The 230,686-nt window shown below is 72.3% G+C and carries 196 protein-coding genes and 2 pseudogenes (1 of these 198 cut by a window edge); 82 read left to right on the plus strand and 116 right to left on the minus strand.

Translation table 11 applies throughout. The annotated features are described in order from the left end of the window. Nucleotides 1–207: 207 nt before the first annotated feature. Entirely contained in the window at nt 208–657 is a 450-nt protein-coding gene (locus tag CD790_RS17140) for a nuclear transport factor 2 family protein (protein ID WP_144384127.1), read from the plus strand. A gap of 29 nt (nt 658–686) precedes the next feature. On the opposite strand, the gene CD790_RS17145 is transcribed toward CD790_RS17140, so the two are convergent. Continuing rightward, complete coding sequence (locus CD790_RS17145) at nt 687–1,184, minus strand: GNAT family N-acetyltransferase (RefSeq protein ID WP_144384128.1); 498 nt, start codon at nt 1,182–1,184, stop codon at nt 687–689. 168 nt (nt 1,185–1,352) lie between these two features. Next, nucleotides 1,353–1,682, minus strand: a complete 330-nt coding sequence (locus CD790_RS17150) for a trypco2 family protein (protein ID WP_144384129.1) — start codon at nt 1,680–1,682, stop codon at nt 1,353–1,355. 36 nt (nt 1,683–1,718) lie between these two features. On the opposite strand from CD790_RS17150, the gene CD790_RS17155 reads away from it, so the two are divergent. From CD790_RS17155 to aac(3), 5 genes are all read left to right on the plus strand, one after another. Beyond that, nucleotides 1,719–5,939: a tetratricopeptide repeat protein gene (locus tag CD790_RS17155; RefSeq protein WP_144384130.1), complete on the plus strand. Its 4,221-nt coding sequence runs from the start codon at nt 1,719–1,721 to the stop codon at nt 5,937–5,939. Beyond that, complete coding sequence (locus CD790_RS17160; protein ID WP_144384131.1) at nt 5,936–7,138, plus strand: hypothetical protein; 1,203 nt, start codon at nt 5,936–5,938, stop codon at nt 7,136–7,138. The genes CD790_RS17155 and CD790_RS17160 overlap by 4 nt, the downstream gene beginning before the upstream one ends. Continuing rightward, on the plus strand, nt 7,135–8,442 hold the full coding sequence (locus CD790_RS17165) for an extracellular solute-binding protein (protein WP_144384132.1): 1,308 nt from the start codon (nt 7,135–7,137) through the stop codon (nt 8,440–8,442). The genes CD790_RS17160 and CD790_RS17165 overlap by 4 nt, the downstream gene beginning before the upstream one ends. A 212-nt stretch (nt 8,443–8,654) precedes the next feature. Next, a complete protein-coding gene (locus CD790_RS17170; protein ID WP_144384133.1) occupies nt 8,655–9,581 on the plus strand; it encodes an NADP-dependent oxidoreductase in 927 nt (308 codons plus the stop codon). Between the two features lie 131 nt (nt 9,582–9,712). Beyond that, nucleotides 9,713–10,621 carry an aminoglycoside 3-N-acetyltransferase gene (gene aac(3) / locus CD790_RS17175; RefSeq protein WP_144384134.1) on the plus strand — a complete coding sequence of 303 codons (909 nt, stop codon included), beginning with the start codon at nt 9,713–9,715 and terminating at the stop codon, nt 10,619–10,621. Here the strand turns inward: aac(3) and CD790_RS17180 are convergent. From CD790_RS17180 to CD790_RS17190, 3 genes are all read right to left on the minus strand, one after another. After that, nucleotides 10,581–11,081 (minus strand): FBP domain-containing protein, encoded by a 501-nt coding sequence (locus CD790_RS17180; protein ID WP_144384135.1) that lies wholly within the window; start codon nt 11,079–11,081, stop codon nt 10,581–10,583. The two genes, aac(3) and CD790_RS17180, sit on opposite strands and share 41 nt — an antisense overlap. A gap of 144 nt (nt 11,082–11,225) precedes the next feature. Continuing rightward, the gene (locus CD790_RS17185) at nt 11,226–12,161 is read right to left on the minus strand and encodes an ADP-ribosylglycohydrolase family protein (protein ID WP_144384136.1); all 936 of its coding nucleotides are present in this window, start codon (nt 12,159–12,161) and stop codon (nt 11,226–11,228) included. 41 nt (nt 12,162–12,202) lie between these two features. Then, complete coding sequence (locus CD790_RS17190; RefSeq protein WP_144384137.1) at nt 12,203–14,641, minus strand: SpoIIE family protein phosphatase; 2,439 nt, start codon at nt 14,639–14,641, stop codon at nt 12,203–12,205. A 238-nt stretch (nt 14,642–14,879) separates the two neighbouring features. Between CD790_RS17190 and CD790_RS17195 the strand changes: the two genes are divergently transcribed. From CD790_RS17195 to CD790_RS17205, 3 genes are all read left to right on the plus strand, one after another. Further along, nucleotides 14,880–15,248 carry a hypothetical protein gene (locus CD790_RS17195; RefSeq protein WP_144384138.1) on the plus strand — a complete coding sequence of 123 codons (369 nt, stop codon included), beginning with the start codon at nt 14,880–14,882 and terminating at the stop codon, nt 15,246–15,248. A 600-nt stretch (nt 15,249–15,848) separates the two neighbouring features. Next, nucleotides 15,849–16,337, plus strand: a complete 489-nt coding sequence (locus CD790_RS17200; RefSeq protein WP_144384139.1) for an RDD family protein — start codon at nt 15,849–15,851, stop codon at nt 16,335–16,337. Nucleotides 16,338–16,516: 179 nt separating this feature from the next. Next, nucleotides 16,517–17,794: a DUF1266 domain-containing protein gene (locus CD790_RS17205; RefSeq protein ID WP_144384140.1), complete on the plus strand. Its 1,278-nt coding sequence runs from the start codon at nt 16,517–16,519 to the stop codon at nt 17,792–17,794. Nucleotides 17,795–17,915: 121 nt separating this feature from the next. On the opposite strand, the gene CD790_RS35835 is transcribed toward CD790_RS17205, so the two are convergent. Then, nucleotides 17,916–18,737: an ankyrin repeat domain-containing protein gene (locus CD790_RS35835; RefSeq protein ID WP_260867652.1), complete on the minus strand. Its 822-nt coding sequence runs from the start codon at nt 18,735–18,737 to the stop codon at nt 17,916–17,918. 1,141 nt (nt 18,738–19,878) lie between these two features. Here CD790_RS35835 and CD790_RS17215 point away from each other — a divergent pair. The 5 genes from CD790_RS17215 (at nt 19,879) to CD790_RS17235 (ending at nt 24,707) form a co-directional block, all read left to right on the plus strand. Beyond that, nucleotides 19,879–21,363: an amino acid permease gene (locus tag CD790_RS17215; protein ID WP_144384141.1), complete on the plus strand. Its 1,485-nt coding sequence runs from the start codon at nt 19,879–19,881 to the stop codon at nt 21,361–21,363. 349 nt (nt 21,364–21,712) lie between these two features. Further along, nucleotides 21,713–21,871: a lasso RiPP family leader peptide-containing protein gene (locus CD790_RS17220; RefSeq protein WP_144384142.1), complete on the plus strand. Its 159-nt coding sequence runs from the start codon at nt 21,713–21,715 to the stop codon at nt 21,869–21,871. 148 nt (nt 21,872–22,019) lie between these two features. Continuing rightward, entirely contained in the window at nt 22,020–23,885 is a 1,866-nt protein-coding gene (locus CD790_RS17225; protein ID WP_144384143.1) for an asparagine synthase-related protein, read from the plus strand. Beyond that, nucleotides 23,866–24,120 carry a lasso peptide biosynthesis PqqD family chaperone gene (locus CD790_RS17230; RefSeq protein WP_260867653.1) on the plus strand — a complete coding sequence of 85 codons (255 nt, stop codon included), beginning with the start codon at nt 23,866–23,868 and terminating at the stop codon, nt 24,118–24,120. Before CD790_RS17225 ends, CD790_RS17230 begins: the two co-directional genes overlap by 20 nt. Nucleotides 24,121–24,335: 215 nt before the next feature. Then, nucleotides 24,336–24,707, plus strand: a complete 372-nt coding sequence (locus tag CD790_RS17235; protein WP_144384470.1) for a lasso peptide biosynthesis B2 protein — start codon at nt 24,336–24,338, stop codon at nt 24,705–24,707. A gap of 94 nt (nt 24,708–24,801) precedes the next feature. Here CD790_RS17235 and CD790_RS17240 read toward each other — a convergent pair whose 3' ends face one another. The 7 genes from CD790_RS17240 to CD790_RS17270 all read right to left on the minus strand — a co-directional run bounded on the left by CD790_RS17240 (nt 24,802) and on the right by CD790_RS17270 (nt 46,100). Further along, nucleotides 24,802–25,233, minus strand: coding sequence for a cupin domain-containing protein (locus tag CD790_RS17240; RefSeq protein ID WP_144384144.1), 432 nt, complete (start codon nt 25,231–25,233; stop codon nt 24,802–24,804). A 400-nt stretch (nt 25,234–25,633) separates the two neighbouring features. After that, nucleotides 25,634–26,629, minus strand: coding sequence for a hypothetical protein (locus CD790_RS17245; RefSeq protein WP_144384145.1), 996 nt, complete (start codon nt 26,627–26,629; stop codon nt 25,634–25,636). 414 nt (nt 26,630–27,043) lie between these two features. Then, nucleotides 27,044–29,353, minus strand: a complete 2,310-nt coding sequence (locus CD790_RS17250) for a UvrD-helicase domain-containing protein (RefSeq protein ID WP_144384146.1) — start codon at nt 29,351–29,353, stop codon at nt 27,044–27,046. After that, nucleotides 29,350–36,057 (minus strand): DEAD/DEAH box helicase, encoded by a 6,708-nt coding sequence (locus tag CD790_RS17255; protein WP_144384147.1) that lies wholly within the window; start codon nt 36,055–36,057, stop codon nt 29,350–29,352. The genes CD790_RS17250 and CD790_RS17255 overlap by 4 nt, the downstream gene beginning before the upstream one ends. Continuing rightward, a complete protein-coding gene (locus CD790_RS17260; protein ID WP_144384148.1) occupies nt 36,054–41,561 on the minus strand; it encodes a hypothetical protein in 5,508 nt (1,835 codons plus the stop codon). Before CD790_RS17260 ends, CD790_RS17255 begins: the two co-directional genes overlap by 4 nt. Further along, a complete protein-coding gene (locus tag CD790_RS17265; protein ID WP_144384149.1) occupies nt 41,558–44,731 on the minus strand; it encodes a DEAD/DEAH box helicase in 3,174 nt (1,057 codons plus the stop codon). The genes CD790_RS17260 and CD790_RS17265 overlap by 4 nt, the downstream gene beginning before the upstream one ends. A 166-nt stretch (nt 44,732–44,897) precedes the next feature. Beyond that, on the minus strand, nt 44,898–46,100 hold the full coding sequence (locus tag CD790_RS17270; RefSeq protein WP_144384150.1) for a serine/threonine-protein kinase: 1,203 nt from the start codon (nt 46,098–46,100) through the stop codon (nt 44,898–44,900). 509 nt (nt 46,101–46,609) lie between these two features. Between CD790_RS17270 and CD790_RS17275 the strand changes: the two genes are divergently transcribed. Beyond that, a complete protein-coding gene (locus CD790_RS17275; RefSeq protein ID WP_144384151.1) occupies nt 46,610–47,722 on the plus strand; it encodes a DUF6183 family protein in 1,113 nt (370 codons plus the stop codon). 59 nt (nt 47,723–47,781) lie between these two features. Here the strand turns inward: CD790_RS17275 and CD790_RS17280 are convergent, their stop codons facing one another. Next, complete coding sequence (locus CD790_RS17280; RefSeq protein WP_144384152.1) at nt 47,782–48,246, minus strand: DUF6083 domain-containing protein; 465 nt, start codon at nt 48,244–48,246, stop codon at nt 47,782–47,784. 328 nt (nt 48,247–48,574) lie between these two features. Here CD790_RS17280 and CD790_RS17285 point away from each other — a divergent pair, with 328 nt between their 5' ends. Next, a complete protein-coding gene (locus tag CD790_RS17285; RefSeq protein WP_260867654.1) occupies nt 48,575–49,099 on the plus strand; it encodes a GNAT family N-acetyltransferase in 525 nt (174 codons plus the stop codon). An 84-nt stretch (nt 49,100–49,183) separates the two neighbouring features. Here CD790_RS17285 and CD790_RS17290 read toward each other — a convergent pair whose 3' ends face one another. Continuing rightward, nucleotides 49,184–49,582: an NADPH-dependent F420 reductase gene (locus CD790_RS17290; protein WP_260867655.1), complete on the minus strand. Its 399-nt coding sequence runs from the start codon at nt 49,580–49,582 to the stop codon at nt 49,184–49,186. Between CD790_RS17290 and CD790_RS17295 the strand changes: the two genes are divergently transcribed. The 4 genes from CD790_RS17295 to CD790_RS17310 all read left to right on the plus strand — a co-directional run bounded on the left by CD790_RS17295 (nt 49,550) and on the right by CD790_RS17310 (nt 51,788). Further along, nucleotides 49,550–50,212 (plus strand): TetR/AcrR family transcriptional regulator, encoded by a 663-nt coding sequence (locus tag CD790_RS17295; protein WP_144384153.1) that lies wholly within the window; start codon nt 49,550–49,552, stop codon nt 50,210–50,212. The genes CD790_RS17290 and CD790_RS17295 overlap by 33 nt on opposite strands. 66 nt (nt 50,213–50,278) lie before the next feature. Beyond that, a complete protein-coding gene (locus tag CD790_RS17300; RefSeq protein ID WP_144384154.1) occupies nt 50,279–50,800 on the plus strand; it encodes a MepB family protein in 522 nt (173 codons plus the stop codon). Nucleotides 50,801–50,931: 131 nt separating this feature from the next. Continuing rightward, nucleotides 50,932–51,276 carry a DUF6191 domain-containing protein gene (locus CD790_RS17305; protein ID WP_260867700.1) on the plus strand — a complete coding sequence of 115 codons (345 nt, stop codon included), beginning with the start codon at nt 50,932–50,934 and terminating at the stop codon, nt 51,274–51,276. Next, nucleotides 51,273–51,788: a DUF3995 domain-containing protein gene (locus CD790_RS17310; RefSeq protein ID WP_144384156.1), complete on the plus strand. Its 516-nt coding sequence runs from the start codon at nt 51,273–51,275 to the stop codon at nt 51,786–51,788. Before CD790_RS17305 ends, CD790_RS17310 begins: the two co-directional genes overlap by 4 nt. A gap of 77 nt (nt 51,789–51,865) precedes the next feature. Here the strand turns inward: CD790_RS17310 and CD790_RS17315 are convergent, their stop codons facing one another. Next, nucleotides 51,866–53,119, minus strand: a complete 1,254-nt coding sequence (locus CD790_RS17315; protein WP_144384157.1) for an MFS transporter — start codon at nt 53,117–53,119, stop codon at nt 51,866–51,868. A gap of 38 nt (nt 53,120–53,157) precedes the next feature. Here CD790_RS17315 and CD790_RS17320 point away from each other — a divergent pair, with 38 nt between their 5' ends. The 8 genes from CD790_RS17320 to CD790_RS17355 all read left to right on the plus strand — a co-directional run bounded on the left by CD790_RS17320 (nt 53,158) and on the right by CD790_RS17355 (nt 64,739). Further along, complete coding sequence (locus CD790_RS17320) at nt 53,158–53,766, plus strand: CGNR zinc finger domain-containing protein (protein ID WP_144384158.1); 609 nt, start codon at nt 53,158–53,160, stop codon at nt 53,764–53,766. A gap of 325 nt (nt 53,767–54,091) precedes the next feature. Further along, nucleotides 54,092–54,787 carry a class I SAM-dependent methyltransferase gene (locus CD790_RS17325; protein ID WP_144384159.1) on the plus strand — a complete coding sequence of 232 codons (696 nt, stop codon included), beginning with the start codon at nt 54,092–54,094 and terminating at the stop codon, nt 54,785–54,787. Nucleotides 54,788–55,259: 472 nt separating this feature from the next. Continuing rightward, on the plus strand, nt 55,260–57,152 hold the full coding sequence (locus CD790_RS17330; protein ID WP_144384160.1) for an ATP-binding cassette domain-containing protein: 1,893 nt from the start codon (nt 55,260–55,262) through the stop codon (nt 57,150–57,152). A 238-nt stretch (nt 57,153–57,390) separates the two neighbouring features. Further along, nucleotides 57,391–57,861, plus strand: a complete 471-nt coding sequence (locus tag CD790_RS17335; RefSeq protein ID WP_144384161.1) for a hypothetical protein — start codon at nt 57,391–57,393, stop codon at nt 57,859–57,861. Next, nucleotides 57,861–59,249: a hypothetical protein gene (locus CD790_RS17340; RefSeq protein WP_144384162.1), complete on the plus strand. Its 1,389-nt coding sequence runs from the start codon at nt 57,861–57,863 to the stop codon at nt 59,247–59,249. Before CD790_RS17335 ends, CD790_RS17340 begins: the two co-directional genes overlap by 1 nt. Nucleotides 59,250–59,281: 32 nt before the next feature. Beyond that, nucleotides 59,282–60,775, plus strand: coding sequence for a VWA domain-containing protein (locus CD790_RS17345; protein ID WP_260867701.1), 1,494 nt, complete (start codon nt 59,282–59,284; stop codon nt 60,773–60,775). A gap of 38 nt (nt 60,776–60,813) precedes the next feature. Then, nucleotides 60,814–61,926 carry an AAA family ATPase gene (locus CD790_RS17350; RefSeq protein WP_144384163.1) on the plus strand — a complete coding sequence of 371 codons (1,113 nt, stop codon included), beginning with the start codon at nt 60,814–60,816 and terminating at the stop codon, nt 61,924–61,926. Beyond that, on the plus strand, nt 61,923–64,739 hold the full coding sequence (locus CD790_RS17355) for a DUF5682 family protein (RefSeq protein ID WP_144384164.1): 2,817 nt from the start codon (nt 61,923–61,925) through the stop codon (nt 64,737–64,739). Before CD790_RS17350 ends, CD790_RS17355 begins: the two co-directional genes overlap by 4 nt. A gap of 124 nt (nt 64,740–64,863) precedes the next feature. On the opposite strand, the gene CD790_RS17360 is transcribed toward CD790_RS17355, so the two are convergent. After that, on the minus strand, nt 64,864–65,793 hold the full coding sequence (locus tag CD790_RS17360) for an AraC family transcriptional regulator (RefSeq protein ID WP_144384165.1): 930 nt from the start codon (nt 65,791–65,793) through the stop codon (nt 64,864–64,866). Between the two features lie 104 nt (nt 65,794–65,897). On the opposite strand from CD790_RS17360, the gene CD790_RS17365 reads away from it, so the two are divergent. Both CD790_RS17365 and CD790_RS17370 read left to right on the plus strand, forming a co-directional pair. Beyond that, nucleotides 65,898–66,812 carry an MBL fold metallo-hydrolase gene (locus tag CD790_RS17365; RefSeq protein WP_144384166.1) on the plus strand — a complete coding sequence of 305 codons (915 nt, stop codon included), beginning with the start codon at nt 65,898–65,900 and terminating at the stop codon, nt 66,810–66,812. Nucleotides 66,813–67,227: 415 nt separating this feature from the next. Next, nucleotides 67,228–67,692: a GNAT family N-acetyltransferase gene (locus CD790_RS17370; RefSeq protein ID WP_260867656.1), complete on the plus strand. Its 465-nt coding sequence runs from the start codon at nt 67,228–67,230 to the stop codon at nt 67,690–67,692. Nucleotides 67,693–67,815: 123 nt separating this feature from the next. On the opposite strand, the gene CD790_RS17375 is transcribed toward CD790_RS17370, so the two are convergent. The 3 genes from CD790_RS17375 to CD790_RS17385 form a co-directional block, all read right to left on the minus strand. After that, nucleotides 67,816–68,859 (minus strand): alcohol dehydrogenase catalytic domain-containing protein, encoded by a 1,044-nt coding sequence (locus tag CD790_RS17375; protein ID WP_144384167.1) that lies wholly within the window; start codon nt 68,857–68,859, stop codon nt 67,816–67,818. 427 nt (nt 68,860–69,286) lie between these two features. After that, entirely contained in the window at nt 69,287–69,535 is a 249-nt protein-coding gene (locus CD790_RS17380; RefSeq protein ID WP_399217708.1) for a hypothetical protein, read from the minus strand. Continuing rightward, entirely contained in the window at nt 69,526–71,382 is a 1,857-nt protein-coding gene (locus tag CD790_RS17385; protein WP_144384168.1) for a DNA/RNA non-specific endonuclease, read from the minus strand. The genes CD790_RS17380 and CD790_RS17385 overlap by 10 nt, the downstream gene beginning before the upstream one ends. 254 nt (nt 71,383–71,636) lie before the next feature. Between CD790_RS17385 and CD790_RS17390 the strand changes: the two genes are divergently transcribed. Next, nucleotides 71,637–72,185 carry a hypothetical protein gene (locus CD790_RS17390; RefSeq protein WP_260867657.1) on the plus strand — a complete coding sequence of 183 codons (549 nt, stop codon included), beginning with the start codon at nt 71,637–71,639 and terminating at the stop codon, nt 72,183–72,185. A 67-nt stretch (nt 72,186–72,252) separates the two neighbouring features. Here the strand turns inward: CD790_RS17390 and CD790_RS17395 are convergent, their stop codons facing one another. The 3 genes from CD790_RS17395 to CD790_RS17405 all read right to left on the minus strand — a co-directional run bounded on the left by CD790_RS17395 (nt 72,253) and on the right by CD790_RS17405 (nt 74,647). Beyond that, entirely contained in the window at nt 72,253–72,684 is a 432-nt protein-coding gene (locus CD790_RS17395; RefSeq protein WP_144384169.1) for a PPOX class F420-dependent oxidoreductase, read from the minus strand. 143 nt (nt 72,685–72,827) lie between these two features. Next, nucleotides 72,828–73,649, minus strand: coding sequence for an SDR family NAD(P)-dependent oxidoreductase (locus CD790_RS17400; RefSeq protein WP_144384170.1), 822 nt, complete (start codon nt 73,647–73,649; stop codon nt 72,828–72,830). A gap of 413 nt (nt 73,650–74,062) precedes the next feature. Further along, entirely contained in the window at nt 74,063–74,647 is a 585-nt protein-coding gene (locus CD790_RS17405; protein WP_144384171.1) for a TetR/AcrR family transcriptional regulator, read from the minus strand. Between the two features lie 105 nt (nt 74,648–74,752). On the opposite strand from CD790_RS17405, the gene CD790_RS17410 reads away from it, so the two are divergent. Then, nucleotides 74,753–75,610 carry a class I SAM-dependent methyltransferase gene (locus CD790_RS17410; protein ID WP_144384172.1) on the plus strand — a complete coding sequence of 286 codons (858 nt, stop codon included), beginning with the start codon at nt 74,753–74,755 and terminating at the stop codon, nt 75,608–75,610. Nucleotides 75,611–75,667: 57 nt separating this feature from the next. Here the strand turns inward: CD790_RS17410 and CD790_RS36855 are convergent, their stop codons facing one another. Together CD790_RS36855 and CD790_RS36860 are read right to left on the minus strand one after the other, a co-directional pair. Continuing rightward, the gene (locus CD790_RS36855) at nt 75,668–76,243 is read right to left on the minus strand and encodes a hypothetical protein (RefSeq protein ID WP_399217811.1); all 576 of its coding nucleotides are present in this window, start codon (nt 76,241–76,243) and stop codon (nt 75,668–75,670) included. Nucleotides 76,244–76,363: 120 nt separating this feature from the next. Further along, nucleotides 76,364–77,368, minus strand: a pseudogene (locus CD790_RS36860) (FAD-dependent monooxygenase); the annotation flags it as partial. A gap of 100 nt (nt 77,369–77,468) precedes the next feature. On the opposite strand from CD790_RS36860, the gene CD790_RS17420 reads away from it, so the two are divergent. From CD790_RS17420 to CD790_RS17440, 5 genes are all read left to right on the plus strand, one after another. Beyond that, nucleotides 77,469–78,197: a TetR/AcrR family transcriptional regulator C-terminal domain-containing protein gene (locus CD790_RS17420; RefSeq protein WP_144384173.1), complete on the plus strand. Its 729-nt coding sequence runs from the start codon at nt 77,469–77,471 to the stop codon at nt 78,195–78,197. A gap of 63 nt (nt 78,198–78,260) precedes the next feature. Continuing rightward, the gene (locus CD790_RS17425; RefSeq protein WP_186319076.1) at nt 78,261–78,758 is read left to right on the plus strand and encodes a cupin domain-containing protein; all 498 of its coding nucleotides are present in this window, start codon (nt 78,261–78,263) and stop codon (nt 78,756–78,758) included. A gap of 39 nt (nt 78,759–78,797) precedes the next feature. Then, nucleotides 78,798–79,106, plus strand: coding sequence for an antibiotic biosynthesis monooxygenase (locus CD790_RS17430; RefSeq protein ID WP_144384174.1), 309 nt, complete (start codon nt 78,798–78,800; stop codon nt 79,104–79,106). Between the two features lie 137 nt (nt 79,107–79,243). Further along, entirely contained in the window at nt 79,244–79,801 is a 558-nt protein-coding gene (locus CD790_RS17435) for a PadR family transcriptional regulator (RefSeq protein ID WP_144384175.1), read from the plus strand. A gap of 153 nt (nt 79,802–79,954) precedes the next feature. Further along, entirely contained in the window at nt 79,955–81,676 is a 1,722-nt protein-coding gene (locus tag CD790_RS17440) for an acyl-CoA dehydrogenase family protein (protein WP_144384176.1), read from the plus strand. An 86-nt stretch (nt 81,677–81,762) separates the two neighbouring features. Here the strand turns inward: CD790_RS17440 and CD790_RS17445 are convergent, their stop codons facing one another. Beyond that, a complete protein-coding gene (locus tag CD790_RS17445; RefSeq protein WP_144384177.1) occupies nt 81,763–83,391 on the minus strand; it encodes an MFS transporter in 1,629 nt (542 codons plus the stop codon). Nucleotides 83,392–83,453: 62 nt separating this feature from the next. Between CD790_RS17445 and CD790_RS17450 the strand changes: the two genes are divergently transcribed. Further along, complete coding sequence (locus tag CD790_RS17450; RefSeq protein WP_144384178.1) at nt 83,454–84,422, plus strand: YafY family protein; 969 nt, start codon at nt 83,454–83,456, stop codon at nt 84,420–84,422. Between the two features lie 260 nt (nt 84,423–84,682). Here the strand turns inward: CD790_RS17450 and CD790_RS17455 are convergent, their stop codons facing one another. Together CD790_RS17455 and CD790_RS17460 are read right to left on the minus strand one after the other, a co-directional pair. Further along, entirely contained in the window at nt 84,683–85,198 is a 516-nt protein-coding gene (locus CD790_RS17455; protein WP_144384179.1) for a metallophosphoesterase, read from the minus strand. A gap of 48 nt (nt 85,199–85,246) precedes the next feature. Further along, nucleotides 85,247–86,167: a LysR family transcriptional regulator gene (locus tag CD790_RS17460; RefSeq protein ID WP_144384180.1), complete on the minus strand. Its 921-nt coding sequence runs from the start codon at nt 86,165–86,167 to the stop codon at nt 85,247–85,249. Between the two features lie 194 nt (nt 86,168–86,361). Between CD790_RS17460 and CD790_RS17465 the strand changes: the two genes are divergently transcribed. Continuing rightward, nucleotides 86,362–87,504, plus strand: coding sequence for an MFS transporter (locus CD790_RS17465; RefSeq protein WP_260867658.1), 1,143 nt, complete (start codon nt 86,362–86,364; stop codon nt 87,502–87,504). A 140-nt stretch (nt 87,505–87,644) separates the two neighbouring features. On the opposite strand, the gene CD790_RS17470 is transcribed toward CD790_RS17465, so the two are convergent. Next, on the minus strand, nt 87,645–89,261 hold the full coding sequence (locus tag CD790_RS17470; RefSeq protein ID WP_144384182.1) for an ADP-ribosyltransferase domain-containing protein: 1,617 nt from the start codon (nt 89,259–89,261) through the stop codon (nt 87,645–87,647). A gap of 289 nt (nt 89,262–89,550) precedes the next feature. On the opposite strand from CD790_RS17470, the gene CD790_RS17475 reads away from it, so the two are divergent. After that, nucleotides 89,551–90,261 (plus strand): macro domain-containing protein, encoded by a 711-nt coding sequence (locus CD790_RS17475; protein ID WP_260867660.1) that lies wholly within the window; start codon nt 89,551–89,553, stop codon nt 90,259–90,261. 179 nt (nt 90,262–90,440) lie between these two features. Next, nucleotides 90,441–92,069 carry an alpha/beta hydrolase gene (locus tag CD790_RS17480; protein ID WP_144384183.1) on the plus strand — a complete coding sequence of 543 codons (1,629 nt, stop codon included), beginning with the start codon at nt 90,441–90,443 and terminating at the stop codon, nt 92,067–92,069. On the opposite strand, the gene CD790_RS17485 is transcribed toward CD790_RS17480, so the two are convergent. The 9 genes from CD790_RS17485 to CD790_RS17525 form a co-directional block, all read right to left on the minus strand. After that, nucleotides 92,024–92,467, minus strand: coding sequence for a nuclear transport factor 2 family protein (locus CD790_RS17485; protein WP_144384476.1), 444 nt, complete (start codon nt 92,465–92,467; stop codon nt 92,024–92,026). The two genes, CD790_RS17480 and CD790_RS17485, sit on opposite strands and share 46 nt — an antisense overlap. Before the next feature lie 239 nt (nt 92,468–92,706). Continuing rightward, nucleotides 92,707–93,006, minus strand: a complete 300-nt coding sequence (locus CD790_RS17490) for a gas vesicle protein K (protein WP_144384184.1) — start codon at nt 93,004–93,006, stop codon at nt 92,707–92,709. Then, nucleotides 93,003–93,194, minus strand: a complete 192-nt coding sequence (locus CD790_RS17495) for a gas vesicle protein (RefSeq protein ID WP_144384185.1) — start codon at nt 93,192–93,194, stop codon at nt 93,003–93,005. The genes CD790_RS17490 and CD790_RS17495 overlap by 4 nt, the downstream gene beginning before the upstream one ends. Beyond that, on the minus strand, nt 93,191–94,144 hold the full coding sequence (locus CD790_RS17500) for a GvpL/GvpF family gas vesicle protein (RefSeq protein WP_144384478.1): 954 nt from the start codon (nt 94,142–94,144) through the stop codon (nt 93,191–93,193). The genes CD790_RS17495 and CD790_RS17500 overlap by 4 nt, the downstream gene beginning before the upstream one ends. Before the next feature lie 5 nt (nt 94,145–94,149). Then, the gene (locus CD790_RS17505; protein ID WP_144384477.1) at nt 94,150–94,470 is read right to left on the minus strand and encodes a gas vesicle protein; all 321 of its coding nucleotides are present in this window, start codon (nt 94,468–94,470) and stop codon (nt 94,150–94,152) included. Nucleotides 94,471–94,508: 38 nt separating this feature from the next. Then, entirely contained in the window at nt 94,509–94,721 is a 213-nt protein-coding gene (locus CD790_RS17510) for a gas vesicle protein GvpG (RefSeq protein WP_399217717.1), read from the minus strand. Beyond that, nucleotides 94,718–95,437, minus strand: coding sequence for a GvpL/GvpF family gas vesicle protein (locus tag CD790_RS17515; protein WP_144384186.1), 720 nt, complete (start codon nt 95,435–95,437; stop codon nt 94,718–94,720). The genes CD790_RS17510 and CD790_RS17515 overlap by 4 nt, the downstream gene beginning before the upstream one ends. Then, the gene (locus CD790_RS17520; RefSeq protein WP_144384187.1) at nt 95,434–95,895 is read right to left on the minus strand and encodes a gas vesicle structural protein GvpA; all 462 of its coding nucleotides are present in this window, start codon (nt 95,893–95,895) and stop codon (nt 95,434–95,436) included. The genes CD790_RS17515 and CD790_RS17520 overlap by 4 nt, the downstream gene beginning before the upstream one ends. A 33-nt stretch (nt 95,896–95,928) precedes the next feature. Continuing rightward, nucleotides 95,929–96,231: a gas vesicle protein gene (locus CD790_RS17525; RefSeq protein WP_144384188.1), complete on the minus strand. Its 303-nt coding sequence runs from the start codon at nt 96,229–96,231 to the stop codon at nt 95,929–95,931. A gap of 235 nt (nt 96,232–96,466) precedes the next feature. On the opposite strand from CD790_RS17525, the gene CD790_RS17530 reads away from it, so the two are divergent. Continuing rightward, entirely contained in the window at nt 96,467–97,072 is a 606-nt protein-coding gene (locus CD790_RS17530; RefSeq protein ID WP_144384189.1) for an N-acetyltransferase, read from the plus strand. 114 nt (nt 97,073–97,186) lie between these two features. Here the strand turns inward: CD790_RS17530 and CD790_RS17535 are convergent, their stop codons facing one another. The 15 genes from CD790_RS17535 to CD790_RS17610 all read right to left on the minus strand — a co-directional run bounded on the left by CD790_RS17535 (nt 97,187) and on the right by CD790_RS17610 (nt 119,840). Further along, entirely contained in the window at nt 97,187–99,328 is a 2,142-nt protein-coding gene (locus CD790_RS17535; protein WP_144384190.1) for a protein kinase domain-containing protein, read from the minus strand. A gap of 51 nt (nt 99,329–99,379) precedes the next feature. Beyond that, entirely contained in the window at nt 99,380–101,668 is a 2,289-nt protein-coding gene (locus CD790_RS17540) for a PQQ-binding-like beta-propeller repeat protein (protein ID WP_260867702.1), read from the minus strand. Nucleotides 101,669–101,713: 45 nt separating this feature from the next. After that, nucleotides 101,714–103,771: a protein kinase domain-containing protein gene (locus CD790_RS17545; protein ID WP_144384192.1), complete on the minus strand. Its 2,058-nt coding sequence runs from the start codon at nt 103,769–103,771 to the stop codon at nt 101,714–101,716. Between the two features lie 201 nt (nt 103,772–103,972). Then, complete coding sequence (locus CD790_RS17550; RefSeq protein ID WP_144384193.1) at nt 103,973–104,542, minus strand: SMI1/KNR4 family protein; 570 nt, start codon at nt 104,540–104,542, stop codon at nt 103,973–103,975. 143 nt (nt 104,543–104,685) lie between these two features. Next, nucleotides 104,686–105,870: a lysophospholipid acyltransferase family protein gene (locus CD790_RS17555; RefSeq protein WP_260867661.1), complete on the minus strand. Its 1,185-nt coding sequence runs from the start codon at nt 105,868–105,870 to the stop codon at nt 104,686–104,688. 524 nt (nt 105,871–106,394) lie between these two features. After that, entirely contained in the window at nt 106,395–107,246 is an 852-nt protein-coding gene (locus CD790_RS17560) for a phosphatidate cytidylyltransferase (protein ID WP_399217815.1), read from the minus strand. Nucleotides 107,247–107,254: 8 nt separating this feature from the next. Next, nucleotides 107,255–107,827, minus strand: a complete 573-nt coding sequence (locus tag CD790_RS17565) for a CDP-alcohol phosphatidyltransferase family protein (protein WP_144384195.1) — start codon at nt 107,825–107,827, stop codon at nt 107,255–107,257. A gap of 144 nt (nt 107,828–107,971) precedes the next feature. Beyond that, entirely contained in the window at nt 107,972–109,690 is a 1,719-nt protein-coding gene (locus CD790_RS17570) for a thiopeptide-type bacteriocin biosynthesis protein (protein ID WP_260867662.1), read from the minus strand. A 64-nt stretch (nt 109,691–109,754) separates the two neighbouring features. Next, the gene (locus tag CD790_RS17575; protein WP_260867663.1) at nt 109,755–111,857 is read right to left on the minus strand and encodes a TOMM precursor leader peptide-binding protein; all 2,103 of its coding nucleotides are present in this window, start codon (nt 111,855–111,857) and stop codon (nt 109,755–109,757) included. Then, a complete protein-coding gene (locus CD790_RS17585) occupies nt 111,854–113,740 on the minus strand; it encodes a hypothetical protein (RefSeq protein ID WP_144384197.1) in 1,887 nt (628 codons plus the stop codon). Before CD790_RS17585 ends, CD790_RS17575 begins: the two co-directional genes overlap by 4 nt. Beyond that, nucleotides 113,737–114,885, minus strand: coding sequence for a lantibiotic dehydratase C-terminal domain-containing protein (locus CD790_RS35845; protein ID WP_186319077.1), 1,149 nt, complete (start codon nt 114,883–114,885; stop codon nt 113,737–113,739). Before CD790_RS35845 ends, CD790_RS17585 begins: the two co-directional genes overlap by 4 nt. 32 nt (nt 114,886–114,917) lie before the next feature. Then, nucleotides 114,918–117,797, minus strand: coding sequence for a lantibiotic dehydratase (locus CD790_RS17595; RefSeq protein ID WP_186319078.1), 2,880 nt, complete (start codon nt 117,795–117,797; stop codon nt 114,918–114,920). Nucleotides 117,798–118,013: 216 nt separating this feature from the next. Next, nucleotides 118,014–118,199 (minus strand): thiazolylpeptide-type bacteriocin, encoded by a 186-nt coding sequence (locus tag CD790_RS17600; RefSeq protein ID WP_144384200.1) that lies wholly within the window; start codon nt 118,197–118,199, stop codon nt 118,014–118,016. 41 nt (nt 118,200–118,240) lie between these two features. After that, the gene (locus tag CD790_RS17605) at nt 118,241–118,435 is read right to left on the minus strand and encodes a thiazolylpeptide-type bacteriocin (RefSeq protein WP_144384201.1); all 195 of its coding nucleotides are present in this window, start codon (nt 118,433–118,435) and stop codon (nt 118,241–118,243) included. A gap of 370 nt (nt 118,436–118,805) precedes the next feature. Continuing rightward, nucleotides 118,806–119,840, minus strand: a complete 1,035-nt coding sequence (locus CD790_RS17610) for a helix-turn-helix domain-containing protein (RefSeq protein ID WP_144384202.1) — start codon at nt 119,838–119,840, stop codon at nt 118,806–118,808. Nucleotides 119,841–119,947: 107 nt separating this feature from the next. On the opposite strand from CD790_RS17610, the gene CD790_RS17615 reads away from it, so the two are divergent. The 3 genes from CD790_RS17615 (at nt 119,948) to CD790_RS17625 (ending at nt 122,863) form a co-directional block, all read left to right on the plus strand. Then, on the plus strand, nt 119,948–120,844 hold the full coding sequence (locus tag CD790_RS17615) for an alpha/beta hydrolase (RefSeq protein ID WP_144384203.1): 897 nt from the start codon (nt 119,948–119,950) through the stop codon (nt 120,842–120,844). A 123-nt stretch (nt 120,845–120,967) separates the two neighbouring features. Then, nucleotides 120,968–121,954 carry an aldo/keto reductase gene (locus CD790_RS17620; RefSeq protein ID WP_144384204.1) on the plus strand — a complete coding sequence of 329 codons (987 nt, stop codon included), beginning with the start codon at nt 120,968–120,970 and terminating at the stop codon, nt 121,952–121,954. A gap of 318 nt (nt 121,955–122,272) precedes the next feature. Next, entirely contained in the window at nt 122,273–122,863 is a 591-nt protein-coding gene (locus CD790_RS17625) for a sensor domain-containing protein (RefSeq protein ID WP_186319079.1), read from the plus strand. 96 nt (nt 122,864–122,959) lie between these two features. Here the strand turns inward: CD790_RS17625 and CD790_RS17630 are convergent, their stop codons facing one another. The 3 genes from CD790_RS17630 to CD790_RS17640 form a co-directional block, all read right to left on the minus strand. After that, a complete protein-coding gene (locus CD790_RS17630) occupies nt 122,960–125,152 on the minus strand; it encodes an AarF/ABC1/UbiB kinase family protein (RefSeq protein WP_144384206.1) in 2,193 nt (730 codons plus the stop codon). Between the two features lie 189 nt (nt 125,153–125,341). Next, complete coding sequence (locus CD790_RS17635) at nt 125,342–125,785, minus strand: cupin domain-containing protein (RefSeq protein WP_144384207.1); 444 nt, start codon at nt 125,783–125,785, stop codon at nt 125,342–125,344. Then, nucleotides 125,782–127,320: an MFS transporter gene (locus tag CD790_RS17640; protein ID WP_144384208.1), complete on the minus strand. Its 1,539-nt coding sequence runs from the start codon at nt 127,318–127,320 to the stop codon at nt 125,782–125,784. Before CD790_RS17640 ends, CD790_RS17635 begins: the two co-directional genes overlap by 4 nt. 401 nt (nt 127,321–127,721) lie before the next feature. Here CD790_RS17640 and CD790_RS17645 point away from each other — a divergent pair, with 401 nt between their 5' ends. From CD790_RS17645 to CD790_RS17660, 4 genes are all read left to right on the plus strand, one after another. Beyond that, a complete protein-coding gene (locus CD790_RS17645) occupies nt 127,722–128,153 on the plus strand; it encodes an RICIN domain-containing protein (protein ID WP_186319080.1) in 432 nt (143 codons plus the stop codon). Between the two features lie 209 nt (nt 128,154–128,362). Continuing rightward, entirely contained in the window at nt 128,363–130,570 is a 2,208-nt protein-coding gene (locus tag CD790_RS17650; protein ID WP_186319081.1) for a protein kinase domain-containing protein, read from the plus strand. Nucleotides 130,571–130,594: 24 nt separating this feature from the next. Beyond that, the gene (locus tag CD790_RS17655; RefSeq protein WP_144384211.1) at nt 130,595–131,299 is read left to right on the plus strand and encodes a hypothetical protein; all 705 of its coding nucleotides are present in this window, start codon (nt 130,595–130,597) and stop codon (nt 131,297–131,299) included. Nucleotides 131,300–131,423: 124 nt separating this feature from the next. Further along, nucleotides 131,424–131,708: an antibiotic biosynthesis monooxygenase gene (locus CD790_RS17660; protein WP_144384212.1), complete on the plus strand. Its 285-nt coding sequence runs from the start codon at nt 131,424–131,426 to the stop codon at nt 131,706–131,708. Nucleotides 131,709–131,810: 102 nt separating this feature from the next. Here the strand turns inward: CD790_RS17660 and CD790_RS17665 are convergent, their stop codons facing one another. The 3 genes from CD790_RS17665 to CD790_RS17675 all read right to left on the minus strand — a co-directional run bounded on the left by CD790_RS17665 (nt 131,811) and on the right by CD790_RS17675 (nt 134,431). Then, nucleotides 131,811–132,425, minus strand: coding sequence for a hypothetical protein (locus CD790_RS17665; protein WP_144384213.1), 615 nt, complete (start codon nt 132,423–132,425; stop codon nt 131,811–131,813). 236 nt (nt 132,426–132,661) lie between these two features. Further along, a complete protein-coding gene (locus CD790_RS17670; protein WP_144384214.1) occupies nt 132,662–133,543 on the minus strand; it encodes a hypothetical protein in 882 nt (293 codons plus the stop codon). A 15-nt stretch (nt 133,544–133,558) separates the two neighbouring features. After that, nucleotides 133,559–134,431: a class I SAM-dependent methyltransferase gene (locus CD790_RS17675; RefSeq protein ID WP_144384215.1), complete on the minus strand. Its 873-nt coding sequence runs from the start codon at nt 134,429–134,431 to the stop codon at nt 133,559–133,561. A 317-nt stretch (nt 134,432–134,748) separates the two neighbouring features. Here CD790_RS17675 and CD790_RS17680 point away from each other — a divergent pair, with 317 nt between their 5' ends. The 3 genes from CD790_RS17680 to CD790_RS17690 all read left to right on the plus strand — a co-directional run bounded on the left by CD790_RS17680 (nt 134,749) and on the right by CD790_RS17690 (nt 137,698). After that, entirely contained in the window at nt 134,749–135,852 is a 1,104-nt protein-coding gene (locus tag CD790_RS17680; protein WP_144384216.1) for an alpha/beta hydrolase, read from the plus strand. 259 nt (nt 135,853–136,111) lie between these two features. Next, nucleotides 136,112–136,711: a dihydrofolate reductase family protein gene (locus CD790_RS17685; RefSeq protein ID WP_144384217.1), complete on the plus strand. Its 600-nt coding sequence runs from the start codon at nt 136,112–136,114 to the stop codon at nt 136,709–136,711. Between the two features lie 210 nt (nt 136,712–136,921). Continuing rightward, a complete protein-coding gene (locus CD790_RS17690) occupies nt 136,922–137,698 on the plus strand; it encodes an alpha/beta fold hydrolase (protein WP_144384218.1) in 777 nt (258 codons plus the stop codon). 84 nt (nt 137,699–137,782) lie between these two features. Here CD790_RS17690 and CD790_RS17695 read toward each other — a convergent pair whose 3' ends face one another. From CD790_RS17695 to CD790_RS17705, 3 genes are all read right to left on the minus strand, one after another. After that, nucleotides 137,783–138,937 (minus strand): epoxide hydrolase family protein, encoded by a 1,155-nt coding sequence (locus CD790_RS17695; protein ID WP_144384219.1) that lies wholly within the window; start codon nt 138,935–138,937, stop codon nt 137,783–137,785. A 342-nt stretch (nt 138,938–139,279) separates the two neighbouring features. Then, nucleotides 139,280–140,755 (minus strand): translation initiation factor 2, encoded by a 1,476-nt coding sequence (locus CD790_RS17700; protein WP_144384220.1) that lies wholly within the window; start codon nt 140,753–140,755, stop codon nt 139,280–139,282. A 125-nt stretch (nt 140,756–140,880) separates the two neighbouring features. Continuing rightward, nucleotides 140,881–141,651 (minus strand): hypothetical protein, encoded by a 771-nt coding sequence (locus CD790_RS17705; protein WP_144384221.1) that lies wholly within the window; start codon nt 141,649–141,651, stop codon nt 140,881–140,883. Between the two features lie 152 nt (nt 141,652–141,803). On the opposite strand from CD790_RS17705, the gene CD790_RS17710 reads away from it, so the two are divergent. Beyond that, nucleotides 141,804–142,643, plus strand: coding sequence for a hypothetical protein (locus CD790_RS17710; RefSeq protein WP_260867664.1), 840 nt, complete (start codon nt 141,804–141,806; stop codon nt 142,641–142,643). A gap of 79 nt (nt 142,644–142,722) precedes the next feature. On the opposite strand, the gene CD790_RS17715 is transcribed toward CD790_RS17710, so the two are convergent. Together CD790_RS17715 and CD790_RS17720 are read right to left on the minus strand one after the other, a co-directional pair. Then, nucleotides 142,723–143,625: a serine hydrolase gene (locus CD790_RS17715; RefSeq protein WP_144384222.1), complete on the minus strand. Its 903-nt coding sequence runs from the start codon at nt 143,623–143,625 to the stop codon at nt 142,723–142,725. Continuing rightward, nucleotides 143,622–144,524 (minus strand): LysR family transcriptional regulator, encoded by a 903-nt coding sequence (locus CD790_RS17720; protein WP_186319082.1) that lies wholly within the window; start codon nt 144,522–144,524, stop codon nt 143,622–143,624. The genes CD790_RS17715 and CD790_RS17720 overlap by 4 nt, the downstream gene beginning before the upstream one ends. A gap of 114 nt (nt 144,525–144,638) precedes the next feature. Here CD790_RS17720 and bla point away from each other — a divergent pair, with 114 nt between their 5' ends. Both bla and htpG read left to right on the plus strand, forming a co-directional pair. Further along, complete coding sequence (gene bla / locus CD790_RS17725; protein WP_144384223.1) at nt 144,639–145,580, plus strand: class A beta-lactamase; 942 nt, start codon at nt 144,639–144,641, stop codon at nt 145,578–145,580. Between the two features lie 329 nt (nt 145,581–145,909). Then, a complete protein-coding gene (htpG, locus tag CD790_RS17730; protein ID WP_144384224.1) occupies nt 145,910–147,820 on the plus strand; it encodes a molecular chaperone HtpG in 1,911 nt (636 codons plus the stop codon). A 201-nt stretch (nt 147,821–148,021) separates the two neighbouring features. On the opposite strand, the gene CD790_RS17735 is transcribed toward htpG, so the two are convergent. From CD790_RS17735 to CD790_RS17745, 3 genes are all read right to left on the minus strand, one after another. Continuing rightward, on the minus strand, nt 148,022–148,879 hold the full coding sequence (locus CD790_RS17735) for an alpha/beta fold hydrolase (protein ID WP_144384225.1): 858 nt from the start codon (nt 148,877–148,879) through the stop codon (nt 148,022–148,024). Continuing rightward, on the minus strand, nt 148,876–149,469 hold the full coding sequence (locus CD790_RS17740; protein WP_144384226.1) for a TetR/AcrR family transcriptional regulator: 594 nt from the start codon (nt 149,467–149,469) through the stop codon (nt 148,876–148,878). Before CD790_RS17740 ends, CD790_RS17735 begins: the two co-directional genes overlap by 4 nt. A gap of 150 nt (nt 149,470–149,619) precedes the next feature. Next, nucleotides 149,620–150,027, minus strand: coding sequence for a VOC family protein (locus CD790_RS17745; RefSeq protein WP_144384227.1), 408 nt, complete (start codon nt 150,025–150,027; stop codon nt 149,620–149,622). 93 nt (nt 150,028–150,120) lie between these two features. On the opposite strand from CD790_RS17745, the gene CD790_RS17750 reads away from it, so the two are divergent. Both CD790_RS17750 and CD790_RS17755 read left to right on the plus strand, forming a co-directional pair. After that, nucleotides 150,121–151,077, plus strand: a complete 957-nt coding sequence (locus CD790_RS17750) for a YafY family protein (protein WP_144384228.1) — start codon at nt 150,121–150,123, stop codon at nt 151,075–151,077. Between the two features lie 131 nt (nt 151,078–151,208). Further along, a complete protein-coding gene (locus tag CD790_RS17755; protein WP_144384229.1) occupies nt 151,209–151,913 on the plus strand; it encodes a DUF2470 domain-containing protein in 705 nt (234 codons plus the stop codon). 58 nt (nt 151,914–151,971) lie between these two features. Here the strand turns inward: CD790_RS17755 and CD790_RS17760 are convergent, their stop codons facing one another. The 3 genes from CD790_RS17760 to CD790_RS17770 are packed head-to-tail and all read right to left on the minus strand — an operon-like array spanning nt 151,972 to nt 154,530. Next, nucleotides 151,972–152,922 carry an NAD-dependent epimerase/dehydratase family protein gene (locus CD790_RS17760; RefSeq protein ID WP_144384230.1) on the minus strand — a complete coding sequence of 317 codons (951 nt, stop codon included), beginning with the start codon at nt 152,920–152,922 and terminating at the stop codon, nt 151,972–151,974. Between the two features lie 43 nt (nt 152,923–152,965). Next, the gene (locus tag CD790_RS17765; RefSeq protein ID WP_260867665.1) at nt 152,966–153,922 is read right to left on the minus strand and encodes an aldo/keto reductase family oxidoreductase; all 957 of its coding nucleotides are present in this window, start codon (nt 153,920–153,922) and stop codon (nt 152,966–152,968) included. A 59-nt stretch (nt 153,923–153,981) separates the two neighbouring features. After that, on the minus strand, nt 153,982–154,530 hold the full coding sequence (locus CD790_RS17770) for a hypothetical protein (protein WP_144384231.1): 549 nt from the start codon (nt 154,528–154,530) through the stop codon (nt 153,982–153,984). Between the two features lie 249 nt (nt 154,531–154,779). Between CD790_RS17770 and CD790_RS17775 the strand changes: the two genes are divergently transcribed. Beyond that, nucleotides 154,780–155,646, plus strand: coding sequence for an AraC family transcriptional regulator (locus tag CD790_RS17775; RefSeq protein WP_144384232.1), 867 nt, complete (start codon nt 154,780–154,782; stop codon nt 155,644–155,646). Nucleotides 155,647–155,728: 82 nt separating this feature from the next. Here CD790_RS17775 and CD790_RS17780 read toward each other — a convergent pair whose 3' ends face one another. Then, nucleotides 155,729–156,142 (minus strand): VOC family protein, encoded by a 414-nt coding sequence (locus CD790_RS17780; protein ID WP_144384484.1) that lies wholly within the window; start codon nt 156,140–156,142, stop codon nt 155,729–155,731. A 58-nt stretch (nt 156,143–156,200) separates the two neighbouring features. On the opposite strand from CD790_RS17780, the gene CD790_RS17785 reads away from it, so the two are divergent. Continuing rightward, entirely contained in the window at nt 156,201–156,818 is a 618-nt protein-coding gene (locus tag CD790_RS17785; RefSeq protein WP_144384233.1) for a TetR/AcrR family transcriptional regulator, read from the plus strand. 213 nt (nt 156,819–157,031) lie between these two features. Next, nucleotides 157,032–158,504: an FG-GAP-like repeat-containing protein gene (locus CD790_RS17790; protein WP_186319083.1), complete on the plus strand. Its 1,473-nt coding sequence runs from the start codon at nt 157,032–157,034 to the stop codon at nt 158,502–158,504. A 571-nt stretch (nt 158,505–159,075) separates the two neighbouring features. Here the strand turns inward: CD790_RS17790 and CD790_RS17795 are convergent. Further along, entirely contained in the window at nt 159,076–160,266 is a 1,191-nt protein-coding gene (locus CD790_RS17795; RefSeq protein WP_144384235.1) for an erythromycin esterase family protein, read from the minus strand. 78 nt (nt 160,267–160,344) lie between these two features. Between CD790_RS17795 and CD790_RS17800 the strand changes: the two genes are divergently transcribed. After that, nucleotides 160,345–161,049, plus strand: coding sequence for a TioE family transcriptional regulator (locus CD790_RS17800; protein ID WP_144384236.1), 705 nt, complete (start codon nt 160,345–160,347; stop codon nt 161,047–161,049). 256 nt (nt 161,050–161,305) lie between these two features. Here the strand turns inward: CD790_RS17800 and CD790_RS17805 are convergent, their stop codons facing one another. Further along, nucleotides 161,306–162,736 (minus strand): M1 family metallopeptidase, encoded by a 1,431-nt coding sequence (locus CD790_RS17805; RefSeq protein ID WP_260867666.1) that lies wholly within the window; start codon nt 162,734–162,736, stop codon nt 161,306–161,308. 177 nt (nt 162,737–162,913) lie between these two features. Beyond that, a complete protein-coding gene (locus CD790_RS35260; protein ID WP_260867667.1) occupies nt 162,914–165,106 on the minus strand; it encodes a TerD family protein in 2,193 nt (730 codons plus the stop codon). A gap of 246 nt (nt 165,107–165,352) precedes the next feature. Between CD790_RS35260 and CD790_RS17815 the strand changes: the two genes are divergently transcribed. From CD790_RS17815 to CD790_RS17835, 5 genes are all read left to right on the plus strand, one after another. After that, nucleotides 165,353–166,552: an NAD(P)/FAD-dependent oxidoreductase gene (locus tag CD790_RS17815; protein WP_144384238.1), complete on the plus strand. Its 1,200-nt coding sequence runs from the start codon at nt 165,353–165,355 to the stop codon at nt 166,550–166,552. A gap of 368 nt (nt 166,553–166,920) precedes the next feature. After that, nucleotides 166,921–167,466, plus strand: a complete 546-nt coding sequence (locus CD790_RS17820; RefSeq protein ID WP_186319084.1) for a GNAT family N-acetyltransferase — start codon at nt 166,921–166,923, stop codon at nt 167,464–167,466. Between the two features lie 321 nt (nt 167,467–167,787). Further along, nucleotides 167,788–169,254, plus strand: a complete 1,467-nt coding sequence (locus tag CD790_RS17825) for an aminotransferase class I/II-fold pyridoxal phosphate-dependent enzyme (protein WP_144384240.1) — start codon at nt 167,788–167,790, stop codon at nt 169,252–169,254. A gap of 254 nt (nt 169,255–169,508) precedes the next feature. Further along, the gene (locus CD790_RS17830; RefSeq protein WP_144384241.1) at nt 169,509–171,773 is read left to right on the plus strand and encodes a catalase; all 2,265 of its coding nucleotides are present in this window, start codon (nt 169,509–169,511) and stop codon (nt 171,771–171,773) included. A gap of 167 nt (nt 171,774–171,940) precedes the next feature. Next, nucleotides 171,941–172,360 carry a hypothetical protein gene (locus tag CD790_RS17835; protein WP_260867668.1) on the plus strand — a complete coding sequence of 140 codons (420 nt, stop codon included), beginning with the start codon at nt 171,941–171,943 and terminating at the stop codon, nt 172,358–172,360. A 51-nt stretch (nt 172,361–172,411) separates the two neighbouring features. Here the strand turns inward: CD790_RS17835 and CD790_RS17840 are convergent, their stop codons facing one another. The 5 genes from CD790_RS17840 to CD790_RS17860 form a co-directional block, all read right to left on the minus strand. Next, nucleotides 172,412–173,293, minus strand: a complete 882-nt coding sequence (locus tag CD790_RS17840) for an SDR family oxidoreductase (protein WP_144384242.1) — start codon at nt 173,291–173,293, stop codon at nt 172,412–172,414. After that, entirely contained in the window at nt 173,290–174,945 is a 1,656-nt protein-coding gene (locus CD790_RS17845) for an NAD(P)/FAD-dependent oxidoreductase (RefSeq protein WP_144384243.1), read from the minus strand. The genes CD790_RS17840 and CD790_RS17845 overlap by 4 nt, the downstream gene beginning before the upstream one ends. 22 nt (nt 174,946–174,967) lie before the next feature. Then, a complete protein-coding gene (locus CD790_RS17850; protein WP_260867669.1) occupies nt 174,968–175,465 on the minus strand; it encodes an SRPBCC family protein in 498 nt (165 codons plus the stop codon). A gap of 178 nt (nt 175,466–175,643) precedes the next feature. Further along, nucleotides 175,644–176,120 (minus strand): hypothetical protein, encoded by a 477-nt coding sequence (locus CD790_RS17855; protein WP_144384244.1) that lies wholly within the window; start codon nt 176,118–176,120, stop codon nt 175,644–175,646. A gap of 59 nt (nt 176,121–176,179) precedes the next feature. Beyond that, complete coding sequence (locus tag CD790_RS17860) at nt 176,180–176,737, minus strand: hypothetical protein (protein ID WP_144384245.1); 558 nt, start codon at nt 176,735–176,737, stop codon at nt 176,180–176,182. Between the two features lie 774 nt (nt 176,738–177,511). Here CD790_RS17860 and CD790_RS17865 point away from each other — a divergent pair. Then, a complete protein-coding gene (locus CD790_RS17865; protein ID WP_144384246.1) occupies nt 177,512–177,682 on the plus strand; it encodes a DUF5670 family protein in 171 nt (56 codons plus the stop codon). 115 nt (nt 177,683–177,797) lie between these two features. Beyond that, on the plus strand, nt 177,798–178,781 hold the full coding sequence (locus tag CD790_RS17870) for an iron-containing redox enzyme family protein (RefSeq protein WP_144384247.1): 984 nt from the start codon (nt 177,798–177,800) through the stop codon (nt 178,779–178,781). Here CD790_RS17870 and CD790_RS17875 read toward each other — a convergent pair. Continuing rightward, complete coding sequence (locus tag CD790_RS17875) at nt 178,761–179,141, minus strand: CDGSH iron-sulfur domain-containing protein (RefSeq protein ID WP_399217739.1); 381 nt, start codon at nt 179,139–179,141, stop codon at nt 178,761–178,763. The genes CD790_RS17870 and CD790_RS17875 overlap by 21 nt on opposite strands. A 183-nt stretch (nt 179,142–179,324) precedes the next feature. After that, on the minus strand, nt 179,325–180,194 hold the full coding sequence (locus CD790_RS17880; RefSeq protein WP_144384248.1) for a Rieske (2Fe-2S) protein: 870 nt from the start codon (nt 180,192–180,194) through the stop codon (nt 179,325–179,327). A 235-nt stretch (nt 180,195–180,429) separates the two neighbouring features. On the opposite strand from CD790_RS17880, the gene CD790_RS17885 reads away from it, so the two are divergent. Next, nucleotides 180,430–181,710, plus strand: coding sequence for a peptide ligase PGM1-related protein (locus CD790_RS17885; RefSeq protein WP_144384249.1), 1,281 nt, complete (start codon nt 180,430–180,432; stop codon nt 181,708–181,710). A gap of 9 nt (nt 181,711–181,719) precedes the next feature. Here the strand turns inward: CD790_RS17885 and CD790_RS17890 are convergent, their stop codons facing one another. Beyond that, nucleotides 181,720–182,382: a HemK2/MTQ2 family protein methyltransferase gene (locus CD790_RS17890; RefSeq protein WP_144384250.1), complete on the minus strand. Its 663-nt coding sequence runs from the start codon at nt 182,380–182,382 to the stop codon at nt 181,720–181,722. A 128-nt stretch (nt 182,383–182,510) separates the two neighbouring features. Here CD790_RS17890 and CD790_RS17895 point away from each other — a divergent pair, with 128 nt between their 5' ends. Continuing rightward, entirely contained in the window at nt 182,511–183,377 is an 867-nt protein-coding gene (locus CD790_RS17895; protein WP_260867670.1) for a saccharopine dehydrogenase, read from the plus strand. 70 nt (nt 183,378–183,447) lie between these two features. Here CD790_RS17895 and CD790_RS17900 read toward each other — a convergent pair whose 3' ends face one another. Beyond that, entirely contained in the window at nt 183,448–183,984 is a 537-nt protein-coding gene (locus CD790_RS17900; RefSeq protein WP_144384251.1) for a hypothetical protein, read from the minus strand. A 225-nt stretch (nt 183,985–184,209) separates the two neighbouring features. After that, nucleotides 184,210–184,644, minus strand: coding sequence for a hypothetical protein (locus tag CD790_RS17905; RefSeq protein WP_260867671.1), 435 nt, complete (start codon nt 184,642–184,644; stop codon nt 184,210–184,212). A 401-nt stretch (nt 184,645–185,045) separates the two neighbouring features. Here CD790_RS17905 and CD790_RS17910 point away from each other — a divergent pair, with 401 nt between their 5' ends. Next, complete coding sequence (locus tag CD790_RS17910) at nt 185,046–186,680, plus strand: ABC-F family ATP-binding cassette domain-containing protein (protein WP_144384253.1); 1,635 nt, start codon at nt 185,046–185,048, stop codon at nt 186,678–186,680. A gap of 28 nt (nt 186,681–186,708) precedes the next feature. Here the strand turns inward: CD790_RS17910 and CD790_RS17915 are convergent, their stop codons facing one another. The 23 genes from CD790_RS17915 to CD790_RS18025 form a co-directional block, all read right to left on the minus strand. Beyond that, nucleotides 186,709–188,007: an NAD(P)/FAD-dependent oxidoreductase gene (locus CD790_RS17915; protein ID WP_144384254.1), complete on the minus strand. Its 1,299-nt coding sequence runs from the start codon at nt 188,005–188,007 to the stop codon at nt 186,709–186,711. Next, a complete protein-coding gene (locus CD790_RS17920) occupies nt 188,004–189,722 on the minus strand; it encodes a prenyltransferase/squalene oxidase repeat-containing protein (protein WP_144384255.1) in 1,719 nt (572 codons plus the stop codon). Before CD790_RS17920 ends, CD790_RS17915 begins: the two co-directional genes overlap by 4 nt. Before the next feature lie 88 nt (nt 189,723–189,810). Beyond that, nucleotides 189,811–191,004 (minus strand): 3-hydroxybenzoate 6-monooxygenase, encoded by a 1,194-nt coding sequence (locus CD790_RS17925; RefSeq protein ID WP_144384256.1) that lies wholly within the window; start codon nt 191,002–191,004, stop codon nt 189,811–189,813. Next, a complete protein-coding gene (locus tag CD790_RS17930) occupies nt 191,001–192,977 on the minus strand; it encodes an anthranilate synthase family protein (RefSeq protein WP_144384257.1) in 1,977 nt (658 codons plus the stop codon). Before CD790_RS17930 ends, CD790_RS17925 begins: the two co-directional genes overlap by 4 nt. Further along, nucleotides 192,974–193,636, minus strand: coding sequence for an isochorismatase family protein (locus tag CD790_RS17935; protein ID WP_144384258.1), 663 nt, complete (start codon nt 193,634–193,636; stop codon nt 192,974–192,976). Before CD790_RS17935 ends, CD790_RS17930 begins: the two co-directional genes overlap by 4 nt. Before the next feature lie 58 nt (nt 193,637–193,694). After that, complete coding sequence (locus CD790_RS17940) at nt 193,695–194,471, minus strand: 2,3-dihydro-2,3-dihydroxybenzoate dehydrogenase (RefSeq protein ID WP_144384259.1); 777 nt, start codon at nt 194,469–194,471, stop codon at nt 193,695–193,697. Then, nucleotides 194,468–194,869 carry a DUF2834 domain-containing protein gene (locus CD790_RS17945; protein WP_144384260.1) on the minus strand — a complete coding sequence of 134 codons (402 nt, stop codon included), beginning with the start codon at nt 194,867–194,869 and terminating at the stop codon, nt 194,468–194,470. Before CD790_RS17945 ends, CD790_RS17940 begins: the two co-directional genes overlap by 4 nt. A gap of 33 nt (nt 194,870–194,902) precedes the next feature. After that, nucleotides 194,903–196,435 (minus strand): NAD(P)/FAD-dependent oxidoreductase, encoded by a 1,533-nt coding sequence (locus CD790_RS17950; protein ID WP_144384261.1) that lies wholly within the window; start codon nt 196,433–196,435, stop codon nt 194,903–194,905. Continuing rightward, nucleotides 196,432–197,325, minus strand: a complete 894-nt coding sequence (locus CD790_RS17955) for a 1,4-dihydroxy-2-naphthoate polyprenyltransferase (protein WP_144384262.1) — start codon at nt 197,323–197,325, stop codon at nt 196,432–196,434. The genes CD790_RS17950 and CD790_RS17955 overlap by 4 nt, the downstream gene beginning before the upstream one ends. Beyond that, entirely contained in the window at nt 197,319–198,029 is a 711-nt protein-coding gene (locus CD790_RS17960; protein WP_144384263.1) for a methyltransferase domain-containing protein, read from the minus strand. Before CD790_RS17960 ends, CD790_RS17955 begins: the two co-directional genes overlap by 7 nt. Before the next feature lie 42 nt (nt 198,030–198,071). Next, nucleotides 198,072–199,181, minus strand: coding sequence for a polyprenyl synthetase family protein (locus CD790_RS17965; RefSeq protein WP_144384264.1), 1,110 nt, complete (start codon nt 199,179–199,181; stop codon nt 198,072–198,074). Nucleotides 199,182–199,473: 292 nt separating this feature from the next. After that, nucleotides 199,474–201,663 (minus strand): catalase/peroxidase HPI, encoded by a 2,190-nt coding sequence (gene katG, locus CD790_RS17970; protein ID WP_144384265.1) that lies wholly within the window; start codon nt 201,661–201,663, stop codon nt 199,474–199,476. Between the two features lie 484 nt (nt 201,664–202,147). Further along, a complete protein-coding gene (locus tag CD790_RS17975) occupies nt 202,148–203,710 on the minus strand; it encodes a DUF4139 domain-containing protein (protein ID WP_144384266.1) in 1,563 nt (520 codons plus the stop codon). Nucleotides 203,711–203,718: 8 nt separating this feature from the next. After that, complete coding sequence (locus tag CD790_RS17980) at nt 203,719–205,938, minus strand: DUF4139 domain-containing protein (protein ID WP_144384267.1); 2,220 nt, start codon at nt 205,936–205,938, stop codon at nt 203,719–203,721. A 155-nt stretch (nt 205,939–206,093) separates the two neighbouring features. Then, entirely contained in the window at nt 206,094–206,645 is a 552-nt protein-coding gene (locus tag CD790_RS17985) for a nucleoside-triphosphatase (protein WP_260867672.1), read from the minus strand. 52 nt (nt 206,646–206,697) lie between these two features. Then, nucleotides 206,698–207,366, minus strand: coding sequence for a CBS domain-containing protein (locus tag CD790_RS17990; protein WP_399217747.1), 669 nt, complete (start codon nt 207,364–207,366; stop codon nt 206,698–206,700). Nucleotides 207,367–207,522: 156 nt separating this feature from the next. Further along, entirely contained in the window at nt 207,523–208,869 is a 1,347-nt protein-coding gene (locus tag CD790_RS17995) for a Ni/Fe hydrogenase subunit alpha (protein WP_144384269.1), read from the minus strand. Continuing rightward, nucleotides 208,866–209,654: an oxidoreductase gene (locus CD790_RS18000; protein WP_144384270.1), complete on the minus strand. Its 789-nt coding sequence runs from the start codon at nt 209,652–209,654 to the stop codon at nt 208,866–208,868. Before CD790_RS18000 ends, CD790_RS17995 begins: the two co-directional genes overlap by 4 nt. Before the next feature lies 1 nt (nt 209,655). Next, the gene (locus CD790_RS18005) at nt 209,656–210,456 is read right to left on the minus strand and encodes an FAD/NAD(P)-binding protein (protein ID WP_144384271.1); all 801 of its coding nucleotides are present in this window, start codon (nt 210,454–210,456) and stop codon (nt 209,656–209,658) included. Beyond that, nucleotides 210,453–210,908 (minus strand): cyclic nucleotide-binding domain-containing protein, encoded by a 456-nt coding sequence (locus CD790_RS18010; protein ID WP_260867673.1) that lies wholly within the window; start codon nt 210,906–210,908, stop codon nt 210,453–210,455. The genes CD790_RS18005 and CD790_RS18010 overlap by 4 nt, the downstream gene beginning before the upstream one ends. After that, the gene (locus CD790_RS18015) at nt 210,905–212,083 is read right to left on the minus strand and encodes a 4Fe-4S dicluster domain-containing protein (protein WP_144384272.1); all 1,179 of its coding nucleotides are present in this window, start codon (nt 212,081–212,083) and stop codon (nt 210,905–210,907) included. The genes CD790_RS18010 and CD790_RS18015 overlap by 4 nt, the downstream gene beginning before the upstream one ends. A 170-nt stretch (nt 212,084–212,253) precedes the next feature. Next, the gene (locus tag CD790_RS18020) at nt 212,254–212,787 is read right to left on the minus strand and encodes a hydrogenase maturation protease (RefSeq protein WP_144384273.1); all 534 of its coding nucleotides are present in this window, start codon (nt 212,785–212,787) and stop codon (nt 212,254–212,256) included. A gap of 83 nt (nt 212,788–212,870) precedes the next feature. Next, the gene (locus tag CD790_RS18025) at nt 212,871–214,340 is read right to left on the minus strand and encodes an MFS transporter (protein WP_144384274.1); all 1,470 of its coding nucleotides are present in this window, start codon (nt 214,338–214,340) and stop codon (nt 212,871–212,873) included. A gap of 178 nt (nt 214,341–214,518) precedes the next feature. Between CD790_RS18025 and CD790_RS34655 the strand changes: the two genes are divergently transcribed. Continuing rightward, on the plus strand, nt 214,519–214,692 hold the full coding sequence (locus CD790_RS34655) for a hypothetical protein (protein WP_186319086.1): 174 nt from the start codon (nt 214,519–214,521) through the stop codon (nt 214,690–214,692). A 12-nt stretch (nt 214,693–214,704) separates the two neighbouring features. On the opposite strand, the gene CD790_RS18030 is transcribed toward CD790_RS34655, so the two are convergent. Then, a complete protein-coding gene (locus CD790_RS18030) occupies nt 214,705–216,444 on the minus strand; it encodes an ABC transporter ATP-binding protein (RefSeq protein ID WP_144384275.1) in 1,740 nt (579 codons plus the stop codon). After that, the gene (locus CD790_RS18035; RefSeq protein WP_144384276.1) at nt 216,441–218,258 is read right to left on the minus strand and encodes an ABC transporter ATP-binding protein; all 1,818 of its coding nucleotides are present in this window, start codon (nt 218,256–218,258) and stop codon (nt 216,441–216,443) included. The genes CD790_RS18030 and CD790_RS18035 overlap by 4 nt, the downstream gene beginning before the upstream one ends. Before the next feature lie 211 nt (nt 218,259–218,469). Here CD790_RS18035 and CD790_RS18040 point away from each other — a divergent pair, with 211 nt between their 5' ends. Then, complete coding sequence (locus CD790_RS18040) at nt 218,470–219,195, plus strand: TetR/AcrR family transcriptional regulator (protein WP_186319087.1); 726 nt, start codon at nt 218,470–218,472, stop codon at nt 219,193–219,195. Between the two features lie 86 nt (nt 219,196–219,281). Next, nucleotides 219,282–219,725, plus strand: a complete 444-nt coding sequence (locus tag CD790_RS18045; protein ID WP_144384277.1) for a hypothetical protein — start codon at nt 219,282–219,284, stop codon at nt 219,723–219,725. A 288-nt stretch (nt 219,726–220,013) separates the two neighbouring features. On the opposite strand, the gene CD790_RS18050 is transcribed toward CD790_RS18045, so the two are convergent. Continuing rightward, nucleotides 220,014–220,487 (minus strand): MarR family winged helix-turn-helix transcriptional regulator, encoded by a 474-nt coding sequence (locus tag CD790_RS18050; protein ID WP_222108268.1) that lies wholly within the window; start codon nt 220,485–220,487, stop codon nt 220,014–220,016. 73 nt (nt 220,488–220,560) lie between these two features. On the opposite strand from CD790_RS18050, the gene CD790_RS18055 reads away from it, so the two are divergent. Then, nucleotides 220,561–220,935: a cupin domain-containing protein gene (locus CD790_RS18055; RefSeq protein ID WP_144384278.1), complete on the plus strand. Its 375-nt coding sequence runs from the start codon at nt 220,561–220,563 to the stop codon at nt 220,933–220,935. Nucleotides 220,936–221,010: 75 nt separating this feature from the next. On the opposite strand, the gene CD790_RS18060 is transcribed toward CD790_RS18055, so the two are convergent. From CD790_RS18060 to CD790_RS18070, 3 genes are read right to left on the minus strand one after another with little or no spacing between them, the layout of a single operon-like run. Next, nucleotides 221,011–221,433, minus strand: a complete 423-nt coding sequence (locus CD790_RS18060; protein WP_144384279.1) for an arsenate reductase ArsC — start codon at nt 221,431–221,433, stop codon at nt 221,011–221,013. Nucleotides 221,434–221,455: 22 nt separating this feature from the next. Then, the gene (locus CD790_RS18065) at nt 221,456–222,196 is read right to left on the minus strand and encodes an MIP/aquaporin family protein (protein WP_144384280.1); all 741 of its coding nucleotides are present in this window, start codon (nt 222,194–222,196) and stop codon (nt 221,456–221,458) included. Next, nucleotides 222,193–222,567 (minus strand): helix-turn-helix transcriptional regulator, encoded by a 375-nt coding sequence (locus CD790_RS18070; protein ID WP_144384281.1) that lies wholly within the window; start codon nt 222,565–222,567, stop codon nt 222,193–222,195. The genes CD790_RS18065 and CD790_RS18070 overlap by 4 nt, the downstream gene beginning before the upstream one ends. Before the next feature lie 78 nt (nt 222,568–222,645). Between CD790_RS18070 and CD790_RS18075 the strand changes: the two genes are divergently transcribed. Beyond that, the gene (locus CD790_RS18075; RefSeq protein ID WP_144384282.1) at nt 222,646–223,092 is read left to right on the plus strand and encodes an ArsI/CadI family heavy metal resistance metalloenzyme; all 447 of its coding nucleotides are present in this window, start codon (nt 222,646–222,648) and stop codon (nt 223,090–223,092) included. A gap of 93 nt (nt 223,093–223,185) precedes the next feature. Here CD790_RS18075 and CD790_RS18080 read toward each other — a convergent pair whose 3' ends face one another. The 3 genes and pseudogenes from CD790_RS18080 to CD790_RS18090 all read right to left on the minus strand — a co-directional run bounded on the left by CD790_RS18080 (nt 223,186) and on the right by CD790_RS18090 (nt 225,239). Then, the gene (locus tag CD790_RS18080) at nt 223,186–223,728 is read right to left on the minus strand and encodes an RNA 2'-phosphotransferase (RefSeq protein ID WP_144384283.1); all 543 of its coding nucleotides are present in this window, start codon (nt 223,726–223,728) and stop codon (nt 223,186–223,188) included. Between the two features lie 266 nt (nt 223,729–223,994). After that, nucleotides 223,995–224,192 (minus strand): annotated as a pseudogene (locus CD790_RS35850) (winged helix-turn-helix transcriptional regulator); the annotation flags it as partial. A 159-nt stretch (nt 224,193–224,351) separates the two neighbouring features. Further along, nucleotides 224,352–225,239, minus strand: coding sequence for a LysR family transcriptional regulator (locus tag CD790_RS18090; RefSeq protein WP_186319088.1), 888 nt, complete (start codon nt 225,237–225,239; stop codon nt 224,352–224,354). Between the two features lie 113 nt (nt 225,240–225,352). On the opposite strand from CD790_RS18090, the gene CD790_RS18095 reads away from it, so the two are divergent. The 6 genes from CD790_RS18095 to CD790_RS18125 all read left to right on the plus strand — a co-directional run. Continuing rightward, nucleotides 225,353–225,814, plus strand: coding sequence for a nuclear transport factor 2 family protein (locus tag CD790_RS18095; protein ID WP_186319089.1), 462 nt, complete (start codon nt 225,353–225,355; stop codon nt 225,812–225,814). A 441-nt stretch (nt 225,815–226,255) separates the two neighbouring features. After that, a complete protein-coding gene (locus tag CD790_RS18100) occupies nt 226,256–226,834 on the plus strand; it encodes a DUF1349 domain-containing protein (RefSeq protein ID WP_260867674.1) in 579 nt (192 codons plus the stop codon). Nucleotides 226,835–227,344: 510 nt separating this feature from the next. Continuing rightward, nucleotides 227,345–227,851 carry a DUF2867 domain-containing protein gene (locus tag CD790_RS18110; RefSeq protein WP_144384287.1) on the plus strand — a complete coding sequence of 169 codons (507 nt, stop codon included), beginning with the start codon at nt 227,345–227,347 and terminating at the stop codon, nt 227,849–227,851. Between the two features lie 12 nt (nt 227,852–227,863). Further along, nucleotides 227,864–228,490: a TetR/AcrR family transcriptional regulator gene (locus tag CD790_RS18115; RefSeq protein ID WP_144384288.1), complete on the plus strand. Its 627-nt coding sequence runs from the start codon at nt 227,864–227,866 to the stop codon at nt 228,488–228,490. 323 nt (nt 228,491–228,813) lie between these two features. Continuing rightward, nucleotides 228,814–229,017 (plus strand): cold-shock protein, encoded by a 204-nt coding sequence (locus tag CD790_RS18120; protein WP_144384289.1) that lies wholly within the window; start codon nt 228,814–228,816, stop codon nt 229,015–229,017. Between the two features lie 85 nt (nt 229,018–229,102). Continuing rightward, a protein-coding gene (locus CD790_RS18125) for a DEAD/DEAH box helicase (RefSeq protein ID WP_144384290.1) crosses the window boundary here: on the plus strand, nt 229,103–230,686 show its 5' portion. Its footprint extends 78 nt past the window's final position; only the first 1,584 of its 1,662 coding nucleotides appear in the window; it begins with the start codon at nt 229,103–229,105; its stop codon lies beyond the right edge, outside the window.

Here is a 230,686-nt window from a genome sequence, read left to right on the forward strand (position 1 = left end):
GGCTGCACACCTACAATCACCACCGCGGCCACACCGCACTGAAAGGCCAACCACCCGCCAGCCGCGTCCCCAACCTCACAGGGCAATACAACTAGGTCGGTCGGGAAGGTCCGGCGGTGCCGGCGGTCCCGGCGGTCCCGGCGGTGCCGCACCTCGACGTCCGAATGCCGCCAGCGTGGACGGCCCTCCTCCGATCACACTGGCGGCATGAGACCTTCATCCCCCACGGACTCGGTGACCGTCCTCACCGGCATGTACGCGGCCGAGGCGGAGTACCTGGCCGCCGGAGGCCCCGGCAAGGCGTCGTTCGACCTGCTGGCCCCCTTCTTCGCGCCGGACGTGGTGCTCCACCAGGCCGACGCCCTCCCCTACGGCGGCACCTGGCGCGGGCACCAGGGCATGGCGCGGTTCTTCCTCGCGATGGGCGAGGCGTGGGAGTCGTTCGACATGGTGGAGCAGGAGTTCCTCGCCACCGGCGAGACCGCCGTGGTGCTCACCCAGGTCCGCGCCCGTGCTCGGGCGACCGGTCGCGAACTCTCCTTCCCGATCCTGCAGACCATCACCGTCAAGGACGGGCGGATCACCGAGGTCCGGCCGTTCTACTGGGACACGCGCGCTGTCGCCGACGCCTGCGCGGAGCCGACCCCGACCGCCTGAGACAGCCCGCGTTCGCCCCACCGGTCGGGTCAGCCGGCCTCGTCGACGCGCACCGACCGCGTCATGGCGAACTCCAGGGCGTCCGCACCGGCGCGCACGGGCTGTACCGTCCCCGTCCGCTGGAAGTCGTGACGGGTGTAGAGACGCTCGGCGGGCTCGTTGCCCTCGGCCACCCACAAACGCACCGTGGGGACGTCGTGGTCGCGTGCCCAGCGCAGCACCTCGCGCACCAGCAGGTCGCCGACCCCCCGCCCCCTCGCGGCGGGCCGCACCCACAGGGACACCAGTTCGGCGACGCCGGGGTCGGCCGGGACGACGCCGATCAGCCCGCAGACCTCGCCGCCGTCCTCGGCGACGAACTGGTTGCGCCCCGCGAGGCGCTCCCGCCACCGGTCCTCGGGGAACGCCAGCTCACGGGCGAGCGTGGAGGCGAAGGCGGTCGGGGCGTCCGCCAGGGCCGCGAGCCGGACGGCGCGGTAGAGCGCCCAGTCCGGGACGTCCAGCACCCGCACGGAGATCGTCTGCATACGTCCGACCCTGCCACCGACCCGAAGACCCCCGCAAGCGATGCCACCCGGCCGTAGCCGCCGGCCGCCCGTCGCCCCGCTGCTCGACGCGGGGGTGGAGGACGGCCGTCGGTGGAGGACGGCCGTCGCCTTCCACGCCCCACTCGGCTCCCCGGCGCCGCTCGGCGCCTACATCCCGCCCACGCTGACGTGCGGACTGCCGTCGGGGCCCTGGGGGGTCAGGTCGATCTGGATCGTGTGCGTGGCCTCCCGCGCGACGGACCCGCCGCCACCCGCCGTGACCACACCGATCCGCAGTCCGGCCCTGCCCCCCGCCTCGCGCCGCACCTGGACCGCGAACTCCAGGTGCACCCGCTCCACCCCGAACTTGAGCGTGCGCCCGGCGCCCAACGCCTGGGCCGCCTCCAGTTCGTCGCGGACCTGTCCGATCACGTCCGCGAGCCCGGCGACCGCGTCCTCGACCCGGGCCTCGCCACGGGTTCCGTCACGTTCAGCCATCGCGTACTCCCCCCTGGGTAGTTATCGTGGGGCAGTATGAGCGAGACGGTGCGCGTTGCCAACTTCGCGTCATACGAGGAGAGCTGGCGCGTCTGTCTGCTTCGTGCGCAGGACCGCGCGGAGCGTCCGCTGGGCGCCGGCGTGCTGCTCCCCGGTGGCCTGGTGCTGACCTGCGCCCATTCGGTGCTCTCCCGGCCCGCCCCGGACGGTTCGCGCGACCCCCTGGACACGGTCTACGTCGACGTGCCGCGGGCCCCGCTCTCCCGACGGGTCGCGCCCGCGCCGCTGCCCGCCCGGGTGCTGCGCGAGTACCTCGTCCCGCCCACACCGCACTTCAGCGGCGACCTCGCGCTGCTCAAACTGAGTCGCGAACCGGACGTGCCGCACGCGGTGCTGCACCGTCAGATCCCGGCACACGGCGAACCGGTGCACTTCACCGGTTACCCGGAGGACCTCCCCGGCGGCGAGCACCTGGACGCCCGACTCATGGGCCACGGCGGACCCGCCCCGAACCCGGAGTGGGTCCAGCTGGACACGCACGGAGCGCCCTACGCCGTACGGCACGGGTACAGCGGAAGCGGGGTCGTGCACAGTCGCTCGCGCCGCCTCATCGGCATCGTGGCACACCAGTTCGGCACTCCGTACGCGCCGGTCCGCCGGGAGCACGCGTACATGATCCCCACGGAGACCGTGCTGAAGTACCTGCCCCTGGAACGGCTGGGGCTACGGGTGACCGGCGCCCGCGCCGTCTCCCGCGACATCGCCGTCGCCGCCGACCGCACCGCGTCGGGCCGGGTGCCCGGGCTGCACCGCAGGCTGACGCGATGGCTGGACGACGCACCCGACACCGAGCGGGTGGAGCTCGTCTTCGCCGGTGAGGGCCAGCACGCGCTGCTGCACACCGTGCGGTCCACCCTGACGCTCGCCGACCGCGAACAGAGCCCCCAGTCGGCCTCCGGCGGGCTGACCGGCGAACCACGCGCGGGCAGCATCGACTTCGCCGCCGACGCGACGAACCGGACCGTGGCGGAGCTCGCGGCCCAGGCAGCGGACCGCATCGGGCTGGAGTCCGCACCCCCGAGGGAACTCCTCTCCCGGATCGCCGAGAAGAGCCCGCCGCTGATCGCCGCGCTGCTCGCCGTCGACCGCTCCGCCTCCGCCGACGCCGAGGTCGTCGCCCTGCTGCGGGCCCTGCTCGCGCACCGCCACAGCCGGCTGCTCCTCGTCTTCAGCGACCCGGAGTCGCCGCTCCTGGCCCGCGTCTGCGACGAACTGCTGGAGCCCGACTGGCCCGACCGCCGGGCCGAGCGGCTCGCCGCGCGGCTGAGCGGCCTGACGGGCACCGAGCACCGGGGCGCTCAGCCGCCGACCGGACCCCCGGGCGCCCACCCCGAGCCCCAGCGGACCATCGCGGAGCGGGCGGCGCGCCTGCACGGCACGCTCCAGCGACTGGGGCGCGACGGACCCCTGTACGGGCGCCCCGCCCTGCCGCACGCCCTGTACCGGCTCGCCGTCGACATCGAGGCCGCCCTGCTGGAGGCCGAATGCTCCCAGCAGGTGCGATCCGGCCCGGGGGGATGGGACGAGTTCGTGGTGGAACCGCCCGGCGACGGCCTGACCGACCTGCCCGCGGTGACGGTCCGCGCCCCGGAGGCCATGGTCACCGCGTCCCCCGACCGGCAACTGGCCGCCGGAGACCTGCTCCACCAGCAGTACACGGTGGTGGGACCGATCGGGCGCGGCAGCCACGGGCAGGTGTACCTGGCCCGGGACCTGCTGCTGGAGAACCGGCCCGTCGCCCTGAAGGGCATACTCGACCCCCAGGACCCGGCCGCGGTGCTGCGCGCGCACCAGGAGCGGTTACGGCTGGTCAGCCTCAACCACCCCGCCGTCATCCGGGTCATCAACTACGCCCGCCACCAGCCGCGCGCGGCCGAGTTCATCGTGATGGAGTTCGCGGACGGCGCGCCCCTGGAGTGGGTGGCCGACCGGATCGCCCGGGAGGAGCCCCCCTTCGCCGGCCCCCGGGTGCGGGAGTTCATCGTCGCCTACGGCCTGCGCGTGCTGGACGCGCTCGGCTACCTCCACGAGCAGGAGGGACTGGTCTACGGCGACCTCTCCCTCACCAACGTGCTGCACTGCGGCACGGGCATCAAACTCATCGACGTCGCGGGGGTACGGGAGCCGGGCGTGGCGGGTCCCGTCACCCACCGCCCACCGGAGAGCGGACCGGCGGGCGACATGACGACCGCGGGCGACCTCTTCGGCGTCGGCGCCGTGCTGACGGAGCTCCTGGACCGCATTCCGGAGCCGCCGGACGACCTCGGCACCCGCTCGCTGCGCCACGCGCTGCGTCGCGCCACGGACGACGACCCCCGACGGCGCTACGCCTCCGCGCGGGAGATGGCCGTCCAACTGGGCGGGGTGCTGCGCGAGCTGCGCTCGCTGAGGCTCGGGGAGGAGGCGTTCGAGCCCTCGCCGCTGTTCGCCCCCGCCGCCACTACCCTGGACGGCCAGCTCGGCAAGGCCCCGTCCCTGGACCGCTGGCGCCGGGGGAGCGACGCGGGCAGCGGCCTGGGCGCCCCGGTGCCGGGCCCGGCGGAGGCGGCGGTCGCGCTCCCGGTGCCCAAGCCCGACCGCGAGGACCCCAACTGGAAGGAGCTCCAGCGCACCTCGTACGACGACCCGGCCGGGCTGCTCCAGCTCAGCGAGGAGTGGCTGCCCTCTCCCGAGCTGCACCTGCTGCGCTGCCGCCTCCAGTTGGAGCTCGCCCGGCACGACGGCCGCGCCGCCGCCCGGCTGGTCAACGCATCGCTGGAGCACCAGCGCGCCCACCGGCTGCTCGCCGCCGAAGGCCGCGCCGCATACGACTGGCGGCTCGACTGGCACCAGGGCCTGACGCACCTCGCGCACGGCAGGGTGGAGCAGGCGCTGGCGGCCTTCGACGAGGTGTACAAGGCGATCCCCGGCGAGTACGCGCCCAAGCTGGCGCTCGGCTACTGCCACGAGTACCTGGCGGCCGACGCCCGCGGCTCCACCACGCCCGGCGGGCCGCCCCCGTCGGCGAGCCCCCAGACCCCCGGGTCCCCGGCCGGCCGGGGCCGCGGCGGTGGCCGACGGGCCGAGCCCGCCGCGGGGCGGGACGGGGCCTCCAAGGGGCGGGCGCGGACCGCCGCGGCACGGGAGGGGTCCTCCGAGGGGCGGGTGGGGTCCTCCGACGCGGGACGGGCCGAGCGCCCCACCGGACGGGCGGGGAGCTCCCCGGAAGCGGCCGAGCCCGCCGCCCCGCCGGAGACCGTCGCCGGACGGGCGGAGACGCCTGCCGGGCGGTCGGGGACCCCCGCGCGAGGGGCGGCGGAGCCCTCCACCGGGCGGACCGACGTCCCCGACCGGCGGCCACCGGCCGGCAGCCCGTCGTCGCCCGCGGCGGAGGCGGGGGAGTCCCACCCCGCCGAGGAGCGCGGCGCGCGGTCGGGCGCCGGACGACCCGGCCGCGGAGCGGAGGCGGCGGAGCCGCCGGACCCGGCCGTCGAGGCGCACGAACAGCGGGCCATGCGGTACTACGACGCCGTGTGGCGGCGCAACCACGCCCAGGGCAGCGCCGCGTTCGGGCTGGCCCGGATCCACCTCGCCCGCGGCGACCCCGACGCCGCCCTGGCCTCGCTCGACGGCGTACCCGCCGACTCCCGGCACCGTACGGCGGCCCGCACCGCGATGGTCCGCATCCATGCCGGCCCGCGCGCCGACGGCGGCCCGCCCACGGTGCGATCCATCGCCCGCGCCTACGCCGGACTGCACCGGCTGGCCAGCCACGAGGGGTTGACCGACCGACAGGCCCGCGAGCGGCTCACCGCCGAGTTGCACGAACGGCTGCTCGACCTGGTGGTGGCCGCCGGCGAGGGGCGGGGGCCGCTGGCCGAGCTGCGCGACCCGTTGCCCGCCGCCACCTCCGTGCCGGCCACCGAGCGGGAGCTGCGCGAGCAGCTGTCCGCCGTCTACCGCCTGCTCGCCAAGCAGGTGCCCCGTACCGGAGACCCGCGGCACGCGGCCCTCGCCGAGGCGCTCCTCGACAACGCCTACCGCACCCGCCCCCTGGGCCTCCGCCACTACCGCGATCGCCGCCGGGTGCCGTGGCTCGCCGCCCTCCGGCCCGCGCGCCGGACCCCGGACCCCGGAGAGGAACCGGAGTCGGGAGGGCGACGACGGACATCGGAACCCGACCGAGCTCCCGAGCCGGCGGCGGGTGACGACGGATGAGCCGGCCCTTCAGACGCGGCGCCCGTCCCGCGCGCCCGGGCCGATCAGCCCGGCCGATCCGCTCGGCCGCGGCGGCCCCGCCGACCGGGCTGTCGGGCCGGCTGCCGGGCGCGCTCTGGCGGCGCGCGGCCGGGCGCGGACCCACCGCCGAAGGACCGTCCACCGCCGGCTTCCTCCGGCGCCGCACGTTCGTGCTGCCCACCCTCGCCCTCGTCGTCCTCGTCCTGAGCACCGTCGCCTTCCACGACGTCCACGGGCGTACCGAGCGGCTGAGCAACCGCCTCACCCCCGCCCTGGTACAACTCGCCCAGGCCCGCACCGCACTGGAGCTCGCCCAGGCAGAGGCCGAACGACGCCTCCGCGAGGAGGACGGCCTCGTCGAGCTCGGCGAGACCTACCGGCTCCAGCTGACCCAGGCCGCCCAGAGCCTCAACCAGGTCGCGCAGTCCGGCGCCCTGAACCGGGCACAGGAGCAGGAGCTGCGCGTGGTCTCCGGGTTGGTCGTCGGCTACGGCGAGAAGATCGCCTGGGCGGAGCGCCACCGGACGAGCCCGCTGCTGCGCAACGCCGGGCTGGACTACGCCGCCGGAATGCTGCGCGACCCGCCACGCGGAACCCGCCCCGGCACGGCCGGCGCGGCCGAAGCGGGCGGGAGCGCCGCGACGGACGGCGACCCCAGCACCATTCTGGGTCGCATCGGGCGCCTGGAGGCCCAACTGCGCGACGAGGTCGACGACGTGGTGGCCTGGAGCCCGCTCACCCTCGCCTTCGCCGCTTCGACGCTGTGCGCCGCCGTCGTCTTCGCCGTGACCGCGCTCGGCACGCTGGTCTTCCTCTGCCACCGGCTGCGGCTGCTCAGCCTCCAACTGGCCGTCGCGGCGGTGCCGGTGCTCCTGCTGCCGCTGCTCCTCGCCGTCGGCGGCACACAGGAGCAGTCCGCCCAGCGGCGGGCGCGCGCCACGGTCGCCGGCCTCCAGGAGGTGCGCGCGGACCGCGACGCCCCCCGCCGGATCGAGAAGACCGGTGGTGCGGCCGCCCGACAGATCGACGCGGCCCACCCCGAGGGCTGGTCGCTGACCATGGGCATCGTCGTGGCTTGTGCCGCCGCGGGCGCCCTGACCTGCGGCGTGACCCTGTTCCTGTACGCGCGCCCCTACCCCACCCCCGCCCGCTCCCGACGGAAGTACTCGCGAACATGACGATGCGCCTGTGGGTGAGGACCGTGCTCGCCGCGTGTCTGATCGCCGGAACCACCCTGACCGCCGGCGGCTGCTCCCGCACGACGGAGGAGCTGGTCGTCCTGGGACCCTGGACCGACGGCGAGGAGAAGCCCTTCGAGAACGCCCTGACCGAGCTCGGCGAGCGCGCCGGCCGCGCTTACGTCTACAAGGGCACGCGCTCGTTGCGCGAGACGCTGCTCGCCCAGCTCCAGGCGGGCGCCCCACCGGACGTGGTGATCTTCAGCAGCCCGGGCGACATCGCCGAGTACGCCCGCGCCGGCAAGGTGCGACAGCTCGACGAGGACCTGGCGTCGCGGGCGCGGCAGCCGTGGGCTCCGGACGTGGCGGGCCGCGACCAGAACGGCGACTCCCGCGACGGAACGTACTGGGTGCCGGTGCGGGTGGATCTGAAGTCGCTGGTCTGGAGCCGAACGAAGCCCTCCGGGAAGGCCGGTACGCCCGCGGACTGGTGCCTGGGCATGAGCTCGGGCGCGACCTCCGGGTGGCCCGGCACCGACTGGGTGGAGGACCTGGTGCTCCAACGCCAGGGCTGGACCGCGTACGAGCGGTGGGCCACCGGTGAGACGTCGTGGCAGGCGACCCGTCCGGCCTGGGAGGAGTGGGCGGACCTGCTCACCGCTCAGGGCGGCGACCTCGGCCGGGAGGGGCTCGCCACCTCTTTCGAACAGCTCGGCCACGGCAGGTCCGGCCTGCTGAACCGCGGCGACTGCCGCCAGGAGCACCAGGGCTCCTTCATCCGCCGCCACTACGACGACGACGTGCGCCCGTACCGCACCCGCCACTACCTCCGCGCCCCGGAGAACCGCGAGGAGCGCGAGGCCGCGGCGGACGACGTCTTCGAGGTCTCCGGCGACATGGCCGCGGTCTTCACCTCGGACCCCGCGGCCAGGGAACTGCTCAAGGGGCTCACCTCACAGCGCTTCCGGGAGGCATGGGCCCGTGACGCCGAGCCGGGGGAGCGCCCGCTCTTCCCCGAGGGCGAGTCCGCCCCGGCCGCCGCGCGGCCCTCCGCGGCCACCGGGGCCGTCCAGGAGCTGTTCGACGGCGCGCGGCGGGTCTGTCTGGACGCGTCGGACGCCATGCCCCCCACCCTGCGGGAGGCCTTCCACCGGGCGGTCCTGGAGTTCCTCGGCGCCCCGAAGGACGCGAAGCTGCTGACCCGGCTGCTCGACCGGCTGGAGGCGGAACGGACCCTGCAGGAGCGGGAGAAGGCGTTCGTGCTGGAGGACCTGTGCGCGAGGAACGGACGGCACGGGGCATGACGACCGGCCCCGCCGCCCGAGGCGGGCCCCGCCCGCTCGACATGGGTGCCACCCGGCACGGCGGGCGGCGTCCCACCGGGCGACGCGGAGGCGAAGACGATGGGACATCTTCCGGAGACTGAGAGATATTCAGCAGCTCATTCGATCTTCCTAAGGTTGGACACATCGAACGAGGCCCGGGAAACACCCGGGCTCCGACAAGGAGATGTGTGATGCGTGCTGTGAAGCAGAAGTCCTTCGGCGGCCCCGAGGTCCTGGAGGTCGTGGAGACGGAGCGCCCCACCCCGCTCGGCGGCGAGGTCCTGGTGCGGGTGCGGGCCAGCGCCGTGAACCCGGTCGACGTGGCCGTCCGGTCCGGCGCCTACCCGCTGCTCGGCGAGCCGCCGTTCGGTGTCGGCTGGGACATCTCCGGTGTCGTCGAGGAGGTCGGCCCCGGCGCCCGGTTCAAGCCGGGTGACGAGGTGTTCGGGATGCCGTTCTTCCCGCGCGCCGCCACCGGATACGCCGAGTACGTGGCCGTCCCCGGACGTCAGGTGGCCCGCAAGCCCGCCACCCTCGACCATGTGCACGCCGCCGCGCTGCCCCTCGCCGCGCTCACCGCCTGGCAGGGCCTGGTCGACGCGGCCGGCGTGGGGGAGGGCGACCGGGTGCTGGTGCACCGCGCCGCCGGCGGCGTCGGCCACTTCGCCATCCAGATCGCCAAGGCCCGCGGCGCCCATGTGATCGCCCTGGCCAGCGCCGCCCGGCACGACTTCGTGCGCGAGCTCGGGGCCGACGAGGTCATCGACTACCGCACCACCGACTTCACCGAGGCGGTCAAGGACGTCGACATCGTCTTCGACTCCAACTCCGAGGGCGACCGCTCGCTGTCGGTCCTGCGCCCGGGCGGCACGCTCGTCAGCATCATGCAGCACATGGACCAGGAACTCGCCGCCCGCGTCGAGGCCGCGGGCCGGCGGTTCGCGGGCGTCTCCGTCGAGCCCGACTACGCCGCGCTGGAGGCGATCGCCGCGCTCGTCGACGAGGGCCGCGTCCGCCCGCACGTCTTCGAGACCTTCCCGCTGGCCGAGGCCGCCGCGGCGCACGAGCTGGTCGCGTCCGGCCGGGTCCAGGGCAAGGTCGTGCTGACCGTCGACTGAGACGGCGATGTGGTGCCGGGGGCCCGCCCGTAGGACCGCGTGTGCGGTCCACGGGGGCGGCCCCGGCGGCCGATCGCGCGGCGGAGTTAACCGCTTGCCGTCGGGCCGGGTGCCATGGATAGTTCACCGGCATGGACGAGATGGCCCTGCTCCGCCTGGCCGACGGCCCGGTGACCCGCCGTCGGCTCGCCGACGACCTGTCCGCGCTGGGACTCGCCGCGGGCGACATCGTGATGTTCCACACCCGGATGTCCGCGCTCGGGTATGTGGCCGGCGGTCCCACCACGGTCATCGACGCGCTGCGCGACGTCGTCACCGAGCGGGGGACCCTGATGGTGACGTGCGGATGGAACGACGCACCGCCCTACGACCACACGGACTGGCCGCGTCCCTGGCGGGACGCGCTGCGCGAGCAGCTCCCGGCCTTCGACCCCGTGCTCAGCGAGGCCGACCACAACAACGGTCGGCTGCCGGAGGCGCTGCGCCGCTGGCCGGGCGCCGTGCGCAGCCGACACCCGGACGTCAGCTTCGCGGCCCTGGGACCGGCCGCGCACCCGCTGATGGACGAGCACCCCTGGGACGATCCCCACGGTCCCGACAGTCCGCTGGCGCGGCTGGTCGCCATGGGCGGCCGCGTCCTCCTCCTCGGCGCTCCCCTGGACGCGCTGACCCTCCTGCACCACGCCGAGGCGCTCGCCGAGGCCCCCGGGAAGCGGTACGTGGAGTACGAGCAGCCGATCACCGTGGACGGCGAGCGGGTCTGGCGCCGCTTCCGGGACATCGACTCCGAGGACGGGGCCTTCGACTACTCGGGGGTGGTCCCGGAGGGACAGTGGCCGTTCGAGGCCATCGCCCAGGACATGCTCGCCGCCGGCATCGGCCGCGGGGGCACGGTCGGCGCGGCCCAGAGCCACCTCTTCGAAGCGGCCGACGTGGTGGAGCACGGGGTGGCGTGGATGGAGGAGAAGCTCGGCGGACGCCCCCTCGACCGCCCGGACGTCAGTCGACGCCGACCTTCGTCAGGAACTGGTGGAGATTGACGAAGAGGCGCTCGACCTTCTGCTCCAGCGTGAGCGTCTCCTCGTAGCTCAGCTCGCCCCCGGTCTGCCTCCTCCCCCTCAGATAGAGGGAGCACTGCAGATCGGCGCACAGATAGGCGCCGGAGGTGTTGCCCTGCCGTCCGGCGGCGCCCACCTTGGGCGCCGCCAGCAGGGCCACGCCCGTCCCCGGGTGCGGGGTCAGACACAGCGAGCAGACCGTCGTCTTGGCGAGGCTGCGCTGGACGCCCTGCGAGGCGCGCAGGGTGATGCCGATGAGGCGGCTGTTCCGTTCGGCGACGAGGTAGCCCCGGTCGGGGGCGCCCGGATCGCGCCAGCCGAGGAAGTCCAGGTCGGCCCAGGGTCGCTCGGCCAGATCCCGCGGAACGCTGAGCCTCCGGGCTTCTCCCTTCGAGCAGTTGACGAAGGAGGCGCGGACAGCCGTCTCGGTGAGTGGTTCCATGAGCGGCGACACTAGGGATCGCTTGATGTGGTGTCACGTGAATTTGTCGGCCCTCGGCGCGGGAGGGCACACACCGAGCCCGTGCGCCCGGACCGCGAGGGGAACGCACCGAGCTTGACCGCTTCCGGTGCGCCGGTGCTCCTCCTACCGGGGCCGGGCCAGGCGTTCGGCGAGGTCGATCAGGTCCGGAAGCCGCAACACCCGGTCACCGGCCCCCGGCAGCGGCACATGCAGCGGATCCGTCCAGCGTGCGGGAATCGCCTCGGGTCCGTAGACCGCTCCGGCGAGACCTCCGGTGACGGCCGCGACGGTGTCGGTGTCCCCGCCGAGGTCGACGGCCGCGCGCACCGCCCCCTCGTAGGAGGAGGTGGTGCGCAGGGCCCAGACCGCGGAGGCGAGACAGGGCCAGACAGCCCCGTTGAACTCGGTGGCCTGGTCCGGCGTCCAGCGCGGTGCCAGCACGGTGGCGTACCGCTCCCGGTGCTCGGGATGGACGTGTTCCAGCGCGCCGGGGAGGGCGGTGAGCGGGTCGGCACCGCCCAGCGCGGCGCGGAGCAACTCGTGGTAGACGGCGGTGCCCTCCCATGCCGCGCGGTCGCCGTGGGTCAGGGCGGCGATCCGGCGGGCCGCGTCCATGGTCGCCTGTCGCCCGCGTCCGGCGAAGTAGACCGCGGAGGTGGTGGCGCGCATCAGCGCGCCGTTGCCGGCGGCACGAGGGTTCACCGCGAAGTGCGCCGCCGCGGCGCGGTGCCAGGGCTCGCCGTTGGTGAGGACGTCCTCGGTCTGCAGACCGATGTCCTTGGGGCCGGCGGCCGCCCACCGCCGGAAGCGCGCGAAGACGTCCGCCGGGTCCAGGCCGCCGCACTCCAGGAGCGATGCGCCCAGGTGGACGGCCATCTGCGTGTCGTCGGTCGCCTCGCCGGCGTCCCAGCCGCCCCCGCCGCACATCTCCCCGCCGTGACCGGTGTCGGGGAATCGTCCGGAGAAGACCCCGGGGAGACCGAACTCGAACGGCGCGCCCAGCGCATCGCCCACCGCCGATCCGACGACCGCCCCGACGGCACGTTCCACATGGTTCATCCGGGGAGCGTAACGCCGAGCGCGCTCGGCGGCGGCACCGCTCAGGGTGACTGCTCGGTCCAGATGGTCTTGCCCTCATGCGTGTAGCGGGTGCCCCAGCGATCGGTCAGCTGGGCGACCAGGAACAGACCCCGACCTCCCTCGTCCGTGCTGCGGGCCCGGCGCAGGTGCGGAGCGGTGGCGCTGTGGTCCGACACCTCGCAGATGAGGGCGGTGTCCCGGATCAGGCGCAGCCGCACCGGGCCGGCCCCGTACCGGTAGGCGTTGGTGACCAGTTCGCTGACGATGAGTTCGGTGGTGAAGGCCAGGTCGCGCAGCTCCCATTCGGCCAACTGGGCGACGGTCAGCCGGCGTGCCCGGTGCGCGGCGGTGGGCTCGGCGTCCAGGGTCCAGGTGACGACGTTCTCCCGGCCCAGGACGCGGGTCCGGGCGAGGAGCAGGGCCACGTCGTCCGAGGGTCGGTCGGGCAGGACGGTCCGGGTGATCGTGTCGCAGATGTCCTCGAGGTCACGCGTGGGAGGGACGAGCGCGGCGCGCAGCAGGTCCAGCCCCTCGTCGACATCGCGGTGGCCCGCCTCGAGGAGCCCGTCGGTGTAGAGGGCGAGCAGGCTGCCCTCGCCGAGTTCGATCTCGGTGCTCTCGAACGGCAGTCCGCCCAGGCCGAGGGGTGGTCCGGCGGGCAGCTCGGCGAGGGCGACCCGCCCGTCGGGGGAGACGACGAGGGGCGGGGGATGCCCGGCGCGGGCGAGCACGCAGCGGCGGGAGGCCGGGTCGTAGACGGCGTACAGACAGGTCGCGCCGATGATCTGCTCACCGGTGGCCGGGTCCGGGGCCTCACGCTCGGCGGCGAGCCGGCTGACGAGGTCGTCGAGTTGGGAGAGCACCTCGTCGGGCTCCAGGTCGAGCCCGGCCAGCGCGTGCACGGCGGTGCGCAGCCGACCCATCGTGGCGGTGGCCGGAACGCCGTGGCCGACCACGTCCCCGACGATCAGGGCGACCCGCGCCCCGGACAGCGGGATCACGTCGAACCAGTCGCCGGCGGCGTCCGCGGCCCCGGCCGGGAGGTAGCGGTGGGCGATCTCGACCGCCGGGTGCGCCGGCACCTCGGCCGGCAGCAGGCTCCGCTGCAGGGCCAGCGCGGCAGTGCGCTGCTGGGTGTAGCGGCGGGCGTTGTCGATGCAGACGGCGGCGCGCGCGGCGAACTCCTCGGCCAGCTTCAGATCGTCCTGCTCGAACGGCTGGACCTGGTGGGTGCGCCACAGACTGACGACCCCGAGCGTCACCCCGCGGGCCCGCAGCGGCACCGCCATCAGCGAGTGCGAGTGCGCGCCATGCTCGCCCGGCCCGGCCGCGCCGTCCAGGTCATGGGCGTCGTCGAGGCCCAACCAGTCGGGCGGCGGCTCGGCCGAGGGCTCCAGCACGGGGTGGGCCTCGCCGAGGCAGCGGGCCTGCGGCGTGCCGGGCGCGAAGACCACCCGATCCTCCTCCCGGTGCAGGGCGGGTCGGGGGCGGTGGCGCACCCCGTGCACGGCGACCCGGCGCAGGACTCCGGAGCCGTGGGGCCCCGGTTCCTCGCCGTGCAGGACCGGCTCAAGCAGATCCACGGTCACACAGTCGGCGAGGCCCGACACCGCCACATCGGCCAGTTCCTCGGCGGTGCGCACCACGTCCAGGGTGGTGCCGATCCGGGCGCTGGCCTCGTTCAGCAGGGCCAGCCGAAGCCGCGCCCGCCTCCGGTCGGTGACGTCCTCCACCATCTGGGCGACGCCGAGGACCCGCCCCTCCGGATCCTCCATGCGGAAGGCGGAGACGGAGACGACGCGATCGTGTCCCGGCGGGTCGGTGAGCAGCCGGCACGGCTGCTCGGTGAAGATGAGCGGACGCCCGACGTCCAGAACGCGCCGTAGATCGCGCTCCGCGGGCCGCGCGTCCCGGGCGACCAGGAAGTCGCCCATGCGCATCCCCCGGATCGCCTCCGCGGGAACACCGCCGAAGCCCGCGATGGTCCGGTTGACCCGCAGGATGGTCAGATCCGGGGCGTACACGGCGATGCCGATGGGACAGCGCCTGAAGAGTCCGTCCAGCAGCGAGCGGTCGATCTCCCAGCGGATCGCCTCGTCCGACGGGGCGCCCACGAGGAACCACTCCTCGCGCCCGCCGGGCCGGACGACACGACGCGCCCGGAGCCCCACCCCGACGTGGTCCCCGTCGCGCCGTCGGAGGGGCAGGACGCCGAACCAACCACCGGACTCCAGGCACTCCGCGACGGCATGGCCGGTGACCGCACGGTCGTCCTCGGCGACGAGGACGTCGAGCGCCGAGCGGCCGAGCACCTCCGCGGGCGAGTAGCCGAGCAGTCGCGTGGCCAGTGGGCTCCAGCCGACGATCATTCCCCGGTGGTCGAGGACGGCGACAGCGGACCGACGCACCGCGAAAGGGTCTTCCGGGCTCTCACTGATCGTCATCAACGGCGTGTCCATCGCCCACACCCTCGCATCGGGACCCCCGGACCGCGCCCCGCGACACGTGCCTTTTCACCGTGTTGCCGGCGCGGGACGGGCCTCGCCGGGCGGGGGCTCGTACGGCGCATCTCTTCACCATGGCCACAGAGATGGCAGACAACCGCACGCCCTGACAGCACTCCCTTGCGCCCTGTCAGGGACATGCGCCCCTCCTTACCGTTCGGAAGAGGAGTTTCCGCATCCATGGAGGTCCCAGATGAAGCGCAGCCGAATCCTCACCGTTCTGGTCACCGTCGCGCTGACCGCGGGCGCGGCCACCGCCGTCGCCCAGGGCAACGACGAGAAGCCCGTACCCGAACCGAAACCGCGCGCCGTCGAGGCGGCGGCGGCCGCGCACACCCAGCACATCGGAGACCCGGTGACCGTCGGCGCGGGTCAGTTCCGCTTCGCCCAGGTGACGTGCCCGGCCGGTACGGTGCCCACCGGAGGTGGCGGCTCGACCTCCGGCACCACCCTCTTCTTCACCGACTCGTACGCCAGCGGCAACCTGTGGCTGGTCGGCGGCAAGAACACGGGCACCTCCGATGTCGTCCTGAGAGCGCGCGCGGTCTGCACCGTCCCCTAGGCCCCGCTCAGTCCCCCCGGCCCCACCCGTGGCGGGAGCCCCTTCCTCGAGGAAGCGGGCTCCCGCTCCGCGTGCGGGCGTCGACGGGCGCGTACCGGCGGATTCCGGGGAGCGGACCGCATGCCGTATGGCGGTGCCGTAAGGCGGTGGTCCTCAGTAGTTCAGCAGACGCAGTGCCTCGAAACTCCGGGCGAGAGCCGCGGAGGAGAGATCGAGACACGGAACGCCCGACGTGAGAACCGCCCTCGACACCACGGGCGAGGTGACCTGGCGGGGGATCGCGGGTCGCGGACGCGTGGCATCCCGATCGCCCTTGTCGCGATCGTTCGGCATCGCGGGAGGTGTCGTCACGCCGCCGGACCCTACCGCGACTTCGGGGCGACGGCCCGGTAGATCCCTCCACCGAGTGAACGCCCTGAGTGAGCGCGTCCACGATGACGACGCCATGGTTCGAAAGAAGCCGACGGCGGGGCGGAAGTCCGCCGGACCGCGCACCCGCCGGCGGCCCTGGCCGGCCCCACCCGGGACACGGAGGGGAGCGGCGATGGGGCGTCAGACCCGGGTTGTGGTGCGACGGCACCCTGTTGTTGGATCGTCTGAGTGGACAGATATTCGGCGCCGCACGTCTCTTACGGCTACCCCGGTTGGCAGACCATCTCCTACCTGGCCCCGGCGCGCTCCGGGCCGCCCGAGCTGCGGGTGGCCGGCCCGCTCGGGCGGTCGGCGGCTCGCGCCGTCGACCTGTCGGTCGTGGTCCTCGCGCTGTTCACGGCACGCGGCGCGGGGATGACGTCCGGCCTGCTCGTCACCCCGATCCTGCTGGTCGGGCTGGCCTACGAGCCCCTCATGACGTGGCGGTTCGGCACGACGATCGGCAAGCGGTGCTTCGGTCTGCGCGTGGTCCGGCTGGACGACGGCGACGGGCTCTCCCTCGGGCGGGCCCTGTGGCGTTGGGTGTGCGTCGTCGTCTCCTGCGTCGTTCCCGTCCTGGGACTCGTCAGCGGTCTGCGGTATCTGACCGACGAGCCCTACCACCAGTGCCTGCACGACAAGGCCGCGGGAAGCGTCGTCGTCCGCGGCAAGTCCTGAGTCTCCGCCGGTCGGTTCGGCGATGCTCTGCCGGGTCGTCCCGCGTTTCGCGCACCCTGCCGGGTCGTCCGCCGCCGGGGCGTTCCGCGTTTCGGGTGTTCCGTGTCGAGGGCGGCGGGGCGCCGCCGGACCCGGACCGCGCCGATCCATGGCAGCACGGCCTCGATAGGGTGTGCGACATGGGGCTGTGGAGGAGAGGCAAGCCGGCGGTCGTACCCGAGACGGCCGGCGGTGCCCTGCCGGCCGGACCGTGGCAGGCGCCCAGCGCGGTCGAGGCGAAGCTGTTCGAGGCGAAGACCCGGTCCGACTGGGCCGGATACCTTGCTGTCCTGGCCCGCACCTCGCTGTTTCTCGCCGACACGCGTGACCACGCCGACAGCCACCCCGACACCGTCACGTTCATCCCCCACCGGCACCCCCAGACCGGGGCCCGGTATCTGGCGGTCTTCACCGAGGGCATGCTGCCTCCGCCCACCCCGGAACTCGTCTTCCACGGAGGCTCGCTGGACTGGTACGCCCGTGCCTGGAAGGAGAGCGACCCACCCTGGCTGGCCGTCAACCCGGGAACGCCCTGCGAGGCGTTCCTCCCCACGTCCCCCGAACGACGGGCGGACTGGCGGCGCCACGCCTCCCAGACCCACCACCACCCCCACGGCGAGCTCCGCACCCTCCATGTGGGAGGCCCGCTCCAGGGCCCCGTGGCCCACGGGCTGGCCTGCGCCGCGCTGCTGTTCGTGAAGAACGGCGAGCTGTGGAACGCCATGGCCTACCACGGCGGCGGCTACCACAGCGAGCGGGACCGGCTGAAGGAGTGGTGGGGGATCACCAGCCGCGAGGAGTGGCAGCAGACCCAGCGTGACCTGCTCGACGCCGACCAGGTCAGCCCCGTGTGGGAGTACGCCCTCGGGATCCGCCGCACCCTCGCCCGGGACTTCGCCGGCCAGGTCGACGTCGACCTGTGGCGACAGGCAGCGGAACAGACGCTGCGCCACCGCGCCGCGCAGGCCGCCGAGCCCCGGATCACCCCCGACGGGGTCACCGCCGCCGAACCCGGCCACGCCACCCGGACGGAGGCCAGGATCACCGGGGTGCAGCGGCTCATCGGTCGCATCGCCCGGTACGAGGCGCGCTTCCGCGCGGACGGAATCCTGTCGGAGAACGCGTTCGTACCCAGCGTGGAGGCATGGGACTACGGACGGGCGTCGGGGATGGCGCGCTGGGCCCTGGGCGCCCGCTACGCCACCCTCCAGGAGGCCGAGCAGGCCGTCACCCGCGCCGGGTACGCCAGCCAGACCAACTACCGCTCGTGGGAGGAATTCTCCGCCTCCTACATCCTCGGGCGCTGCCTCCACTTCGACGAAGAGGAGTTCGGCACCTGGTACGAGGACATGCTCGCCGCGCACCGCGTCCTGACCACCGATCCCGAGAGTCCCTGGCTCACCATCCCCTGGAAGTAGCCCGCAGTCCGCGGGGCCGTCCCGCGCCGGCCCGAGCCCGGCTCCCGCGGCGGAGCTCGGGCGCCCGCCGCCGAGGCCGCCGGCGACCACCGTCGCGCCGCCGGCGGCCCAGGGCGGTCCGTCAGCGCTCCATCGGCACCCAGCGGCGCGGCTGGCCGGTGACGGGGGGTGGGGTCGGTGAGGGTGATGCCGGCGGCGGCACAGGCGTAGGCCAGGGGGCCGGACCAGTGGGGGGCGCCCTTGCCGGACTGCCAGAGTGGATCAACGAGCGCCAGGGGTCGGCTCCGGAGGCCAACAGCGCGGCCGCGACGTCCGCCCGGCCCCTGCACACGGCGTGCCACAGCGGGGTGCAGCCGTCGCCGTCCCGCGCGTCCACGTCCGCCGCGCGCCGGGCCAGCGCGGCGACCACCGGCCCCGAACCGTGAGCCGCGGCCTGGTGCAGCGGAGTCCCCACCCCACGGTCGGCCCCCTCGCGGTCCTCGTCGGTGTCGTTGTCCTCGTCCAGGCGGTCGGGGTCGGTGCCCAGGCGGTCGGGGTCGGTGCCCAGGCCGTCGGGGTCGGCGCCCGCGTCCAGCCGGGCCTTGACGAGAGTGAGATCGGCCCAGTCGTCGCAGACCATCCCCTCCCAGTCCGACCGGGCCTTCGCCGCGGACGCGCCTTCGCCGTCCGCGTCCCCCTCCGCGACCGCGAGGGCGGCATAGGTCGCGTACGGCATGGGCTGGGACATGCCGGGCACCATGCGCGCCATCGGCCCCACGAACGCCGACCTCTCTTCCGCTTCGCCGCCCGTCCCCGGGCCGAGCTCCTGCCCGGGCCACACGTCGACGGCCCGCGCGGCCGCCTCGTGTACGGAGTCCACATCGAGAGGGGTGCGGGTCTCGGACACTCCGGCTTGCGGCGGGGTGTCCTCCGGTCGGTCCGCGCTGACCCACCCGTAGCTCACCTGCTCCAAGCTTGCTCGGCCGGGCGCCACCCGGGCCGCCGGGACTAAGTCGTATGGCTCGTCCGGCGCCGTCGGTCCCTCGAAGAAACCCATGTCCTCATCCCTCCGGGTCCGCGCCTGGTGCGGTTACAGGTCGCGATCGCATGGTCACTCCGATCGTCTCAGCGGGGTCTGACAGCGGGGTCTGACATCGACGTCTGTGCCGGGGGGCCGGGGGCCGGTGGCGGAGGGGGCGGGGTGAGGGGTAGAGGGGGCCGGAGGCTCCCCCTCTTGGGGTGGGATGTGGCTTTGAAGGGGAGTGGCGGCGGTTGCGGGAGGTGGGATGAGTTCTGGTGTTTCGAGGGGTTTCAGTGGCGTCTCTCAGGGGTCAGCTGCATAGGCCATGTGTTGCCTCGGGTAACCGGTTATGCGGCCCAAGTAAGATCGAAAAGGTGTGGCCTTGGTCACGCGTGTCAGTGGCGTGGGGGTTGTTGATCATGACGGCGCACGCGGGCGGATCGGCCGGTCGCCTTTTCACGTAAGGGAATCGCTAATTCCGGCCGTCTGGGAGGTGTCGTCGGGTGTCCGCCGGATGCGGCGTGGGTGGGCTTGTCAAGTCTTGACGGGGTCCCGGCGTCGCTTTCACGATGCACGGCATGGAATCCACTGAGTGCCGGCCGTGTTCCGGGGCGCCTGTGCGCCGTGGCGCGGCTGTGTGCTGCGGGGCGCTCGCGTCTCGCGGTGCGCGAGGCGGACGGGTGGACTCCGGCAGGGGGCGGCGGTCCTTAGCGGACTGACGCTGTTCCGTGCTGTTCCCTCGCGGTCCATCTGAGACGGTGACGTCCCGACGCGGCGGCGAGGGTTGTCCCGTGTTCCGTTCCTGATGTGGTTCCCCGTGGTCGGTCTGCACTGTCGATGCAGATCGTTGCGGAAGGGTCCGTTATGGTCCGGGGTGCCGGTCCGGTTTCCGTTCGGGTTTCCGTTCGGATGCGCCGGTTCCGGTGATCACGCCCCGGTGCTGTTTTCGGCCCCGCTTTTCCGGGCGCTGGCCGTCACCAGCCGTGCCCGGGTACCGAGCCGTTCTCTCCCCTCCTTGTCGCCCATCGGCGGTGGAGGGTGGCGTGGCCCGGTCCTGCCCCTCTGATCGAAGGCAATGTTTTTCATGAGTGACCGCACCCTCACTGCGGCCGATCCGGTGGCTGTTCCCCCCTCCTCGTCCTCGCATGTGGACGCCGGTGACGCGGGTTACAGCAAGGATCTGAAGTCCCGGCACGTCAACATGATCGCAATCGGTGGTGCGATCGGTACCGGTCTCTTCCTCGGAGCGGGCGGCCGTCTGGCCAATGCCGGTCCGTCGCTGTTCATCGCGTACGCGGTGTGCGGCATCTTCGCGTTCTTCGTGGTGCGTGCGCTCGGTGAGCTCGTGCTCTACCGCCCGTCCTCGGGCGCCTTCGTCTCCTATGCGCGAGAGTTCATGGGGGAGAAGGGCGCGTTCACCGCGGGATGGCTGTACTTCCTGAACTGGGCGACCACGGGTATCGCGGACATCACCGCGGTGGCGACCTACACCCACTACTGGTCGATGTTCAGTGACATCCCGCAGTGGGTGCTCGCCCTCATCGCGCTGGCGATCGTGCTGGCAGTGAACCTGATCTCGGTGAAGTACTTCGGCGAGATGGAGTTCTGGTTCGCGATCATCAAGGTCGGCGCGCTGGTGGTCTTCATGGCGATCGGCATCTTCCTGCTGGTCAGCCAGAACGACGTCGGCGGTCACACGCCGGGCCTGTCGAACATCATGGACAACGGCGGCATCTTCCCCGCCGGTCTGATGCCGATGCTGCTGGTCATCCAGGGTGTCGTCTTCGCCTACGCCTCGGTCGAGCTGTGCGGTGTCGCCGCGGGCGAGACCAAGAACCCCGAGAAGATCATGCCGAAGGCAGTCAACTCGATCATGTGGCGTGTGGGTCTGTTCTACGTCGGCTCCGTCATCCTGCTGGCGCTGCTGCTGCCCTACACCGCCTTCACCGGCGACGAGAGCCCCTTCGTGACGGTGCTCGGCAAGATCGGCGTCCCGTACGCCGCGGGCGTCATGAACCTGGTGGTCCTCACCGCGGCGCTGTCCAGCCTGAACTCCGGTCTCTACTCCACCGGCCGCATCCTGCGCTCGATGGCGATGTCCGGCTCCGCGCCGGCGTTCACCGGCCGTATGAACAAGGGCCAGGTGCCCTATGGCGGCATCCTGCTGACCGCGTTCTTCTGCGTGCTGGGTGTGGGCCTGAACTTCGTGGTCCCGGCCGACGCCTTCGAGATCGTGCTGAACTTCGCCGCGATCGGCATCATCGGCACCTGGGGCATGATCATGGTCTGCTCGCTGCTGTTCTGGCGCCGCTCGGAGGCCGGGCTGGTGTCCCGCCCCGGCTACCGTCTCCCGTTCGCTCCGTACACCCAGATCGTCACGCTGGTCTTCCTGGCGGGCGTGCTCGGCCTGATGGCCGCGGACGAGGGCCCGGGCCGCACCACGGTGCTGTGCCTGCCGCTGATCGTCGCGGCGCTGGTGGGCGGCTGGTTCGTGGTCCGCGGCAAGGTGGCGCGCCTCCAGCGCGAGACCGAGGCGGCCCGTGCCGACGTCGAGAAGAGCGAGGCCTGACGGTCTCCTCGCCGGCCGCGGTCGCCTGACTGAGGCCGGAGACAACCGAAGAAGCAGAGGAGGGCGCCCGCCCGGCCGACACGGCCGCGGCGGGCGCCCTTCCGCATGCCCTTCCGCATGCCCTTCCGCATGCCCTTCCGCATGCCCTTCCGCATGCCCTTCCGCATGCGCGGATCGTTCGGTGAACGCACCCCGAATCGTTGAATGGAGCCAATGCGCCTGGCGAGTGCTTCGCCATCACCCTTTCGAGTGGTTTAAAAGGATGCATCGCTCAAATGTGTCATTCCGTATGACTCAATTGGCCCACGCTTAGGCGGAATTTCCGCCTGAATCTTTCGGAGGTGACCATATGCGCACACCGAGTGAGACGTTAGGCATCGAGGTCGACGACCTGTACGAACCCCCGCTCCTGGTCGAGGCGGGTGACTTCGCCGCGGTGACCCAGGGCTGGAGCGGCCGCGACCGCGAGCTCTACAGCCTCTTCTGGAACCGCTGGTCGTCCAGCTGACCCGGCGGCGCCGGCCCGTGTCCTCATCTGGTCGATCCGGGCGGGGGTCGGCGCTCCGCCGTCGCGCGGAGAACGGGCCCCGTACACCCATCCATCGTCGGCGGCGGCGGGGCCGGACGCAGCACAGGCGCCGAGGGGAGACGGCTTCATGGACGACACGGTGAGACCCTGGTTCGTGGTGCTCCCCGACCGGGACGCGCCGGCCGACCTGCTGACCAGGCTGCGCCGGCACGCCTGCCGCACGCTGCTCCACCCCTCCGGGCGGCCCTGGCTGTCGGGCTGCTGGCCCGACGAGCGGATGGTCCTCGGCTCCGCCGGCCGAACCCGGGTGGCCCTCGCCGGCACCACCGCGCTGACCGCCCCGGAGCTCGACGCGCGGGTGAAGGCGGCCCGCACGGCCGCGGACGTCGAATCCGCCGTCGGGGACGTTCCCGGCAGCTTCCACGTGATCGCCTCGCTCGACGGCGCCGCATACCTCAGAGGCACCGCCACCGGGACCCGACGGATCTTCTGGGCCACCGTCGACGGCGTGCCGCTCGCCGCCGACCGCGCGCGCACCCTCGCCTGGCTCATCGGAGCCGAGGTGGACACCGCCCAGCTCGCCGCCCGGCTGGCCGTCCCCTGTCTGCCGCACCCGCTGTCCGGCGGTGCGATGTGGCGCGGGGTGCGCGCCCTCGCACCCGGCGACGCGCTGCACCTGGAGCGCGACGGCGGCCGCACGGCCACCTGGTGGCGGCCGCCGGCGGCCGAGCTCCCCCTGAGCCACAGCGCCGTGGCGCTGCGCGCGGCCCTGAGGGACGCCGTCCGGGCGCGGGTCCGCCCCGGCCAGCTGATCGGCGCCGACCTCTCCGGCGGACTCGACTCCTCCGCGCTGTGCTTCCTGGCAGCGGAGGCCGGCGCCCGACTCGTCACCGTCACCCTCGGCTGGTCCGGACCCGGGAACCAGGACGTGGACTACGCCCGTTACGCCGCCGAGCGGTTGCCCGGAGTCGAGAGCCTGGTCTTCCCCTCCGCCGACCTGCCCCCGTACTTCAGCGGTCTGCGGGAACGCCGGGACGCGGCGGACGAACCCTGGGCCGGCCTCTGCGAGCGGGCGCAGCAGCACCGCCTCACCGAGGCGTTACGGGACCATGGGGCGCGGCACCTGCGCCTCAGCGGGCACGGAGGCGACCACGTCCTGGAGCCCCCCACCCCGTACGTCCACGCCCTGCTGCGCCGCCGGCCGTGGCTGGCGCTGCGCCATGTGGCCGGCTACCGGGCCGGGAACCGCTGGCCGCTGGGCGCCACCGCCCGGATGCTGATCGACGGACGCCCGTACGACCGCTGGCTGGCGGCGGCCGGCGGCCGGCTGCGCCAGTCCGCGGAGCACTGGTCCCTGCCGGAGGAGTGGGGCATCCTGCCGCGGCTGCCGGCCTGGGCCAGCGAGCAGGCCGTGGACTCCGTGGCCGGGCTGCTGAGGTCCGCGTCCGCGCGGGCCCGCCCGCTGGCCGGCGACCGCGGCCGGCACGCCTGGGCCTACCAGGCGCAGGAGGCGGGGCGGATCGCCCGGCTGCTCCAGGACGGCACCGCAGCCGTCGGGCTCCCGGTGGAGAGCCCGTTCTGTGACGACGCCGTGGTGGCCGCCTGCCTCTCCGTCCAGCCGCACCAGGCCCGCGACCCCTGGTCGTACAAGCGGCTGCTGGGCGTGGCGCTGGACGGTCTGGTGCCGGAGCGGCTGCTGCGCCGTACCACCAAGGACCACTGCAACGAGGAATGGCACCACGGCCTGCGGGTGCACCGGCGTGACCTCGCCCGCTGGGCGGACGACTCCCGGCTGGTCGCGGCGGGTGTCGTGGACCCGGACCGGCTGCGCCGCCTCCTGCACAGCCCCGGACTCCTCGAAGGCAACGGCGCCGACGTGGACAGCACCCTGTGCGCCGAGGCGTGGCTGCGCGACCTGGCCGCACACCCCACCCCCGCCTACCTCGACCCATCACACCGCGAGGAGCATCCCGTTGAGCCGACTACGCGCTGACGTGTCCCACACCCAGACCGAGGACGGCGCGGTGCTCCTGGACCAACGCTCGGGGAAGTACTGGAGGTTGAACGCCACCGGTGCGGCCGTCGTCCAGGCGCTCATCGACGGCGCCACCGTCGAGCAGATCGTCGACCGGCTCGTCGAGGCCCGCCCGGTCGGCCGGGAACGCGCCGCCGCCGATGTCGCGGCCCTGGTGGACCAGTTGACCAAGGCCCGGTTGGTGACGCCGTGAGCCGCGACCGAGCCGGGGACGCCGCCCCCGCCGCCGACGGGGGTCGAACGGGCGACACCGACCGATCCCACGACACCGGCCTGCCGCCGGAGCGTGAAGCCGGTCCGCCGCCGGGGCGTGACGCCGGCCTCCCTCCGAGTCGTGACACCGGCCTCCCGCCGAGTCATGACAGTGGCCTCTCCACGGCACGCGACACCCGGACCGCGCGCCTTCCCCTGTCGCGCCGGCTCGTCGCCCACATCGCCGTGACGGTGGCACGGCTGCTGGCGCGGCTCCCGCCCCGGCGGATCGTCGCCGTGCTCCGGGTGGTGCGCCGTGGGGCCGTCCCCGCCGACCACGCGCGGACGCTCCGGGCGCGGCAGGACGTCACCACCGCCAGCACCCTGTGCTCCGGCCGGTTCTGCCTGCAACGCTCCCTGGCCACCGCCCTGCTGTGCCGCATGCGCGGCTCTTGGCCCACCTGGTGCACCGGCGTGCGCACCGCCCCGTTCGGCGCCCACGCCTGGGTGGAAGCCGAGGGGCGCCCGGTCGGCGAGCCCGAGGACACCGGCGGCTACCACGTCATGCTCAGCGTGCCGCCGGCCTGACCCGCGGTCCGCCCGGTCGTGGGTGGCCCTCGACCGGGCGCCGGCAGCCCCCGACCGGGCAGCGGTAGTCCTCAGCGGGCGGCCGTCGACGGACTCAGCCGGCGCCGACGAGCAGCGGACCGAGCCGGGCCTCCAACCAGGCCGGCAGCTCCAGCAGTCGGACCCCTTCCTGCTCGTTCGGGTCCGTGCGGGCCACCAGGCACACCATCTCCTCGGTGCCGTTGTTGACCGGCATGTGCGGGGTGTCCGCGGGGATGTGGAGGTAGTCGCCCGCGCGCAGCACCATGTGCTCGGTCAGGCCCTCCCCGTGCCACACCTCGACCTCCCCGGCCTGGATGAAGATGGCCGACTCGTGACCCTCGTGCAGATGCGGGCGGCCCCGAGTGCCGGCGGGCATCACCAGCCGGTGGAGGCACAACCGCTCCGCCCCGGCCGACTGGGCGCTGACGCCCACTCCGAACACGCCGCCCTGGATGCCCTCGTACCGCCCGGTGCGGACCACCGTGCACTGCTTCTCCGCTGTCATGGGCGAAGTACAACAGGCCCTGGGGGAACGTTCGATCAGTTCACGCCAGGCGCGTCGGGGGGTGTCGCTGCTGGTCAGGCGTCGGCGGAGGGCGTGGGAACGGCGCTGTCGCCGGTCGTGAGCCGGTCGCCGAGAGCGCTGCGCCGGTACAGCACCTGCCGTCCGTCGCGGGCCCGCCGACCGTGCTGGTCAACAACGCCGGCATCGGCCCTCGCGCCCCCCACACGTCCGCCAACCTCCGTTAGGGCAACCCCAGGTTCCGGTTGCGCCACACCAGGCCGGTGCTGGGGCCATCCCGTTTCGGGATGGCCCCAGCGGACGGAGCGTCAGGGGGCGGCTAGAGGGACGGCAGTTGCTGGCCTGTCGCGCTGGCATCACGACATTCCTGCCGGCCGCCCGCTCAGGAGTCGTAACGCTTGGTCACCACCATCGCCGTCCCTGCGAGCACCGTCCCCACTGGTGTCTCGGCCCACTCAGCAAGCAGCAGCGGCTTCTCGTTTACGGACTTCAACAAATAGGCGATCTCGTCGGCACTCGGTGCAGCCGGAAGAGCACAGGCGATCACCGGGTTGCCTGTTGCACTGGTGTGATCTCCGTACTCTTCGTCAGGATCGTCCGGCTCCCAACGCCCGATCTCGATCTCCCACGAAGCGTCGTCATGGCCGGGTTCCGGCGCTTGGACCGTCAGGTAGAAGCCGTCAGAGTCGTACGGCTCCGCAAAGAGCTGACAGCTGGGGTCGTCCAGTGCAGCCCACATGTCGCCACCCTGGGCGTGCGCTGTGACCAGCACCCGGAGGTCGGCGACAGCTTTCTTCCGCTCGTCCGCGGTGAACCCTGCCTCGCGACGATCGAGCTGCTCGCGCGTCTCGTCGCTCAGCGTTTCCATTCCGTCGTCATACTTCACGAAGGGATGGCCGAACTCCCAGTGGCGTTCGATCTCCGGATCATCCTCCGAGGAAGCCCCTGAGAAGTCGTCGAGTGCCGCGCGCAACTCGTGCTCCTCCACCGCCAGTTCGGAACGGATCGCCCTGCTGACCGTGTCGGGCAGAGCGACCAAGGCACTTTCCAGATCGGCGAGCGCCTGGTGAAGCCGCAGGCAGACGTACTCGTACCACAGGCTATGGGCGCCGCTGAGGAGTTCGGTTCGAACAGCGGCGTCGGTCAGCGCCGAAAGGTGCTTGCGGGGGTAGTAATCCACACGCCGTGCCCGGCGGTCGTGGACGCTGACAGGGACGGTAGCGAAGGCGGAGATCCGATTGAGAGCGTCGACGATCGGCACCGCAAGGCGAGACTCGCCAAGACTGGTCACCGTCTTGGAAACGACACCGCCCGGACCCTGAAAGGTCGCCAGGATCTGAGCCTTCCCGCGGCTGGCGTGCTGAGAGTAGATGGTCAAAGGAACGCCTTTCGCCTGTCCGGCAGACGACCGCCACACAGGACAGGTGTGTAGGGAGTGTGGAAGGAGGTGGTGGCGAGGGCGCTTTCCGACGCTCCGTACCTCAGGATGACCGGGGGTTGCCCAGGTACCGTCCCAGGCTCCATTCCTGACCGCAGGCTAGACGCATGCCCTGCGCGCCGCAAGCAGATCCTCGCCCCGGCTCGGGCGGAAGGACGGATGGATAGCGAAAGGCTTCGCAAAACCGGATTCGATGACGCCCTGGGCCCTGCCCAGCCCGCCCGGGTCGCACGCCGACTTTCGTCGGCTGATCCAGGCGCTTTCTTCCCATCGATCCTTGACCGCGAATGATCTGACGGCCAGCCTTCTGCCCCGCGGCAGGTGACCACCGCGGGGCAGAACCGCCTCGGTCAGCTACAAGGGGAGGAACGGGCTGGGCTTGCCGTGCCAGGAGATGCGCAACGCGTCGCGGGCTCGGGTGGTGGCGACGAAGAGCTGGTTGCGGCTCTTCTTGAGCTCGCGTTCGTACCGCGTGGGGTCGGTCCTCTCGTACTGCTCGACGACAGCGGTGCGGGGAAGAACGCCGTCGCTCGCACCGATGATGGCGAGCGCCTGGTACTCGAGCCCCTTGAACCGGTGCATCGTGCCGATGTGGACTTCTCCCGCACCCTGCGGGCCGTCCTTGGTGAGGGTGGCTGTGGTGATGCCGTGCTTCATCTCCAGGTCGGTGGCGACCCGGCCCGCCATCTCACCGTCGGCGACGCAGACGGCCAGGGTGCCGCTGGGGTCACGTACGGTGCCGTCCGCGGCAGGCTGGGTGATGTCCGCGCGCCACCGCCTGAGAGCCTCGGCGAGCTGGGCGATCTCGTCGGCCCAGTCGGCGCAGGCGACGTACTCGGGGGCAGGGCCGTGCAGCAGGGAGTGGTAGCCGTCGAGGGTGTCGGTGCCGTCGTCGAGGTCGTCGTAGGTGGCCCCGCGGACGACCTTGGCGGCCTGGTCGAGGATCTCCTGGGTGGTGCGGTAGCTGAGCGTCAGCTTCGAGGAGCGACCGCGGATGTGGACGCCGACGGTGGAGAGGGTGACCTGCCGGTCGTAGATCCGCTGATGAGTGTCGCTGGCGATGAACAGGTCGCCCGAGCCGGGCGCGACCATGGCGCGCAGCATCTTCCAGTGGGCGGGGCTGAGGTCCTGGGCCTCGTCGACGACGATGTGCTGGTAGCGATGACGCAGGTAGCGCACTGCGGAGCTGTTGTCATCGAGGTGGACCAAGTCGCCGCCGCCGATGTCTGCCTTGTACTCGGCACGGATCTGGATCTTGCGGGCTCGTTCCATTTCGTAGCGGGCCGCCCGTTCGGCGGCCTGGGCCCAGGTCTCTCGGCCCAGGCCGTTGAGGCGCAGGGTGAACTGGTCGAGCAGCTTCCAGATGGCGGCTCGTTCGGGGCGGGTGAGGGCACGCCCCATGCCGGCGCGGCGGGCCTTGAAGTAGTCCTGGCGGGTGGCGAGGGACTGACCGAGGATGATCTGTTCCCATTCGTCGAAGAGGAACTCGGCGTCCCAGCGCTGCTCGTCGTGCTCGAAGAGCACTTCTCGCAGGACGTCCAAGGCCCGGTCGTCGGTGATCAGACTCCGCTGCGAGCCGGGCGCTGTGTTCTCGTTGAGGACGCTCTGCGCGAGCTGGTCGATGTGCTTGATGTCGATACGCCCGAGCAGTGCCGGATCCATGAGCGATGTGAGCCGGGAGCGTAGATCGGCGGTGAGGTTCTTGGTGTACGTGGTCAGCAGGATCGGCTTGTTGTGGCCGGGCGGCAGGGCGGCGGCGAGACGGGCGACGCGGTGCAGGGCGACGATGGTCTTGCCGGTGCCGGGGCCGCCGCTGACACGCGCGGGGCCGCCGTAGTTCCGTTCGACGATCTTGCGCTGAGTGGGGTGGAGGTAGACCTTCCATGCGCGGAAGTCGCCCTCGGCGAGGACGTTGCGGATGTCGTCGTCGACCGTGGTGACCGCGGTACGGGTGAGGGCCGCCGCCATGTCGTCCTCGAAGCCCGGCTCGAGTTCGGTGGCGGCGGGCTGGGTGATCTCACGCTCGACCTCGTCCACGGACATGCCGGAGCCGAGGCCGGTGAGGACCTCGGCGGTCAGACGCGGGGCGCCGGCGATGAGCTGGTCGAGTTCCTCGTCGGTCGTGACGGTGAGGGCGAGATCGATGAGCGCGTCGGCGACACCGAGCCGGCGCAGGTCCTCAGGGGCGCAGCCGGCGAGGAGTGGTTCCGCGGTGATGACCGGTTCCGGCGTCACGACGGGTGCGGGCGTGGGCTCGACCGGCACGGCCTGCTCGTCCGGAGCCGGAGTGAGCTGGAGCCCCGCACGCTGGAGGACGCTCTGACCGACGACGCCGAGATCGACGAACTCGATCTCACCGGTGATCCGGTTGATGGCGACGGTGAGTTCCTCGTAGACATCCTTGCGGTGGCGGACGGCGACGATCAGCCACTGCGGGATGCCATCGGCGCCGACGCCGGCCCGGGCGAGAAGCGCTCGGTACGAACGGTCGATCTTGGCGCGGAAGATCCGGCCGTCGCCCTTGAGGGGCTTGAGGTCGAGGCTGGGGTGATCGGGGTCAAGGCGGAATTGGTGACAGAAGTCGTAGAACTTCGTCTTGACCGACGACTCCATTTTGTAGAGCTCGTTTTCGGCCTTCTGGTAAAGGCTGAGGCGTGCGGTCATCGTGCGGCACCCTGTTCTTCGGAGTCGGGGCGGGGGGCGGCGTCGGGAAGCGCGGTAAGCAGGGCGTCGAGATCGGCGAGCCAGTCGTCGGCCGAGCGGATGGTGAACCCGGCGTCGCGGTAGGCGCGCCAGGTCTTGTCGCTCTCTTCGTCCTCATGGTCGTGCGGCTCGGCCATGACGGCGATCCGCTGGTCGCCGTGGTCCCAGGCGAAGTCGGCGAGCCAGCCGCGTTCGCCGAGTTCGAAGCCGTAGGCAGGAGCCTTCTTGCCGCCGTCAGCCAGGGCGTGGGCGAGACGGGTGAGGGGGGCGTCGGGTTCGTCCTCGTCGAGGTACCCGAGGATCTCCCGGTCCCACAGCAGGTCCCGCAACTTCGCTTCGAGTGGAGTGGCGTCGGATGCCTCTACTGCAGGGCGCCGCTGCACGGGTGTGCCGGTGCCGAACCGCACGACCAGGGATTCGAGTTCGCCGAGGCCGCCGAAGGCCTTGAGGACCGAGGTGTCGCACTTGGCCGCGGTGGCCGTGGTCAGCTGTACCCCGTCGCCTCCGTCGTGGGCGAGGAACTGCAGGATGTTGGACCACTGAAGCCAGGAGCGCCAGCGTGCCTTGTGCTCGGGCGTGCCGAGCTGGTCGGGTGCTGTGTCGTCGAGGCAGACCAGGGCGGACCAGTGGCCGGTGGCTCCGTCGACAAGAAAGGCGACGGGGAGACCGGACTGGTCGCAGGTACCGAACAGGTTGAGTGTGCCGGTGCCCTGGACGGGGTCTGGGGCGATGCCATCGGTGCCGCCCCAGGCGTCGAGGAGCCGGGCGAGCGTCTGACGGGTCTGGTCGGGGGTGCCGTTGCCGACGAGGATCTCCCGGCCGGTTCCGAGGAGTCCGCCGACCATGGCCGACGCCCGCCTGCCCCAGGCCGCGTCGTCCGGACTGCGCAGGTAGGCGAGGAGCATGGTCATCGGATCGGCGAACGCGGTGGTGACGAGGTCGTCGCCACCGCGTTCGGCATGGAGCTGCTTGGCGATGTCCTGGGCGCTGTGCGGATAGGGCGGCCACACCGGCTCGGCCGTCACCCGCCCTGAGGAAGTCTGTGCCGTGCCGGTCTGCCGCTCGAAGGCTTCGAGGTCGTCCCAGGTGAGCTGGAAGACGACGCGCCCCTCGGCCCGCAGCCGGTTGCGTTTGTCGGCGTCTCCGGCGAGCCGGTTGTGCCGGCGAGTGGCGTGATAGCGGTGTCCGTCGAGGTAGACGGTGATCCTCTGCTTGCGGCCCTCGGTGCGCTCGAAGGTGAAGTCGGTACGGGTGAACGCCTCGTTGCGCTGGGCGGTCAGACGCCAGCCGTGGACGGTGCCGACCTCGTCGAGCCGCAGGTAGGCGCTGTTGTCGCCGCTCTCCTCCAAGACGGCGTCGCCGCGCGGGCTGGCCCACCCACGCAGGGCGTTGAGGAAGCGCGCCTCAAGGTCGGACTCGACCTGTCCGTCGAGGCCGATCTGGTCGGTGTTGCCGACCGGTTTGGTGTTCCAGGCGTCGGTATCGGTACCGAGAAGTTCGTCGAGGATCTCCAGGGCCGCCTGGCGGGAGACGCGGTCGATGTGCTGTTCGTCGGCGTAGCGGTACAGGCAGCGGTGGCAGGCCGGCATGGCCTCCCCGTTGCAGGCGCACTCCTCGAGAAGCCGGCGCGCGCCCTCGAGTACCTGCCGGAAGGCTGCCGGGTCGGTGAGCCGGTCGAGGTAGCCGGTGCCGTGGGGGAGGCGGTCGTACAGGACCAGGAAGTGCCGCTTCTCCGCGGTGCCGCGGTCCGGCATGGTGGCGAGGGTGGTGTCCAGGTGCTGGGGGTCGCCGCCGAAGGCTTCGTCCACGCCCAGGCGCAGGGCCGCCTGGAAGGAGTGGACCCGCTCCTCGACGAGGACGGTCGCGGCGGGCAGCAGGATGCGCAGGGCTTCGGTCTCCAGCTCGTGGGCGAGCAGGACGGGTTCCTGGGACACGTGCTGTGTGCCGCGCCGCAGCGGGCACCAGGGGGTGTGGTGCTTGACTTCGCGCTGGCGGTTGGCGGAGTTGTCGACCGCGTCGCGGTCGTCGTCGAAGACCGGCCGTCCATCGGCGGTCGCGGCTCCGCAGGCGGTGCACACGTGGAAAGGGGCGATGCGCACGGGCCGCCCGGCGAGCTGGTCGTTCTCCTGGGCTCCGATGCTGAGCGGTCCGGCGTTGACGCGGCGGATGACGGCGTGGCGGGTGTAGTCGACGCCGAAGATCTCCTTGGTGTGCCGCCAGGACTTGCCTGGGGCGAAGTCCTTGGGGGCGATGTCGACCATGTCCACGACGGTGTAGAAGCGGCGGTCACGGTCGTCGCTCTCATCGCCGATCCTGGCGTCCTCGCGCTTGTCGCGGGCGGTGACGACGCTGGGCTGGACGATCTGCCACAGGCTGCCGGAGTCGGCGATGCCCGCCTCCCCACAGCGTAGGCAGGGGGTGATGTCGTGCTCGGCGTTCTCGGTGCGGACATAGCCGCACGAGGGGCAGAAGCGCCAGTGGCGCCAGTCCTGGTCCCGGCCGGTGACGATGTCGATGCCAGTGATCCGGTGCTTGTAGCCCTCGGCGTAGAAGGTGTTGCCCGGGGCGAGTTCGGACAGGGCGAAGCTGCGCGGCCGCCCGTAGGAGAACGGCTTCGACTTGTAGCTGTCCCGCCCCTCGGATGTGGTGCCCTCGGGCCAGTAGACGGTGGCCTCCAGGGTGGTCGTGGCGTCGATGAGGGCGTAGTTGGGCAGCAGACCGAGGTCGCACAGCACGGTCTGGGCGGGCTGACGCTGACGCGTGGCTCCCTGCTTCGAGAGGGCGCCCAGCTCGGCCTCCAGTTCCGCCTTGGTACGTGCCTGCTCGTCGTCGCCTTCCTTGAGTTCGTCGATGGCCGAGCGGATCGTACGGATACGGGTGCGTAGTTTCTGGTTCTCGCGCTCCCACTGCCGCTCGGCCTTTTCGATCGCGCTGCGGATGCCCCGGACGGCGTACTTCTTCAGTTCCTCCTGAGCGGTCTCGCTCACGCCGGTCGGGAACAGCGCGAGGAAGCCCGCGACGAGCTCCTCGCCGTGGGCGAGGGCGGCCTCGGTGAAGTCCGCGAGGTAGCCGGAGGGGCCGAAGAGCTCGTCCACACGGCGCGACAGGGCGGCCAGCGGCTTGCCGTCCTCGCGCAGCAGGCGGCCGCGTGCCGCGAGATCGAGGAGATGGGCGGTGTACTGGCGGCGCAGGATCTCGATGGCCGACAGGTACGAGCCCGGCGGCACGATCCGCCCGTCGATCATGTCCCGCGGCCGGTCGAGGAAGTACAGGTCGCGGCGGGAGCGGTCGGGGATGGTGAGGAGGAAGGCGTTGCCGGTGCGGCGCCCGGCCCGGCCCGCCTGCTGGGCGTAGTTCGCCGGACGGCGCGGCAGGGCGCCGAGAACGACGGCGGACAGGTCGCCGATGTCGATGCCCATCTCCAGGGTGGGCGTGCAGGACAGCACGTTGGGGTCGTTGAACCCCTCTCCCTTGCGGAAGGCCTCCTCGACGCGCTCGCGCTTGCCCCGGGAGAGCAGACCGGTGTGTTCAGCGGTGATGACCTGATAGGTGCCGGCTCGCCGGTACAGGCTGCGGTAGTAGTCCTCGCGGTAGTCGCGGTCCCGGTCGTGCCGGTCCACCGTCTCCAGCCACCGGTCGCCCGCGACCAGGCGTCCGGACGAACAGCGGTACGACTGACAGGGCTGCCCGTGGTACTGCGCCAGCAAGGAGGGGTGGACAGTCTGCTCCCAGAAGCACTTCGGGCAGCGCACATACGACTCGTTGACCTGCACGTCGGACAACAGCTGCAGGCGGACGGCACCTGGCTGAAGGCCGTAGACGCGGACGGCCGTGTCGCGCGGCGTGCGCGCCGCGAGCAGCCCGGCATCGGTGAGCCGGGGCAGTAGCCGCACCCAGAACTCGTCGGCCTGCTCGCGGGTCATGTCGAAGCAGCGCTGGGCCCAGGACTGATACCAGGACAGGCGCCCGGCGGCGAAGTCGAACTCGCTCTTCTGCTTGGGCCGGGCGAGCACGAAGCTCGGCGCGGAGACCCCCCGGGGAAAGGCCTTCATGCCACGCGGGCGACCACCCCAGATGAAGTAGCGGCTCGTGCCCGCCTCGTCGAGGAACTTGTCCAGCCACCGATGTCCGACCGCTCCCCGCGTACGCAGCCGCTCCAACAGGCCGCGCAGGAACGCCAGGTACCGCGCGTCGTCGTGCGCCGTGAGGGCCAGCCCACGGTGGGTGGACTCCTCGTGGACGGCCCGTACGATCGCGACGGCGGCCCGCTCGTCGGGGACACCCACCCAGGCGGCGGCGGTACGGGTCAGTTCGAGGGTACGGCCGTTGCGGGAACGGTGGCCGAACTCCATCACGGCCTCGAACGCGAACCGCTCCCCGATCAGGTCCCAGGTTCTCTTGTCCCCGCCGCGTCCCTTGCCCGACAGCAGCCGTGCGACTCCCGCGTCGTCGTGCAGGTCCGGCGGTACGACGGCGGCGAGCGTCTCACGGTCGGTGGTGGACATGACGACATCGGCGACGAGGTCGTTCAGCGCGGTGGACCGCTGCTCGCTCAGGTGCTTGGTGAACAGGGCCCGCAGGGAGAAGGTGTACGAGCGGGAGGCGACGAAACCGGCCCGGTGCGCGGCGTCCTGCACCGAGTCGTTGAACATCAGCGTCTTCGTCTCACGCTGCTGCTTGTCCATCTCCCCGCCGGTGAAGAGCTGGGTGATGGACGCGGCGGCGAGCGCGGCGGCGCCCGTACCGAGGAAGCGGATGGCGTTGTGCGTGCCGCACGCCGGGCACCAGTCGTCCTTGGCGGCCCGCTCTGCGGTGTCCCCGAGCTGGACGAGGACGAAGACCGAGTCCGGACCTGCGGGCTGCGGGTCGCCCTCGTCGTCGTAATCATCCTGGGGGTCGGGCAGGCGCAGGCGGCGGGAGTGACCGTCGAGAACCATCAGAACGCCCGCGCCACCGGTGGTCAGCGACCTCTGCTGCGCCCGGTCCACGGCGGTACGGCCGTTGCCCTCGCGAGCCTCGTTGTCCGTGGCCGCCACGAGGGTGCGCACCTTGGACTTGTTGGCCGTGACGGTGGCCCGGCGAATCTTGTGGGCCTCGAAGCTCAGCTCTTCCAGGTCCGACTCGGGGGCGAGTACCGACCAGCCGGAGCGCCCGCACTCGCGGCAGTACACCGCGGGCAGGTAGACCTTGGTGTCACGCGAGGTGGTCGTGTTGGGCGTCGTACGTAGCCGGCTCTCCGCCCCGACCGTGTCCCAGGCGAACTCGGCCTTCGGCCAGGGCAGCACGCCCCTCAGCACGCGGGTGACGGACCGCGCCCACTGGTGCACCTCTACCTGGACGAAGGGGCGGTTGATCGTGGCCGGCGCCTCCGGGTCCCGTGCCACGGACAGAAGGGCGACGAAGCGGGCGAGTGCCGCCGCCGCGACCTGTGGCCGCGTCGTTATCGCCTCGTCCCAGCTCTTCGCCCCACTGCGGCGCATCACGTCGAGCACCTCGTCATAGGTGCACGCCGTGCCGTCGAAGGCCTTCAGCACCGCATATGTCAGTCGGTTGCGCCTGAGCGCGGCGCCGAGGACGACCGGATCGGTGGTACGGCGTCCGGTGACGGCCTCGGCAAGGTCCGCGAGCGCCTCCGGGCCGGAGGCCGGGTCCGGCAGGGCGGTCAGTGCCTCGGGGGGTGCGGCCTGACCGGGCAGGAACTTCGCGTCCCTGATCGACTCGTCGAGCATGAACTCGTCGACCGTCAGCCGGTCCTCACCGACGATCGCGTCCTCGGTGAACTCGGCACCGAAGACGTTGCCGGCCACGGAGAGGAGCTGCCGCACCCCGTCGGCGTCGGTGCCGGAAGCGAGCGTCGCGGAGGTCGCGACGGGAGTGATCGTTCCGAGCGGCCTACCGGGCCGGTTCGCGCCGACGGCGATGGCAAGGCGACGCAGCAGCATCGCGACGTCGGTGCCCTGGGCACCGTCGTACGTGTGGAACTCGTCGACGACCACGTAGCGGATGTCGCTGTCGTCCCACAGCGGTGCGTCGGCGGCCCGCTGCAGGAGCAGGTCGAGCATCTTGTAATTGGTGATCAGGATGTCCGGCGGGGACAGCCGCATGTCCTGCCGGCGCGTGTAGACGCGGTCGTAGTGCGTCGCCGCCTTGTCCCCGATGTACAGGCCGGCGCGTACGCCGCTTAACTCGTCGTAGTCGGTGAGCAGTCCGTTGATGCGGGCCGCCTGGTCGGTGGCCAGGGCGTTCATCGGATAGAGGAAGATCGCCTTGACCCCGCTGTTCCCGGCCGCGCGCTCGCGGACACAGTGATCGAGAACGGGGTAGAGGAACGACTCGGTCTTGCCGGAGCCCGTACCCGTCGTGACCAGCGTGGGCCGAGGTACGTGCCCGTCCTTCGAGGTGAGCCGGGCGAAGGCACGGGCCTGGTGCGCGTACGGCGTCCAGCCGTCCGTGCGTACCCAGTCCAGGTACCGCTGCCAGCCGTCGCCGGCCGGGGTGAAGGGGGTGCGGAGGCGAAGATACGGGCCGCGTAACATACCCGTCGTCTCGTCCCCGAGAAAGGCGTGCAGCGCCTTGCGGACGCCCTCGTCGGCGAGGCCGTACGTCGTGGACAGGTACTGGAGCAGGCTCTCCTTGAGTCCCTGTGCTTCGAGGGTCGGCCTCACGGGGTCGGGACCTCCATCTTCTCCGGGTCCCACAGACCCTTGCTCACGGCTTCGTCGAGACGCTGCTTGAAGTAGGCGTGGGCGGCGCGCATCTCGCGCTCACGGTTGGCCTTGTAGAAGGGGGCGGTGTAGCCGTCGGGAACGGGGACGGTGGTCTCGGGGTCCTTCTCGTAGGCCTCCTGGTAGGCCTCGAACTGGGTCCAGTGGTCCTTGGTCTGATCGAACCCGTACGTGTACCGGTCCCCGGCGATCTTCCGCTCGGTGGCGTCGAACCACGTCACCCGATCGAAGTCCTGCATGATCGGGAAACGGGCCCGGTACATGGCGATGAGCGTGTCCGCGTCGATGCAGAGCCAGACGGCGACGAGTGCGTCGATCTCGACAAGGGCGGCACGGCGGGCGTACTCGGTGCGGAGGGGGGTGTCGCGCTGCCAGGTGGGGGTGACGTCGTGCAGCTCGGTCGTGAGATGGGGCCAGTCGATGGCCCAGGGCTCGTAGCCGGGCCATTTGGGGTCGTAGAGCTGCGCCCAGAGGTCGGCGTAGGCGGTGGTGAGGGCGTTGAGGCGGAGGGTGCGGAGGAGGAGGGCGGGGGCTAGGGGGTGGTCATGATGAGGAGCTGGCAGAGTCCTTGCCGTGCCCACACGCATGTCTCCCTTGCCGCTGGTACGCAGGTAGTAGTCGAGAGGGAGTCCGGCCCAGAACCCGGCGGCTAGGGCAGTACCACGCAATGTGCCTAGCCGCATCGAATTCACCTGATCAACGTGAGCCACGCCCGGTGGGACGATCGCCGCAAACAGTGCTCGCTCAGTATCAGGAGCGATCTGACGCCGCCATGCAACCCGGTAGTCCTCGCTGTACGGATAGCTCGCTTTGGCAAGTAGGAACTTCTCAACCTGTTCGTCCTCGACCTCCTCCGGCTGGATCTTGCGCGTCTCCGCAATCTGAATCCGAGCCTGCGCTCGCTCCTCAACCGACGTACGGAGCCTCTCGTACCGCTCCCAGTCGGGCCACCGGTCCTGCTCCCCCAGAAACGCATCACGCGAAGCCACACACCGATACTCCGATTCCGGCACCGCGTCATCCGCAAGCGCCCTCGGGTCTAGGCCGCGTACCTCGCCGCCGCCCTGGCTGGGCTGCTTGAACATCGGGTTGGCCACGCCGATCTGCGGCCCCTTGAGGATGACGTCGTTCCACGCTTCCGCGTGATAGTCCTCCTGGCCGTCTGCGCCTCTGTTGTAGTCGATAAGCCGCTGATTCTTGTCCGGGCCAAACTGCGCCTTCTTGGCGCCGCTTTCGTGGTACCCGGGGGTGATATCCGGGTACAACGCACCAAGACGCAAGGGATACATGCCCAGCGCATCGATCGCTGGGTCCTCCGCCGTACTCACCGGCGTGAGCAGACGCGTGTGCTCCAGGGGGGCTTCATCACCTGCCAGTCGACGCCATCGCTTGAGGGTGCCGGTAGTCACGCGGACAACGCGCTTCGGGTGAGGGCGCTGGTCCCAGTCGCCGTCGTACTTGACGCCGGGATCCGCGCCCGCGTCCTCGGCGGCGGCGGACAACCGAAGCGAGTCGACAGTGAAGAGCCACGACAGCGAGTCGAAGGAGATCTCCCCTTCGGTCCCGTAGATGTGCACGCCGAAGTGGCTGGACCGACCCACGGGCGGTGGGAAGAAGCGATTGCCCGCATTGACGAAGTCGCCATGCACGCGCAGGCGCCGATAGGCCGCGGCCCGCAGCGCGGCCTCTTTGTCTCCCGCGAAGTGGGTGTCAGGATGCACCATCCCGGCCGCTCCGACGCGTCCGGCATGGTCCCACACCTCGCACATGAACGCCCGGTACAGATCAGGCTGGCTTCCCGAGATCAGTGGATAGACGGGCGGAGCCGAGAGATAGCTCGCCGTCGTCACCGTATTCGTCACCTCGCCGAGCAGGTACTCCCGCACCTCCTCACGGGCGAGTTCGTCCCTCCTCCGCCTGCTCTTCTCCTCCGCCTTCGGCTTCTCCGTGAGCATGAACCACGGCTCGTACTCCGCGAGGACCGGGTCTTCCTTCCATTCCGGCCGCACCCACGGCGGATTACCCACCTGAAGATCGAATCCCCCCGCCTCGCTAGCAAACACGCCTGCGAAGTCCAGCTCCCAGTGCAGAAAACCCTGCTCCTTGGCGATGTCACGGACGACCCGCATCCACGGATACCGCGTCTCGACCGCCTTCAGCGCATCGTCCATGCCCATTTCGACCTGGACCAGATCTTCGAGCAGCGCCAGCTCCTCCAGGGAGTCGACGGATGCGGCAAAGCCATCTTCCCGAATGGGCTCCGTGCCCACCATGGACTCCAGGAAGGCGATCCAGTCGTCCAAGTTCGCAAGCGGGACGACCTCGCGCCGGCGTACCGGCCCAAGGCGCTTCCTCGATACGGAGGAGGTACGCGCCTTCTTGAGCTTTTCCTTCTTCACTAGCTCGTCGTCGACCCCGTCCTCGCCGGCCAGGGACATCTGGTCACCCTCCATGGCGAACAGCATCCGGCTCTCGAAGAATCGCGGCACGGTCGTGGGCTCGGGCGCCGCCAACGGCGTCTCGCTCTCGACGGCTTCCCCAGCCATCGACGACAGCAGAGTGTCCAGGTCCGCCCCCGCCTCCACTGTCACCACCGGAGCCGTGGCGTACTCCGCGTCCGTCCCGTCCAGCAGCCCGACCTTGTCCAGAGGCCAGAACCACAGCGCGCACCATGCGTCCATGACCTGCTTGAGACGCCAGTACGGGGAGCCCTCCGCCTTGAAGAGGTCCTTGAAGACCTGCTCCTTGGTCAGCGGCAGGCTCTGGTCCGCGTTCTGCTTGTCGTGGCGGAGGAAGGCGTCCTCCTCCGCGTCCTCCTCGCGGTCGGTCCCCCAGACATCGATGGTGCGGGCGATCTCCTGCTCGCTGAGTTCCATGCGCTTGGCGACGAGCTTCCACAGGAACTCGACACGAAGGGCCGCCGCCTGGAGCCGGGCGAGCTGGCTCGCCTTGCCGCCCGTCGTCTTGGGCTTAGTCTGGACGGCCTTCTTCCACGCCTTCAGCTGGTCCACCTGCGATCCGGCAAGCTGCTCGACCAGCTTCTTCGCGTCGCCGCTCGCCCCCGCGACCGCACCCCAACCAGGCGTGGGCAGGAGGAACTGGTGCACGGCCCCGTCCGGCAGCGGCTGCTCAGCACCGTCCTCGGTCGCCCGGAACGGCAGCTTGGTCGGCGTCTGTGCGCCGATGGTCCGCTCCTTCTTGATGCGCTCGGCCTCGTACACCCAACGTCGCGCCCCGATCAGGGAGTTACCGCGCCGCAGATGCAGACCGAACCACGGCGCACGCATCCCTGGGTGCATGGTGTTGAGCCATAACGACACCTCGGCGAGCTCCACGCCCGTCTCGTTGAGGTCGATGCCGTACGCGTTGTGGAGGGCGATGTACGCCTTCACCTTCTGCTTCGCCTCTAGCGCCTTCGACGTGTCCAGGTTGGCGCCGAGCTCCTCCTGGCGGCGCTTGAGGTATTCCTCCGCGACCAGGTCGATCGCCTTGTTCAGGAACGCGCCGGAGCCTAGGGCCGGTTCGCAGATGGTGTAGCGCAGGAGTTCGCTCGCGCGGGTCCGTACCGTGTTGCCGTCGGCGTCCTTCTCCTGGTCGAGGCGGTGCTTGAGCGCCAGCTCGACGGTGACCTCGGTGAGGGACTCGGGGGTGTAGTACGAGGCGGAGGTCTCACGGTCGCGGCCGGCCAGCCGGTAGACGAACCGGCCCCGGGGGTACTTCTTGGGGCCGCGCAGGCCGTGCTGTTCGGTGTCCTGGGCGGAGTACACGACGTGCGTGTTCTCCGGGTAGTCGTTCAGCCGGTCGGCGGGGACGAGCCAGGAGCCCTTCTCGGGGTCGCCGTACTGCTTGCCGGCCTTCTTGGCGCCGGGCTTGGCGACCTCGGCCAGCTCCTCCTCGGCGATGATGCCGGTGTACGACATCAGACCTTCGTAGACGGCGCCAAGCTGGTTGATGCCGAGGTTGCGGTAGGAGATGAAGCCGCCCTGCCGGCCCTTCTGGCCGGCCTCCTTCAGGGTGAGTAGACGCAGCACCTGGTGCAGGGCTTCGTTGCGCAGCCGCAGGTCCAGCCACCGCGGCTGCTCGTCCCCGTCCTCGTCCCACCGGGGGTCCAGGACGCCGCTCCCGATGAGGGTGATCGCCTTGGGGTCGAACAGCTCACTGCGCAGCGGCTCGAAGCGCAGGCCGCGCAGCTCGCTGCGTTCCTCGGCCGGCTTTTCGTCGTCCGCTTCGGTGCCGTGCGGGCGGTGGCCGTAGTTGACCTTGTTGAAGAGAACGTCGAGGGATGCGTGGAGGTGGAAGCCCCCTCGGCTGTCCTCGTCCACCAGCTTTCGCTCGCGCGTGACCAGCTCGCGCAACCGGGCGACCGAGTAGCCGGCCTCGTAGGTGGAGTCGTCGGCGGGCAGGATGCCCAGTTCGGGGCGGGCCTCGGCGTACAGGAGGAAGAGGATGCGGTAGAGGTAGCGCAGGGATTCACGGGTGAGCTGCTTGGCGAACGGGCCCTTCCTGAGGTCCTCGATCTCCCGTGGCTTGACCTTCGCCTCGCACAGGCGGGCGAGCACTTCGTTCGCGATGATCTCGACTGACTGCTGAAGCCCCTTGCGCAGCTCGGAGTTGACGCCGACGGCGTTGTCCCGGGACGCCTTCAGCAGGTCGTCGATGCGTCGGCCCTTGCCGTCGGGGCGGGTCGCGAGCATGTCGTGGGAGAAGAGGGCGGCGAGGAGGGAGAGTTCGCCGGCCTTGGTCGTGTCGTTGCGGGCGAGGGCCGCGTCCAGGCTGGTGGCGAGGTAGCGGCCTTCGGCCCAGGCGTTGCGGTCGGCGAGGGCGAGTACGCCACCGCACAGCAGCAGGATGAAGCGGGGCGCGTCGCCGCCGGGCTCGTGGAGTTCGCTCTGGAAGAGCCAGCCCGCCAGCTTCTCGCCGACCTCGAGGAGACCGTCCGTGGTCTTGAGGGGGTGGAGGAGCAGTCCTGCGTTGTCGGGGTCGAGGGCGTCGTCGAGGGAGGCGGTCCAGCCGCAGTCGAGGGCGACGATGCCGTCTCCGTGCCAGGCGATTTGGAGTTCGTACTCCTTGCCGGCGTTGTGCACGATGATCGGGTCGGGCCGCTCGCCGTAGCCGAGGGCTTTCAGGACAGTGGTGTGCCAGGCGGTGATGTGCTCGGCCCACTCGCCTGTGGGGTCGTCGTAGGTGCTGCCGGGTTCTTCCTGCTGGGCACGGGAGCTCAGGAAGGGGCGCACGGTGGCCAGGTAGTCGCTGCGGAGCCGGGGCAGGAGTTCGCGCGGGGTGGGCTGGGGATCGTGGGGGTCGGTCTCGCGGCCGGTCCACAGGGTGAACAGGCCCTCGTCGCCCGCCTTGCCCTTCTTGAGAGTGTTCTCCAGCTCCTCGCTGAAGTAGTGGGCGGAGAGGTATTCGCCGCGGTTGGCGAAGGAGTCGTAGGTGTAGCTCATCGTGCGGACTCCTCAGCGTGCGCGGTGGACGCGGTGGTGGGGTGAAGGGGTTCGAGGACGCAGAGGACCCGCAGCATCGGGTCGCCGTCGGTTCGCAGGCGGCGTACGAGGTCGCGGCGTAGGGCGGCCGTGTCGTACACCTGCTGGATGCGGCGCTGCTGGTTGCCGACGGCGATCAGGGCGCCCTGCTCCCAGATCTGGACCCGGTCCTCGTACGGGGCGAGGTAGGAGTCCACCTGCTTGTCGTAGTCGGCGCGGCGCTCGCGCAGGTGGGTCTCGGCCGCGTCGACGGCAGTGGGGACGAGTCTCTGGAGAAGGTCGGGGGCGACGGGCTGGGCGCGGCCGGGCATGTCGGGGCCGACACCGCAGGCGGCGAGAAACGCCGAGTCCATGCGCCATACGCGAGGGCTGCCCGCGGTGAGCCCGGTGACGGCCATCCACTCCACGACGGTCGGCTTGCCCGCCGTGTTTGAGTAGACGCCTTGGAGGAGGTAGACCGGGCCGGTGAGGGCTTCGGGCAAGGCGGCGTCGATCCGCTTGGCCTTGACGGTGTCGGGCCGGTAGGCGAGGACGAACGCCTCGTCGTACTGGAGCTTGGCGAGGACTTTGTCCGTCACCCAGTCGAGCACGGGGTGGATGTCGGAGGCGTAGGAGACATTGGGCCACTGGGATGTGGGCTGGTCCGTCTTGCCCTGCTTGGCGTTGCGGGCGGCCTCCAGGCGGTCGGCGGCGTACTGCTTGTCGAAGGTGATGCTCAGCGTGCCGTCGTACTTGGACGTCGTGAGGATCTTCTCCTGCTCGAGGTACGACTTCGGCAGCGCCCGGAAGCGGTACTGCAGGTCGTCGGGCGGAGTGAACTCGATTCGGCCCTGGGCCGTCTCGGGCTTCCAGCCGAGGGCCGCGCGCTCGGCCTCCGGGTAGATGAGGTCCATCGCGGCGTGGAAGTACGCCTTGGTGTCGGTGAAGACGTGGGGTACGTCGGCCTCGGGCACCGGGGCCGTGCCGAGAGTGGTGGGAGGGGCCGTGGGGTCGGCGAGCCGGGCGTTGGCGCCGGCGAGGAGGTTGGCGAGGACCCCGCCTGACTCCTGCTGGGACTGCTTGATGGAGCGCTCGACGGTGCCGCCCTTGATGAGGTCGCGGGTGAGGCGGTCCTCTTCTTTCTTGTCGTTGTAGAGGCCGGTGACGGCCTCGGCGCTGCCCTCACCGGTCTCGATCTCGTGTGCCTGGGCCTCGCGCCGCAGCAGGCGGGCGCCGACGAGCCGGTCGTCGAGCGTGAGCATCTCGCCGCTCTCCTCGTCGCGCCGCCAGGGCACGTCGGCGGTGAGAGTGAGGGCACGGAACTCGGGGCTGACCGCCTGCCCGTAGCGGTCGATGCGTCCGTTGCGCTGCTCGATGCGTATGAGGGACCAGGGCAGGTCGTAATGGATGAGGTCGTGGCATTGGTGGTGCAGGTTGACGCCCTCGGAGGCGATGTCGCCGGTGAACAGCAGCCGTACCGGCTCTTCGAGCCGGCCGAAGCGGTCGACGATCTCCTGCTGTTGCTGGTCGTTGGTGGTGTCGCCGTGCATGACCTCGACGGCTCCGCCGTACGCCTTCCAGGGACGCGTCGCGTCGGCCTTCGCCTCGTTCTTCTTGAAGCCGAGCCGGGCCGGGACCTCCTGGGCCAGCCAGTCCAGGGTGTGAACCCGCTCGGAGAAGATCACGACGCGGCGCTCGGAGCGCGGGCCGACGCCAAGGCTGTCCTTCAGCGTGCGCACGAGCGCGTCGAGCTTGGCGGAGTCCTGGTCGGTGAAGTCCGCGACCAGTGCCTCCAGCTCCGCGAGCGCCTTGCTCTCGGCGGCGAGAGCAGCGCGACGCTCGGGAGTGTCCGTCGCGGTCCTTGCCTTGCCCTTCGCCGTACCGGTCCTCGGGTTGTCCAGGTAGGCACGGCGGTTGGCGAGGGATTTCCGCAGGGCGACGTGGGAGGAGAGGAACGCCTTGAGGAAGTTGTAGCCGACCAGCGGATCGGCGCAGACCGACGAACGGCTGGGGTCCCCCGGGGTCCACTCGCTCGCGAGCTTCTCCAGGACGGCGACCTCCTTCGGTGTCGCCGGAGCCGGCACCGGCAGGGAGTCGCCGCGTTCGGCCCAGGGCTTGCCCTTGAGGCTGTCGCGTACCTCGCGGTCGCTCTTGGTGCGCCTGATGTAGAGGTGGTCGAGGTCGGCGACCTTGTAGTTCTTGGGGTCGGCGATGGCCGCCGGGTCGAGCATCCGGATCAGCTCGGCGAAGGATTCGGCGTCGCCGTTGTGCGGCGTGGCGGAGGCCAGGATCAGCGCATCGGTTTGCTCGGCGAGACGGCGGGCGAGGCGGTTGTTGCGGGTGCCCTTGTTCACGAGGTTGTGCGACTCGTCGATGACCACCGCGTCCCAGGTGATGTTCTCCAGGTGGTGGGCGTATGTCGCCGACTTGAGGGTGTCGACTGAGACGATGACGCGCTTGAAGTGGGCGAACGGGTTCCGGCCTGCCGGTAACTCCTGCTGGATGCGCTGGATGCCGGTGGAGTCCAGGCGCACCAGCGGCAGGGAGAAGCGGGTCCACAGCTCACGCTGGAACTGCTCCAGCACATGGGCGGGCGTGACCACGAGGATGCGCTCACCACGCCCGCGCCGGATCAGCTCTGAGAGCGTAATGCCGATCTCCAGCGTCTTGCCCAGACCGACGACGTCGGCTATCAGCAGCCGGGGCTGCGGATTTCGCATGGACAGCGCCAGCTCGGCGGGGCGTAACTGGTGCTCCTGCCGGTCCATGAGGAAGGAGTCGGCAAGGGCGATGCCGTGCTCGGTCTGCGGCAGCGCGGTCTTGCGGATGACCGCCTCCAGATAGAGGCGGGCCTTGGCGTGCTTGGAGGTCTCGTCGGGCACGAGACGGGTCTTGCGCGGATCGAGCACCTCGATACGGTCCAGTCCAGAGTAGAAGACCGCGTCCGTGCCACGGACGAACGAGGAGACCCCGCTGACCTTCACCATGAGTCCGTCACGGGACTCCGCGACGGACTTCACGAGCCACTGCTCGTCGCGGATGCGCACCTGGGCGCCAGGGGCGAAGACCGGCCTGGCACCGGCCGGGTATGCCGACTGCGCCGGATCGACATCGCGCCCTTCAGGAACCTCAGGCTGCATCGACGTGGTCACGTGGTGCTCCTCTGTGGACTGTGTGCTCGTATGTGCGGTGTGGTCGTGGCGGGTCGACCTTTGAGGCGGCCGAGGGATGAGACACCGACGAATCCAGGGTCGGCGCCGCTCGCTCTTTCCCATCGCCCCTGGACCGGCCTCGCCGGTAGAAGGGTGGAAGAGCGGTTCAGCGCTTCGACCAGGTGAGCGCGGGCCCCGCCGCGTAGCGCTCGCGCAACTCCTCGGCGACCTTCCGGGAAGCGGGAGGGCGGCCCCTTTGTGGCGTGGGCGCAGCCGGGCTTCCGCTCGCGGACTCGGTTACCTGCACGGACACGGGCGGGAGTGGGCTCGCGGTGTCGCTCGCGGCTGGTGAGCCCGGACCGGATTCACCGCCAGGTGGCGAGACGACGACCTTTTCAACCGAGATCGCCGGCTCTTCGCGCAGCAGTTTCTCCAGTGAGTCGAGCCGGTCCAGCATCGGTCCATCAGGCTGCGGCAGCACCAACGTGGAATGGTCCTTCGCCGTCGTCTCCTGGATCAGAGCGCGCCGTGCACGAGCCGGACTCGTACCCAACTGACGCATGAGGTCGGCACACTGCCGGGTCACCTCCTCCAGGGAGGGACGGTCGTCCGCTTTGTGCGCCAGCATGCCCGTCACGATCGGGGCCAGCTCATCGGGCAGCCCAGACAGATCGGGGCCGATCGCGGGGTTGACCACCTGCGCGGCGACTGCCTCCCATCGGGCGCCGTCGTACGGGTAGTGCTCGGTCGCCGCGTACAGAAGTACGGTGCCCAGGCCGTACACGTCAGCGGCCTGCGTCACGTCCACCTCGCCCAGGGCCTGTTCGGGCGGCATGCAGCGAACCGTGCCGATGACCATGCCGGCCTGCGTGAGCGTTCCCTTGGACGCTCCGACGAAAGCGCCAAGGCCGAAGTCGATGATTACCGGACCGAAGTCGCCGAGGATGACGTTCTGCGCCTTCAGGTCGCGGTGCACCAGACCAGCGGCGTGCACAGCGGCAAGCCCCTCAGCCAGCAGCGCGCCGAGGCTCGCCACGAGCGGCGCGGACAGCGGACCCTGGTCCCGAACGACGTCGGAAAGCGGTCGGCCGGGGACATAGTCCATGGCCAGCCAGGGCTGCTCGGCGAACGGGTCCGCCTCGATGAAACGGGCCACACGGCCCGTACCCGAGATCGTGCGCGCGATCGCCGCCTCGCGTTCAAACCGGGCGCGCGTGTGGGGGTCCGTACGGTCCGGCCGGATCACCTTCACGGCAACCGGTTCACCCGCGACCGAGTAGGCGAGGTACACCTCCCCCATCCCGCCCGCGCCGAGTCGGCACTCGACGAGGTACGGACCGATACGCGACGGCAGAGGCGCGCTGCTCACTGCATCCCCCCTGACTCCCGCAACGACAGCACAGCCTTGCTCGGCGCCTGCCTCCGCTCCGCCGGAGAAAGAGTAGATCGCAGGAGACAGGGGCACCGACGAATCACGCCCACAGCCTACCGATCGGCCTCCCACAGGAGAAAGTAATCACATCGGACCGGGCCGTTCTCCCCGGCTCCGTGTCCGGAAACGGGCCACATTGGTACGGTTCGATGGTCAGCTCGCCAGACGACCGAGGGTGCTTGCTGTCGTCCTCGTCGGTGATGGTCACCTATACCGGGCGGGGGACTCCACCTGGGACGATGGTGGCACCTGGGAGCCAGGTGGTGTTGGGCTCGGGGTGGCTGGCCCTGGGTCCTGTTGTTCAGGCCCTTCCACAGCCGTCGGTAGGCGACGCCGTCCACGGTGATCGTGTACGGGATGCCGTCCAGGCAGTCGGCGAGGGCGGGCCGGAGCAGGTGCGGGATCATGGACGTCGACGAAGACCGCAGTACGACGGGGAGCAGCGAGTGGACGCCGCGGAGATAGACGAGACGCCGTGGGACGCGCCGGAGGACTGGGCGCGGGCCGGTGAGGCGGAGCGGATCGCGGAGTGGGGCGAGGTTCTCGCGGGGGAACGGGCGAAGCTCCGCAAGCGACTCGACACCCTGGACCACCGGCTGGCGAACACCCTGCGGATCCTGGCCCTCAGCCCCGGCCGGCCCTTCGTCGAGCAACTGCTGCGCCTGTACCGCGCGGCGCACCAGAGTAACGCCGGCTCGCCGACCGGCCCCCGCCTCCTGGCCTCGCTCCTCGCCGAGGCCCAGTCGCTGGACGACCTGCTCCCCGCCCTCTCCTACGACGGCGGGCAGTTGTGGGACGAACTGCGCGCCTGCCTGTTCCACGAGGTGTTGCTGCGCGGTGTCGACGCGCAGGAGATCTACCGACGGTCCGGCAACATCCACTTCTGCGCCCCGTGGGGCGGCCTGGCCTGGTTGCCCGACCGGCTCGCGGACATGGAGCGCGGAATCTCCGCCCACCTTCCCCGCCGCCACTACAACGGCGGTGCCGGTGGCTGCTGCCCGCAGATGTCCTCGCCGGTGCCGCTCGACGCCGCCGCCCGGCGCGCCGGGGCCGGGCACCCGGTGGTCGACGCCACGACGGCGCGCCTCGTGGAGGCGATCGGAGGGCCACCGGAGCAGGGTGGCTGGGGTGGTCACGAGGTGGCGGTCTTCGCCACGGAGCAGCCCGTCAGTCCGGAGGCGCTGCCGGCCGTGGTCGCCTCGCTGCCGATGGAGTGTCTCGAAGGACTGGGCGAGGACGGCCGCTTCACCTACGCCCCCTGCTCGCTCGGCGAGGTGTGGCATCTGCTGTTCACGACCGCCTCACACACCGCGGTCTACGGCGGGGGCGTCCACGGCGCCTATGGACGCCTGAACGCCTGGCGGTCGCTGGCGGGGCTCGCCGGCGCACGCCCGGACGCCGACCCCGACGAGGTCGAGCGGGTGGCGTCGGCCTGCACCTGGCTGCGGTTCGAGGCGGACTCCGCCTGGTTCCACAACGAGATCAACGACTTCGGCGTGGTGGCACTCACCCCGGACGGCCGCCGCATCGCGGTGCTGGCCGCCACCGACACCGACTGACCGAAGGGCGAATGGGCCTCCCCGAAGGCCGACCGAGGGGTCGGACTGAGGCGTTTCGACTATCCGGCGCCGGGGTGGTGGCTGCGGTTGAGGTCCCAGACGGCGGCGAGAACGGGGTGCCGGGGACGCGGCCACACGGGACAGACGAGCTGGTGCGGAATGCGACAGCGGGTCTCGGGCGACGGCGGAGTGTCGCGGTTCTCGGCGTGCCCGTCGCCCGCGACGATCCACCGCCACCCTTCGGGCACGACGGGTACCGGGAGCAGGACGCGGGGCTCCAACAACACCCAGTGCTCGTAACGGGTCTCGTACCGGTCCTGGTCGCGCGCGCAGTCGCGGCAGCGGGGCGGGGCCGGAGGCGCTGGCGCGTCAGCGTGCTCGGCGATCGCCCGGTCGTGGGCATCAAGCGTCAGGGCGTCCTGATAGCAGGGGTCGCAGAGGATGGCACCGGTGCGTCTCTGCGCGACGGTGGGTCGGCCCTGCTGGCATGCGCGGCAGATGTGTGGTTCGTAGAGTCCCCCCATGGGTGCAGGGTGCAAGCGCCGCGCAACGGCCGACGAGGCGGCCGTTGGACGTTTCTGCCGGTGGCGGCGGTACGCGAGGGACCCGCGGCGGCAGGGCGGGCGCCACGGGGCACCACGAGGCGCAGAGCTCGTGGCCGACGAGCGGGCCTTTTCGCGCGAGCGGGCGGCGGAACGAGCGGGGGTCCGGCGACACTCCAGGGCGCGGCGACCCTCCGGAGCGTGGAGACACTACGGAAGCACTGCACAGCGCGGGGACACCTGAGAGGGGAAACGCTCTCGTAATAGGCGGTGGGTACAGTGCCCGCTCCTGTGAGGTAGGGAGTGACTCGTGCGGCAGAACACCGCGGTGGGCACCGGCATACGCGTCGGGCCGGGGACGGAGGAGCACCTGAAGGAGCTCACCGACATCTACAACCACTACGTGATCCGTACGCCGATCACGTTCGACGTGGAGCCCGTCCGCGTCGAGGACCGTGCGCGGTGGCTGGCCGACCACCCTCCCACCGGCCGGCATCGACTCCTGGTCGCCGAGGAGGCGGGCCAGGTCCTCGGGTACGCCACCAGCAGCGCCCTGCGGCCCAAGCAGGCGTACGAGACGTCGGTGGAGACCAGCATCTACCTCGCCCCGGAGCACACCGGACGCGGCCTCGGCGGCCTGCTGTACCAGGCGCTCTTCGAGGCGCTGGCCGAGGAGGACGTGCACCGCGCCTACGCGGTGATCACCCAGCCCAACGAGGCGTCCATGCGTCTGCACCAGCGCTTCGGCTTCCGCCCGGCGGGCGTCCACCACGAGGTGGGCCGGAAGTTCGGCACCTACTGGGACGTCGCCTGGCTCGAGAAGCCCCTCCGTTAGGCTCCCCGTCCGTCGGCGTCCGTCGGCGTCCGTCGACATCCCTCGGCAGGGACGGAACGCCCCTGGCCGACCGGGAATCCCCCCTCAGCGCATCACCTTGATGCCGAAAGGGGTGCCGAATCCGAGCGCGAAGCCGATGGCGCTGTGCAGGTGCGCGTACATCTCCATGCCGCGCGCGGAGGCGATGCCGCCCAGGTCGAGGACGTCGGTCCAGCCGTACGAGCGGAGGAGCGCGGTCACGGCCTGCTTGGCGTCGTCGTGGTCCCCCGCGATGAACATCGTGTGGTCCCCGGATGCGACCGCCTGGGGATCCACGACGGTCGTCTGCTCCTGAGTGACGAAGCCCTTGACGACCTTGGTGTACGGGAGGGCACGTTGGATCTGCTCACCGAGGCTGTCGCTGTCGCAGGGGTCGAAGGTGGGCATGACGCCCCACGGCGTGGGCCAGGGGTGCTCGATGTCGGGGTCGTTGACGAAGGGCACGGCGTAGTCGACGAGGGTCTTGCCGGCCAGCCGGTACGCCGCGACCCCGCGCGGCGGATCGAGGAGATCGCCGCCGCCACCGAGCGGGTCATCGCGGATCGGGGTATCGAGGGCCTGACCCACCGCGCGGTCGCCGAGGAGGCCGGCGTCCCCCTCGGGGCGACGACGTACCACTTCGCCACCAAGGACGACCTCATCAAGGCCGCTCTGGAGCGCGCCTACCACCGCTACGCCACCACCCTCGAGGAGTGGGCCGCCCATCGGCCCGAGCTCACCCCGCACCAGCTCACCGTCCTCCTCGCCGATGCGCTCATGGGCTGCTTCGGCCCCCATCGGGACCAGGAGGTCGTCCAGCTGGAGCTCTACCTCGCGGCGCTGCGCCGGCCCGCCCTGCGCCCCATCGCCGACCGGTACACCGAGACGACCACCAACCTCCTCCTCGCGTACGTCGACCCCGTCACGGCCCAGGCCGTGACCGCCGCCATGAACGGCCTCACGCTCCGCGGCCTGGCCTCGACCCGGCCCCCCACCCGCACCGAGGTCGAGAACATCCTCGGCCGCATCCTGACCCCCCACCCCGGCCTCCCCACCTCCCCGTCACCGGTCGCCGACGTCGCCGCCGGGCGCTGAGCCCGCGCACACCCGCCCCTCTGAGAAGGTGCGAGGCGTCCCGCCCCCCGATGGCAGGATGGGGGAGTGACGACGAACGAGCCGTGGGCCGCCCACGGGGACCTGGCAGCGGCGAGGACACGGGTGTACGAGCCGGCCGGCTTCTCCTGTTCGCCCCCGGTACCGGAGTCGGAGGGCGCCGAGTACGCCGCTCACGCGCTCACGGTGAACGGCCTCTCGGTCCGGTTCCGGGTGGGCAAGACCACCCCGAACAAGGTCGGCCAGTTCGTCACCGTCTGGCAGCGGTCCGCCGAGGGGCCGATCCGACCCTTCGACGTCGACGACGCCGTGGACCTGTTCGTCATCAGCAGCCGCGACGGCGACGGTTTCGGCCAGTTCGTCTTCCCGCGGGAGGTGCTCCGCGAGCGGGACATCGTCTCCCGCGACGGCACCGGTGGGAAACGGGGATTCCGCGTCTATCCGCCGTGGGTGACGACCACCAACCGTCAGGCTCGCACCACCCAGGCGTGGCAGGTCGAGCACTTCCTCCCCCTCCCGGAGGACGCACCCGTGGATCTGCGGCGCGCCCGGGCCCTCTACCGCGGCTAGGGCGGTGCCTTCCTGGCCGCGAGCCGCTCCGTCGGTTCTCCCGGTCCGCACCGTCCGACGGGAACGACGTCGCCTCCTCTGTCGTTTCGCGACCGTCGACTGTGTTGAGGAATCGGGGGGCAACTGTGGCGATGTGGGCCATGTCGTTCTCGGCGTTCGTGTGTCTACTGGTCTTCTTCGCCCTGGCGGAGAGCGTGTGGCGATGGTTCACGGGGCTGGGCCTGATTCCATGGCTACGCAGGCGCACGGGGCGGTCGTTGTCGAACACGGCCTTCGACGAGTTCACGGCGGTCGTGAACGGAAACAAGACGGTAGAGCTGGAGCAGCGGTGGGTGGAGCTGATGCGACGGGAGGACGAGAGCGATGGTGCGCCGCCCCGCTCCAGCGTCGACCTGACCAAGGGCACCGCGTTCATCGTGTTGCCACAGGAGGCGGACGGCCCGCGCGCTGACCGGCGTGACACCTTTGAGGGATGACGGTGAAACGTGATCCTGAGGAAACGGGTGCGGAACCGTCCACGCTGTGGGGGCGTATCGCGTGCTTGTGGGCGGTCGCGTTCGCCGGGTTGCACTTCTACTGGGCCGTCGGCGGTGATGTGGGGCTGAGCGTCTCCGCCGGCCCGCTGGCCACCGAGCGCCCGCTGTGGTTCGTCGTGGTCGGTTTGTGGGGTGTGGGCGCGCTCTGTCTCCTCGGCGCCCTGCTGGCATGGGTGCTTGCCGGGTCCAGGCTCCGGGGTGTTCCCGGTCTGCTGGCAAGGTGGCTGGGGTGGAGCGCCAGCGCGCTCCTTCTGGCCCGTGGCATCGGTGTCGAGGTGTTGCTGCTGACCGACCCAACGCACCTCGACCCCTCCGTGAGTGCGGGGCAGCGGGCCTGGACGCTGGCCCTCTGGAATCCCTGGTTCATCGCCGGAGGACTGGCCTTCGGCCTCGCCACCCTTCGGTCCGGCAGGCATGCCGACGCGGCACCGCCACCCGCGTCCAGAGGCTGACCGCTCCGCCAGTCAACCCACAGCCCCACGAGGCCGACAGCGGCAGGTCACTTCATGGGAGAAGGTGACTGCCCATCTCACCGCCCACCGGCTCCACTTCGCCCTGTCGAAAACAGCCCCCGCCGCTGTCGGCACCTCCCGCGCGGGGCCGGGAGGTACACCGCGGCCGCGAGGATCTGCACACACGCCGCCACGGTCAGGGCGCCGGGGAGCGACCATGAGGCGACGGGGCCGGCGGCTGCCGCGCCCAGGGCGTAGCCGGTGATCTTGAGGCTGGCGCCGGTGGTGAAGATCTGGCCGCGCAGACGGTCCGGCGCCTCCCGGTGCCGCACCGCGAACAAGGCGGTGAGCTGCGGCCCTTCGCCGATTCCGAGGAGGCAGACGGCGATGACGAGGGCGGCGGGTCGACCTGTCGCGGCCAGGGCCGACGCGGCGGCCTGCACCAGGGCGCCGGCCCAGACGACCGTGTCGGGGGCGATCGCACGCGGCGACCGGGCCAGCACGGCGTTGGCGACCAGGGCCGTGACGGCCGCGCAGGACAGCAGCAGCGCGCCGTGGCTGGCGCCACCGAAGGCGCGTTCGCCCAGCAGCGGGGCACAAACCGTCAGCATGCCCTGGGCGCCGCAACAGACGACGGAGGCGAGGGTCGCCCGGGCGAGGGGAGGGGTCCGGGTGATGAACCGCACCCCGGCGGCGAGGTCCCCGGCCAACGAGGTCGCGTGCGGACTCCCCGCCGGCCCGCCTCCCTCAGTGGTTCCGGATGCCGGTCCGCGGCCCGTGGGCAGGTGCCAGGCGGCAGGCGTCGCCAGGCCGATGAGCACCACCGAGAGCACGACGGCCGTCGGCGCGCCGCACGCCTCCGCCATGAGGCCGGCGAGGGCGGGCCCGACCAGGCCGGCCATGCTGAAGGTCATCGCGTCCAGGGCGTTCGCCCGAGGGAGCCCCTCGGCCCCGACCACGCGCGGGAGTCGGGCCGTCCAGCCGCCCGAGAGCGCGGGCGCCGGCAACCCCGTGAACACGGCGATCAGCACGGTGACGGCGAACGGAAACCGGTCGAGACCCACGAGGATCACCGTCAGGCCCGTCGCGTAGAGAACGAGCGCCGCGGCCAGGAGGCGCCCCGGCCACCGTGCTCTGTCGAGGAGCGCGCCCAGCACCGGCCCGCCCACCGCGGCCGCGATCGTGATGCCCGCGAGCAGCGACGACGCCTCGGTGGCCGAACCGGCGAGCGCGAACCCGGCCAGCATGAGCGCCGGTCCGGACATGTCGTCCCCGACCCGGGCCGCCGTCGCACCGGCGAGATACGCACCCATCGAGTAACGCCTTTTCATCGGCCACACGGTACGCAGGTAACTCAAAACCCTGCAATATGCGTTACATGCGCTACATTCCTGCCGTGCCCTCCGCAACCGACGACTGGTCCACCCGACACTCCGTGCTGGCCATGGCGCGGCGCGCCGCCGCCCTCGTCAACGTCCTCGCCGACGAGTCCCCGGACCCGGGCGCGGTCGCCGAGGTGCTCCGTGCCCACGGCGAGACGGAGCCCCTCGACCTCACCCCCGATGACGTCGCCCAGATGCGCGCGTCAGCCGCCCTGTTGCGGGAGGTCTTCGCCGCCGGCCACGTCGACGGCGCCGCCACCGCCCTCAACCGCCTCCTGCACCAGCACACCGGACCGCTCCGCCTCACCGCACACGGCGGCGACGCCCCCTGGCATCCCCACCTCGACCGCGACGACGACGCCCCCTGGGGCGAGTGGCTGCTCGCCTCGTCCTGCCTGGCGTTGACCGTCCTCGTCTGGGATCACCAGCGCCCGCCCGGCAGGGTCTGCGCCTCGCCCAGCTGCCAGAACGTCTTCATCGCACAGGGCAGCGGCCCGGAGCGCCGCTACTGCTCGCGCCGCTGCGCGACCCGCGAACGCGTCGCGGCCCACCGCCGCTCCCACTCCGTCGCACACCCCGGCGACACCACCGGATAGCCACCGGTCGGTCACCGGTCGGCATTCCCGTACGCCCGTCGGGGCCACCCGGCGCAGGGCGAGCGCGGCGGGGGCGACGGAGAGGACCACCGCGGCTGTCGCGCGGCACCCACCGCAAGATGCTCGCGGCCCTCGCCTACCCGCGGGCCTGACCGGTAACCGCCCCGCACCCCGCCTCGGCCCGATCACGCCGATCGTCGGTGCGGCGGCACCCGCCGCACCGGGAGGGCGGCGCGGGCGGCGTCAGGGCCCGCGTACGCGACCGGGCACGCCGTCACCGGGAATCGTCTGGTGAGGTGGCGGAGCCGGCTGTGAGGATGGTCGGATGAGAGCCGACACCGCGTACCACGGAGAGATGGGCGAGCGGTTCGCCGCCCAGGCCACGGACAGCGCCTACAACGCCCACACCGACCGGCCGGCCATGCTGAGGCTCGCCGGCGATGTGAGTGGGCTGCGGGTGGTGGACCTCGGATGCGGGGCGGGACACTACGCCGTCGAGCTCCTCGAGCGGGGCGCCGCGCGGGTCGTCGGCGTGGACGGGAGCGAGAGCATGCTGCGCGCCGCGGAGCGGCGGCTCGGCGACCGCGCCGTCCTGCGCCGGCACGACCTGGAGGAACCGCTGACCTTCCTGGAGGACCAGTCCTTCGACCTGGCCGTGATGGCGCTCGTCTACCACCACATCGACGCGCGCGAGCAACTCCTGGCCGAGATCCGGCGCGTGCTGCGACCAGGCGGCACCCTGCTCGTCTCCACGACCCACCCCACCGGTGACTGGAACTACTTCGGCGGCTCCTACTTCTCCGACGAACGTGTCGAGCTTCCCTTCGACGGCCGGTTCGCGCTGAGCTACTGGCGGATGACACTCGAGAGGTTCCTCGGCGAACTGCTGGGCGCCCGCTTCGTGTTGGAGGAGCTGGCCGAGCCGCGCGCCACCGAGAAGGCCCGACTGGCCGATCCACGTCGCTACGAGAAGACCCACACCAGCCCGTCCTTCCTGGCCGTCAGGCTCCGCCGCCCCTGACGGAACCCTCCGAACGCCCGCCCCGTGTCGGGGCGTACCCTCGCGCGTTCGCCGGCCGCACGGCGTACGAGCGCTCCCCGCCCATCCGCCGGCCTACGGCGCCTGTCCGTTCCCCGCGCATCGCCCGCCCCGTGTCGGGGCGCACCGTCGCGCGTTCGCCGGCCGCACGGCGTACGAGCGCTCCCCGCGCATCCGCCGGCCCCCACGCCGAGGCTCGCGGCCGCGCACCCGTCAGGAGCCACCGTGCGCCTGCGCGCCCCCGGCCCCGTGGCCGGGGGCATCGGCGTTTCGGCCATCAGCGCGCTCGGACGGGGCCGCGCCGCACAAGGGTCCATGGCCCCTACACCCCGCGCCCGTCGCTCTGTCACGAGGATTCCGGCCCGTCTCAAACACGTGTGTTCGATACCGAGGGTCGTGTCGTTGACCCGGATGCCACCCCAGACGCGCCCAACTCCCTGGAGAAGGAGACCAGTTGACCTCCGCGAACACACGGGAACAGCAGGCCGGCAGCGCCCCACCGCCGCCGCTACCGGCCGAGATCACCTATCACGGCGGGTACGCCGTGAACCCGCTCGGCGGGACCTCCTTTCGAACCCTGTGCGCCCGACTCCCGGGCGTCCTGCGTCGCATCGCCGGCATGGCCTGGCGCATCGACCGCCGGGCCGTACTGCTGCTCCTGGCATGCCAGTTGGTCACCGGCGTCGCGGCCGCCGTCCTGTTGGCGGCGACCGCCCGTGCCATGCGCCCGGTCTTCGGCGGCGGGACGGCCGCCGATCGGCTGCATCAGGCGCTGCCCGCCCTCCTGGTCGTCGGCGTCGCCGCCGGCCTCATCCGGTCCGTCGCGGCTCTGGCCATGTACGCCGAGCGACGGATCACGCCCCGCCTGACCACCGAGACGGACACCGCCCTGGTGGAAGCGGTCTGCCGGGTCGAGGCCGCGGCGTACGCCGTCGACGGCTTCGCCGACCGCCAGGAGGCCGCCGAGATGGGAGTGGTCCGCACCCATGTGATGGTCACCGACGCCCAGCGCTTCATGTCGGCCTCCATCAGGATGGTCACGGCCTCCGGCGCCCTCTCGGTGCTCAACCCGCTGCTGTTACCGCTGCTTCTCCTCGCCGTGCTCCCAGCCGGCGTCGGCGCGGTGCTCACCGCCCGCGTGGACTACGAGGTCCACTACGCGAACGTCGCCGACCGCAACGTCAGGGGGATGATGCGATGGTGGTCGACGACGCCCAAGTACGGCGACGAGGTCCGCGCCAACGGCATGACCGACTACCTGCTGTTCTGGTACAGGTCGCTGTCGGACCGCTGCGACCGGCGCACCCTGGGCGCCGCCCCGCGCGCCCTGCGGATCGCCCTCGCCTCGTCCCTCGCCAGCGGCGTCTTCCTCGTCGCCACATGGGCCGCGCTCGCCTGGCTCACGATGACCGGTCGGATCGCGCTCGCCCTCGCGGCGACGGCGGTCGTCGCCGTCCAGACGACGCTCGCCGCCCTGTCCCAGGTCGTCGTCAACGGCGCCGCGCTCTTCCACACCAGTCTGTACCTGACCGACATGCGGGCGTTCCTCGACGACGCCGCGCGACGGGCGCCCAAGCGGGGCGCGCTCTCCGTGGCCGCACCGGTGGAGGAGATCCGGCTGGACGAGGTCGGGTACCGGTACCCGGGCAAGGACCGGCCGGCCGTCGACGGCGTCTCGTTGACGCTGCGCCGCGGGGAGATCCTCGCGATCGTCGGTGTGAACGGCTCCGGAAAGTCGACCCTCACCCGCCTCATCACCGGCATCTACCTCGCCGACAAGGGCCGGGTCACGTGGAACGACACGGACCTCGCGGACGCCGACCCGGCCACCGTCTGGAGCCGCACCGGACTGGTCCCGCAGATCTTCGCCCAGTGGCCGCTCCGGGTCCGCGAGAACGTCAACCTCGGCCAGCCCCGCGGTTTCGACGACGGACCCGTGTGGGACGCGGTCGACGCCGTCGGCATGCGCGAGGCGGTCGAGGAGCTGCCCGCCGGTCTCGACACCCTGCTCGCCCGGGAGATCTTCGGCGGGGCGGAGCTCTCCGGCGGGCAGTGGCAGCGGCTGGCCTGCTCCAGGGCCCTGTACCGCCGACCGTCGCTGCTCATCCTCGACGAGCCCACATCCCAGATGGACCCGCGGGGCGAGCACGTCATCTTCGAGCGGATCAAGGCCATCGCGGCCGACCGCATCACCATCGTGGTCACCCACCGCCTCGAGAACACCAAGGTCGCCGACCGCATCGTGGTGATGGAACACGGCCGCATCACCGAACAGGGCCGCTACGACGACCTCGTCCACGCCGGCGGAACCTTCGCCGAACTCCTCGCACTCTCCCAGGACCGCTAGGCAACCCCTGTCCCGCTGGTCGGTCGGTGGGGACGCGCCGCCGCGTCCCCACCGGCCGACCGGCCACCGCGTATCGGGAGAGGCGCGACAGGCTCCGGTGTGGGGCTGTGCGCGCGCGGGCGGCGTTGTCAGTGGTCGCCTCTATCTTCAGTCGTGTTCCGCCGATCTGGCGTGGACTTCCCCTTGGTGCATTGGAGATGGTGCGTTGTCATATCGGGAGAGGTCGAGCACGGCGCGTGTGATACCGCCCGCGAGGCCGCGGAAGCTCGCCAAGGTCCCGTTCGTCGAGTTGGCCGACGGACGCCTGCAGGGCGTGGTGTCCAGCGGCTCGGACATCGAGCGGGTCTATGTGTCCTCGGTGGCGGCCGGCACGTACGCGTTCGCCTGCAGCACCAACAACAACCGGCCCTGCGGCGGGGCGCGCGGCTCGTTCTGCAACCACATCCGGGCCCTGATCAACGAGGCGGTGCTGCAGTACGGCGCGGAGCGGGTCACCCGCTATCTGCGGGTCGAGCCCGCGGACGGGGAGCCGACCGCGCAGACCATCGCCACCGCCATGAGCGGCACGCGTCCGCCCCAGGGAGACACCAAGGCCGCCGCGCCCGTCTTCAGCCGGTTCCTGCGCCACCTGGCCTATCTGGAGCTGGCGCCGACCACCGCGCCGCTGCCGGAGATGCAGTGGTTCCCGCCGACCAGGGCGGTGGCCTGATGCGCGCCGACCTGTTCGCCGAAGCCTTCGACGGGCTCGACGAGGCCCTGGCCGCCGTAGACGCCTTCGACCAGGCTCTCGTCGCCGGCCTGCTCCGCCCGCAGCCCGCCCAGGCGGCCGGCCTGACCGAGCTCGCCCACGCCGTCGCGGGGAGCCCGCTGGCCGCCAGGGTCGCCGAGGCGGTCGAGAAGGCAGCGGCCGGCGCCGCGAGCGAGGACCACTTCATCGCGCTCGCCGCCGCCCGCACCGCGCTGCTCGGCTCGGTCCACGACGCGCTGACGGCCCGGGTCGCGGAGGCGACCGGTCGGACGCGGGGCGAGGAGACCGCCGTACCGCCCGGTGCCGAGCAGGCGGTGAACGTGCTGGCCGCGGCCCGCTCCTGGCTCTCCGACCTGGCCCGCGCCGGGTGGCGGGGCATCGACCACGAGCTGGTCGCCGGCTCCGCGCAGGTCGTCTCCGCGATGCTTCCGGACCCGGCCCTGCGACGCCTGGCGACGCTCCTCGACGGCTTCGCCGCCGAGCTCGCCGCGTCCTGCCCGGGCGTCACCCTGGAGCGTGTGCCGGCCCGGCGCTGGGCCGACCTGTGGTCGCGCGCGATGCTGCTGACGCTGCCCGGTGCGGCCGCCGCGCCCCCGACCGGTACGGCCACCGGCCGCCTGCTGCCCCTCGGCGTCGATGTGCAGGAACACGCGACCGCCGTCCAGGCCCAGGTCCACGCGGTGTTCGAGCCCGCCGACGGGGCCGCGCCGCGCCTGGTGCGGGCCAGCGTGTCGGCGCCGAAGCCCGACACGGTCGTCGGAGCCGGGCTGTGGCAGCTGCTCCGCCCGCACCTGTCGCTCCTGGCGGCCGTCGGTGAAGGCCGCTCCATGGACCTCGCCGACATGCCGGTCACCGCCGAGGGCGACCTGCTGTGGAGCGACGAGCACGCTCGGCAGGGTGAGCCCGCCGACGCCTTCGCCACCGCGCGTGTCGCCCTGCCGACCGCCGTCGACGCGGTGACGGCGCCGCTCGACCGGCACCCGGCGCGCGTCGCCGTGCCCGTCTTCCTGGAGGGCTACACCGCCCAGAAGGACGACGACGGGCTGACGTTCACCGTCGCGGGACACCCGCTCGCCGTCGACACCGACCGCATGCCCACCGCCGGTCCGCTCACCCCCGAGGCCGTCGCGGCGTCCGCCGCGTGCGTCGGGCTGCTCCGCTGGGACGCCGGGACGTTCCGTGTCCAGCCCCTGGCCGTGGAGACGACCGTGCGGAAGAAGACCGTCGCGCTCCATGCCGGGGGGTGGGCCGGCGGCACCACCGACAAGGCGGGCGTCAGGGCCGAGAAGGCCGCCACCGACGCCGTGGCCGTGCTGCGGGAGCGAGCCGGAAGGCTGCTGCGGAAATGACCGAGCACACCATCGACACGACGGCCCGAACGATGGAGCACACCACCGAACCGACGGCCGAACCGCCAGCCGGACAGGCGATCGGACCGACCACCGGGCAGAGCGCCGGGCCGGCGACCGCGCCGACGACAGCCAACGCCGAGGTGGACCCGCACGACAACCGCCGTCAGGCGCTGTACTGGAGACTCCTCGCCCGCCTCTTCGACCCCGAGGAACAGGCCACACTGGAATCGGCGAGCCTCGCCGTCGTCGAGGACATCGGTCTGCCGTCCGCGCTGCTGGACCCGCAGACCTCGGTCGACTCGATCGTGCAGCGCCACCCCGAGCTGGCCGCCGAGTTCGACGGCCTGATGACGCCGGAGGCCGACGAGGACGGCGGACGCGACCGGACCGCCGAGGTACGGCGCGCGGCGCTGGTGTCCAAGGTGCTGCTCAACGTGTTCGCCTCCGGCTCCGGCACGGTCACCGCCGGACAGCTGGCGCGCTGGCAGTCCGACGCGGGCTGGCTGGAGCGCGCGTTCGGCTGCAAGCCCGGCGAGCTGCGCGGCGGCCGCGCCGGGGGAGGGGGCGGAGGGGACGTCAGCCCGACCGGCACCGGCGGTGGCGGCACGACACCGGACCTCAGCCGGCTGATCCCGGCGATCGGCCCCGAACTCGGCGCCATCGAGGCCGACCTCGTCAAGCGGATGCATCTGCGCGAGGTGCTGGCCGACCCCCAGCTCGCCGCGCGGCTGACCCCGAGCATGTCGCTGATCGAGCAGCTGCTGCGGGACAAGAACAACCTCTCGGGCGTGGCCCTGGCCAACGCCAAGGCCCTGATCCGCCGCTTCGTCGACGAGGTCGCCGAAGTGCTGCGCACGCAGGTGGAGAAGGCCACGGTAGGCGCCCTTGACCGCTCCATCCCGCCCAAGCGGGTGTTCCGCAACCTCGACATCGACCGCACGATCTGGAAGAACCTCACCAACTGGAGCCCGGAGGAGGAGCGGCTGTACGTCGACCGCCTCTACTACCGGCACACCGTCCGCAAGACCACGCCCCAGCGGCTGATCGTCGTCGTGGACCAGTCCGGCTCGATGGTCGACTCCATGGTGAACTGCACCATCCTGGCGTCGATCTTCGCCGGGCTGCCGAAGGTGGACGTCCACCTCATCGCGTACGACACGCAGGCGCTCGACCTCACCCCGTGGGTCCACGACCCGTTCGAGACCCTGCTGCGCACCAACCTCGGGGGTGGCACCGACGGCACCGTCGCCATGGCGCTCGCCCAGCCGAAGATCGCCGAGCCCCGCAACACCGTCGTGGTGTGGATCTCCGACTTCTTCGAATGGCAGACGGAGCCGCTGTTCGAGAGCATGGCCGCCATTCACCGCTCCGGAGCGAAGTTCATCCCGGTCGGCTCGGTGACCAGCTCCGGCCGCGGCAGCGTCAACCCGTGGTTCCGGGAGCGGTTCAAGGACCTCGGCACGCCGGTGCTCTCCGGCCACATCCGCAAGCTCGTCCACGAACTCAAGACGTTCCTCGCTTGAGTCCTGTTGAGAGACCTCTTCTTGAGAAAGGCCCTTACATGTCCGACCTGTTGCGCGCCCCCGCCGAGATCAAGTACGCCGAGGAGCTGGACTGGCTGGAGTCCATCGACGACGGCCCCAAGCCCTTCTCCTGGCGCCTGTCCCCGAAGATGATCCGCCTGTTCATCCTGGGCTCCGAGCGCTCCGACGGCCTCGACCGGGAGATCTCGCAGAAGTGGTTCGGCGACCGCAGCTTCGTCGAGCGCTCCATCGTCACGCTCGCCTCCGACCGCGGCCTGCTGCTCATCGGCGACCCCGGCACCGGCAAGAGCTGGCTGGCCGAGCTGCTGTCCGCCGCGATCTGCCGCAACTCCACGATGGTCGTGCAGGGCACGGCAGGCACCACCGAGGACCACATCAAGTACTCCTGGAACGTGTCCATGGTCATCGCCAAGGGGCAGTCGCGGGAGTCGATGATCCCCTCGCCGATCATGACCGCCATGGAGACCGGCGCGATCGGCCGCTTCGAGGAGCTCACCCGCTCCACCAGCGACGTCCAGGACGCGCTGATCTCGATCCTCTCCGAGAAGTACATCTCCGTGCCCGAGCTGGACAGCGACAACATCGTCTTCGCCAAGCCCGGATTCTCGATCATCGCCACCGCCAACAGCCGCGACCGGGGCGTCAACGACCTGTCCTCGGCGCTCAAGCGCCGCTTCAACTTCGTCCGCATCCCCGTGGTGACGAACAAGAAGAGCGAGGCGGAGATCGTCCGCTTCCGCACCGAGGAACTGCTGCGCCGCCACCAGATCGAGCTGGACGTGCCGCCGACCCTGCTCGACGTGCTGCTCCAGAGCTTCGCCGACCTGCGCGCCTCGGCGGCCGCGGCCGGCAGCGACGACGAGAAGCTGGAGTCCGCGCTGTCCACCGCCGAGCAGATCGGCGTGCTGGAGGACGCCATCCTGCACAGCAACTTCTTCGGTGAGCGCGCCCTGACCGCCCACACGCTGGCCTCCTCGCTCGTCGGGTCACTGGCCCGGCGCGAGCCGGAGGACCTGGCCATCCTCAACAAGTACCTGCACGGCGTCGTCGAGCCGCGCAGCAAGGAGGAGGGCGGCTCCTGGCCGGAGTTCCTGGAGGGCGGCCGCGACGCGATCGCCACCCTGTCATGAGCGGCACCCACGAGGGGACCTTCGCCGGGCTGCGCGCGCAGCTGCAGGAGGCCGCCGCGACCTTCGCCGACGGGCCAGACGCCCTCCAGGGCATCCTCCTGGGCATCGTCGACGACGTCGACCGCGCGGTCCGCGAGCCCCTGGAGATCTTCCCCGTCTGCCACCACTCGCCCGCCTCGGCGGTCGCGATGGCCCGCCGCCTGAGGGAGAAGCAGCCCAAGGTGGTGTACCTGGAGCTGTGCGAGGACATGGCGCCGCTCCTCACCGAGCTGCGCAACTGCAGGCTCCCGGTGGCGGTGCAGGCGTTCGCCAGCGAGGTCGACGGCTTCCCGGCCGAGTGGTCCCCGCTGTCGGTGGTCGCCCCGATCACCGAGGCATCCGCCGAATACCAGGCGATCGCCTACGCCCTGGACACGCCGGGCGTCGAACTGGTCCTCGTCGACCGCTCCTCGGACCACGTCTTCCAGTGGGACGCGCGCGGCCGAGAAACCGCCGAACCGTCGGCCGGTGCGGACGACGCGGCCGCGCCGCCCGCCGAGGAGGAGGCCGTGCTGCACGGCGACGCGGTCGGCGTGGAGATCGGCGACCTGCGGCCGCGCTTCGCCGAACTGGAGGAGCACCTGCTGCGCCACGGCAAGGTGCGGCACTGGTCCGAGTGGTGGCACCAGTATGTCGAGCTGCCGCTCGGCGACAGCGACCACGACACCTACCGCCAGGTCATGCTGCTGATCGGCAGCCTCTTCCGGCGCCTCGCGCCCGGCGACCCGCACCGGGTGCGGGTGGACGAGGACCGCGAGCGATTCATGTGGACCAGGATGCGCGAGCACCTGGCCGCGACCGGCGCCGACCCCGCCGACTGCCTCTACGTGTGCGGGGCCTTCCACGCGGCCAGCCGCGTCGCGGAGTTCGGCGTCCACGGCACCGACACCTATCGGATCAGCCCGCGCACCGCCACCACCTGGCAGCACGGTCTGATCCCGTCCAGCCACGCGGCCATCGAGGCGCAGTTCGGCCTCGCCGCCGGCTCGGTGTCGATCGCCGCGACGGTCTGGGCGAAGAACCTGAAGCGCACGCGCGTCGAGCCATACCGCCTGGCGGGGCAGGCGGGCACGAGGAAGGCCAAGCCCAAGAAGGCCGCGCCGGTGGCGGCGCCCGCGCCCGCGCTCCCACCCGCGGACAAGCTGACCGGCTTCCTCCATCAGCCGCCCGTCCTGGACCGACTGGACGAGGCGGAACTGCTCGGCTGGTCGGTGGAGATCGTGCGCGCCGCGCGCCGCAACGGCTACCTCGCCTCCACCGCCGACGCCATCGCGGTGTTCGAGACGTCGATCCTGCTGGCGGGGGTGCGGGATCGGGCCAAGCCCACGCCGTACGACTTCCAGGACGCCGCCGTCACCTGCATCGAGAAGGACACCGTCCCCGGTCGGCGCGATGTGCGCCGCCTGGTGGAGATCATGATGGGCGGCGACCGGATCGGCCAGGTCGGCTACGACGCCCTGCCGCCCCTGGCCCGGGACGTGCACGACCGGCTCGCTCCGCTCAACCTGAAGCTCCAACAGCGGGGCGTGCGACGGGCGCTGCTGGACATCGCCTCCCAGCCCGAGCTGGAGCGCTGCTCCGACGTGCTGTGGATGCTCCGCTACCTGATGCCGCGGGGCGCCGCGCGGCCGATCATGGGCGAGCGGTCCCTCGGGGAGCGCCCCATCCAGGAGTCCTGGGACCTGGCGCTGGGCACCCACCAGCGTGCGCTGATCGAGCTCGGCTACGAGGGCGTCAGCATCGAGCAGGTCCTGGAACAGCGGCTGCGCCGCACGGCGTACGGCCCGCGGGCCACCGCCGCGACCGTCCTCCAGGCCGTGGAGGACGCGACGCTGTACCTGCGCAGCCGCCGGCTCGCCGACGAACTGGGCACGCACGCCCTGGAGGTGCTGTCGGCCGAACGCACCGTCGACGGAGCGCCGGAGGTGCTGCGTCGGGTGCGCAGGCTGCTGGCGTACTACCGCACCAGCGAGCCGGTGCTGCCGGCCTGGATCGAGTCCTTCGTCAAGACGGGGTACGCGCACTACTGCACCCTGCTGCCGACGGCCTTCACCGACGACGACGCCACCGTCCGGCAGGTGGCCGCCATGCTGGGCTTCCTGTTCAGCATGGAGGGCCTGGCGCTGTCGCTGGGCTGTGACCGGACCCAGCTGGAGCTGGCCGTCGCCCAGTCGCACCCCGAGGACCCGTCGAAGACGGCGCTGCTGTGGGCGGCCCGGGTGCACCTCGGGAACCTCTCCCGGGCGGACCTCCGGGCCAGGTGCGACGACCTGCTCGGCAACCCCCTGGTGGTGCCCGCCTACCCGCGCTACCTCAGCGGCTTCCTGCACGCTCTGGAGCCCGTCCCGAGCCTCACCGACTTCGTCGTGGAAGCGGTGTCGAACGCCTTCGGACGGCTGCCGGACCCGGTGCTCCTGTCGTGGCTGCCCACCCTGATCACCACCCTCCGCTCGGGCGGCGCAGACCTGGCCCCGCTGCTCATCCGCGAGGCCGGGCGCGTCTTCCCCGGCCGGCTCGCGGCCCTGGACGAGTGGGTGCCCCCGTGGCGCGCGCGGACCCAGCCGGACGCCGTGGCTCCGGCACGGCACCCGAACGGCGGCCGCCGCGGTGTCGCCCTGCTCGCCGCCCACCCCGCGACCTGCGACGCGGTCGCGGACCTGCTGGGCTGCGAGGGGACATGGGAGACGCCGGACCCCGGCCCGTCGGGCGCGGCTCTGGTCGGCCGCCATCCGGATACGGCGCTGGCACTGGAGGCGCTGCTGGCCGGCGCGTGAATCCGGCGGGGGCCACGCCCGGGCGCGTACATCCGTCGTCGGGGCGACCGGATCCGCGGTCGCCCCGACGGGGCCCACCGCGGAACCGGCCCGCCGGGACCTGGAACGACCACGGGAGGGGCCGTCAGATCGCCGGCCGCAATCCGGAAGCCACCGCCCGGTACCGCCCGGGGGCGGACCCGAACTCCCTCTTGAAGGCGTGCGAGAAGGCGTACGGGGTGCCGTAGCCGACCCGGCGCGCGATGGTCGCCAGCGGGTCCGTGGTGTCACGGAGCTGGGCGGCGGCGAGGGTGAGGCGCCACCAGGCGAGGTACGCCATCGGAGGGCGGCCCACCAGGGTGGTGAACCGACGGGCCAGGGTGGGGCGCGAGACGCCCGCCTCGGCGGCCAGACGGTCGTTGGTCCATGCCGCGGCCGGGTCCGAGTGGATCGCCCGCAGCGCGGCGGTCGTCACCGGATCGCCCAGGACGGCCGGCCAGGACCCGGTGGCGTCCTCAAGCATCCAGGAACGGATCATGTAGACGAAGAAGAGGTCGAGCAGGCTGGGGACCGCGACGCACGACCCGGGCCGTCGTTCGTCCAGCTCACGACCCAGCAGGTCGATGGCGGCGCGGAGTTCGGGGTGGCTGCCGATGCGGTTCGGCAGGTGGACGACGGTCGGGAGCTCCGACATGAGCGGGTGGACGCGACTGCGATCCAACCGGTACTTGCCGCACAGCATCGCCACCGCCCCGCGTACGGTCCCGGGCTCGCGCGGCCACCTCTCGCCCTCCCAGCGCTCGAACGGCACCGCCCGCTCCACGGTCGCGGCGTCCGCCGGCGAGTCGGCGAGCACATGCCCGGTGCCGTGCGGAAGCAGTACCGCGTCCCCGGTGCCGAGCGAGACCGGGGCGCCGCCGTCGGGGAGCAGCCAGCAGCTCCCCTCCAGGACGACATGGAAGCCCGCGCCGTCATACGGGGCCAGCCGTGTGCACCAGCTTCCGCTCACCCGCACCCGGTGCGAGGACGGCCGTCCGACGCGCACGGCCGCGATCGCGTCGCTCACCACATCCATCGGGCCAGGGTAGCCCCGATCGGGTCGGCCGTGAGACGGACGCGTATTCAGCAGACCACTTCACGCATTGAGCGGCTCACCCGGCCTTCCCTAAGGTCGAGTGCATGATCAATGAAGGCGTGCAGAGCATCGTGCTGGGGGATGTCGAGATCACCCGAGTCGTCGAGTGGGGAGGGCCGTTCGTGCCGGCCCTCGACATCGTTCCGGAGGCCGGGGCCGAGGTGTGGAGGGACAACAGGGACTGGCTGGCGCCGGAGCACTGGGATCCGGACAGCGACGCGGCGGTGGTCGCGCTGCAGACCTGGGTGTTGCGCAGCGGTGGACGGACCGTCCTCGTCGACACCGGCGTGGGCAACGGCCGTGAGCGGCCCGGCTCGCCCCATTTCCACCACCGGCGGGACGACTTCCTCGGCCGGCTGGCGCGGGCAGGCGTACGACCGGAGGACGTCGATGTCGTCGTCAACACCCATCTCCACGGGGACCACGTCGGCTGGAACACCGTCGACGCCGAGGGCGAGTGGGTGCCGACGTTTCCCAACGCCCAATACCTCATCCCGGCCGCCGACGACTTCCACTTCGGCCCGGACAACGCGTATGGCGACGGACTGCGGGAGGACGACCGGCTGATCTACGAGGACAGCGTCGCACCGGTGCACCGTTCCGGGCAGGCGGTGCTGTGGGACGGCGCCCACCGCGTCGACGAGAACCTCGTCCTGGAGTCCGCTCCCGGTCACACACCCGGATCCGGTGTCCTGCGGCTCGAGTCCGGGGCTGATCGGGCGGTCTTCGTCGGCGATCTGCTGCACAGCCCGGTGCAGATCCTGCGCCCCTCCTGCAACAGTTGTTTCTGCCTCGACGCGCGGCAGGCGGTGGCCAGCCGCCGCCGGATCCTGGAACGGGCGGCGGTCGAGCGGGAACTGGTCGTCCCCGCCCACTTCGGCGGCGCGGGCGCGCTGGAAGTGCGCAAGGACGGGGATGGCTTCGCCCTCGGACCGTGGGCGGCGTACACCACGCGGTAGGCGTGGCCCGGCCGGGGCGGGCGCGGGGCGTCCGGCAGGGAGTCGAGAACGCGACGGGCGCCGCGGCGGTGCCGCTCCAGCCGGGGGCGCTCGCCCGCGAAATCCTTTGCGCGAGGCGGGACAGGCTTGTTAGCGTCACGGCAGCGCGAGGGACGCGTGACCACGTGACCACGTGACCAGGGGACAGGGAGGTTGATGAATATGGCCGCCGTCGGCCGTCCTCAGCATGCCCTTGTCCGGCCCGCGCGCTAGAGAGCGCGGTCCGGGTCGTTCCCACGACCAGGAGTGACACGTGTCTTCCCCGTCTTCGTCCCCGTCTTCCGCATCTCCCTCTTCCGCATCTCCGTCGTCCGCACCTCCGTCTTCCGCGTCCACGACTTCGACACCGCACGGTCCGCTGACCACCGACCGCCTCGTGCTCCGACCCTGGAGCGCGGTCGAGATCGCCGCGGTCCTCGACGGCACCGGGTCGGCCCACTGGGCGGACGACTTCCCCGCCGAGGGCGACCGAGTGATCGCGGGACTCTTCGAGCAGCACCCCGCATGGCTGGGTGAACACGGCCACCGACTGATCATCGAGCGTGACAGCGACCTGGTGGTCGGCTCGATCGGCCTGTTCTGGCCGCCGAGCGAGGGAACCGTCGAGATCGGATACGGCATCGTGGCCTCCCGCCGCGGCCGGGGCTACGCCTCGGAGGCCACCCGGGCTCTGGCGGACTTCGCCCTCACGGCGTCGGACGTCCACACCGTGGTCGCCAGCGTGGAGCTGTCGAACCCGGCGTCGGTCCGCGTGTTGGAGAAGGCGGGCTTCCACCGATGGGCCACCGAGGGGAACCTGGCCCACTTCAGGACCGCACGGCCGGACCGCCGCGAGCGGTGACCCGAGTGCGGCCGGCGCCGTGTCGCCGGCCCCACCGCGGCTGCCGGAACCGCGCCGCCGGAACCGCGGCTGCCGGAACCGCACCGCCGGAGGGGCGCCGCTGGAGGGGGCGTACGACCGAGGTCAACGGCCGGTGGTGAGGACCATGCGGAAGCGGGCCCGGCCGCTGGTCATCCTGGCCACCGCGGCGGCGGTCTCCTCCAGCGGCATCTCCTCGGTCCAGGCCCGCACCCCGCTGTGGGCGGCGAAGCGCAGGGTGTCCTGGGTGTCGACGGCGGCACCTGACGAGTGGCCGTAGATCCTCCGGTCCCCGGTCAGCAACTGGAAGGCGGTGACCTTGAGGTGCTCGGGCGCGACGCCGACGACGATGAGTTCACCGCGGCGGCCGAGCCCGTCGATGGTGGCGCCCATCGCGCCGGCGTCGGTGACGGTCGCCAGGACCACCTTCGCCCCGCCCAGCGCCCGCAGGGCCTCGGCGACATCACCGGCGGTGCTGTCGATGTACCGGGCGGCGCCGAGCTGCTGCGCCAGCGCCTCCTTCTCCCGGCCACGGGCGACGGCGACGGTGTGGAAGCCCATCGCGTGGGCGAACTGGACGCCCAGATGGCCCAGTCCCCCCAGGCCGAGGATGGCGACCGTGTCACCCGGACGCGCGGCCGAGCGACGCAGCGCGTTGAAGACGGTGACGCCCGCGCAGGCCAGCGGCGCGGCCTCGACCGCGGTCAGCTCGTCGGGGATCGCCGCCAGGGCCATGGCGGGCACCACGACCGAGTCGGCGTAGCCGCCGGGGTAGGCCACACCCGGAATCGACACCTGGGGGCAGAGCACGCCGTCGCCCTCACGACAGGCGTCACAGCGCCCGCAACTCCCGCCGTACCAGCCCACCGCGACCCGATCGCCGATCCGCCAGCCCTCGACGCCCTCGCCCAGGGCGTCGATCCGGCCGGCGATCTCGTGGCCCGGCGTGACCGGGTACGTCGTCCCCGGCAGGAATCCCGCGCTGATCAGCAGGTCGGAGTGGCACACCCCGCACGCCTCCACGGCGATCCGCACGGACCCCGGGCCCGGCTCCTGCCGGGCGACCTCGACCAGAAGCGGTGTGCCGCCCGGCGCGGAGATCCGCACGGCGCGCGACGCGCCGCCGGGAGAGGCGGTGGAAGCAGGCATGATCAAACCCTTCGTCGCGGCGCGGGGCCGGGGCGCAGGCCGGCAGGCACTGACTCATCCGGTCTTGAGTGATCTCCAGCGATGACGCGCGGATCTCCACGGTCCGCCATTCCGACGATAAGCGGGCCCCGGCTCACCTCGCACCCGCGCATGACGCCGGATGCCGCCCGGCTCGGCGTCCGAGAGACCCGGCCGGCGATCAGCCGATGATCGGCGGAGCGGATCTGTAGTACAGTAGATCTTGCGACGCCGCCCCGAGGGGCGGGGTTCGATGCGTCGGTCGTCTAAGGAAAGATGCTCGTCTCCAAACGAGAGATGTAGGTGCAAGGCCTGCTCGGCGCTCCAAGACGTGAGGCCCTCCCCGTGATTCGGGGAGGGCCTCACGCGTTCCCCGGTGACGACGCGCCCCCGGTCGGCCCGTGTCCGGTCAGGCCACGGTGCCGCCGGTGTTGCGGATCATTCGCTGGAGCACCCGCAGGGTGGTGACGTAGTCGGCGTCGTCGATGCCCTGGTGGATGCGGTCGCGGATGGCGGGGGTGTGCCGCTTGAGGTCGGCGCGGGCCGCCTCGCCCGGCTCGGTGATCCACAGTCGTCCCGCGTCGTCGCGGGTGAGCCAGCCGCGCTCCAGGAGGACGTCCGCCTCGGTATGGGTGCGGGATCGATTCTTCAGTGCCACTGGATGTCGGCGAGACTTCGGAGGGGCTCCCGGTCCTCGAGGGCTTCCGGCACCACGAGGGTGTCCGCCTGGTGCAGCACGGTGGGGAAGCGGAGACGGCCGCGCGCCTCCACCTCGCCCAGGTTCACCTGGAAGACGAGGAACTCGTCCAGCTCCAGGGCTTCGAGCTGGTTGAGGTTCTGGGTGAGCAGGAAACCCTTGGCCTTGAGCACACCCTGCTCGGAGAACGCGATGACCTTCCAGAACTCCCGGGGGATCCGCACCCCACGGAAGAGGCGGTCGTCGTCCTGGAAGACGGGCCCGCCGAACGCGCTCACCTTCAGGTCGTCGACCTCGACGTCCTCGAAGACGGCGTCCTCCAGCTTCCCCCACAGTCCGCCCTTGTTGCTCTGGTTGAAGTCCTCCATCTGCGGGGTGATGTTGGTGAAGAAGAACGAATCGGTGTTGGCCACCTTGGCTTCGGCCGGACTGCCCCACAACAGGTCGGCGCGGCGTGCGATGTGTCCGCGATCGAGCCGTCTGGCCCCGTACACCTCGTTGCCCACCTGGACTTCGGCCGGCAGGCGCTGGTCCTTGACGAACTTGATGCCGTTGCGGCTCAGCCGCTTCAGCGAACCGCCGTCGATGTTCCAGCCCGCCCAGAACGCGAAGCGCCGGGAGGTGCTGTGCGCCAGGGAGAAGTGCACATACGGGATGATCTCGGAGCCGTTGACCTTGACCGCGTCGTTCGCGATGGCCGCGTTGAGCTTGGGGGGATCGATCCGCTTCACCAGGAAGTCCGGGTCGTAGCCGGTGATGACCTCGGCCGCTTCGAGCGCCGGGGGCGCCAGGCTGATCTCCAGCTTCTCGAAGATCGAGCGGGGGACGCAGGCCAGCGCGTGCTCGTCGGGGCTGTCGGCGCTCTCGCCGCCGAAGTGGAGTCCCGCCATGACGTTGCTGGGCTTCCCGCCCCGCGTCGTGAACATCCACACCGAGCCCGAGTCGCCGCCCATGCTGACCTCTCCGCCCTCCGGCGGGTTGTCGGGGTCCACGCCGACCTCGAAGCCGCCGATGGTGTGCGTGCCGACCCCCGGCCCGTAGTCGAGCATGACGAGGGTCTCGATACGCCGCACGATGCCGTGTGTGACACCGGTGGTGCGACCGCTCTTGACGACCCTGTCGTCGAGCGCCGGTTCGCCCAGCTCCTCGGGCACGACGCCGAGTTCATGGATCTCGGGGTCGAAGCCCCGGTTCTCGATCGTCGCCACCGCGCAGTCGCCCGCCATCCCCAGATGCGACCGCTTCACGGTGCCGACGCGGTTGCGGGTCACCCGGTTGTCGTCATGCGGGCCCGGTTGGGCGACGTCGTCGCCCAGCGCGCCGCGTCGGCCGTGCAGGACGTGCCAGTTGCTCAGGATGTAGGGCGTTCCGTCGTTCTTGTCGAAGACGATGGCGCCGATGGTCCCCGCCGAGGCCCTGACGTGCGCGACGCTCGCGCCGGGCATGATCGGGTCCAGACGCCTCTTGCGATCCGGGATCTCCGGCTCCGGAACCACCTCGAAGTGGGTCTCGTAGCGGCGTTCGATGACATCGGTCGGCACCGCGACGCCGTCCACGGTGATCGATTTCGGGAGCGGGGTGGTCCCCAGCGCCCTCATGCCCTCCGGCGCCACCTTTCGGTCGACCGTGAACTGGAGCGAGATCTCCTTCTTCCGCCGCCCGCCCTTCTCCTTGTAGCCGATGCCGATCGATGACACGTTCGGGTCCTGGAGGTAGCCGGGCCCCTGGGTGCGGATGAACCGCCTGAGCGACTCGATCAGCTTGTTCTGCCCGGCGGGAGACGTGGCGCCCCGCTTCTTGGTGGCCATCGAAAAGAATCTCCCTCACGGAGCCGACGTCACGGATGGGTGCGATCTGGAGCGGCGGGACGGCATGGGGCATGACCCCGCGCGATATGGGGATCTATCCATACGTTTCGGATCATATGAGGAAAGGCGTGAATCGGCTTCTCGTGGCGCCGGGGCCACGCGCTCGGCTCGGGTGTCAGACCCGGACGGCATCATGAGGCTCGGCAGACCGACCGCCCTGTCCAGTTCCAGGCTCACGTCCCGCGGGAGGACGTATGACCCACACCCTGCCGGGCTTCCACGCGGCCACCGGAGACGAGAGCCCGTCCGACCAGGGCCCGTCCGGCCAGGGCCCGTCCGGCCAGGGCCCGTCCGGCCAGGGCCCGTCCGGCCAGAGCCCGTCCGGCCAGAGCCCGTCCGACCAGGGCCCCGATGCTCGCGCGGCCGCCGTGCGCCAGGCCCTGGCCGGGCTGCGGCAGATTCGAGCACTGATGAACCCGCAGGCCGGCAGGCCGGTGTCGGTGCCCGCCGAGTGGGAGCGCCTGCGGCCTGTGCGTGCCATCGCGCTGGCCCTGGAAGCGGCCCGGATCCCCGCCTCGGCCATGGCGGCCGACGGCCGGCGCACCGCCACCGGATACCGCGTGCGCCGCGAGGAAGGGGTGGTCCGCGTGGAGTGGCTCGGCCCGCCCGGCAGCGGGGCCGGCTACGAGCAGCACGAGCAGCTCCAGCGATGCGCCCGCGCGCTGCAGGACCTCGGCTGGCAGACCCTGGAGTACCGCGGCGCGCGTCGCCAGCGCTGGTTGGAGGTCGAGGCGCCACCGTGAACGCCTCGTGCCCGCGAGCGCGCGGGCACGAGAAGCGCGGGCCGCCCCAGGGACACCTGACGCGTTGTCAGCGCAGCTTGGCGCCGTACACGTGGTCCACCGTCATCGTCATGAGCACCCTGCGGTCCGAGACCATCACCGAACGGTACTCCTGCCAGTCCGGGTGCTCCCCGGCGGCGAGGCGGTAGTACCGCACCAACGCCTCGACCTCGGCACCGTGGGGGTCGGTTCCCGGCCCGGTGAGCGTCGCCATGCCTTCGGCGGTGGCCCAGGCCCATCCGTCGGGGCTGGTGACTTCCAGCGTGGCCCGCGGGTCCCGCCGTAGGTTCACCGTCTTGGCTCGTCCTTCGGTCATCGAGACGTAGATGACGTCGGCTTCCTGGTCGTAGAAGGGCATGACGGGGGAGAGCTGGGGGCGGCCGTCGGACTTGATGGTCGCCAGGACGCCGAGTCGGCTCCCCGCGAGCAGCGCGCGCGGGTTGAAGGGGGTCGCGGTCATGTCTGAAGCCAAGTCCGGACGGACGCCCGCTATTCCCTTGTCGGAGGCCGATGTGAAGTCACGGACGGGGGGCGGGCGCGCCCAGCCGGTTCCCCTGCCCCGCGGGTGCTCGCCCGAGCCGGGCGGCGGGCTGGGACGAGGTGTCAGCCCGGCGCCATGCGGCTGAGGGTTTCCCAGGCCCGGTACTGCTCGACGCGGGCCCGGTCCATCTCCTGGACGAGGTCGAACGATCGGCTGCCGACGATCAGGCGGCGCGGCGGGTCCGACAGTGCGGCCAGCTCCATGACGACCTCGGCGGCGGTGCTCGGGTCGGGGCCGGCATCGTCTCCCCACATCTCCGCCAACTGGGCGCGGAGCGCCGCGTACATCGGGTCGGACGAGGTCATCGTGGTGCCGGCGGTGAACAGCCCGGTGGAGTAGCCGCCCATCTGCACGATGGTGACCTTGATCCCGAACTGCTCGACCTCCATCGCGAGGGCCTCGCTGACGGAGTCGAGTGCCGCCTTGCCCGCGCCGTAGAAGCCGACGGAGGCCATGCCGCCGCCGCTGCCCATCGAGGTGACCTGGAGGATGTGTCCCGAGCCCTGGGCGCGCAGATGGGGGACCACGGCCTGAGCCACCCACACGGCCCCGAAGAAGTTGACGTCGAGGTGGTTCCGGACCTGTTCCTCCGTGGCCTCCTCCACCATGCCGTACAACAGGCCGCCGGCGTTGTTGACGACGACATCGAGACGACCGAAGGCCGCCACCGCCCGTTCCACCGCCTCGAACACGGCTTGGCGGTCGGAGACGTCCAGGGTGAGCCGTACCAGCGTGTCCGGGTACGCGGTCGCCAACTCGGTCAGTGGCTCGACATCGCGGGCCGCGACGACCACACGCTCCCCGGCGGCCAGTGCGGCCTCGGCGAAGGCGCGGCCCAGGCCACGGGAGCCACCGGTGATGAACCAACACTTGCCACTCGGCATGGAATCCCACTCCTTCGATACATGGCGTATGACGGCGTATGAGTCGAAAGCCGCGGGTGTGCGGCGGACCTCGCCCGCACATCGCCCCGTGACAACGCGACGAACCGTTCCGTCTCGCTGTCAGCGTAGCTGATCTTCATGCTCCAGGGCCAGGGGGAATCCCTCCGATGCTTGCCCGTCGTCGCACCCACCCGACGCCTGTCGGCCGTGCGCCGTTAGCGGCTGCGGCTGGAGCGGAGCGCCGCCTGGTGCCGGTGGCGGTGCGCCGAGCTCCGTAAGGGGGTGACCATCCCCCTTCTGGTGCTCTCGCCGGTGAACGACCCGTCGCCGCCGCGTGCCGCCCGAGCGGGGTGGTCCCGCGTGTGCCGCCCGGGTGGGCGGCCTCGCGCGGGCGGTCCGGGCCTGGGGTCGGCTCAGGGTGCGTCGACGAGCGCGTGGATGAGCCGCTCGACCTGGGCTCCCGGGTCCGGCAGGCCCGCCCAGCCGGTCATCAGCAGATGGTGCAGGGTTCCCACCAGGGCCAGCGCCACGCAGTCGGCGTCCACTCCCGGCCTCACCCGCCCCAGCCGCTGCTCCGCGGTCAGGTAGCCCTCGATCGCCTCCTGGATCAGGCCGAAGCCCGGAGCGCCCGACTGCCATGCCTCGCGGACCCGCTGCGCGGCTCCCGGCCGGGTCACCGCCAGCCCCACGACGCCCGGGTCCAGGGTCAGCACCGCCGACGCCACCGTCGCGAGGTTGTCGGCCACCACCCCTGTGCCGGCCCGCCCCGGCAGCGCTTGCGCCAGCGTCGCCGTGCGGGCGAAGCGGTCCAGGACGAGTTCGGCGACGAACATGTCCAGCCCCGCGAAGTGCGTGTGCAGCACCCCCTTGGCGCAGCCCGCCTCGTCGGTGACCGCCCTGCTGGTCAGGGCGGCGGCGCCGTCCCTGGCCACGACGCGCTCCGCGGCGTCGAACAGGCGCGCACGCAGATCGGGAATGGCTACTCCACGCGGTGACATCAGATCCCTCCAGAACCATGGCCGTTGCCAGTATGGGCATGCGCCCATACTATTTGGGCACCCGCCCATTCTAGGGCGCCGCCCACTCCGCAGGAGGTCTTCCGCATGCGCGATTTCGCCAACACCGCCCAGGCGCAGGCATGGAACGGCTACGAAGGGGCCCACTGGGCCGCCCACCAGGACCGCTGGGACGCCGTGAACGCCGGCTTCAACCAGCCTCTGCTCGACGCCGCCGCCATCCAGACCGGCGAACGCGTCCTCGACATCGGCTGCGGCGCCGGAGCGACGACCCGGCTGGCCGCCCGTGCGGCCGGGGAGGGCCAGGCCCTGGGGCTGGACCTCTCCGCGCCCATGCTGGAGCGCGCTCGGGCCGGCGCCGCGCGGGAGAACATCCCCAACGTCTCCTTCACGCACGGCGACGCCCAGGTCCACCCCTTGACCCGGGCCGGCTTCGACGTCGCGATCAGCCGCTTCGGCATCATGTTCTTCGCCGACCCGGTCGCCGCCTTCACCAACATCGCGACGGCGTTGCGACCCGGCGGCCGCATCGCCTTCCTCAGCGCCGCCGAGCCCGAGGGCAACCAGTGGCTGGAGGCTCTCGCCGCGCTCGGCGACATCCTGCCGCTGCGGGGCTTCGGCGCGCCCGGCGAGCCGGGCATGTTCTCCCTGGCCGACCCGGGCACCGCGACCGACCTGCTCGCCCGGGCCGGCTTCCGGGACGTGCGCGCCGACCACGTCGAGGCCCACGGGACCTGGGGCCGTGACGCGCGGGACGCGACGGCCTTCCTGCTGGACTCGGGCCCCGTCCGGCACCTCATGGGCCAGGCGGACCCCGGCACCCGGGACCGCGCCCGCAGCCGCCTCACCCAGTGGCTCCGCCCGTATGAGACCGGTGACGCCCTTCGGCTCCGCGGCACCGGCTGGCTCCTGACCGCCACCGCGCCCGCACCCGCTGAGGGGTGACGTCAGGGGGGGGCGCCACGGCCCGGCCTCCACGGGGGTGCCGTCAGGAGGCTGACGTCACCGGGTGACCTCAGAGGTGGGTCGGTCGGCGGCCGCGGGTGGGCCAAACCAGGTGGCGAGGGCGGTTCGGAGGGCGGTGGTGTCGGGGGCGGCATCGACGGGCGCCGCCCAGGCGACATGGCCGTCGGGGCGGATGAGGAGCGCGGCGGGGGCCGCCACCTCGCCGACGGACGGGACCGCCCAACGGCCGTCACCGCACTCGGCGGTCACCAGGTCGACGCGATCGGCCCAGCCCGCGACGGCCTCCGCCACCTCGTCCCGATCGGTCCGATCCCCGACGGCCTCCGTCACCTCGTCCCGATCGGTCCGATCCCCGACGGCCTCCGTCACCTCGTCCCGATCGGTCCGATCCCCGACGGCCTCCGTCGCCTCGTCCCCATCGGCCCGGCCCGCGGCGGCGCCCGCCCTCTCGCCGTCGCCGCGGAGGTCGAGCAGCACGGGGCGGGCGGCGTGCAGCAGTTCGAAGACGCGCGTGGCGCCACCGGCGGTCTTCAGTTCGACGTCGGGGACCCGGCGGCCGAGCAGCGGGTGGCCGTCACCGAACGGATACCGGATGTCCAACGCGGTGATCATGCCGCCGAGATACCGATTGACGTCGTCCAACTCGATGAGCGACGCGAGCACGTCGCGCAGCGCGTCGGTCTGCGCGCCCGGGCGAGAGAGCGCCGACTGCGCCCGGGTGTTGTGCAGCACCCGCTCCGCTACGGGGTGACGCTCGGCGTGGTAGCTGTCCAGGAGGGACTCCGGCGCCCGGCCGCGCACCACCGAGGCGAGCTTCCAGCCCAGATTGACCGCGTCCTGCACCCCCAGGTTCAGCCCCTGGCCACCGGCGGGGTAGTGGATGTGCGCCGCGTCGCCCGCCAGTAGCACCCGACCCGCCCGATACCGCTCGGCCTACCGTGCGGCGTCGCCGAACCGGGAGACCCAACGCGGGCTGTGCATGCCGAAGTCGGTGCCCGCCACCCTGAGCAGCGACTCCCGCAGTCGCTCGGGCGTCACCGGCTGCTCGCGGTCGGGGAGCCGGTCGTACTCACAGGTGATCACCCGGTACCAGCCCGGTTCGAAGGCGATCACCGAGAAGTCGCCCCCCGGGCGACGCCGCATGAACACGGTTTCCCCCGGTGGTTCGGCGAGTTCGACGTCGCCGAGCATCGCGGTCAGCGTCGCCGGGGTGCCGGGGAAGTCGATGCCCGCCAGCTTGCGCACCGCGCTGCGCCCGCCGTCGCAGCCCACGAGGTACCGGGCGCGCAGCGTCGTACGGGAGGCCTCAGGCGTGCGCAGCTCGACCTCGACGCCGGCGTCCTCCTGGCGGATCCCGGTCACCTCGGCGGACCAGCGCACCCGTACGCCCAACTCGGCGGCCCACTCCTCCAGGAGGCGCTCGATGGCGGTCTGCAGGATCATCAGCGAGCGGCGGTGCCTGGTCTCGAACCGGTCGAAGTCCAGCCATAATCCGGAGAAGTGGCCTATCGGGCGCGGTGTGCCGGCCACCAGGAAACGGTCGAGGACGCCCCGCTGGTCCAGTACCTCCATGGTCCGGGCGTGCATCCCGCCGGCGCGTGACTCGCCGCTGCGTTCGGCGAGCCGATCGACCACCACCACGTCGACGCCCGCCAACCGCAGTTCACAGGCGAGCATCAGGCCGGTCGGCCCGGCCCCCGCGATCACCACATCCGTCCGTGCGTCCAGGTCGATCATGCGTGTTCCCCTCCTTCAGGCGCGTGTGCCTCTAACATTGTTAGAGACTTCCTCTAACGATGTTAGAGTGTCAAGTGGTCGGAGAGAGCGGGGAAGCGGAATGAAGATCAACTCTGAGCTGATCGCCCGGACGTCGCTGCGCCTGCTCAACGACGCCGGTCTGGACGGCCTCACCATGCGCCTGATCGCCCAGGAACTCGGCGTGCGAGCCCCCACGCTCTACTGGCACATCAAGAACAAGCAGCAGTTGCTCGACGCGATGGCCACCCTCGTCTACGTCGAGGCGGCCGAGCGGCTGGAGCCGCCCCGGGGTGACGTGGACTGGGCGGACCGGCTCGCCGACTGGGCCAGGCACCTGCGACGGGTGATGCTGAACTACCGCGACGGAGCCCGGGTCCTCGCCGGCACCTATGTGAACCACCCGGCTGTGCAGGGGATGTCGGAGCAGATCCTGCGCACCCTGCTGGACGCGGGCTTCACACTCGGTGAGGCGGCGCACGGCTTCACCGCGGTCCTGCACTACACGATCGGCTACACCATCGAGGAACAGGCCCACTCCAGCGCCGCGTACGGCGACGACAACCCGTACGCGCCCGAGCGGATCGCCGGCGGCATCGACGCCGAACGCTTCCCGCTCACCGCGCGGGCGGCGGGCGACCTCCTCGGCCTGGCGGGCGACGCGAGCTTCGAGCAGGGGCTGCGCATCGTCCTCCGCGGCATGCGTGCCGCCAGGGCCGACCACGGATCGGGTGTCCGTGGACCGGATGCCGGTGGGTCGGGTGTCGGCGGATCGGGTGCCCGTGGGTCGGGCGCCGGTGAGCCGGATTGACCCATGCGTTCTCACCCGCATTGAACCCGACAGGGTGGTCACTTTCTCCCTAGAGTGATCATCATGAACACGCAGACGACCTTCGCCCCGATCCTGACCCGCGCCGCTGACGCCGAGACCACGAGCGACCCGAGCAGCGTGATGACTCTGCTGGCCGACTTCGGGACCGCCGGCAGCCCGATCACCAGCTACCGTTCCACCTTCGCGAAGGGCGCGGTGGGTGCGCCGGCGCACTTCCACACCCGGGCCTCGGAGATGTTCTTCGTGATCGGCGGCGCGCTGGAGGTGTTGCTCGGTGAGGAGCTGACGGTCCTGGAAGCGGGTGACTTCCTGCTCGTTCCGCCGCACACCCCGCACGCCTTCGCGGCGGCCCCCGGCGCCGAGGCCGACGTCCTCTTCGTCTTCACCCCGGGCATGCCCCGCTTCGACTATCTGCGGCTGCTCGGCCGGGTGATGCGCGGTGAGGCGAGCCCGCAGGAGATCAAGGATTCCTCGGAGCTCTACGACAACCACTACGTGGACAGCCCCGTCTGGCAGCGCGCCCTCGCCGAGCGCGCCTGAACCGACCAGGTCACGCACCGAGAAGAGGGGGACCCAGGGATGTTCGCAGTGATCTACCGGTGGCGGCTGCGCCCGGGCAAGGAGGAGCAGTTCGTCGACGGGTGGCACCGGGTGACCCGGGCGATCCACGCCCAGTGCGGCAGCTACGGGTCGCGCCTGCACCAGGCGGACGACGGCACCTGGGCCGCCTACGCCCGCTGGCCCGACGCCGAGACGCGTGAACGCTGCTCGACCCCCGACCCGGAGGGCCTGGCGCTGATGCGCGACGCGGTCGAGGAGTACTTCCCGGAGACCCGGCTGCGGATCGTCGACGATCTCCTCGCCGAACCCGCTCCGAGCATCGGCTAGCCCGGCACGGGCACGGCGGCTGTTCGGTTTCGCCGTGGCCGGCCCCGCGGCGTGATCCCGCCCGGCCGGGGGTGAGCCGTGTCTCACCCGGGCGGTGCCTCTTGTCTATGCAACGAGTTGCATAGAAGGATCGCGGCATGGCGCTCGAGCACGCGATTCTCGTCTCCCTGCTGGAGAAGCCGGGCTCCGGCTATGAGCTGGCCCGGCGGTTCGAACGGTCCATCGGATACTTCTGGACCGCCACCCATCAGCAGATCTACCGCGTTCTCAAGCGCATGGAGAGCGACGGCTGGGTCGATGTCCATGAGGTGCCGCAGCAGGGCAAGCCGGACAAGAAGGAATACTCCGTCGCCGAACTCGGGCGGGCCGCCCTCTCGGAGTGGCTGCATGAGCCGATCGAGCTGGAGAGCGTCCGGCACGACCTCGCCGTGAAGATCCGCGGCGCGGCGTTCGACGACCCGGCCGCGTTGATCCGGGAGGTCGAGCGGCACCGCCAGACGCACACCGACCGGCTCGCGAAGTACCTCGCGGGGGAGCGACGGGACTTCACCGGACCTGACGCGCCCCCGGCACCCACCGCCGGCCAGGAGCTCCAACACGTCGTGCTGCGCGGCGGCATCGCCTACGAGCGGATGATGCTCGCCTGGCTCGACGACGTACTCGCCACGCTCCACCGGCTCCGCCCGGAGCGCTGAACCAGCTCCGCCCGGAGCGCTGAACCAGCTCCGCCCGGAGCGCTGAACCGGCGCTCGCGGGCCGCCTCTCCGTCCGGTCGGCGTCGCACGGCCCCGGCCTGCCCGAACCCTTCATGCCCATAGCCGCACCCTCATGCCGGAAAGGGAACCTCCATGTCCGACCCGCTGCTGTTCAACCCGCGCACCTACGACCCGGCCCACTTCGACCCCGAGACCCGCAGGCTGCTGCGCGCCACCGTCGACTGGTTCGAGGAGCGCGGTAAGCGCAGGCTGATCGAGGACTACCGCTCGCGTGCCTGGCTGGCCGACTTCCTCGCCTTCTCGGCCAAGGAAGGGCTGTTCGCGACCTTCCTCACCCCGGCGTCCGCCGCCGACGGGCAGCAGGACAAGCGCTGGGACACCGCCCGGATCGCGGCCCTCAACGAGATCTTCGGTTTCTACGGACTCGACTACTGGTACGCGTGGCAGGTCACCATCCTGGGCCTCGGCCCGGTCTGGCAGAGCGACAACGCCACCGCTCGGGCCCGCGCCGCTGAGCTCCTCTCCCAGGGCGAGGTGTTCGCCTTCGGACTGTCCGAGAAGACCCACGGCGCCGACATCTACTCCACCGACATGCTGCTGGAGCCCGACGGCGACGGCGGCTTCCGGGCCAGCGGCTCCAAGTACTACATCGGCAACGGCAACGCCGCCGGGCTCGTCTCCGTCTTCGGCCGCCGCACCGACATCGAGGGCCCGGACGGCTATGTCTTCTTCGCCGCCGACAGCCGCCACGAGGCGTACCACCTGGTCAAGAACGTGGTCGACTCGTCGAAGTACGTCAGCGAGTTCCGCCTGGAGAACTACCCGGTCGCCGCCGAGGACGTGCTGCACACCGGCCGCGCCGCCTTCGACGCCGCCCTCAACACCGTCAACGTCGGCAAGTTCAACCTCTGCACCGCGTCCATCGGCATCTGCGAGCACGCGATGTACGAGGCCGTCACCCACGCGCACCACCGCGTCCTCTACGGCCGCCCGGTCACCGCCTTCCCGCACGTGCGCCGCGAGCTGACCGACGCCTACGTCCGCCTCGTCGGAATGAAGCTGTTCAGCGACCGCGCCGTCGACTACTTCCGCACGGCCGGCCCCGACGACCGCCGCTACCTCCTCTTCAACCCCATGACGAAGATGAAGGTGACCACGGAGGGCGAGAAGGTCATCGACCTGATGTGGGACGTCATCGCCGCCAAGGGCTTCGAGAAGGACACCTACTTCGCCCAGGCGGCCACCGAGATCCGGGGACTGCCCAAGCTGGAGGGCACGGTCCACGTCAACCTCGCGCTCATCCTGAAGTTCATGGGCAACCACCTGCTGAACCCGGCCGAGTACGCGCCCGTGCCGACCCGCCTCGACGCGGCCGACGACGCCTTCCTCTTCCAGCAGGGACCCGCCCGCGGCCTGGGCTCCATCCGCTTCCACGACTGGCGCCCCGCCTTCGACGCGTACGCCGAGGTGCCCAACGTCGCCCGGTTCCGGGAGCAGGCGGACGCCCTCTGCGACTTCGTCACCACCGCCGCCCCCGACGAGGCGCAGAGCCGCGACCTGGACTTCCTGCTCGCCGTCGGGCAGCTCTTCGCGCTGGTCGTGCACGGCCAGCTGATCCTGGAGCAGGCCAGGCTGACCGGTCTCGAAGGGGACGTGCTCGACGAGCTGTTCGCCGTCCTCGTCCGCGACTTCTCCGCGTACGCCGTCGAGTTGCACGGCAAGGACTCCGCCACCCCGGAGCAGCAGAGCTGGGCGCTGGGCGCGGTCCGGCGGCCCGTCGTCGACGAGGCCCGGTCGGCGCGCGTCTGGGAGCGCGTCGAGGCACTGGCGGGGGCCTACGAGATGGCGCCGTGACCCGGAGAAGCCCGCGGCCGGCGTAGGCCGGTACTCCCGCGGGCGGGGCGGTGTGCCCCGCCCGCGGGCGGTGGAGCCGATACCGGCTACGGGGCCAGAGCCGGCTCCTTCCAGGAGTCGGCGGACGTCTCGGCGCCGGCCTCCACGGCGCCGGCCGCACGCCGCGCGGCGTCGACCGTGCCCTCCGCGGCGTCGACCGTGCCCTCCGCGGCGTCGCCCGTGGTCTCCGGGGCGTCGGCCGCGCCCTCCAGGTGCTGCTTCGGTCGGGCGGGCAGCGCGGACATCAGGAGGAAGATGACCGCGAGGACCCCGATGACCCACCCCAGGGAGTGCTGGAACGCCTCGGTGAACGCGTCTCCCGCCGCCTGCCGCCCGCCGGTGACGTCGTCCTCGTCGACCGCGGCCAGGAAGACGACCGAGACCAGCGCCAGCCCCAGCGCGTTGCCCATCTGCATGGTGGTGTTGATGAGGCCGGACGCCGAACCCGCGTGCTCGCGCGGCACCTCCGAGAGCACCGCGTCCGTCAGCGGCGCCACGATCAGCCCCATCCCGGCCCCCATCACGAGCAGCGGCAGGGCCATCTGCCAGGAGGCGATGCCGGTCCCGTACCGTCCGGCCTCCCAGATGTACAGCAGCAGACCGCACACCATGGCCAGCGCGCCCGTCTGGAGGACCTTCCGGCCGAACCGCGGCACCAGCTTCTGCACCGAGACGCCCGCCGCGACCGAGACCGCCAGGGAGAACGGGATACCGGTCAGACCGGCCCGCAGCGCGCTCCAGCCCAGACCGATCTGCATGTAGAGCGTCCAGACCAGGAAGAAGATGCCGCACGCGACACCGAACGCCAGCTGGACCGCGATCCCGGCGGCGAAGCTCTTCACCCGGAACAGGCCGAGCTCCACCAGCGCGGAGCCGTCCTTGCGCGTCTTGTGCCGCTCGTACGCCACGAACACGCCGAGCACGACCAGGCTGCCGGCCATCGAGACGAAGCCCCACGCCGGCCAGTCGAGCTCGTGGCCGCGCGTGAGCGGGTAGACCAGCATGAGCAGGCCCAGGGTGACCAGCGCCACCCCGACCAGGTCGAGGCGCAGCGCCGAGGGCGCCTTGGACTCGGTGATGTACTTCCGCCCCAGCAGCAGGCCCGCTATGCCGACCGGCAGGTTGATCAGGAAGATCGGCCGCCACGCCAGACCGAAGAGGTCCCACTGGGTGAGCAGGGCGCCCAGCAACGGCCCGGAGACCGAGCCGAGCCCGACGATCGCGCCGAACAGGCCGAAGACCTTGCCGCGCTCATGGGCCGGGAAGGTGGCGTGCACGATCGAGAGCACCTGCGGAACCATCAGGGCGGCCATCGCGCCCTGCAGGATGCGGGCGCCGACGAGCATCTCCGGGCCCGCGGCCAGGCCGCACAGCGCGGAGGCGAGCGTGAAGCCACCGATGCCGAGCAGGAAGATCCGCTTGCGGCCGTGGACGTCGCCGAGCCTGCCGCCGGTGATCAGCCCGGCCGCGAACGCCAGGGCGTAACCCGCGGTGATCCACTGGATGGCGCTGAAGGAGGCGCCGGTGTCCTCCTGGATGCTCGGGATGGCGATGTTGACGATCGTGACGTCGACCAGGTCCATGAAGGCCGCGGTCATCACGATGGCGAGCGCGAACCAACGGCGCCGGTCGGTCACGGGCGCCGGGGCGGGGACGACGGGGCTTGCTGAAGTCATGACGATGACGTTAGGCACGATGTAGGACGGATCATGTCCTAGATTCGCGCGACCCTGGTGTCATGACGGACACATCCGCACGGCTGCTGACCCTGCTCTCCCTTCTCCAGACCCCGCGCGAGTGGCCCGGTGGCGAGCTCGCCGAGCGGCTCGGCGTCAGCCGGCGCACCGTTCGGCGCGACATCGAACGGCTGCGCGAGCTCGGCTACCCGGTACAGGCGACGATGGGCACCGAGGGCGGATACCGCCTGGTCGCCGGGAAGGCGATGCCCCCGCTGGTCCTCGACGACGAGGAGGCCGTGGCCATCGCCGTTGGCCTGCGGGCCGGCGCGGGACACGCGGTCGAGGGAGTCGAGGAGGCGTCGGTACGAGCCCTGGCCAAGCTGGAACAGGTGCTGCCCGCACGGCTGCGCCACCGTCTCACCGCCCTCCAGACGGCGACGCTGCCGCTGACGGTGGGCGGCGGCGACGCGGCGACGGTCGACCCCCACACCCTCACCGCGATCGCGGCGGCGGCCACCGGACACGAACGGCTGCGCTTCCCCTACCGCGCCGGCGACGGCACCGTGAGCCGCCGACAGGTCGAGCCCTACCGGCTGGTGTCGACCGGACGCCGGTGGTACCTCGTCGCCTACGACCTCGACCGCGAGGACTGGCGCACGTTCCGCGTCGACCGGGTCGGTGAACCGTTCCCGACCGGCGCACGGTTCACCCCGCGACCACTGCCCGCTGAGGACGCGGCGGAGTACCTGCGCCGCTCGATGTCCCGCCTCGCCCCGGAACACCACCTGGACGTCTCCTTCGCCGCCCCGGCCCGCTACGTGGCCGCACGCCTGCCCGCGTCACTGGGCACCCCCGAGCCGACCGGTGACCACTCCTGCCGCCTGCGGGCCACCCCCTCCGACTCCCTGGAGTGGCTCGCCGTCCGGCTCGCCCTGGTGGAGTGCGACTTCCAGGTCCACGGGCCCGCCGCCCTGGTCGACCACCTGGCGGCCCTGGGAGAGCGCCTGCTCCGGGCGAGCGGGAGATGAGACGTCCGCGGCGAGGGCAGGGCACCCAGCCCTACGGACGGCCCTCCAGACCCTGCCGGCCCATGTCGACCAGTCGCCGGGCGGCGGTCGCCGCGCCGTCGGCGCGCACCTCGCGGGCGATGGTTCGGGCCCGCCGCGACACCTCGGGATCGAGGGCGTGGCGGAGGGCGGCGAGCAGGGAGTCGCCGGTGGGTGGGCTGGAGGGGGTGGGCGCTGCCGATGCCGAGGCGTTCGACGATGTGGGCGAAGTAGAACTGGTGCTATACGGTTTTGATGGGAGGTGCGGGCAGCCGGTGCAGTCGCACCTCGACGAGCCGGCCCGCCGACACCCGCGCCGTCATGTAGGTGCGGTACGGCTGCCGCCTCCGGTCGGTCGGCGAGCCCGGATTGAGCAGGCGCAGCCGTTGGTCCGCGACGGAGTCCCACGGGATGTGGCTGTGGCCGAAGACGAGCACGTCCAGGTCGGGGAAGCGCTGGGCACAGCGACGCTCGCGCCCTTGTGCCGGGCCGGTCTCGTGCACGACTCCGAGCCGCAGTCCGTCGAGCTCCGCGTAGGCCACTTCCGGCAGCCGGGCCCGTAGCTCGGAACCGTCGTTGTTGCCGTGGACACCGATCAGCCGCCGGGCGCGGGTCTGGAGCAGGTCCAGTGTGGCGGTGTCGACCCAGTCCCCGGCGTGGATGACGACATCGGCGCGCGGCACCCGGTCGAGGAGCTCGGGCGGCAGGGCCTTGGCGCGTGTCGGCACATGCGTATCGGACATCAGCAGCAGGTCCACCAGGCGACGGTAGCGGTTCGTCGGGTCCGGCACCGGCGCGGCGGGCCGTCAGGCGCCCACGTCGTCGACCACCTCACCGTCGCGGGCGGCCGCGTCCTGGGCGGCCCGGTTGAAGGAGTGGATGGTGGTCGTGGTGTTGGCGGCCAGCCAGGTGGGGATCCATTCCAGGGGCGGGGCGTCGCTGAGGGGGATGTAGACGATGTCGGAGCGGGCGTAGTAGCGGGTGGCTTGGGCGCCCACCACGAACGCGCCCTGGTCGGCGCCGATCAGGGTCAGGGCCTCCTGGAAGGTCTCGAAGCCGGGGCCGACCTCCACGGGGTGTCCGGCGGGTGTCAGCGCTGGGGTGCGCTCGGTGCGCCAGTAGCCGGGCACGGTCTGGGCCACCTGGAGGAGTCTGACCGCGGTGAGATCCTCCATCGAGACGGTGCGTCGGCGGGCCAGGGGGTGTCGGGAGGACACGGCGAGCATCCGGGGTTCGGAGAACAGGACCGGGCCGTTGGCCATTCCGGGTTCCTGGTGCGGCCGGGTGACGATCAGCAGGTCCACGTCGCCGGCGCGCAGCCGGGGGAAGCCGTCGGCGATCTGCAGTTCCCTGAGCCGGGCCCGGCAGCCGGGGTGCCGCTCGGCGAACAACTGGGCCGCCCGTGCCATGAGTTGTCCGGCCGCGGCGCCGACGAAGCCGACCCGCAGCACGCTGTGGGAGCCCCGCGCGGCCTCGGCCGCCTTCCTCAGCCCGGCCTCGATCTGTTGGCAGGCCGGCCGCAGATCGTCGTGGAGCCGCTGCCCGATCGGCGTGAGACGGACCAGGCGGCTGTTGCGTTCGAACAGCGGCGCCCCGATCCGCCGTTCCAGCTTCTTGATGGTCTGGCTGATCCGGCCGGTCGTCACATGCAGACGGTCGGCCGTACGGCCGAAGTGGAGCTCCTCGGCCAGCGTCAGGAACGCCTCGATCTCCAGCCGTTCGAGCACTGCCCCTCCGTGGTTCGTTGAATCTGGCTAAACAGACGTTCCCTAAGAAGCACCTTGTTGATCTTGGTGGTGCGTCGCAGTGTGGGGGGTGTCCTCAACCTACCGACCTCGCTGTCAGCCGAGCACCTGCCGACGGGAACACCACCGTGACCATCGTTGAATCCGCAGTACCCACCAGATCCGGTGTCGACCACGTGCCTCTCACGAGATGGCTCGCCGTCGTGGCCGTGGCGCTCGCGACGTTCGCGCTGGTGACCGTCGAATCGCTGCCGGTGGGCCTCCTCCCCGCCGTCGCCGGATCGCTCGACGTCTCCGAGGGGACGGCCGGGCTGATGGTGACGGTCCCCGGCCTCGTCGCCTCCGTCACCGCGCCGCTCCTGCCGGTGGCGATACGGCACCTGGACCGGCGGGTCGTCCTGCTCGGCCTGGTCGTGCTGATGGTGCTGGCCAACGGGCTGTCGGCGATGGCGCCGAACTTCGCGGTCCTGCTGGCGTCGCGCTTCCTCGTCGGGGTCAGCATCGGCGGCTTCTGGGCGCTCGCCGCCGGTCTCGCGGTACGTCTGGTCCCGGAGCGGTCCGTGCCCCGGGCCACCTCGATCGTCTTCGGCGGCGCGACGGCCGCCAACGTGCTCGGCGTGCCGGCCGGAACGCTGATCGGGGACCTCGCGGACTGGCGCACGGCGTTCGTGGTGGTGGGCGCACTCGGCCTGCTCATCCTCGTCGCCCTGCTCGCCCTGCTGCCCCCCATGCCCGCCAGCCAGGCCGTACGGCTGCGCGCCCTGCCGGAGCAGTTCCGCAACCCCGTCGTACGCACTGGTGTCATCGCCACGTTTCTCCTGGTGAGCGGCCATTTCATGGCCTTCACCTTCATCAGCCCGACCTTGCGGACCGTCTCCGGGATCGACGAGGCCGCGGTCGGGCCGCTCCTGCTCGGCTTCGGCGTCGCCGGCATCATCGGCAACTTCCTCGCCGGCGCGGCAGCGGGGCGTGACATCCGCACGGCCGTCATCACCATCAGCGTCCTGCTGACCCTCGTCCTGGCGACCTTCCCGATCGTCGGCCGCGACCCGATCGGCGGGACGGCCCTGTTGCTCCTGTGGGGACTGGCCTTCGGCGGTGTTCCGGTCAGCGTTCAGACGTGGATCCTCAAGGCGGCCCCCGACGCCACCGAGGCGGCCACCGCCCTGAACACCTCCGTGTTCAACCTGGCCATCGCGCTCGGCGCCCTGGCCGGGGGACTCGTCGCCGACAACGTGGCGCTCAGCGGCGTCCTGGCGGTCGGAGCGCTTCTCACGCTCCTGACCTCCCTGGCGGTGTGGCGCGCACGAGGCGACTGACGACGGCGACCGGGGGAGGGCCCGGTCCGCCACCACGATGACGAAGGGCCTCGCCCGGGAAGGCGGGGCCGCTTCGGCACGTCCATGATCGACTGTCGACACAGGGCGAAGCTAGAGCAGCACATGAACTAAGTGCAAGTTCAGGACACCAGAGTCTGCTCTTCCAGTTCGGTCAGCTGCACGGTGCACAGGCCGCCGCGCTCGGCTCTGACGCCCGTCACCTTGAGCTGCGTGCCCGGCGAGAGGATGAACTCCTCCTCGTCGGTGAACGCGGAGAAGCGGCGGATACCCACGGCACGGACGGGGAGCACCTCGAAGAGCGTCCGCTTCCCGCGACCGCCGAGGAACCCTCGCGCCACGCCGACCTTGGATGTGCACGAGGAGACGCCCCACCAGGTCACCGTCCGCCCGAGCGGGTACTGAGCGCGCAGATCCAGCGGCACCCCACGCCACAACGGCTCGGTGCGGGCGGGAAGCTGGGACACCGCCGAGAACAACAGCCGCAGATAGGGGAGATAGGGGATGAGCCTGCTCCGGTCCGGGGAGCGCAGAATGGCGTTGATCTCCCGGTAGAACGCCGACTCGCAGGTATAGAGGTACAGCGCGGCGATCGCGTCGGCGGACAGGTCGCCGGACAGTTCGTCCGCCCGCCTCTTGCCGAACTCGTGCGACAGCCTGACGTGCCGGTCGAGGCCGGACAGCAGTTCGGCGACCGGGGTGACGGCGTCGCGGAACTCCATGAGCGGGGTGTCGAACACGCCGGTGATCGCGGGGAGGACAAGCCCCTCGTCCTTGACGCTGGCGAGCCGTTCGAGGTAGAGCTGGTGCAACTCCATGGTGGACGCGATGAACGCTCCCATGCGTTCGGCTATGTCGCCGTCGGTCCTGCCGGACTCCGTCGCGACCTTGTTCCACCCCTTGCTCGGCAGCCAGTCGATCTCGTCGGCGCCCAACGAGGCGAGGGCCTCGTTCACCATTCCGAAATGGTCGCCGTCGCAGAAGACATCGCCCTGCGCCGCGGGATTGGGGTGGTCGATATGCCGGACCTCGACGTCGGGGTACTTCTCCTGGAGTCGGCGGACGACCTTCTTCAGATTGCGCGCGTGAGCCCCCCACCAGGCGAAGACGACGCCCCGGTCCTCCTCGTCGGCGTTCTGCTTGGCCTTGAGGATCTCCTCGACGATCCGCTCGGCGACCGGACGCCAGAACCCGGAGTGCCGGTCGTCTCCCCGCGCCGCGTCACTGCTGGCGGTGAGTGCCGCGTTCAGCAGCAGCACACCCTGCGTGAGCATCGCCTGGAACCACTCCGGCGGTTGGACGGTGTCCCGCTCCTTCAACAGCGCACGGATGTCGGCGATCGGGGTCTTCTTGGGAATGCCGTACTTCCACATCGCCGCTGCCTTGATGATGCAGCGGATGCTGACGACCCTGCCGAACTGGCTGTCCTTCCAGTCATGGAAGGTGTTGTCGAACATGGCGATGCCGGTGGCGCTCTCCGGCCGCGGATACGGGTTCTGCCCGAAGATCACGACCTTCCACTTGTGCGGCGGATGGGGCTTCAGCGCCTGGAAGGTCAGTTCACGGACGGGGACGACATCCGGGCCGCGGCCCGCGCCGATGAACGAGGCCGCGTTCGGCTGCGCCTCGATGACCGGCTTCAACAGCGGAAGCCATGGTTCACCGCCGCCCTTGAACAGTTCGGCGAGGGCCAGCGGGTCATTCGGGTCGGGCGTGGCGGGCACGTTGGCATCGCTCATGGTGGAGGAACTCCGAAGGGTCACAGCGTGCGTGAGGCACGATTAGCGAGGTAGTCGATCAGCGAGGTAGCCGATTTCCATGCGAAAGCCCTGAACATGGTGGCAAGGCGCCCCAGGCGCCGCTCACTCGGGCCGGCGGACTCTCGTCGACGGTGCCGGGTCCCCAGGCATGACCGGCGGAAATCTGGCGGCAGGCTAGCACCGGGTCGGTGCGCTCGCAATCGTGACGAGAGGCCACGAGCAGTCGCGGCAACTGCTCTGTCAGTGGGGCGCGATAGCGTCGTGAGCGATGGAGGCGAACGTCTCTCGATGGGAGTGGATGATGACCGTGAACCAGGTGCAGGCGACGCTGAGGGTGGTCCTGACCGACGTCAACACGAGCGTGGTGGAGGCGTGGCGGGCGGCGTTCGCCGACACCCCCGAGATCGAGATCCGCGAAGGCTCGATCCTCGATGAGGAAGTCGACGCCTGGGTCACCCCGACCAACTCCCGCGGCCGCATGGACGGCGGCGTCGACGCCGCCATCAAGCGTCACCTGGGAGCGGGCATCCAACTGCGTGTGCAGCGGGCGATCCGCGACCGGTTCGCCGGAAGGCTCCCGGTGGGAAGCGCGGTCTGCGTTCCGTCCGGGGCGGTCAACCCGAGGTTCCTGATATCGACGCCGACGATGGAGAGCTCCGCGCAGAACGTGAGTGAGACCCTGAACGTGGCGCTCGCCTGCGCCGCCGCGTTCCAGGCGATCCACCTGCAGAACAGGGAGGCGCCGGGCAGCATCTCGTCGGTGGCGCTGGTCGGCATGGGCGCCCAGACCGGCCGGGTGCCGGCACGGGTGTGCGCCAACCTGATGTGGACGGGCTACACCTTGTTCAACGACTACTCCTTCGAGGACTACGACGACCTGCGCGGCACGATCATCGCGCAGCTCGACGACATCGAGAACACGCCCGCCGAGAAGCGGGTGCGCATCGCGCCCCCCACACGCTCCACCTCCCGTCGCTGAGGGAGAGCCGCGGCGCGGTGTCGACTCGCGGTCCGTAGAGACCAGTGCGGCGCGGGCCCCGGCCCCGGCCGGGGGTTAGCCCCCGCAGACATCGGCCAGCTGGCCCGATGTTCCGCCGCCGTCCCCGCTCCTAGCGTCGGGTGGACCTTCCTTCTCGGTCCCTCGATCCAAGGAGCACGATGCGCGGTCTCACGTCCACCCTCTCGATCGGCCTGAGCCTGGCCGGCCTGCTGACCGGCGCCGCGCCCGCGCCGGCCGCACCCTCCCGGACACCTGGGCCGCTGTCGGCCTACGAGCACCAGCGGCTCGCCTGGGGGCGGTGCCCGGAGGCGCAGAAGGAGCTGAACGCCGCGGGCGCGGAGTGCGCGCGGGTGACCGTTCCGCTCGACTACTCCGCCCCCGGCGGCCGTACGATCCGGATCGCGATCTCTCGCGTCAAGGCCGCCGACACGGCCGACCGGCGCGGCATCCTGCTGTCCAACCCCGGTGGTCCCGGCGGCAGTGGGCTCGCCACCACCCTGGCGCTGCGTCCCGCGCTGAAGCAGGCGGCGGACGGCTACGACCTGATCGGCTTCGACCCGCGCTTCCTCGGGGAGAGTTCCCCGATCCGCTGCGCCCCGGCACCGCCGCCCACCCCGCCCGGGCCGTCGACATCCGCCCGAGCGGACTTCGAGGCATCGGTGCGGGCCGCACGGGACACGGCGCGGCGCTGCCGGGAGCACGGGGACAACGCGGCGCTGCTGCCACACGCCTCCTCCCGCAACGTCGCCCGGGACATGGACGTGATCCGGGCCGCCCTGGGCGAGCGCAAGCTGTCCTACTACGGCGTCTCCTACGGCGCCGACCTGGGCGCCGTCTACACCCAGATGTTCCCGCGCCGCACCGACCGCATGGTCATCGACTCCTCGACGGACCCGACGGCCACGCAGTACGAGCTGTTCCAGCGCTCCGGCAGGCCCGCCGAGGAGGCGCTTGACGCCTGGGCCGCGTGGACCGCCCGGCGCCACGACACCTACCGACTCGGTCGTACCGCCCCGGAGGTGCGGGCCGCCGTCCAGGGGTTGCTGGACCGCGCCGAGCGGCGGCCGGTCGACATCGGCGGGCAGCGGCTCGACGCGCCCGTGCTGCGGATGCTGCTCAAGCAGCCCCTCCAGCACACGGAGAACGATGCCGCGCTGGCCGCGATCGTACGGGACCTGGTCGGCGCCGCGAAGGGGGAGTCGACCGAACCCGGCCCCGAACTCGCCGCCATGCTGGCCCTGCTCTCCTCACCCGACCTGGCGGACAGCATGGTGGGCGGGGCGATCTACATGTGCGGTGACGGCGGCTGGCCCGCGGGCGGCTGGCCGAAGGACCCGGAGACGTACTGGAGGAACAGCGGGCGCAGCCGCGCCACGCAACCCGTGTTCGGCCCGTATGTCAACGGCATGATCGCGCCGTGCGCGTTCTGGACCGGCGAGCCGCGCGAGGCGGGCACCGTGATCGGCAACGACGTGCCCGTACTGATGCTCCAGGCCCGCCGCGACAACAACGTCCCCTACGACGGCGCCCTGGCCCTCCACGCCCGCCTCACCGGTTCGCGCCTGATCACCGCGGACATCCGCTCCCACGGCGTCTACGGGCGCGGCCTCGACGGTCACCGGCCCGTCCCCTGCGCCGACCAGGCCGTCAACGACTACCTGCGGACCGGAAGCCTTCCGGCCCACGACCTCACCTGTCGCTCCCCGGAGGGTGAGGGCGCGGCGTTCCGGGAGGCCGGGAGTCAGGAGGGGGTGCACGCCTCGGCGATCGACACGCTGTTCTCGTAGAGGTGGTGCCGGGTTATCCGGCCCTCCTCGACGGTGAGGCGCAGCGCGAAGGGGCCCGCGAAGGACTTTCCCGTCGCGCGCACCGTCCCCGAGAGGTGACCCGTCAGGACGGCGTCGGTGCCGTCCACGAGGAACGTGTCGACGGAGGCCCTCGCGTCCTCGGCTACCGTGTGCTCGGCCAGCTCTGTGCACTGGGCGGCGCAGTCGACTCCGGTCGAGCGGGGCCGGATCCACGGGACGGCGGGGTTGTCGGCGAGCAGCCAGTCGACATCGTCCGCGAAGAGCTCGACGAGCCGCTCGACGTCCCCGGCCATCCGGGCGGCGAGGAACTCCTGGACGACATGACGGGTGGCGTCGGCGACAGAAGTCGCGGTGGTGTCGGGTGACATGGCGGGCATGGCGGGCATGGTGCGCTCCTCGGACCTGTGGTGCCGGGACCCTCGTCGGGTCTCGTTGACGTGCACCACCCTGCCGCGGCAGAGGTGCGCGGTCGATGACGTCAGGGGTAATGGCCGGGGTGGCCGCACGGTGGAGTGCCGGCCGCTGCCGTGGGCGATCTCCGACGGTGCCGTCGTAGCTCGCCTCGCCCTGAGAGTCGCCGTGCGCGGCGCGGCCCCGGCGTCGCCGTCCGCGCCGCTCACTCGCGGGGCGAGGCCGCTCCGGGCTCCCGGGGCAGCAGTGTCCCCAGGGGTCCGAGGTCGAGGTTGAGGTCCGAGCGTCGCAGTCCGTGCTCGGCGCACAGGCTTTCCATCCGGTCCTCCAGCAGCATCAGTGTGCGGCCGACGCGCTCCTCCTGTTCGTCGGTCAGGTCGCCCGCGTCCGCCCGGCGCACCGCCTGACGCTCCATCAGCTGACGTAGGAGCTCCACCACGGTCAGCACCAGCCGCATCAGGTCGCGCTCCACGGTGTCCTGGTCCAGCTCCAGCCGTCGGCTCATGGTTCCTCCCAGGGGGGCGGCACCGTGGCGCTCACCGAACTGACCAGGGCCCGCAGATCGATTCGCACCAGGTCCACGTCGGCGATGCGCAGGGTGAGGTCGCCGGTGATGACGACACCGCCCGCGAGCAGTCGGTCCAGCAGGTCGACCAGGGCGATCCGCTGGTCGGGAAGGGTGCCGGTCGTCATCGCGTCGCCGCACCGCCGCCGCTTGCGGGCCGGGCTTGGGGAGGCGGCTGGTCCGCGGGGCCGGTGGAGAGGAACGAGTAGGGCGCCCAGGGCCCGGTCAGCTCCACCCGGACGGCGGGGAGCCCCGCGTCCAGCTCCCCGACCCGGGTGGCGAACGCCGCGCTGTCCGGGCCGTCCACCAGGAACGCGGCGTTGAGCACCTGGGGATCGGCCACGCCCGACAGCTCGGCGTCCTGCGGGCTGTGCAGACTGGTGGCAGCGGCCAGGGGGGTGAGCGTCTCGTGGACCCGGCGCGCGTCGTCCCGGCTGGCCCGCCACCACTCGTCGCGCGCCCTGCGCTCGGCACTCCGCCTGCGGAGGTAGTTCCGACCGGATCGCTCCTCGGCGGCCGGACGGCCCCGGCCCGTGCCCCGGCTCGTGCCGTGTGCCGGTGCCGCCCGCTGCTCGACGGGTTCCCGCCGTCCCGTCGACGGTCCGGCGGTCATCTGTTCCGCGGACGTGTCGGCGCCGGGGGCGGCGTACACCTTGACGCCCCATTCGACCTTTCCGTCCAACCGGTCCAGGGCGGCGGTGAAGCGGTCGCGGCCGGAGGCCATGAGGCGCCGCACCCCCGGCTCGTCACGGCAGACCGTGGCCAGGCGCAGCGGTACGACGCAGCGGGCGGTGCGGGCCGCGGTGTCCACCACCCGTTGGTGGGCGCGGGCGACCTCCTCCAGCCAGCGCAGATCCTCCAGCCGCGCGCGCAGGGGCGCCTCGCCGAACTCGGCCGCCGGCACCGGCCCGGTCAGCGCGGAGAGGCCGGCGTGCCGGACGGTGTGGACCGGGCCGCCCGCGACACCCCGCAGATGCTCAGGCCAGGGGGGCGCGGGGTCGTGGTCGCGGGTGATGGCGTAGACGTACCGCAGTTCCTCCCGCCGCAGCGCGGCGGCGTCCTCCGGTCGTGGGTCCATGGTGTTCACCGGGTCCTGTCCTCCCTCGTGACGCGGGTGCCGCCGTCGGCCTCCAGCTCCGCCAGCCGGGCGCGCAGCCGAGCGTTCTCGGCGTCCAGGGCGCGCCGCCCGGCGCGGGAGGAGAGGGCCGGGTCGTCCTCCCACCAGTCGATCCCCATCTCCTTCGCCCGGTCGACCGAGGCCACGACGAGCCGCAGTTTGACGGTGAGCAGTTCGATGTCGAGCAGGTTGACGCGGATGTCACCGGCGATGACGACACCCTTGTCCAGCACGCGCTCCAGGATGTCGGCGAGGTTGGCGGATCCGGCCGCCGGCTCGTGGCCCATGGGCCGGATCGGGGCGGTGGGGCGGGGTGCGGGGGCGGTCAGCGGATCTCGTGCGTCCATGCGTGCGCCTCCTCCAGGCGGTCGAGCAGCGCGTCCTCGCGTCGCTCGAACTCCCTCTCGTCGATCAGGCCCTCGGTCAGCTGCCGCTCCAGCGCGGCCAGCTCCCGCCGGACGCGCGCGGGGTCGTAGTACTCGCGCTCCGCCTCGGCGACCACCTGCCGCAGCACCCAGCCGACCAGCGAGATGATCACGGTTCCACGAAGCTGTACGGCGGCAGTGGCCCGTTCAGCCGCAGGTCGAGCCGGGGGTGCGCGCTCCGCAGGCCGGCGACCGCGTCGGCCAGCGGCTCCGCGTCGTCCCGGTGCACCAGGAGCGAGAGGTTGACGAACCAGCCGCCGCTCTCCGGCCCCATCCGGTGTTCCTCGGCCAGCGGTGACAGCGTCTGCGTGATCAACCGGGCGTCCCGCTCCTCGCGGTCGCGGACCGTCTCGGCCACGCGTTCGCCGGTCCGCAGCCGTGCCTCGTACGAGCCGCCGCCCGCCGCCCGGTTCGCCGCGGCCATGCCCCGCAGCTCGGGCTCCTCGTCGAGCAGCTGGCGCAGCAGCAGGTCTTCCTCGTGCGCCGCCTTGACGTTGTACTCGGTGCGGCCGTCCAGCCTCCGCAGCCGTTCCCGGTAGTCCTCGGCACGGGAGGCGAGCACCTCACGGACCTCCCTCTCGCCGGCCGAGACGCTGCCGAAGCGCAGGGGCAGCACCGTGCGGGCCCGGCCCACCTCGGTGAGCACCCGCTGGTGGGCCAGCAGATCCCGGCGCCGCGGCCGAAGATCTTCCGGGCACTCGCTGACCAGCGCGGTCAGCTCGCCCGCGCGGACGCCACGCACCGGGCGGGGCGGGTCGCCCACCCCGGCGAGCCCGGAGGGCAGCTCGGGGCGGCCGCCGGACACGATGCCGTAGACATAGGTGCTCATGCGCTCTCACCCGACTTCTTGGCGGTGCCCCGGCGCGCGCCGGCGCGGCTGCCGGTGTCGTCCGAGGCGGTCGCCTCCTCCGGCTCCCGGTCACGGCCGCGCAGGGTGTCGGTGATACCGCGGGTCGCCTGGGAGACCGCCTGTCCGGCGCCCGCCAGGGCGCCCTTGGTCTTGTCGCGCGCGCCGCTCTCGGTGGCGTCGCCCACCAGCTCGGGCAGCCCCGCCGGTTGGCGCGGTCCGGCCTCCAGGTCCAGTCGGTTACAGGCTTCGGCGAACCGGAGGTAGGTGTCGACGCTCGCCACCACCACGCGCACGTCTATCTTGAGGATCTCGATGCCGACCAGGGAGACGCGGATGAACGCGTCGATCACCAGCCCGCGGTCGAGGACCAGTTCCAGCACGTCGTAGAGGCCGCTGCTGCCGCCTCCGCCGGTCCGCTCTGCGGTCACAACGGTCATGTCGGTGTGTCATCCCTCTCGGAGACCGGCCGGTCAGCGGCGCTCGCCACGGGCGCGCTCGTAACGCCGGACGCGGCGGTAGCCGGTGAGGAGCCCGTCCGGGTCGAGAGTGATCTCGTACAGGCCCAGTAGGCTCATCGTCTCCGGCACCCGAGCCACCTCCACCACCTCCGCTTCCAGGAGCCAGCCGTCATCGGTCCGTTGGAAACGAACCACCGATTCGGGCCGCACTCCGGTCAGCTCGGTGAGCTGGTCGCACCCCGCACGCAACAGCGCCGCGGGAGACGGGCCGCCGACCGTCGTCTTCTCGCCGGTCTCATCGTGTGTGTCTGCCATATCAGCCTCGGTGGTGCGGCTACCCGAAATCCGGCCGTCAAACAGACACCGGCGAGATCCGGCCGCGGACGGAACGAGCAATCGGCCTGCCGGCACCGAACCTTGGCGGAGTCGACCCTGCCACGGGGCCATCGAGGATGCCCCGGCTCGCTCCGCGACGGTCGGCCCCCGGGGACCCGGGCCATCGGTAGAACGACCGATGCGCTGGAAAGATCCTGGAAGCTACGTTGACCGCATGCAGTCACCTGACACACCCAAGCCGATCGAGACCGGCGACACCCCTGAGATCACCCGCACCCTGGCCCGCGCTTTCGCGGACGATCCGATGATGCTGTGGTTCTTCCCCGACGAAGAAGGGCGCGCGGACCGTCTCGCCCAGTGGTTCGACGTCATGCTCACACACAAGTACGGCCCACTCGGTCACTGTGAACGCACCGACGCGGCAGCGGCCTTCTGGACACCGCCCGGCACGGCCGAGCAGCACCCGGACGAGGAAACGCTGGCCGTCATCAACGGGCTGTTGGGTGAGCACGTGGCCCGGCTCGGAGAGATGCTGGAACTGGTCGGCGAGGCAACCCCCCGGGAACCCCACTGGTACCTGGCGGTGCTCGGCGCCGACCCGGCGGCCCAGGGCAAGGGCCACGGCGCTGCCCTGCTGCTCTCGGGCCTGGCCAAGGCGGACGCGGCCGGACTGCCGACACACCTCGAATCGTCGAAGCAGGCCAACATCGGCTTCTACGAGCGATTCGGGTTCACCGTGCGGGGCGAGATCCACGTCCCCGGGGGCGGCCCGACACTCTGGTCCATGTGGCGCGAAGCACAAGGAGACGCTCGCCGGTAGACCGACGCCTTTCCCGGGCGAGGCTGACGACCGCGCCCCCGCTCCCGACGTTCAGCGGGTACGCCGACCTGTGCCGGGCGCGGGTCGCCGGGTGATCGATGTGGGCGGGGCGGGTCAGTCCAGCGGGACCGCCGCGATGCGGTCGTAGGTCTGCAGATAGAGCCGGTTGTCGTGGTGGGTCATGGTGTTCGGACCGTGGGGCATGCGTACCGAGCGGGCGGAGAGGCTCCACACGGTACGGCGCTTCGCGATGCTCACCGCCGTGACGGCCTGGCCGCCCCCGCTGACCCCCGCGTAGAGCTCGCCGCGGAAGGGGCGGGGGAGGGCGAGGTCGGTGAAGTGCGGGCCGGGGTCGTAGCTCCAGAGTCTTCTTCCGGTGGACTGGTCGTATGCGCGGAAGGACTTCGCCGCGGTGAAGAGCGTGCCGTCGACGCAGACCGGCGAGCTGAACATCGTCAGTGAGTCCTCGGGCTCCAGGGTCCAGGCGACGCGCCCCGTCCTCAGATCGACCGCGGTGATGACGCGGGCGTAGTCGTAGGCGTGCCGGTCGCCCACCACGGGCGGATAGGTTCCCCCGCGGTCGGACACGCTGGCGGCCTCCCGGTCGCTGCGAACCTGTCGCGCCCACAGCAGGCCGCCGTCTGCCGTGTCGACGGCGAACAGGCGGGCCGCGTCCGAGCAGAACAGGCGTCCGCGGGACACCGCCGCGGCGATCCCGTCGTCGGTGTACGCCCCCTCGACGCGATGACGCCAGCGGAGCCGACGGGCCGGGAGGTCGTAGGCCAGCAGCCATGGTTCGGTCCGGTCGACATCGCTGTCGTAGTAGCCCAGCAGGTAGAGGGCCCGGGCGTCGGCCGCCAGCACACGGCTGTAGCGGCTGAGCTCTCCCAGGACCCGCCGCCCGGCGGAGCCGGGGGCGAGGCGGCCGGTGCGCGGGTCGAGATAGCCCGCGGCGGGAGCACCTTCGTCGTCGAAGAACAGCGCGACCAGTCGCCCGGCGGAGACCGCGGGGTCCAGGGCGGTCGAGCTCGCCTCCCATATCTCCCGCCCGGTGGCGGGGTCCAGCGCGCGGTTCGTCTCTCCCCGGTGCAGCACGGTCCGATCGGTGGCCAGCGGCGGGGTGGTCCCGAGCGTGCCCGGCACCGACCACAGAGGCTCGGGGGCGACGCCGGGTGGGCGCCGCGCGACGGACCGGCCCGGCTTGGGGGACGCGCTCCCTTCGTCCCCGGTGCCGGGCAGTGCGCCCGTGGCCCACAGGGCGGACAGGCCGCCGACGGCCAGGGCCGCCGTGGCGGACCCCACCAGCACCGCCCGGCGCGACGGCGCGCCGGACGACGACGGCGAGGGCTCGCGCGGCGGCGCGCCGTCGAGCGCGGCGATCTCCTCGACGCGCCCGCCGATGTCGGCGAGCAGCGGATCCGGCAGCAGGCCGGCGAACTCGGCCGGGTCGAACGGACCCCAGTCCGCCTGGAGCCGAGCCAGGGCCGGGCGGTCGCCCGGTTCCGCCGACAGGCACGCGGCGAGCGTGTCACGGAGCCCGTCCGGTACCCCGGTCAGATCGGGCGGCGCGCCCTCCCTCAGCAGCCGCAACGCGTCCCGGCCGGGGCCGTCGTACGGGCCGTGTCCGGACGCGGCGAAGACCAGCACCGCCCCCAGCGCGAACACGTCCCCCTCCGGTCCGTGCTCCGCGCCGCGCGCCTGCTCGGGCGACATGTAGGAGGGGGTTCCGGATATCGCGCCCGAGGCGGTGAGCGCCGGGCTGCCCGGGGCACGGGCGAGCCCGAAGTCGATGACCTTCGGGCCCCGCGGGGTGACCAGCACGTTGGCGGGCTTGAGGTCCCGGTGGACCAGTCCGGCGCGGTGCAGTGTCGCGAGGGTCTCGGCGAGCGCGGCGCCGAGCCGTCGGACCGGTGCCCGGGGCAGCGGTCCGACCGCCCGCACCGCCTCGGCCAGGGACGGCCCGATGATGTAGCCGGTGGCCAACCAGGGCACCGCCGCCTCGGCGTCCACGCCGAGGAACTCCGCGGTGTGCGCGGCGCCGAGCGCGCGCACCGCCTCGGCCTCCAGGGACAGCCGGACCCGGAAGCCGGTCTGCTCGCGAAGGTCGGCCCGCACCGTCTTGACCGCGACCAGCCGGCCACCGGCGGTATGCGCCAGGAACACCGTGCCCATGCCACCGCTGCCCAGCCGTCCGACAAGTCGGTACGCGCCCACGCGATCGGGGTCGTCGGGCAGCAGGGGGAGAACCGAGGACATGGGTGGCACGCTCCTTCGAACGACGGTATCGGGGGAAGGCGGAGTCCGGTGTCAACGGGTCGGTATCGCGAAGATGGCCGAGGGCTGGGCGATGAGCAGCGCCCCGGGGGCCGTCACGAGCTGCAGCGGGTGGTGCTCCTCCAGCCCGACGACGGCCAGCTGCCACAGCCGCTCACCGGACCTCAGGTCCAGCGCCGCCACCTGCTGCTGCGTCGGCACGAACAGGGTGCGGCCCGAGGAACTCACGGCCATGGAGCCCATCCGATAGTGCGTCAGCTCCTCGTCGAGGTCCTGGTCCCACCGGCGGCGCCCGGTGTTCGCGTCCACCGCGACGACATTGGTCACCCTGCCGGTCATGCACAGCAGGGACCCGGCCCGCAGCGGCGGTCCGTGTTCGGCGTCGGCGCCGGACCTCGACTCCCACAACCCGCGTCCGGCCGCCGGGTCATACGCGTGCGCCGAGCCCGCGGAGAGGAGGAACAGCCGTCCCGCGGTGTCGACGACGGAGGAGGGGCCGCTGTACACACCCCGGTAGGTGCGCTTCCAGAGCGGTGCGCCGGTGTCCCGGTCGAATCCGGCGATCGACAGGGAGCGGGTCGCGTAGGGGTCACGGTGCGGGTCGTCCTCGGGCAGGACCTCCACGATCAGCGTCCCGCCCGCGACGGTCACCGAGAGCGGGCGCTCGAAGCCCCTCGGCAGCGGGGTGCGCCATCGCTCCCGGCGGGCCACGATGTCGAAGGCCGCCAGGGACTGTTCCGCGGAGTCGGTCAGGTAGGGCTGGATGAGCAGCCACGCGGTGTCTCCCGCCGCGGCCAGAACCGTGCCCACGGTGGTGTCCCGCCGGTACAGCGTCTTGTCGGCCCACTCGACCCGGCCGTCCCGCAGCGAGCACAGTTTCAGGTCGGTGTTGGTCGCCACCAGGACCCGGTCGCCCGACACCCGCTGAGGAACGCTGTATCCGCGCAGGTCGGGCAGGTCCCAGCGCTCTTCTCCGGTGCTCAGGTCGTGCCCGTACAGCGTCTGGTTCCGCTCGACGAGGAAGCGTCCGGCGCCGGTGACGGGCAGCAGTCTGGTCTCTTCGACGTCGTCGTCGAAGCGCCACAGCGCGGCGGGCGGCAACCCGGGCACGGGTCCGCTGGTGCGACGCCGGGGGGCACGCGCCGGCGCGGCGGCCTCGCCGCCCCCGGAACCGCCCTGCCAGGCAAGGGTTCCGGCCACCCCGAAGGCGACGCCCGCCGCGCCGGTGACCAGCCCGGCGAGCAGGGCACGGCGGGTGGCGGCGGCCGGGGCGCCGGCCGTCCCGGCGGGGTCCGCGCCGGCCGAGGCGCCGCGGCCCAGCAACCGGGTGGCCGGCTCCGTCGCCGGGCCGGCCGACCGCTCCGCGTCCGTGTCGGCATCGAGTTCGGCGACCTGCTGGGCGCGGACGGCCAGCGCCGCCACCACCCGGCCGGGCGGCGGGCCCGGCCGGTCGGGTGGCGGCTCCACCCCGTGGTCTGGCGCGCCCGGCCAGCCCGCCTCGTCCGGGCGTAGGGCAGGGGTCCGGACCAGGGCGGCGGCGGTCGGGCGGTCCTCCGGTCGTGGAGCCAGCGCGGCGGTGACCACCTCCGCCAGGCCGCGCGGTACCCCGTGCAGGTCGGGCCGGTCGTGCAGGGCGCGATACGCCAGCGCGGGCGGTGGACCGTCGCCGAACGGGAGCCGCCCGGTGGCGGCACGCACCAGCAGCATGCCCAGGGCGTAGACGTCGGCGGCCGGGGAGGGGGCGGTGGCCCCGGCGGCCACTTCCGGAGCCATGAAGGCCACCGGCACGGTCGACACCCGGCTGAACGGCTCCTGCCGCGCCGCGGCCCGGACCGCCGGGCTCGGCACCGTACGGCAGGCGTGCAGGGCCATCAGCAGCGGTCGTCCGGTGGTCAGCCAGACTCCTTGGGGGGACACGGCGCCGTAGACGATCCCCCGGCCGTGCAGCGCGGTCAACGTGGTGGCGACCGCCCCGCCCAGCGCGGCCACCTGGTCCGGTGTCAGGACCGTGCCGGCTCCGGCGCCTCCCGAGAGGTCGGACAGGGACACGGCGGGGGTGTAGGCCAGCGCGGCCCACCCGGGTTCGGCGTCGGTGGACAGCTCCCGTATGGCCGGGACACCGGAGACCGGCCGGAGGCCGAGTTCCGTGGCCGCCTCGGACGCGGAGGCCGGCAGCCGACAGAGCACGGCAGGTCTCAGCTCGCGGTCCCGCCCGAGGTACATCGCCGCGCACGCGGAACCCGACTCGGTTCCGGGCCAGCGGGCCAGCAGCCGGTACGGCCCCAGGGCACGCGGATCGTCGGGAAGCAGCCCCTGAAGCACACCCAACCCCCTCTTCCCCGCCTCCGGCCCCACCTCGGGACCGGTTCACAGTCCCGGCAACGCGCTGACGTCCGAACCGCGTTGCCAGACCACACTGCCGCGCGCCACCACGCCCTGCCAGCGGTCGCCGAGAAGACCGGCCGGGGCGTACAGATACTGTTCGGCCGCCCGTCCGGTGTGCACCGCGATGGTGCCGAGCTCCGGGTTGGCCAACGCGGCATGGACGCCGGTGGCCGTCGGCAGCGGGCCCGGCCGGCCGGCGAGCGTGTCCCCGGCCACCACGGTCCACCGGGCCCTCCCGGCCGCCGCGTCGACCGCCCGGAGCTGGCCGCCGTCCGCCACGAACACCGCGTCGCCCACCACGGTGGGCTCGCCGAAGCCCTGCTTCTCGTCAGCGGGCAGCGACCACATCCGGACGCCGTCGGCCGGATCGAGACCGATGAGCGTCCGCCCGGCGCCCAGCACCACGCCCCGGGTCGAGAACGCCGGCCGGTACGGCTTCGCCGGCCCCCGCCTGCCGCCGGTCGAACCCGCGCCGGACGACGCCACCCCCGGTGCGGGGTGCCGCCATGCCTGACCGCCGTCGGCGGCCGACAGCGCGGTGACCGCGCTCGTACCGGAGGCGAGCACCAGCAGTCCGCGCCCGGCGGCCGCGCCGACCGGACCCGACACCGGCATCGGCCGCACCCAGCGCTGTCGGCCGTCGGCCGACCCCAGGGCCCGGATCCGACGGTCGCGGTCCAGGACGTACGCCGTGTCCTCGTCGGCCGCGAGCAACCGTTCCGCGTCGGCGGCGACCCGCTCGCGCACCGTGCCGCTGCCGGGATCCAGGAACAGGGCGGCGCCGTCGGCGCCCAGGGCCACCGGACGGCCTCCGCCGAGCAGCGCCCTGGCCACCGGCCCGCGCCAGCGTCGCTCACCGGAGACCGGGTCGTGCCCGACGACGTGGCCGTCGGCGTCCGCGAAGCAGACCACCCCGTCGGCGTCGACCGGCGCGAAGAGCGGCTTCGCCGCGGCCCGGTCGTACGCCCACAGCGGCCGCGGCACCACGCCCGGGGCCCCGGTCCAGCGCGGGGCGGGCCCGTGCTCGGCGCCGCCGGAGCCGGCACGCGGCCAGGTCAGCACGCCCGCCCCGGCGGCGAGCAGCAGGGCGCCGCCGGCGCCGAGCAGCACACGGCGCCGGGCCGGCAGCCCGGGGCCGGCGCCCAGCGCGACCGCGGCCCGCTCCCTCTCGGCGATGTCCGCCCGCACCTCGGGCGGGAGCCAACGCGCGGCGGCGCGCTCCGCCGCGCCGTGCGGATCGAGTGCGGCCGCCAACTCCGCGGCGGTGGGCCGGTCGCCCGGACGCTTCGCCAGACAGTCGCGCACCACCGGCAGCAGCGTGCCCGGCACCTCGTCCAGGTCCGGCTCCCCGTACACGATGCGGACGTCCGCCCCGGCCTGGTCGTCGTCGAGGAAGGTATGCCGCCCGGTCACCGCGAACGCCAGCAGCGCGCCGGCGCAGAACACATCGCTCGCCGGCCCGAGCTTCCCCTTCAGCACCTGCTCCGGCGACATGTAGCCCGGCGTGCCCGGCCGCTGCTCGGCCCGGGTCAAGGTCGCGTCCCCGGCCACCCGGGCGATGCCGAAGTCGACCAACCGGGGCCGGTCCGCGGCCAGGATCAGGTTGGACGGCTTGAGGTCGCGGTGCACCACCCCCGCCGCGGCCAGCGCCGTCAGCGCACGGCCCAACGCCCCGGCCAGGGCGCACACCGCGGGCACCGGCAGCGGACCGTGCCGCCGCACGGCCTGACCCAGGGTCGGCCCCGGCACGAACTCGGAGGCCAGCCAGGGCACCCCGGCCCGGGGTGCGGAGTCGAGCACCGCGGCCACGAACGGGCTGCGCACCGCCGCCGCGGCCGCCACCTCCCGCGCGAACCGGTCCCGTAACCCCTGGTCGCGCAGCAACTCGGGCCGAACCGTCTTCAGCGCCACCCGGCGTGCGCGACCACCGCGCGCCAGATAGACCGTCCCCATGCCACCGGATCCGAGGACCCCGAGGAGTCGATAGCCGCCGAGCTGCGTGGGCGCCCCACCCGGCAGCGGAGCCATCACCGATGTCATGCCCGGGATCGTACGCGGCCCGACGGACAACCGACCCCGCCGGCCGGCGAGTTGGCACCAAGGGGCCGTGGCGCGGGGGCCTTGGCCGACATGCGCCGGTCGCGAGCGACCCGCGCCGTGGTCGGGCCCCGACGGCGACTGCTCCGCGGCCGCGGTCGCGGCGTCCGCATCCGCATCGGCGTCCGCGACCGGCCCCAGCGCTCAGCAGGGGGTCACCTCGGGGTCGATCGGCGGCAGCGCCCAGGGCTCCAGCGTCCCGCCGCAGTACTCGGCGAGGAACTGGACCATGCCGCCGCCGTAGTGCCACCACCCTCCGCTACGGGAGGCGACCGTGACGACCCAGTCCTCCGGGCTGTCGCCTGTCGTCGTCCACATGAACTTGTCGCTCTCGTTCGACTCCCCCCACGGCAGCAGACCACCGGGCGCGGGATGAAGGCTCAGGCCGAGACCGGGCTCCCACCAGGCGTCGGCAAGCACCTCCAGGGTGTCGCGGACGCCCTGAAGCATGTGGTGCTCTTCGCCCGGCTCGGGAAGGGCGACGAGCAGGAAGTCCCCGACGGCGAAGCTCCGGTACCGCTCGGCGAGGTGCCTGACATCGGCGGGAAGCCCGCTGCCCAGGCCCTCCTCGACCACGGCCCAGTCCAGCTCGGCGGGCTCCGGCCGGCGAAGGGCGGTCAGCCCGGGGAGCGCGAGCTCCAGCGCCGCGAGAGCCTCTGCCGGATCCGTGATCCGGCGCTTCGGCGTCTGTGTGCCGATCAGATCGTCCTTCATGGGGCGGCAGCATGCCAGACCCGTCCGACATCCCCGGCGAGGGCCGTCGCCGGGAGGTGTGGAGCACCCAGGACGTCAAGCCGCGACACCGTCCGCTCCACCGGTCGGGCCGGCCCCGTACCAGCGGCCACGGCGTCCCGTCGTCAGCGCCAGCCGGCGACGATCAGGGACAGGCCGGTGGCGAACCCACAACCCAGCAGCGCCAGATAGACCGGGTAGTGGCGGCGGAAGCGGCGCGCCACGGCTCCGAAGGCGCCGAAGGCCAGGCCGACGGTGAGGGTGCGGCTGCCGCGGGCCTGTGCGGACTCGGCCAGCCATGCGGTGGCCGGAACTCCGGCGCGGCCCGCCTCGGCCGCGTAGACCTTGAACGGAATGCCGTTCCACGGCTGGTGGCGTACCGCGGACGTGGACTCGACGGACAGCTCGTGGCGTACCTCGGCTCGCATCCGGTCGGTGGTGAGCGGGGCCGGCATGCGAACTCCGTGGGCGGCGAGGTGGAGCGCGAGCAGTCCGCCCACCAGGCTGCCGGCGAGTGCCGCCAGCGACAGCGTGAACGCCCTGCGCGGCGCCGCCGCGCACACGACGGCCAGCAGCAGTTCCGGCATCAGCGGCCAGCTGAGCGCCTCGGCGACGGCCCAGGTGAAGGCGAGCGGCAGCCCCCAGCGTCCCACGGCCACCGCCGCGACACGGCGGCGGAGCGTCGAGTCCCGCACCGGCCCGGTGTCGGAGTCGGCACGCAGCGCCTCCACGGCGGCGCGCGCCTGCTCCGGTGCGGCCCCCGGCGGCAGCGGCGTCCCGATCCGCACCCGTATCAGGGCCGGGCGCAGCTTGCCGTGCTTGGGCAGCAGCCGGTCGGTGCCGGTGATGCCGACGGGGACGACGGGGACGCCCGCCCGCTCGGCGAGCGTCAGGGCACCGCGGTGGAAGGAACCGAGCTCGCCGTCCCGGCCGCGGGTCCCCTCGGGGAAGAGCACGATCGCGCGCCCGGCGCGCAGCTCGTCGACCCGGCCGAGCAGGTCGGTCATGCCACCGCCGGTCCTGCGGACCGGGAAGCCCGCCGCGAACACGCGGCAGATCCGGCTTCGCCGGGGCGAGCCGAACCAGTAGTCGGCGGCCGCGCCGATGGCCGGAGTGTGACCGGCGTCGAGGGCGGCCAGCAGGGCGGGGGTGTCGGCGTGCGAGGAGTGGTTGGCGACGACGACACAGCCACCACGCGGGAGCCGCCCGCGCCGCTGGACCCCGCCGGAGACGGAGAGGACGACCAGCCACAGCAGCCGCCGCAACCCGGCCGCGACCCGGGACCGACCCTGCCCCGCACCTCCTCGCACCGGCCCGCCCGGCAGGCCGGGACCGCCCTTCCCCCTCCGAACGGTGGCCGCCGGGCCGGCCGCGCCGGCGCCGACCGGACCGCCCACGGTGGGCCTCGGCCCCGGCCACGCCGAGGATCCCGACCGGCGTGACCGACGCGGACGTTCGAGGTGGCTCCACGAGCGCCACGACCGCCGGACCGTCGACCCGGCTCCGGCCGTCCGCGCCATATGGTCGGTCCGGGTACGAGGGGCTCTCCGGCGGCTGCCGGAGACGTCCCGGAGCGCCTTCCGGCGACGGGACACCGCCGCTCGGGCCCGGCGGCGCACCGCCCAGGGGGCGGCCGGACCATGACCGTCGGGGGAGGCGCCGAAGAGGCCCTGGGCACCCGCCCCGGAGAGCCGGGCCGCCTCGCCCCGCGGCCCGCCTCCGGCCGACGCTCCGGGCTCGGCGGCCCCGCCGCGCGGACGCGCCGCGGCCCGACCCGAGGTGCGGCTCGACTTCGTGTACGACACGGCCTTCGCCATCGTCTTCCTCCGCTGCGTCACACCGTCACCACCATCGCCAGCAGCAGCGCCGGCAGGAGAGAGTCGACACGGTCCAACAGCCCCCCGAAGCCGGGCAGCCAGTGGCCGGCGTCCTTCACCCCCGACTCCCGCTTGACCATCGATTCGAGCAGGTCGCCCAGGACGCAGCCGAACAGCACAGCCGCCCACAGCGCCAGCGAGAAGGCGCCGACGCCCAGCAGCGCCAGCCCGGTCACCACCGCCGCGCCCACGACGCCCGCCCACGTCTTGTTCGGCGACAGCGGCGACAGCGGCCGCGCCAGCGGTCCCCCGCGGCCCAGGGCCGTCCCGCCACACCACGCGCCGACATCGCCGAGGGCCACCGCCAGGCCCACCGCCACCGCGGTGTCACCCAGCACGACCAGGCCGGTCAGCGACAGCGGGACCCACAGCAGACCGAAGACCGTCCGCGCGGCACGGGTGAACCCCGCGTCCACGTCCCCGGCCAGCAGCGGAGACAGGGCGGCCACGAGCAGCAGCAGCCCCGCCGCCCGCAGGTCGAGCGCCCCCGGCGCCCGCCACGCGAGCCCCGGAAGCACCACCGAAGCCACCACGAGCACGGCGTGGTCCGCGCGCCGCAGGCCGGCCATTCGTACGTACTCGCTCACCGCGACCACGCCGAGCGCCGCCGCCAGGACGAACGCCCCGGCACCGCCGCAGAACAGTGCCCCGAGAAAGACCGGCGCGGCCAGCGCCCAGGTGCGCCAACGCCTGCGCAGCTCCGACCGCGTCCGCAGACGGGAGGGCAGCGCCGCGACCGCGATGCCGCCGGCGCCGAGCGCACCGGCGACCAGCGGTACGGCCCTTCCCACGGCCTCCTCCATCACCATGCCCGCGCTCACGCCAGCTCCCGCCAAACCCCGCCCAGCCGCACCAGCGCGGTCAGCGCCGAGCCGGCCGCGACCACGATGAGCACGGGGACGGCCCAGCCCGTCGCCGCGGCGACCACCACCAGCAGACACCGCTCGGTCTTGCCCACCGGACCGCCGTTGCGCCGCGCGGCGCCGGCCGCCGCGCCCGCGAGCGAGACCCACGACGGCAGCGTGGCCGCGAGCCCGGCGAGCGCCACCAGCCACAGCGGCGCGAGCGTGACGAACCCCGCGATGACCGCCAAGTCCGCCACCCGGTCGCCCAGCTCGTTGACGACCGCGCCACGCCGGCTGGTGCGCCCGGTCTCCCGGGCCAGGGCCCCGTCGAGATTGGCGAAGGCGAGCCGGGCAGCGAGCAGCGCCGCGACCGGCGGTGCGGCGAGGGGCGCGGGCGCGACCGCCAGCGTCACCGCGGCGCCCACCGCGCAGATCACCCCGGCGGCGGTGAGGGCGTCCGGCGACACCTCACGGCGGACGAGAGCCGCGCGGACGCCACGGAGTCGTTCCGCGTACCAGGGCTTGAGAGCGTAAAGGCCGTTCATGAGGCCAACCCTCACCCGGACGCCGGAACCCACACCACGCGCCACGTACTCATATGTGTCTGAGTACGAGCGCCATGGCCGGGTGTGTGTGCGGAGGTCGTCCCGCCAGTGCCCGACTACGGTGCACGACGTCGGACGAGGGGTTCACCGTGGTGTGGGCCTCCCGAGGGGCAGCAGGTAGTGCAGGGGCTGGTCCAGGTCGTCCAGGCCGAACAGTTCCTGCGCCGGCTCGTCGTGGAAACCGCCCAGTGGTGTTCCGGACAGCCCCAGAGCCGTGGCGACCAGCAGCACCGTCTGGGCCAGGTGCCCGGTTTCCAGCAACGCCAGTCGGAGCGCGCGGAGTCCGTAGCGCCGACGCAGGAGCCCGAGGTCCGTGTAGAGACCGAGGACGACGGGTGCCTCGTCGACGCCGATCCAGTCCGGGTCGTGCGCAGGGCGGGAGAAGTACGTCGAGAGCGGCGTCACCTGGTGTGTGGCGGGCGCGGGCCCGATCGGGCGTAGGGTCCGCCGCTCGGGTACGCAGTCGTAGGTCCCGGCGGGGACGCCGGCCACGTCGAGGACCAGGAGGCGTACGCGGGCCGTGTACAGGGCCCCGGCGCTCGGGTGGGGGCGGCGGGTGAGATGGCGCACCGAGCCGTCCGAGAGGCGTTGCGTGGAGCGGCCGCTCTCGGACAGGGAGTTCCACAGCAGCGTGCCCAGCGTATGGGCGTCCAGCGGCCCGCCGAGAGCGCCGCGCCAGGACGCCCTGCCGGCCAGGACGGTGTGCAGCGGTACGTCGGGCAGGGGGCCGTGCGCCAGCGGTATCCCCGCCGGGACCGTGCCCGCCTCTTCCGCCCCCTCCGCCGTCGTCCCCGCGTCCGCCCGTTTCGCCGTCGGCTGTGGGGGGAGCGGCCGTAGGGCGGTGTCCTGGTTGCGGCCGATCCGGAACCTGCTGTGCTCCAGGTACCACACGTCCGGCGCTCGGTGGTCCTCGGGGAAGAAGTCCGCGGGCTCGCCCTCCTCCAGCAGCGTGCGCGCCGCCAGCCGGCACACCGCGCGCTCCTCGTCCGGGGTGACGCCCAGTCGGTTGAACAGCATGTGGAGCTGCGAAGCCCACACCCACGGCAGTACCGCCCCCGCCTCCGACGCCGTGAGGGACTCCCTCAGCTCCTCGTCGGCCTCGCGCACCCGGTGGACCCACTCCGTCAGCCACGGTGCCCCCGCACCGTTCTCCAACCCCTCCCGCAGGGCCCGCGCCCGGCGCTCGAGGGCCGGTCCCTGCGCGGCGTAGACGGTGTTGACCCGGGTGTGCACAGCGGCGGCCGGCAGCAGCTCCACCTCGGTGACCCAGCGCCACCCCGCCGCGTGGCGCCGTAGCCACCGCCCGGCGGTGAGCCGGTCCATGCGCAGCGCGTGCGTGGTGGCGTGGGCCAGGTCCGCCGCCACGGTGAGCCGTCCCGCACTTCCCGAGCGGCGGTCGAGGTCCCGCAGGGCCGCCACCGCCACCCGCGAGGAGTGGGTGAAGACCCGCTCGGCCGTGGGCAGTGCCCGTGGCCCGCCGTAGCGGTGCGTCTCGGGGACGTACGCCACGGCGCGTACCTCGCAGTGGCGCGTCGGCCAGGGCCCCGCCACCGCGGGCCGTTTCGCGGCCGCTCGCGCCAGGGTGTCCGGTAGTTCGGCGGCGGCCGCGGTGCCGAGCCCGCTCACCCGTATCCGCAGGTGCGGGCCGTCCTCGCCGTAGCGGATGAAGAACCACCGGGTGGCGTCCCCGGAGGCCACCAGGCCGTCCAGGAGGGGGGTGATGTCCTCGGTGAGGAAGCGGTCGGTGTCCTCGGTGGTGGAGTGCAGGAAGAGGTGGTAGCTGTGCCAGGTCTCGGTGGTCACGTGCGGCCCTCGTCGGATGGATGACGGTTGACTGGTGGCCGCTCTGCGGCCCGTCGGCGGCATGTCAGGGGAAGGGGTGCGGGTGGACGGTCAGGTCCGCGGGGCGGAGTGGTCGGTCCGTGCGGCCCAGCCGGTATGGCACGTCGAGCAGGCGCGGCAGCCCGCGGGTGCGGTGGTTGACGTGTCCGAAGGTCATCGGCAGTGAGCCGGGGACGATGACCTTGACGCAGTGGAGCCCGATCCGTGCGCGCAGCTCCCGCGTGCTCTGGTCGACGGCGATGACCTCCAGGCCCGTGGCCGCCAGCCGCTCCACCGTCGCCTCCAGCAGGACGCTGAGGTCGGTCACCGGCTGTGGGGCGTGCGGCCAGGCGTCGGCCACGTCGCGGCAGGGGGTGTCGGCGAACAGGAACTCCAGCCGGGAGGCCGCCTCGGGCAGGGTGTTGACGCCCACGTGGTCGTCGAGGGTCACCACCAGTTCCGGCCGCTCCAGCATCGGTCGCAGCCGGTCGGGGTCGCGTGGACGGCCCTCGGCGAAGGACCGGTGCGCGGACTCCAGGACGTTGGTGACGACCTCGGCCACCGCGGAGCGGATCGCCGCGCGCGGGTCGTGGTGGGCTCCGGCCGCCAGGAACATCCGGGGCGCGTCCGGATGGGTGCCCTCGTAGCGGCAGACGGCCACCACCGCCGGGATCCCGAAGTCGTTCGTCGCGTCCAGCAGGATGAGTCGGTAGCCGGCGAGGGCCGCCCGGTCCGCCAGCAGGGTCACCTCGCGGTCCTCCCGCGGCGGCGCGACCCGGGGCAGCGGGGTGCCGGCGTACCAGGCCATCAGGAACGCGTCGCGCTCGGCGACCTCGAACAGGCCGTACAGCGCGGCCTCTTCGGGGCTGTTGCCCAGTCCGCAGCCGTTGGAGGACTCGTAGACCACGCGCGGCCGGCCCGTGCCGGGCACGTCCCAGTACGCCACGTGCTCGGGCACGGCCACCGCGCGGCCCCGGGTCAGCGACCAGCCGTGCACCCAGTCCAGCTCCAGGTCCGGGGTGTACGGCACGGCCCGCGACGCCGGATGGCCGTGGTGGGCGGGGTCCGGCAGGCCGAGCCGCTCGGGGTCCACCGCCCGCCGCGGGCCCAGCGCGGCGAAGGACGCGCGCAGCACCGTCCGCCGGCCGGTCGGGCGCATCCCCGCGTACCGCTCGACGGCCTCGAAGAGCGCCACCCGCTCGCTGCCGGCGAAGTCCCCGCTCCGCCCGTAGCCGCCGTCGTCCAGCGGCCGTCCGTCCGTCACCAGCGCCGTCGTCAGGCAGAAGGCCGAGTCCTCCGACCGGAACAGTCCACGCACCGGACCGAACCGCTCGTCGTACAGGACCGTGCGCAACTCGCGTGCGCTGGTGCGGGGGTTGGCGCCCCGAAGTACCGCCGGGTCCGGCAGCGGCCGCGGTCCCGAGGGCAGGGGCGCCACCGTGTCCGCGGAGTCGGGAGGGAGCGGACGGCACACCGCGCAGCCGCCGACCGGGCGCACCTGGTGGGTGGACCAGGTGCCCCGCACCTGGTGGACCACGTACACCGTCGCCGAATCCGCCCGTGCCTCCGCGGCCTCCGTCGTCTTCGCCGTCTCGTGCGTCCTCGCTGTCTGCTGGGCCTCTGTCGTCTCCTGGGCTCCCGCCGACTTCGTCGTCTCCGTGGTCTCCGCCGCCCCGGCGTCGCCCGCGGCTCCCAGTGCTTCGGTCGCTTCCGCGGCCCGAGCCGCCTCCACCCCCTCCCCATGGTCCAACAGGTCCATCGCCAGCGCGCCCATCGCCTCGGCGAGGGCGGGGGAGGGGACGCCGGCCAGCGCCAGTCCCGGGCTCTGCCAGGGGACCCGACCGCCCGCCGTGGCCAGTCGCTGGTACTCGGCGCACGCCAGGCACGCCGCCGCGCCCGGCCGGAGCGCCGGCCCGATCACGGCCACCGCTCCGTCGAGGCGCACCGGAACCCAGGCCACCGGATGGTCCAGCGCATGGCGGCTCAGCTCCTCGCCGACGCCCGGTGTCCACTCCGTCAGCAGCACGACCGCGCGGCCCCGCGATGTCCGAAGCGCCGTGTCGGCGGCGAGCACCGGCACGGGCAGCGACCCCAGCGAAGACCCCGGTACGGGAGAAGACCCCACCGTGGGCGGCGCGGCCGGCGTCATCGGTCACCTCCCGCCGGGCCCAGAACGCAGAAGCCGAACGCGTGCAGCAGCGCCGCCGGCCCACGGTCGGCGGCCGGTGGGCCCGCGTGGGCGCGCAGCCCGGTCAGCCGGCGCAGCGCCGACTGGAGCGCGGCCTCCCGTCCGGCCAGCTCCGCCAGCCACCCGGCCGTCCAGCCGCTGTCCTCCCACGCGGCCACGGGCGCCCCCGCGGCGGCCAAGGACGCCGTGGAGCCGTCCGGGCCGCGGACCTGCCCGACCCCGGTGCCCGTTTCCGTCGCGACGACTGTGGTGACGGCCGAGAGCGCCGCGAACGCCGCGGCGTCTCCCGCGGTCGCCTCCACGGCCCACCCGCGCACCGGCCCGCCGGCTCGCCCGGCACCCTCCTGACACACCACCACGGCGCGGTACACCCCCCCGTCCCCGACCGCCCGTACGACCTCCAGACGGGCGCGGACGCCCAGCCGTCGGGTCAGCGTCGTCCACCAGTGACGGGCCTGGGGGTGGCCGGACCAGTCGGCCGCGGGCAGCGGGCCGGCGCCGAACAGGGGCGCACCGGCGCGTTCCGCGGCCCGGCGCAGCGCCCTGCCCCAGGCGTGGCCGGGGTCCGCGCCCACCGCCAGGCAGGCCGCCCCCGACCCGAGTTCGGCCACGCGACAGAAGGCGTCCAGGCGTGCCAGGTCCAGCCGTGGCGCGCCCGCGACGAACGTGCCGTCCGGCAGCTCGCAGGCGGCGAGCGGCACGGGAAGCTGCGGCCAGGTCCCGGGAAGCGGCTCGGGGAACGCCCCGACGTGCGGGCCGCTCAGGGCGGCCACGCGGTTCAGCGCCGTGGCCAGGGTGTCGGCGGGGGCGAGCGTCACCTGCCGGTCGGAGTCAAGCCGTTGTGGTCCCAGCCAGGTGCGGTACTCGGCGCGCGAGGGCCGCGCGGTCGCCACCAGCACCGCCGGCAGCCCCGCCACCAGCCGTGGGTCGTCCCCCTCGTGCGCCGGGTCCGGCAGGCCGGCGACGGCGCACAGCAGCCGGTGTGCCGCGGAGCCGCCCAGCAGGGCGGCGAAGGCGCGCGGGGAGGCCGGGGCGGTCCCCGGCTCCAGCCGCCCCGCCAGTGCCGCCGCGTCCGCACGGGCCTGCTCCGGGCTGCCGGGAGCGGTCACGTATCCGGTGCCGCCACGGATCACCGCGGCGACCGCCGGGCCCGCCCCGTCCGCCCGCAGCAGGATCCCGCCGGCGGGCAGATCCTGGTCCACGGAGCGGTCATAGGTCGCCCCGCCGTGCCCCAGTGCCCGCGCGGCCGCCTCGGCCAGCGGGCAGTCGGGCGCGGCGGAGGTCACCTCGCCGCGTGATCCCGCGATCGCGGCCGCCGCCCGCGCGGGCCGCTCGCCGGTCGCGGCCAGCCAGTCCGGGGCGGCCCCGCCGTCCACCGCCACCAGCAGGTCGTGGGCGCGCAACTGCTCCAGCACCGTGTCCAGGGCCTTCCGCAGGGCGGACCCAGGCTCGGCCGCGTCCAGCACCCGCGCCGACTCGCCCCCGCGCAGCGGCCCTTCGAGGACCCGCCACAGCGTGGGCAGCGCGCTGCTGCCCTCCAGGGTCACGCTGCCGCGCCGGCCACGCAGGTGCAGACCGTCGCGCAGCGGCGTGACGGCGACTCCAGGACGCAGCCGCCAGCCGGCGGGCGCGGCCGGCCGGTCCCGGGCCTCCGGCGTGGCCGAGCCGGTCCGGTCACGGGCCTCCGGCGTGACCGAGTTGGGCTGGTCTCCGGCTTCCGGTGTCGTCGAGCCGGCCCGGTCCCGGGTCTCCGGCCTGACCGAGCCGGTCCGGTCCCGGGTCTCCGGCGTGACCGAGCCAGGCCGGTCCCCGGCCTCGGGCGTCATCGCGTCGGCGGCCGTCATGACCGGCCCTCCACCGCGTCGATGACCGACTCCACCTCGGCGCGCCAGTCGCAGCCGGTCAGCCGCGGCACCGTGCGCACCACCAGGAACGCGGCGAGGTAGCGCTCCAGCGGCCGCACGTCGCAGATCGCCAACAGCCGGTACAGCGCGTTGGTGCACGCCCGGTAGACCAGGTACTCCGGGCGGCTCCACATCGTGCCCCGCGGGTCGGAGCGGCGCAGCAGTCGGTGGAACTCGCTGTAGCGGGTGCGGATGTCCTGGTTCCAGCGCTCCATCGCCGCCCGGTCCCCGGTGGCGGCCGCCCGCACCCGGTACTCCAGCGGGAACCCGTGCAGGTCGGCCCCGGCGTCGTGACGGCTCCGCGCCAGGCGCCAGGCGGCCGCCGACCACGCGGCCCACGCCCGCTCCCCGTCCCGCGCCCCGCCGTCGGCGATCCGGCCGACCAGCGCGGTCACCGCCTGGCCCGCGCTCTCCCAGCGCCGTTCGAACGCCTCGCGCAGCCGCCCGTCCGGGTCGTCGTGGACCAGGAAGTCCTCCAGGTGCGACACGTACGAGTAGTGGCCGCCCGCCAGCCCCTCGGGGTGGGCCGCGGCGTGCGCGGCCAGCGCGGCCACCACGAGCTGCGTCCGGGCCGCGGCGCCGTCGCCGTGGGCGCCCAGGAACTCCGCCCCCGCCCGCAGCGGCGCGAGTCCCAGACGCATCAGGTCGTCGCGGAGCGCCAAGCCGTCGTCGCCGAGCAGCCCGCGCGGCGAGGACAGGTCGACCGACTCGGTGCGCACCGTGTTGTCCGCCACGATCGGCCCGTACGGCGGCGGGACGAGTTCGGCACGCCCCGTCTCCGCGGCTCGTTCGAGCAGCTCCGCCTCGCTGAGGTCGCTGCGCGAGGGGTGCGCCTCCACCCACCGGCGCAGCTCCCGGGCGGCGTCCTCGGCGGCGGCGCCCACCTGCTCCGGCCCGCCCGTCAGGCGCAGGCGCAGATGGGGGCCGTGGAGCCAGTGCCGCTCGACGTGGGCGGCCAGGCCCCGCGACGCCCACTCCTCGGCGAGCGGCAGCACGGCCTCGCGGAGCAGCGGCGCCTTGGTCGGATGGTGGTAGTACGCGACCACGTCACGGGACACGGCGCGGTGGGGGTGGGCTGCTGGCACGGCGGCTCTCTCGCCTTCCTGGTTGCGGGGTGTCACGGCCGTCCGGCCCGGTAGGTCTCCACGACGAGCTCCACCGCCCGGGTCGGCGCGGCCGACCCGCCCGGCGCGGGCAACGCCTCCTCCAGGACGGCGCCGTCGGGGTGGCGGGCCAGCCATCGGCCAAGGCAGCGCAGGTGGAGGGCGTTGCCCAGGTCCACGAACTGCGGTTTGGGCCGGCGCAGTGCGGCGAGGAAGTCCTCGGTGGCGCGCCCGCTCACGGCGGTGGCCGCCGGGTGCAGGAAGACCTGCTCCGGGAGGGTGAGCAGCGCCCGCCAGCGGGCCACGACCTCCGCCGGGACCCCGTGGGCGGCCGTCAGTTCGGCGGTCAGCGCCCCCACGACCGGCTGTGGCAGCAGCCAGCGGCGGCGCAGCAGGACCATGTGGCGGTGGCGCAGCCGGGGCGTGCGCACCACCTGGCCGCCGGGGGCCGCGACGGTGTACCGGGGGACCAGGGACCGGAAGTCGACCACCCCGTGCGGCTGGTCACACAGGTGCGCCCCGATTCTGCGCGGCAGCATGATCGGGGCCAGGAAGCCCGGGTAGAGCACGTCGAGCGGCTCACCGGTGGCCCGCGTCCGGAACCTCACCTGGTCGGCGGCCTCGTCGTGGTAGAGCTCGACGTCGGCCTCCCCGAGCGGCGTCCACCGCCGGTCCGCCCCGATCTCGTCCGGCACCAGCAGCGGGTGGAGGTTGGCGTTGAACCCTCCGACCGGGCGGATCTGCGCGGCCCGCGCGTCCGGCCCCAGGCCGCGACGCACCTGCCGGGCCACCGCCCGTGCCGCTTCGGGTGCGAGCGCGTCCAGGAACCGGCTGGTGAACCGGCCCCAGCCGCCGTACACGTGGTTCACGCACAGCAGGCCCGAGGCCGGATCGCGCTGGAGGAAGTAGGCGTAGCTGGCCGGGCGTTCGACGGCCCAGCGCGGAAGCCGTTCGCCGAGTCCCTTGACGCGGTCGGGCGGCAGGACGACGTCGGTGTCGGCCGACGGCCCTCGCGCCCGCCCGTACGACTGCCCGTCCGACCGCCCGTCCGACCGCTCGTCCGGTCCCCCGTCCGACGGCGTGACCTCCCGCCCGTCCGGTGGCGCGTATCCCGCGAGGGAGGCGCGGACGGCGTCGGCGACCGTCGCGCGGAGGGCGGCCAGTTCGGCGACACCGGTGGGCAGCCCCGCCGCGTCCGCCGCGGGCAGGGCCGCGATCCGCCCGGCCTCCTCCCACGCCTTCGCGACGTCGGACCCGAACTCCCACGGGTGCGGGCAGCGTCCGCCGCCGCCGTACCGCTCGACGAAGCGGTCACGGACGATCCGGCGCACCAGATGTCCCAGGTCGAACAGCTCGGCCAGGGCGGTCACCTCGACCAGCGCCTCGTGGTCGGCCTCGTCCAGCATGCCGTCGAGCACGAGCGGCCGGGGCGCGACGACGTCCTCGGACAGCACGTTCAGCGGGGCGGAGCCGGCTGGCGTGGGGCGGCCGGCGTCGGCCAGCAGCTCGCCCCAGTGCCGCGACAGCGTGGACAGGAGGGAGACGCGCTCGGCCGGGGGCGCCGGGCCGAAGGCGGCCGTCAGGCGCGCGGCGTGGTCGAGCCGGTCCGCGAGCGCCCCGTCACTGGTTCCGAGTGACCCGTCCTCGCTTTCGGACGCCCCGTCCCCACCTCCGGGCGATCCATCCCCGCCTCCGGAGGCCCCGTCCTCCTCTCCGGGCGACCCGCCCCCGCTTCCGGGCGGGTCGAAGGTGCGTAACCACGCGGCCAGCCGGGCCAGCGGGTCGCCGTCCTGCGGCGGGACGGGGTCCGCCGGCACCAGCAGGCCGGCCTCGCCCAGGCGGTCCAGGAAGGCGGCCGCCGCGCGCCCGGCGTCCGCGCCGGGCAGCGCCTCGGCGAGCGCGTCGGTCAGGGCGTCCAGCCCCACGGGCTCCCGCGCCCGCTCGGTGACCAGCCGCAGCGGCTCGCTGAAGGCCACCTCCGCCTCGTCCTCCTCGGAGACGAGGTAGCGACCCCCGGCGAAGACGGCCCGGCTGCGCGCGTACGCCGCCCGGCCGTCCGCGACCCGCGCGGTACTGGTCATGCGGTGGGGGAGGGTGGCGCGGCGGTGCGGGGCGTCCAGGAGCGCGGCGGTGAGCGCGCCCGTGAGGGTGCGGTTGACCGTGACCACCGCGCGCAGCGGGCCGTCGAGCAGGGGGTGCTCGCCCCACGACACCACCCGCGGCCCCCGGGGCCGTTGCGGCAGCGGCCCCCAGCCGACGGCGGTGAACCACGACAGGGGGCTGGTCTTGGTGCTGGCCCGCAGCGCGTGGCGCAGCACGGTGGGCTCCTCCTTGCGCGCCCGTCGGTCGTCCCGACCGGTGGCGGCCCGTTCCACGGCGCGCAACAGGTCGGCGCTGGTGAGCGCGACCGCTCGGCCGAGCGCGGGCTGTCGGCACAGGTCGGCCAGTGCCGCGCGCTCGGCGGTCAGGGCGGGCTCCGCGGCGGTCTCCAGCGCGGCCACGAGCACGCGGTGGCGGTCTCGTCGACCGAGCCAGTACGCCAACGCCGGGACACGGGTGGGGAGGTCGCCGAGTCGCTCCAGGACGGCGGGGCGCGGGTCCCGCCCGTTGTGCACGGCACGGCGCAGCGGGAGGACGACGTCGCGGTGGAAGTCCCGCGGGTGGCCGCACCGACTGGCGTAGAGGGCGTCGCACAGCGGGTCGGCGGTGTCCAGCAGCGCGCGGTGCACACGGACCAGGTCGTCGAGCGCCGCGCGGAACGTCGCGGCGGCCGGGTCCTGTGCCGGATAGGCGAGCACCGTGGCGCGCACCAGCGCGTACGGCGCCGGGTTCACGCGGTAGCCGCCGGAGTCGGCGCCGGCGGGGTCGGCGTTGGCGCTGGCGGAGTCGGGCACGCCCGTCCCTTCCTCGTGCTGGACCCGTCTCGGGCCGCACCCTCGCCGTGCGGGTGCGGCCCGAGACGGGCGCCGGATCGGTCGCCTACGGCCGGCGCGCGTGTCGGGCACGCGCGCCGGTTGTCGCACCGGCCGCCTCGGAAGAACCACCGAGGGCGCGAGGCGAGTCGCCGCCCCGGTGCCCGTGGGCGGCCGGGTCGTCGGTACGAAGGGGCGTCAGTACGGGAGGTGCGGGAGCTGCGGGGTCGCGCAGGACGACGAGCCGCAGGAACAGGAGCTGCCTCCGTTGGAGGCGCCCCCCTCGGGGAGGGCGACCGTGTCCCGCATCGAGGTCACGCTCAACTCGCCCAGATCGAGGTCCTGGAGCTCGAAGTCCAGGGTCTCCCCGCTGGTGTCGGACATGGATGTCTCCTTCGCTGGAGTGCGGATGGCGCGGGGCGCGGTCAGCCCGCGTCGACGCCCATGTCCTCGAACCGCGGCTTGGCGCAGGAGGAGGAGCCCTGGCAGGAGCAGGAGCCCCACGACGCGCCGCCCTCCGGGAGCGCGGCGGTGTCGCGCATCGAGGTGACGGTGAGGTCGCTGAGGTCCAGGGCCAGGTCCTGGAGCTCGAAGTCGGCGTTGGGCGTGGTGTCGGACATACGGATCTCCCTTGAACGGAAGCGAAAGCCGAAGGTGCACCAGATGAGCCGTGCGAAAAGGGAACCGTCCGGTCCGCGGTGGGCGCGGCACCGAAGCCAAGCCAAGCCAGGCCGGTACCGCCCCGCTGACCAGAAATGATCGAATCGGTTACCGGTATGACTATATGACTGCACCCGGGCGATCCAAGGGGTTTTAGTGGATCATCTTGGGATTGGCTGGGTCATTTCGCTGGCTGAGATGCAATGGCCAGCCATCGAACGACGCCGAAACCGAGCTGGGTACGCGGAAAACCGAGGCGAGTACGCCGAGGAGCGAGCTGCGTACGCCGAAAACCGCGCGAGTACGCGGAACCGAACCGCCTGCGGCGGATCAGTCGTCGAGCAGCCGCCATGCGGTGAGGGCGAGCCTGGCCCGTACCAGTCCGGTGGGCTCGGTGAGTTCGACGCCCAGGGTCTTCGCGATCTGCTCGAGTCGGCGGGCGACGCTGCTGTGGTGCAGGTGGAGGAGGTCGGCGGCCCGGCGCAGGGAGCCGGTGGCGCAGTAGGCGTCCAGCGTCGCCAGATCCTCCGCGTTCTCGGCGATGCGGGCGATCGCGGCCACGTCCGCGTTGTCCCGCGCGATGTCCTTCGGCACCTGCGCGAGCAGCCCCAACGCCCCCAGTCCGGCGTGGTGCACGACCGGCTGGCGCGAGGTGGTGAAGCGGAGGGCGGTGCGGGCCTCCCGCCAGGAACGGTCCGGACTTTCGGCGGCGCCGATGCCCGCGCGCACCCCCGGGGGAAACCGGGCCGGGTCCACGGTGGTGGCCAGGATGACGCCCACGTCGGCGAGCTGTGCCGCCTTCACCGGGCGGGCCGGGCAGATCAGGCCGCCGATCCGGTCGAGCGGGAGCCGCGAGCGGACGGCGACGACGTGGACCGGCAGGTCGGCGGGGAAACCCAGCAGACGCAGCGCGCGAGCCCTGGCCGCCTCGTCGTTGTCGGAGCTGATCGCCAGCTCGACCAGGGCGGGATCGGCCATGGTGGTCCGGGCGGGGCCGTACCGCTCGACGACCGCGGCGGCGGCGATGGCGAGCCGGTCGAGGAGCACGTCGTCGAGCGGACTCGGCGGGCCGGGGCGCTCCAGCCACACCGTGCCGATCTCCTCCTCGTCAAGGGTGATCGGTGCGGTGCTGGACGCGGATGCCGTCGAGGCGGACGCGTCCCCGCCGTCCGGCGAGAAGCGGATCACCCGCCCCGTGCCGTGGAGGCGGACCCCGGCCACACACTCGGCCAGGCCCGCCGAGGCCCGGGCGAGCGCCGGGAGATCCACCCGTCGGCGCATCAGCGTGTCGTAGAACGCGACGACACGGATCGCGCCGTGCACGTGCGCATCGAGGTGGGACAGCCGTTCGGCCAGGGCCTCCATGGCACAAGGATAGGCGCCGACCGATGCGCCGACTGGCGCGTGATCGGGGCGGGACGCGCGACAGTCGGCGGATGGTCTCGGGGGCGACGACCGCCAGGATGGTCGACATGGATCCCGAACTCGAAGCATTCATCCCCCTGTTCCCCCGGGCCGACCTGACCGACCCGGTCACCGAGCGCGCCGAACTCGCCGACCTGGCAGCCAAGCTGCCCCCTCCGGACACCACGGGAATGGAGATCGAAGACCGTGTGGTGCCCGCCGATCCGGGCGTGCCGATACGGATCTACCGCCCGCACCAGGCGCGGGGCGCCATCGTCTGGCTGCACGGCGGCGGATTCGTCCTGGGCGACCTGAACACCGAGCACCCCTGGGCCACCCGGGTCGCGGAGGCATCCGGCGCCGTGGTGGTCTCGGTGGGCTACCGCCTGGCCCCGGAGCATCGGTTCCCGGCCGCCATGGACGACGCCTACGCCGTGCTGACCTGGACGGCCGCGCACGCGGCCGAGCTCGGCGTCGACCCGGAGCGGATCGCGGTCGGAGGCCACAGCGCCGGCGCGAACCTGGCGGCAGCGGTGGCCCTGCGGGCGCGTGACGAGCAGGGGCCGCCGATCCACTACCAGCTGCTCAACCAGCCCGGGCTCGACGACCGGCAGGAGACATGGTCGGCGCGGAACTTCACCGACACCCCCTGGATGCATCGCGACAAGATCACCGCGTCGTGGCGGCACTACCTGGGCACCACCCCCGCCACGCCGTACGCCGCCCCCGCCCGGGCCGTCGACCTGTCCGGCCTGCCCGCCGCCTACGTCGCCACCGCGGAGTTCGACCCGAACCGCGACGAGGGCATCGACTACGCGCTGCGCCTGCTCCGGGCGGGGGTCTCGGTCGAACTGCACCAGTGGTCCGGCACCTTCCACGGGTCGCAGGCGATCCTCTCCGCCGAGGTGTCGCGGCGGCAGATCGCCGAACTCGGCGCCGCGCTACGCCGCGCCCTGGCCGAGTGAAGTGACACAAGCCCTCCGCCCGCGCGGCAGCATGACCGCCCTCGTCGGTCGTCGCTTGACTTGGAGCGCGCTCCAATACCTAGCGTCATGGGCATACGGTTTCCGAGCCCGGAAGGCAGCGACATGACCAACGTTCCCACCCGACACCTGGGCGAACTGGCGACCTCCGCACAGGGCCTGGGGTGCATGGGTATGAGCCACGGCTACGGCGCCACGGACGACGCGCAGTCGATCGCGACGCTGCGCCACGCCCTCGATCTCGGGGTGACCCTCCTGGACACCTCCGACTTCTACGGCGCCGGGCACAACGAGGAGTTGATCGGACGGGCCATCGCCGGGCGCCGCGACGAGGTGGTGCTCGCCACGAAGTTCGGCTTCGCCAACCGCCTGGGCGAGCCCACCCGGATCCGCGGTGACGCCGCCTACGTGCGGCAGGCGTGCGACGCGTCGCTGCGCCGACTCGGGGTCGACCACATCGACCTCTACTACCAGCACCGGGTCGATCCGCAGGTGCCGATCGAGGAGACCGTCGGCGCCATGGCCGAACTGGTGAAGGCCGGGAAGGTCCGACACCTCGGGCTGTCCGAGGCCGGCGCGGGCACCATCCGGCGGGCGCACGCGGTGCACCCGATCGCCGCGCTGCAGAGCGAGTGGTCGCTGTGGACCCGCGATCTGGAGGTGGAGATCGCCCCGGTCTGCCGTGAGCTCGGCATCGGCCTGGTCCCGTTCTCCCCGCTCGGACGCGGCTTCCTGACCGGCCGATACGACTCGGTCGAGGGGCTGGAGGAGACCGATGTGCGACGCACCCAGCCGCGTTTCGCCGACGGCAACCTCGAACGCAACCTGGTGATCGTGAGGAAGCTGAACGAGTTGGCCGCCGCCAAGGGGGTCACCGCCGGCCAGCTCGCCCTGGCCTGGGTGCAGCACCGGGGAGACGACGTGGTGCCGATCCCCGGCACCCGGCGCCGGCGGTACCTGGAGGAGAACCTCGCGGCCGTGGCCGTCGAGCTGTCCACCGAGGACCTCGCCGCCATCGAGGCCGCCGCCCCCGTCGAGCAGGTCGCGGGCGGCCGCTACGACGAGACCAGCCTCACCTTCGTCAACCGCTGAGCCCTCCGCGCCGCCCCGCCCCACGCCCGCCATGGCTCTGACCGCGATTGCGTGAAAGCCATGACTGGGTGAAGATCCGAGTCCGAAGACGGCTGTGCGGAGGTCCCGGTGTGCCCGGCGGCCTCAGACGAAGCGGATCAGGGGGCGGTGTCGGTGCGGTCGAGGTGCTGGAAGGCGATGAGTGCGGTGGTGGCTGCCGGCGTGTTCCTGGTCTCCGGCTGTTCGGGGCAGGATCCGGTCGACGACCCGAAGGGGACGGACAGGGAAGGGCCGTCCGTGACGCCGTCTACGGGGTCGCCGGCTATGGAGTCGCCGTCCGTGACGCCGTCACCCTCAGCGCATCGGCCGCTGACGGCCGCACGGTTGAAGTCGCTCCTGCTACGGGAGAAGGAGGTGTCGCAGGCCGACAGCGCGCCCGTGCAGGGACCGGTCTCCAGGTACGATCCACCGGCCGTGGTGGCGGGCCCGGACTGCCAGGAGGTGTTCGACGCGCTCGTCGCACACGACGCGTCCACGTCCGTGATCCAGGACTTCTGGTGGAAGAAGGACCGCTGGGGCGCCCGGACGTGGCTGGCCTCGTACAGCGGCACCGAGGCGCAAGCGCAGTTCCAGAGACTCAGGGAGGGGCTCAGGACCTGTAAGGCCCTGATCGGGGACACCCCCCAGGGGAGGCTCGACTCCCGCGTCACCGTGGTGAAGGCCCCCGCGATCGGTGACGAGACCGTCGCCTTCGATCTGAGCATGAAGGGCCCGGATCGCACGGTGCTGATCGACCACCACATCCTGGTCCGGGTGGGCGCCCTCACGGTGGACTTCAGCGACCGCGGCACGCTGGGCGAACCCGGGTTCCCTCTCGACGTGGTGGTCGACAAGCAGATGGACCGGCTCACGCACAGGCCGCGTGTCTGACGTGTCGGACGAGGGTCTGGTACTCGTCGACCAGCCGGTGGTCGGTGAGAAAGCCGGCCGGCGTGGAGCCGCCGAACCCTCGCACGCCGTCACCCGTCACGGCGATCGGCGCATCGCCGTGTACAGCACCCGCAGGGTCAGGACCGCGCTGACCGCGAGCAGGTTGTAGCCGAGCATCGGGAAGAGGCCGAGGTCCGCGGTGACGTCCGGCCCGCGTCCGGTGCCGAAGACCAGCATCATCACCCCCATCATCCCGGTGCCCACCGCCATCAGCGCGACCAGCAACTGATGGAAGAGCCCCGAGAGATAGCGGCGGTCCCGCTCGTCGGCGAGAATCCGCACACGCATACCGAGGCGGCCCTGCTCCACGGATGAGCTGATGCGTTCGGCGCGGCGCGGCAGTCGGCGCAGCATGGGCAGCAGCGGCAGGATCTCCTGGGCCACGGTGCGGGTGAGCGAGGTGCCGTCCGCCGTGGGCTCGCCCAGATCCGAGACACCCGTCCAGCGTGCGTACGACTCGGCCGCGCGGGCGGCGATCCGGCCGCTCACCCCGCCCGGCCCGCCGTCGCCGCCGGACAGCCGGTCCGTGAGCAGCTCGGTGGCGGTGCGGCGGGCCTCGTCGACCAGGTTGAAGCCGGGGGAGAGGCGGGTCAGGGTGCCCTCCAGGGTGGCCAGTGCGCGGAAGACGGCGGCGGCCTCCGGCGGGACGGTGAGACCGAAGTGGGTGAGCAGCCGGAACAGCGCGGTGAACATCTCGACGTCCGGCTGGGCCGCCGCGCCCAGATGGCGAGCCATGAAGCGGCCCAACTCCCGCTCCAGGAGCAGGGTGTCCAGCTCCGGCTCCTCGCCGCCGGGGCCGTCCGCGCGCGGGCCGAGCAGCTCGAGCAGCGCATCGCACATCCCAGCCGGGTCACCGCGGTCCACGGCCATCAGCAGATGCTGAATGGCGGCCCGCATCACCGGGTCGATCCGCCCCACCGAGCCGAAGTCCAGCAAGCCGACGCGGGCCCCGTCGGCGAGCAGCAGCATGTTGCCGGGGTGCGGGTCGGCGTGGAAGACGCCGTCGCGCATGATCTGTCGGAGCATCGCGCCCAGCAGGGTGCGGGCCAGCTCCTCGCGGTCCAGCCCGCGCTCGTCGGCGACCGCCCCGGCACGCTCCAGGGTGACGCCGTCCAGCCACTCCTGGACCAGGACGCGGGCGGAGGAGAGTCGGTGATGGACTCGCGGCACCTTCACCCGGGCATCGGGCGTGTGTCCGCCGCAGGCCGCCGCGACCGCGTCGGCGTTCCGCGCCTCGATACGGAAGTCCAGCTCCTCGCGCACCGCCACGGCGAAGCCGTCCGCCAGATCGCGCAGCCCGAAGGCCTGCACGGCGCGGGCGCGGACATGCAGACCCTGCGCTATGGCCAGCACGATGTCGAGATCGCGCTCCACGGACTCGCGGACCCCGGGCCGCTGCACCTTCACCGCCACGGTGGTGCCGTCCCGGAGCCGGGCCCGGTGCACCTGCGCGATGGAGGCGGCGGCCAGCGGCTCGCGGTCGAACTCGGCGAAGACCTGGTCGACCGGCGCGCCCAACTCCTCCAGGAGCACCGCCTCGACCTCGGGCCAGGGCGCCGGCGGCACCTCGTTCTGCAGCCGGCTCAGCTCGTCGACGATGTGCGGCGGCAGCAGATCGCGCCGGGTGGAGAGCACCTGGCCGAGCTTGATGAACGTACCCCCGCACTCCTCCAGCGCGAGCCGCAGCGAGCGGGCGGCGTGCAGACCCGCCTCGTCCGGGTGCGCCGCCCGGTCCAGGCTGGCCCGCCCCCGCACATAGCGGCCCAGGTCGTGGCGCATGAAGATGCGGCTGATCTGCGAGTAACGGCGGGCGCGGACCAGGCGGCGGCGCAGCCGGCGCAGCCAGCGCACCGGGCGGATCCAGCTGCCGGACGGGAACGCCACCTCGATGGCGACGAGTACGGTCATCGCCGCCAGCAGCGACAGCGTCACCCCGACCGTCGACAGGGCCGCCAGACTCCGCTTGTCGTCGATGAGCGCGCCGAAGGCGTGGAAGGAGGCGAGTCCGGCCAGTCCGGCCGTGAAGGTGCGCAGCAGTCCGACCCGGATGCCCAGCAGACGTCGTGAGCCCACCGAGACGCCGACCATGAACAGGGACAGGCTGACCGCCGCGACCACGGCGGCCAGCGGCCAGGTGGCGGCCTTCTCGGCGGCACTCGTGGCGAGGGTGCCGCCCGCGGGTATCGCGGGGGCCAGGACGAAGGCGGCGTGGGCTGCCAGGTCGGGCATGGAGCGGTTCCCCTCGGGGGTGGGCGGTTCGATTCCGCGCCGTCACGGGCGCGGCGATGATCATCGTGACGGCCCGACCCCTGCGAGAGCAACCGGTTGCCGGCGCCTGCCTCCGCCGGCCCGACGCCCCGCCCCGCACGGGTCGCGCCGGGCGGAGGCGGGGCGCCGCGGAGGGACGCACCCTCACCTCTACCGCGTGCCCGCCTCTTCGAGCCGGTACAGCTCGGGCACGGACACCTTGATCGGCTCTTGCGTGGTGCGAGCGATCACGACGACCGCGGGCTCGTTCGGGTCGGGGTTCTCCTCGCGGTGCGGGACGAACGGCGGGACGAGGAAGAAGTCCCCCGGACCGGCGGCGAGTCGTACCTCCCGAGTTCCGTCGTGGTAGACGAACACGGGGTGGCCGCTGACCACATAGATGCCCGCCTCCGAATCGCCGTGATGGTGGTTGTCCGTCGCGCTCGACGGCGGGTTCTCCACCAGACCCATCCAGAGCTTCCGCGAACCGACGGTGCCGCCGCTGATGGCGGCGTAGCCGTCCAACTCGCCGGATCGAATGTGGTGGACGCGGTTGTTCAGCGGAGCGTCGTCACCGGGGCGCGGCGCGGTCCCGGCGCCTTCGTACGTGGTCATCGTGCGGCCTCTCCTGGTCCTCGGTTGCTTGGGCCGGGACCAGGGTGCGCGCCCACACCGGAGGCGACAACTGTTGTTGCCACTATGGCAACGCATGCCGGCTCGGCGCAGGCGGAATTGGGATCGGCGGAGGTCGTCGTGTCGCGTGTCCTGCCGGCGGCCGGCCCCGGGGGCAGCAGGGAGGCCGGGAGCAAGCCGAGCGCGGAGAGGCCGGCCAGGGCCAGCAAGGCGGGCCCCGGGGGTGGGGCGGACGCCGTCAGGGGGCCGACCGCGGCCGGACCGCTGTGCGTCATGCTGGCAGCGACGGCGATTCCGAGTGTCGGTCCGATGTTCATCGCGGTCTGTTTGAGTCCACCGACCACCCCGGCGTACTCGGGGGGCGCGTCGCCGACGACCGTCCCGGTCGCGGTGACCATCACGGTGGCGAACCCCGCACCGAGCACCGCGAAGGTCGCGCCGGTGACCAACCAGGTGCCGGTCTGGTCAAGCCGGGACAGGCCGGCGATGCCGAGGGTGACGAGGAGCGTACCGGCGATCGCGGTGCGGCGCGGGCCGTACCCGCGCAGCGCGGCGCTGGCGGCGGGTGCGCCGAGGACCATGAGCGCGGTGAGCGGAAGGACCCGGAGGCCGCTGGCGAGCGGGTCGAGCCGAAGGAGGTCCTGGAGGAGGAAGTTGGCGATGAACAGCGCTCCGAACATGCCTCCACTGGTGACGAGGAGGAGCGTCATGGACGCCGTCACCGGTGTGGACCGGGCCACGGCAGCCGGAACGATCGGGTGGGCGGCGCGGCGTTCGTGCGCGACGAGCGCCGCCGCGAGGCCGACGACGGCGACCAGACCGAGCAGTGTCGGCGGGGCGGTCCAGCCACGGGACGGCACCTCGGCCAGGGTGTGCACCAGGACGGCGAGCGAGGACACCAGCAGGGTCGCGCCGGCGAGGTCGGGCCGCTGAGCGCCGACAGGTTCGGGCATGGGCGCCCGGACGGCGAGGGCGAGCGCGGCGATCACGAGCGCGACGGGGAGATTGACCCAGAACACGGCGCGCCAGCCGAGTTGCTCGACGAGGACACCCCCGAGGACCGGACCGGCCCCCGCGGCCACCGCGATCGCGCTGGTGCGGATGGCGACCGGCGTGCCGAGCCGGTGCGGTGGGTAGCTCAGCCGCAGCAGCGCGAGTGTCGCCGGCTGCAGGAGCGCGCCGAACACACCCTGGACGGCGCGCAGGCCGATGACCCAGCCGATGTGGGGCGCGAGCGCGATGCCGGCTGAGGCGGCGCCGAAGCCGAGGGCGCCGACGAACAACAGCCGAAGGTGCCCGTACCGATCGCCGAGGCGCCCCGCGAGGACCAGGAACGCGGCCACCGCGAGCAGGTAGCCCGTACTGGTCCACTGGACCTGCGCCACGGTCGCGCCGAGATCGCGTTGCAGGCTGGGCTGCGCCACGAGCAACACCGTGCCGTCCAGCGCGACGATCACCGCGCCCGCCACGCTGACGAGGAGTGCGAGGTGTGGTCGTGTGGAACTCTGGTCATCCATAGACACTGTCTACCAGTCACATGTAGACACTGTCTACGCAGTCCTCTGGCGGCCATCTTGCCGGTCGTCCTGGTCGCCGTCGCTCGGTCGGGTCGCCGCCAGTTGGCGTTGCACGGCATGATCACGCCGGGGTAACGTGCCACCGACCTTAATGATCAATTCGGCGCATCAAGGCTGCTGTCGGCCTGAGGCGGCCACGGTCACAGGGGCGACGACCTCGTATGCGACGCGCGACGTCCCTTGTGGCACGGAGCGTTGGAGAGCCGGGTGCTCGCTTACGAGCGGCTGTCGGCGTGGACTCGCCGCGTACCGGTCACTCGTCGTACGCCTGCCGAGAGACAGTCGGTGCCGCCGGGTTGGACATTCGATCCTTCAGGGGGAACTCCATGAAGAAGCGCCTGATGCGCACATTCGCCGTCGCCGCGGTTCTCGCCCCGGCGCTGGCCGTGGTGGGTACGGGGCAGGCGAGCGCCGCGAGCCAGACCGTCACCTGGAAGAACAAGGGCAACGGCGAGTACCTGGCGTACTTCAACGGCAAGGTCCGTACGACCTCTGCCAGCGGGGCGAGCATGAAGTGGACCGAGACCAAGCTGTCCGACGGTAGCTACACCATGAAGCACCAGCTCACCGGGAAGTGCCTCGACAGCAATGCGGCGGGTGCCGTCTACGTGGGTGCCTGCAACGGTGGCAACTACCAGAAGTGGTACGAGACCAAGGACTCCACGGGCTGGCGGCTGAAGAACAAGGCCACCGGGCGCACCCTCGGCGTGCAGCCCAGCGACGTCGTCTACACCGCCTCCGACACGGGTGTCCCGCGCCAGCGCTGGAGCTGACGCGTAGCTCGTACGCACGGCTCGCCTGCGGGGCTCGTTCCGGCTTCGTCGGTGTCAGGCCCTCCACTCGCCACACGCGGGCGGAGGGCCTGTTCTTCCCGCGCCGGGCCTGATCCTTCCCCGGCCGGGCCGACCTCACCCGCGTCGGATCGCTCGGGCGCGTGCGGGATACTGCGGTACACGAACTGCTGGTAGGGGTGGGGATATCGGTGCGACCGCTGGCGAAGGGCGATCCACAGCAGATCGGCCCGTTCCGGATCATCGGGCTGCTGGGCGGCGGCGGCATGGGGCGGGTCTTTCTCGGCCGTGCGGTGGACGGGCGGACGGTGGCGGTGAAGACCGCGCGCTCCGAGCTCGCGGACGACCGGGGCTTCCGGGCCCGTTTCGCCCGCGAGGTGGCCGCCGCCCAGCGGGTGGGCGGCCCGTTCGTGGCGCCGGTGGTCGACGCCGCGCCGGACGACGACGTGCCCTGGATGGCGACGACCTTCGTGCCGGGCGTCGCGCTGTCCGACGCCGTGCACGACCACGGGCCGCTGCCCGAGGCCGCGGTGCGACTGCTGACGGCCGGCCTGCTGGACGCCCTGACGGGGGTGCACGCGCACGGCCTGGTGCACCGCGACCTCAAGCCGTCGAACATCCTGCTCACCGTCGAGGGCCCGCGCGTCATCGACTTCGGCATCGCGCACTCCGCCGCGGACACCGCCCTGACGATGACCGGTACCGCACTCGGCACCCCCGGGTTCATGGCCCCCGAACAACTCGCCATGACGGGCCCCGGCGTCACGGGCGCGGCGGACGTGTTCGCGCTCGGCGGGGTGATCGTGTTCGCGGCGACGGGCAGCGGTCCGTACGGGAACGCCGAACCGCAGGTCCTCATGTACCGCACCGTGCACGAGAAGCCGCGGCTCGACGACGTCCCGACCGGCGGCCTGAGAGAGCTGGCGGCGGACTGCCTGGCGAAGGAGCCCCAGCGGCGACCCGCCCTGCCCGACCTCATGGCGCGGGTGGGCCCGCCGGGCCCGTACGGCGACTGGTTGCCGGAGCCCGTCGCCGCACAGCTGCGCCGGCTGTCCGAGCGGCTCGGCGATCCCCGGACCCCGGACCCGTCGGCGCCCGCGCCCTCGGCCGACGGGCCCGCCGGCACCTCCTTCGGCCCGCCGCCGAGTGGCACGGCGGGGACGGGCGGCATGCCCTCCTCGCCGGCGTACGGCACCACGCCGCCGCCCCCGGGCCCTCCCACGCCCTCCGCGCCGGCCACGCCCTCCGCGCCGGCCACGCCCTCCGTGCCCTTCGCGCCGGCCGCGCCGCACCCGGGTCGGTACGGTCCCGCTCCCACCACCCCGCCGCGGGGGCCGCACCAGGCCGCCCCACCCCCGGGACTGCACGACATCACCCCGGTGAGGCCGCCGTACGTCTCCGGAGAGCCCACGCCCCCCGGGTCGAGCCGGCGCCGTTTCCTCGCCGCGCTGTCCGCCGTCGGGGCCGTGGGCGGCGGCGGGGCGCTGGTCTGGGCGCTGCGACCGGATGGCCGGGACGAGGGCGGTGCCGGGCGGCGTACGGGGGCCGAGCCCGGCGGCTCCGGGAAGCCGTCCGGCGGCTCCGCACCGGGCAAGGCCCCCTCCGTGGTGACCCCCTCCGTCCAACTGCCGCAGGAGATACGCGACAAGGGCATCGTCACCGTCGGCTCGGACACCGCCTTCGCGCCCATGGAGTTCGTCCGGGACGGCGAGGTCGTCGGTGTCGACGTCGATCTCGCCAACGCCCTCGGCCGGGTGCTGGGCGTGCGCTTCGTTTTCCAGAACGCCGTCTTCGACACCCTGCTCACCGGACTGCAGACAGGCCGCTTCGACCTGGTCATGTCGGCGATGACCGACAACAGGGCACGTCAGGAGGGCCTCGCGGACGGCAAGAAGACCGGCGACGGTGTCGACATGATCGACTACTTCAGGTCCGGATCCACGCTCGTCGTCCGCAAGGGCAACCCGCAGGGCATCGAGAAGCTCGACGACCTCTCCGGCAGAACGGTCGCCGTGCAGCGCGGCACGTTCGGCCATGCTCTCCTGGACGGGCTGAACGACAAGGTCCGCAAGAAGCTGAGGATCCGGGAGTTCGACGCATCGGCGGAGGTCTACAACGACGTCGCCAACGGCCGGTCCGCTGCCTGCGTCGACGAATTCCCGGTCGCGGCGCACACCGCCGCCACCCACTCGGGCGGCGACGCCCTCGAACTCAGCGGCGAACGGATCGAAGCCGTTCTCTACGGCATCGCGGTCGTCAAGCAGGGCACGGTCCTGCGCGACGCGGTGCGGAAGGCCCTCGACAGCCTCATAGCGAGCGGCGAGTACGCGCGGATCCTCAAGAAGTGGCATGTCGAGGACGGCTCGGTGGAACGAGCGGTGATCAATGGAGGCCGGTAGAAGGTCGGGGGGCGTGGGTCACCGGTGTTGGCGAACATCCTGATCGGCCTGATCACCAGTGTGATCAGCGGAGTGTCCGTGTGGCTGTGGCAGCGTGCGCGGATGGCCCGCGTATGGCGCAGGAGAGCGACGTTCTTCGGCGTCAGCCCGGGCCAGGAATGCCTGATCGTCCTGAGTCACCATCACAGCTCGCCCCGGGTCACCGCACACCAGGACGTCCACGCGCTGCTGGAAGCGGCGGCGCTCGCCGAACAGCTCAGAGCGCGCATCAGCTTCGAGACGGCGGACCAGGCTCGCGGCAGCACCAGCTCGCGCACCGAGTTCTGCATCGGCGGACCGACCACCAACGAGCGTTCGGCCGGCCACCTCTCAGCCCACCTGCCCGGCGTCAGGTTCCGCCCCTACAGCAGCGGACCGGACTCCACCGCGCTCGTCGTCGGAGACCACGAGTACCGACTGGCCCGCGACGAGCGGGAGTACGCCCTGGTCGCCAAGTTCACCCCCCACGGAGCAACCCATCCCGTCTTCCTCATCTGCGGCCAGATGGCCAACACCAACCGCGCGGCCGTCTACTTCCTGAAACGCGACCACCGTTCGCTGGCCGGGACCCTGTCCTCCCAAGACCGGTTCTGCCTGGTCATCCGGGTGACAGCGCCACGTGTCTACGGATACCGACTCGTCGAACTCGAGCGAGACGTCACCGCGGAGGCGTTCAACGCGGGGACGTAGTCGCTGCTTTGCTCCCGATGTGCCTCTCCTCACGCCCGCACCGCCTACAGGGCATCGCGTGTCCGGGTCTAGCCTCGTTTGTGCGCCGTCCCCCAGCCGTCGTACATGAGAGGGAGTTGGCCGTATGTCCTTCGGATTCGTCGCCTTCCACTATCCGCGACCCGACTACGCCGAGGAGTTCACCGACCGCGTGCACAAGGCTTGTGAGTTCGTGGCGTCCAGGCCGGGTGCTCTGTCGGCCGAATGCTGGGTCACGACCGAAGGAGGGGTGGTGGTGACGACCGGACGGTTCGAGACCGAGCAGGCCCTGCGGGCGGCCTTCTCCGCCGCCCGCGACGCGGGCGTGATCGTCGACGCCGACGAGCGCGAACACCGGCCCCGCGAGTTCTTCACCCTGCTTTCCCGGTAGCCGCGGCACGGCACGACGTTCCCGGTGGCCTCGGCTCGGTGCCCGGCGCCGCGGCGCCACCCCGGAACCCGCCGTCCCGTCCTCTCGCGTGCGCCCGTCCGCTCAGCCCCGAGGAGGATTCCGCCTCGCCGCGGTCGTCTCCTCGCGTGCCCGAGCCCGGGCGAGCGACCACGCGCCCAGACCCACCAGTACGGCCGCCGCGACCCCGTACACCGGCAACCACCGCGTCGTCGTGGTCGTCAGACAGTCGGCGACGGCCTCGTGGCTGTGCACCCGCTGCGCGCGAGCCAGGGCGGCGGGGTCGCGGCCGGCCAGGTCCGCCAGCGCGGCCTCCGCCTGGATCTCCTCGTACGCGCCCAGCTCAGGACACCCTTCACGAGAGCCCGGCATCGGGAACAGCCACGCCCAGCGCTGCATCGCCGGCGCCAGCGCGATGGCCACGCACAGACCGACGACCAGCGAGTACGCGGCCAGATTCCGCGTGTACGCGGACCCGAGGCCGGGCCTCCACGTGGGCAGCCGGTAGAAGGAGAAGATCAGGGCGAGCAGTGTCACCCCGATGTATGTCGAGAACCATTCCCAGGAACCCTGCGCGAGTGCGGCCGCCAGCACGGCGGCGAGCGCGATGCCGATGACTCCCGGCTGGCCGGGAGGCCCGTCATGGCCTGCGCTCTTGGCTGCCGATCGGCCGGCTTCGTGAGCGCTGGGGTCGTCCATGGTCTCTCCTGCATGAGGGGCGAGACCCTCAGCATCCGAGCCCATCGAGCCTCGGCATGGCGCCATGCCGGCCCGGCCCGGAGGTCTCCACCGGTTGGCGGGGCCTCCGGGCCCGGAGGGCCGCGCGGCCGCGCCCCGTGGGTCAGGTGCTCCCGGGAGGAGGAGCGGGCCCCGGCGGCCGGGCGGGTGCGCTCCGCCGGCATCTCGTCAGGCGGCGTCCTTCGGGCTGAGGCTCGTCAGATCGACAGCGCCCCGGGGAACGGCCCGTGGCCGATCCCCGGCACCGTCACCGCCAGCCAGCCGTGGCCTGCCATGGGGGTGTCCTCGGTGATGCGCTCCGGGTCGACCGTCACCCGGTCGGCGACCTCGTTCGCATTCCACTCGCAGGAGGCGTTGGGCTCGTACATCCCGGGCTCCCAGAGCGGGTCGGCCGTCTGCGGCTCCTCCCACGGCAGGGGCTCGTGGGTCCACCGCGGTTCGTCGTATGTGCTGTGCGACCGAATCACCCGGCCCTCTTCGGCGATCGCCCAGGCGTGCGCGTCGTCGTAGCTGTCGCGCGCGTAGTAGTGGGCCTGCCCGCAGTGCTCGCTGACCCGTGCCAGCAGCCCGTTGTCGGTGCAGCCCCACACCGGCGGGCCGAACACCATCCGCCAGCCGGAGAACTCCGGTGTGACGAAGGCGCGGTACGCGGTCACCTCCGCGCCGTCCGGGCCTGCCAGCGTGACCTCGGCATGCTCCACACCGGACATGCCCATCGCCATCGTCGCCGGAACGCGGTCATGGAGATCCAGCGCGGTGAAGACTCCCTCGTAGGTCGCGGCCGGAACGGCCATCCATATGAACGGACAGTGCTCGTCAAGGGGTCGGTCGGCGAGCAGCTTGACATCCACCAGCCGTCTCAGCGCCGCCTGGTCGCGGACTGACAGTTCGTCACCGGCGCCGAGCAGGGCGAGCGCGTGAAGCGCGTGCCGACGCAGATGTCCCGGGCCCTCCCGTCGGATCGCCAGCAGCTCCGGAACGGCGGCGCGGCCGATCGCCGTCAGCTCTCGCTCGGCCCGCCACACGTCCTGACGGTCGCCGAGCCTGGGCAGCAGCGCGGTGAGTATCTCCATGTCCATGACGTCTGACTCTAGTCAGGGACTGTGGGAGGTCGGGGCGTCGGCGCCGGGGCGCGGGGCGGCGGAGGCCCGTGACCCCCATGCGGTCATCATGCCGGGCGCGAGCTCGGCGAGTCGAGGGGAGCCGAGGTAGGCCAGCGCCTCGTCGATGGTGGTCGGGGCCACCCGCCCCGTCTCCTCCAGGGCGGGGCGCATCCGCCGCCAGGTCTCGGACCAGAACCGGGTGACCGGTTCGCCGGGCGTCAGGGGTGGGCAGAAGAGCTCAGCCGCGACGTCCCGCAGCCCTTCCTCGCGCAGGAAGTGCGGGTAGGCCGGCACCGGGACGATATCGGTGCCGATCCTCTCCTTGAGCACCCGCCACATCGTGTCCATGGTGAGCCGGTAGGGGGAGGAGGCGTCGAGCCTGTCGGGGACCTCCACCGCGTCGCTCAGGACGAGTCGGCCCCCTGGTGCCAGCCAGCCCGCGAGGCGGGAGATGAGGGGCCGACGCTCCGGCAGGTGCATGAGGACGAAGCGGGCATGGACGAGGTCGAAACGGCCCGGGTCGAGGTGCGCGTCGCGGATGTCGGCGGCGAGCACCCGCAGCCGGGGGCCCGCGAGCGGGGCCAGCCGGCTGACGTCCTGGTCCACGGCCACCACCTCGTCGACGCCCGCCTCCTCCAGCAGCCACCGCGCCACCGTCCCCGTGCCGGCGCCGACGTCCAGACAGCGCCACCCGGGGCCCACACCCAGGGCGAGCAGACGGTCTCGGGTGACCGGGTCGTAGGCCAGGGCTCCGTAGTCGATGCGGTCGGCCTCGCGGGGATCCTCGGGTTCGAAGAGGTCCCGCCCGTACTCGCCGGGGCCGTGCGTGTCGTCCCCGTTCCCGTCCGAGGGTGGCCCCGTCATCGGCGCTCCGTTCCCGCTGAGTGTCCATAGAAACTAGCAAGAAAGTGGATTTTTCTGTAGATGCGGTGACTACTGCCGCGACCCGGGGCGGCGGCGCGGCTACCGCTACGGCTACCGCTTGACGCGCCGGCGCGGAGTCAGCCGCTCGACGGACGGGAAACCATCCGAGCAGGTGTGTCCCCCCGGCGGTGTGATTGGCTACGCCGTATGGGTCTCGGGCTCAGGCGAGCGTTCCTCGGGTGCCTGCGCGTGCGGCCGTGCTGCCGTTCCAGCGGGGTTGCCGAGTGGCATCCCGCCGTCCGACCGGGGGGTTGGTCATGAGTGTCCACCGCGAGTCGTCCGAGTCCGGCGGTGTCCCGACACCGGGGGCGGTGCCCCCGTTCGACCCCGAACTGAGCGTCGTGTTGGCGGCGGCCTTGGGGAAGGAGCCGAGGGAGCCGATCACTCCGGAGAACCTCGCGGCCCGGCAGGAGCGGGATGCCGCGACCCGGCCCCGGCCGACGGCCGAGGACCTGCGCGCCGACGGCCGGTTCGAGGTGGCGGAGATCCGTGTGCCGGGCCCGCCGGGCGAACCGGACGTCACGCTCGTGAGCGCGCGACCCTCCGGGCTCGTCGGGCCGCTGCCTCTGCTGTACTACATGCACGGGGGCGCGATGATCATGGGCAACGCGTGGTCGGTGCTGCCGCGGATCCTTCACGAGTGGGCCCTCCCGCTGGAACTGGCCGTCATCTCGGTCGAGTACCGGTTGGCGCCGGGGACGCGGTACCCCGGACCGCTGGAGGACTGCTACGCCGGACTGGTCTGGGCGGCCGGACACGCGGCCGAACTGGGCATCGACGCGGACCGCGTCATCATCGGAGGGAAGAGCGCCGGCGGCGGGCTCGCCGCGGCCCTGGCCCTGCTGACCCGCGACCGCGGCGGTCCCCGGCCGCTGGGACAGTTGCTGCTGTGCCCGATGCTCGACGACCGCGGCCGCACCTTCTCCAGCCATCAGATGACGGGCACCGGTTTCTGGGACCTCACCTCCAGTGCGACCGTGTGGAAGGCGGTGCTGGGCGACCGCTACGGAGCCGCCGACCTCCCGCCCTACGCGGCCCCCGCCCGCGCCACGGACCTCTCCGGCCTCCCCCCGACCTATATCGAGGTCGGGTCGGCCGAGATGTTCCGGGACGAGGACGTGGCGTACGCGAACGCCATCTGGCAGGCCGGCGGCCAGGCCGAACTGCATGTATGGCCCGGCGCCTACCACGGTTTCGACGGCCTGGCCCCGCGGGCGGCCCTCAGTCAGGACGCACGCGACGCCCGCACCCGCTGGCTCCGGCGTCTCCTCGCCCAATCCGACAGCCGCCCCGGACTCGACAGCCGCCCCGACACCGACAGCCGCCCCGACACCGACGGCCACCCCGGCACCGACAGCTGACCCGGAGTCGACAGCCGCCCCGCCGTCGACGAACGTGCGGCCAGTCGACGCGCCGGCGAGGCCGGCGGACCGGGCGGGTGGTGCGGCGGCCCCTACGCGCGGGTGTCCGCACCGCGTCGGCGCGGGATGACCCCCGTGCGCGTCTCCCCGTCGTGAGGGAAAAGTGCGATGATCATGTGGCGGTCCGTGGCCACCGGCTCGGCACGCGATGCGGCCGCTTCGGACCGCTCCATCACACTCGATCGACGAAGGGCCGTCCGTGCGCAAGCTCGTCTACTACATCGCCACCACCCTCGACGGTTTCATCGCGGGGCCGGACGGCGCCGACCCGACCGGCCCGGACGGCTTCTGGCCGATCCCCGAGGACTACATCCAGCACCTCATGGCGGAGTACCCGGAGACCCTGCCGGGCCCGGCCCGCGCGGCGCTGAACGTCACGGCGGAGGGGACCCACTTCGACACCGTCCTCGAAGGGCGGCGCAGCTACGAGATCGGCCTCAAGGCCGGCATCACCGACGCCTACCCCCACCTGCGCCACCTGGTCTTCTCCCGGACGCTCACCGAGAGCCCGGACCCGGCCGTCGAACTGGTCGCCGGTGATCCGGTGGCGAAGGTGCGGGAGCTGAAGCAGCAGGACGGCAAGGACATCTGGCTGATCGGCGGCGGTGAGCTGGCGAGTGCCCTGTACACCGAGATCGACCAGCTGATCCTCAAGGTGGGGCCGCTGACCATCGGCTCCGGCATACCGCTCTTCTCCCACAAGGCCGCTTTCGACCCGTGCCGTTGGGAACTCACGGACCACACCGTGCTGAAGAGCGGAGCCGCCTACCTCACCTACGCGCGCGCCAACACGCTCTGAACCTGCCGTCGGTGAGCCGCGCTGGGCAGGCGGCTCACCGACACCACACGACCAGTGGGCTCCGTACGGTGCGCGGGGCGGATCCGAGTGGCTCGCCTGACGGCCGTGGGCATGGACGACCAGGGCCCAACCGGTCCAGGGCCGGGGCCGCGTCGAGCGGCACCGAAATTCTGATGACTCGCGGCATGGTGTCCGCTACCGTCCGCCGGGATGACTCTTTCTCACGACGTATCAGGGAACGGTCCCACCCTCGTGCTGCTGCACTCGTCGGTGTGTGACCGGCGCATGTGGGACCCACAGTGGCGGGTGCTGGTCGATGCCGGCTACCGGGTGGTCCGGTGCGACTTCCGGGGATTCGGTGACTCACCGGTGGCGGACCACCCGTACAGCGACGCCGAGGACGTCGGCGACCTGTTGGACCACCTGGGCATCGAGCAGGCCGCGCTGGTCGGGGCCTCGTACGGGGGGAGGGTCGCCCTGGAGGTGGCGGCGACCCGTCCGGACGCGGTCACCGCCCTGATGCTGCTCTGCTCCGGGGCGCCCGGGCATGTACCCGGCGCCGCGCTGCGGTCCTTCGACGAGCAGGAGGAGGCGCTGTTCGAAGCCGGCGATCTCGCCGGGGCCGTCGAGCTGAACGTGGAGACGTGGCTCGGTCCGGAGGCCGATGAGGAGGTCCGCGAGCGGGTTCGCGGGATGCAGCGGCACGCCTTCGAGGTGCAGTCGGCGGCGAAGGAGGAGTTCGACCCGGTGGAGACGCGGGTCGACCTGTCGCGGATCAAGGCACCCTGCCTGGCCGTATCCGGCGCGCACGACCTGGCGGACTTCCGCGAGATCGCGGCCCGCCTCCCGGAGCGGATCTCCGGCGCCCGCCACCTGGAACTGTCCTGGGCCGGCCACCTGCCGAGCCTGGAGCGGCCCGGCGCGGTCGCCGACCTGATGACGCGGTTCCTCCGCGAGGCGGCCCTCGGCGGCAAAACCCGTGCGTGACGGGCGGCGGACGCCGTCCAGCCCCGTTCCTTGGACGTGCGATGACCGCGCCCGCCGTGTCACCGCACGTCCTCGGCCACGGGATCAGCCGCGCTGCCGCAGCGGGCGGAAGAAGGTCCGCAGCTCGTCGGCGATCTGCTCGGGCTCCTCGTGCGCCATGAAGTGCCCGCCGCGTCCCGGCGTACTCCAGTGGCGCAGGTCGCCGCAGAGCCGTTCCATCAGGCTGCGCGGCAGACCGGCGAAGGCCGGTTCACTGCTCAGCGTGACCGCGGCGGGCACGGAGATGCCCGGCACCGGCTCGTTCAGGTGGTAGTCGTAGTACTGCCGGAAGGAGGAGCCGATGCTCCCGGTGGCCCAGTACAGCGTCGCCACCGTGAGGATGGCGTCCTTGCTCCAGCGCCGTTCCAGGTCGCCGTCGCAGTCGCTCCAGTCGCGGTACTTGTCGACGATCCAGGCGACGAGTCCGGCGGGGGAGTCCCTCAGCGCGGCGGCGATGGTGTCCGGCCGGGTGCACATGATCTCGCTGTAGCCGCCGTCGTTGACGTCGTAGGCGGTCAGCGCGTCGAGGAACGCCCGCTCCTCGGTGGTCGCCGCTCGCTCGGTGAAATCGACGTCGACCACCGCGGAGGTGATGTGGACGCCGGCCACCTCGCCCGGGTACAGGGCCCCGAGCCACTGCGTCACCCCACCCCCGATGTCCCCGCCGAAGGCACCGAAGCGCCGGTACCCGAGCGTCCGCGTCATCAGCTCGTGCCAGATGCCGGCGACCCCGCGACGGGTGAACGGACCCTCGGGGAGTGCCGAGTAGAGGAAGCCTGGAAGGGAGGGGACGACCACGTCGAAGGCGTCCAGCGGGTCACCTCCGTACGCGGCCGGATCAGCGAGCCGCTCGGCGGCGGAGAGCATCTCCACGAAGCTGCTCGGCCAGCCGTGGGTCATCACCAGCGGCAGCGGTGCCGGTGCGCCTTCGGGGCGCTGGCCCCGCAGATGGACGAAGTGCACCGGGCGCCCGGCGACCTCGGCGATGAAGTGCGGATACCTGTTGAGGGCCGCTTCGGCCCGGCGCCAGTCGAAGCCGTCCGCCCAGTAGGCGACCAGTTCACGCAGATAGCCCGGGTCGGTTCCGGCCGCCCAGTAGGTGTCATCGGACGCCGCCGTGAAGAGGGTGCGCTCCAGGCGGGCGCGCAGGTCGTTCAGGACGTCATCGGACACGGAGATCCGGAAAGGGGTGACTGTCATGCTTCCTTCGTTCAGGAGTGCTGGGTGAGGGGCGCTCCTGCGACGCGGTCAGACCGACGCGGCGGACAGGAGGGCCCGGGCAGGGTGGTTGGTCACGGTCCTGGTCAACGGGCTCACCTCCTTGCGTGGCGCGGTCATGTCGACGTCGGCACATCCGTGGACGTCAGGGAGACGCTACCTCCCGGGTGGTGTACGGATCAAGGAGATTCCGGCAGGTCGGGGAGTATGCGGCGGGTCGCCGTCGCCGGGCCGAGCCGACCGCTTCCGGTGGCGCATGCGCCGGCCGAAGCGCTCAGACGCTGCCGGCGAACACCCGACGCCACCCGGAGCGTTACGCGAGCCTCAGCGCTTGTCGCTCGATTCCGCCGTCGAGGTGAGCAGACCGCGCATCACGGTCACGGGCAGCGCCGGGTTGGCGGCGGCGTGCTCGCCCAGCTCTTCGTCGTCGAGGAGGGCGAGCAGCCGCCCGCCCGGCAGCCGGGGATGGCGGGCCGCGCCCGCGCGGATCGCCGGGTCGGGGTCGCGGGTGAGCCGGTCGGCGGTGCCGGAGGCGAGACCGGGGTCGAGCACGGCCAGGCGCCGCTCATCGGGAGCGTCCGCGTCCGCGAAACGTGCCCCCAGCCCCGCGACGGGGAAGCGCGGATGCTCGGTGAGCAGATCGCGGGCCGAACCCCGCTGCTCCAGATAGCCGCGCAGCAACAGCGCCGGCGGCGGCGCCGGGTGGTTGTGGGCGAGCAGCACCCGAACGCCCAGGTCGTCGTCCCGCGCGAGCTGTGCGACGAGCTCGGCGGGCAGCGCGGGGTCCTGAGCGGCCCGGCGGCGGAGCAGCGGGTGACGCGAGCGGGCGTACCCGGCGGATACGGCCGGATCGGGGGCCGCGACGGCATGGTGTTCGACCGGCCCGAACTCCTCATCGGCGTTCACCGTGTAGTCGATCGCCGCCCGCTCGTCCTCGGTCAGCTCCGGCCGTAGGGAGATCGCCGTGCGCACCCGCGGGTCGAGGTCGCGTGCGAGCGCCTCCACCAGCGCGGGGGCGAGGTGGGCGCGGCGGGCCAGCTCCAGCCTGACCTTCGGATCGGGGTGCGCGAGGAGTCCGGCGACGACGTCCGGCGGAGTGCTGTGGTTGTGAGCGAGGACCCAGGCGTTGTCGGGGTGGGGGTCGCGCAGCAGCCAGTCGACGACGGTCCTGGAGAGGCGGTAGTTGACCAGGATCAGCGCGGTCCCGTGGTTGCGTGGCACGGGCAGCGGCCCGAGCTGGCGCTCCATCGCCTCCGCGTCGTCGGTCTCCAGCATGCTCTCAGCGCTCGCCCGCACCCGCGGATGCGGATCCCTGAGCAACGCCACCCGTTCGTCCTCCGACAGCAGGGTCCACATGCCGGTGGCCATCTGCCGGATCGAGGCCATGGGATGGCTGCCGTACGAGCGCCGCAGGCGAAAGGGGATCTGCCGGGACACCAGCAACTCGCTCAGGAAGTCGTGGTCGTACGTGGTGAGCATCCGGTCGATCACCCAGTCGGGCAGCGGGCGGACGGGCCGCGTCCGGTCCGGGCGGCCGACGAGGCGGGCCCGGACGAGCCATTCCGGATCGTCCACGAGCAGCCCGCGCACCTCGGGATCCACGAACGGGTTGCGGGCCAGGGCTCCGCGGACCCGGGGGTGGGGGTGTGTGACGATCGCGGCCGTCACCTGCTCGGGAAAGGAGGCGCGCCGGGAGGCCAGGACGTACCAGGCGGACTCGTACTCCTCCCGCAGCAGCCGCAGCAACAGGTCGGCCGGGGCGGCGGGGTTGACGGCGAGGCCGTCGAGTAGCGCGCTCATGCCACGCCCCTCCCCGGCCGGGTTCGCTGATCGCCCCGGCCAATCCGCTGGCCCTGTTCGCGTCCTCACGGTACTCGGACAGACGGTGCCGGTGCGGCGACGGCCTCCCACGTCGACGTCCCACGTCACTGAAGTCTCGGGAGGGCCGTGCCGAGGGGAGTGGGGGTGGCGTCGGTGAGGCCGGTCCAGTGCCGGAGCACCTCCTGATGCGAACCCGTCGCGGTGGCCGCGGCCACCGCCGCGGCGGCGTCCGGGGCGCACACGCTCCCAGAGCGGGTGAGGAGCGTCAGTGGCCACACAGGACCGTCGGAGATCTCCTCACCGTCGAAGGCGTACCAGTCCCAGGGGCCGTCGAAGCGACAGGCCCGGCCCGCGGCATCGGCGACCTCGTCCTCCGGCTGGAGGAACGCGTACGGTCGGAAGAGCAGCTCGAAGGTGAACGGCGTCCCGTCCCCCGGATGTATCTCGTAGCCGGTGCCGTTGACATGGCTGTCGTCGGGCGTTTCGCGGTAGGACAGGCCCCGGGGCAGCAGCGCTACGGACAGACGGGGACGAGGTAGCCAGCCCGTCTCCAGCGGGGGGTCGAAGTGATCGACGGCGGTCACATGCACCACGGTCGGCGGCACGCCCACGCGGCACACGTCACCCGATGTGAGGTGCTCCGGCGCCGGGTCGGTGCGGAACAGCTCCATCTCGTCCCAGACACAAGTGCTCGCGTCGATGCCCAGTCCCACGACCCCGTTCCAGCGGTGGAACTCGCTGGCGGGATCCGGTCGCCACCATGGCCAGACCAACGACACGTGATCCCATGTCACGCCCCTGTCCACCCGGGTGGGTGTGAACGGGCAGGCGATCGACAGCACGTCGCCCACCCGGAAACTCAGGTCATCCGTCATGGCGCCAGGTTAGGGCCGGCCGACCTGGTGTCGACGTGGCGGCCGCGGCGCTGCCACGGCTTCCCGACGACGGATGACCTCCGTCGACGGCTAGAAGGACGACACCGCCCCCCGGGTAAGCGGAAGGAGGTGCACCGCTTAAGGTCTTGGTCATGTCTTGGTCAGAAAACCTGCAGTACAAGAAGGCTCTCTTCGCGGCCGCCGCGATCGGCATGACCCTCACCCTGGCCGGGTGCAACGACGACACCGGCGGCCCGGCGGACGGCGCCGCGACGTCACAGCAGCCGTCGGCCGCGTCGTCGGCTCCTTCTCAGGCCCCCTCCCAGGCCCCTTCCCAGGCTCCGTCCGGGGGCGGGACGAAGCCCTCCGCCCCGGCGGGCGCCACCGATGACCAGCCCCTGGTCCCCGGCTGGCAGACGCAGACCCGGGCCGAGCACCGCTTCCGCTACGACGTCCCCGCCAAGTCCGAGCAGTGGAAGGTTCTCGACCAGGCCACTTCCCTCTCGTACATCGACAAGGCCGGCAAGCCGATCGTCGTCATGACCGGCGCCGCCAACTACCGGGAAGGCGGCTGCGCGTCGTCCCCCAACCCCAAGGCGCTCGGCGCGGCGGGCAAGGGCCAGTTGGCCACGGTCGGCACCACCGGCGGCGGCAAGGACGGCACACTTCAGGAGAACGCCCGCAACTGGGCCGGCAACTGGGGCTTCGCCGCGTACGGCGGTGCGGAACACAAGCCGAAGCTGGAGGTCGGCCAGGCCCGACCGTGGAAGCGGAACGGCATCGACGGCTACACCGCGACCGCCAAGGTCACCGTGACCAACCGGCCGAGCCCGTGCGTGCCGCCGACCGCCATCGTGCACAGCATCGCGCAGGAGCTCCCCGACGGCACCCGGCACGGCTGGGTGATCTACGCGGACCAGGGCGTGCCGAACGCGCTGACCCCCGCCGAGATCGAGAAGATCATGAACACCGTCCGTCCGACGGACGGCTGACGACGAGCCGCGCGATCCCGGGGACGAGGCCGCTCCGCCGTACACACCAAGGCGTACGGCGGAGCGGCCGCACCGTTGGCTACAGCTGTCGCAGGTGGTCGCGCAGGCTGCGGGCGGCCTGCGCCATGAGGGCGTCGGCGCCGGGCTGGACGCTGGCCGGAACGAGTGACTCGGTCAGGACGGCGATGGCGAAGCTCTGGCCGTCCGAGTGCTCGACGACGCCGATCTCGTGGCGCAGGTTCAGGAGGGTGCCGGTCTTGGAGGACCAGGTCGTGGCGTCGGAGCTGAAGTCCGGGGCGAGCCGGTGCCGAAGGACGTTGTGGGCCAAGAGGCCACGTACCCGTTCGGCCACGTCGGGGTGGATCGCCGACGGAGTCCACAGGGCCTGAAGGAGGTCGACCCAGGCCCGTGCGCTGCCGGTGTTGGCACGGGTGGTGTCGAGTTGGGGCACCCGGTGCCCGCGGCCGCCGGTGCCGGCCTCGATGGCGAGGGCGTGGGCGAGATGGGCCTGCGCGGCGTCGAAGCGTTCCACGGGAGTGTCGGACAGCTCGCGTGTGCGGTGCCGGACGGTGATGCCGCGCAGGTCGAGCCCGTGCAGGATGTCGGTGACATGGGCGGGCGGGGTGAGGTCGAACAGCGCGTCGGCGGCCGTACCGTCGCTCAGGCAGGTGCTCAGGTACAGCAGGTCGTCGATCGCGATCCGGGCGGGGTGGCGGAATCGGCTCAGCCCGGTGGGGCCGGGCGTGGTGATCCGCCCGGGTCGCACCTCGACCGTGGTCGCTCCGTCCACCTCGCCCCGTCGGATGCGCTCCGCCGTCGCCAGCGCGAGCGGGACCTTCACCAGGGACGCGGAGGGCAGCTGGGTGTCCGGCTCGATCCCCAGCTCTTCCCCCGTGTGGAGATCCCGTACGAGCAGGCAGCCGTGCAGCCCGCCGTCGCTCAGCCGCGCGCGCAGGTCGCGAAGGAGTGCCTCGGTGTTCACGCCGCCGTCCCTCCCGTGGCGCCCGGACGGGTGTCCGCGCCGAGGCAGCGGGCTATGGCGTCGCCCAGCCGCGCCTCGATGTGCTGTGGATTGCCGTCCGCGGCGGCGGCCAGGGCGTACCCCCGGCTGAGCGTGGTCTCACCGATGGGCCGCCAGTGCAGGGCGAGTTCCGCGGCCTGCGCGGGGGAGCACAGCAACAGGTCGCCCGTACCGAGGACCTCGGCCGCGGCGGTCGTCAGATCCTCCGCGGCGACGAGCTGGGCCGGCCGCAGGCCCACCGCGTCGCGCAGCCGCGTCAGCGGGTCGCGGATGTGCGGCACATCGTCTTCCGGTTGGATCCAGACGCGGCGAGCCGGACCGGAGTCGGCGCGGCCCATCCGCAGCGTCTCCAGGTAGACCCGTCGTACGCCGGGGTCCCGGGCGGTGGCGAGACCGAGCGGCACGGACCAGGTCGCCTCGTCCGGGGGTACGGCGAGCAGGGCGGCGCGCACCTGCTGCGCGTGCAGCAACTCGGCGCGTGGGGACGGCGCCGCCACGCGGACGTCGAGGGTGACCCCGTGGCCGCGCGCCTCGGCGACGAGACGGGCGAGGCCGACCGTCGGACAGACACCGGGCACCGCGAGGCGCCACGGCTTGCGCTTGGCGGCGTCCGCCTCGTGCAGCAGCACATCGGCCGCCTGGACGAGTTGCCGGGCCGCGGGCAGCATGTCGCGGCCGAACGGGGTGAGCACGGCCCGTCGTGATGTGCGCTCGAACAGCGGCTCGCCGAAACGCTCTTCCAGCGCGGCGACGCGGCGACTGGCCACCGACTGGGACATCCGAGCGGCGGCGGCCCCGTCGGTGAAGCTGCCGTGCTGGTTGACACTGACGAACGCGCGGCACGCTCCGACCAGATCCATGATCCGCACCCTATGCCACTTCAGCATGGAAACGCGCCTGAGCGCATTGGACCGCATAGCCGGGCGAGGGCGAGGGTGGTTCCGATGGCCCTCATGACCAGGAGGTTCGGACCCATGCAGCACACCCGCGCCCGGCGGACCGTTCTCACCGCGCTCACCGCGCTCGCCCTCGTCGCCCCGCTGGCGGCCTGCGGCCGGGACGGCGAGTCCCGCGCCTCGGCACCCGCCTCGTCGTCGTCCCACGCGAAGGCCCGGCCGAGCACGGACGTGCGACCGTACACCGACGAACTCAAGGCGCTGGAGCGGAAGTACCACGCGCGCCTCGGGGTGTACGCCGTCGACACCGGCACCGGGCGCGAGGTGGCGTACCGCGACGGCGAACGCTTCGCCTACAACTCCACCTTCAAGGCGTTCGTCGCCGGCGCCATACTGCGGAAGTTCCCCCGCGGCGAGAGGGAACGGGTCATCAGGTACTCCAAGGACGCGCTGCTCCCCAACTCCCCGATCAGCGAGAAGCACGTGGCGACCGGCATGACCCTGACCGCGCTCTGCGACGCCGCCGTCCGCTACAGCGACAACACCGCGGCCAACCTGCTGCTCGAAGAGCTCGGCGGCCCGAAGGCGCTCGACGCCACGCTCGCCGAACTCGGCGACGACGTCACCGAGATGGTGCGTGACGAGCCCGAGCTGAGCAGCTGGGTACCGGGCGAGAAGCGGGACACGTCCACGCCGCGCGCGTTCACCGAGGATCTGCGCGCCTTCACCCTCGGAGACGTGCTTCCCAAGGCCGAACGCGCGCAGCTCACCACCTGGCTGCGGACGAACACCACCGGAGACGAGACCATCCGGGCCGGGATGCCCAAGGGGTGGGTCGTCGGCGACAAGACCGGGACCGGCATCTACCACGGGGCCCGCAACGACATGGCCGTGGTGTGGCGCCCGGGTGCCGCGCCCCTCGTGATGACGGTCTTCTCGTACCGCGACGCCAAGAAGGCCGCCCCGGACAACAAGCTGATCGCGGAAGCGGCAGCCGTGGTCGCCGACCGGCTGTCGTAGCCACGCGGCTCGGCAGGTCCCCGTTCCCACCGTGGCCGCCGCGGCCGGGAAGACCGGCGCCGAGGGCCGCTCGTCGTCCCGGCGGGCGGCCACCGGCGGGCGGCCATCGGCGGGCGGCCACCGGCGGGCGGCCACCGCCGGGCGGCCACCGCCGGGCCGGATCACCCCTGGCACCGGGGGCGCGCGAGGTCGGTCCTCGGGCCGATCCGAGCGCGGACGCGCCGTGTGGATCCAGCCACCGCTCCCATTACCCGACCAATGCTCTGACGTGGTGTTTTACAGTGGCTTCCACCAGTTCCGGCGACAGGACCTGTGAGGTATTCGCGAACATGCCGACTGAAACGATCGAGTTTCAGGTGGAAGCCCGTCAGCTGCTACAGCTGATGATCCACTCGGTCTACTCGAACAAGGATGTCTTCTTGCGGGAGCTCGTCTCCAACGCCTCGGACGCACTGGACAAGCTGCGCCTCGAGAAGCTGTGGGACGACTCGCTCGACGCGGACGTGTCCGATCCGCACATCGAGATCGACATCGACAAGGACGCCCGCACGCTCACCGTGCGGGACAACGGAATCGGGATGTCGTACGACGAGGTGGGGCGCCTCATCGGCACGATCGCCAACTCGGGCACCGCCCAGTTCCTCCAGGAGCTGCGGGAGGCCAAGGACGCGGCCGGGGCGGAGGGGCTCATCGGCCAGTTCGGCGTCGGCTTCTACTCCGGCTTCATGGTGGCGGACGAGGTCACCCTGGTGACCCGGCGCGCCGGCGAGAGCCAGGGCACCCGCTGGACCTCGCGGGGCGAGGGAACGTACACGCTGGAGACGGTCGAAGACGCGCCGCAGGGCAGCTCGGTGACCCTCCACCTCAAGCCCGCCGACCCGGAGAACCAGCTCCACGACTACACCTCTCCGTGGAAGATCAGGGAGATCGTCAAGCGCTACTCGGACTTCATCACCTGGCCCATCCGGATGGCGCCCGAGGGTTCCGCCGCGGCCGACACGGGCGACGAGGCGCCCGAACCCGAGACGCTCAACTCCATGAAGGCACTGTGGGCGCGGCCGCGCGACGAGGTGTCCGAGGACGAGTACCACGAGCTGTACAAGCACATCGGCCACGACTGGCGCGAACCCCTGGAGACGATCCGACTCCAGGCGGAGGGCACCTTCGAGTACCAGGCCCTGCTGTTCCTCCCCGCGCACGCCCCCCACGACCTGTTCACCCGGGACGTCGGTCGCGGCGTGCAGCTGTATGTCAGGCGCGTGTTCATCATGGACGAGTGCGAGGCGCTGCTGCCGCCGTACCTCCGCTTCGTCAAGGGCGTCGTCGACGCGGCGGACCTGTCGCTCAACGTGTCCCGCGAGATCCTCCAACAGGACCGCCACATCGAGATGATGCGGCGACGGCTGACGAAGAAGGTCCTGTCCACGGTCAAGGAGATGATGGCCAAGGACCAGGAGCGCTACGCCACGTTCTGGCGGGAGTTCGGCACCGTCCTCAAGGAGGGACTGGTCACCGACTCGGAGAACCGCGACGCCATCCTCGCCGTCGCGTCGTTCGCGAGCACGCACCACGACACCGAGCCGACCACGCTCAAGCAGTACGTGGAGCGGATGAAGGACGGTCAGGAGGACATCTACTACCTGACCGGCGACGCCCGGCAGAGCATCGAGAACTCCCCGCACATGGAGGCGTTCCGGGACCGCGGCATCGAGGTGCTCCTGCTCACCGACGCGGTCGACGAGGTGTGGGCCGACGCCGTGGGCGAGTACGAGGGCAAGAAGCTGCGTTCTGTCGCCAAGGGCCAGATCGACCTCGACGCCAAGGACGACAGCACCCCCGACGGCGAGCGGGAGAAGCAGACCGAGGAGTACGCCGAGCTGCTCGGCTGGATGAAGGAGCGACTGGACGAGGACATCAAGGAGGTACGTCTGTCCTCGCGCCTCACCGTCTCCCCGGCCTGCGTCGTCTCCGACGCGCAGGACCTGACCCCCGCCCTGGAGAACATGTACCGGGCGATGGGCCAGGAGGTGCCCCGGGCCAAGCGGATCCTGGAGCTCAACCCGGAGCACGAGCTGGTGAGGGGCCTCAACCGGGCGTACCGGGAGCGTGAGGACCGCACGGAGCTCGCCGAGACCGCCGAGCTCCTGCACGGCCTCGCGGTGCTCGCCGAGGGGGGTCAGCCGAAGGAACCGGCCCGGTTCGTCAAGCTGATGGCGGACCGTCTGGAACGCGCGCTGTAAGCCGCGCTCCGCGAGTCGTCGGCGGCCTGCCCTCTGAGGAGACGGACGGGCCGCCGGCGGTCGGCCCCGCCCCCGCTTGCGGGTGAACCGCCTGCGGGGCGCGAACCGCTTCGGCAGGGGCCACGCCGGCGGCCCGCGGCGCCGACCAGGCCGAGATCATCGTCTGCGCGGAAGCGGTGAACTGGGCGCACCCACCCGAGCTCAGGCGAGGAAGGTCTTCCGAAGGAGTTCGCCGAACTCGGCGGGGTGTGTGGTCAGGCCGGTGTGCCCGCCGGGGAAGTGGACGAACTCCGTGCCGAGACGCTCGGCCAGGAAAGCGGCCGGACGGTACGGCAACTCGCCGTGAGACTCCCGGCCGCCGGCGAGCACGAGCCGGTCCGACAGCGCCTCCAGCCGGTGGACGTCCGGGGCGTAGGCCATGAAGCCGGGCACGATGCGGCCGACGAAGTACGGCAGGTTCGCCATCGTCCGCTCGGCCCGTGCCGCCGCCTGCGGCGGCAGCTCGATCTCGCCCTTCGGCTCCGTCTCGGCGGTGTCGTCGGCGTTGGTGTCGCCGTCCTTCCTCATCCCGTCGGCGAACACGGCCATCGCCGGCATGAGCCCCTGCGCGCGGAACGTCTCCTGCACGCGTGCGAGGAGCGCGCGGTGTTCGTGGGCGTCCGGCAGGACCTCCACCACCGGCGGCTCGTGCGCCACGAGGCGTTCGACGCGCTCGGGATGGGTGGTGAGCAGGTGCAGGGCGGCGATCGCGCCCGAACTGAGGCCGAACACCCGGGCGGGCTCACCCGGCGACAGCAGCTCCAGCAGCCGGAAGGCGTCGTCGGCGTGGTCTGCCACACGCTGCTCGGCCTCGGGATCGTCCAGGGTGCTTCCGGACATCCCACGCGGGTCGTAGGTCGCCACCGTGTACGCGGCGGCCAGGTCGTCGGCGATGCCGTCGAAGGAGGCCGCGCCGCCCGCCCCTCCGGGGATCAGCAGCAGGAGCGGCCCGCGGCCTCGCACCTCGTAGTGCAGGGTGGCGCCGTTCACGCGCAGGCTGCCGATGGTCGGCTCGGTCATGAGGATTCCCCTTCTCGGGACGGGGGCCAGTGCTCCAGGAGGGTGTGCAGGGCGTCGAGGGCGCGGACCCAGGAGTGCCGCGACGAACGCTCGTGCGCGAAGCCGCCGGCGGCCTCCAGGGCGACGAACCCGTGGAACGTGCTGCGCAGCAACCGGACCGCGTCGGTCAGGTCGGGCTCCGCCAGTCCATAGCCACGCAACATGCCGTAGGTCAGCTCGACCGCGCGCCGCGGTCCGGGAGCCTGTGCGGCCAGCTCGGGGTCGATCCGGATCGACGCCTGCGTCGCCGCGTAGCGGCCCGGATGCCGGTGGGCGTACTCCCGCCAGGCGTCGGCGAACGCGACCAGCGCGTCCCTGCCCGCCCGCCCGGCGGTCGCCTCCGCGATACGGATGGTCTTCTCATCCGCCGCCAGCAGCGCGATCCGTCCGCGCAGATCCTCCAGACCGCGCACGTGCGTGTAGAGGCTCGCGTCCTTCACGCCGAGCCGCCGCGCCACCTGCGACATCGTCACCTGGTCGAACCCCACCTCGTCCGCCAACTCGGCGCCCGCGATCGTCACCCGCTCCGCCGTCAACCCCGCCCGCGCCATGCGCCCTCCCAGTCGGCCCAGGGCCACTAGATCATTTCTAGGAGGTCTAGTTATAACCTAGAGCCCCTAGGTTCGCAACGCGCCGCCGGCGCGGCCGGGTTGGCCGGTCGACGGGGGATGGCCCGGTGGGCGCACGGATGCGCTGGGACGTCAACGGTTCAGCATGTCCAGGTAGTGCTGGTTGTACATGACGCCGAGCACGTTCCCGTGGGGGTCGACCACGGAGGCGGTGACGAAGCCGGGCCCCCGCTCGATCGGCTTCTCGTACGCGGTGGCGCCCAGGGACAGCAGTCGCTCGAAGGCGCCCTCGACGTCGTCCACATGCCAGTAGGTCACCGCGCCGCCGGGGTGCGCCGGGCGGGGGCCGGGCGCGAAGCGGCTGTCGATGATGCCCAGTTCGTGCTGGTGGTCCCCGAGGCGGAACTCCACGTAGGCGAGCTCCTGTTCCCCGAGGGGGCGGGTGAAGTACGGCTCGACCCCGAGTACCTCGGTGTACCAACGGGCGGCGGCGGCGACGTCCTCGGCGAAGAGGCTGACGGTGGTGAGTCCTCGCAGCATCGGATGGTTCTCCCTCTCTCGGTGGGTGACGTCATCCATCCTCCGATCTAAAGTGCTCATCTACTGAGCACTTTTACGGGGGAATCCGGGGTCATGCGCGCCGATCGTCTGGTGGCCGTCCTGATGCTGATGCGACAGCGGGGTCGGGTGACCGCCGCCGAGCTGGCTGGAGAGCTCGAGGTCTCGGTGGCCACGGCCCGCCGAGATCTGGAGGCGCTCTCCGCGGCGGGGGTGCCGGTGTATCCGCAGCCCGGCCGCGGGGGCGGCTGGTCGTTGGTCGGCGGTGCCCGGACCGACCTCAGCGGGCTGACCGCGGCCGAGGCGCGGGCCCTGTTCCTCCTGGCCGGTCCCGGCGCGGGGGTGTCCGCCGAGGTCAAGTCGGCACTGCGCAAGCTGCTTGCGGCGCTGCCCCACACCTTCCGGGCGGAGGCGGAAGCCGCCACCGACGCGACCGTGATCGACCCCGTCCGATGGGGTGAGCGCGACCGGCCCCGGCCGGCGACGGTCGAACTGTTGCAGAGCGCCGTGGTCCGTCGCCGTAAGGTTCGGCTGAGCTATGCCGGTCGCGCCGGGGAGTCGACGGTACGACTGGTCGATCCATGGGGCCTGATCGACAAGGACGGCACCTGGTACCTCCTGGCCGGCACCGAGCGCGGGCGGCGGACCTTCCGGGTGGACCGGATCCTGCGGGCCGAGCCGACCGAGCAGCCCGCCGAACGCCCCGAGGGCCTGGCCCTGGCCGCCGTCTGGACGGAGGTCGTCGAGGAGATCGAGCGGCGGCGCTCCCGCACCTGGGCGACCGTGCTGATCGAGGAGCGGTATCTGCCGATCCTGCGCGACCGCTTCGGACGTCACTGCCACACCGAGGGCCCGGTCGGCGGGCAGCGGCTCCGGGTCCGCGTCGCCGCCCCCACCCCACTGGACCTCGCCCGCCAACTCGCGGGCTGGGGCGGCCTCGTCGACGTTCTCGAACCCCGCTCGGTCCGGGACCACCTCGCCCGCATCGGCGCGGAACTGCTCAGCCGGTACGGCGCCGCGGACGAGGGCTGACCGACCGCGGTGGCCGCCTGGGGCCGGAAAGCGCCCGAGGCCACCCAGAGACCATTCGGATTAGGTTAGGCTTACCTAAGCAATGGTCGGTCTCCCCGTCCAGTCTCCCTACCCGCGCCTGGAGTCCCCGGATGCGTCCCTTCCCTGCCCGCGCCGCAACGCCGACCGCCGCCGAACGCGTCCGGTCGATCCTGGCCGCCGCCCATTCGATGACCGTGGTGAGTGACGGCACGCACACCGAAGTGCGCCAACTCGACGGCATGGGGGCGATGGGACACTTCCACCTGCGCGCGCCGTCCGAGGACGTCGACGCCCCGACGACCCCGCGCGTCCCGGTTCGGCTGGAGCTCACCGACATCGCCCCCACACCGGTGCGCGACCGCCTGCGCGCCCGCGTCACCGTGACCGGACTGCTGACCGACGCCTATCGCGCGGAGGCCGCCGAGGGCACCTGCGTGGAGTTCGGCCAGGCGGTCCTCGAAGACGCCCGGGGGCGCGCATACGTCACCCTCCACGCCCTGGAGGCCGCCGAACTCGACCCGCTCGCGACCAGCGAAGCGGACATGCTGACCCACCTCATGGACGACCACAGCGAACTCCTGCCCCTGCTGCTGCGCCTCGTCCGCCCCCGCCCCGGCAGTGGCCTGTTGCGCGCCCTCCCGCTGGCGATGGACCGGTACGGCATGACTCTGCGCCTCGAACACCCCCGCACCCACCACGACGTCCGGCTGCCGTTCCAGACACCCGTGACCGACATCGAGCAGGTCGGCCCGCAGATCCACGCCCTCCTGGCCACGGCGCGCCGCCTCTCCCACACCGGCCGCCTGCTGGCCTGAGCCACCCTTCCGCGCCAGGGCGCGCCCCGGCGCGAAGGGTGACGACATGTCAGGTCGGTCACGCGGGTCGGCCCGTGGTGGTCAGCCGCTCCCGCCACCAGTCCACCGTCGCCTCCACCTGCTCGTCGAGGGGAGTGGCTCGTGCCCCGAACTCGGCTTCGTAGGCTCGTGAATCCATCGCGAACGGACGGTCGAACTGATAGCGGATCTCCCTGAGTTCGCGGATCATCGGGGAGAAGAGCGAGGCGACGCCCAGCACGGCCGGCGAGAGCCTGCGCACCGCGACCGGCCCCGTTCCCGACCGCGCGGCAAGGAGGTCGACCATCTCCCGAGGAGACAGCGCGGGTTCCGTGGGGACGTGCCAGGCCCGTCCCCACGCCCGCTCCTCGCCCGCGACCTCGACCAGGGCCCTGGCCACATCGGGGAGATAGCTCCAGCTGTGCGGGGCGTCCGGATCCCCGAGCGTGGCGACCGGCTTGCCGCGCAGCAGTCGTGGCATGACCCGCGCGGCCAGGTGCCCGCCATCGGTCACGCCGGGCCCGAAGAAGTCCGACGCCCGCATCTCGACCGCCGTGACGCGCCCCTGCTCGTGCAGCTTCCGCGCCTGTTCCCAGACGGCGGCGCGCACTCTCCCCTTGGTGCCGGTCGCCGCGAGCGGCAGCTTCTCGGTCATGGGACCGTCCACCGGGCCGTAGCCGTAGAGGTTGCCCAGCATGACCAGGACGGCCCCGGTCGTCTCGGCCGCCGCGCAGACCGACGAGGCAAGCGGCGGCCACTCACTCGCCCAGCGATGGTAGGGCGGTGCGGCACAGTGGTAGATCGCGGCCGCGCCCCGCGCCGCCTCGGCCAACCGCCCGCTGTCCCTCGCGTCCAGGGCGACATGCTCGATGCCGGGCTCCGGGCTTCGGCCCGACGTGGTGACGACCCGTACCGGGTGACCCTTCTCGACCAGCAGCCGAGCAGTGGCCGCCCCGGCGGGCCCGAATCCTATGACGACATGAAGACTCACGGGCGCACACTAGCGCGAGTGCGGTGCTCCGCCGTCGGTCCGGCTACGGGAGCGGCGTGCCGCGCGCGGTGAGCCAGAGGGCGTACCACTCCTCGTGGTCCAACCCCGGTGGCTGGTCGACCGCCTGTCGGCAGGCCCGGATGCGCCCCGGGTCGGCGGTGCCGATCACCGGCGCGATCCGGGCCGGGTGTCGCTGGAGCCACCACAGCAGCACGGTCTCCGGGGTCACCTGCTTGCCTGCGGCCAGCGCCGCGACCAGGTCGGCGGTCGCCCGCTCCTGGGGTGACTCCTGAAGTCCGGTGAATCGACCCTGGGCCAACGCGCCCCACGCCTGCAACTGGACACCGTGGTCGCGGCAGTACTCCAGGGTGCCGAAAGGGAAGCCGTTGGCCGCGCCCGCGGAGGTGTTCAACAGGACCGACGCCTCGACCCAGTCGCGTCGATGCAGGCTCATCTCCAGCTGGTTGGCGACGAGCGGCAGCCGCAGCCGGCTCTGGAGCGCCGCGATCTGCGCCGCCCCCATGTTGGAGACGCCGAACCGGCGCACCAGGCCCTGGGCGTGCAGGGCGGTCAGGGCCTCGGCGATGTCGTCGGGGTCCGCGAGCGGGTCCGGCCGGTGCAGCAGCAACACGTCGATCACGTCGGTGCGCAGCCGGGTCAGGCTCTCCTCGACCCGGCGCAGGATGGTCTTGCCGCGCAGGTCGTAGATGCCGGGGCGCTCACCGTCCGCCAGGCGGATCCCGCACTTCGTCTGCAGGGTGATCCGCCGGCGCAGCCCGGGGTCGCGGGCCAGGAGTTCACCGAAGACCGCCTCGGACTTCCCGTGGCGGTAGATGTCGGCGTGGTCGAAGGTGGTGATCCCGATCTCCAGGGCCGCGGTGATCGCCGCCTCCGCGGCCTCGATCTCCGCGGCGCCATAGGGTTCGGGCCCCCAAGTGCCGCCCAGGCCCATGCACCCGTACAGGGGTCGGGTCGTACTCGCGTTCGCTTCCGTCGTCACATGGCGACCTTACGGTCCTCCGTGCTCCGCCGCGCACCCGCCGAAAAGGGCGTTCCGGCTCAGGAGCGGCGTTTTCGCGCGGTGACATAACTGAACGGCTCGCAGACTCCGGCACTGTGGTGGCCGGCCGCCGCGAGAGCGCGGGCCAGACGCTCACGTGGCTTGAGTCCCAGGCCCGCGGTGGCGTGCAGCGCCCCGAGGGCGAGTTCGTCTCCGCATCCCACGGCCGTGTATCCGTCGGCGGGCTCGGCTATCTGGTAGTCGTCGTAGACGGCGAACAGGCGGCCGTGTATGCCGACCAGGAACGTCCCGGCCTGCTCCTGCTCGGAGTCCTTGCGCGACCAGCCGCCGTCCTTGAGACAGGTGCGCAGCCTGTCGACGAAGACGGTGGTCATGAACCGGTCCAGGTCGCCCTTGGGCTTGGGCGCCTTGAACGCGTGGTGCAGCAGCTGGCCCATGCGGAAGCTGGTGGTGAAACCCATGGCGTAGGGACCGTTGCGGAAGATCTTCGGGTCTCGGCGGACGGCGATACTGAGTCCGGAGACACCCGCGGAGTCCCCGCCCAGGTGCACCCTCCCGTGGTGTACGAGCCCGACGATCACGGTCATGGTCTTCCCCTCCGCTCTGCCCCTCTCTCGATACTGCGCCCGAGGAGGCGCGCGGAAACCGAACGGCGCTCGAGTGTGAGGCTCCCGTTTCTCGTCGTCCCACGGTCCGCGGCGCGATCCACGGGGACGGCGTGCCAGGCCGTGCCGCGCTCCGCCGTGTGCGTCCGACTCGATCGGGCACAGAATGTCGGGTCCCGCGAGGTGTGTGCCGCCTAGCGTGGTGATCGCAAGAGCGGAAGGAGACCGGACGTGTTGGAGCGTCTCAACCAGGTCATGGGGCGCATCGAGGACAACCTCGACCAGTCGCTTGACGTGGCCGAACTGGCGCGTGTCGCGGCCACCTCGGAGTACCACCTGCGTCGGATGTTCTCGGCGCTGGCGGGGATGCCGTTGTCGGAGTACGTCCGGCGCCGACGGCTCACCGTCGCGGGTGCCGAGGTGCTCGCCGGACGCGAGCCGCTGCTGGAGATCGCGGTGCGCTACGGCTACGGCTCGGGCGAGGCGTTCGCGCGGGCGTTCCGGGCCGTGCACGGCATCGGCCCGGGGGAGGCCCGACGCACCGGCGCCGCGCTCGTCTCCCAGCCGCGCTTGACCTTCCGCCTCACCGTCGACGGGAGTAACAGCATGCGCTATCGCGTGGTGGACAGGCCGGCTTTCACCATCGCCGGCCTCAAGACCCGGGTTGCCCTGGTGCACGAGGGGCCGAACCAGGAGATCATCGACTTCGTCCGCGGGATCGACCCGCGGACTCTGGAGGGCCTGGAGAAGCTGTCGGACCAGGAGCCGCACGGCATCGTCGCGGTCTGCGACGGTCTGGACCCGAGCCGCGCCGAGGGCACCGAACTCGACTACCACCACGGGGTGATCACGTCGGCGGACGCGCCGGAGGGGGCGACCGTGCTGCCCGTTCCGGCCGGCACATGGGCGGTGTTCACCACCTCCGGGCCGGCGCCGGAGGCCGTCCAGCATCTGTGGCGGGATGTGTTCACGGAGTGGTTCCCGTCCAACCCGTACCGGAGTCGCCCCGGTCCGGAGATCCTGCGCACCCGCCTGTCGACGGACGGGGCCGAGGTCGATGCCGAGCTGTGGCTTCCGGTGGAACGGGAACAGGGCTGAGCCCCGGCGTCGGGGCTCATGGGCGCCGCCGCTCGGTGAGCGCTTCAGCCGGCCGGCCCGGGCCGACTGAAGCGCTCGCTCCTCAGGAGGTGTACTGGTCGGCGTATTCGGCTGTCGGCGCGATGGGCGTGATCACGTCGATGAGGACTCCGTTCGGATCGGCGACGATGAAGTGACGCTGCCCGAAGTCCTCGCTGCGCAGCGCTAGTTGGGGCTCCAGCCCCTCGCGGACGACCAGCCGGTCCCACTCGGCGTCCACGTCGTCGACCTCGAAGTTGAGGAGCAGGCCCCGGGCGGGGACGCGATGCCCCTCGGGCAGCGTGGGGTGTGTGTGGTCGATGAGCGCGAGCTCGTACGAGGGGTCTCCCGGTCGGCGCAGGCTGACGTACCAGTCCGCCGCGAAGGTGGTCTCGAAGCCCAGCAGTCGGGTGTAGAAGTCGTGGGACTCCTTCAGCCGCGCGGTGCCGATCACGGGATAGAAGCCGGTCAGTTTCACAAAAGCCACCCTTCACATACCATCGGTATGCGAACAAGGTAGTTCACATACCATTGGTATGCCAACAGGTGGGCGAGGCGAGACGGTGCGGCAGGGAGTCAGGGCGCGTCAGCGCGAGAAGACCAGGCAGACGTTGTTGCTGGAGGGCCGGCGCCTCTTCGCCGAGCACGGGTACGGCGCGGTCGGCCTGTCCCAGATCGTGAGCGCGGCCGGGGTCACCAAGGGCGCGCTCTACCACCACTTCGACTCCAAGGCCGCCGTGTTCCGCGCCGTCCTGGAGACGGTGCAGCGGGAGGTGGGCGAGCGGGTGGCGGCGGCCGCGGACGCTCATGACGACCCATGGCTGCGGTTGACGGTCGGTTGCCGGGAGTTCCTCGCCGCGACCACCGCTCCGGACGTTCAGCGGATCATGCTTGTCGACGGGCCCGCGGTGTTGGGGTGGAGTGAGTGGCGGTCGATGGACGAGGCGAACTCGGCCCGCCACCTCGGCGACGCCCTGACCGACCTCGTCGCATCAGGGGTGATCGCTCCGCAGCCGGTGGCCCCGCTGGCACATCTGTTGTCCGGGGCGATGAACGAGGCGGCCCTGTGGTTGGCCTCCTCGTCGTCCCCGGACGACCTGGCGCACACCCAGGCCGCGTTGGGGCGCCTGCTCGAGGCGTTGCGCGCGGGCTGAAACGCCGGCGTGGGGCGTGCGCGGTCACGGCGACCGCGCACGCCGCATCCCCTTCACCCGGAACCCGGCCCCGGCCGACCGCGAGAAGGCGCGTCCGCCCCGGTGTGACGTTCACCGACTGTGCGCCGGCGTGCAACCATCCCTTCACCTGGGGCGTCGTACGGGCGGGAGCGAGCCCCCAGCTCCTTCTTCACGCCTGAGACTGGAGCAGTTTTGCGGATACGTACTTCGGCTGTCGCCATCACCGTCGTCACCGCGGCGGCCGGCCTGTCGGTGGCCCTCGCCCCCACCGCGAGCGCGGTCACCGCCAAGCCCGGGGACTTCAACGGTGACGGCATCGCGGACCTCGTCGTGGCCAGCCCCGGGGCCACCGTCGGCGGCTCCACCGCCGCCGGTTCGGTGACCGTCACCTACGGCTCCGCCGACGGCGTGTCCCCCACCCGTTCGGTGACCGTCACCCAGAACTCGTCCGGAGTCCCGGGCGGCGCCGAGAGCGGGGACCGCTTCGGCAGCTCCTACGCCACCGGTGACCTCGACGGCGACGGCTACACCGATCTCGTGGTCGGAGCCGAGGGGGAGACGCTGTCCGGTTCTCGGACCACCGGTAGCGTCACCGTCCTGTGGGGCGGGGCGAACGGCCTCACCCAGGGCGGCGTCGCGGTCGGCAACCCGCTCGCCGCCGACCCCGAGTCCTGGACCAAGCGGTTCGGCCACCAGGTCGCGGTAGGCGACTTCGACGGCGACGGCCGCGCGCAGCTCGCCGCGGTCTCCGATCACGACCTGTGGACGTTCGGGAACGGCTTCACCCGTACCGCCACGCCCACGCCCGTGCTCAGCGGTCAGGAGGACCAGTACACGACGCTGACCGCGGGCGACTTCCGGGGCACCGGCCGCGTCCAGCTCGCGACCACGGGACCGCAGGACTGCGACGGATACGGCTGTCAGTTCGCCGCCGTCTACGCCGCCGACGCCGACGGCAAGGTGGTCCGGGAGAAGACCCTCCAGGTGCCCAACTCCGGCACCAGCGACGAGGACGACGTGACCTTCTCCGCCGCCGCGGGCGACGTGAACCACGACGGTTACACCGACCTGGTCACCGGACAGGGCTGGTCGTACACCACCGCCGCGGGCTACGTCTACGTGCGGTACGGCAGCGCGGACGGGCTCGCCGCCCACCGCACCGCCAAGCTCGACCAGAACACCGCGGGTGTGCCCGGCGCCAACGAGAACGGTGATCGCCTCGGCGCCTCCGTGGCCGTCGGCGACGTCACCGGCGACGGCTACGCCGACGTCGTGGCCGGCGCCCCGGGCGAGACCGTCGACGGCGTCACCCAGACCGGCGAGGTCGTGCTGTTCAAGGGGGCGGCGAGCGGCCTCACCGGCACCGGCGCGCAGGCATTCCACCAGGCCACCAGTGGGGTGCCCGGGGCGTCGGAGGCGTATGACTGGTTCGGCTCCGCGGTCCGTGTGATCGACGTCAACGGCAACGGCAAGGCGGATGTGGCCGTCGCCGCGCGCGGCGAGGACGTGTTCGCCGGCGCGACGAAGGCCGGCGTGGACGGTTCGGACTGGGTGCTGCGCGGCTCGGCGAGCGGTCTGACGACGTCCCACGCCACCTCGTTCAGCGCGAAGTCCTTCGGATTCACGGACCCGAACGGCGAGTTCGGCACGGTGCTGGGCGGCTGACCCGCACCGACGTCCCACGAGGTGGCGGGGTCCGCCTGATCCGCGACGGATCGGGCGGAGCCCGCTCCGCGTCGTGATACCGACCGGGCGGCGATATCCGATCGACCGTTCGGGCCACCGCTGAGGCGTGGGCCGGATCACTCGCGGGCGGGTGATCCGGCGGCGGCCAGGATGGCCGTCAGCACGCCGGGGAAGCGTGTCTCCAGATCGCCGCGGCACAGGGTCATGTAGCGCGCCTTGCCTATCGGGACGTCGAGCTGGCGGCGGTCGGCGGTTTCCTGCTCGTCGCGGGTACCGAGCAGGCGTTGGCTCCGTTCCGCGACGTGCAGGCCACCGTCATCGTCGACGACCTCGACGACGTCTTCACGGTGGTGGCGCGCCGGGGTGGCCAGACGCTCGACGGCCCCAACACCGTTCCTACCGGACGGAACCTGACGATCGTCACCCCGGGGGCGCGGTCGTCGAGTACGTCGAGTTCGACCAGGCCAAGGTCGAAGCGCGATCGAAGGCGCCGACGGGCAGGTCGTGACGGGAGAGCGGTGCGCGTCTTCTGGGACGAGGCGGCGGTGCCCTACTCTCCGATGTCCCTGACGAAGACGATGGCGTCGAACCGGTCGACGGTGGCCGGGTCGAGGGCGGCGTAGGTGTGGTCGGCCGGGACGCGGGGCGTCGGCCTCCGGTCGAGGGCCGCGGCGAGACGGCCGGGATCGATGACGGCGCGGTCGTGGGGAAGGGCGGACAGGAGCCCTTCGAGGGTGTCGGGGTCGGGGACGTCGGAGCCGCGGGCACCGAAGGTGGTGGCGGCGAAGGCGTACCGGTCGCCCAGGCGGGTGCTGATGACGGCGCCCGCGCTCCACCACTCGACCGGCAGGTCGGCGAACCGCGTCCGACTCTTGTCACGTTGCAGGTGGCCGTTGTGGGCGAAGGCGAGCGTGGGGCCGCGACGGGCCTCGCGGTGGACGATGGCGTCGAGGTTGTCGGCCATCATCGCGTCGCGCAGGCCCATGAGCGCGCCGACGCGGGTGGGCGCGGTGTCGGCCAGCCCGGCGTGGTAGCGCAGGAGCCCGGAGGCGGTGCGGGCGTGTAGATCGGCGCGCCAGAGCTCGTCGGGGGAGGTGGCGTTCACCAGATGGGGGGCGTGCGAGGTGAGCACCGCACGCAGATCGTCGGCGATCAGGCGCAGTTCCCCGGCCTCGGGGGCGCGGCCGACGGACCGGGTGGGGTCCGTCAGGGCGGCCGGGTCGGTCCAGCGCTCGTCGCCGCCGAGCAACGCGTCGAGGGTCTCGAGACCCCAGGGCAGGTCGAGGTGGGCGGCGAGGTAGTCGTGCAGTGCGGTCAGGGCCGCGCGGGGGCTGGCGGCGCCGGTCGTCTCCAGAGGGCCGTCGAAGCCGTAGAAGCGAAGCCGCTCGTGCCGGGGACGTTGTTCGTTGTATGCGCGCATCCAGCGCAGGAGCTCGCGGTTGGCGGTCGAGGCGCCGAAGCCGTGGCTGAAGCCGAGGCTCATCGCGTCGTCGAGGGTGCCGATGCCGTCGACGACGTACGCGTCGGCGGTCAGGGCCGCCAGGCAGTCGCTCTCCACGGCGATCGAGCGGTAGCCCTCGCATTCGACCAGGTGACGGAAGAGTTCGTTGCGCAGCTCGGGGAAGGCTTCGACGCCATGGGTGGGCTCGCCGAGGCCGAGCAGGCGGGTGGTGGGGGACAGGAGCGCGGTGAGGGCGCCGCCGGTGAAGGGGCGGGCGGCATCCCGTATCGAGGCCGTCATGGCTTCAACCGTATCGTTGAACCCTCGGTGTAAACTTCGGCGGCATTTTCCGCCTGCGGACGAGGACAGAGCTTCAACATGCGGTTGCGGCCCATCGATCTGGCGCGTGAGCACGGCCTGTCCACACAGGCGGTGCGCAACTACGAGGAGGCGGGGATTCTGCCGCCGGCCGAACGCTCGCCGGCCGGCTACCGCGTCTACGCTCCACGCCACGCGGCGGCCTTGCGGACCTTCCTGGCGTTGATCCCCGCGCACGGCCATGCGACCGCGGGGGCGATCATGCGGGCCGTGAACGGCGGCGCGACCGAGGGGGCGCTGCGGCTGATAGACGAGAGCCACGCGCAACTGGCCGGGGACCGGAGCACGCTGGAGGCCGTGGAAGTGGCGCTGGGTGAACCGGGGTCGCCGCGCGACCCGGCGCCGTCACCTGAGGTGGAGCCGGGCGTGACGTTCATCGGGCCGCTGGCGCGCAGGCTCGGCATCCGGCCGGCGACGTTGCGGAAGTGGGAGCGAGCCGGGCTGATCGTGCCGCGGCGCGACCCGCGTACCGGCTACCGCGTCTATACCGCCGTGGACGTGCGCGACGTACTGCTGGCGCACCAACTGCGGCGGGGCGGCCATGGGTTGGAGCAGATCGCACGGGTGCTGGAGCAGGTCCGGGCGGCGGGCGGACCTGAGCCGCTGCGGGCGACGCTGCGGGAGTGGCGCGGCCGGCTGACGGCGCGAGGTGTGGCGATGCTGGCCGGCGCGGCAGCGCTCGACACCTATCTGAAGACGCCATGAAGACGCCATGACGCCCGCCCGCCGAGCGGAGCTCCCGCCGTGCCGGCCGATCACTTCGCCGCGCGGCGGACGGCGTGTGATCGGCCGCCGGGCGGGGGGCGAGGGCGCGCCGTTCCGCGCCGCGGGGCCCGTGTGAGAGACCGCGCGAACGGCCGGATTCAGCACATCGGTGGGCAGGCCCCGGAAGATGCCCGGCTCCGTGTCACCGCCCCCGCCCGTGGCGAGGGCGGTGACACGGGTGTGTCGGCGTCCGCCGTCACCGCTTCGGAGACACCGCGGGCTTGCCCGAGGTGTGCACCCAGGTGCGGAACAGCTTGTCCAGGTCCTTGCCGGACTTGCGTTCGGCCAGGGCGGTGAACTGGGCGGTGGTGCCGTGTCCGTGGCGGTGCTGGGTGGCCCAGGCGCGCACGATCCGGAAGAACACCCGGTCGCCGACGGCCTTGCGCAGCTGGTGGAGCGCCATGGCGCCGCGGGCGTAGACCGGGGTCTCGAAGATCTTCGCGCCGCTGCCGGGGTCGGCGGGCGGGAAGGCCCACAGCTCGTCGCCGGCGGGGCGGGCGTACAGCTCGTCGAAGAACTTCTGGGCCCTCGGGCCGCCGTGCTGCTCGCTGTAGAGCCATTCGGCGTAGGTGGCGAAGCCCTCGTTGAGCCAGATGTCCTTCCAGCTGGTCACGGAGACCGAGTCGCCGAACCACTGGTGGGCGCTCTCGTGGACGAGGGTGCTCACATCCGGGGCCGAGGGGTAGATGGGCCGTGTCTGGGTCTCCAGCGCGTATCCGACGTCCGGCGCGTGGTCGACGATGGACCCGGCGGAACGGTAGGGGTAGCGCCCGAACAGTCCGCTTCCCCACTCCAGGACGGACGGCAGCTTCTTGAGCACGGGCGCGGCGGCCGCGGCCTCGCGGGGGTCGACGGCGTTGAAGATCTTGATGCCGTCGCGGGTGGTGTGCTGTTGGACCGTGAACTTGCCGACGGTGGCGGTGGCCAGGTAGGCGGCCATCGGCTCGGACTGGCGCCAGCGGAAGGTGCTGCGGCCGTGGGCGGTGCGCTTGCCGCGGTAGACGCCGTTGGCCACGGCGGTGTGTCCCTCGGGGACGGTGATGGTGAAGTCGTACGAGGACTTGTCCTTGGGGTGGTTGTTCGCCGGGAACCAGCCCATGGCACCCTGCGGTTGCCCGACGACGAACGCCCCGTCGTCGGTGCGGAGCCATCCCTCCTTGGAGCCGTCCGGGTCGGTGACCGGCTTGGGGACGCCCCGATAGGTGACGGCGACGCGGAACGTGTGGCCCTTGCGCAGTGCGGCGCGCGGGGTGACGACGAGTTCCTGGCCGTCGCGCCGGAAGCTCGCCTTGGTGTGGTCGACCGTGACGCCGGTGACCTTCAGCCCCTTCAGGTCGAGGTTGAAGTGGGCGAGCCGCTGGGTCGCGCGGGCGGTGAGGACGGCCTTGCCGTCGAGGTGGTGGCCGCGCGGCTCGTAACGGAGGTTCAGGTCGTAGTGGGCGACGTGGTAGCCGCCGTTGCCGGCGAGCGGGAAGTAGGGATCGCCGACGCCGGCGGAGCCGGGTGTCGCGGCCGCCGTCGCCCCCGCGGTCGCCAGCAGGGCGGCGAGGGCGACGGGAACGGTCGCGAGGACGGTGCCTCGTCTGAGAACGGTCGCGCTCGCGGCGGTGTGCTTCGGGGATATCACGTGCTCTCCTGTGGGGGATTGATCATGAAACTCGCCCATCGTAGACCGGCCTCGCAAGCCCTTCCGGGCCGCTCCGTGACCTGGTCGGCCGCGGCGCGCCGCGGAGCGTTGGAGCGGGCCGCGGAACCGCTCGGTCCGGAAGTCGCGGGACAACCGCCGGCCCACCGCCCCGGCTGGTCAGCCGTCGCGCTCCAGGGCCCAGGTGGTGCCCGTCCTGATCTGCAGGTAGCCCGGGGGAAGGTGGTACAGGCCGGGGGACGCGGCGAAGCGCCGGATGGGCTGCAGCCGGTCGTCGAGCTGCCAGACGACCACAAGGGTGGCACCTCCGCGCGGGTCGTGCGCCAGCACCTGGTCCGTCTCGGCTCCCGTGTAGCGGACCACGGAGTAGCCACGACCCGAGACCTTCCGGTCGAACGACGCGGCGCCGCTCAGCGGCTCCAGCCCGATCCGCCAGCCGGTCTCCGGCGTCGTACGCACGCTGATCAGGCATTCACCGGCCTCGGTCACCCAGACCGGGCCGAGCACCGGGCGGCGGGCCCCGGCCTGGGCGCAGATCGCGGCCTTGCCCGTGGGGTGCACGGTGTGCACCGTCAGCCAGTCGTCCCCGGAGGTGAGGCGCTGCAGAGTGAGCAGCGTGGGCGGACCGGCGTACCGGAAGACGGCCCTGCCGTGGCCCTCCGCACGATCGGTGAACGGCGGGGCCTGGTCCAGCGAGAGCAGCCGCAGGCTCCAGTCGGCGACACCGGAAAGCCGTATCCGCAGCTCGGGCTCGCCCTCACGGAAGACGACGACACGGCCGCGGTCGCCATCGTGACGAGCCTCCAGGAAGGGCTCCTTCTCGTCGTACTCGTCGAGGAGTTCCGCGTGGTACCCCCAGTCGTTGGTGGCCCGGATCTCGTATGCGAGCAGCGCGGCCCGGCCGGGGGCCGGATTGACGAGGGTCACCGTGGTGTCGCCGCGGCCCTGGTAGGTGCCGGTGGCCCGGGCGGTCGCGGGGTCGGGGAGGGCCAGCGGGCGCACCCCGAGCGTCCAGGGGCCCTCGGCGTCCAGGATCAGGATCATCGGCCCCTCGGTGAGCGGCGCGGTCTGGCGCAGCGGGCCGATCTCGTTGACGAGGAGGTCGCGCTTGTCGTCATGGACGTTGCCGGGCGGGGCGGTGTAGACGGTGAAGCAGCCGCCCTCGTCCTCGTCGCCCGCGAAGTGCACATCGAGATCGGCGACGGGACCGCCGTACGTGAGCACCTCGGGGCCGAACCCCTGGAGCGCGGTGCCCAGTTCACGGGCCGCGGACATGGGCTGGACGACGATGGTCCAGTCGTTGTCGCCCTCCACGTGCAGCCGCAGCGGGCGGTCGCCGCGCTGCTCGACCGGGGCGCGGCCGCGGAAGTCCGTGAGCGTGCTGTTGAACAGCAGCTCGTCGTCCTTGTTGCGCTGGTCCAGGGTGTGCACACAGAAGTAGCCGTCGCCCTGGTGCCATGCCTCGACGAGCACCGGGCCCGCGGGCAGCGGCACATCGACGGTGAGGACGTCGTTGCCGCGACCACGGCGGACATACGCGGGGAACTCGGGGCCGAAGGAGACCGGCCGGGCGCCCTGCGGCGGGACGACGCGTTGCCGCGGCGCCGTGTGCTGTGCGGGGGCGGTGTGCCGCGGTGGCGCGTAGGGCGGGATCGGCTGCTGGGGCTGGGCGGTGTGTCGCAGTGGCGCCGTGTGCCGCGGTGGGGCGGAGTGTCCCGGCGGGGCGTACTGCGGGATCGCGAACGGCGGCACCGGCGGCGGCGCCCCCTGCGCACCGCCCGGCACCGCGGTCGCCGGGTCCAGCGGTCCGCCCTGCGGCGCGGCGTCGTCCACCACGATGCCGAAGTCCGTGGCGAGCCCGGCGATTCCGGTGGCGTACCCCTGCCCCACCGCACGGAACTTCCAGGCGCCGTCGCGGCGGTAGAACTCGCCCAGCACGAACGCCGTCTCGGTCGACGCGTCGAGCACCGCGTACGTCACGACCGGCGCCCCGGTCGCCACCGTCGACACCTGGAGGGACAGGCCGGGCACCGAGCCGAACGTGCCACCGTCGCAGGAGCCGGTGATCAGCATCCGCCGCACGGCGGGCTCGATGCGGTCGAGGTCGAGCTGCAACCACTCGGCGAGCTGCCCGCCGCCCTCGGCGCTGCCCAGGTGTCGCACGGTGCCCGAGGGGTGCGACGGCTGGTTGTAGAAGACGAGATCGGCGTCGCCCCGCACCTTGCCGGCCGCGTCGAGCAGCAGGACGGAGGCATCCACCACCGGGGCGCCGGGCTGGGCGAGACGGCAGACCGCCACCCGGAGAGGCTCGTTCGGGACCAGCATGTTGGCGCCCTTGGAGATGTGCGTCATGGGGCAATCGTGGCAGTACGAGTCCCCGTGAGTCGATGAGGAGTTCGATCGGTGCGGTCGCGGTCGCGACCGCGAGGGGGCGCGACCGCGAGCGTCGTGGCGGCCGTGCTCGTGCGACCGTGCTTCGACCGGGAGAACTCCGAAGTGCCGGGTCCGCGCCTGCGGAGTGATCCGCCTCACGTGCTGTCACAGCGGTCACCTACACGGTGTCTTGAGTCCGAAGCCCTGAGACGTAGGAGGGGACCCATGACCGAGAACATCGATGTGGTCGTGATCGGCGGCGGATACGCCGGCGTCATGGCGGCCAATCGGCTGACGCGGCGCGACGACGTGACGGTGACCCTGATCAACCCGCGTCCGGACTTCGTCGAGCGGATTCGCCTGCACCAACTGGTGGGCGGGTCCGACGACGCGGTCGTCGAGTACGGCAAGGTCCTGGCGGAGGACGTCCGGCTGGTGGTCGACACCGTGACACGGATCGGTGTGGCCGAGCGCGGCGTGACGTTGGCGACCGGCGGCACGGTCCGCTACGACTACCTGATCTACGCGGTGGGAAGTGGCAGCGCCGACCCGCGCGTGCCCGGAGCGGCCGAGTTCGCCTACCCGATCGCCGGCCTGGAGGAGGCGCAGCGGCTGCGGCCGGTCGTCGCCGCCGCGCCCTCGACGGCCGCGGTGACGGTCGTGGGAGCCGGCCCGACCGGCATCGAGACCGCCGCCGAACTGGCGGAGGAGGGTCGCACCGTGACCCTGGTCTGCGGCGGGGTACTCGGCCCGTACCTGCATCCGCGGGGTCGACGCTCGGTCGCCGAGCGGCTTGCCGAACTCGGTGTGACCGTGCTCGAAGGCCCCGACGCGAAGGTGACGGCGGTGACCCGGGATGCCGTGCGGCTCGGTGACGGCCGCGAGCTCCCGAGCGGGGTGACCGTCTGGGCCGCCGGATTCGGCGTGCCGGACCTGGCGGTGCGCAGCGGGCTGAGCACCGACACCCTGGGTCGCCTGCTCACGGACGAGACGTTGACGAGCGTGGACGACGTGCGCATCGTCGCGGCCGGCGACTCGGCGGCACCCTCGGACCTGCCGTTCCGAATGGGCTGCCAGTCCGCCGTTCAGATGGGCCCGCAGGCCGCCGAGACGGTGCTCAGCCGGATCGCGGGCAAGCTGCCCGTGCCCGTCAGCGTGGGCTTCGGCGGCCAGTGCGTCAGCCTGGGGCGTCGCGTCGGCATGGTCCAGCTCGCCCACCGGAACGACACCGCGACCAGGCTCTACCTCGGCGGCCGCCCGGGCGCGAAGCTCAAGGAGTTCGTGTGCAAGAGCACCGTCTGGCAGCTGGCGTACGAGGCCCGCAGGCCCGGTTCGCGTAGCTGGTGGATCAGGGACGACCAGCGTCGGCGACTGCTGCGGGTCGAGCGCGGCGCGGCACCGGCCACCGCTGACCGAGCGGCGTAGGTGTATGGCCTCGTGATGGGCCGTTCCGGTCACGGGCCGGCGTGCAGGAACGCCGCCCACCGCAGGGGGTCCGTCGGGTCCTGCGAGCGGTGTGCCGCCACCGCCTCGTGCAGGGCGCGGGCGGCCCCGTCGGCGTTCGGTCGGCCGGCGCGGGTCAGCGCGGAGTAGAAGTCCGCGGCGACGTCCGGGGCGGAACCGTCCTGGATGCTGCGCGGAATGACCGGGAGTCTCGGGCATGCCGACGGTCAGCAGACCGCGGAAGGCACCCCCGACCGCACCCTCCCGGGAGCGACGCAGCGCGGTGAGGGTACGGCTCCAGGTTCCGCCCGGCTTCCGCCCGGTTACCCTGGCGGACCGTCGTCGTACGGATGTGCGAGGATCTCCGGGTGAATGATCTACGCGTCCGCCCGGCCACCGAGTCCGATCTGGCCACCCTCGTCCGCCTTCGCGACGACGCGGCCCGTTGGATGCTGGCCTGCGGGGTCACCGGGCAATGGCGGCCCGGGGAGCTGGGCGAGGACCACTTCCGGCAGGTCATGGGGCGTGGCGAGGTCTGGCTGGCGGAGGCCGAAAACGGGTGCGTCGCCGGTGCTTGGGAACTGTGGTGGGAGGACGAGGCCGCCTGGGGGCCGCAACCGCCCGTCGCCGGGTATGTGCACCGGCTCATGGTCGATCGGAGCACCGCCGCGCCCGGGACGGGGCGACTGCTGCTGAGCGCCGCGGAACGCCGAGTCGCCGCGGCGGGTCGGACACGGGTGCGGCTGGACTGCCTGGCCGGCAACGCGCGCCTCAACGCCTATTACCGGCAGGCCGGTTACCGCGTCGTGGGCCACAAGGAAGGCAAGCCGCAGCCAGGCGGGGCGCCCAAGTCGTTCACGCTGCTCGAGAAGGAGCTCCGGCACACGCCCGAGTGATCGGCAAGAGCCCGGCAGGCCCCACCTGAGAACCAGATCGCACCGAACGCGATCGCACCGACGGTGCATCGAACGCAAGTCCTTCGATAGGGAGTTCCCTGCGGGGTGTGGAGAGCGAGGCGGACGGAGTACGCGGACCGTCCGCGGGAGGGTGCGGCCGCGCCTACACCGGTCGCCACGGGCCCGGCACCCTGCCGGGCTCGGACGGACCGAGACACCCGCCGCCAGAGGGACGAGCACCCCGTCCGGTCGGCGACGGGCCCTACTCTTGTGGGCCACGCCTGGGTTTCCTCGGCCGTCTCACCGGGGAGCCGATCCTCCATGGACCAGTCTCACGCACCGGTGCTGGAGGCTCTCGTCGCCTACGCCCGCTCCGGCCAGACCCCGTTCACCCCACCCGGTCACAAGCAGGGACGCGGCGCCGACCCCCGTGCGCGTGCCGTCCTCGGCGATGCGGTGTACACCAGTGACGTACTGGCGACCAGCGGTCTGGACGACCGCACCTCCTCGCACCATGTGCTGGAGAGGGCGCAGGAGCTGATGGCTGACGCCGTCGGCGCCAAGCACACCTTCTTCTCCACCTGTGGAAGCTCCCTGTCCGTCAAGGCGGCCATGCTCGCGGTCGCCGGGCCGCACGAGAAGCTGCTCCTCGGCCGTGACGCGCACAAGTCCGTGGTCTCGGGCCTGATCCTCTCGGGGGTGCGTCCCATCTGGGTGGAACCCGCCTGGGACCCGGACCTGCGTCTGGCGCACCCACCGTCTCCGGACGCCTTCGAGGCGGCCTTCGCCGAGCACCCCGACGCCAGGGGAGCGCTGGTCACCAGCCCCACCCCCTATGGCACCTGCGCCGACCTGGTCGCGCTCGCCGAGCTCTGCCACCAACGGGACCGGCCTTTGATCGTCGACGAGGCGTGGGGTGCTCATCTGCCGTTCCACCCCGACCTTCCGACCTGGGCCATGGACGCCGGAGCGGACGTCTGCGTCACCTCCGTGCACAAGATGGGTTCCGCGCTCGAGCAGAGCTCGGTCTTCCACCTCCAGGGGGACCGGATCACCGTGCCCATGCTCGCGGCCTGTGCCGACCTCCTCGGCACCACCAGCCCGTCCGTGCTCGTCTACGCCGCTCTCGACGGCTGGCGTCGTCAGATGGCCGAAGACGGCCGGCGCATCTACGATGCGGCCCTCGAGCTGGCCGGCACCGTGCGCGAACGCGTCGAGCAGATCGACGGGATGCATGTGCACGGCCGCGACGAGTTCTGCGCACCCGGTCGCGCCGCCGACCTGGACCCGCTCCAGGTCATCATCGACATCTCCGCCCTGGGAGTCACCGGATACCGCGCCGCCGACTGGCTCCGCGAACGGCACCAGGTGAACCTGCACGTCTGCGATCACCGACGGATCAGCGCCCAGCTCACCCACGCCGACTCCCGAGAGACCGCCGACACCCTGCTGAGCGCCCTGCGCGACCTCGCCCGCAACGCGCCACGGCTGCGCACCGGGGCGACGGTGGAGGTACCGGATCCCCCGCAGTTGCGTCTGGAGCAGGTCACCCTGCCACGAGACGCCTTCTTCGGGCCCACCGAGCAGATCCCGGTGGCCGACGCGGCCGGCCGCGTCGCGGCCGAGATGCTGACCCCCTACCCGCCCGGCATTCCCGCGGCGCTTCCGGGTGAACGGCTCGACACGGCCGTCCTGCGGTACCTGCGTTCGGGCGTGGAGGCGGGCATGGTCGTCCCCGACGCCGCGGATCCCGAACTGACCTCCGTCAAGGTGGTCTCCGAGTCCTGAGACACCCCGACCTGCCCCGACCGGCAACGCCTCTCGCGCGATGACGGTCGTCGACGACCGATCCCCGGGCCGACCCGCGCCCACGGAGTGGACACCGAGTCAGCGGGTAGGCGCGGAGGTGACACCCGGCGCCACCACCCGCCGTTCGCCCGAAGGGATCGTCCGATGGACGGATGCCCTCGGCGTTCCCGTTTCGAGTCGTGCTCGGCCGGTCAAGGCTGTGGCGTCGCCGACCCAGGAGTGACGGAGGAACGATGGACAACGCCCGCTCCAACCCCACGTCCGGCGACCTCCCGGGCCGCCCGGCCCCCGAGCCGCCGTCGGTGGACGAACCGACCCGGGCCCGCGGGCCGCTGCCGCCCAAGCCCGACCAGCGCGGGCCGGACACGGTCAGCCCCACCGGGCAGCCCACCGGCGTGGACCAGGCGAAGGCGGCCCAGGAAGGCCCCTACCTGACCTCGGCCCAGGGCGCCCGACTGTACGACACGGACCACTCCCTCAAGGCCGGGCCCCGCGGGCCGGTGCTGCTGCAGGACCACCACCTGCGGGAGAAGATCACCCACTTCGACCACGAACGCATCCCGGAGCGGGTCGTCCACGCCCGGGGCGCCGCCGCGCACGGAGTGTTCCAGAGCTACGGCACGGCCGCGAAGATCACCAAGGCGGCGTTCCTCGGGGAGGACGTGCGCACCCCCGTCTTCGTGCGCTTCTCCACCGTGCTGGGCTCGCGCGGCTCCGCGGACACGGTGCGTGACACCCGGGGCTTCGCGACGAAGTTCTACACCACGGAGGGCACCTTCGACCTGGTCGGGAACAACATCCCGGTCTTCTTCATCCAGGACGCCATCAAGTTCCCGGACATCATCCACGCCGGCAAGCCGCACCCGGACCGGGAGATCCCGCAGGCGCAGAGCGCCCACGACACCTTCTGGGACTTCGTCACCCTGCACACCGAGGCCACCCACCACACCCTGTGGAACATGTCCGACCGCGGCATCCCGCGGTCGTTCCGGATGATGGAGGGGTTCGGCGTCCACACCTTCCGGCTCGTCAACGCCGACGGCGAGACGACCCTGGTCAAGTTCCACTGGAAGCCGAAGCTCGGGGTGCACTCCATGGTGTGGGAGGAGGCGCAGATCGTGGGGGGCATGGACCCGGACTTCCACCGCCGCGACCTCGCCGACGCGATCGAGGCCGGTGCCTACCCGCAGTGGGAACTGGCCGTTCAGACCTTCCCCGACACCCCGGAGCAGACCTTCGAGGGCATCGACCTGCTGGACCCCACCAACATCGTCCCCGAGGAACTCGCCCCCGTACGGCCCATCGGCATGCTGACCCTCGACGCCAACCCGTCGAACTTCTTCGCCGAGACGGAGCAGGTGGCCTTCCACCCCGGTCACCTCGTCCCCGGCATCGACATCACCGACGACCCGCTGCTGGCCGGGCGGCTGTTCTCCTACCTGGACACCCAGATCAGTCGGCTGGGCGGGCCGAACTTCGCGCAGATCCCGATCAACCGCCCTCACGCCCCGCTCAACGACTCCCTGCGTGACGGTATGCACCAGGTGGCCGTGCACCGCGGCGTGGCCCCCTACCGGCCCAACTCCCTGGACGGCGGCTGCCCCTTCCTCGCGGGCGCCGACACCGGCGCCTACATCGAGGTACCGGTCGGTGTCCCGGCGGCCCAGAAGGTCCGGCAGGCGCCCGACTCCTTCGCCGACCACTTCAGCCAGCCCCGCCGGTTCTGGCTCAGCATGACCCCGGTCGAGCGCGAGCACATCATCGCGGCCTACACCTTCGAACTGAGCAAGTGCTACGAGCAGGCGATCCGCGAACGCGCGCTGAAGGTGCTGGCCCGGATCGACTCCGACCTGTGCGAGCAGGTCGCCGCGGGCCTCGGACTGCCCGCTCCCAAACCGGAGGAACCCCTCGCCGCGGTCGACCCCAGCCCCGCCCTGTCCCAGATCGGCGGGGAATGGCCGGTGGACGGCAGGGTGATCGGCATCGTCGCCGACGAGACGGCCGACCTGACCGGCGTGCGGTCCCTGCGCCGAGCGGTGCTCGACGCCGGCATGGTGCCCCTGGTCATCGCCCCCACCGGCGGCCTCCTCGACGCGGACGGCGACCCCGTCGCCATCCAGCGCACCTTCGCGGCGGCCCGGTCGACGGAGTTCGACGCGCTGGTGCTGGCCGGAGCGCCGGCCCCGGCCAAGGACGCCCTCGGCGCGCGCGACGCCAAGGTCTCCGACGCCACCACCGGCAACACCGCTCCCGCGACCGGCGCCGTGGCCTCGGCGGGGGAGATCGACCCCCGGGTCCTGCTCCTGGTCTCCGAGGCGTTCCGGCATGGCAAGGCCGTCGGTGGTTGGAACGGCGCCGCGCAGGTGCTGGCGGCCGCCGGCGTCCCCGCGAACGCCCCCGGCGTCGTCAGCGAGGACAGCGGTGACGGGGCGTTGGCGGCGCTGACGCCCCTGCTGCGGCGGCACCGGGTGTGGGAACGCTTCCCCACCACCGTCTGACCTCTCGCGTCGGCGCACCGCGCGTCGAGCGACCGAGAAGACCGGCACGGGCCTCACCTACGACGCCCTGCGCGGCGGAAGCGGCATCCGGTGGCCGTGCGACGAGCGGGCGCCCCACGGAACCGCGCGACTGTACAGAGCGGCGCCTGGCCGGGGAACTGACGACCGTGGCGGAGCGCCACCGAGCCGAGCACGAGGTCCACCACGTCGCCACCGACCTCGCGGCCTGGTCGCGCGAGCACGTACAGCGGGTGTCCGAGGCCGCGCCCGACTACGGACTGAATGTCGAGGAAACCATCGAGGCGGACTCCGTGTTTCCCCCGTCGGAGCCAGGACAGTCGCGCTCCGGCGCGAAGGACCAGGGGACCGGCACGGGCCTGACGCTCCTGCGGGATCTGCGCGACCTGCACCTCGCGGCGACGGAGAACTCCCTGTACGGGGACATGCTGGCCCAGGCCGCGCAGGCCACCCGGGACGACACCCTGCTCGACCTCGCCTCGGCGTGTCAGCCGCGGACGCTGCGGCCGACGCGCTGGATCCACACCATGGTGGAGAACCTGTCACCCCAGCTTCTGACGAGTGTGTAGGACACCGGCCGCGTGCGCGAGCCACGCACAACACGACGAAACCACGGTCGGTCACGCCTCGCGGCGGGCCGCCTCGTCGGCCCTTCCTCCCCTTCCCAGCAGACCGGTGGCCGTGAGGTCGTCGTCGTCCGGGGCACGGCGGCGCAGTTCGCGCCGGGCGCCGTGGGCCACGAGGCCGGGCAGGGCCGGCCGCACCAGGTGCAGGCCGCGCAGCCACGGCTGGGCGTACACGGCGGGCGCGCGGCGTTCGATGCCGCGCACCAGACGGTCCGCCACCCGTTGGGCCGGATAGGTGCGGCCGGCCGGCCAGGGCATGCGGTCGTGTAGCAGCCTCAGGGCGGGCTCCCGGTCGGCCGCCGCGATCATCTGCGTGTCCGTCCAGCCGAAGTACGCCACGCCGACCGCCACCCCGGTGGGCGCGAGTTCGGCCCTCAGGGCGTGGGCGAACGCCTCGACACCCGCCTTGGAGGCGCCGTACGCCGTCATCATCGGCGCGGGCGCGAAGGCCGCCAGCGAGGCGACCTGGAGGTAGTAGCCGCGGGTGGCCAGCAGCGAGGGCAGGAAGACCCGGGCGGTGACCGCGCTGCCCACCAGGTTCACCTCCACCACCCGCGACCAGATCGCCGGATCGCACCGCAGGAAGGGGCCGCCCGCCGCCACCCCGGCGTTCGCGACCACCACGGACACCGGACCGAAGCGCTCCCGCACCCGGTCGGCGACCTCGGCCATCGAGCGATCGGCGGTGACGTCGACGGGCCACGCGACGGCATCGGGCAGACCGGCGGCGACCCGTTCCAACTCGGCCTCCTCGTGCCCCAGCAGCGCCAGTCTCATCCCCCGCCCGGCAAGCGTCCGCGCCACGGCCTCTCCCACTCCGCGGGCGGCGCCCGTCACGACGGCGACCCGACCTTTGAGGGCGCGATCCGACCTCATGCCCGACCGCCCGCACCGGGCCTCGGGCGGCCTCGTCCCTCGACGGCGCCGCGGGCCGTCAGCACCCGCTGGACGCGGCTGAGGGGGAGGGGGCGGGGACGCCGACGCAGGGCGGCGCGGGCGGCGTTGGCGCCCGGGGCGCCGTGCACGCCCCCGCCGGGGTGGGCGCCGGACGAGGCCAGGTAGAGGGCCTTGACCGGGGTCTCGGGGCGCCCGGCGCCGGGGATGGGGCGGAAGACGAGCTGTTGGTGGAGCGCGGAGGTGCCGCCGTTGATCGCTCCGCCGTGCAGATTGGCGTCCATCGCCTCCAACGTGTACGGGGCGAGCACGCGGCGGGCTCGGACCAGTGAGCGGAAGCCGGGCGCGTACCGCTCCACCTGGTCCTCCAGCCGTTCGGCCATCAGGCGCGCCTGTTCCGGCCGTTCCCACTCCCCGGTGATGCCGCCCTCGCCGGCGTCGCCGCTGATCTGCTGTGGAAGGTGGGTGTAGGCCCAGGCGGACTCCGTGCCCCGCGGAGAGCGCGAGGCGTCCGCGGTGGTCATCTGGCCGAACACCGCGAAGGGTTCATCGGGCACCTGCCCCATGGCGAGCTGCGCGGCGAACCGGGTGAGGCCGTCGACCCCGTCGGAGAGGTGGACGGTACCGGCGTCTCTCGCCTCCGGGGCGGTCCAGGGGACCGGGCCGGACAGCGCCCAGTCGACTTTGAAGGTGGCGAAGTCCCAGTGGAACCTGCGCAGATCCCGCAGCACCTGTCCCGGCAGGTGGCCGGCCGAGACGAGCCGGCCGTACAGCGTGGGAGCGGACACCGCCGCCAGCACCGCCCGGCGCGCCGGGACGGTCTCGCCGTCCGCCGTCCGCACCGCTACGGCGCGACCGGAGCGCACCACGACCTCGGTCACCGGCTGCCCGCAGCGCAGCACGCCGCCGCGTCGCTCCAGGCGCCGCACCAGCGCCGCCGTGAGCTCCTGCGCACCGCCCAACGGGACGGGGAAGCCGCCGCGCTGGCCGAGCATGGCCATCAGCCAGCCGAAGCCGCCGCTGCCCGCCGCCTCCGGGGCGAGGTCGGAGTGCAGGGCGTTGCCGGCCAGCAGCAGCCGCCCGGCGACGCCGGTGAACTCCTCCTCCCCGAGGCGCCGTACCGGCAGCGTCATCATCCGGGCCAGCCGCAGCCCACCCGCCGCCCGAAGCCTGACGGCCAGCCCGGCCGTCGCCCGCACCGGGGGGAAGGGGGTGAAGAGCGCGCCCATGAGGTGCTCGCCCACCTGGTCCCACACCGCGCACAGCCGCTCCCAGGCTTCGCCGTCCCCGGCGGCGAAGCCGTCCAGGCCGGCCGCGGTGTCCCGCACGTCGTGCTCCAACACCGCACAGCGGCCGTCCGGCAGCGGGTGGGCGAGCACACGCGGCGCGTGACTCCACCGCAGGCCCTCCGCCTCCAGATCGAGCGCGGCGAGGACGGGCGAGGCCGCGGCGAGCGGGTAGAAGGAGCTGAAGAGGTCGCTGACGTAGTCGGGGTGGACGCCACGGTCGCTGCGCACCGCCCCACCCGGTTCCGGCTGGGCCTCCAGCACCTCCACGCTCCAGCCGGCATCCGCCAACACGTTGGCCGCGACCAGCCCGTTGGGGCCGGCTCCTATCACCACGGCGTCCGGCATGGCTCACTCCCGTCCTGGGACGTCAGGGACGCGACGGCGTGCGCCCGTTCTGGCCCGCGCGACCGTCCGGGCCTTCCCGGCCCCCCGACCCCGCGGACTCCACCACCTCGGCGAACCTGGCGAGCATGGAGCGGTGGCGCAGTTGCAGGACGGCGTCCAGCGCCACGTTGTGCAGGCGGCCGCCGGTGCCGCGCAGCGGGTGCTCGTCGAGGATCACCAGGGTCTCCTCACCCCAGGCGCGGATCTCCATGGCGATGCGGGCCGTGCCCAGCCATCCGCTGACCGCCTCCAGTTCGAGTTCCCGCATCGGCTCGCAGTGCCGGACGATCGTCTCACCCGTCAGCGTCCACGGGCCCAGGGCGACGACGTACTCGATGCGGGAGCCGAGCCGCGGCCACTCCTCGTCCACCTGGGAGGACTGCGACGGTCCGATGACCCAGTCGCCGTAGCGCGAGCCGTCCGCCAGCACCGCCCACACCTGTTCGGGGCTCCTGTGGACCAGTCGATGACGTATGGCCATGCGCGCTCCCCGCCGCCGAGGGAGGGTGGTGTTTCGGAAGGCACACCAGCCCTTCCCCAGCCAGCTTAGGTCTGTCGACCAGGTTTGGCCTGCGCGGCGGGCGCTCCGCGGACGCGCGCCGCCGACCACGTGCTTCGGAGGTCCCGGAGAGGGCACCCACGGCCACGGTCGCGGTGCGTCATGGCACCGTGAGCAGGCGGTTGAAGAACGAGCGGTAGTGCCGCAGCGCCATCCGCAGGTCCTCGGTGTTCACCTCCTCACCCTGGGTCCACTGGCCTTCGAGATCCTTCTTGTGCTGGGCGAAGGTCGCGGCCAGCTTCTGGATGACCTCCGCGACGAGGGCGTCGGCGGCGTGGACCGAGTCCCGCGGGTCGTCGACGAACCGGGCCTGGATGTCCTGCCACCGTGAGCGGAAGGACTCCTCGTCCTCGGGTGTGAGCAGCCGCGGTGCCTCCTCCTCGGGTGGCTTCTCCTCCTCGCGGAGCTCGGCTCCGGGGGTTTCCGTCTCGGCTGTCCGCCCGGTGCCGTAGTCGGGCACCGTCGGGGTCTCCTCCGCCGTCTCCGGTGCCGCGTCGGGCTCGCGGCGGGAGGGTTCGGCCAGGTCCTCGGTCGACAGTCCGCTCTCGCCGGGTTCGGGTATGTCCTCGCGTCGCATGTTTCCTCCGTCCGCCACGGAGGGAGGCGTCGACGCCTCCCGGGTGTCGGTGTCGGTGTTCAGGCGGGGGCGTGTCGGGTCTGGCCCCCGTTGGAGAGCAGCTCGTTGAACAGGGCGCGGTAGTGGACCATGGCGCCGCGCAGCTGCTCGGTGCTGGCCTTGTGGCGCATCCCCAGTTCGTTGACCTCGTGGGCGGCACGGTAGTGCTCCAGGGTGCGGCCGTGTTCGACCGACAGGTCCTCGAGCCGCTGGGTGAAGTTCTCGGTGGGGTAGCCGCGCTCGTGCATCAGAGCGGCGACGAGGATGTCCGCGTCGTGTACGGCGCCCTCCGGGTGGTCCACGAAGTCGTTCTGCACGTCGCGCCATTGGCGTGCGTAGCGGTTGCGTGCCTCGTCGGGCAAGGGCTTGATGTCCAGTTCGTCATGGCGCTTCTCGCGTGCGCTCAGCTTCCGCTCCGCCGCGAGTCGGCTGTCGGAGCCCTCGACCGTCCGTTCGTACTCCGGGCCGAACCGCTCGCGCAGACGACGCCGGCGAACGGCGAGGTAGATCCCGACGGCGATCAGGGCGAGGATCACGACCGCGGGGATGATGATGGCAAGGAGTGTCCCCGTTGACATCAGACCGACCCCTCTCTCGATTCTCTCGAATGCGCTGTGATGTCGGAATGGGCTGCCTGCCGGATATCACCTGCTCGTCCTCGACGGTGGGTTCTCCCGCTGTGCGGGGGCGTCGAAGGTGTCAGCGTGAGCCCGCTGTGAGGGTCTCCGCCGAACGAGCGCGACTCCGGCTCTGGGCGCCGACTACCCCTCTTGGTTTCGGTTATGCCCGTTTTTCCTCTCTAAGGGGAATCTACCTCGTGATGCGGCGGTGTTCCCTGTTGGTGCCCGCGAGCGAGTTCACTGAAGGTTCAACTTTCGAGCCCGTCGGCGGCCCGGTGGCGGACCGCCGGGGTCCGGGGCGGGCGGACCGCCGCGGTCCGGGGGCGGGCGGACCGGTGACCCGCCCCGAATCGGTCTCGGTCGGCGCATGGGGACGTCCGCGAGGTCAGGTCCGGGCGGGGCCGACGTCTGATGGATCGTCACCGGCCGATCGGTCGGCGACGACCCGTCCTGGAGCCCCGGCCCCCACCGACACGGCGCCTACGAGTCCCCCGAGTGGCGGGTCGCCCGCGCCGGCCGCACAGTGGTGGGGCGCGAGCTCGGGTAGCGCCGCCAAGCCCTCCTCGACCGGAGCGCGTACGGCTCGGCGCCCGCCCGGACGTCCGGCACATGCGGGCCTGCCGTGTCTGACGTGTCTGACGTGTCTGAACGTGTCTGACGTGTCTGAAAGGGGGCCCATGACTCCCGCCTCACGGGGCAGGCGTACAGCCCGACCGACTGGAGGTGGCGACCATGCTTCCCCTGCTGCTCGTGCTGCTGCTGATCCTGGTCCTGTTCGGTGCCGGATTCGCCGTGGAGGTCCTGTGGTGGATCGCTGTGGTGGTCCTGGCCGTCTGGCTTCTCGGATTCCTCTTCCGGTCCGCTGGCCCCGGTGGCGCCCGTGGGCGCTGGTATCGCTGGTGATCCGGGCGCCACGAGGCGGAGCCCGGCCGACGGGCGAGCGCGGCGGGCGTCGCCCTGGGGCGATCGCCCGCCGCCGGGCGCGCTCGGACCCGCGCTACGGGGCAAAGGCCGTGGGATGAGGCTGCCCACGCCGCGTGGAGAGGTGTCCGCCGCGCTGGTCGACGCCCTGGGCCGTGGCGTGGAGCCCGGCCGGGCGGTGTCGCTGCCGCACGAGGCGGCCGCCCGCGCCCGCCCCTACGGCGAGGACGCCCAACTGGCTCTCTACCTCGGATACGAGCTGCACTACCGCGGATTCGAGGGGGTCGACGACGCCTGGGAGTGGGACGCGGAGCTGCTGCGGCTCCGCGGCGTGCTGGAGCGGCGGTTCCTCGCGGCCCTGAGAGCCGACGTGCCGTGCGACGGGGACGTCGCGAGCACGGTGGAGGCGGCGCTGCGGGAGCCCGTCGGGGGCGGCGGCGTCAGCGCCTATCTGCGCGACGCCGGAGAGTGGTGGCAGCTGCGGGAGTACGCGGCGCACCGGTCCCTGTACCAGCTCAAGGAGGCCGACCCGCACGCCTGGGCCATCCCACGGCTCACCGGCCGGGCCAAGGCCGCGCTGGTCGCGGTCGAGTACGACGAGTTCGGCGCGGGCCGCGCCGAGCGGATCCACGCCGACCTGTTCGCCGCGCTGCTCGCGGACCTGGGCCTGGACGACGGCTACGGCGGCTACCTGGACGCCGCGCCCGCCCCCACCCTCGCCACGGTCAACCTGATGTCGCTGCTGGGCCTCCGCCGGGAGCTGCGCGGTGCCCTGGTCGGCCACTTCGCGACGGTGGAGATGACCTCGCCGCCCGCCTCCCGGCGCATGGTCGAGGCCCTGCGGCGGCTCGGCGCCGGCCCGGCCGCCGTCCACTTCTACGCCGAGCACGTCGAGGCCGACGCGGTGCACGAGCAACTCGTGCGCCATGAGGTCATCGGCGACCTGCTGCGCCGCGAACCGCGACTGGCCCCCGATGTCGTCTTCGGGATCGCCGCCACGCAGTGGCTGGAGGACCGGCTCGCCGATCACGTCCTCGGGGCCTGGCGGGAGGGGCGCTGCTCACTGCGCGCTCCCCTGTGACGGTCGGCGCTCGCCCCCGCGACCGTCGGCGGGAGGTTCCAGCGGGCCGCCGGAGGGTTCGGCGCCCGGCGACACGGGCCGTGGAGCGCGGTCTCGCGTCGCGGCCGCTCGTCGAGGTCCGCGGTGGCTGGTGTCGCACCACGGGTACAGCAGGCTGCGCCGGCAGGTGCACAGGGCGACCACCGGGCGGTCGGAGCGGACCACGCTGCCGTCCTCCAGGACGACCTCGACCGGGCCCTCCATGACCATCGGGCCGCCGGGCTCCTGCCAGACCCGCCGCGCCGGCACCGGCCCGCCTCCGGTCTCCGCCACGGGTTCGCCTTCGCGCTTGGGCTCCGGCGTGAGGTCGGCGTCGGCCACGGGCGTCATCCCCTGGCCGCGCTCGGCGCGCTCCGCGGAGCGTTCGTCCGTCGGGTCATGACGGTGGCCCCGTCCCCTCGTCGGCTGCGTCTCAGGGCCACCCTGCGACCGGAGCCCCCGGTGTGCAAGCGGGCTCCTGCCGGAGGCGAGGAGCGGGCGGTGCGTCCGGGGCGACGCGCCCGATCATCGGGCCTGCGGCAGGCGTACCTCCACCAGCCCGTCGTTGAGCCGGACCTCGAAGGAGGGCTGCGGGGCGGTGGCCGGTCCGGCCACGCAGGTCCCGTCGGCGAGTCGGAAGGTGCTCCCGTGCCAGGGGCAGACCACGCAACCGTCGACGACCTCGCCCTCGGAGAGCGGGCCGGACAGGTGGGAGCACCGGTCGGCGAGCGCGTGGAGTTCGCCCGTTCCCTCGGCGTCCCGCACGATCAGCACCGGGACCTCTCCGACCATCCGTCGCACCATGCGGCCGCGTGGGAACTCCTCGGGGCCGCCGACCGCGTGCCAGCCCGCGTCGACCAGGTGCGGTACGGCCTCGCTGTGGTTGACGCCGGCGGCCTGCCGAAAGGTGAGGTGGCCGCCGAGGAAGCCGCCGGCGGTGGCCGCGGCGAGCCCGGCGAAGCCCAGCAGCCTTCCGCGCCCGCCTCTGAGCCGGACGATGAGGGAGGCGGTGTAGAGCACGATGGCCGTGGTGTTGGCCGCCGCGTGCACCACCCCGACCCGTTCCTGCTCCGGGAACTGGTCCGCGAAGTCCGTCGCGCCCGCCACGGCCGCCGGAGCGGCCGTCACCAGGCCCACCGCGATCAGCAACCGGGCCGCGCGTTCGTTGCCGCGCGTCAGGTCGAGCAGCGCGGCGGAGGTCCAGGACCCGATGGGCGCCTGCACCAGCGTCGGATGCAGCGGGTGCCCCTGCCAGCGGCCGCGCAGCAGCTCCCGCGCGCGCCCCAGGGGGAGGGCCCGGACGCCCGCACGGAGGGGGCTCGCGACCCGGTCGAGGACCTCGGCGTCCTCGATGGCGTCGATGGTGGACAGCGGGTTCGCCGCGGAAACGCGCATGCACTGTCGCATTCCCCGATTCCTCGGGCGATAACTCCGCCAGGCGATGGACCGCCTCCGGTGAGTGCGATCCGCTGCGCGGGACCCACGCCGAGCCGTCCTCACGTACGCCGCCCGTCCTCACGTACGCCGAGCCGTCGTGCGGGTGCGCCGTGTCGCCAGGCTGCCCGAGGAGGGTCCCGCGCCGCTCGCCGCCGGGATGCGTCCTCGTCCGCACCGGCGTAGACCTCGAAGGGTGGAGCAGCAGCACCGCGACCCCCTCATCCTCTATGCGAACTTCCACTCCGACCTGGCCGTGGACCTGGGGGCGCGCGACGCGCTCGAACGGTGGGCGGAACAGGCGCCGCGCAAGATCTGGCTGATGCGACCGGGCGATGTCCTGGTCACGCCCGTCCCGCTGAGCGCCGCGTTCCAGGCTTACGCCTGCGACCTGCTGGGCCTGGCGCCCGAATCCCTCACCCTGCTCCACGTTCCGCCCGTGCCGGGCGGAACGCTGGCCGACGCGGTGCACCGGGCCGGAGCGACGGACACCCTCCGGAGGCTCGTCGTCGCGCGCCCCGGGATCCAGCTGCTGCCCCTCGCCCTGGACCGCTCCACGGTCGACCTCGCCGCACGGCTGGCCGTCCCGATCGCCCCGTACGGGCCGCGTGGCGCGCCGCGGGCGGCGCTGGAGGTGACCTACCTGCTCAACACGAAAGGGGCCTTCCGCTGTGCGGGGGCCAGGCTCGGGATGCGCCTTCCTCCCGGGCGGGTCTGCGGCGGCGAAGACCTCCCGGCGACGGTGGGTGCTCTGCTGGCGGAGCACGATCGCGTCGTCCTCAAGCCGGACCGCTCCGCGGGCGGCCACGGTCTGACGGTCCTGTCCGGTACGGACCCCGTGCCCTCGCCGGGGGAGCGGGCGACCGTGTGGGTGGTCGAACAGTGCATGGAGCCGATCCGGTCCCTGAGCGTGCAGATGGAGGCGACACCGGACGGGCCACGACCGGTCTTCAGCGGCGAGATGCGCACCTCCGGCGGCCGCTACACGGGCTACCTCTCCCCGCTCGCGGACGCCGACCGGTTCCGCGCGGTGGAGCTCGAGCGATGGGGCGGTGCGCTCGGACGGTACCTGTCCGGGCACGGCTACACCGGGCCGTACGGAATCGACGCGGTCCTCGCCCCGAACGGCCTGCTGTACGCCACCGAGGCCAACGTCCGCCGCACGGCCACCACCACGCCCCGGGCCATGGCCGTCCGCCTGGCCCGAGCCGCCGGTCTGGACCACCCCGCCTGGCTGCTCGCCCAGCACGAGAGCCGGTCGGCACTCGGCTTCGCCGAGGCCCTGCGACTGCTGCGGGACGCGGGACTGGCCTGGTCCCGGGGATCCGGCGCGGGCGTGGTGCTGTACGAGGACGCGCCCGCCGACGGCCGATCCTGGCGCTACGCCGTCATCGGAACCGACCGGAGACAGGTGAAGCGACTGCGCCGGGCCCTGCTGGACGCCTGGGGAACGACCGCCCGGGCGGAGGAGGGGTGAGCCGCGTGGTCATGGCCTTTCCGGGGCGCGGGCACCGCGGATCACGACCAGCTCCTCGTGGCGTTGGCCGGGGTCGATGAGCCCGGAGTCCTCCATCCACGCGGCGCGGGCGCTGAGCAGCGGGCCGAAGGGCTGGGCGCGGCGGGCGACGACGGACGCGGTCAGCCCACCGGCGGTCAGGGCGCGCAGCGTGCGGAGCGGCTCGGCCACGGAGGAGTGCACCACGAGGAGGACGCCGGTCTCGTTGAGCAGCAGCGGAGCCATGGCGCACAGCCGGTCGAGGTACCGGCGTCCGTCCGGTCCGGCGTCCCGGGAACCTCCCCCGCGAGGGCGCCGGGCGTCCCGCTCCGGGCAGGGGACATAGGGCGGGTTGGCCGTGATCAGGTCGAACCGCTCTCCGGGGGCGTGATCACGGAAGTCGGCGTGCCGGACACGGACGGCCGCGCGGTTGAGCCAGGCGTTGACGCGCGCTGTCAGCACGGCGCGGTAGGAGATGTCGACGGCCCGTACGTCGCCCGCGCCGAGCCGCGCGGCCGTCACGGCGATCAGCCCCGTGCCGGTGCACACGTCCAGCACCCGAGCCCCGGGCGGCACGGACACCTGCGCAAGGGTGTCTCGTAGCAGGTAGGAGTCCTCCTGGGGGCTGTACACACCCCAGGGTCGCAGCAGCATCGCGCCTCCGCCCCTACCGACGTGGACAGACAGCACGGCTGGACAGACAGCACGGCCGCGGGCGGCTCCGTACTCCCGAGTCTCCCGAGTCGGCTTCCGTTCCGAAGCCTCAAACTACTCTCGGTGAGGTGCCGGCGTCCTCTGGAAGGGTCCGTACGGCTGACGCGGAGGCTCCGGCCGCCGAGACGGCCGGGACCCGTCAGGGCGAGGACCGCGGCCTCACGCCCGGCATCCCGTATGTCGACGTGGCGGCCGAGATCGAGGCGAACCTCGACACGTTCGCACACTTCGCGGACCGCGCCCGCGCCACGGGCGCCGTGGTGGTCCCGGCGATGGCCTTCTTCGGCGGCCTCGGCGGCCTCGGCGACCTGCTGGTCACCACGGCGATGGGCGACTGGACCGCCGCGGACGAGGCGCACATCGCCTACGGCCTGAGCAGTTGGCACCCCACCGCCGGAACGCTCGCCGCGGGCGCGGTCTCGGGGCGGCGACGGGGTGGCCGCCGTGTCCGCTACACCGGAGGACGGCTGGCGTACCACGACGACGCCCTGCCCACCCTGGAGTGGCCCTTCCCGGCTCCGCTCGGCCCGCAGAGCGTCATCGGAGAGTTCACCATGGCCGACGTCGTCACCGTTCCCAGCCACCTGGCCGTCCCGGAGGTGCGCACCTACATGACCGCGAAGGCGGCCGCGGACCTGTTCGCTCCCGACGCCGCGGCACCGACCGCCGTCGACGAACTCGGACGCTCCGCGCAGACCTTCGTCGTCGACGTCCGCGTCAGCTCCGGTGGCACCGAACGCCGCCTTGTCGCCGCCGGTCAGGACATCTACGCCGTCAGCGCGCCGCTCGCGGTGGAGGCCGTCGACCGCGTCCTCACCGGCCGCACCAGGGCCACCGGCGTCGTCTCGGCGGGTGCGGTCTTCGACGCCCCGGACTTCCTCCGCGCCCTGTCCGCGCACCTCTCGCTGCACACCCCGCTCGACACGCGCGGCTGACCGATCGCGCCGTACCGGGGGCCGGGGCCCCGGCCGCGGACGGCACGATCGGTCAGCGGGCGCACGTCCCTCAGAGGGCGATCGCCTTCCAGACCTGGCCCAGCTGGCACCGGAAGGTGGCGGGCGCGGAGGACGGCCGGATGCTGATCTCGGCCGACAGCGACTTGGTCCGGGACTGACCGGCGGGCACACCGCTGACGTCGAAGAGCAGGCCGTCCAGGTATTGGCCGTTCCCGTCGACGATCTCGACGGTGCCGTCGTAGCTCGCCTGGCCCCGCGAGTTGCCGTTGGTGATGGTGATGGTCGCGGAGGACCGGTCGCCCGTGAAGTCGAAGTCGCAGGCGGTGATGGCGATGTCGTCCTTGGCCGGCGTCGTGCTCAGCGGACCCGTCGGCGGCGTCGTGGCGACCCCGCCGGTCGTGGTGCCGTCCGTCGTGGTGCCGCCGGTCGTGGTCCCGGCCGTCTGGCCACCGCCACCGGACGCCGCGTCGGGGTTCCCCAGCCCGCCGGACGAGGCGAAGCCGTCGCCGGATCCGCCGGAACGGCGCTTCTTGCCGCCCTCGCAGCCGGTCACTCCCGAGAGGGCGATCACGGCGATTGCGGCCATGGCGACAGCACGGACACGACTGGGCTTCATACGTCAAATCCCCCGATTGCATACCTGGGTTGAGCGAGGTGAGCGCCTTCTTTGACAGGCACGCGCCAGGCTATCAAGGGCGGAACGCGACCCTCCGGCGGCTTCCGAAGCACCGGGTGCCGCTCTCGCGCCGTTCCCGGCCCGCGCCGGGAACGGCGGCCGTCCCTGTGCACTCAGGCCGAACCCTCCGGGGTTCTACTTCCTGTCGTGGTGGTCGTGCTTGTCGTCCTTGTCGTGGTCGTGGTGGTCGTCGTCGTGGTGCGGCTTCTCGCAGCGCTTGTCGTGCCTGATCGCGGTGGTGTCCGTGGCGGTGTCAGGGGCGCTGCCGCCTCCGGTGACCGTGGCCGTGTTCGTGACCTGCTGGGCGGCCCTACAGGACACCCTGACCGTAAGCGTGATCGGCGGGTAGCTGTCCCCGGGGGCGAGGGCGTCGCCGCGGGTACAGGTCAGCGTGGCCAGGCTGCAGTTCCATCCGGTGCCGCCGATCGCGGCGGCGATGAGGCCCTTGGGCAGGGTGTCCTGGACGGTGACGGTGGCGATGACGGTGTTCGTGGCCGTGTCGATCACCGACACGTTGTTCGAGTTGCCGTTGGTGACATAGGCGCGGGTGTCGTCGGGGGTGATGGCCACGCTGAGGGGAGTGGTGCCGACGGGGATGGGAGTGGCCGGCGCTGCGCGACCGCCTCGCCATGACAGTCTGTTGGACGCACATCGCCTACGACCCGATTGACCTACCATCAGGCCGGCCGTCGGCGGGTGGCTTGCCGCGACCGCTGCCGCGTAGACGTCGTGGCCGTTGTACCCGGCCCGACGTCCCTGCCGTTAGACTGGTACGGACGTTGATCGTTTTGTCGAGGAGCCCAGACATGGTGGTGGACGACGACATCTCCGGGTGATTACCCGGACCCGACAGGCCACCGGTCGGTGCGCGGAAGCACCGCCGACGTGGCCTCGCCGTCGTCCCGTCCCTCCCCTTGTCCGCCGCCGGGGCGCAAGTGCCGTCCCCGCCCCCTCCCCGCGAGGTCACCTCCATGTCCGACGCTTCCGTCGTCTGCTCGAACCTGTCCTTCGCCTGGCCCGACGACACCCCCGTCTTCCGGGACCTGTCGTTCGCCGTCGGCTCCGGCCGCACCGGCCTCGTCGCGCCCAACGGCACCGGCAAGAGCGCGCTGCTCAAGCTCATCGCCGGGGAACTGCGGCCCGGCACCGGGTCGATCTCGGTGGCCGGCACCCTCGGCTACCTCCCGCAGAGCCTCCCCCTGGTCGGCGATCTCACCGTCGCCGAGGTGCTGGGCGTCGCCGAGATCATTCAGGCCATCGACGCCGTGGAGTCCGGGGATGTCGCCGAGGGGCACTTCACGACCATCGGCGACGACTGGGACATCGAGGAACGCACCCGTGCCCAGCTGGACCGCCTCGGCCTGGCCGACCTCGCCCTGGACCGCGGTCTGGGCACGCTCAGCGGCGGCCAGGTCATCTCCCTCGGTCTGGCCGCCCAGTTGCTGAGGCGGCCCGATGTGCTGCTGCTCGACGAGCCCACCAACAACCTCGACCTCGACGCCCGGCACAGGCTCTACGACGCGCTGGAGGACTTCACCGGCTGTCTGCTCCTGGTCAGCCACGATCGCGCCCTGCTCGACCGCATGGAACGCATCGCCGAACTCGACCGCGGCGAACTCCGTTTCCACGGCGGCAACTTCACCGAGTACGAGGAGGCCGTGCGGGCCGAGCGGGAGGTCGCCGAGAAGAACGTCCGCAGTGCCGAACAGGAGCTGAAGCGAGAGAAGCGGGAGATGCAGCAGGCCCGCGAGCGCGCCGAACGCCGGCAGAGCAACGCCGCCCGCAACCTGAAGAACGCCGGTCTGCCGCGCATCTTCGCCGGCAACATGAAGCGGGGCGCGCAGCAGTCCGCGGGACGGGCGGGGCAGATGCACGCCGGCCGGGTCGGTGAGGCGAAGGCCCGACTGGACGAGGCCGGGCGCGCACTGCGCGAGGAGCAGCGCATCACGCTGGACCTGCCGGACACCCATGTGCCCGCCGGACGCGACCTGTTCCTCGGTGAACGGCTCCGCGTCCGGCTCGGCGACCGGGACGTGTTCGCCGGTCCCGGCGTCGACCTGGCCATCCGGGGCCCCGAACGCATCGCGCTGACCGGCTCCAACGGTGCCGGGAAGAGCACGCTGCTGCGTCTGCTCAACGGCGATCTGGCCCCCGTGAGCGGCGGGATCAAGCGGGCCGACGGACGCATCGCCTACCTCTCGCAGCGGCTCGACCTGCTGGACCTGGACCGTACGGTCGCCGAGAACTTCGCCGAGCGCGCCCCGGAGCGGCCGGAGGCCGAGCGGATGAACCTGCTCGCCCGCTTCCTCTTCCGGGGTGCCCGCGCCCATCTGCCCGTCGGGGTGCTCTCCGGCGGCGAGCGGCTGCGCGCCACCCTGGCCTGCGTGCTGTGCGCGGAGCCGGCCCCGCACCTGCTGCTCCTGGACGAGCCGACGAACAACCTCGACCTGGTCAGCGCGGCCCAGCTGGAGAGCGCCCTCAACTCCTACCAGGGAGCCTTCGTGGTGGTCAGCCACGACGAGCGGTTCCTCCACGGGATCGGCGTGAACCGGTGGCTGCGGCTGGCCGGCGGCGAGCTGCGGGAGACGGGGGCGCCCGAGGTGTGAGCCGACGACGAGCCGCACCCGCCGGGGGTCACTCCGGGGCGGGGCCGGGCCGCGGGAGTCGTCCGCGGGCGGGCAGGACGCCGAGCTGGACGAGCCGGTCCACCGCGCCCAGCGGACGCATCCCGACACCCGACACGTTGTAGGTGGTCAGGTAACGCAGCCGCGCGCTCTTGGCCGTCCTGACCAGCAGGTGTCGGTTCAGCCTCCTGACGCCGGGTGAGGTGCCGGTCATCAGGCGTGCGGCGTCGTGGCTCATGAAGTGGATGTCCCGGATCCGACCCATGCGTTCCGCCTCGTAGGCACGCATCGCCTCGTCGAGCGTCGCCTCTTCCCGGACGCGGACGGTGGCCAGTCGGGCCGCGAGCGCTCGGGCGTCGCCGATGGCCGTGTTCATCCCCTGGGCGGCCAGGGGATGGACGCCGTGGGCCGCCTCACCGACCAGCACGATCCCCGGCCGTACGAGGGAGGGGGCCCGGTACCGCCAGACCGGCAGCAGCTGTCGTCGGTCCAGGCTGTCCTTCACCAGCACGGCGAGCGGGTCGAGCGCGGGCACCGCCGCGAGGAGTTCGTCGCACCACCGCTGGAGTCGCGTCTGGTCCGCCCTCCTGAGCTCGTCCGCCTTCACCTGGACGTAGACGCGCGTCCGCCCGTCGGGCAGCGGATAGACCAGGACCAGCCCCCGCTCGGTGAGGTAGGCGGAAGCCTCGTCGGCCGGCGCCGGCGTGCCCGAGAGCTCGAGCGTCAGCAGCTTGTGTCCGTAGGCGACGGGGTCGGCGGTCATTCCGGCCAGCCGGCGCAGGCGCGAGGACATCCCGTCGGCCGCCACCACGAGTCGGGCACGGATGTCGTACTCGTTCGCACCCTCCGCGGCCCGTACGCCGACGACGCGGCCGTGGGCGTCCGTGAGGACGTCCTCGACCAGCACCCCCCGCCGCCAGCGCACCGACGCGCCGAGCGACTCCGCCAGGCACTCCAGGATCGTCGTGTGGTCGTGGGACAGCATCCAGGGCCACGCGCAGCGGAGCGTTCCGAAGTCCATCGCCAACAGCTCGGCGCCGTCGGCCTGTCTGGCGACGAGCCGCTTGAGGCGGACCGCCCGTCTGGCTTCGAGGGCCGGGAGTACGCCCCACTCCTGGAGGGTGTCCAGGGAACCGGGCTGGAGGATCTCGCCCTTGGCGACCGGAGGCTGCCGCTTCTTCTTCTCCAGCAGGGTGACGTCAAGGCCGAGCCGGCCCAGAGCGCAGGCCGCGGCCAGACCGGCGACGCCGGACCCGCAGACCACCACGTCCGCCGTCGCGGAACCGGGCGCCGCGTGTCCCTTCGTCACGAGACCTCCCGCCCTTCCGACGCAGCTCCGGCCAGCGCGGCCCGGTAGCTCCCCAGGGCCTTCAGGGCGAGCCCGTGGACGATCAGACCGTCCACGTAGTACGTCAGGTCGCGTATGTACATATGGACCGGGCTCGGCTGCCACAGGCCGTCGGGCCGCTGCGCGGACGCGATCCAGTCCGCCGCTCGCCGCACCCGCGGGTCGTCGGCCGGCATGCCGGAGGCGAGCAGTGCGCGCAGGGCCCACGCGGTCTCCTCGACGGTTCCCGTCGAGGGATCGTCGCCCAACCCGCCCGTTCTCCCGGGCCCCCACGAACCGTCGTCGAGTTGGGCGCGCACCAGGGCGTCGCGGGCGCGCCCGGCCACCGGGTGGTCGGCGAGGCCGACGCGGCTGAGGGCCACGAGCGCCATGGCGGTCCCCGGGGTGAGCCCCCGGTACCACAGGGCCTCGTAGGTGCCGTCCGTCCGTTGCCGGGAGAGCAGCCAGTTCACGGCCCTGCGTATCCGGGGGTCGTGTCGGCGGGTCCCGTTCTCGGCCAGAACGTCGACGCACTGCGCGGTCGCGTAGGGACAGGGGCCGTCGTTCGGGAACGCGGTGTCGGGGACGAAGGTCCCCCACGAGCCCTTGCGGTCCTGCCGTGACTCCAGCCAGCGCAGCCCGTGCCGCAGTTGCTCGTCCGGCTCCTCGACGCCGCCGGTCGTGAGGGCGGACAACACCACCGCGGTGTCGAGGAGGTTGGGCCATCCGCGGGGACCTTCCCAGCTCCACCCGCCGGCGGGAGCGTCGAAGACCGGCGACGCCTCGTCCTGCTGGCAACCGCGCAGCCACGTCCTCGCCCGTACCAGTCGCGGGTCGTCGGCGTACCCGGCCTCCGCCAGGCCGCGCGTGACGTAGGCGCTGCCGATCAGGTCGAGGCCCTGGATGAGGTGCCAGGAACCGTCCGCGTGCACATTCGAGCGGAGATAGTCGACGACGTCCAGGGTCGCCCGGCTCGGGGCCTCCTCGGCGCGGCTCAGGCCGACGCACACCGCCGACGCCAGCCAGTTGTCCCCGCCGTAGCCGCCCCGCCGGGTCTCCGCGATCTCCACCTGCTGGAGCGCGCGGAGCCCGGCCCGCCCTGCCGGCCGGTCCAGCATGCCCGGGAGTCCCTTCGGCCGGCTGTGGCGGCGCTGGATGAACGCGAGCGCGACGAGGAGGGGCACGCTGAAGGACAGCCGCCTACGCCAGAGCCGTGGGGGCAGCAGGAACACCTCCAGCGGGACGCGCCGCAGATCGCGCATGTCCCTGAGCTCGGCCAGCGCGAGGAACACGGAGGTGACGTGGGTCATCCCCGGATCGGGGAGCGCCTCCACCCCGCCGTGTGACTCCACCAGGGCCAGGGCGCGCCGCACGGACTCCCCCGTACGGTGCGGAGCGGCCATCCGCAGGGCGGTGGCCGCGATCACGGTCGGCACCACCTGGGTGGCGGTGCCGACGCTGCCGCCCCAGCCGCCGTCGGCGTTCTGGGCGCCCAGCAGCCACTGGACTCCCCGGTCGACGAGGTCGTGTGAACGCTCGCGGTCGGCGAGGTGGAGAGCGGTCAGCGCACCGGCCGTCCCCATCACGGAGGTGGGCCGCCGGTTCGGCCAGGACCCGGAGGAGCGCTGTGCCGCGAACAACGCCTCGGCGGCTCGTGTGATCGACTTCTCCACGCGGCTGTCCGCGGCTGAGCCCATGAGGTGCCATCCCTCTCTCGCGGTGAGACTGCCCGTTCGGTGGTTCCGACGCCGCGTGCCCGCTCGGCGAGGCCGACGACCGCCGCGGTCAGCAACGTTCCGCCCGGGCGAAGTCCTTGGCGCCGTGCAGCCAGGAGACCTTGTCGTACAGGTCGTCCTCGGTGAGTGAACGCAGCATCGCGTTGCGCTCCCGCGCCCTGCCTCCCGCGGGGTGGTAGAGCCGTGTGCCCATCTCCCTGGCCAGCAGTTGGGTCCGCGCGGTCCGCTCGCGCCGCGCGACGTTGTACGTCTCCAGGCGTCGCGCCACGTCGTCGGCGGCGGTCCCGGCGAGGACGTCGCCCAGGGCGACGGCGTCCTCCAGCGCCTGGCACGCACCCTGGGCGGCGTACTGGAGCATCGGGTGGGCCGCGTCGCCCATCAACGCGACCCGACCGTCGGTCCACACGTCGATCGGATCCCGGTCGCACAGCACCCACTGCCGCCACCGCTCGCCCAACCCCAGCAGCAGCCCGGCGGTGTCGCCCAGGTCCGGGAAGCGGCCGCGGACGACATCCCGCCGCGTCGGACGTCCCGACACGGGCTCGCGGGCGCCGTCGTCCAGGGTCGCGGCGAGGTTGAGGTACCTGCCGCCGCCGATGATGTAGTGGACGAAGTGCCAGGCGGGGCCGGCCCACAGGGTCACCGCGTTCCACCGCAGCCGCGGCGGCACCTTCTCGATCGGTATCACCGAGCGGTAGATGGTGTGGCCGCAGACCCGGGGGGCGCCGTCGCCGACCAGGCGCGCGCGGACGGTCGAGCGGATGCCGTCGGCCCCCACGAGCAGGTCGCCGCTGAACGTCCGGCCGTCCGCCGTCGTCACGGTCACCCGTGCCGTGTCCTGGACGTATCCGTCCACGGCCGCACCGGCGACGAGTTCGACGCCGTCGTCGGCCCGGCATGCCGAGAGCAGCGGGGTGTGGAGGTCACGGCGGTGCACCACGGCGTAGGGGTTGCCGAAGCGCCGCCGGTACCGCTCGGTGAGCGGCATGGCCACGAGCTTCTCGCCCGTGGTGCCGTCCATCAGCCGGAGTTCGTCGACGAACACCGCCCGCGCGCGTACCTCCTGCCCCAGGCCCAGCAGGTTCAGGGCGTGGAAGGCGTTCGGGGCGAGCTGGATGCCCGCGCCGATCTCGGCGAAGACGTCCTCGCGTTCCAGGACGGTGACGTGGTGACCGCCCCGCGAGAGGGCGAGAGCGGTGGCGAGGCCGCCGATGCCGCCGCCTGCGATGAGTGCGTGGGTCATGTCGCCGGGCGCGTCCCTTCTCGGTCGGTGCCGCCGGTCGGTGTCGGTGGAAAGGGCTCGTGCGGGCGCAGCACCCGGGTGAGCAGCGAACCGATGATCCGGGGGCCGCCCCGGGTCAGTACGGACTCCGCGTGGAACTGCACCGAGGCCAGACGCCGCGCGCGCAGGGCGTGGACCTCACCGCTGTCCGGGTCCCTGCTCACCGTCACCCGGCCGGCGTCGGGGTGCTCGACGACGTCCCGCCCCGCACATGCCGTGTACGTGTTGTAGAACGCCACCCGCTCGCGCCGGCCGAACAGGTCGATCTCGCGCTGCACGCCCTGGTGGGGGATGCCGCGGCGGACCAGGGAGAGGCCGAGCAGCGCGCACAGCACCTGGTGGCTCAGACACACGGCCAGGAACGGGCGCCTCTCGGCCAGCAGCCGGCACACCGCCGACCTCAGGTGCGCGATCCTGGGGTCTCGTCGTCGGCCGGGGTCGCCCGGCCCCGGCCCCAGGACCACCAGGTCGTACGCCGCCGTGTCGTAGCCCGCGTCGAACCGGCGCACGCTCACCGCCATGCCCAGCGAGCGGACCTGGTGCGCGAGCATGGCGGTGAAGGAGTCCTCGGCGTCGACCACGAGGACCCGGCGCCCCGCCAGCTCGGCCGCGGCGTGGTCTGTGTCGTCCGGCCTGTCCAGCCAGAACCCCGCGACGCGGGCGTTGCGCCCCGCCAGCGCGGCCCTGACCGCGGGGTGGGTGGCGAAGCGGGCGGGCGCGGGCTCGGCGTGCGCGGCGAGCAGCCCCGAGGCCTTCGCCCAGGTCTCTCGCGCCTCGGCCTCGGGGTCGGAGTGGCGCACCAGTGTGGACCCGACACCGATCCGCAGATGACCGTCGGCTGTGATGTCGGCCGTGCGGATCAGGATGGCGGAGTCGAGGGTCCGCCCGCCGCCCGCGTCCCTCCCGATGAGGGCGGCGACCCCGCTGTAGTAGCCGCGGCCGGCTGGCTCGTGACGGCTGATCACCCTGGTGGCGTTCTCCAGCGGCGATCCGGTCACCGTCGGGGCGAGAAGCGTCTCTCGAAGGACCTCGCGGACATCGCGGTCGGTGTGTCCCTCGATGAGGTACTCGGTGTGCGCGAGGTGCGCCATCTCCTTGAGGTACGGGCCGATGAGACGTCCGCCGGAACGGCAGATCCGGGCCATCATCTTCAGTTCCTCGTCGACGACCATGTACAGCTCGTCGGTTTCCTTCTGGTCCGTCAGGAAGGAGAGCACGCCGTCGAGCGTGGGACCGCCCGCCGGATAGCAGTACGTGCCACTGATCGGGTTCATGACCGCGGTGCCGTCGCGCACGCTGATGTGCCGCTCGGGGGTCGCGCCCAGCAGGACGCGGTCGCCGGTGTGCACGAGGAACGTCCAGTAGGCGCCCCTCTCCCGTTCCAGGAGTCGACGGTAGAACGAGAGAGCGCCGGCTGCCGAGAAGCCCGGCAGCCACGCGGTGAAGGTGCGCTTGATCACGAAGTTCGAGCCCTGGCCGGTGCCGATCTCCTCAGCGATCACCCGCCGCACGATGTCCGCGTACGCCCGGTCGGAGACGTCGAAACCGTGCTGGTCGATCTTGACCGGTTCGTTCGGCAGCCGCGGGAGGGCCTCGGCGAGCGGCAGGGTCTGGTGGTCGGTGACCGTCATCGCGATCAGCGGCTCACCGTCGTCGTGGGCTGTGAACCCTCGTTCGGTGATCTGCCGGTACGGGATCAGGGCGAGCAGTTCGGGTCCGCCGTGGGGGGAGGGGTGCGCCGGTTGCGGCAGGTCCGCCAGGGTGGCGCAGTGGGCTGTCTCGGCCAGCAGCACCTCGACGGTGTCCGGGGCGGCCGCCTGCGGGCGGTGCAACAGGGCGAAGGCGGGCGCGGAGCCGTCCAGCACACGGGCCAGCGGGTCACGGGTGTCGTCGGGGGCGTCCCTCCCCGCGGTGGGCGGGGGTTTCCCGGTCACCGCGCCTCCCGTGCCGTCCCGGCCGCCAGGGTGTCGCACAGGGACCCCGTGGTGACGACGGCGGCGCACCGCTGGGCGGCGTACTCCAGGGCGAGCCGGTGGTGGTCGGCGGAGAAGTCGGCGACGGCGTCGGCCACCAGGAACGGCTGGATGTCGTGGGTGAACGCGTCCACCGCGGTCATGAGCACACCGACGTGCGCGTAGACGCCGCACAGCACGAGTTGGTCGCGGCCGGTGGCCCGCATCCGCTCCAGCAGACCCGTGTGGAAGAAGGCGCTGTAGCGCCACTTGGTGAGCCGCCAGTCGTCGGGGGCGGGCTCGAGGGGCGCGACGATCCGGTTGTCCTGCGGGGACGTGCGCATGCCGGCGCCCCAGAAGTCGGCCAGCAGGCCCCGCTGTCGCGGTGTCATCCCGCCGGGCTGGGCGGTGTAGGCGACCGGGACACCGAGGGCGGCGCAGCGCCGCCGCAGCAGTGTCGTGTTGCGGATGAGCGGGGCGCCGGGTGAGGTGTCGCGCGGGAACGGCCTGAGGAAGTACTCCTGCATGTCGTGGACGAGCAGCACGGCACGCCGCGGGTCGGCCCGCCATGCGACGACCGGCGCGGGGATGTCGTCCGGCAGGGGCAGGGGGTAGGGCTCGATGGAAGGTATGCCGGACATGTGATGGTCGGTCCTTTCGTGCGGTGCCGGCCGCGGTGGCCGGGTCGGGGGAGCGCGACTACATCGGGGCGCCGAGGGCCGCCCCTCCGTCGACGGTGAGCGTGTGCAGGGTGACCTGGGCGGCCTCCTCGGAGAGCAGGAAGCGGACGGCGTGGGCGACATCCCGTGGACGCGCCACCCTGCCCAGCGGGATGCCGGTCCGGAAGGCGGCCGGGCTGCCGGTGACGGAGGCGGCGGCCGCGTCCCCGTCAGGGTGCATGCCGTGCAGCATCGGGGTGTCGGTGGAGCCGGGGGCGACCACGTTGCAGCGGATGCCGTGCCGCGCGACCTCCAGCCCGAGACATCTGGTGAAGGCGGTCGCCGCGGCTTTCGACGCGGCGTACGCGGCCATCCGGGTACGGGCGACGCCCGCGGCGTTCGACGCGACGGTGACGAGAGCCCCCCGCCGGCGGGGGATCATACGGTTGGTCACCGCCCGGGACATGAGGAAGACGCCGGTGGTGTTGACCGCGAAGGTCGTGTGCCAGTCCTCGTCGCTGAGGTGTCGGGCCTCGCCGAGCCGGAGCACCCCGGCCGCGTTCACCAGGTGGTCGACCGGTCCCGTCTCCCGTTCCACCGTGTCCACCACCCTCTCGACGTCGACGGCCGAGGCGACGTCGGCCGCGTGGCCTCGCACCGACAGTCCGTCGGCGGTGAGCTTGTCGACCATGGCGGACAGCCGGTCGGAGTCCAGGTCGACGCCGACCACCGTGGTCCCTTCCTCGGCGAGCAGGCGGACCACGGCCGCTCCGATGCCGCCCGCCGCTCCGGTCACCAGAGCGATCCCGCCGTTCACACGGTCACCTCCGTCGTGGTGAGCGACTGAACGTTCAACGCCGCGAGCTTCACCTGGCGGACGCACATGAAGACGGAGAAACTCACGATCAGCGCCAGCACCGGGGCGCCGACGATATACGCCCACACATGCCGGATGCCGAGCCGCCGCGCCTCGCTGATCATGAACGCGCCGAGCGCCGCCCAGATCAGCACCAGGTCCGCGTAGACGAACCGGGATGCGGCGGTGCGTGTCGCGTCGTCCAGGAAGTTCTCGATGACGCCGAGCGGTCCGGCGTCGGCGTTGCGCACGACGAAGACGACGGCCATCGTTCCCATGACGAGGCAGCCGCCGAGGGCGAAAAGCCCGTAGAGAACGCAGAGCGCGCGGTCCCTGCCCCGCACCTCACCCAGTCGCATGGCATCGGCCTCCAGGGGCCGGGTCTTCTCCGGTCATGGGGCGGCTCCGGATCGGACCCGGTCGTAGCGGTAGTCGTCGAGGTCGAAATGCCTGGCCCGCCAGGCCGCCTCATAGGTCGACGCCGGGCGGACGGCGGGTGCGTCGCCGCGATCGTCGAAGTAGTAACTGTTCGCGGTCCGGCAACTGTCGTGGAAGAACACCGTGTTCCGCTGCCGCCGCAGCGTCCTGTGGAAGGACCTGTCGTGCTTCTCGGGCCGGACGACGGCCTGCGTGGCGCGCCGCCGCCGCGCCTCCCCGATCACCCGCAACGCATGGGTGACCTGGTAGTCGATCATGCCGAACCAGGACCCTCCGGTGAAGGAGTACGGCCCGACGATGAACCAGAGGTTCGGGAAGCTCTTGACCGAACTGCCCTCGTACGTCTGGAAGCGCTCCGTCCTCCAGAACTCCCTCAGCTCCCGGCCGTCCAGGCCGTGCAGGGGGAAGGGCGGCAGGTTGTCCAGCACACGGAACCCGGTGGCGAGGACCAACACGTCGAACCGCTGCTCGCCGCCGTCCGCCGTCACGATCCCGGTCTCGGTGATCCGCTCGATGGGTTCGGTGACGAGCCGCACGTTGTCACGGGTGAAGGCGCGCCAGTACCCCTTGCCGAACGACGGCCGCTTGCACCCCAGGCGATAGCGGGGGGCGAGCCTGTCCATCAGGTCGCGGTCTCCTTTGACCTGAGTGCGCAGATAGAGCCGGGAGAACGCCTCCCCGCCACGCACCAGGAGGGGGAACCGGCGGTAATGGATCATGGCGATGACGAAGCTGAGTTCCGTCACGGTGTCCGTGAGCAGCCGGATGACGCGCTGAGTCCACGGGGCCGCCCCGAACAACGCGCGGACCGCCTCGGGCAACGGCAGATCGGGCTTCGGAAAGATCCAGGTGGGCGTGCGCTGGTACACATGGAGCCGCTCCACCACCGGGGCGATCTCGGGCACCAGTTGGATCGCCGAGGCGCCGGTGCCGATCACTCCGACGCGTCGGCCGGTGAGATCCAGCGCCGGATCCCAACGCGCCGTGTGCACGACGGTGCCCGCGAAGCGGTCGAACCCTTCGATGTCGGGCGCCTTCGGCTTGGTGAGCCACCCGGTGGCGCAGATGACGAACCGCGCCGTCGTCGAGGTGCCGTCCGCCAGGAAGAGCTCCCACACATGCTGCGTCTCGTGGTACTCGGCCCGCACGACCCGGGCGTTCAGCCGGAGCCGGGGCCGCAGACCGTACGTGCGGACACAGTGGTGCGCGTACGCCCTGAGCTCCTCGCCGGGAGGGAAGGCCCGCGACCACGACGCGAAGGGCTCGAAGGCGAAGGAGTAGGAGAAGGCGCTGATGTCCACGGCGATCCCGGGATACCGGTTGGCGTGCCAGGAGCCGCCGACGTCGTCCTGCTCGTCCAGCACCAGGAAGTCCTCGATGCCGGCCCTCAGCAGCCCGATCGCCGCGCCGATCCCGGAGAAGCCGGCACCGACCACCAGCACCTCGTGCTCGGGTGTCTCCCGCGCTCCCCCTCCCCGGCCGGTCACAGCGCGACACCGGTCGCCAACAGGACCCCGAACACCAGCAGAAGCACACACGTGTGCTCGAGCACCGGTATCAGCTCGCCTCCGCGCGCCCCGCCCAGAACCCGGCGCACCGGGAGGACGGCGCACGGGACGGCGCCGAGCACGAGCAGCGCCCAGGGTCGCCCGGCCGCGAGCGCCAGCGCGGAGGCGAAGGCCACCGCGACGCAGAGCACGTAGTACACGCGGGTGCGCCGGTCACCCAGACGCACGGCGACGGTGATCTTCCCTGCCGCCGTGTCGGTCGGTATGTCGCGCAGATTGTTCGTCGTCAGCAGCGCGCAGGCGAGCAGTCCGATCGGCACGGACGCCCCCAGAGCGAGCAGCGGCACCCGACCGAGCTGGATGTAGACCGTGGCGCAGACCGCGATGACACCGTGGAAGAGGAAGATGCTGACGTCGCCGAGTGAGCGGTAGCCGTAGGGCCGGGAGCCGCCGGTGTAGAACCAGCCGCCGAGCGCGCACACCACCGCGAGCGCCAACAGCCACCAGGAGATCGTCACGGCCATGACCGCCGCGGCCAGGGCCGCGACACCGTACAGCACGAGGCCGGAGCGCAGGACCTGTCGGGGCGAGGCCAGCCCGGAGCCGACCAGCCGGACGGGGCCCACCCGCCGGTCGTCGGCGCCCCGCACCCCGTCGCTGTAGTCGTTGAAGAAGTTCGTGCCGAGAACGAAGCCCAGGGCGAACACCAGGGTGAGGGCGGTACGCCACCAGCTGATCCGGCCCAGCGAGGCGGCGGTCCCCAGGCCCACCAGGATCGGTGCCAGGGTGACGGGCAGGGTCTTCAGCCGGGCGCCGACCAGCCAGGTGCGCACGGCGCGCCCGGCCGGCGGTTCCGCTGCGGTCACCATTTCTCCCCCACGCCGAGATAGAGAACGCCGGTGGACCTGGTGCGGATCATGCGCACCCGTTCGCGTCGTCTGGCCAGGTAGCGGAGCCCGTCACGCAGGTGCGGCCGCAGGCCGAACAGCCTCAGCTCCACGCCCTGCGACCTCGCGGCACGGGTCAGCCGCTCTCGGTTGACGAAGAGCCGGTGGTCGTGGGTGCCGCGGGGAGGTCTGCCGGGCAGGGGCGCGTTCTCGGCGAGGGTGATGGCGACCAGCCGGGCCACTCTGGTGTCCGCGATGGTGTCGACGACCAAAGTGCCCCCGGGACGCAGCACCCGGCACGCCTCCGTCACCACCGCGAAGGGGTCCGGTACGTGTTCGAGGCACTGCCCCGCCGTGACGACGTCGAACGACTCGTCGACGAACGGAAGTCGGGCCATGTCCGCCCTGGCGACCGCGTCGAACCCGTGGCGGGTCGCCTCCCTCAGCGACAGGGCCGACAGATCCACGCCGAAGACGCGATAGCCCTTGCCGGTCAGGTGGGGGCCGAACAGCCCGCCCCCGCAGGCGATATCCAGCAGACGCGCACGGTCGTGGTCGGCGACGGGAACGAAGTCGGCGCGGGCCCGCGCGATCCAGCCCAGCGGGGCGAGCGGTCCCCGAGGATCCCACCATGTATCGGCGAGATCGTCGTAATCGCTGATGAAATCGCTTCGGATTCCTGACACTGGCCACCCTCCGGAATTCACCCGTCAACTCTCCTGGCCGGTTCACGGTCCAGTCGCATGTCGCGTTTTTCTCCGGCGCGTTGGCGAAGGCAGGGCGTCCTTTGTGGAAGGTGTGTAGTCGAGGTCGCGGAGAGCGGGATGCTGGGAGGCGAAGGTGTCGACCAGGTCGCGCAGGCATTGTCGGGTGAACGGGGCGTGCCGCGCGGTGCCCGGATGGGATTCTATGGCCGACAGGGCGTCGACGATATGGCGTTGGGCCACGTCCGCGGCCCGGCTGATCGCGCCGGATTCCCGTACGACGGAAATCACCTCCTGACACCGCTCGGTGGAAAGCGGCTGGTCGCGCAGGGCCCGGAGCAGGCGGTCCCGGTCGTCTTCGACGGCATAGATCACCGGGAGCGTGTACACCCCGTTGATGATGTCCTTCGCCGGCTGCTTTCCCGTTTCCCGACTACAGATGTCGAGAATGTCGTCCCAGATCTGGAACGCCATGCCGAGGTGGTGTCCGAAACTCTCCAGTGCCTTCTGCGCGTCCCCGCTCGTGCCCGACTGCAGGGCTCCCATGGTGGCCGCCGTCCGCAGAAGGCGCGCGGTCTTGCCCGAGATGGCGGTGAAGTAGTCCTGTTCGGTGCGGAGGGGGTCGTAGAGCTGGGTCGACTCGAGCATCTGCCCCACGCACATGTCGACGAGCGTCTCCGCCATGGCCGTCATGCGAGACGTGCCGAGCGACGCCGCGGTCTGCATGCAGCGCGCCAGGAGGTAATCGCCGGCGAGCAGTGCGATGGCGTCGCCGAATTTCGCGTTGACGCTGGGTCTTCCACGCCTCACCTGCGCTTCGTCGATCAGGTCGTCGTGGTAGAGCGTGGCGATGTGCAGCGTCTCCACGACCGCGGCTCCCTCGATGACGCGCTGGTGTGTGGAGCCGCTTCGTTCGGACTCCAGAAAATACGAGGAAAGCAGTACAAGAGTCGGTCTGAGAAGGCGCCCGGTATGCTCCACGGCATACATGACCGGCCCCTGTATCCGGTGGTCCGGCGGATTCACCAGGGAGCGGAGTGATTCTCTGACCCGAGCCAGGTCCTCTTGGAGTCGTTGCCGGGTCTGAGTGATTCCTTCATCGCGCGGAGAATGATCCCTGACAGGAGCAGACATTCACGCTTCCTCCCCCCGAGACCCCGTGAAGTCCGCAACAGATTAGAAGAGCCCCCATGAACACACCAGAGTCCGGTTCGTCGGATGGATAAGGGACGGGGACTTTCCGGATCCGCTCTCACCGATCGCACGGTGGATTTCCGGCATACGGGGTACAAGGTGTGATCTATTGCGCGGTCCGTCACCCGTCCACGAGGGGATGTGATTCGGGTCACACCTCTCGCCGTCGCCCCGACCGGATGCCCCGCGGATGTCCCGGTCGGTCGATACGCGGCCGACCGGGACATCGGGCTCAGCGGAGGTCGAACCGATCGAGGTTCATGACCTTGTCCCACGCGGCCACGAAGTCACGCACGAACTTCTCTCCCGCGTCCTCGGACGCGTAGACCTCCGAGACGGCTCGGAGCTGTGAGTGCGAACCGAAGACGAGGTCGACGGCGGTGGCGGTCCACTTGACCTCGTCCGTGGCGCGATCCCGACCTTCGAACACGTTCTCAGACGTAGTCGACGCCTTCCACGCCGTGCCCATGTCGAGCAGATTGACGAAGAAGTCGTTGGTCAACGCCTCCGGGCGGTGGGTGAGGACACCGTGCGGAGAACCCCCGAAGCCGGTGTTCAGGGCCCGCATGCCGCCGATCAGAACCGTCATCTCGGGAGCGGTCAGTGACAACAGGTTGGCGCGGTCCAGGAGGAGAGTCTCCGGCGACAGCTTCTCTCCAGCCCGGAGGTAGTTGCGGAACCCGTCCGCCCGGGGTTCGAGCACGGAGAACGACTCCACGTCGGTCTGCTCCTGTGAGGCGTCCGTGCGCCCCGGGGCGAACGGGACGATGATGTCGTGGCCGGCGTTCTTCGCGGCCTGCTCGACGGCCGCGCACCCGCCCAGGACGATCAGGTCGGCGAGGGACACCTTCTTTCCGCCGGCCTGCGAGCCGTTGAAGTCCTGCTGGAGCCGCTCAAGGGTCCGCAACGTCTCGGTGACCTCGGGCAGGTCGTTGACCTCCCAGTCCTTCTGCGGCGCGAGCCGGATCCGTGCTCCGTTGGCCCCGCCGCGCTTGTCGGTGCCGCGGAAGCTGGCCGCCGCCGCCCACGCGGTGGTGACCAACTGGGGGATGGAGAGCCCCGAGGCGAGGATCCCGCGCTTGAGGTCGGCGATGTCCTCGTCCGCGACCAGTTCGTGATCGACCGCGGGTACGGGGTCCTGCCACAGCTGCGGCTCGGCTACCCAAGGGCCGAGGTACCGCGGGAGGGGGCCCATGTCGCGGTGCAGCAGCTTGTACCACGCCTTGGCGAAGGCCACCGCGAGCTCTTCCGGGTTCTCGTGGAACCTCCTGGCGATCGGCCCGTAGACCGGGTCCATCCGCAGCGCGAGATCCGTCGTCAGCATCATGGGAGCGTGCCTCTTCGACGGGTCATGAGCGTCAGGCACGGTGCCCTGGGCCGACGGGTCCGTGGGAGTCCACTGCTTCGCACCCGCGGGGCTCGTCGTCAGCTCCCAGTCGTACCTGAACAGGTTGTCCAGATAACCGTTGTCCCACCGCGTCGGCTCGGTGGTCCACGCGCCCTCGAGCCCACTGGTGAGCGCGTCGGGGCCCTTGCCGCTGCCGTAGGTGTTCCGCCAGCCGAGGCCCTGCTGTTCGATGGGGCTGGCCTCGGGTTCCGGGCCGACGTACCTGGGGTCGACCGCGCCGTGACACTTGCCGAACGTATGGCCGCCGACGATGAGCGCGACCGTCTCCTCGTCGTTCATCGCCATACGCCCGAACGTCTCGCGAATGTCCCTGGCGGCGGCCAGGGGATCCGGGTTGCCGTTGGGCCCCTCCGGATTGACGTAGATCAGGCCCATCTGCACGGCGCCGAAAGGACTGGCGAGCGCCCTGTCGCCGCTGTACCGCTCATCTCCGAGCCAGGTGTCCTCGGGACCCCAGAAGATCTCCTCGGCTTCCCAGATGTCCTCCCGCCCGAAGCCGAACCCGAACGTCTTGAAACCCATCGACTCCATGGCGCAGTTGCCGGCGAAGACCAGAAGATCGGCCCAGGAGATCTTCCGGCCGTACTTCCGCTTCACCGGCCAGAGCAGACGGCGTGCCTTGTCGAGGCTCGCGTTGTCCGGCCAACTGTTGAGGGGGGCGAAGCGCTGGGCGCCGGAGCCGCCCCCGCCCCGGCCGTCGGCGATGCGGTACGTGCCCGCGGCATGCCAACTCATCCGGATGAAGAGCGGCCCGTAGTGACCGTAGTCGGCCGGCCACCAGTCCTGGGACGTGGTCATCACCTCGAAGACGTCCTGCTTCAGGGCATCGAGGTCGAGGGTCGCGAACTCCTTCGCGTAGTCGAAGTCCTCGCCCAGGGGATTGGCGCGGGACGAGTGCTGGTGGAGAACCTGAAGGTCCAGCTGGTTCGGCCACCAGTCCCGGTTCGTCTTGGGGCGAGTCGGTGTGGGGGTCGGGGAGGGGATTGCCGGATTCTCGCTTTCGCTGGCGGACACGTCCGTCCTCTTTCCGTCTCGGTGCTTCCTTCTGCTGGCCGCTGCTCTTGAGGTGGTGCGCGTTGCCGGTGTCGAGCACCGCGACCCGCGCGGCGCGCCAGGGCGCCCGCCGACGGGAAACGCCTGCCAGGCCCGCGGCGGTCGACACGGAGCTTCTGGCGGCCGGCGAGAAGCCTTCTCACGCACGACGCCGATGATGGTGCCTGATTCCGCTTCCGTATGGTCGCGCACCGCGGACCGCGCGGCGACGAGAACACGCAGAGCACCCCGCGTAACCAGGACCCGAAGTCTCCACCCGTTCGGGCCGGCGCGAGGGTTGACGATTCCTCCGGCCGCTGAGCCGTGCGAGAGGACGGCGGGCTTTTCCGATCATCATGATCCGCCCGCCCGCCCGTCCACGCGAGAAGCGGAAGCGGGTGTTCATATGCTCGCCGTCGAGGTTGTTCCCGACGGCGACGCGGCGGTGCGCGGCGGACCGCCGAACTCAGAGCCCGACGACCGTGCCTTTCGCCGACAGCTCGTAGACCAGGGTGACCGTGCGGCGGCTGCCGGGCGGGAGGGGGACGTCCCAGCGGACGACGCCTTCGGCGTCGACCAGGTCGGGCGCGGGGGAGCAGGCATCCTGGCGCAGGCGTACCTCCACCGACGAGATCTCGGAGACCGGGATCCGCTCCCGCAGGACGACCACCCGCTCGTCGTGGTCCCCGGGGGCGGAGAACCGGGACAGGTGCAGCCGGACCGTGCGGGTGACCACGGTCCGCTGGGTGATGCCGGCGAGGTCGCGGGACTCCTCGGCACGCCGGACCACCCGGTGGTCGTCGCGGCTGCCGAAGGCGAGCTCGACAGGTGCCCCGGGAGCGGTGAAGTCCAGCGTGCCGCGGCCGCTGAACCCGCTGCCGCGAACCAGGTCCACGGGACCGGCGAGCAGCGCGTGGCCGGACAGGTTGTCGCCCCGCACCACCTGGGTGACCAGCGGGGACAGCTCGGGTGAGCAGGCGTACTCGCTGCTCGCGGCCGTGCTGAAGGCGGAGAGCGGCACCCGATGGGCACGGCCGTCCCCGGGCACGGAGACCGGTGAGGGGGAGTGCAGCACCCGGGTCTCGCCGCCGTCGTCCACCCCCGGAAGGCCGAGCACCGGGGTCGGGCCGAGGCCACCGATCTCCTCCTCGCGCAGCTCGACGTCGACCGTGCGACGCTCCGCGGCGGAGCGGTCCTTGAGCGTCAGCCGATCCTCGCCGAGCCGCGGCGGATCCGTGGCCAGCGCCGACCGGGCCGTGGACAGCGTCAGCCGGACGTCCGACCAGTCCTCGCCGGTGCGCTGCCAGACCATCGCGTCGGTCTCCAGCGTCAGGGAGTCCCCGTCGAGCACGGCCCGGTAGGCGGGCCGCCACAGCGCGCACGGGGTGAGGTGACTCAGGCGCAGCCCGACCCGCCCCGCGACCGCGGACTCCACGGTCAGCTCGACATGGCCGACCAACTCGGGAGGCTCCCCCTCAAAGAGGTCCACGGCCCGCTGGAGCTCCTGCCGTTCGGCGGCGAGGGCCGCCAGCCGGGCGTCCACGACGCGGAGTTGCTCGCCGTACGCGTCGCGTTCGTCGTCCACGCGGTCCAGTTCGCGGGCCCAGCGGGAGCCTTCGCACTCCCCGGAGCCGGCGCCTTCGCCGATCTCCCGCAGCAGATCGGCGGCGAGGCGGCCGAGCAGGTCGAGGCGGGAGTGCAGCCGATCGCGTCGCCGTTCCAGGGCGAGCCGCTCCTCTTCGAGCGTGCGCAGGCGCTGGCGCGGGGTGGAGTCGTCGTCGGTGGACGACGGCGGCCCGGGCGGCGTCCAGTCGCGGACGATCCGTACGTCGAGCACGGTCGCCGGGTGATCGGCGGCCAACTCGGCATGGAGGGTGCGGTCGACGGCCAGCGCACTGACCGGCCCCAGCCGCAGCCGCTGGACCCCGGCCTCCAGGTCGAGCACGGCGGCGCGCTCGATGTGGGCGCGATCCTCCAGGCAGGTGACGGCGGTGACGGGGAGGGCGATCGGCTTCGGTGTCGTGGACATGGCGTGTGTCAGCTCCTGCGGTCGCCGCCGACCAGGGCCTTGCCGGCCGGGACGCGGATCTCGTAACCGCCGTCGAGGGCGGCGGTGCCGCCGGCGGGCAGATCGATCCGCCAGAGGCGGGTGCCCGGGGCGTGGTGCTCGGGCCCGGGGTCGTCCTCGGGTGCCGTCCAGTCGGCCCGCTCCTCGATCCGGACGTCCGGTTCGGAGGTGACCGGCACCCGCTCGCGGACCTCGACGGTGACGGGCCTGGCCAGCCGGTTGGCCAGCTCCACATGGACGCGGTGGTCCAGCACGGTGGTGGTGTTGCGCAGACCCGAGGTCGACTCGCGCAGATGCGTACGGCGGGTGACCCGGATGCCCTCCGCCGGCCCCAGCCCCACCCGGCGGACACCGCCGGGCGCGAGCGTGGGCAGGGCGGTGGTCAGAAGGAAGTCGTCGTCGGCGGTGACCTCCACCGGGCCGGCCAGCAGGGCTTGATCGGTGGGGTTGGAGAGCACCAACGTCGCGTACACGGTCTGCTCCACGGACGGCACGCAGAGGTACTCGGTGCGCAGACCGACCGGCATCTCGGCGACGGTGAGGGTGTGCCACGTGCCGTCCGACGGGATGTCGGCCCGCGCGGCGGCATCGAAGCGGTGGTCGAAGGAGCCCGCCGACTCACGGGGTCGCACGGCGTGCCCGGGGAGCGGCAGCGCGGCCACCGCTTCGGCACGGCGGCGGTACTCGGCCGCCACCGCGTCGAAGGGGGAGTCGGGAAACAGCCGACCTCTGCGATCGCCCCGCTCGTCGGGGCCGCACAGCACGAGGGCGGCGTAGTCGAGCTCGGCGCCGCTCGGCTGTGGCGGACCGGCCGCCGGTGTCGGGGGCGGCGATGGCGCGGCCGCCCCGGGAGCGGCGGGTGCGGAGGGCGCGGAGGGCGCCATGGCGCCAGGTGACATGGCGGCAGGTGCCGTGTGGGCCGGCGCGGCAGGTGCCATGGGGGCCGGTGCCGGTGGCATGGGGGCCGGTGCGGCAGGTGTCATGGCGGCGGGAGGCCCCGCGAAGGACCGGCTGCCGGCACCTGGCCTGCCGGCCGGTCGCGACCGGGCCGGCTGCGCGAGGTCGGGCATGCCGCCGCCGAAGACCTCGGGGAAGGTGCCGTCCGTGCCCCCGGGAAGCGGGAGCGCGGCGGGCGGGCCGCCGTAGCCCTGTGGTGCCGGCGGTGGTGGCGGTGGCGGCGGAAGGGGGCCGGGCGCCGGGCCTCCCGCCCCGGCCCCGGCCGCGTAGTCGGCTCCGGCGACCGCGGGCGCGCCGGTCGGAGCAGGGCGAGGGCCTGCCGCGTCGTACCCGGAGAACAGGTCCGCGAGGCCCGCCGGGGGTTCGCGCCAGCCGGCGGGCGTGGGGGCGGACTGCCGGCGTCCGATCCGGATCGAGCGGAGTTTCGGCAGGTCGGAGCGGCGCCGCAGGTCGGCGGTGGCCAGGCCGACGCGCACGCCGGTCCAGTCCTCGCCGGTGCGCTGGGCGACCGCCGCGCGCAGCACCAGACGGCCGCTGTCGTCTCCCCGGCGGTGGGTGAGGCGGTAGGCGGGCACCCAGACGGCGCCCGGCACCTCGTACTCCAGCTCCACTTCCACCTCCGCGCCACCGGCGCCGTCGAGGGTCAGCAGCGCGGAGACCGTGGTCTCCACATGCGCGGACGGCGCGTCGGTGGAGGCGCGGGCCAGTCCGTCCGCGGCGACGGTGAGCTCGTGCTCGACGCGACGCAGTGTCTCCTCCAGCTCGACGAGGCGTGCGTGCAGCCGTGTCAGCCGCTCGTCGACGAAGTCGGCGAGTCCCAACCACGCGTCGACCGGGGTGCGGCGGTGCGGGTCCTCCTGCCCGCGGGCCGGTGGGATCGGCCGCAGAGCCCTGATCTCGTCGATGCGGTTCAGCTGCCGGTCCCGGCGTCCCAGCGCCGCCGCGTACTCGTCGCGCAGCCGCTCGACCTCGCGCCGCGACGCGTGGGGGGCGCCGGTGCCGAGCGGCTCGGCCTCGACGTCCACTCGGGCCTCGGTGACGCGCACCTCGGGGGCGCCAAGGGCACGGGCCCGCAGCGAGCCCATGTCCAGCGAGCGGGGCAGTCCCGTCACCCGCACCCGGCCGTCCGGCGGCATGCCGCCCCGGGCCAGCCGCCGGCAGACCGCGCCCTGTGCGTACACCACGACCGAATCGAGGGTCGACTCCCACCTCTGTGCTGTCGCAGCCGTCATGTTGCTCCGCCCCCCGCCGATCCGTGCTGAGCGCAGCCTACGCCCGAGCGGTCCGCCCCTCCGCGTCGAGATCCTCGGGCATCGGTCCCACGCCCTCGTTCACGCGCGGGGAGTGGGACGTGGGGCGTGGGGCGTGAGGTGCGGGGCGTGGGGCGCTATGCCTCCAGCCGTGCCGCGAGCTCCCCGGGCAGCGCGTCCCGGTTCCGCGCGGTCACCTGGACCACCTCGACGCCGGCGCGCCGCTTGAGGGCGTCGGTGAACGGGTCGTGGTGGGCGTGCACGGTGGCGACGACGTCGATGCCGGCCGTGAACAGTTCCCGCACGGCCTCCCGGAACGCGGAGCTGCACAGTTCCATCCGACCCAGCTCGTCGACGAGCGCGAGATCCCCGGGCGCGGGGTTCCGCGACAGCCGGGCGAGGGCCGACAGCGCCAGGTCGTCCATGACGCCCGGATCGACACCGTACCGGCCGACGCGCGGCGGCCCGGGGAAGGTGACATGCGCGAGCACGGCCCGCCTGCCGTCCAGCGTCTCCAAGGCGAAACCCACTCGGGCGGTGCCCTCCCGGATCTCCTCCGTCGTGAAACCGACGGGCGTACGGGTGCGCAGCAGGGAGGCGAGCCGCCGCACGGCGGTCGTCTTGCCCACCCCCGGGCGTCCCTCGAGCAGGATCCTTGTCGGCATCGCGTCCTCAGAGCGTGCGTTCACGGGCCTCCTCCGCGTTCGTCTCGTGGACGGGCCCAGGTGGTGTCGGCCCCCGCTACCGACGCGCGGTTTCGGGCGGCTGTTCGGTGTCCTGAGGGGACCTCTCCGCCGGAGCCGGGCCCGTCATCTCGTTCACGAAGTCCACGACGCCTTCCACGGCGCGGATCAGGCGGGCCGCCACGGGGACGAGGGAGACGTCGTCGATCCGGCCGCTCAGGGTCACCACGCCCTCCCGTACGGTCACCCGGATCGGCCGTTGCGGATCGGGGAAGAGAGCGCGGACCACCTCCCGGCGCACCTCCTCCTCGATCTCCTCGTCCGGTCGCAGGAAGACCTTCAGCAGATCGATGCGGCTGACGATGCCCGTCAGGCGTCCCTCGTCGTCCACCACGGGAAGCCGCTTGATGTGCCAGTGGGTCATGACGCGCGCGGTCTCCGCCAGCGTCGCGTTCGCGTGCACGGTGACGGCGGGGGTGCTCATGAGCTCGCCGGCGGTGACCGCGCCCGCCTTGGTGAGTTCGGGAAGCCGGCGCAGCTGCTCGTAGCGGGTCGGGTCGCCGTCCCGGAAACCCTCCTTGGGCAGCAGATCGGCCTCCGAGACGACGCCGATCACCCTCCCCTCGCCCGCCAGCACCGGCAGGGCACTGACCCGCCACCGCGCCAGGGTCTCGACGATCTCCTTGAAGGTCGCGTCGCGCCCGACGGCGACGACGGTCTGTGTCATCACATCTCTCACGAGGTGTGGGGCGCCATGCACGATGTCCTCCTTCCACGGTGCCTCCACCACCATGGTCGACCCACCGCCGCACGCCGGGGGAGAGTCGAGCGGCGCTCCGCCCCGACGACCCGGCCCGCCCGGCTCCGCGCGGCCACAGGTCGCTCACGCTCGGCGGCGCCGTTCGACGGTCAGGTCCAGGAAGTGGGCCGAGCAGGAGATACAGGGGTCGTGGTTGCGGATGGCGCGTTCACACAGCCGGGTCAGCTCGGCGTCCGTGGCCTCCCCCTGCTCCAGCCGGCCCTGGACGACCCGGCGCAGGTCCTCCTCGATGGCGCCCTGGTTCTGGGCCGTGGGCGGGACGAGGCAGGCGTCGGTGACGAGCCCATCGCGGTCGAGCGTGTAGCGGTGGTAGAGGGTGCCGCGGGGCGCCTCGGAGGCGCCGTGGCCCGTTCCGGGCCGGGGGAGGACGTCCACGGCGGGGTGCGGTGGGCGCTCGTAGGAGCCGATCAGGCGCAGCGCCTCCTCCACGGCGTAGAGGACCTCGACGGCCCGTACGACGATGCTGCGGAAGGGGTTGCGGCAGATCTCCCCGGACGCGGGGTCGGCGAGCCCGGCGGACGTCGCGGCCTCACGGACGGCAGGGGGGAGCAGGTGACCGCTGATGGCGTACCGGGCCAGCGCGCCCGTGAGGTGCCGTCTGCCGTCCAGCCGGGCTTGGAGCGCGGTGGAGTGGGGCACCTGCTCCTCGACGACGCGGGCGGGGAAGTCGGTCAGGGGGAACGTGCGCGGGTTGGCCCCGTCGCCATGGGGCAGCACGGTGGGGGTTCCGGCCTCGATGGCGTAGGTGTCCGGTGCGGCCAGGGCGAACAGGTCGGCGTCGCACTCGGCGTCGGGGAAGTCGAAGCCGGCCACCCAGGCCACGGTCGCCAGCGCGTCGTCGCGGGCCTGTCGCAGCCGCTCGGCCAGCGGGCGCAGCTCACCGCGCGTCGGAACGTGGTGGAAGCCGCCGACCCGGACGTTGATCGGGTGGATGGCGCGTCCGCCGAGGAACTCCATGACGGTGTTGCCGGCCTGCTTCAGCCGCAGACCCCGTTCGACCTCGGCGCGGTGGCTCCGGGCCAGTTCGATGGCGCTGTCACAGCCGAGGAAGTCGGGTGCGTGCAACAGGTGGATGTGCAGGGTCTGACTCTCGATCCACTCCCCGCAGTACAAGAGCCTCCGCAGTGCGGCGAGTTGTCCGTCGACCGTGATGCCGCAGACGTCCTCGATCGCCTGGCAGGCGCTCGTCTGGTAGGCGACCGGGCAGATGCCGCACACGCGCGAGGTGAGGTCCGGCGTCTCGGTGTGCCGTCGTCCGCGGAGGAAGGCCTCGAAGAAGCGCGGCGGTTCGTAGATCCTCAAACGGGCCTCGGTGACGGTGCCGCCGTCGATCCGCAGCCGCACCGCACCTTCACCCTCGACGCGCGCGAGCGCGCCGACGCGCACCGTGCGCGAACCGCCGTGTGTCATGAGCGCTCCTCCCCCTCGCTCGGCTCGATCGCGGCGAAGTCGTTGACGTTGAAGGTGTGCAGGAACCGCCGGACGTCCTCGTCGCTCATGCCGTCGCTGCGCAGCAGAGGGATCATCGCGGGCATGTTGGTCGAGCCGGACGGCCCGAAGCACCCGTAGCAGCCGCGTCCGTAGGCCGGGCACAGTGCTCCGCATCCGGCATGGGTCACGGGTCCCAGACAGGGGGTGCCGTGCGCGACGGGGAGGCACACGGTGCCGCGCCGCTTGCAGGCGAAGCAGACGCTGTGGTCGGGGATGTCGGGGCGACGGCCGGCGAGGAAGGCGGTGATCACCTCCAGGAGCTGCCCGCGGTCGATGGGGCAGCCGCGCAGTTCGAAGTCGACGGGGACATGGGCCGAGATGGGCGTGGAGGTGGCCAGGGTCCGGATGTACCGGGGTTCGGCGTAGACGACCGCCTGGAACTCGGCGACGTCGGCGAAGTTGCGCAGGGCCTGGACACCGCCCGCCGTCGCGCAGGCCCCGATGGTCACCAGGTGGCGTGAGTCGGCGCGGATCCGGCGGACCCGTTCGAGGTGCTCGGGGGTGGAGACCGAGCCCTCGACGAGCGACAGGTCGTATGGTCCGGGGCGGATGTCGCTCGACGCCTCCACGAAGTGGGCGATCTCCACCTCGGCCGCCAGGGGGAGCAGCTCGTCCTCGCAGTCCAGCAGGGTGAGCTGACAGCCGTCGCAGGAGGCGAACTTGAACACGCCGAGCCGGGGTCGGGGGCGTGGGGGATCGGCCATGTCAGAGCTCCCGTACCGCGAGCAGGGGCCCGGCCTGGTCATAGCCGACGACCGGGCCGTCTCGGCACAGCAGCAGGGGACCGAGCTGGCAGTGGCCGCAGTGGCCGGTGGCGCAGTGCATGTTCCGCTCCAGGGAGACGCGGATGCCCTCCGCCGGGACGCCTCGGTGGAGCAGCTCGCGGGCGGTGGCGCGGATCATGACCTCGGGTCCGCAGACGAAGGCCGTGGTCTCCCGAGGGGAGAACGCGGCCTGGTCCAGGAGCGTGGTCACCACTCCGACATGGCCGCTCCACCCGGGCCCCGCCCGGTCCACCGTCACCCCGCAGTACGGCCGCCCCCAGCCGCCCAGTTCCTCTCGGTACAGCAGGTCCTCCGGGGCACGGGCGCCGATGAGGACGTTCAGCCGTCCCCGGCCGCCGGGCGAGGACAACGCCGCCCGCACCAGCGGCCGCAGCGGGGCCAGGCCGATGCCGCCAGCCACCACGAGCAGGTCTCCTCCGCCGGCGGCCGACAGCTCCCAGCCGGTGCCGAAGGGGCCCCGCACGCCCACCCGTGTCCCGGGGGCGGCCTCGCACAGGGCGCGGGAGACCGCGCCCACCCCGCGGATGGTGTGGGTGAGGGTGCCGTCGCGCAGGCCGGCGACGGACACCGGGATCTCGCCGACCCCGAACGCGTAGACCATGGCGAACTGGCCCGGGGAGAAGGACGGCAGTGCCTCGCCGACCGGGCACAGCTCGATCGTGCGGGTGTCCGAGGTCTCGGCCCGGTTGCTCGCCACCCGGTAGGGAAGGGGGATGGTCACGGCGCCGGTTGGCTCCCGTACGGGCCGTAGAGGTCCAGCAGCCGGGTGCGAGCGGCGCGCAGCCGGCGACCGATGACCTCCACGACGTAGGTGAGCAGCGCGTGGTCCAGCTCGGGGTCGCGCTGGCACAGGGAGAGGACCTCGGCCGCGTCGAACTCCCAGGCCCGCACCTGGCTCGTCGCCTCCGCGCCCAGGTGCCACTCGTGTGGCGGGCACACCCAGGACCAGCCCAGCAGCCGTCCCGGGCCCAGGGTCTCCACGACCGCGGCCCGGCGCCCGGGCACATGGATGTCCAGGCTGACGCTGCCGCTGCGGATCACCCAGAACCGGTTGGCCTTTCCGCCCTCCTCGAAAATGCGCGTGCCGGCGGGGAAGGACACCTCGCGGCTCAGCTCCATGAGCCGCGCGCGCGGGCCTTCGGGGACGGCGGCGAGCAGTCCGGTGCGCTTCACGTCGCCCTGTTCCTTCCTCCGGGCCGCCGGTCGAGGGCCTCCCGGTGCAGGGCGTGCGCCTCCTCGGTGATGTCGATGCCGACCGGGCACCACACGACGCAGCGGCCGCACCCCACGCAGCCGGAGCTGTCGAACTGGTCGTGCCAGGTGCCCAGTTTGTGGGTGAGCCACTGGCGGTAGCGGCTGCGGGAGGAGGAGCGCACCGAGCCGCCGGGCAGATGGGTGAAGTCCAGGTCGTAGCAGGACTCCCAGCGGCGCCAGCGTTCGGCGTGGTCGCCGGTCAGGTCGGTGACGTCCTCCGTGGTGGTGCAGAAGCACGTCGGGCAGGCCATGGTGCAGTTGCCGCAGGTCAGGCAGCGGGCGGCGACATCGTCCCAGCGTTCGGCCTCCAGAGTGCCCGCCATGAGCGTCTGGAGGTTCACCGCGGGCATGGTGCGACCCATCCGTCCGGCGGCGTCCGCCACGCTCTCCCGGGCTCTCGTACACGTGGCCTCGTCGGCGGGCCGCCGCGGCAGGCGGGCGAGCACCTCCTCCCCCTCCGTGGTCCCGGCGCGAGCCAGGAAGCGGTGGCCGGCCTCGTCCACCACCTCGGTCAGCGCCAGGTCGTAACCGGGTTGCGCGGCAGGACCGGTGCCCATGGAGACGCAGAAGCAGGTGGCGCCCGGTTCGGTGCACTCCACCACGACGATGAAGGCGCCGGTGCGGCGCTCCCGGTAGGTCTCGTCCCGATGCCGGTCACCGATCATGACCCGGTCCTGGATCTGAATGGCCCGCAGGTCACAGGGGCGCACCCCGAGAAAGGCGAACGAGGCGGGCTCCCGGCGCTCGGGACGGACCGTCATCTCGCCGTCCGGGCCGCGGTCGGCGGTCCACTGGCGCACCCGCTCGGGGTGCAGGAAGTTCTTCCACGACTGCGGGCCGGCGCTGTGGGCGAAGGCCGCGGAGTCGTCCCGCCGCCTGACGCGGTAGCGGCCCGCCTCCAACTCCACGCCCCACCCGTAGGGCAGGGCGTCGGCGGAGTCCAGCTCGGCCAGCACGATGGCACCGTCCCGCAGGGTCGGCCCGATCACCGTCCGGCCCCGTGCGCGCAGCTCCCGCACCAGTGCCACGATGCCTTCACGGTCCAGCACATGACCGGTGCGGCCGACGTCTGGCGGTGCCGTGGCGGAGGGCATGGCGTCTCTCCCGCTTGTTCCGAAGATCGGGGAATGCTGCTTCTCAGCCTGACCACACTTCTCGCGGCGCGCACGCCGAGTGCGCCGAGCGGCTGTCCCCTCCGGCCCGAGGCCCGGCCCGGGCCGGCGTCGGTGTGAACCCCTGGCCCGCCGCACCGCGGTGGGGTGGGTCAGGGCCCGAGGAGATGGAGGGCCACCTCTTCCGTGACGCGTTCCGCGAGCGGTCCGACAGCCGAGGCGACCGCGGGGGACAGGCCCGTGCCCAGGGAGGTGTCGGCCCCCTCGACCGCGTAGACGACCAGTCGCCCGGGCATTCTGCCCAGGGCGCGTGCCAGCTCGATCGCCTCGCCCAGACCGAGCCCGTGGCTGCTCGCGGCGCCCGCCCCCCCTACCGTGCGTCCGTCCGGCTCCCACCGGTGGATCCGGCCCGGACACCCCGCGCCGGTGTGGGCCGCGTCCACGACGACAGCCAGCCCGGCCTCCTCCCACAGGCCGATCAGCCGACCGGGATCCCCGTCGCGGCACGCCAGCCGGATTCCGGCGGGGAGGGCGCCGTCGGCCGCGCGTTCCTTCAACCGGGCGACGACCGCGAGTCCCACCCCGTCGTCCCGCCGGAACGCGTTGCCCACCCCGATGACGGTGATACGGGCGGAGGTGGGCAATGGTCTGCTCCCGGAGTCCGATACCTGGGCTGCGACGTCCATCCTGTACCCCGCCTCGCCGCCTGTCGCTCGGACGAGGCGGGGTGGCTGTCGCGGACTCCTCGTCGGGCGGCCGCCTCCGCCGGTCAGTTCCGCGCCGGAAGCGCGTCTCCGCCGTCGGCCCGCTCGGCCCGCTCGGCCTGCTCGGCCTGCTCGGCCTGTGGCGGCGGGCTGGTGCGGCGCGGCACGGTGAGGGCGACGAGGGCGGCGGAGACCAGCAGCACGGCGCTGAGGGCGAAGCCGAGTGCGTAGCCGTCGTTCAGGGCGTCGGGCGTGGCCGGCTCGCCGGTGCGGTGGTGGGCGGCGGTGCCGAGGGCGGCGAGCCCGAGGGAGGCGCCGATCTGGCGGGAGCTGTTGAGCAGGGCCGAGGCGGTACCGGTCTCGTGGGCCGCGACACCGGCGGTGGCGGTGGCGACGACCGGTCCGAGACAGAGACCGAAGCCGACGCTGGCGACGATCGAGGGCCCCAGGACATGGGTGGCGAAGGCGCCGTCGGGGCTGATGGTGCTGAACCAGGCGAAGCCCGTCGCGGTCAGCAGTCCGCCGCCGACCAGCAGGGTTCGGGGAGCGAGGCGGTAGCCGAGTTTGACGGCCAGCACCGAGCCGGCGACGACACCGAGGGCGAAGGGCAGGAACTGGACCCCGGTCAGCGCCGGTCCGTTGCCGAGCACACGTTGCAGGTAGAGGGACATGAAGTAGAAGGCCGAGGCCATGGCGGCACCGACCAGCAGGTTGTAGGCGTTGGCGCCGGCGACCGAGCGGTTGGCGAGCAGGCCGAGTCGGATCAGCGGTTCGCGGCCGGTGGTCCGCTCGACGTGGACGAAGGCGGCCAGCAGCGCCATGGCGGCCGCCAGGGTCGTCACGGTGACCGTCGAGGTCCACGCGTGCTGGTCGGTGCGGACGATGCCGAAGACCAGCAGGGTCATACCGGCGGTGGCCAGGACGGCCCCCGCCACGTCGGGTCGGCCGCGGCGGGCCGGCGGCGGGCTCGCGACCACACCCCGCCAGACGAGGGCCAGCGCGACTGCGGCCATCGGCACGTTCACGAACATCACCCAGCGCCAGCTGGCGTACTCGGTGAGCAGTCCGCCGATCAGAACGCCGAAGGCGCCGCCGGCGGCGTTCATCGCGCTCCACACGCCGAACGCCCGGACGCGGGCCTTCCCGGTGGGGAAGGTCGCGGCCAGCAGGGCCAGCGCGGCCGGCGCCAGCGCGGCGGCCCCGACGCCCTGGGCGGCGCGGGCGGCCACCAGATGGCCGGGCTCCTGGGCGAAACCGCCGACGAGGGAGGCGAGGCCGAACAGACCGAGCCCGAGCAGCAGTACACGTTTGCGGCCGTACCGGTCGGCGGCTTTGCCGCCGAGGAGGAGCAGCCCGCCGAAGGTGAGGGCGTAGGCGTGGATCACCCAGGTCAGACCCACCGCGCTGAAGCCGAGGCCGGCGGCGATCTGCGGGAGTCCCACGTTCACGACCGAGAGGTCCAGCGAGACCAGGAACTGCACCACCGCCACGGCCGCGAGGGTGATCCCTGGCCGTGACACCGAACTGTCTGTCATCGCGTACTCCGTCTCTTCTCGGCGGTGGTGCCGCCGAGCCGACTTTTTGAACATGTTCCGAAATTGGGGCGCGGAGACCCGCCTCTGTCGAACGCGAGAGTCGAAGAGCGTCCGTTCGCGTCTGTGCGCGGGACGGGAGGAGAGCGGGTCGGCGCGAGGAAGGATGGCGGCAGGCGTGATGACCCGCGCACGTGCGCGGCGGCTCGACCGGCGGCACGACCGGCGGCACCGCCGGTCGCCTCCGGTCGGCTTCCGTCGCCCCGGCGTCGCCGCGGTCCACGCCGAGCGGGACCTCGTGCGGCGACGAGGGGCGAGCAAGGTCAGGGAATCCGGATCCGACCGCGCGGAGTGACCCGTCGTCGGATCAGCGCACCGTCATCGGCCCGGTCAGACGCCAACCGTGGGCGCGGCGGCGCTCCCGCCAGTACCGGGCGTAGCGACCGTCGTGAGCGAGCAACTCGTCGTGGGTGCCCTCTTCCACGGCCCGCCCCTGGTCGAGGACCACGATGTGGTCGGCCTCGCGCAAGGTGTGCAGCCGGTGCGCGATCACCAGAACGGTGCGGTCCCGCGACAAGGCCGCCATGGCCTCCTGCAGGGCGTGCTCGTTCTCCGCGTCCAGCGCGGCGGTCGCCTCGTCGAACAGCACGATCGGAGCGTCCTTCAGCAGGGCGCGCGCGATCGAGACGCGTTGCCGCTCACCGCCGGAGAGACGGCTGCCGCCCTCACCGACCGGAGCGTCCCAGCCACCCGGCAGACGGTCGGCGATGACGTCGACCCGCGCCGTGCGGGCCGCGGCGTAGACCTCCGCGTCGGTGGCGTCGGGCCTACCGAGACGCACGTTCTCGAGAATGGTTCCGTCGAAGAGGTAGACGTCCTGGAAGACCACCGAGATGGCCGACGTCAGATCCTCGGTCCGCATCTCGGACACGTCCACACCGCCGACCCGGACCGTGCCCGCGTCGGGGTCGAAGAACCGCGCGATCAGCTTGATCACGGTCGTCTTGCCGGCGCCGGACGGACCGACCAGCGCGGTCATCCGGCCCTGCGGCACCCGCATCGACAGTCCGTCCAGCACCGCTGAACCGTCGTAGCCGAAGCGGACGTCGTCGAGTTCGACGTCGGCGCCGTCCGCCCGGCGCGCCACCCGCGGTTCGGGCAGTGTCTCGGTGGCGAGCAGTTCGTTGATCTCGGTCAACGCGTTCTCGGCGACACGGAGCGCGCCACCGAGTTCGGCGGTGAGCATGACCGGTTCGACGAACCGGGCCGCCAGCACCAGCAGGGCGATCAGTTCGGCCGTCTCCAGCGAGCCGTCGAGCGCGAGACGGGTGCCCAGGGCCAGCAGTACGAAGAACGACGTCTGCGCGACGAATCCGAGCCCGACGACACCGGGCATACCCGCGCGGAGCATCCGGCGACCGGCCGCGTGCTGCGCGACCAGCGCGTCGTCGAGGGCGGTATGGCCCTCCACCGTACGGCCGAAGGCCCGCAGAACCGGCTGGGCGCGGGCGAACTCCACGATCCGCCCGGCGGCCTCGGCGTGAATACGGTCCGCGTCCCGGTCGGCGGCCTGCATGCCACGGCCGGCCACCCGGTACACCAGCGCCACCGCGACCGCGGCGACGGACATCGAGACGGCCAGCCGCCAGTCGAACAGGAACATCGCCAGCACCACGACCAGCGGGGTGACGACGGCGTCGACCAACTGCCGCAGCAGGTGCGCCGGCACCCCCATGATGTCGACCACACGCTGCGCGGCCAGACGCCCGAGTCCGCCGACGCGATCGGCGGTGAACCAGGACAGCGGAAGCTGCGCGACCTTGTCGCCGATACGGTGGTGCAGGTCGCGGCTCATGTTCGCCCCGGTCCGGTAACCGGCCAGGGTCGCCGGATAGCTCACCGCCGCGTAACCGGCCCACAGCGCCGCGAGCGCGATCACCCACGGCCAGGCTCGTGCCGGCTCGTCGCCGAGCAGCTCGCGCAGGACCGGGACGAGCAGCACGAAGGCCACGCCCTGCAGCAACGCGGCCGCGGTGAACCAGCCGAGCAACCGGCGCAGCGCGCGGTCGTGCTTCGAGCCGAGTGCGGTGAACAGTCGACGGATCATCGTGCTTCCCCCTTCGCCGCGCCGGCTCCGGCGTAGACGCCGTGATCGCCCGCGTCCCCGAGCCCGGACCGCTCCTGCAGCCGCCACATCCGCGCGTACCGTCCCCCGGCGGCGAGCAACTCCTCGTGGGTGCCCTGCTCGACCATCCGGCCCTGTTCGAGCACCACGATGCGATCGACGCCGACCACCGAGGCCAGCCGGTGCGCGACGACGAGCACGGTCCGCCCGGCCGCCAGCTCCGAGAGCGCGTCCTGGATCAGCGCCTCCGATTCGGGATCGGCATGGGCGGTCGCCTCGTCGAGCACCACGATCGGGGTGTCCGCGAGAATCGCCCGGGCGATGGACAGCCGTTGTGCCTCACCACCGGAGAAGCGGACATCACGGCCGACCACGGAGTCGTAGCCGCGGGGCAGCGCCTCGACGCGCTCGTCGACGGCCGCCGCCCGAGCCGCGCGGCGCACCGTCTCCTCGTCCGCCTCGGGACGGGCGAGGCGGATGTTGTCGCGCACGCTGGCGTCCAACAGCTGAACGTCCTGCAGCACGAACGACACCAGCCGGTACAGCCGGTCCGGTGCGATGTCACGCAGGTCGACGCCGCCGATCGTGACGGTGCCCGCGGTCGGGTCGAAGAACCGGGGCAGCAGCTTCGCCAGTGTCGTCTTGCCCGAACCCGACGTGCCCACCAGCGCCGTCACGGTGCCCGGCTCGAGCACCAGGTCGATGTCGCTCAGCACCGGCCGGTCCGTGTCGTAGCCGAACTCCACACCCGACAGCTCCACCCGGGCGCCGCCGTCCAGCCGCGGCTGCCGTGGAGCGGCGGGGACCGCCAGTTCCGGCGCCGCGAGCAGCGCACCCACCCGCTTGGCCGCGGCGCCCGCCTTCTCCACGTCGTGGCTGTAGTAGTGCAACGCCTGCATGGGGCCGGCCAGCCCGAGTCCGAGGATCGCGAACGGCAGCAGGTCGACCGCGGGAAGGTGACCGGCGGACACCAGTGCCGTGCCGCCGGTCAGGACCGTGAGCAGCACGGTGACCGGGCTCATCGCCAGCTCCGAGGCCGCGCTCGCCCGATAGGACTTCGAGATCCAGGCGAGGAAGAACTCCGCGAAGTCGTCGGCGGCCTGCCCGTACTGTCGGTGCGCGCGCCTGGCCTGTCCGAACATCTTCACCACCGCGATGCCCTCGACGAACTCGACGACCCTGCTGACGATGCGCTGCTGCGCCTCGTCGAAGGCCGCCGTCTGCGACTCCATGGTCAGCATCATCCGGAGGAACAGCGCGAGGCCGACCGCGATCGGGATCAGCAGGATCAGCGCCATTCGCCAGTCCACCCAGAACAGGTAGACCAACGTCGCCAGGGGAGTCACCACACTCGTGGTGAGGTTCAACAGCGCGTGCGCGACCAGGTGGTGCATCGTGTCCACGTCGTGCTGCACCGCCTTCCCGACCCCGCCCGCGCCCCGATCGGTGAACCACCCCAGCGGCACCCGGCCGAGCCGGTCGACCAGACGTCGTCGCACCGACAACTGGAAATCCAGGTCCGCTCCATGGGCGAGCGCCCCCGCCAGTGTGGTCAGCGCCAGCCACACCATCAGCGCGCCCGCCGCGATCGCGGCAACCGTCCATGCCCGGTTCTCGTCGACCGGGCCATCCGTCAGCAGCACTTCGGCCAGTTCGGCGACCGCGGCGAACGGCACCACGGCGACCACGGCCCCGACGGCCTGGAGGCCGATCGCCGTGCCCAGCCGCGGCCGGACGGGGCGCAGTAACGCCCCGAGGCCGATGGCATCGGCGGGTTTCGTCTGGTCCGTCTTCATCGTCCGCCCGTGACCTTCCGTCGTCCGTCAACACGCGTTCCAGCCCCCATCGAAACAGCGGGGGGCGAGTCCCGGCGCCGCGCATGCGGAGGGAGCGCCTGGACTTTTCGAACGCGTTCTAAAAGTAGCAGCGAGGACAGCGGCTGTCGATCACGGGAGGGGAACCGGGCCGGTTTTGCGGCGGGGGAGGGCGGGGCAGCATGATGGGACGATGTCCCGCTCCGCCTCTTCGCCCCGCCGCACCGGCCGGCCACGCCTGACCTCCCGCGAGCAGATCCTGGCGGCGGCCCGCCAGCTCATCGACCGGGACGGGTGGGAGAAGCTGACCATCCGTCGGCTGGCCGCCGAACTCGGCATCGGGGCGACGACCCTGTACCACCACGTACGGGACAAGGAGGAGCTGCTGGTCCTCCTGCTCAACGACTACGTCTCACGGCTCGAACGCCCCCGACTGCCCAGTGAGCCGGGGGACCGCGTCGTCGCGGCCGCGACCGCGATGCACGACGCCCTCAGGGCGTGGCCCTGGGCGACGGAGGTCCTCACGACCGACGGTTTCGTGGGCCGCCTCGACGCGTCGGCCCTGTGGATGGTCGAAACCATCGTGGCCGGAGCGATGGACCACGGATGCACACCCGACCAGGCCATCGTCGTCTTCCGTAGCGTCTGGTACTACACCGTCGGCGAGATCCTCGTCCGCGCCCACTCCACGCGCCGGCCCGACGACGGCCGCTTCGTCCCCGTGGGCACCGTTCCCGGCAACATCGACCCGTCCCAGGTGCCACGGCTGGCGGCCATCGGACACCGATGGGCGGCTGTGGTCGCGCAGGACACCTACCCCCAGGGACTCCGCGCCCTCGTCGACGGGCTGCTGGCACAGGCCACGTCGGCGGAGACCGGTGGTCCGTCTGCGAGGCGATCGCGGCCGGAGACAGCGTGAGGTCGGCGATGAGCGAGGCCGGACGAGGTCGGCGATGAGCGACGCTGGACGAGGTCGGCGATGAGCGACGCTGGACGAGGTCGGCGATGAGCGACGCCGGACAGACCGCCGCCCGTGGTCGCGTGGCCGCCAGGGCCGGAACGTTCCCTCCCCACCCCGTTCGGGGCGTCCGCGCCGTGTACGCGCGTCAGAGCAGCTGTCCCTCTGACTTCGCCGAGGTCACCGTGGACTTCGAGCCGTGGGAGGAGGGAATCGTGTTCGAGGTGGCCACCCGCCTGACCACTCATGGCTCCATCGAGGAAACGGAGTTGGCCGAGTACCAGACCGCGCTCGCTACGGGCATTCGTGAAGAGCTGGCGGAGCTGGGCGAGGAAACCACCGTGGCGGTAGCGGTCGTGTTGCGCGGCATCCGTGTCCACGAGGTCGATTCCCATCGAGGAGCCTTCCAGGCGGTCGGACGCGTTGCGGTACGCAATGCTCTCGCCTTGGCCTACGGGCCGCCCCCGAGGCCGAAGCGCCGCCACGCTTGACGACTCGCCGCGCGCCTGACTTCGCGAGGAGAACGTAGTGCACGGCGCGGCGCGCCTCAGGGGGCGAAGACCGTGCTGGCCAGGGTCACGGATGCTCAGCAGGTGACGGCCGGCCATAGCCGTGCGTGGCGCGAGATGCCGGTGAGACGCGGCCGACCGCATGAACCGCACGAAGGGCTCCTGGGGCGGCGGGGAGACCGAACGGCGATCGGCGGCGGGGCCGCGTCACCCCGCCTCGCCCGCCATGGCGGCAACATCCCCGTTCCATCGCCGCGTCGTCGTTCCACCTCACCAGAACGGGCGCAGAGGTGGGATCGCGTCGCCGGCCAACGTCCGGATGATGGCCGCGAGTTCACCCCGTGGCAGCTGGAGTCCGGCCTCCTGGAGCCGTTGTGCCAGCTGCGTCTCCAGGTCGTGCAGGATCCGTCCGGCCACGGCGAGGTGTGCCAGAGCCTTGTCCGTCAGGACGACGAGCTTGCGGCGACCACCGGCGGGATGTGGTCGTCGTTCCACATACCCCCGCGTCTCCAGGTCGTCGATGATCTGGCCGGCGGCCTGCTTGGTGACCCCGAGTCGCTCGGCCAGCTCGCTGCTGGTCGCCCCGGAACCGTGCAGCACCTGGAAGACCAGGCCGTGCATGGGTCGTAGGTCGGCATAGCCCGCGGCGTCGACACGGCTCACGAACTCGGAAAGGACCAGTTGGAAGGCCATCCCGAGGAGGAAGGTGAGTTCGGTGCGCTCGAGGGGGTCATGGGTCTCCACCGGTTCATCTTGACACACGCGTATAAAGTCACTTTACTCGGTGCGAGTAAAGATCCTTTACATAGGAGGTCTCATGTACGTGGTCAGTGAGCGGGAGCAGCGGACGACCAAGACCCCCGCCGGCACGATGTTCGGCTTGGCGGCCCCCAGCCAGGGCAGCGCCGAGCTCAGCACCTGGCGGGTCGAACTCGGCGCGGACGCGGCCACGCCGGTGCACGTCATCGATCGTGAGCAGGTGTGGATGCCCCTGTCGGGGGCGTTCGAGGTCGAGGTGGACGGCGAGACACGGCAGGCCGGGGCTGGACAGGCGGTCATCCTGCCCGCCGGCGCGGTGCGGCGGCTGAAGGCCGTGGGCGGTCCGGCGGAGGCGCTGGTCGCCATGGCCGTCGGCGGTAAGGCGATGATGCCCGGGGGTGAGGACAAGATCCCGCTTCCGTGGGCCGAGTGACCTTTCCCCGGTGAGCGGCCCCCACCGGGCCGACCCCATGCGCCGCGCTCGTGATGCCCCCGGCGGAGTCAGTCGTTACTCCGCGGCCTCGACTCCCAGGTCGGCGAGCAGGTCGCGCACACGGTTCTCGATCTCGTCGCGGATGGGGCGTACGGCGTCGACACCCTGGCCGGCGGGGTCCTCAAGCTTCCAGTCCAGATAGCGCTTGCCGGGGAAGTACGGGCAGGCGTCTCCGCAGCCCATGGTGATCACCACGTCCGAGGACCGCACCGCCTCCACCGTGAGGACCTTCGGGACCTCGGCGGAGATGTCGACGCCGACCTCGCGCATGGCCTCCACGACGGCCGGGTTGACCGTCTGGGCCGGGGCGGAGCCGGCGGAGCGGACCTCGACCCGACCCGCGCCGAGGTGGGTGAGGAAGGCGGCGCCCATCTGGGAGCGTCCGGCGTTGTGGACGCAGACGAAGAGAACGGTCGGGCGCTCGGCGGGGGTGCTCACGGCGGGGGTCTCCAGGGGTTGGTCAGCGGGTGGCGGGCGTGGTCAAGGCTTCGCCGACCGGAGTGGGGGCGTGGGACCCCGCGGGGGCCGGGCGGGCGAAGACGACCGCGGTCAGGGCCAGGCCGATGGCGGCGCCGGCCAACTGGGCGGCGATGAAGGGGGCGACGGAGGCGGGGGCGATTCCGGCGAAGGTGTCGGTGAAGGCCCGGCCGATGGTCACCGCGGGGTTGGCGAAGCTGGTGGAGGAGGTGAACCAGTACGCGGAGCCGATGAAGGAGGCCACCGCGGCGGGCGCCAGGTGGGCCCGGCCGGTGCGGGTCAGGCCGAAGACGACCAGGACCAGGCCGGCGGTCGCCACGAGCTCGCCGAGCCACAGGTGGCCGGCGGAGCGGTCATGGGTGGAGAGGTGGACGAGAGGTCGGGCGAACATCGCGTCCGCCAGCACCGCGCCGGCCACCGCCCCGCCGACCTGGGCGGGGAGGTACGCGGCGACCTCGCGCGGACCCGGGCCCCGACCGTCGCGGCGGCCGGTGATCCAGGCGGCGAGGGTGACCACGGGGTTGAAGTGGGCGCCGGAGACGGGGCCGAGAAGAACGATCAGCACACCGAGGCCGAAGACCGTCGCCAGCGAGTTGGCCAGCAACTGCACGCCCACGTCGCGGGTCAGCTCGGTGGCCTGGATGCCCGAGCCGACCACGATGGCGACGAGCAGACAGGTTCCCAGGGCTTCGGCGGCGGCGCGACGGGCCAGCGGGGCGTTCACGGGGTTGCTCCGGCGCCCCGCGGGGTGCGCAGGACGTCGGCCAGCCGGTCCAGTGCTCCGGGCACCACGCGGTAGTAGACCCACGTTCCGCGCCGTTCGCCGTCGATGAGGCCGGCGTTGCGGAGCAGCTTGAGGTGGTGGGAGATCGTCGGCTGGGACAGCTCGAAGGCCGGGGTCAGCTCGCACACGCAGACCTCCCCGCCGTCCTGGGAGGCGATCATCGACAGCAGTCGCAGCCGTACCGGGTCACCCAAGGCTTTGAACGCCCCGGCCAGGTCCTCGGCCCTGTCTTCGGCCAGGGGCGCGGTCGCCAGCGTGGGGCAGCAGCCGCCGGGGACGCCCTGACCGAGCACCACATCCTGTTTCGACATTTCTCTATCTTGACGTTCTTCGATCCAGGGCGCAAGCTTGCATTGAAATACTTCGATTCAGTGCATGAGGTGATCGACATGTCCCGTGCCCAGCTGGCTCTCAACGTCGCCGACCTTGAGGCGTCGGTGGCCTTCTACTCCAAGCTCTTCGGTACCGAACCCGCCAAGCGCCGGCCCGGCTACGCCAACTTCGCCATCGCCGAGCCCCCACTGAAGCTCGTCCTCATCGAGGGTGAGGCCGGGCAGGACACCCGCCTGGACCACCTCGGAGTCGAGGTCGAAACCACCGACCAGGTCAGTGCCGCCACCACGCGCCTGAAGGAAGCCGGCCTGGCCGCTGTCGAGGAGACCGACACCTCCTGCTGCTACGCGCTCCAGGACAAGGTCTGGGTCCACGGCCCCGGTCGCGAGCCCTGGGAGGTCTACGTCGTCAAGGCCGACGCCGACACCCTTGCCGGTACGGCGGCCCAGGCCGAAGCCTGCCGCACCGCCGCCCCGGACGCCGACCGCGCCTGCGGCTGCTGACCGGCACCGCGGCCTTCTGCCAGCGGGAGGACCTGAGAAAGCCTCCGGCTTCGGACGGCCCTACGGGCCGTGTGCGGTTGTCGTCGGCCGCTGTCAGCCGGGGAAGCGGAGGAACGGGGCCGGTACGTGGTCGACCAGCCACACCCCGTTGGCGCTGAGCCGGAACTCCCGTCCGGCGCGGTGCATCGCCCCGGCGTGGACCGACAACACCACCGGTGTGCCGCGCCGCGCGCCCACCCGTAGGGCCGTCTCCCGATCGGGCGAGAGGTGCACCGCGTGCCGGTGCATCGGCCGCAGACCCTCCGCCCGGATGGCCGGCAGATACCGGGCCACCGTGCCGTGGAACAGGTACTCGGGCGGCACCGACGTCGGCAGTCCGAGATCGACCGGAACCGTGTGCCCCTGGTTGGCGCGGATCCGGCCGTCCACCACGGCGAACCGCTGCTTGTCATTGGCGCGGACCACCTGGATCAGCTCCGCGTGGCTGAAGGAGAAGCCGTGCGCGACCGCCGCGGCGATCAGGACGTCGACGTCCACCCAGCCGTGCGGGTCGAGCGTGACGCCGATGCGCCCCGGATCGTGCCGCAGATGCCGGGACAGGTACTTGGAGATCCGCGTCTCACGTCGTGCGTCCATCCCCTTCATAGTGCCGCGCGGGGCCCCGGCCGCGCATCTGATTTCCACCGCGCCGCGTGTCCCGGCCGCCTCCGAGGCAACGGCCGCGAGTACGGCCGGTTCGCCTCGCCACCCCCGTCCACCCGCCGCGGTGGCCGGTGGCTCGGCGTCTGCCACCTGACCCGTGCGTCACCCTGACTCTGGGGCCCGCCAGTGCGGGCTCCTGTGCCTGCACGTCAGTGATCACTCGCGCGTACAGTACGGTCGCTACGGCACGGCGCTCCGCGCTATCGGCGGCCGCCCGCTCGGCAGCCGTCATCGACGCGAGCCACTCGCGCGGCACCCCCGGGTCGGGGTGAGGTCGGGCCACCGTGCGGGCTGAGCGGGGCGAGAGCGGCGATGAGTGAGTGGCCGAAGTCGGTCAGTGAGTACTCCACTTCCGGTGGGACCTGGTGATAGACCTCGCGGTGAACCAGTCCGCTGGCTCGCCGTGGACCGCGTCGGCCCCGACGCCAGCGCGTTCGCGCACCGCTCCGCGCGCGTCAACGTGCCCGCCTACGACCCGGAGGTCCTCTTCGCATCGGCCGCGCGCAGGCCGTGGAAAGGCTGCCCCGAGGGCCGGCCGGAGCCGCCGCGGCCGCGTTTCAGTGAGGCTTGAGCGTGAGGGCGTCGAGGAGTCGGTCGAGGGAGGGGTTGGTGTTGTCGGTGCGGTGGGTGAGGTAGAGGGTGGTGGTCGTGTGGTTGAGGAGCCGCGGGGTGACGCCGGCGCGGCGCAGGGTGCGGTGTGAGTCGGTGAGGATGGCGGCGCCGAATCCGGCGGCGACCAGGGCGAGCAGGGTCTGAACGGTTCGACCTTCGGCGGCGATGCGCGGGCTGACACCCGCGCGGTGGCACAGGGCGATGATCTCGTCGTAGGAGCGCGGCGAGACGTCGCGAGGCCAGAGCACCAAGGGGATCTCGTCCAGGACCGTCAGATCGGCCGGCTGTCGCGCCAGGCCCTGGGCGAGGGGATGCGTGGCGGGCAGGAAGACGGAGAGCGGTTCGCTCCACCAGGCGGTGGCGGTCAGTTCGCCGCTCGCCAACGGCAGGCGCTGGACGGCGAGGTCGTACCGCCCGTCCAGGACGCCCTGCGACATGGCCTGGTCGTCGAAGCTCTCCACCAGCCGCAGGTCCAGGTCGGGCAGATCGGTGTGGAGCCGGCCCAGGGCGGCGCCGAGCGGACCGTTGATACCGGACCCGGAGAAGGTGACGGTCAGCCGTCCGGTGCGACCCTGAGCCGCCGCGTCCACGTCCTCCCGCAGACGACCGGCCTCGGCCAGCACCCGCCGCGCCCGGTCCACCAGGGCGGTCCCGGCCGCGGTGGGCACGAGGGTCCGGCCGTCGCGGGCGAACAGCACGGTGCCCAGCTGCCGCTCGAGCTCGCGCAGCTGGCGACTGAGGGTGGGCTGGGTCATGTGGAGGCGGCGGGCCGCCGCGCTGACGGACCCCTCGTCCGCGACCGTGACCGCGTAGCGGAGCAGCCGCAATTCCACTCTTGCCTCCCGGGCATGGACGCCATACCCAGTCTCACATACGGGGTATGGCTGCTCTGTCGGGCTGTCAGCCTGGTCGGGCACGTTGTCCTGCCCAGCAAGCGAGGCCCATCATGACCGCCACCACCGCCACCGGGACCGCCACCACCGCCACCGACACCGTCCGTGCCTTCTTCGCGGCGTTCGCCACCCATGACCTGGACCAGATACTGGCCCTGGTCGATGAGGACGCCCACTGGTACGTGCCGGGGGAGCCCGCGCTGGTGCCCTGGGCCGGCGAACGGCGCGGGCACGCGAGCCTGCGGGAGTTCTTCGAACTCGTCTTCACCGTCGCCGAACCGCTCGCCTTCGACATCCACGGCATGGCCGAGCTCGGCGACACGGTCCTGATCCCCGGCCGCTTCGCCTACCGCTACCACCGTTCCGGACAGACCCTGGACGACGAATTCATCCTCAAGATCACAGTCCGGGACGGCCTGGTCACCGACTACCGCATCTTCGAGGACTCCCTGCGCCTGGCCCGCGCCTACCTGGGCGACACCGCTCCCGGCGCACTCCCGGGCCCCGCGGTCTGACATGGCCCGTGGCCGCTCCGCGGCCGGCGCGCCTGGTTCACCGGAGGGGCAGGTGCGGCCCTGGGACGGCATCGTCGCGGAGAAAGTGCGTCGTCGGCTGACGAGAAGACGGCGCGTCCTGATCGGTCGAATGACCGATGTGCGCGGCGCCCGGGAGGGGCAGAGTGGCCACAGCCGCCGCGGGCCCCCGCCGCGGCGGCCCCACGGACAGAACGAGAGTGTCGGTGTGGTGGTGCCATGGGCGCCTCGTTGTTGGGGCGCGCCGTGGCGGCGCCGTCTTTCGCCTGGTCGCTTGTTCGTCTGTCCACCTCCTCCATGTGACGTGCCCTGTCGATGGCGATCGTGTGAGCGGTGTGGGGGCCGCTCATACGATGTGGTGCGGCCGTAGACCGGTCGTGAGGGAACAAGGGGAGAGGGGTCGTGGTGGGGTTCGATGGAATCGTGTCGTGGGATGAGGCCGGGTGGCTGAACCGTCCGCCGGCGGTGGAGCGGGACGGTGACGACTTGTTGGTGACCACCGGGCATGGCAGCGACTTCTGGCGCCGTACCTGCTACGGGTTCGTTCGCGACAGCGGTCATGCCCTGCTGACCGACTTCCCGGTGGGTTCCGCGGTCGAAGTGTCCTTCCAGGCCGACTTCACCGCCCTGTATGACCAGGCCGGGGTGATGGTTCGGGTGGATGAGCGAACCTGGGTGAAGGCGGGAGTCGAGGTGACGGACGGGACCCTGCATGTGGGCGCCGTGGTCACCCACGACACCTCGGACTGGTCGCTGGCCCCCGTCCCCGAATGGGACGGCAAGCCGGTCACCGTGCGCGTCAGCCGCTCCGGCGACGCACTGACCATCCGGGCCCGCGGTGGCGAGGGCCCCTGGCGGATGGTCCGTCTCGCGCACCTGCCCCCTGACGCGATCGCCACCGCGGGGCCGTTCTGCTGCTCGCCTCAACGCGAGGGCCTGCGGGTACGGTTCACCGGCTTCACCCGTGGCCCGGCCGACGCCGGCCTGCACGAGGGCCCGTAAGCGGGCAGGATCGCGGAGTCTCCTGAGCTGATCTCGAAGTCTGGTGCGGGTGGGCCCGTATCTCAAGGGCCCACCCGCACCAGTCGTTCAGCTCGTTGCTCTCTCGATGTCGATCACATCCGTATCAGACCGGCCTGTTGACGGAGCTCGACGGTGTCGGCCGGCGGTCCTTGCGGGAGGGATCAGCAGTGGGTGATGTCCCAGCGGTTCCCCGCCAGTTCTCGTCGGCGTAGTCGATGACCGGGTTCCTGTCCGATCCGACCCGCCACACCCAGGCACCGTCGCCGCGCTTGTAGCCCTTGTCGGATGACGATGTCGCAGCCGCGACACGGCGGCGCCGCAGGAGCCCGTCCGGCGCAGCCTCCATCCTCGACGGCCGGTCGGCGACATCGCCGGGCGAGGCCGGTGAGCTGGGTGAGGCGGCTGGGGGTGGACGTGTGTGCTGCCGCTGGCTGACTCGGCCCCTACGGCAGCGGGACCCCGTCCCAAAGCACATACATACATGCGTGCATGCATGTATGCTGGAGGGAGTTGATCGCCGAGGGGGCGTGCGACATGAAGGACCGACTGGCAGGACAGGTGCGGCGGGTCGAAGTGACCGACCCGATCGCCACAGCTCGGCGTTACGACTACGCCGATGCCTTCGAGCTCCGTCTGTCCGAACCGGACCCGCACCCGCCCGAGGTCTGGGTCCGGGCCGGACTGGACGGCACGCCCAAGTGGGTCGACCTCGTTGCGGGGCTGCTGGGAATGCGCGGTGCTCCCGAGGGGCCGGCAGACCGGGTGGCCGGCTTCCGGGTCATCGAGTCCCGCCCTGATGTGGTCCACCTCGAGACGACACTGCCGCTGATGCGCGTCGTCCTCGTGGGTCGGCGTGTCGAACCGACGTGCAGACTGTTCACCAGCGTTCTCCACTACAAACAGCCGACCCTCGCTCGACTCGTCTGGGCGGTCGTCGGCAACGGTCATCGGTGGGCGGCACGACAGTTGATCACCAGCAGGATTTCGACCACCTGATCGGAGCGAGACATGCCTGACGAGACCCGGGAGAGGCTGACCCAGGCCGATCGCAGACTGCGTACCCGGGCCCTGCTGCTCGAGTCCGCCGCGCGCGGCCTGTCGCGTTACGGGTACGGCAACCTCGTCCTCGAACAGGTGGCCAAGGAGGCCGGGTACACACGCGGGGCGCTCTATCACCAGTTCAAGGACAAGCAGGAACTGACCCTGGCCGTGCTGGAGTGGATCTACGAGACCTGGGACCAGGAGGTGGGCCGGCTCGTCGAGCAGGAGTCGGAACCGGTCGCCGCGTTGCTCACCCTGGCCCGCGGTCACACGGTCTTCTGCCGGCGAGACATCGCACGGGTGGCGATCGCGTTGCGGCTGGAGTTCTCCGGGCGGGACCACCCCGTGGGGCGCTCGGTCGAACAGGGCTATCAAAAACTCATCGACTTCTGCGTCGGGCTCATCGAAGCCGGGCGTGAGGCAGGGTCGATCCCCGAGGGCCCGCCGGCCAGGGCTGTCGCCCTCGCCTTCGCCGGCGCACTGGAGGGGGCCGTGATCGCGCTGGTCGGGCAGGTGCCCCATGACGAACTGCTCGCGGTCCGCACCGCCGCAGGCGCCCTCGGACTCGATCCCTCCACCGTCACGGCTCACTGAGAACGATCTTGCCTGTCGTCTCCGCGCCGCGAACGCCGTCACCGCCACCGCCGTTACCGCGGTCGCTCTGCGGCCACCCTCCGCGGCCCTCCGCATGCAGGCCACCGCAGAAGCAGCCCTGACCAGCAGAAACGTGTCTTGATGGCGTGACGGAACCGCGCGTCGCGCTTCCACTGCGGGCCGTCGAGGTGTGCTATGGTTTTGGCGTTGCAGTTGTGGTACCCATGAACCTATGTGCGCCTGACAGGAATGTTCATCCTTCGGGCGCATTATTTGTTTCCGGCATCTCCGGATGGGGCCTCTGCCTACAGAAGGAGAAGATCATGGCACAGGGAACCGTGAAGTGGTTCAACGCCGAAAAGGGTTTCGGCTTCATCCAGCAGGACGGCGGCGGCCCCGACGTCTTCGCCCACTACTCGAACATCGCGTCGCAGGGCTTCCGTGAGCTCCACGAGGGCCAGCGGGTCTCCTTCGACGTCACGCAGGGCCAGAAGGGCCCGCAGGCGGAGAACATCGTCCCCGCCTGATCGCCGGACGCGTATCCGCCACCGGGGTCCGCACCGCCAGGGTGCGGACCCCGGTTCGTGCTGTTTCCAGAAGGGCAATACTCGCATGTCCCGCAGGCCCCAGAAGCCGACCCGACGCACCTCCTCGCCCCCCTCGCCCGACTCGTCGCCGAGGGAGTTCCGGATGCCGGAAAGCACGACACCCGCGCTTCCCGCCGTCGAGGACTTCGCCGGTCTGGACATGCCCGCAGGGCTCCTGAAGACGCTCACCGCGCAAGGTCTGAGCACCCCCTTCCCGATTCAGGCCGCCACACTGCCCAACTCCCTCGCCGGCCGTGACCTTCTGGCACGGGGTCGCACCGGCTCCGGCAAGACCCTCGCGTTCGGGCTGGCGCTCCTGGCCCGCACGGCCGGCCTGCGCGCGGAGCCCAAGGCACCCCTCGCCCTTGTGCTGGTCCCCACCCGTGAACTCGCCCAGCAGGTGGCGGACGCGCTGACGCCCTACGCCACGGCGGTGAACCTCCGACTGGCCACCGTGGTCGGCGGGCTGTCCATCACGAAGCAGGCCAACACGCTCCGGCGCGGCGCCGAGGTGCTCGTGGCGAGCCCCGGCAGGCTCAACGACCTCGTGGAACGCGGGGACTGCGTGCTCGACAGCGTGCGCATCACGGTGCTGGACGAAGCCGACCAGATGACCGACATGGGCTTCCTGCCGCAGATCACCAAGCTGATCCAGCAGGTGCGGCCCGACGGGCAGCGCATGCTCTTCTCCGCCACCCTGGACCGCAATATCGACCGTCTGGTGCAGCGGTTCCTGACCGACCCCGTCGTCCACTCCGTGGACCCGTCGGCGGGGGCGGTGACCACCATGGAGCACCATGTGCTCCACGTCCTGAACGAGACCGACAAGAAGGCCGTCACCACGCGCATCGCGGCCCGTGACGGCCGGGTCATCCTCTTCCTCGACACCAAGCGATCCGCTGACCGGCTCGCCAAGCGGCTCCTGGCCGTCGGTGTCCGCGCCGCGGCGCTCCACGGAGGCCGCTCCCAGCCGCAGCGGAACCGCACCCTGGACCAGTTCAAGAACGGTCAGGTCACCGCGTTGGTGGCGACGAACGTCGCGGCCCGGGGCATACACATCGACGATCTCGACCTCGTCGTGAACGTCGATCCCCCCACCGACCACAAGGACTACCTCCACCGGGGCGGCCGCACCGCCCGCGCCGGCGGCTCCGGCAGCGTGGTCACCCTGGTCCTGCCCGACCAGAAGCGAGACGTCACCCGGCTGATGTCGGACGCGGGGATCCGCCCCCGGACCGCCCGCGTCACCTCGAATGACGCGGAACTGGCCACCATCACCGGCGCCCGCGAGCCTTCCGGCGTGGCGATCACCATCGAGGTTCCCCGACAGGCGACACCGACGACGTCCCGTCCGAGCCGGAAGACCGACGCCGAGCCCAGCAGGCGATCCGGCCGCCGACGCCGAAACGGCGGCGGCAGGTCCGAGACCGCCGCGGGTGCCCCCACCGGGACAGGGACACGGGGCTCGGGCCGCCGGACCGGGTCCGGCGCGGCAGCGCCCGATAGCTCCTCCGCGGCCGGCGGGCGTGGTGCTCGTCGCCGGGTGGTATCCGAGGGAGCCAAGAGCGGTGCGGCGACCGGCACCCCGAGCGGTGCCGCCACCGGCAAG

Source organism: Streptomyces sp. SAJ15, from assembly GCF_007595705.1.
Lineage (GTDB): Bacteria > Actinomycetota > Actinomycetes > Streptomycetales > Streptomycetaceae > Streptomyces.

Bases quoted from the DNA above. Each gene is read 5' to 3' on its own strand.
- CD790_RS17480 (WP_144384183.1), top strand. From the start codon at position 90,441: ATGCGCGGTCTCACGTCCACCCTCTCGATCGGCCTGAGCCTGGCCGGC.
- CD790_RS17840 (WP_144384242.1), bottom strand. From the start codon at position 173,293: ATGAGGTCGGATCGCGCCCTCAAAGGTCGGGTCGCCGTCGTGACGGGC.
- CD790_RS17975 (WP_144384266.1), bottom strand. From the start codon at position 203,710: ATGTCCACGACACCGAAGCCGATCGCCCTCCCCGTCACCGCCGTCACC.
- CD790_RS17680 (WP_144384216.1), top strand. From the start codon at position 134,749: ATGAGTGTCCACCGCGAGTCGTCCGAGTCCGGCGGTGTCCCGACACCG.
- CD790_RS17155 (WP_144384130.1), top strand. From the start codon at position 1,719: ATGAGCGAGACGGTGCGCGTTGCCAACTTCGCGTCATACGAGGAGAGC.
- CD790_RS17700 (WP_144384220.1), bottom strand. From the start codon at position 140,755: ATGAGCGCGCTACTCGACGGCCTCGCCGTCAACCCCGCCGCCCCGGCC.
- CD790_RS17420 (WP_144384173.1), top strand. From the start codon at position 77,469: ATGAAGATCAACTCTGAGCTGATCGCCCGGACGTCGCTGCGCCTGCTC.
- CD790_RS17340 (WP_144384162.1), top strand. From the start codon at position 57,861: ATGCGCGCCGACCTGTTCGCCGAAGCCTTCGACGGGCTCGACGAGGCC.
- CD790_RS17345 (WP_260867701.1), top strand. From the start codon at position 59,282: ATGGAGCACACCACCGAACCGACGGCCGAACCGCCAGCCGGACAGGCG.
- CD790_RS17865 (WP_144384246.1), top strand. From the start codon at position 177,512: ATGCTTCCCCTGCTGCTCGTGCTGCTGCTGATCCTGGTCCTGTTCGGT.
- CD790_RS17615 (WP_144384203.1), top strand. From the start codon at position 119,948: ATGGATCCCGAACTCGAAGCATTCATCCCCCTGTTCCCCCGGGCCGAC.
- CD790_RS17205 (WP_144384140.1), top strand. From the start codon at position 16,517: ATGGGGCTGTGGAGGAGAGGCAAGCCGGCGGTCGTACCCGAGACGGCC.
- CD790_RS17990 (WP_399217747.1), bottom strand. From the start codon at position 207,366: ATGACACAGACCGTCGTCGCCGTCGGGCGCGACGCGACCTTCAAGGAG.
- CD790_RS17500 (WP_144384478.1), bottom strand. From the start codon at position 94,144: ATGGACCCACGACCGGAGGACGCCGCCGCGCTGCGGCGGGAGGAACTG.
- CD790_RS17280 (WP_144384152.1), bottom strand. From the start codon at position 48,246: ATGGGGGGACTCTACGAACCACACATCTGCCGCGCATGCCAGCAGGGC.
- CD790_RS17520 (WP_144384187.1), bottom strand. From the start codon at position 95,895: ATGACCGTTGTGACCGCAGAGCGGACCGGCGGAGGCGGCAGCAGCGGC.
- CD790_RS17475 (WP_260867660.1), top strand. From the start codon at position 89,551: ATGGAGGCGAACGTCTCTCGATGGGAGTGGATGATGACCGTGAACCAG.
- CD790_RS18070 (WP_144384281.1), bottom strand. From the start codon at position 222,567: ATGTCGAAACAGGATGTGGTGCTCGGTCAGGGCGTCCCCGGCGGCTGC.
- CD790_RS18045 (WP_144384277.1), top strand. From the start codon at position 219,282: ATGAGCGACGCCGGACAGACCGCCGCCCGTGGTCGCGTGGCCGCCAGG.
- CD790_RS17240 (WP_144384144.1), bottom strand. From the start codon at position 25,233: ATGACAGCGGAGAAGCAGTGCACGGTGGTCCGCACCGGGCGGTACGAG.
- CD790_RS17165 (WP_144384132.1), top strand. From the start codon at position 7,135: ATGACGATGCGCCTGTGGGTGAGGACCGTGCTCGCCGCGTGTCTGATC.
- CD790_RS35260 (WP_260867667.1), bottom strand. From the start codon at position 165,106: ATGACGCACATCTCCAAGGGCGCCAACATGCTGGTCCCGAACGAGCCT.
- CD790_RS17585 (WP_144384197.1), bottom strand. From the start codon at position 113,740: ATGACGGCCGCCGACGCGATGACGCCCGAGGCCGGGGACCGGCCTGGC.
- CD790_RS17630 (WP_144384206.1), bottom strand. From the start codon at position 125,152: ATGCCCGACCTGGCAGCCCACGCCGCCTTCGTCCTGGCCCCCGCGATA.
- CD790_RS17705 (WP_144384221.1), bottom strand. From the start codon at position 141,651: ATGACGGATGACCTGAGTTTCCGGGTGGGCGACGTGCTGTCGATCGCC.
- CD790_RS17225 (WP_144384143.1), top strand. From the start codon at position 22,020: ATGGACGACACGGTGAGACCCTGGTTCGTGGTGCTCCCCGACCGGGAC.
- CD790_RS17980 (WP_144384267.1), bottom strand. From the start codon at position 205,938: ATGACGGCTGCGACAGCACAGAGGTGGGAGTCGACCCTCGATTCGGTC.
- CD790_RS17620 (WP_144384204.1), top strand. From the start codon at position 120,968: ATGACCAACGTTCCCACCCGACACCTGGGCGAACTGGCGACCTCCGCA.
- CD790_RS17670 (WP_144384214.1), bottom strand. From the start codon at position 133,543: ATGGACATGGAGATACTCACCGCGCTGCTGCCCAGGCTCGGCGACCGT.
- CD790_RS17445 (WP_144384177.1), bottom strand. From the start codon at position 83,391: ATGACTTCAGCAAGCCCCGTCGTCCCCGCCCCGGCGCCCGTGACCGAC.
- CD790_RS17450 (WP_144384178.1), top strand. From the start codon at position 83,454: ATGACGGACACATCCGCACGGCTGCTGACCCTGCTCTCCCTTCTCCAG.
- CD790_RS18025 (WP_144384274.1), bottom strand. From the start codon at position 214,340: ATGACAGACAGTTCGGTGTCACGGCCAGGGATCACCCTCGCGGCCGTG.
- CD790_RS17390 (WP_260867657.1), top strand. From the start codon at position 71,637: ATGACCCACACCCTGCCGGGCTTCCACGCGGCCACCGGAGACGAGAGC.
- CD790_RS17795 (WP_144384235.1), bottom strand. From the start codon at position 160,266: ATGACGGCCTCGATACGGGATGCCGCCCGCCCCTTCACCGGCGGCGCC.
- CD790_RS17965 (WP_144384264.1), bottom strand. From the start codon at position 199,181: ATGTCTGCTCCTGTCAGGGATCATTCTCCGCGCGATGAAGGAATCACT.
- CD790_RS17575 (WP_260867663.1), bottom strand. From the start codon at position 111,857: ATGACGCCGGCCGCGCCGCCCACGGTGGGGTCTTCTCCCGTACCGGGG.
- CD790_RS17145 (WP_144384128.1), bottom strand. From the start codon at position 1,184: ATGCAGACGATCTCCGTGCGGGTGCTGGACGTCCCGGACTGGGCGCTC.
- CD790_RS17150 (WP_144384129.1), bottom strand. From the start codon at position 1,682: ATGGCTGAACGTGACGGAACCCGTGGCGAGGCCCGGGTCGAGGACGCG.
- CD790_RS17945 (WP_144384260.1), bottom strand. From the start codon at position 194,869: ATGCGACTGGGTGAGGTGCGGGGCAGGGACCGCGCGCTCTGCGTTCTC.
- CD790_RS17610 (WP_144384202.1), bottom strand. From the start codon at position 119,840: ATGGAGGCCCTGGCCGAACGGCTGTCCCACCTCGATGCGCACGTGCAC.
- CD790_RS17665 (WP_144384213.1), bottom strand. From the start codon at position 132,425: ATGGACGACCCCAGCGCTCACGAAGCCGGCCGATCGGCAGCCAAGAGC.
- CD790_RS17720 (WP_186319082.1), bottom strand. From the start codon at position 144,524: ATGGATCTGGTCGGAGCGTGCCGCGCGTTCGTCAGTGTCAACCAGCAC.
- CD790_RS17645 (WP_186319080.1), top strand. From the start codon at position 127,722: ATGCGCACATTCGCCGTCGCCGCGGTTCTCGCCCCGGCGCTGGCCGTG.
- CD790_RS17755 (WP_144384229.1), top strand. From the start codon at position 151,209: ATGCGTCCCTTCCCTGCCCGCGCCGCAACGCCGACCGCCGCCGAACGC.
- CD790_RS17935 (WP_144384258.1), bottom strand. From the start codon at position 193,636: ATGTCCGGCATACCTTCCATCGAGCCCTACCCCCTGCCCCTGCCGGAC.
- CD790_RS17900 (WP_144384251.1), bottom strand. From the start codon at position 183,984: ATGGCCGCAATCGCCGTGATCGCCCTCTCGGGAGTGACCGGCTGCGAG.
- CD790_RS18040 (WP_186319087.1), top strand. From the start codon at position 218,470: ATGTCCCGCTCCGCCTCTTCGCCCCGCCGCACCGGCCGGCCACGCCTG.
- CD790_RS17310 (WP_144384156.1), top strand. From the start codon at position 51,273: ATGACGGTGAAACGTGATCCTGAGGAAACGGGTGCGGAACCGTCCACG.
- CD790_RS17410 (WP_144384172.1), top strand. From the start codon at position 74,753: ATGCGCGATTTCGCCAACACCGCCCAGGCGCAGGCATGGAACGGCTAC.
- CD790_RS17770 (WP_144384231.1), bottom strand. From the start codon at position 154,530: ATGACCGTGATCGTCGGGCTCGTACACCACGGGAGGGTGCACCTGGGC.
- CD790_RS18095 (WP_186319089.1), top strand. From the start codon at position 225,353: ATGACCGCCACCACCGCCACCGGGACCGCCACCACCGCCACCGACACC.
- CD790_RS36855 (WP_399217811.1), bottom strand. From the start codon at position 76,243: ATGATCACCGCGTTGGACATCCGGTATCCGTTCGGTGACGGCCACCCG.
- CD790_RS17690 (WP_144384218.1), top strand. From the start codon at position 136,922: ATGACTCTTTCTCACGACGTATCAGGGAACGGTCCCACCCTCGTGCTG.
- CD790_RS17920 (WP_144384255.1), bottom strand. From the start codon at position 189,722: ATGGGCTCAGCCGCGGACAGCCGCGTGGAGAAGTCGATCACACGAGCC.
- CD790_RS17160 (WP_144384131.1), top strand. From the start codon at position 5,936: ATGAGCCGGCCCTTCAGACGCGGCGCCCGTCCCGCGCGCCCGGGCCGA.
- CD790_RS17440 (WP_144384176.1), top strand. From the start codon at position 79,955: ATGTCCGACCCGCTGCTGTTCAACCCGCGCACCTACGACCCGGCCCAC.
- CD790_RS17600 (WP_144384200.1), bottom strand. From the start codon at position 118,199: ATGTCCGACACCAGCGGGGAGACCCTGGACTTCGAGCTCCAGGACCTC.
- CD790_RS17315 (WP_144384157.1), bottom strand. From the start codon at position 53,119: ATGAAAAGGCGTTACTCGATGGGTGCGTATCTCGCCGGTGCGACGGCG.
- CD790_RS17745 (WP_144384227.1), bottom strand. From the start codon at position 150,027: ATGCTGCGAGGACTCACCACCGTCAGCCTCTTCGCCGAGGACGTCGCC.
- CD790_RS17825 (WP_144384240.1), top strand. From the start codon at position 167,788: ATGGACCAGTCTCACGCACCGGTGCTGGAGGCTCTCGTCGCCTACGCC.
- CD790_RS17430 (WP_144384174.1), top strand. From the start codon at position 78,798: ATGTTCGCAGTGATCTACCGGTGGCGGCTGCGCCCGGGCAAGGAGGAG.
- CD790_RS17305 (WP_260867700.1), top strand. From the start codon at position 50,932: ATGTGGGCCATGTCGTTCTCGGCGTTCGTGTGTCTACTGGTCTTCTTC.
- CD790_RS17375 (WP_144384167.1), bottom strand. From the start codon at position 68,859: ATGCCTGCTTCCACCGCCTCTCCCGGCGGCGCGTCGCGCGCCGTGCGG.
- CD790_RS18120 (WP_144384289.1), top strand. From the start codon at position 228,814: ATGGCACAGGGAACCGTGAAGTGGTTCAACGCCGAAAAGGGTTTCGGC.
- CD790_RS17170 (WP_144384133.1), top strand. From the start codon at position 8,655: ATGCGTGCTGTGAAGCAGAAGTCCTTCGGCGGCCCCGAGGTCCTGGAG.
- CD790_RS34655 (WP_186319086.1), top strand. From the start codon at position 214,519: ATGACCCGCGCACGTGCGCGGCGGCTCGACCGGCGGCACGACCGGCGG.
- CD790_RS17260 (WP_144384148.1), bottom strand. From the start codon at position 41,561: ATGAGCTACACCTACGACTCCTTCGCCAACCGCGGCGAATACCTCTCC.
- CD790_RS17495 (WP_144384185.1), bottom strand. From the start codon at position 93,194: ATGACGACCGGCACCCTTCCCGACCAGCGGATCGCCCTGGTCGACCTG.
- CD790_RS17710 (WP_260867664.1), top strand. From the start codon at position 141,804: ATGTCTTGGTCAGAAAACCTGCAGTACAAGAAGGCTCTCTTCGCGGCC.
- CD790_RS17400 (WP_144384170.1), bottom strand. From the start codon at position 73,649: ATGCCGAGTGGCAAGTGTTGGTTCATCACCGGTGGCTCCCGTGGCCTG.
- CD790_RS17425 (WP_186319076.1), top strand. From the start codon at position 78,261: ATGAACACGCAGACGACCTTCGCCCCGATCCTGACCCGCGCCGCTGAC.
- CD790_RS17800 (WP_144384236.1), top strand. From the start codon at position 160,345: ATGCGGTTGCGGCCCATCGATCTGGCGCGTGAGCACGGCCTGTCCACA.
- CD790_RS17525 (WP_144384188.1), bottom strand. From the start codon at position 96,231: ATGGCAGACACACACGATGAGACCGGCGAGAAGACGACGGTCGGCGGC.
- CD790_RS17740 (WP_144384226.1), bottom strand. From the start codon at position 149,469: ATGGCGCGGGCGGGGTTGACGGCGGAGCGGGTGACGATCGCGGGCGCC.
- CD790_RS17880 (WP_144384248.1), bottom strand. From the start codon at position 180,194: ATGCGCGTTTCCGCGGCGAACCCGCTGTCCACCATCGACGCCATCGAG.
- CD790_RS17605 (WP_144384201.1), bottom strand. From the start codon at position 118,435: ATGTCCGACACCACGCCCAACGCCGACTTCGAGCTCCAGGACCTGGCC.
- CD790_RS17855 (WP_144384244.1), bottom strand. From the start codon at position 176,120: ATGCGACGCGAGGACATACCCGAACCCGGCGAGAGCGGACTGTCGACC.
- CD790_RS17850 (WP_260867669.1), bottom strand. From the start codon at position 175,465: ATGGCCATACGTCATCGACTGGTCCACAGGAGCCCCGAACAGGTGTGG.
- CD790_RS17675 (WP_144384215.1), bottom strand. From the start codon at position 134,431: ATGACGGGGCCACCCTCGGACGGGAACGGGGACGACACGCACGGCCCC.
- CD790_RS18030 (WP_144384275.1), bottom strand. From the start codon at position 216,444: ATGATCCGTCGACTGTTCACCGCACTCGGCTCGAAGCACGACCGCGCG.
- CD790_RS17815 (WP_144384238.1), top strand. From the start codon at position 165,353: ATGACCGAGAACATCGATGTGGTCGTGATCGGCGGCGGATACGCCGGC.
- CD790_RS17995 (WP_144384269.1), bottom strand. From the start codon at position 208,869: ATGACACACGGCGGTTCGCGCACGGTGCGCGTCGGCGCGCTCGCGCGC.
- CD790_RS18115 (WP_144384288.1), top strand. From the start codon at position 227,864: ATGCCTGACGAGACCCGGGAGAGGCTGACCCAGGCCGATCGCAGACTG.
- CD790_RS17635 (WP_144384207.1), bottom strand. From the start codon at position 125,785: ATGACCACGTACGAAGGCGCCGGGACCGCGCCGCGCCCCGGTGACGAC.
- CD790_RS17485 (WP_144384476.1), bottom strand. From the start codon at position 92,467: ATGCCCGCCATGTCACCCGACACCACCGCGACTTCTGTCGCCGACGCC.
- CD790_RS17830 (WP_144384241.1), top strand. From the start codon at position 169,509: ATGGACAACGCCCGCTCCAACCCCACGTCCGGCGACCTCCCGGGCCGC.
- CD790_RS17505 (WP_144384477.1), bottom strand. From the start codon at position 94,470: ATGGGCCACGAGCCGGCGGCCGGATCCGCCAACCTCGCCGACATCCTG.
- CD790_RS17860 (WP_144384245.1), bottom strand. From the start codon at position 176,737: ATGTCAACGGGGACACTCCTTGCCATCATCATCCCCGCGGTCGTGATC.
- CD790_RS18110 (WP_144384287.1), top strand. From the start codon at position 227,345: ATGCATGTATGCTGGAGGGAGTTGATCGCCGAGGGGGCGTGCGACATG.
- CD790_RS17220 (WP_144384142.1), top strand. From the start codon at position 21,713: ATGCGCACACCGAGTGAGACGTTAGGCATCGAGGTCGACGACCTGTAC.
- CD790_RS17535 (WP_144384190.1), bottom strand. From the start codon at position 99,328: ATGTCCTCGGTTCTCCCCCTGCTGCCCGACGACCCCGATCGCGTGGGC.
- CD790_RS17365 (WP_144384166.1), top strand. From the start codon at position 65,898: ATGATCAATGAAGGCGTGCAGAGCATCGTGCTGGGGGATGTCGAGATC.
- CD790_RS17925 (WP_144384256.1), bottom strand. From the start codon at position 191,004: ATGACCCACGCACTCATCGCAGGCGGCGGCATCGGCGGCCTCGCCACC.
- CD790_RS17195 (WP_144384138.1), top strand. From the start codon at position 14,880: ATGAAGCGCAGCCGAATCCTCACCGTTCTGGTCACCGTCGCGCTGACC.
- CD790_RS17355 (WP_144384164.1), top strand. From the start codon at position 61,923: ATGAGCGGCACCCACGAGGGGACCTTCGCCGGGCTGCGCGCGCAGCTG.
- CD790_RS18035 (WP_144384276.1), bottom strand. From the start codon at position 218,258: ATGAAGACGGACCAGACGAAACCCGCCGATGCCATCGGCCTCGGGGCG.
- CD790_RS18075 (WP_144384282.1), top strand. From the start codon at position 222,646: ATGTCCCGTGCCCAGCTGGCTCTCAACGTCGCCGACCTTGAGGCGTCG.
- CD790_RS17405 (WP_144384171.1), bottom strand. From the start codon at position 74,647: ATGTCACCGCGTGGAGTAGCCATTCCCGATCTGCGTGCGCGCCTGTTC.
- CD790_RS18080 (WP_144384283.1), bottom strand. From the start codon at position 223,728: ATGGACGCACGACGTGAGACGCGGATCTCCAAGTACCTGTCCCGGCAT.
- CD790_RS17190 (WP_144384137.1), bottom strand. From the start codon at position 14,641: ATGGACACGCCGTTGATGACGATCAGTGAGAGCCCGGAAGACCCTTTC.
- CD790_RS17660 (WP_144384212.1), top strand. From the start codon at position 131,424: ATGTCCTTCGGATTCGTCGCCTTCCACTATCCGCGACCCGACTACGCC.
- CD790_RS17180 (WP_144384135.1), bottom strand. From the start codon at position 11,081: ATGGAACCACTCACCGAGACGGCTGTCCGCGCCTCCTTCGTCAACTGC.
- CD790_RS18020 (WP_144384273.1), bottom strand. From the start codon at position 212,787: ATGGACGTCGCAGCCCAGGTATCGGACTCCGGGAGCAGACCATTGCCC.
- CD790_RS17695 (WP_144384219.1), bottom strand. From the start codon at position 138,937: ATGACAGTCACCCCTTTCCGGATCTCCGTGTCCGATGACGTCCTGAAC.
- CD790_RS17140 (WP_144384127.1), top strand. From the start codon at position 208: ATGAGACCTTCATCCCCCACGGACTCGGTGACCGTCCTCACCGGCATG.
- CD790_RS18000 (WP_144384270.1), bottom strand. From the start codon at position 209,654: ATGGCCGATCCCCCACGCCCCCGACCCCGGCTCGGCGTGTTCAAGTTC.
- CD790_RS17550 (WP_144384193.1), bottom strand. From the start codon at position 104,542: ATGAAGGACGATCTGATCGGCACACAGACGCCGAAGCGCCGGATCACG.
- CD790_RS17360 (WP_144384165.1), bottom strand. From the start codon at position 65,793: ATGGATGTGGTGAGCGACGCGATCGCGGCCGTGCGCGTCGGACGGCCG.
- CD790_RS17565 (WP_144384195.1), bottom strand. From the start codon at position 107,827: ATGAACGGCCTTTACGCTCTCAAGCCCTGGTACGCGGAACGACTCCGT.
- CD790_RS17640 (WP_144384208.1), bottom strand. From the start codon at position 127,320: ATGGATGACCAGAGTTCCACACGACCACACCTCGCACTCCTCGTCAGC.
- CD790_RS17530 (WP_144384189.1), top strand. From the start codon at position 96,467: ATGCAGTCACCTGACACACCCAAGCCGATCGAGACCGGCGACACCCCT.
- CD790_RS17545 (WP_144384192.1), bottom strand. From the start codon at position 103,771: ATGACATCGGTGATGGCTCCGCTGCCGGGTGGGGCGCCCACGCAGCTC.
- CD790_RS17955 (WP_144384262.1), bottom strand. From the start codon at position 197,325: ATGGTGACCGCAGCGGAACCGCCGGCCGGGCGCGCCGTGCGCACCTGG.
- CD790_RS17890 (WP_144384250.1), bottom strand. From the start codon at position 182,382: ATGCTGCTGCGACCCTGGGGTGTGTACAGCCCCCAGGAGGACTCCTAC.
- CD790_RS17735 (WP_144384225.1), bottom strand. From the start codon at position 148,879: ATGACCGAGCCGACCATCGGCAGCCTGCGCGTGAACGGCGCCACCCTG.
- CD790_RS17845 (WP_144384243.1), bottom strand. From the start codon at position 174,945: ATGCCGGACGCCGTGGTGATAGGAGCCGGCCCCAACGGGCTGGTCGCG.
- CD790_RS17820 (WP_186319084.1), top strand. From the start codon at position 166,921: ATGTGCGAGGATCTCCGGGTGAATGATCTACGCGTCCGCCCGGCCACC.
- htpG (WP_144384224.1), top strand. From the start codon at position 145,910: ATGCCGACTGAAACGATCGAGTTTCAGGTGGAAGCCCGTCAGCTGCTA.
- CD790_RS17470 (WP_144384182.1), bottom strand. From the start codon at position 89,261: ATGAGCGATGCCAACGTGCCCGCCACGCCCGACCCGAATGACCCGCTG.
- CD790_RS17320 (WP_144384158.1), top strand. From the start codon at position 53,158: ATGCGTTACATGCGCTACATTCCTGCCGTGCCCTCCGCAACCGACGAC.
- CD790_RS17215 (WP_144384141.1), top strand. From the start codon at position 19,879: ATGAGTGACCGCACCCTCACTGCGGCCGATCCGGTGGCTGTTCCCCCC.
- CD790_RS18015 (WP_144384272.1), bottom strand. From the start codon at position 212,083: ATGCCCTCCGCCACGGCACCGCCAGACGTCGGCCGCACCGGTCATGTG.
- CD790_RS17785 (WP_144384233.1), top strand. From the start codon at position 156,201: ATGCCAACAGGTGGGCGAGGCGAGACGGTGCGGCAGGGAGTCAGGGCG.
- CD790_RS17250 (WP_144384146.1), bottom strand. From the start codon at position 29,353: ATGACCGCACGCCTCAGCCTTTACCAGAAGGCCGAAAACGAGCTCTAC.
- bla (WP_144384223.1), top strand. From the start codon at position 144,639: ATGCAGCACACCCGCGCCCGGCGGACCGTTCTCACCGCGCTCACCGCG.
- CD790_RS17910 (WP_144384253.1), top strand. From the start codon at position 185,046: ATGTCCGACGCTTCCGTCGTCTGCTCGAACCTGTCCTTCGCCTGGCCC.
- CD790_RS17325 (WP_144384159.1), top strand. From the start codon at position 54,092: ATGAGAGCCGACACCGCGTACCACGGAGAGATGGGCGAGCGGTTCGCC.
- CD790_RS17560 (WP_399217815.1), bottom strand. From the start codon at position 107,246: ATGGTGATGGAGGAGGCCGTGGGAAGGGCCGTACCGCTGGTCGCCGGT.
- CD790_RS17185 (WP_144384136.1), bottom strand. From the start codon at position 12,161: ATGAACCATGTGGAACGTGCCGTCGGGGCGGTCGTCGGATCGGCGGTG.
- CD790_RS17490 (WP_144384184.1), bottom strand. From the start codon at position 93,006: ATGAGCCGACGGCTGGAGCTGGACCAGGACACCGTGGAGCGCGACCTG.
- CD790_RS17750 (WP_144384228.1), top strand. From the start codon at position 150,121: ATGCGCGCCGATCGTCTGGTGGCCGTCCTGATGCTGATGCGACAGCGG.
- CD790_RS17435 (WP_144384175.1), top strand. From the start codon at position 79,244: ATGGCGCTCGAGCACGCGATTCTCGTCTCCCTGCTGGAGAAGCCGGGC.
- CD790_RS17385 (WP_144384168.1), bottom strand. From the start codon at position 71,382: ATGGCCACCAAGAAGCGGGGCGCCACGTCTCCCGCCGGGCAGAACAAG.
- CD790_RS18055 (WP_144384278.1), top strand. From the start codon at position 220,561: ATGTACGTGGTCAGTGAGCGGGAGCAGCGGACGACCAAGACCCCCGCC.
- CD790_RS17870 (WP_144384247.1), top strand. From the start codon at position 177,798: ATGAGGCTGCCCACGCCGCGTGGAGAGGTGTCCGCCGCGCTGGTCGAC.
- CD790_RS17515 (WP_144384186.1), bottom strand. From the start codon at position 95,437: ATGAGCACCTATGTCTACGGCATCGTGTCCGGCGGCCGCCCCGAGCTG.
- CD790_RS17395 (WP_144384169.1), bottom strand. From the start codon at position 72,684: ATGACCGCGACCCCCTTCAACCCGCGCGCGCTGCTCGCGGGGAGCCGA.
- CD790_RS17350 (WP_144384163.1), top strand. From the start codon at position 60,814: ATGTCCGACCTGTTGCGCGCCCCCGCCGAGATCAAGTACGCCGAGGAG.